Below are 230686 nucleotides of genomic sequence, written 5' to 3' on the forward strand. Positions count from 1 at the left end.
CGACGGCTGGCGGGTCCTGTCCTACTTGATCGGCGGTGTCCTCGTCTACGGGGCCATCGGGTTCGGGTTGGATCGCCTCTTCGGCACCCAGTTCTTGCTTCCGGTGGGCATCGTCCTCGGTGCCGGCCTCAGCATCTTGATGTTGCACTTCCGGTACGGGTCGCGGTCCTGACGAAGCCTGCGATGGATCGGATCCCTACCGGGTCTGACGTTGTTGACCGCCATGCCCTGAGCCGCCCTGCCCCTGAATTCCAGGCGTCCGACTTGAGCACGACGCGAGAGGAGACCCGGTGACCGCCGGCGTTCCGACCGAGTTCACCCCACCCGGTCCACAGAACTTCGAGACCACTCCGATCATCCACGGTGTCGACTGGTTCACCAAGCCCGTGCTGGTGGCCGCGCTGTCCGTCGTGGTGATCCTCTGGTTCTTCTACGGTGCGTCGCGCAAGGCCGCGATCGTGCCGAGCAAGCTGCAGTTCGCCGGCGAACTGGGCTACAACTTCGTCCGCAACTCCATCGCCCGGGACGCGATCGGCAGCGCGGACTACATGAAGTTCGTGCCCTACCTGTGCGGCCTGTTCTTCTTCATCCTGCTGAACAACGTCGCGGCGACGATCCCGCTGATCCAGTTCCCGACCTTCAGCCACATCGGCTGGGCGTACGTGGCCGCGGTCATGAGCTGGGTCATCTACAACGCGGTCGGCATCAAGAAGAAGGGCCTGTGGGGCTACTTCAAGCACCAGACCATGCCGGCCGGCGTGCCGGTCTGGCTGATGCCGCTGATGATCCCGATCGAGTTCATCTCGAACATCCTGGTCCGGCCGATCTCGCTGAGCCTGCGGCTGTTCGCGAACATGTTCGCCGGCCACATCCTGCTGCTGGTCTTCGTGCTCGGCGGCGAATACATGATCCTGCACTCCGGCAGCATCGCGATCGGCGGCGTCGGCATCATCACGCTGCTGATGGCGCTGGCGATCGCCGGGCTGGAGCTGTTCGTGCAGTGCATCCAGGCCTACATCTTCGTGGTCCTGACCGCGCAGTACATCGGCAGCGCGATCGCCGACGAGCACTGACCCGTACCACCCCGCAGTACCCCTAGACCGGTAGTAACGGAATCCCGGATAGCCGCTATCCGTACTGAAAGGAAACACCGCAATGGTGAGCAACATGGCTCTCGCAATCACCGGTGACATCGCCGTTCTGGGCTACGGCCTCGCTGCCATCGGCCCGGGTGTTGGCGTCGGCCTGATCTTCGCCGCCGTGATCAACGGCACGGCGCGTCAGCCCGAGGCTCAGAGCAAGCTGCAGTCGATCGCGTGGATCGGCTTCGGCGTCACCGAGGTGCTCGCGATCATCGGTATCGCCCTCGCCTTCGTGTTCAAGGGCTGACCCCTTCCCCCTGACTGACAGGACCCAGACATGCTGACGTTAGTTCTGCCGCTGACCGAGGCCGCGGACGAGGCGCCGAGCCCGCTGCTGCCGCACACGGCTGAGATCATCTTCGGCTTCGTCTTCCTGGTCCTCTTGGCCATCGCCTTCGCCAAGGTCGTCGTACCCAAGTTCGAGAAGGCGTACGCCGATCGGACCGCGGCGATCGAAGGCGGGATGAACGAGGCCAAGCAGGCCCAGGCCGAGGCGAAGGCCGCTTTGGACAAGTACAACGCGCAGCTGGCCGAGGCCCGGCAGGAAGCTGCGAAGATCCGCGAGGACGCCCGCGAGCAGGGTGCCCAGATCATCGCGGAGATGCGCGAGCAGGCGAACGCCGAGGCCGAGCGGATCGTCACCCACGCCCGCGCGCAGATCGACGCCGAGCGGGCGCAGGCGGTCGCCTCGCTGCGCGGCGAGGTCGGCACGATGGCGACCACGCTGGCCGGCCGGATCGTCGGCGAGTCGCTCGAGGACGAGGCCCGGCAGCGCCGGACCGTCGAGCGGTTCCTGGCGGAGCTGGAAACCTCGGAGTCCGCTCGTCAGGCTGTCGGAACGGACGGCTGATGCGCGGCGCGTCGAACGAGTCACTCGCCCGGGCCGAGCAGGCCCTGGCGGGTGCGACCCCGGCCGAGGGCCTGGGGAGCGAGCTGTTCTCGATCGCCAAGCTGCTGGACGGCAGCGGCGCGCTCCGGCGCGCCCTGACCGACCCGGCGCGGCCGGCCGCGACCAAGTCCGCACTGGCCGAGCAGCTGTTCGGCGGCAAGATCTCCGCCCAGGCGTTGGAGATCCTGTCCGCCGCGGTGTCCGGCCGCTGGGTCAGCGGCCGGGACCTGGGCAACGCCCTCGAGCAGCTCAGTGTCGAGGCCGAGGTGGCCTACGCCGACAGCCGGCGGAAGCTGGACGAGCTCGAGGACGAGCTGTTCCGGCTGGACCGGGTGGTCTCCGCCGAGCGCGCCCTGGCCGAGAAGCTGGGCGACCGGGGCATCCCGGCCGAGCACCGGCAGGAGCTGATCCGCGGGCTGCTGCAGGGCAAGGCCGACGCCACCACGGTGCGGCTGGCCGAGCGGGCCGTCGACGGCCGGGGCCGATCCTTCGCGGCGTCGATGCGGTCCTACCAGGTCGCCGCGGCGGCCCGGCGGAACGCGAGCATCGCGACCGTGCGGGTGGCCACCGACCTGACCGAGGCGGAACGCACCCGGCTCGCTACGGCACTCGGACGGCAGTACGGCCGGGACATCCAGCTGAACGTGATCGTCGACCCGAATGTGGTCGGCGGCGTCCGGGTGGACATCGGCGACGAAGTGATCGACGGAACCATCGCGGCCAGGCTCGACGACGCGCAACGGCGCATCGCGGGCTGAACCCCCTTAACGACATACAGCGGCGCTAAGGGTCGGGAAAGCCTCTTAGAGCCACAACAGGCCAGCAAGGGTCAAGGAAGCAGGAAACACAATGGCTGAGCTCACGATCAGGCCGGAGGAGATCCGGGACGCCCTGGATCGGTTCGTCACCGAGTACCAACCGGCCGACACCGCCGCCGAAGAGGTCGGCACCGTGGTCGACGCGGGTGACGGCATCGCGCACGTCGAGGGGCTGCCCTCGGTGATGACCAACGAGCTGCTCGAGTTCGAGGACGGCACCCGGGGGATCGCGCTGAACCTCGACGTCCGCGACATCGGCGTCGTCGTCCTCGGTGAGTTCGACGGGATCGAGGAGGGCCAGCAGGTCCGCCGGACCGGTCAGGTGCTGTCGGTGCCGGTCGGCGAGGGCTACCTCGGCCGGGTCGTCGACCCGCTGGGCAAGCCGATCGACGGCCTCGGCGAGATCCAGGGCCTCGAGGGCGACCGCGCGCTCGAACTCCAGGCCGCCGGCGTGATGGATCGCCAGGAGGTCCGGGAGCCGCTGCAGACCGGCATCAAGGCGATCGACGGCATGATCCCGATCGGCCGCGGCCAGCGCGAGCTGATCATCGGCGACCGCAAGACCGGTAAGACGGCGATCGCGGTCGACACGATCATCAACCAGAAGGCGAACTGGGAGTCCGGCGACCCGAACAAGCAGGTCCGCTGCATCTATGTCGCCATCGGCCAGAAGGGCTCGACGATCGCGTCGGTCCGCGGTGCGCTCGAAGAGGCCGGCGCGATGGAGTACACCACCATCATCGCCTCCCCGGCGTCCGACCCGGCCGGCTTCAAGTACGTCGCGCCGTACACCGGCTCGGCGATCGGCCAGCACTGGATGTACCAGGGCAAGCACGTGCTGATCGTGTTCGACGACCTGACCAAGCAGGCCGAGGCCTACCGCTCGATGTCGCTGCTGCTGCGCCGCCCGCCGGGCCGCGAGGCGTACCCGGGTGACGTCTTCTACCTGCACAGCCGGCTGCTCGAGCGCTGCGCGAAGCTGTCCAAGGAGCTCGGCGGCGGCTCGATGACCGGTCTGCCGATCATCGAGACCAAGGCCAACGACGTGTCGGCGTTCATCCCGACCAACGTCATCTCGATCACCGACGGCCAGATCTTCCTGCAGTCCGACCTGTTCAACGCCAACATCCGCCCGGCCATCGACGTCGGTATCTCGGTCTCCCGGGTCGGCGGCGCCGCGCAGGTCAAGGGCATGAAGAACGTGTCCGGCTCGCTGAAGATCGACCTGGCGCAGTTCCGCGCGATGGAGGCCTTCGCGATGTTCGCGTCCGACCTGGACGCCACCTCGCGGCGGCAGCTCGACCGCGGCCGGCGCCTGGTGCAGCTGCTCCGTCAGCCGCAGTACTCGCCGTACCCGGTCGAGGACCAGATCGTCTCGATCTGGGCCGGTACCAAGGGCCACTTCGACGAGGTACCGGTGAACGACGTGCTCCGCTTCGAGCGGGACTTCCTGGACTACCTGCGCCGCGACCACAAGGTGCTCGACGCGATCCGTGAGTCCGGGCTGTTCGGCGACGACGAGGCACAGGCCGTCACGGACGCGCTGAACGCGTTCAAGCCGACGTTCCAGACCTCCGAGGGCACGCTGCTCGGCACCGAGGCGGAAGCCGAGGCGATGGACGAGGGCGATGTGGAGCAGGAGCAGATCGTCAAGCAGAAGCGGGGCTGACCGATGCCGGCCAATCTGCGGGAGCTTCGTGATCGGAAGGCCTCGGTCTCGACGATCAAGAAGCTCACCCGGGCGATGGAGCTCATCGCGGCGTCCCGGATCGTCAAGGCGCAACAGCGCGCCCAGGCGGCCGGTCCGTACGCGCGTGAGCTCACCCGCGCCGTGTCGGCGGTGGCGACGTTCTCGAACGTCGACCACCCGCTGACCACCGAGAAGGAGAACCCGCGCCGAGCCGCGGTGCTGCTGATCACCTCCGACCGCGGTCAGGCCGGTGCGTACTCGGCCAACGTGATCCGCGAAGGGGAGCGGCTGAACCAGCTGCTCCGCGAAGAAGAGAAGCAGATCGTCCCGTACATCACCGGCCGTAAGGGCATCGCGTACTACGCCTTCCGGCAGCGCGAGATCGCGCAGTCGTGGGCCGGTGAGTCCGACAACCCGAGCTTCGCCCAGGCGCGGGAGGTCGCCGACGCACTGATCGAGGCCTTCCTGACCCCGACCGAGGAGGGCGGCGTGGACGAGATCCACATCGTCTTCACCCGGTTCGTGTCGATGCTCACCCAGCGCACGGACGTGATCCGCCTGCTGCCGCTGGAGGTCGTCGAGGGCGAGGAGGCACCGGCCGCCGACGACGTACTGCCGCTGTACGAGTTCGAGCCGTCGGCCGAAGAGGTGCTCGACGGACTGCTGCCGAAGTACGTCGCCAGCCGCATCCACTTCTGCATGCTGCAGGCGGCGGCGTCGGAGCTGGCCAACCGCCAGCGGGCGATGAAGTCGGCCACGGACAACGCGCAGGACCTGATCGAGAAGCTCACGCGGGACCTGAACCAGGCCCGCCAGGCCCAAATTACCCAGGAAATCAGCGAGATCGTCGGTGGCGCCAGCGCGCTGGCCGACGCGAACGCCGGGAGCGAGTGAGAGAGATGACTGCCACGGTTACCGAGAAGAACAACGAGGCGGGTGCCACCGGCATCGGTCGCGTCGCCCGGGTGATCGGCCCGGTCGTCGACGTCGAGTTCCCTGCGGACGCGATGCCGGACATGTACAACGCGCTCGAGGTGGACATCACCATGGGCGGCAACACCCAGACGATCACCCTCGAGGTGGCGCTGCACGTCGGCGACAACATCGTCCGGGCGATCTCGATGAAGCCGACCGACGGCCTGGTCCGCGGCGCCGAGGTGCGGGACACCGGCGCGGCGATCTCCGTGCCCGTCGGCGACGTCACCAAGGGCCGCGTCTGGTCCGTGACCGGCAAGTGCCTGAACCAGGACGAGTCCGAGTTCGAGATCACCGAGCGCTGGCCGATCCACCGCAAGGCGCCGGCCTTCGACCAGCTCGAGTCCAAGACCGAGATGCTCGAGACCGGTATCAAGGTGCTCGACCTGCTCACGCCGTACGTGCAGGGTGGAAAGATCGGCCTGTTCGGCGGTGCGGGTGTCGGCAAGACCGTTCTGATCCAGGAGATGATCTACCGGATCGCGCACAACTTCGGTGGTACGTCGGTGTTCGCCGGCGTCGGGGAGCGGACCCGTGAGGGCAACGACCTGATCACCGAGATGGACGAGGCCGGCGTCTTCAAGGACACCGCGCTGGTGTTCGGCCAGATGGACGAGCCGCCGGGCACCCGGCTGCGCGTCGCCCTGTCGGCCCTCACGATGGCGGAGTACTTCCGCGACGTGAAGGAGCAGGACGTACTGCTCTTCATCGACAACATCTTCCGGTTCACCCAGGCCGGTTCCGAGGTCTCCACGCTGCTCGGCCGGATGCCGTCGGCCGTGGGGTACCAGCCGAACCTGGCCGACGAGATGGGCGTGCTGCAGGAGCGGATCACGTCGACCCGGGGTCACTCGATCACCTCGATGCAGGCGATCTACGTGCCCGCGGACGACTACACCGACCCCGCGCCGGCGACCACGTTCGCCCACCTCGACGCGACCACCGAGCTCTCCCGTGACATCGCGTCGCGTGGTCTGTACCCGGCCGTCGACCCGCTGACCTCGACGTCGCGGATCCTCGACCCGCAGTACATCGGCCAGGAGCACTACGACGTGGCCGTCCGGGTGAAGCAGATCCTGCAGAAGAACAAGGAACTGCAGGACATCATCGCGATCCTCGGTGTCGACGAGCTCTCCGAAGAGGACAAGATCACCGTCGCGCGGGCGCGCCGGATCGAGCAGTTCCTCTCGCAGAACACCTACATGGCGGAGAAGTTCACCAACATCCCGGGTTCGACGGTGCCCCTGAAGGACACCATCGAGTCGTTCAAGAAGATCGCCGACGGCGAGTGCGACCACATCGCCGAGCAGGCGTTCTTCAACGTCGGTTCGCTCGACGACGTCGAGCGCAAGTGGGCCGAGCTGCAGAAGGAAAACTGAGATGGCCGATGAATCCGCGAAGCACCTCGAGGTAGCCCTCGTCGCGGCGGAGCGGACGGTCTGGCAGGGGCAGGCGAGGATCGTCATCGCCCGCACCACCGACGGTGACGTCGGTATCCTGCCCGGCCACGCGCCGTTGCTGGGCCTGTTGCAGGGCGGCACCGTCCAGGTGCGGACCGTCGACGACGAGTACTTCGTCGCGGCCGCGCCGGACGGGTTCATCTCGGTGGCGAACGACCGGGTCTCGATCCTGGCCGAGAACGCCGAGATGGGTCACGACATCGACCTCGAAGAGGCGCGTCGCGAGCTCGATCAGGCGCTGGCGACCGGCACCGACAGCACTGTCGACGCCGACGAACTGCGACTCGCCGAGGCGCGGGTCCGGGCCGCCGAGCAGACGTCCTGAACCCACCTGCCATAATCGAATATCGTCAGTAGCAGTACGGTTCTCCGGGGTGCCCGGGGTAGTACCGAAACACGGGCACCGGAAATGGGGTCGGCAAAGGTATGAGGGTAGTCCTCGATGTCGTCGGGGTCTGTCTGCTTGCCGCCGTACTGTTCATCGTTCTTGTCGCGTTCCGCCGTCGCTGGTTGTCCAGGGACGGCGGAACTTTTGATTGCAGCCTGCAGCTCGCGCAGAAGGAGCACGGCCGCGGCTGGGCTCTCGGCCTGGCCCGGTACGTCGGCGACGAGCTGCAGTGGTTCCGCGTCTTCAGCCTCGCCTGGTGGCCGAAACTCGTCGTCAACCGCCGCCAGCTCGAAGGCATCAGCACCCGCCGCCCGATGGGTAACGAGCCCTTGGTGACGTACGCCGGCCACGTCATCGTCGACGCCGATCTCCGCGACCGCACCGTCCACTTCGCGATGACCGAAGAAGCCCTCACCGGCGTCCTGGCCTGGATGGAGTCGGCTCCGCCGAGCACCCAGACCTACCTCTGAAGCGCCGTCAGCAGCATCGGTAGAGAGGTGTGCAGCTCGCGCTGCCAGTAGGCCCAGCCGTGCGTGCCCGGTCCGTAGAAGTTGGTCGTCAGGTGTTTCGCGCCGACCTGCTGCAGGCGGGCCGCGAGGGCCTGGTTCTGGCGGTTGAAGTCGGCCTCCAACGCGTCTGTCTTTCCTGGCGGGTCGAACGGCCCGGCGGTGCCGTCGCCACAGGAGAGGTAGACGGGCAGCGACTTGAGCCGGTGCGCCAGGTAGTACGGGTCGTGCGCCTCCCAGATCCGGCGCTGCGCGACCGGGTCGCCCCAGACCCGGAGCGGGTCATTGCCCTGCCCGGCGAAGAATCCCTTGATCCGGTTGATCGACTCGTCGTTCAGCAGCGGATGCGCGGAGCCGGAGTACGCCGCGGCCGCGCGGAACATGCCGGGATGGCGTGCGGCGTACAGCAGTGCTCCCTGGCCGCCCATGGAGAGGCCGGCCACGACGCGGTTCGAGCTCGCGCCCCAGCCGTGTTCCAGGAGGTGCGCCAGTTCGACGGTGTGGAACGTCTCCCAGGCCGGGTTGCCGCCGGCGCCGTAGTTCCACCAGTCGCTGTACCAGCCGTTCCAGCCGGCCTCGGGCATCACGACGAGGACCTTGCGCAGGCTCGGGATCTGCGCGATGTCGGTGCCGGACCAGGACGTGTAGTCCCCGCAGCAGCCGTGCAGCAGCCAGAACGTCGGCCAGTGCTGACGCCGGTCCGCCGGATTCCAGCCGTCCGGCGTGAGCAGCCGGACGATGACGGTGCGGCCGCCGAGCGCCTGCGACCGCACGGTCAAATCGGTCAGCCGGTCCGCGACCTGCTTGACCGCGACGACCTCGGCACCGCGCGACGCCGGCTGGGCCAGCACAGCCGGAGCGGCGGCGGTCGCCTGCGTGGGAGCGATCGGGGAGAGTCCGAGAAGCAGAGCGGCGACGAGCACCGCTCGCTGGGCGATCCAGGACAGCTGTCTGGGCACGAGCAACCTCCGGGGCGGGGGACCCGAGATTAAAACCAGGCGAGTTCATTACTCAAGGCCACGACCGAAATTCGGTGGGTGATTCGCCGTCCGTGTGCCAGGATCTCCGCCCATGGAGACATACTTCTTCCGCGTCGGCTAGCTTCCGCTGGCCTGTTCGAGGTTTCCCGCGGTCAGCGATGCGGGAGTGACCGGTTGGTTGTTCCCGGGTGCTATCCGGGAGATTCTCCATGCAGTTGGTGCTGGTGCGGACCGTCACGGGGTTGGAGCACCTGGCGGCCGAGGAGTTGGCCGTCGCAGGGCATCGGGTCGTCGAGGTCGGCAAGCGACAGCTTGTCGTCGAGCCCGCGACCGAGTCGATCACGGAGTCGCCGCCACGGCTGGCGGACGACTTGTTCGTTGTGTACGCCGCGATTGCGGATCCTGGCTGTACGAAGGCCGCGCTGACCGGTGCGTCCGACGCGCTTCGCCGGGGGCTGGAGTCGCCGGCTGATCGCGGCGCGTTCGCTGTGTCGGCGTCCTGTGTCGGAGTGCGGAACTTCAACCGCTACGACGTCGAGGACCTGGTAGGGGAGCGGTTGTCCCACCTGACCGGCGGCCGCTACCACTCACGCCGCCACGGCATCACCCCACCCGAGGAGCGCTCCGAGTGGCGAGTCGTCCTGGACGGCAAGACGATGTGGCTAGGCCTACGCCCGTACGCCGTACCCCTCCATCGCCGGGAGTGGCGCCAACACACGGTCCGAGGAAGCCTCCACCCACCCGTAGCCGCGGCGATGGCCCGGCTCGCGGCGATCGCGCCTGGGCACGACGTCGTCGATCCGTTCTGCGGCGCCGGCACCCTCCTCCTCGAAGCACACCTACTCGCACCGACCGCGACGTACGTCGGCCTCGACCGTGATCCCGCGGCGATCGAGGCCGCCCGCACGAACGGATCCCGAACCTCGGTCAGTTGGTGCGTCGGCGATGCGCGTCAGCTGAGCGTTCCCGCAGACCGCATCATCACCAACCCGCCCTGGGACGTCCGGCTCCCCATCGGCGACTTGACGCCGTACACCCGCCGCTGGCGCCAGTCCCTCCACCCCAACGGCCTCCTCATCACCATCCTCAACCACCACCAGACCTCACACCTGACCACCAACTGGACGATCCACGCCCAACACAACATCACGATCGCCGGCCGCCACCCACAGATAGTCGTCGCCGACCCCCGCTGAGCCAGGCACACTGCCCCGGCTCCACCTCGCCCACGCTCTAACCCACAGAGACGGATATCCCCTCGGCTTGGGGGTTCTCTGTTGGTGTGCGAGGGGAGAACCCCCAACACGAGGGGATATCCAGTCCCGTGCCGAGCCGACCGAACCACCCACGAATTGTCGTCGCTGAGACAGACTCCGGACGGGCACACTGTGCTGGTGGATGAGGACGTACTTCGCTGCTCGGTGCACGATCTCGTGCTGACCTTCCGCGACGGGCTGCGTGCTTTCGTCCCGATCGCAGACCGCCTGGTCATGCCGTGGCACGACGCGTACCAGCACCCGGATTGGGAGCGGGTGGCCTGGGCGATGTTCGACTCGATCGTGCGATCGCCGATCGAGATCGAGACCGGTCGGATCGACGGCGAGCACCCGCTCGTGAAGTACGACATCGACGTGGACTCGTACGTCGGGGCGAGTTGGATCGCCGTACACCTGCCGGACCGCGACGGCGCGCTTCCGATGATTCGGTTGACCTCGAACGACCTGCCGTTCGACTCGGTGCAGGCTGCGGTTGTGGACCCGGTGAGCCTGGAGCGGACGGATTCTGTCGAGGTGCCGCTCGAGGGGGTTCGGTTCGTTTACATCCGGCGGGCGGAGGGTGTTCCGGACGTCGAGGTACGGGCGATCGAGGCTTACGAATAGCTCGCCGGCTTCACGGTCTTGACATGCGCGCGTAACGTTCGTAGGTTCCTGCGCATACGTAAGAGCATCGATCAAATAGCTCATATATGAATGCTCATACGTATGAACGTGCAGCCGCTCTAGTTCTGGGGTGAGGGATATGCGCAGTCGGTGGCGGGTCTTGGTAGTGGTTGGTGCGCTGGTGCTGGCCGGGTGTTCAGGCCCCGCGAAGACGCCGGCCACCAACGCAGGTGCGGCGGTCGTCTACGGCAAGACCGACGGCGGTACGACGTTCGTCCGCAACTACAACGTGATGGGCCCGGCGACGGACAAGGCGCCGAACATGGAGCTCGTGTACGAGCCGCTGATGCGGGTCGACTACGGCGACGGCGGTGTCGTGAAGCCGTGGCTCGCGCAGAGCTGGGCGTTCTCGGACCAGGGCAAGGCGCTGACCATCAAGCTGCGCGGCGATGTCACCTGGTCGGACGGGCAGAAGTTCACCGCGGACGATGTCGTCTACTCGCTCGGTCTCCCGATCGAGAAGCCGGACTTCAGCATCGCGGGTATCACCTACAAGTCGGTCGCGAAGGTCGACGCCACCACCGTGAAGGTCGTGTTCGCCGAGCCGTCGTACGCGACCCTGAACCAGTTCGCGAACATCCTGCTCCCGATGGTCCCGAAGCACGTCTGGTCGAGCCAGAACCTGAACACCTGGACGAACCCGGATCCGATCGGCACCGGACCGTTCACGGTGCAGGAGTTCAAGCCGCAGCAGATCACCCTGCAGGCCCGCTCCGACTACTGGGGCGGCAAGCTCCCGATGACGACGTACAAGATCATCCCGACCAGCGCCGACGCGCTGAAAGCCCAACTGCTGAAGGGCGATATCGACTGGGCGTCGGCGAGCTGGCCGAACGGTGAGAAGGAGTACGTCGCCAAGGACCCGGACAAGCACCTGTACCAGCTCTACTCCAACGGCGGCGCGATGTCCGTGCTCTTCAACACCGCGAAGGCACCGTTCGACGACGTCCATGTACGACGTGCGCTCGCCCTCACGATCGACCGTACGGCGGTCGTCACCACGCTGCAGCGCCCCGGAACCGAGGCGGGGCCGACCGGTCTGTCCGAGCAGCTGTTCGCGGATTGGCTCGACCCGGCGTACAAGGGCAAGGTCCAGAAGGTCGACGCGACCGCGGCGAAGGCCGAGCTGGCCAAGGGCGGCTGGACGGTCGAGAACGGCGCGCTGGTCAAGGACGGCAAGCGGTACCAGCCGAGCATCCTGTTCAACGCCGACTGGGGCTGGGGCAACTACGCCGACATCCTGATCAACACCTGGAAGCAGACGCTCGGGCTGCAGGTGAAGGGCGCCGGCCAGCCGAGCGCCGGGTACTACGACAAGCAGAACCTGGGCCAGTTCGACCTGGTCGCCGCGTCCACCGGCGGCTCCGGGGTGTACGGCGTCTACCGCTTCCTCAGCAGCCGGTACCTGACCCCGGTCGGCAAGTCGGCCACGCTGAACCAGGGCCGGTGGAACGACCCGGAGACCGACAAGATCATCGCCGCCATGCAGCGCACCGACAACGTCGACGAGCTGAAGACGCTCGGCCGGCAGCTGCAGAAGATCGTCGTCGACAAGACCCCGTTCAGCCCGATCTACAACAACTTCTACTTCGTCGACATCAACGCGACCCGCTGGACCGGCTGGCCGACGCCGGACAACTTCGACCACATCCCGTTCGTCGGGATGGGGCCGGACACCATCCTGACGATGCTGAAGCTTCAGCGCCGGGGGAGCTGACCGTGCTGACTGTGCTGACTGTGCTGACTGTGCGGTGGGCGTTCCTGGCCCGGCGGCTGGGTTTCTACCTGGCCGCCGCGGCCGCCGCGATCGGCCTCAACTTCCTGCTGCCCCGGTTGATGCCCGGTGATCCCTCGTCCGCGATCGTCGAGGAGCTGGAGCGTGTCAGCGGCCAGCAGGTGCCGGCCGAGACACTGCTGTCGATCCGCGCGATCTTCGGCAACCCGCACGCCAACCTGGCCCAGCAGTTCGCCGACTACCTCCGCCAGTTGTCGCACGGCGATCTCGGCGTCTCCGTGGTCAACTTCCCGGTCCCGGTCGCCGACCTGGTCTGGCAGGCCCTGCCGTGGACCCTCTTGCTCGTCGGTACGACGACGGTCACCGCGTTCGCGATCGGCACCCTGCTCGGGGTCGTCGCGGGCTGGAAGGCGGGCAGCCGTCTCGACGCGATCCTCACGCCGTTCACGACGTTCCTGAGCAGCGTCCCGTACTTCTGGGTCGCGCTCCTCGCCCTCTGGGTGTTCGGTTTCGTCCTCGGCTGGACGCCGCTGTCGGGCGGGTACGACGCCGACCTGCCGCAGGGCTTCAGCCTCGCGTACGCCGGCAGCGTGCTCCATCACGGGGTGTTGCCAGCAGCAACGATCGTGTTCTCGGCCTTCGGCGGCTGGCTGCTCGGGATGCGGAACATGACCGTCACCACGGTTCGCGAGGACTACGTTCTGCTCGCCCAGGCGAAAGGGTTGTCGCCGCGGCGGGTGATGTTCCGGTACGCCGCCCGGAACGCGATGCTGCCGAGCTTCACCGGATTCGCGATGGCGCTCGGCGGCGTCGTCGGCGGGGCGCTGCTCACGGAGATCGTGTTCAGCTACCCGGGCATCGGCTACCTGCTCTACGAGGCTCTCCAGAAACGGGACTACCCGATGATGCAAGGCGTCTTCCTGCTGATCACGCTCGCGGTCCTGCTCGCGAACCTGGTCGCCGATCTCGCGTACGTCCTGCTCGATCCACGGATCCGGGCGCGGGGGTGACCATGCTCAAGAGCTGGAAGGTCCGGATCGGTCTGTCCATCCTGACGTTCTTCGTCCTGCTGGCCGTCTTCGGACCAGTGGTCGGCGGGGATCCCCGGGCGAACGACATCCAGGCGATCTCGCAAGCCCCGAGTTTTCAGCATCTCTTCGGCACCACCCAGTTCGGTCAGGACGTCCTCGCCCAGACCATCGCCGGCGCCCGCGGGTCGATGCTCGTCGGGATCCTGGCCGCCGTGATCGGTACGCTCATCGCGATCCTGGTCGGCGTACCGGCCGGGTACTTCGGCGGCGCGGTCGACAACGGCCTGAACTTCCTCACGAACCTGTTCCTGGTGATGCCGGTGCTCCCGCTGATCCTGATCGTGGCGGGTTACGTGCAGGGCACCGGGCCGTTCGTGATCGCGCTGATCATCGGCCTGTTCGGCTGGTCCGGCGGCGCGCGGACGCTGCGGGCGCAGGCGCTCAGTCTGAGCAGCCGTGACTTCGTGCTGGCGATGCGGATGGTCGGCGAACCGCATCGCCGGCTGATCTTCTGCGAGGTCCTGCCGCACCTGACCGGATGGATCTCGGCGATGTTCCTGCACGGCATGATCGGCGGCGTGATGGCCGAGGCCGGCCTCGCGTTCCTCGGCATCACGGACTCCGGGTCGATCAGCTGGGGCACGATGATCCAGGCCGCGCAGCAGCAGAGCGCCGTACTGCGCGGGCTCTGGTGGTGGTTCGTACCGCCCGGGTTGTGTATCGCGCTGATCGGTACGGCGGCGACGCTGGTGAACTTCGGCGTCGACGAGGTGTCGAACCCGAAGTTGCGCATGGCTCGCCGTTCGGTCGTCGTACGGACGCGAAAGGTGGCGGAGGCATGAGTGTGCTGACGGTGGAAGGGCTGACGGTCGAGTACGTGACGGGCGATCGGCCCGTTCGCGCGTGCGACGACGTGTCGTTCGAGCTGCGGCGCGGCGAGATCCTCGGCGTGGCGGGGGAGTCGGGGTCGGGGAAGTCGACGCTGATCACCGCGCTCACCAGACTCCAGCGGCCGCCTGCGGTGACCACGGCCGGCCGGATCGAGTTCCACGGCACCGACCTGGTCGGGTTGGCCCCAGATCAGCTCAGGAAGTTGCGCTGGACCTCGCTCGCGATCGTCCTGCAAAGTGCGATGGATGCCCTCAACCCGGTGATGCGGGTCGGCGCGCAGTTCGTCGACGTACTGCGCACCCATGACAAAACCCTGAACTCCAAAGCTGCGTGGGCCCGGGCGGCCGAACTTCTCGGCATGGTCGGTATCTCGGCCGACCGCGTCCGCGCGTACCCGCACGAGCTGTCCGGCGGTATGCGTCAACGCGCCAGTATCGCGCTCGCACTGGCCTGCGGTCCCGAGCTGGTGGTGATGGACGAGCCGACGACGGCCGTCGACGTGGTGATGCAACGCCAGATCCTCGCGCAGGTACTACGGCTCCGGAAAGAGCTGGGGTTCGCGGTCGTCTTCGTCACGCACGACCTGTCGCTGCTCCTGGAGCTCGCCGACCGGATCGCGATCATGTACGGCGGCCGCATCGTCGAGATCGGCACCGCCGAGTCCCTGTACACGAAGCCCCGGCACCCGTACACGCGCGGTCTGCGCGACTCGTTCCCGCCGCTCCGCTCGGAACTGCGCACGCTGACCGGCATCCCGGGCAGTCCGCCGGACCTGCGCGACCCGCCGCCGGGGTGCGCGTTCCATCCCCGCTGCCCGGACCGGTTCGACGGTTGCGACCAGCAACGACCCGGCCTGGTGACGATCGAGGACCACGCCGTCGCCTGCCGTCTGTACCCGTCGGGAGATGATCAATCATGAGCCAACCCGTTCTCGAGGCCCGGGCGGTCTCGAAGCATTTCGCCGCCGGCCGGTCGACGGTGCGCGCGGTCGAGGACGCGACGCTGGCGCTGCTCCCGGGCCGGATCGTCGCGCTGGTCGGGGAGAGCGGCAGTGGGAAGACCACGCTGGCCCGGCTGCTCGCGCGCTTCTACGCGCCGACGTCCGGTGAGATCCGGCTGCACGGCGAGGCGGTGCAGGGCAAGCCGCGCGAGTACTACCGCGCCGTACAGCTGATCTTCCAGGACCCGTTCGGATCGCTGAACCCGCTGCATCGGGTGCGGTACAACCTGGAGCGCGCGGTCAAACTGCATCACGCCGTACGGTCCAAGGCCGATCTCGACGAGAAGGTCGTCGAGTTGATCGAGCGGGTCAGCCTGGCCGAGTCGTATCTCGACAAGTTCCCGCACGAGTTGTCCGGTGGGCAGCGCCAGCGGGTCGTGATCGCGCGGGCGCTGGCGGTCGAGCCGAAGGTGCTGCTCGGCGACGAGCCGATCTCGATGCTGGACGTGTCGATCCGGCTCGAGATGCTCAACCTGCTCGAGCGGCTGCGCGCCGAGGACGGCCTCGCGCTGCTGTACATCACGCACGACATCGCGAGCGCGCGCTACCTGTGTGACGACATCGTCGTGATGTACGCCGGCCGGATGGTCGAAGGCGGCCCGAAGGAGGACGTGATCGCGGACCCGCTGCACCCGTACACGCAGCTGCTGATCGACTCGTCCCCCGATCCCGAGCGCGGTGACCGGAACAACCTCTTCGACGCCGAGGACCTCGGCGAACCACCGAGCCTGATCGACCCGCCGAGCGGCTGCCGGTTCCACCCGCGCTGCCCGGTCGCGATGGACATCTGCCGTACCCAAGCACCGCCACGGACCGAACTGACCGACGGCCGCTGGACCCATTGCTGGTTGCAGGAGAAGAAATGAAAGCACCACGACAGTCCGATGTCGCCCGGCTCGCGGGTGTCTCCCAGTCCGCTGTCTCCCGGGTGGTGAGCGGGGAGGTCGACCGGATCCCGGTGGAGACCCGGGACCGGATCCTGGCCGCGGTCAAGGAGCTCGGGTACGTACCGAACGCGGCCGCGCGGAACCTGCGCAACAAGCGCAACCGGCTGCTCGGCGTCCACACCTTCGAGGCCGTGTTCCCGCACGCCCGCGAGGACTTCTACTTCGAGTTCCTGCTCGGGATCGAGGAGCGCGCCGAGGAGATCGGGTACGACCTCGTGCTGTTCACCTCGACCGGCACGAGTGACGGCCGGCGCCGGATCTACCGCGACGGCACCAACCGGCTCAACCTCGCCGACGGGACCGTCCTGCTCGGTGCCGCGACCGATCGCGAGGAACTGGCCCGGCTCTGGCACGACGGGTACCTGTTCGTCCACATCGGCCGCCGCGAGGTGCCCGGCGCGGAGATCCCCTGCATCGTCCCGGACTACGTGACGGCCGCCGACCGGATCGTCGCGTCGCTGGCCGAGCGCGGCCATCGGCACCTCGCGTACCTGCACTCGGGGATCGACCAGGAGGCGTACGCCGATCGCCGGACGGGTTACCGCGCCGCTGTCGAACGGCTCGGTCTGCACGACCGTTCGCCGGGGCTGCGCGGCGAGCCGGGGCTGACCGAAGAGTGGCTGGACGAACTGGCGTCCGGACCGGAGACCGCGGTCGTCGCCGAGAACATCGGGCTGGCCGAACACCTCAGGTCCGGGCTGGCGGCGCGCGGGCTGAGCATTCCGGAGGACGTCTCGGTGGCGGTGCTGGAGGGCTCGGGTGACGAGCCCGGCCACCGCTGGGACTGCCTGGTGATCCCGCGCAAGGAGATCGGCCGGATCGCGATCGACGCCCTGGTGGCTCGGGTCGAGAACCCGGACGAGGAGCCCGTCAGCCAGTTGGTGGCCTGTGACCTGGTGGCCGGCGAAACCGTCGCCGACCCCCGACCGAAGGAGTGAACGGGTGGAGACTGATGTTCTGGTAGTCGGCGGCGGACTGGGCGGGGTCGCCGCGGCGCTCACCGCGGTCCGGCTCGGGCGCCGCGTCGTACTGACCGAGTCGACCGACTGGCTGGGCGGTCAGCTGACCAGCCAGCTTGTGCCGCCGGACGAGCACCCGTGGATCGAGCAGTACGCCGCCAGCGGGTACGCCGAACTCCGCCGTCGCATCCGTGACTACTACCGGCGCAACTACCCGCTGACGCCCGAGGCCGCGGCTGACCCGCTCCTCGATCCCGGTCTCGGCGTCGTCAGCCGCTTCTGCCACGAACCCCGCGTCGCCGCGGCCGTCCTGGCGGAGATGCTCGCCCCGTGGGAGGCGTCCGGCCGACTGGTGGTGTACCTCGAACACGAGCCGATCGCGGCGGCGACGACCGGTGACGAGATCGAGGCGGTGACGCTGCGGGATCTCAGGACCGGTGCCGAGCGGACGGTGTCGGCGACGTACGTCGTGGATGCGACCGAGCTGGGCGATCTGCTCGAGCTGGGAGGTGTCGAGCACGTGATCGGTGCGGAAGGTCGCTCGGAGACGGGAGAGCTGCACGCGCCGGACGTCGCGAATCCCCTTGATCAGCAGGCGTTCTCGTGGTGTTTCGCGCTGGAGCACCGGCCGGGGGAGGACCACACGATCGACCGGCCGGCCTCGTACGAGCACTGGCGGGACACGGTCGCGCCGTTCTGGCCTGGATCGCAGTTGTCCTGGACGGACGTCGTACCGGTGACGCTGGAGCAGCGGGAGTGGCGGCTGCTCGACGCGAACCCTGCGCAGCGGGCTCCGTTCTCGCTGTGGCGGTACCGGCAGATCCTTGCCAGTAGCAACTTTGTCGACAAGGCGATCCCGGATGTCACGGTGGTGAACTGGCCGCAGCTCGACTACTGGGAACAGCCGCTCCTCCCGGATCCCTCGGACGCGTTGGCCGCGAGCCGCGAGCTGTCGTTGTCCTTCCTGTACTGGATGCAGACCGAGGGCGGTTATCCCGGCCTGCGCTTGCGGCCGGACGTGACCGGTACCGCGGACGGTCTGGCCAAGGCGCCGTACATCCGGGAAGCTCGCCGGATCCAGGCCGAGTTCACCGTGCTCGAGCAGCATGTCGGTGTCGAGGCGCGGCCTGACGGTGCGGGCAGTGAGGTGTTCGCGGACAGCGTCGGGCTCGGGCGGTACCGGATCGACCTGCATCCTTCGACCGCCGGCCGGAGCTATGTCGACATCGAGGCGTACCCGTTCCAGATCCCGCTCGGCGCGCTGATCCCGGTCCGCGTCGACAACCTGCTCCCGGCGAACAAGAACATCGGGACCACGCACATCACCAACGGTTGTTACCGCCTGCACCCGGTCGAATGGAGTATCGGCGAGGCGGTCGGCGCACTGGTCAGCTTCTGCCTGACCGAAGGCCTGTCACCACGCAAGGTCCGTAACGATCCCACCCATCTGGCCGACTACCAGCGCCTCCTCACCGACACGCTGGGCACCCGGATTGCCTGGCCCGAGGAGATCCGCACCCATCGCGACTGAAGGGACCCACCCGTGCTCCGAAAGTCTTTGGCCGCCCTGTGCGCTGCGCTCCTGTTGTCAAGCACCGCTCTGGTGAACGCAACAGCGCAGACCACCGCCCTCCCCGCCCTGCACACCGAAGGCAATCGCATCAAGAACAGCGCCGGCACCAACGTCACCCTCAAAGGTGTCTCCGTCATCGCGCCCGAGCAGAACGACGTCTGCACCGACTGCAACAACAAGCCGATCAACGACCTGATCGACATGACGGTCTCGAACGGCTGGAACTCGAAGGTCCTCCGCCTGCTCGTCACCGAGGCGATCGGCAAGGACCTGAACGCCTACGACGCGACGTACATCAAGCCGTACGTCGACCACGCGGTGGCCAAGGGTCTGTACGTGATCATCGACCTGCACGTGGTGCGCAACTACGGTGACGCGGCCGGCGCCGTACCGCAGGCGGACGTGAAGGGGTTCTGGGACTTCATCGCGCCGCGCTACGCGAACAACCCGAACGTGTTGTTCGAGGTGTTCAACGAGCCGATCGCGCCGGACAACTGGGCCACCTGGAAGTCGTACATCCAGCCGGTCGTGACCTCGATCCGCTCGGTCGCGTCGAACGTGATCCTGATGGGCAGCCCGTCCTGGAGCACCCGCCTGAACGGCGCGCTGACCGACCCGATCACCGGCGGCAACATCGCGTACGTCTACCACCTGTACCCGAACCAGGGTCCGGCGACCGCGGCCAATCTCGATCCCAAGTTCGGTACGGCGGCCGCGACGCTGCCCGTCGTCCTCACGGAGTTCGGCTGGGACCCGTCACCGTCGGCGAACCAGGTCACGGCCGGTACGACGTCCGGCTGGGGACTCCCGCTCCGCCAGTATCTGGACGCGCGTCCGCAGATCGGATGGATGGGATGGATCTTCGACAACTTCTGGGCGCCGGTGATGTTCGACAAGAACTGGAACCTGCTGTCCGGTGAGTACCAGGGCGCCTTCGTCCGCGACTGGCTGGCCGGTGCTCCGGCGACGTCGCCGTGCTCGAGTCACCTGGCCCGGGGCGCGACGGTGACCGCGTCGTCGACGTACGACGCGAACTCGGGCGCGCCGAAAGCGGTTGACGGGTCGTGTGCGGACAGCGGACGCTGGATGTCGGCCGTCGGCGACACGGCGCCGGTACTCACAGTGGATCTGGGGACCTACAAGGATGTGAGTCAGGTGGACGTCTACAGCGGGTACGGGTACCCGAACGTTGCCACTGGCACCGTCCTGACCGCGTTCAAGGTCGAGGGCCACACCTCCGCCGGCTGGGTCCAGCTGGGCAGTTACACCGCCAACACGCGCGCTCTGGTCTCCACGCCGGTGACATCCGCGGCTCTCGACCAGATCCGGCTGACGATCACCGACCCGTCCGGAACCACCCCTGACATCGCCCGCGTCTACGAGGTGGCCGCCCACTAGGAGGACTCGTGATCCGTTCCCGACCACTTCGGTTGCTCGTCGCGCTGCTCGCCGGTGCACTGGTTCTCCCCGCGGTTCCGGCGCTGGCGTCGCGGGAGGTGAAGCTGGAGATCCTGTCCGGCCGCCCGGACACGGTGACCGGCGGCGACGCGCTCGTGCATGTCGTCGCACCGGATGACCAGGTTCGCGTGACTCTCAACGGCAACGACGTGTCATCGGCGTTCACTGCCGACGGCGACGGTCTGACCGGACTGGTCGGGAACCTGCGGCTCGGTGCGAACCTCCTCCGGGCCGAGTCGGACGGGCGGCGTACGACGCTGGAGGTGCGGAACCACCCGCGGCAGGGGCCGGTGTTCTCGGGGCCGCACGAGCAGCCGTTCCTGTGTGAGACGGCCAAGTTCACGATCCCGGTGATCGGTAGCACGCTCGGCGCTCCGCTGGACGCGGACTGCACGGTCGCGCCGCGGGTCGACTACTTCTACCGGACCGCCGCGGGCCAGTTCGCGAAGTGGCCGGCAGGCGCGACGGCGTACCCGGCGGATCTCGCGAAGACGGACTCTGGTGATCCGTTCATCGTGCGGATGGAGACCGGCAGCGCGAACCGGGCCGTCGTCCAGACCAGCATGCTGCACGACCCGCTGCGCTCGGCCGCACCGACCCCGACGCGGCGTTCGCCGAGCTGGAACGGCCGGGCGATCTTCACGCTCGGCGGTGGATGCGCCGGCGGCTGGTACCGGTCGGGTTCGACGACCGGTGGGGTCACGGACGCGTTCCTGCTCGGCCGCGGGTACGCGCTGATGTCGTCGTCGCTGAACGTGTTCGGGCAGAACTGCAACGACCTGACCGCGGCCGAGTCCGCGATGACGACGAAGGAACTGTTCGTCGAGCACTACGGACGCCCGGACTTCACGATCGGCTTCGGCTGCTCCGGCGGCTCGTACCAGGCGCATCAGATCACCGACAACTACCCGGGCATCTTCGACGGCATCATCGTCGGCTGCTCGTTCCCGGAGGTCGGGTTCGGCACGGTCTCGTTCATCAGCGACTCGTGGCTGCTCGACGCGTACTTCAACCGGTCGCCGGTGCCGTGGACCCAGGAGCAGAAGCGTCGGGTGGCCGGCTTCCAGACGTACGCGACGCTGCCGAGTATGGCGGTGAGCGCCGCCCGGATCGACCCGCGGCAGAACTGTTCCCACCTTCCGCTTGCCCAGCGCTACGACCCCGTGACGAACCCGCGAGGCGCTCGCTGCGACGTCTTCGACCACACGATCAACGCGTACGGCGCCGATCCGTCGACCGGGTTCTCGCGGCGGCCGCTCGACAACGTCGGCGTGCAGTACGGGCTGAAGGTGCTTCGGGCCGGCATCATCACTCCCGCGCAGTTCCTGGACCTGAACTCGTCGATCGGTGGCTTCGACGCGGACGCCAACCTGGTGCCGTCCCGTACCGTGGCGGATCCGCAGGCCACGCGGACGGCGTACCGGACCGGGCGGCTGACGAACGGTGGCGGTGGGCTGAAGGACGTGCCGATCATCGACTACCGGGCGTACTACGACACCCAGTCGTACGGCGACATCCACGTCCGGTACCACACGTTCTCGATGCGCGCCCGGCTGCAGAAGGCGAACGGTACGGCGGCCAACCAGGTGAGCCTGCTCGAGGACGCGACGTACGGACTGTTCAGCACCGCGAGCCCACTGCTGCAGCACGCGATCGACTCGATGGACAGCTGGCTGACCGTACTGACCGCGGACACCACGTCCCGGCCGCGGATCGACAAGATCGTGGCGGCGCGGCCGTCCGAGCTGGTCGAAGGCTGCCGCACTCCCACTGGCTTCGTAGCGCAGGCTCTGAACCGGGACCCTGCCTCGCGCTGCGAGAAGCTGTTCCCGTCCGCGTCGTTCCCCCGCGAGGTGGCCGGTGCGGGCGTGGCAGCCGACGTGATCAAGTGCAAGCTGCGTGAGCCGGTGCGTTCGGAGTACCCGGGTTTCACCGACGCCGACTGGCAGCGGCTGCTGACGATCTACCCCGGCGGCGTCTGCGACTGGTCCAAGCCGGGAGTCGACCAACAGCCGCTTGCCGGAACGTGGCTCAGCTTCAGCTGACCCGCGTGTATACCTGCTTTTCGCATGTGGCGTGATGTGATGTTTTCCCTTGTGGATAACGGGATTCGCCGCCTTCGGTGGTTTGCGAGTGGCGGTGAATCGCTGTAAGGTCGAACACATGTTCGAGTGTGATCTGTCCGAGTTGCCGACGGCCGACCTGCTGGAGTCGGCCGCCGCGCACCGCGCCGAGGCCAATCGCCTCGATGCGCAGCTGCTCGAACATGCCCAGACCTACGCCGACCGGTTCCACCCGGATGTCTGCCCGGTGCGGCCCGGCCGGCGATCGTGCGACGGCCGCGAACGCGCGATTGTTCTCGGCGGCGACGGCTGCCCGGAGATCGCAGAGTTCGCGATCGCCGAGTTCGCCGCCGTCCTCGGCGTCTCGCCGGGGGTGGGCGCCAGGCTGCTCGGTGACGCGCTGGCGCTCCGGCGCCGGTTCCCGTTCACCTGGGCCCGGATCCTGTCCGGCGACGCGACCCCGTGGAAAGCCCGCCAGCTCGTCGCCGCCTGCGTAAAGCTGTCCCAGGAGGCCGCGGCCTACGTCGACCGACGGGTCGCGGCAGTGATCGACACGATCTCGCCGTACCGGCTGGAGAAGATCATCAAAGCCGCCAAGTTCCACGTCGCTCCTGACCTCGCCAGGGCCGAGGCCGACGAGAAGGCGCGGGAACGCGGTGTGTTCGTCGGCGAAACCGACGAGCACGGCACCAGGACCATGTACATCAAGGCATCCTCCGGCGCGGTCGCCCGCAACAACGCCACCCTCAACGCGATCGCCGACGCCCTGAAGATCTTCGGCGACCCCCGCGCCCTCCAACACCGCCGCGCCGAAGCCGTCGGCATCATCTCCGACCCCCTCTACACCCAAGAACTCCTCACCCAAGCCAGCCGCCACCCCAACGTCACCCCCACCGATCCCGCTCCCGCCGACCTCAAGCCCGCCCCCGCCACCACAGACGCTGCAGCCAACCCGCACCCTGCGCCCAACCTGGCCCACGCGGGCAGCCCTGGGACCCCGGCGAACGCAGAGAACGCAGGAGACGCGGGGGACGAGTGGAATGTGCGGCCTCGCATCGATCGGCGTGACGAGGATCTACTGGACGATTGGACCAGGGGCCACGACGACGAGCCCGGGTCGGACGACGCGGTCGATTGCGACGCACCCGACCTGAGTGGCGGCGAGCTGCCCGGGCCGCTCGACATCCGCCATGCCGAGGCGCTCGACCTCTCCGACCCGCTCGGGCCGTTCGGTTCCGGCCAACCGCCTGCTACCCACCAGGACGTCGGCACCGACGATGGCCAACCGCTGGACGACGGTGCCCTGCGCGAGCTGCATACGCGGCTAGCGCAGATCAAACATGACGCCTACACCAATCCCACCAACACCGGACAGGTGCGTCCGGGGCAGACCGAGATCTACGTGCACCTCACCGACCACACCCTCGCCACCGGCACCGGAGTCCTCCGCGCCGAAACCATCGGCCCGCTGCTGGCCAGCCAGCTTACAGAACTCGTCGGCCACGGACCGTACACCGTGAAGCCCGTCATCGACCTCAACGACGCCGTCAGCGTCAACGCCTACGAGATCCCCAACAGAATCCGCGAACGAGTCAAGCTCACGCATCCCGTCGAGCTGTTCCCATTCGGCACTCGCGAGACAACCCGTTCTGTGGACCTCGACCACCTCCGCCCGTACGACCCACTCGGACCACCAGGCCAGACCTCCACCACGAACCTCGTACCGCTGGGCCGGTTCGGTCACCGGGTAAAGACCCACGCCCGCGGCTGGAGCGTGCGCCGCGTGGACTACAGGACCGTCGAGTGGACCACACCCCACGGCTTCCGGTTCCGCGTCGACCCCACGGGCACCCACCGAGTGCCGGATCCGTGAACGGTCAGCCGAGGCTGAAGCGGAACCGGTGTCTCCGCGGCTGCAGGTCGTGCGGCGGGAGAATCGGTGCGCCGCTCGTCGGACTGCCGAGGCCGTGTTGCAGGGCATCCAGTGTGATCCAGACCCGGTCGCTCGGAGTCAGGTCCGCAGGGTGTTCGGCGGCGGCCAGCTCGGCTGTTGTCCAGCGGCGTACGGTCAGGGCGAAGTGTGGGGCGCCCGTTAGGCGGAGAGTGCCGGCGGTGCCGAAGAGCTCGGCCCAGCGGACGTCGCCGCGGGCGCCGTTCTCCTGCGGGTACAGGTACGGGATCTGGAAGTCGTCGATTGTGCTCGTGTAGCGGCCGATTCGCGCTGCTGAGCGGGAGTCCGGGTAGGCCTGCCCGGGGCCCAGCCCGAACCAGGTCAGGCCGTGGAATCCCGCCGGCACACCGAACGTCACTCCGAGCCGAGCCCAGGGCACCTTCCACTCACCCAACGGCTCGACCTCGACGTCCGCCGTCAGCCGACCGCCGTCGGTCCTCCAGGTGTACGTCGTCAGCACCCGAGCGTCCGTCGCCGCAGCCCCGACCATCGTCACCACGGTCAGCTCATCGCCAGCCGCGTCGACGGACACCGTCCGATACTGGAGTCGATCCAGCCCGGCATTCGCCCACCGGGCCTTCCGGTCCAGCGTGCTCGCGTCCCACGTCCGCGCATCATGCTGCGTAGGCGCCCGCCACAGTTCCAGCGGGACATGCGCGACTTCCCACCCACCGAGCCCGACCAACCGCCCAGTCCGCCCGTCGAACCGCCCCGACCCAAGGACGAGGTCCTCAGCCTGCCTGATGGGCTGCTTCCCGGGGCGGGGTGCGGGGGCGTCGGTTGGTGTGGTGAGGAGGGATTGGGTGGAGGCGATCTCGTGGCCGGCAGGGGCCCAGGGGGTGTTGTTGGTGAGGACGGCGCGGATGGTCAGCCAGCGTTCGCGGTTCTGGAGTGGGGGGAGATCGGGGAGTTGGACGGTCGCGGACCGGCCGGGCGGGACGACCGGGAGGGTAAGAGGGCCGCGGGCAACTACTTCGCCCTCGTCGGCGATCTCCCAGTGCAGCGACAGGTGGGAGGTGTCGAGTACGGCGTACCTGTTGGTGATCGTGAGGACGTCGCCGGCGACGGACAAGCGCACCGGCTCGTAGACCTTGCGGACCTCCGCGAGCACCGGTTGCGGAGTCAGATCAGGAAACACCAGACCGTCGAGGACGTACGTACCGTCGTGCAGTTCCTCGCCGAAGTCACCGCCGTATCCGTAGGAACCGTCCGGTCGCAGGATCCCGTGTTCCATCCACTCCCACAGGAACCCGCCCTGACACCGCTCGTACGTGTCGAACAGCGCCTCGTACTCCGGCAACCCACCAGGACCGTTGCCTCCAGCATGCGAATACTCACAGAGCACGAACGGCATCGACCGCCGCCGCGCATCCAGCGCCGGATCCTCCAGCGGCTTCTCCGCGCGCTTCCCGATCGCCTCGACCTCGGCATGCGACGCGTACATCCGGCTGTACACATCCACATCCGCACACGACAGATCGCCCTCGTAGTGCAACGGCCGCGACGGATCCCGGTCCCGCGTCCACTCCGCCATAGCGGTCAGGTTCGACCCGACACCGGCCTCGTTGCCCAGCGACCACATCACCACCGACGGATGGTTCTTGTCCCGCTCGACCGTCCGACGCATCCGATCAAGTGACGCATCCAGGAATCGCGGATCGTCGGCCGGGTTCCCCTTCCAGTCGATCAGCATGAACCCGTGCGACTCGTAGTCACACTCGTCCATCACCCAGAACCCGAGCTCGTCGCACAACTCCAGCAACCGGGTGTCCGGCGGGTAGTGGCTGGTCCGGATCGCGTTGATGTTGTGCCGCTTCATCACCAGCAACTCTTCGCGCATCCGCTCAGCAGGTACGGCGCGACCGAACACGGGATCGTGCTCGTGCCGGTTCACGCCGTGGAACAGGACCCGCCGCCCGTTGACCCGCAGTACGCCGTCGACGATCTCCACCGTCCGGAACCCGATCCGCAACTCCACCCGCTCACCGGGCAGCTCCACGACCGCGTCGTACAACCGCGGCACCTCGGCCGACCACGGCTCGACGCCCGGAATCGTGACCGTCTCCCCGCACGGCACCACCACATCCAGCGATGGGATCCGCACCACTGCACCCGGCGCCGACTCGACCATCAACACACCGGCGCCGTCAACATAGTCCGCATGCACGAAGACGTCGGCGTCCACCGGGCGCGCGATCAGCGTGACGTCCCGGAAGATCCCCGGCAGCCACCACATGTCCTGGTCCTCGAGGTACGAACCGGACGACCACTGGTGCACGCGCACCGCCAGCACGTTCCGCCCCGGCCGCAGTACGCCGCCGACCGCGAACTCGGCCGGCAGGCGCGAACCTCGCGTCACACCGAGCTCGACCCCGTTCAGCCAGACCCGGGCGCACGAGTCCACCCCGTCGAACCGCAGGACCGTCGACCCGCTCCACTCGGACGGCAGCTCGAAGACCAGCCGGTGGTCGCCGGTCGGGTTCTCGTCCGGCACGTACGGCGGGTCGACCGAGAACGGATACTTCTGATTCGTGTACGCCGGACTGCCGTGGCCGTGCATCGGCCACGACGAAGGCACCGGCAACCAAGCCCAGTCCGAGTCGTCGAAGTCCACCTCCTCGAATCCGGTCGCACCCACCGAGGGAGACAACCGGAACCGCCACTGCCCGTTCAGGCTCAACCGAGGCGCGTCCGACCGCAGGGCCGCCCGCGGCGGCAGCACGCCGCACCCAGGACCCGGATCTTCCCAGTAGTTCACGCGTCCTCCCGGATCCACACGGTCATCGGCCCGACCTCCCGGTTCGCCCAGGCGTAGTAGGGGATCGCGGTCAAGGTGCCGTCTCGCGTCGGTACGTCGACTGTCGTCACACCGCCGAGCAGATCCGGCCGCTCCCGCTCGATCAGCTCGCCGCCGACCACGGCCGTCGAGTCGAGAACGGCGTCGGCGTCCTGCTGCTCGAAGCAGTACACCAACGGGCCGCGCTCGATCGCGATGCAGCCACGGACCGAGTCGATCCGCTCGTCGGGCGTCGTACGGCGGGCCGCGATCGGCAGCTCCAGTACGACCTCGTCACCCACCGCCCACACCCGCCGCAGCGGTCCCTCGAACCCGTTGACCGTCAGCCGATGACTCTCGGCCCACGCCGGGATCCGCAGCCCGAGCGTCCAGGGCGTGTCCGGCGTCGACGTGATCCGCACCTGGACAGTCCCGTGCCACGGATACTCGGTCTCGACCTCGAAGCCGATCGGGCCCACGTTCACCGAGGCCGGCGCATACAGCTGCACCTGTACCCCGTCGTCGTCCGAGGTCGCGACCAGCTGATCCAGCGAGGACAGCGTGCGCATCACGTTCGGCGGGCAGCACGCCGTACCGAACCACGGCTGCCGGCCACCCACCGCGGACCGCTGGTCGTCGGCGAAGGCGTTGTTCCGCACCTTCAACGTGTTGACGTAGAAGAACCGGTCACCGTCGAGCGAGACCCCGGAGATCACCGCGTTGTAGAGCGTCCGCTCGATCAGGTCGGCGTACTTGCTCTCACCCGTCGCGAGCAGCAGCCGCCAGCTCCACTGCACGCTGGCGATCGCGGCGCAGGTCTCGCAGTACGCCGCATCCGGCGGCAGCTCGAACGGGTCCCCGAACGCCTCGCCGTACCACCTCGCTCCGACGCCACCGGTCAGGTACGTCTGGCTCTCGACCATCGTCGCCCAGGTCGCCTGCAACGCATCGAGCAGCTCGTTGTCGCCGGTCTCCACCGCGACGTCGGTCGCACCGGACGCGAGATAGAGCGCCCGGACCGCGTGCCCGGCGATCGTGCGGACCTCGCGCACCGGCAGGTGATCCTGGAAGTACGCCGGACCGTGGTGACCCGGGGGAGTGAGCAGCCCACGACCGCGCGCCTCGACGAAGTACGACGCCAACTCCAGGTACGCCGTGGTACCGGTCTCGCGGTAGAGCTCGACGAGCGCCATCTCGATCAGCGGATGCCCGTCGACTCCCTCCAGCCGTCCGGGGCCGAACGTCTTGCACAGGTGGTCGGCGAACCGGGACGCGACGTCGAGCAACGTGCGATCGCCGGTCGCGCGGACCTGCGCGACGGCTGCCTGCAGCAGATGACCCGCGCAGTACAGCTCGTGTCCCTTCTCCAGGTCGCCGTACCGCTGCCCGTCGAGCGCGAGCCGCGTGTAGGTGTTGAGGTATCCGTCGGGGTCCTGCGCGGCCGTGACCAGCGCGCTCGCGGTCGACTGCCGGCCGGCGAGGTCGGCGGACGGTTCGCGGGCCTGCTCCCAGGCGACGGCCTCGAGCCACTTGTAGACATCGGTGTCGGCGAACAGCTTCCCGGCGAAGGCTCCGGTCTGCTCGTCGGCGGCCCGGCGGAAGTTGCGGAGGGTGCCGACCTCTTCCAGCCGCTGGGCGGCGGCCGGGATGGTGGCGTCGCGGTTGATCCGCTGCCGCTCGAGCCAGAATCCGCCGCTGATCCTGGTGCTGCCGAGGGGGAGTGGGCGCAAAGGCATGGAGGCAAGGTAACCATCGGCGCGGACGTCGATGCAAGAGTTCGTGCAAACGATTGCGGCCACGAAAATCACTGAGTGCAAACGATTGCGGTTTGTCGGTGTCACGCTCTTGACATCGGCTCGTAACCTCCATGACCATGAGGGCCGGTCGTTCCATTCGGACGTGACTAGATATTCAGACTGCGCAGTTCAGCAGCCGCCCACCGCACCGATTGCGAGGCATGGACGATGACCGAAACTCCTCCAGGCGAATCCCCGGGCTGGTCCCGGCGTGGATTCGTCGGAACCACAGCGGCCGCCATCGGTGTCGCGTCGCTGGGGATCACGCCGACCGCGAGCGCCAAGACCACCCAGACCGCTGCCGGCGCGAGCGTGAACGACGACCGGCTACCCGCCTTCCCCGGGGCCGAGGGCGCCGGCAAGTGGTCCAAGGGCGGCCGCGGCGGCTCGGTGTACGAGGTGACCACGCTGGCCGATTCCGGACCCGGCTCGTTCCGGGACGCGGTCTCCGGCTCCGACCGGACCATCGTGTTCCGGGTCTCCGGCACGATCCAGCTGCAGTCGGGCCTGAAGATCGCCGGCAGCAACCTGACGATCGCCGGACAGACCGCGCCTGGTGGCGGGATCTGCGTGGCGGGCTACGGCACCAACATCGCCGGCGGCGCGCACGACATCGTGATGCGCTACCTGCGGTTCCGGCTCGGTGACGAGAACGCGGTCGCCGACGACGCCTTCAACACCAACGTGCCCGGCTCGGTCAGCCCGGAGATCCGCAACCTGATCATCGACCACTGCTCGTTCAGCTGGGCGGTCGACGAGTGCCTCTCGCCGTACGGGAACTTCGACGTCACCGTCCAGTGGTGCATCGTGTCCGAGGGCCTCGCGCTGTCGGCGCACCCGAAGAACCGGCACGGGTACGGCGGGATCTGGGGTGGTGAGCGGAACACGTACCACCACAACCTGGTCGCCCACCAGGGCGGACGGCAACCGCGCTTCGGCTACACGGAGGGCATCACCCTCGAGGTCGACCACTACAACAACGTGATCTACGACCACGGGTACACCTCGGTGTACGGCGGTGAGTGGGCCAACGGCATCAACATCATGAACAACTTCTACAAGCCGGGCCCGACCACGCTCGACGAGGTCGCACCGGTCGTGGTGAGCGCGAACCGCGGCGGCCAGTGGTACATCGCCGGCAACCAGGTCGACGGCCACCCGGACGTCACCGCGCACAACCGCCGCGGCATCCGGTACCCGATCGGCGGCATCGTCGAGCTGGCCGAACCGCAGCCGATCCCGGGCCGCGGCGACCTGCAGACGGCGAGCAAGGCGTACGACGCGGTGCTCGCCGGGGCCGGTGCGATCCTGCCGAAGCGTGACGCCGCCGACGCCCGCGTCGTCGAGGAGGCCCGCACCGGCACCGGCCGGCTGATCAACTCGCAGAAGCAGGTCGGCGGCTACCCGGAGCTCGTCCAGACCGAGGCGCCGGTGGACTCCGACCACGACGGCATCCCGGACTGGTGGGAGCAGGCCAACGGCCTCGACCCCAACGACCCGTCCGACGCGCAGAAGATCGCTCCGAACGGCTACACCTACCTGGAGAACTACCTCAACTCGCTGGTCCCGGACCCGGTCGGGAACCCGGCCGTGCGGATCACCAGCCCGGCGCAGAACACGACGTTCGCCGGCCGCACCGCGCCGACCGTGACGATCAAGGCCGACGCGTCCGCCGCGAAGGGCGGTCAGCTCGCCAAGGTCGAGTTCTTCGCCGGTGACCAGGTGATCGGCGTCGCGACCCAGGCGCCGTACCAGGTGCAGTGGAAGAACGTTGCCGACGGCTCCTACTGGATCACCGCGCGGGCCACCGACAAGAACGGTACGGCGACCCAGTCGATCGCGGTCCAAGTGCACGTCAACAAGCAGAACGGTACGACCGGCTGGACGTCGGCCGCGGTCGGGAAGCCGCCGGTGCCCGGCTCGGGCAGCCTGGACGGCGGGGTGCTGACGATCAAGGGCTCCGGCCGGATCTACGGGCGGACCAGCAACTTCCACTACGTCTACCGCAAGCTCCAGGTGGGAGGGGTCGCGCAGATCACCGCGCGCCTGGACAAGATCAGCAAGATCGCCAACGGACTCACCGCGGGCCTGATGATCCGCGACTCGCTGGACCCGGCCGCGCCGTTCATGTACGGCGGGATCGGCTTCGGTGTCGCCGGTGGGTACGGAACGGTCAACGACAATGCGAGCGCTGCGCCGACCGCCACCGACGACGGCGGCATGAAGGCACAGGCGATCCGGCTGCAGACCGACGGATCGGTGCCGAGTGTCGGCCCGTGGCCGTGGGACGACAGCTACCTGGACCCGACGAAGGTGTACTGGCTGCGGCTGCTCCGGCGCGAGCGCCCGCAGCAGTTCGGCGACGTCGAGTTCGAGGCGTTCATCTCGACGGATCAAGTCAAGTGGGACCGCTTCGGCTACGAGAAGCTCGTCATGCCGAGCCGGACCTTCTACATCGGTTTCGCCATCGACGGCGGCCGCCTGGACGACAACGGTCTCATCGACTACGGGACCGCGCAGTTCAGCAACATCACGCTCGAGCAGCAGTGAGGTAGAAGACCATGTCAAAAAGGTCAGAACGCATGATCGACCGGCGCAAGCTGCTGCAGGGCGGCCTCGGCCTCCTGGCCGTGGCAACGATCCCCGGCTGCGGCTTCTTCGACACCAAGCCGGCCGGCTCCGGTGCCCAGGCCGCCGCGGCCGGCGAGAAGGAATCGCCGATGCTGAAAGCCCTGGTGGACAAGGGCTCCCTGCCCCCGCTGGCGGACCGGTTGCCGAAGAACCCGCCGGTGATCAAGCCGCTCGCGGGCAAGGCGATGTACGGCGGAACCTGGCGGTCGGCGATGCTGACCCAGGAGGACACCCAGTGGCTGTGGTACGCGATGCGCTACGAGCCGCTGCTGCGCTGGAAGCCCGACAAGGTCGGCAAGCCCGGGTACGACGAGATCGAGGCGAACACCTGCGAGTACACGGTCGATGCCGAGAGCAAGGTCTACACCTTCACGCTCCGCGACGGCCTGAAGTGGTCCGACGGGAAGCCGTGTACGGCGGACGACCTGATCTTCACGATCCTCGAGGTGCAGTGCGACGAGGGTCTGCACCCGGACGGGCTGTACGACGCGTTCACCTCGCCGGACACCGGCAAGATCGCGAAGGTCGAGAAGGTCGACGCGCGCACCATCAAGATGACCTACAGCTCGCCGCAGCCGTCACTGCTGGTCCAGATCGCCGACGGCATCTTCGAGCGTGAAGGCGCCTACGGGATGCTGCTGCCGAAGCACTACTTCCAGCAGTTCCACCTGAAGTACAACAAGTCCGCGAACGCGCTGGCGAAGAAGGCCGGCGTCGGCAGCTGGACCGACCTGTTCGCGCAGAAGCAGAACCCGTGGACCAACCCGGAGCAGCCGACGCTGGCGCCGTGGAAGGTGACCACGCCGCTCGGCAAGGGCTCCGCGGTCACCCTGACCCGGAACCCGTACTACTGGAAGGTCGACGACGCCGGCCGCCAGCTGCCGTACATCGACAACTGCCGCGTCGAGGTCGTGCAGGACGCCCAGGTCGAGCTGCTCAAGGTGATGAACGGCGAGTTCGGCATGCAGTACCGGAACTTCGGGACGCCGCAGAACAAGCCGGTCGTCGCGCAGAACCGGGAGAAGGCCGGCTACAAGATCTTCGAGGTGCCGACCCAGCTGACCAACACGATGGTCCTCGGCCTCAACATGACGCACAAGGACCCGGTCAAGCGGGCGCTGTTCGCGAACAAGGAGTTCCGGGCCGGTCTCTCGCACGCGATCAACCGCAAGGAGGTCATCGACGCGGTCTACGCCGGTCAGGGTGAGCCCTGGCAGGGCGCGCCGCCGAAGGACTCGCCGTACTACAACGAGCAGCTGGCCACGCAGTTCCTGGAGTTCGACGCCGCGAAGGCGAACCAGCACCTGGACGCGGCCGGGCTGACGAAGAAGTCACCGGCCGGCAAGCGGCTCGGCGCGGACGGCAAGCCGGTCTCGGTCGCCGTCCTGGTCAGCGAGTCGTTCCCGGACCACGTCGAGGCGATCGAGTTCATCAAGAAGCGCTGGGCCGCGGTCGGGATCGAGCTGCGCACCCAGGCGGTCAGCGAGGACCTCTACAAGGAACGGGTCAAGGCGAACGACCACGACGCCGGGACCTGGACCTGCGGCACGTTCGTGCTGCCGACCGGTACCGGTGGCGACCACTACTGGGTGCCGACCAACGACGGCAGCGCGCGCTACGGCATCGGCTGGGCGCAGTGGTACCAGTCGGAGGGCGAGGAAGGCGTGAAGCCGCCGGCCGAAATACAGAAGCAGATGGAGCTGTTCACCCAGGCGCGGCAGGAGCCGGACCCGGCGAAGACGCTCGACCTCGGCAAGCAGATCCTGCAGATCGCCGCCGACCAGTTCTACTACATCGGCGTCAGCTCGGTGCCGAACACGTACGGCGTCGTCAAGAACGACTTCCACAACGTGCCGGACAAGATGAGCGAGTCGGTCGCCCCGGGCATCGTCCACCCCGAGCAGTTCGCGATCGGTCAGTAATGCTGCGGTTCGTGGCCCGGCGGCTGGTCTGGATGGTCATCACGCTGGCGGCGATCTCGTTCGTCACCTTCGTGGTCATCAAACTGCCGCCGGGCGACTACACCACCACGGTGATCGCGAACGCGGAGGCCCGCGGCCAGGACATCCCGGACTCGCAGATCGCCGAGCTGAAGCGGCACTACGGGCTCGACAAGCCGTTCATCGTGCAGTACCTCACCTGGATCAAGGGCGTCGTACTGCACGGTGACCTCGGGCAGTCGTTCGCCTGGAACCAGTCGGTGGCCAGCCTGATCGGCAACCGGGTGCTGCTCTCGATGGTGCTGTCGATCGCCAGTCTGCTGTTCGTCTGGTCGATCGCGTTCCCGATCGGCATCTACAGCGCGCTGCGGCAGTACTCCGGCGGCGACTACCTCGCCTCGTTCCTCGGCTTCATCGGGATGGCCGTCCCGGAGTTCATGCTCGCGCTGGTGATGATGTACATCGGGTTCCGGTACTTCGGCCAGAGCGTCGGCGGACTGTTCTCACCCGAGTACGCCGACGCGGCCTGGAACCTGGGCAAGCTGCTCGACCTGATCTCGCATCTGTGGATCCCGATCGTGGTGGTCGGGGTCGCGGGGACGGCCGGGCTGATCCGGATCACCCGGGCGAACCTGCTCGACGAGCTGCACAAGCCGTACGTCGCGACCGCCCGGGCGAAGGGCCTGCCGGAGTGGAAGCTGCTGCTCAAGTACCCGGTCCGGATGTCGCTCAGCCCGTTCTTCAGCACCGTCGGCTGGCTGCTGCCCGGCCTGATCAGCGGCGAGACGATCGTGTCGGTTGTGATGAGCCTGCCGACCAGCGGCCCGCTGCTGCTCGGCGCGGTGAAGAGCCAGGACATGTACCTGGTCGGCAGCTTCGTGCTGATCCTCAGCACGCTGACGGTGATCGGCACGATGCTCAGCGACCTCGCACTGGCCTGGTGGGATCCGCGGATCCGCACCCGGTTCCAGAAGGGATAGATCCGCATGGTCCAGCAGACCGAGGTGATGGCCACCGGTACTCAGCACGAGGCCCAGGAGGAGGTGGTGAAGAGCCTGCGCGACCACGGCGCGCTGCCGCAGTGGCGGCTGATGTGGCGGCAGTTCCGCCGGCACCGGCTGGCGCTGATCGGGTTGATCGTGCTGATCCCGATCTACTTCATGGCGGTCTTCGCCGGGTTCTTCGCGCCGGCCAGCGCCGACACCGCGCACACCGAGCTGCCGTACGCCCCGCCGCAGCGGGTGCACGTCTCGGCCGAGCACGGGATGTTCGTGTACGGGTACTCGTCGACGCGCAACCAGGAGACGTTCGAGCAGACGTTCACCGTCGACAAGTCGAAGATCGTCGACATCGGGTGGTTCGTCCGCGGCGACGAGTACTCGATCCTGGGCCCGATCAAGTCGAACATCCACCTGATCGGGCCGGCGAAGGCCGGCGAGGCGTTCTTCCTGGTCGGCGCCGACCAGTCCGGCCGGGACCTGCTGTCCCGGCTGATCCACGGCGCCCGGGTCTCGCTGTCGATCGGTCTGGTCGGCGTCTTCGCGAGCTTCGTGCTCGGCATGCTGATCGGCGGCATCTCCGGCTATGTGGGCGGCCGGGTCGACAACATCATCCAGCGGATCATCGAGTTCATCATGTCGGTGCCGACCCTGCCGCTGTGGATGGCGCTGTCGGCGGCTTTGCCCGGCAGCTGGGGTCCGTTGACGCGGTACTTCGCGATCACGGTGATCCTGTCGCTGATCGGCTGGACCGGACTGGCGCGGGACGTCCGCGGCCGGTTCCTCAGCCTGCGCGAGGAGGACTTCGTGATGGCGGCCCGGCTCGACGGCGTCAGCCGGACCGGGATCATCTTCGGCCACATGGTGCCGTCGTTCGCCAGCCACATCATCGCGTCGATCTCGATGGCGGTACCGCGGATGATCCTGGCCGAGACCAGCCTGTCGTTCCTCGGCCTCGGTCTGCAGCCGCCCGCGGTCAGTTGGGGTGTGCTGCTCGAGGGCGCGCAGAACATCCGCGCGGTCGCCACCGCCCCGTGGCTGCTCACCCCGGGCCTCGCGGTCGTGGTCGTCGTACTCGCCATGAACTTCGTCGGCGACGGTCTCCGCGACGCCGCGGATCCGTACAAGTGAGGACTCTTTGATGCAACCTTTGTTGGAAGTGCGCTCGTTGAGGACTCACTTCGAGCTCGGCGACGGTGTCGTGAAGGCGGTCGACGGCGTCAGCCTGTCGGTGCCGCGCGGCCGCACGCTGGCCGTGGTCGGCGAGTCCGGGTGCGGCAAGAGCGTCACCGCGCGCTCGATCCTGCGGCTGGTGGAGAAGCCGGCCAGGATCGTCGGCGGCGAGATCCTGCTCCACCCCGACTCCGACGGGGAGCCTCTCGACCTGCTGGCCGCCAAGGACAAGCGGCTGCGCCAGGTCCGCTGGGCCGATATCGCGATGGTGTTCCAGGAGCCGATGGCCTCGCTCAGCCTGGTGCACACGATCGGTGACCAGATCATCGAGGCGGTCCGGCTGCACGAGAACGTCGGCAAGCAGGCCGCCCGGGAACGCGCGATCGAGATGCTCGGCCGGGTCGGTATCCCGGACCCGCAGCGCCGCGTCGACTCGTACCCGTTCCAGTTCAGTGGCGGTATGCGGCAACGCGCCATGATCGCGATGGCGCTGTCCTGCCGCCCGCGGCTGCTGATCGCGGACGAGCCGACGACCGCGCTCGACGTCACCACGCAGGCGCAGATCCTGGACCTGCTGCAGGATCTCCAGCAGGAGTTCGGGATGGCGATCATGCTGATCACCCACGACCTCGGGGTCGCGGCGCAGGTCGCCGACGAAGTCGCGGTGATGTACCTCGGCGAAGTCGTCGAGCAGGGGCCCGCATCCGCCGTACTGAGTCATCCCAAACACCCTTATACACAAGCACTTGTGCGCTCGGTGCCGAGGCTCGGTGCGCGGGGGCAGGACCGGCTGGTCGCCGTACGGGGGACTGTGCCGCCGCCGTACGAGCGTCCGACCGGATGTCGCTTCCACCCGCGGTGTGACGCGTTCATGGCGGGCAAGTGCGACGTGACCGTGCCCACGAGGGTCCGCAGCGACGAGATCGACGTCGCCTGTCTGCTGTACGGCGAGGAGAAGTCATGACGTTGCTGGAGACGCGCGGACTGACCATGCACTTCCCGCTGCACGGCGGGTTTCTCGGGCGGAACCGCGGCTTCGTGAAGGCGGTCGACGGTGTCGACCTGTCGATCAAGGCCGGCCGGACGCTCGGTCTGGTGGGTGAGTCGGGCTGCGGCAAGACGACCCTCGGCCGGTGCATCGTCCGCGCGTACGAGCCGACGTCGGGCAGCATCATGTTCGACGGCGTCGACCTGGCGCCGCTCAGCGAGAAGCAGCTGAAGCCGTACCGCGCGCAGGTCCGGCTGATCTTCCAGGACCCGCACTCGTCGCTCGACCCGCGTAAAACGCTGCGCGACATCATCGCCGAACCGCTGCGGGTCCAGGAGTCGGGTTCGCGCGACGAGATCGACGACAAGGTCGCCGCGTTGCTGCGGCGCGTCGGGCTGCGGGCGGAGTACGCGCACCGCTACCCGCACGCGTTCAGCGGCGGCGAGCGGCAGCGCGTCGTGATCGCGCGGGCGCTCGCCACCGAGCCGCGGCTGGTGGTCGCGGACGAGGCGGTCAGCGCGCTCGACGTCTCGGTCCGGGCCCAGATCCTCAACCTGCTGCGCGATCTGCAGGAGGAGTCCGGCCTCACCTACCTGTTCGTGTCCCACGACCTCGGCATCGTCGAGCACGTCGCCGACGACGTCGCGGTGATGTACGTCGGCAAGCTCGTCGAGAGCGCCTCGACCGAAGAGCTCTACTCCAAGCCCCTGCACCCGTACACCGAGGCGCTGCTGAGCGCCGTACCGGATCCCGACCCCGCCTCCCGCGGGCAACGCGAGCGGATCAAGCTGCTCGGCGAGATCGCGGATCCGTCCAAGGTGCCGGCCGGCTGCCCGTTCCATCCCCGGTGCGGGTACGCCGAAGCCCGGTGTGCGACCGAAGTCCCGCAGTTGCGCGAGATCGGGGGCCGCAAAGTCGCGTGCCACCTGGCCGAGCAGCTGGATCTGAAGGGTGTCCTCACGGCCACCACCGCCCCGTAAGAGAGGTCTTCTCATGTCCGAAGGAAACATGTCCCGCCGTGGACTGTTACGCAACGGTGCACTGATCGGTGGACTGGCCGCGTTCGGCGGCGCACTGCAAACGGCTCCCGCGGCCGCCAGTTCGACGAGTGCGATCCCGCGCGCCGCCGCGCAGTCCGCGGCCGGTGTCGTGGACATTCCGAACAAGTACAACGTGCCGTTCTCGGTCGCCGACGACGAGCTGTTCGTGTTCGCCGCCAACTTCAAGCCGTTCGAGCTCGGCGGCAACGACGACGGCCGGGAGGCGCACCGGTACTTCGATGCCGTGTTCGGCGACGCGATCCGGGCCAAGTTCCCGAACATCAAGGTGAAGTACGCGACCTGGGACTACCCGATCCGGTACGAGGACATCGCGAAGGCCGGCCGGGTGCCGGACCTGATCCTGGAGGACCCGCGGCTGCGGATCGACCGGGACCTCGAGCCGCTCGGCTGGACGCAGGACATCACGTCGCTGATCCAGGGCGCCGGCATCGACCTCACCAAGCTGAACGTCGGCTCGGTCGAGCAGATCAAGTCCCGCTCCGACGGCGGCCTGTACGGCGTCCCGCTGTGGATCGACGAGAGCCTGCTGTTCTACAACAAGAAGATCTTCGACAAGTTCGGTGTGCGGTACCCGGGCGTCGGGTCGACGTACGACGACGTCTACAAGCTGGCCCAGAAGCTCACGCAGCAGGTCGGGATCGACCACTACAAGGGCTACATGCAGCACCCGGACAACTACCTCGCGATGAACCAGCTCGGGCTCTACCCGTTCGTGCCCGGTTCGAGCGAGCAGCCGGCGCCCGAGGACGTGAAGGTCAACCTGACGAGCCCGGAGTGGAAGTCGGTCGCGAACAACCTGCACCGGTTCCTGATGATCCCGCGGAACAACTTCACCACGGTGGACGACTTCTTCAAGGGCGACATGAGCTTCCCCGGCCACCTCGCGATGGCCGTGAACAACCTGTCGAAGCTGAACGCGTACGCGCTCAGCTCCTACTACATCGAGGAGGACGACGCCGCGCAGTTCGCCGAGTGGGCGAAGAGCGTGAAGATCGGCGTCACCTCGATGCCGGTGCTGTCCCGCGGCTCGAAGACGATCTACCAGCCGGACACCCGCGCGGCGTTCATCCCGCCGCAGTCGAAGCTTCAGGCCCAGGCGCTCGACGTGGTCAAGTACCTGGTGTCGGAGGAGATGCAGACCCGCATCTCGTCGTACGGCATGAAGGCGGTGCTGAAGACGGACGCCGTCGTGAACGCGTTCGGTACGTCGATCCCGGAGCTGGCAGCCATCGACACGTCGGCTGTGTACTGGGGCGAGAACGCGGTGATCAAGAACTACCAGAACACCGAGTACTGGGACATCCCGCTGTACAAGGTGTTCCGGCAGCACGTGCTCAAGGACGGCATGGACGTCGACTCGTCGCTGCTGGTCACCGAGACGCAGGACATTCCCGACTACATCAAGGCGCAGGTCGCCCGCGGGCTGACGTGGTGATGGCATGGTGAACGACCCCAGGTTCGACGGCCGCATCCGCGAGGGTGCGGCCCTCCTGCCCACCATTCATCCGGGCGACAGCCACGCCGCGACGCTCGTCGAGACCGGTGCCGGTGACCTGTTGTGCGCCTGGTTCAACGGCCCGGGCGAGGGCGAGCCGGACACCAACATCGTCCTGTCCCGCCTCCCGGCCGGATCGGACACCTGGACCGAGCCGGTGCAGCTGTCCTCCGACGCCCAGCGCTCCGAACAGAACCCGCTGTTGTTCGTTACTCCGGACGATGACGTTTGGTTGCTGCACACGTCGAACGAGCCGCATGATCAGTCGACCTCGCGCGTGATCCGCCGGGTGTCGCACGACGGCGGACTGACCTGGGAACGGTCCGAGGTGCTGTTCGACCACCTCGGTTCGTTCATCCGCAACCCGGTGCTCGTGCTGAGCAACGGCGACTGGCTGCTGCCGGCGTACGACTGTGACAAGACGGCCGAGCGGACGGTCCTGAAGCTCAGCACCGACCGCGGCGAGACGTGGTCGACGGTGGAACTGCCGGACGCGGTCGGCCAGGTACAGATGAGCGTCGTCGAACTGTCGCCCGGCGAACTCGTCGGGTACTTCCGCAGCCGCGCCGCCGACCGCATCCACCGGTCGGTGTCGAAGGACAACGGCCGCACCTGGACCTCACCGGAGCGCACCGCGCTGCCGAACAACAACTCGGCGGTCCAGGTGCTCCGGCTGGCCGACGGCCGACTCGTCCTGGTGTTCAACGACTCGTCGGCGGAGCGCGACCAGTTCCGCTGGGTCGACGACGGGAAGGGCGGCGTACGCCGGAAGACCCTGCGGACCCCGCTGACGCTGGCGCTGTCCGAGGACGACGGCGCCACCTGGCCGTACTGGCGGAACCTGCAGGTGCAGGACGAGGAGTACCGCGACAACGAGTTCGGCTACTCGTACCCGACGTTGCTGCAGACGCGGGACGGGCAGTTGCACGTCGCGTACTCGTACCTGCGCAAGACCATCAAGCACGTGACCCTGGCGCCCGAGTGGATCCAGGCAGGAGACCGATTGCCATGAGTATCGAGAAGTGGGGCTTGCACGAGCTCACCCTGACTGGACCCTCCGAGGGCAACCCGTTCGCGGATGTCGAGTTCCAGGTCAGCTACCAGTTCCGGAACCGGATGGTCACCGTCGACGGTTTTTACGACGGCGACGGTGTCTATCGCGCGCGGTTCTCTCCGGACCGCGAGGGGGAGTGGTCGTACATCACGTCGAGCTCCGCACCTGAGCTCGACGGCCAGTGCGGGACCTTCGTGTGCTCCCCGCCGGGGCCCGGGAACCACGGGCCGGTCGACGTACTCGGCAAGCACCACTTCTCCTACACCGACGGCACCCGCTACGACTGCGTCGGCACGACCTGCTACCACTGGACGTACGAGACCAAGGAGCTCCAGGAGCTGACCCTGGAATCGTTGCGCTCGGCACCGTTCGACAAGGTCCGCATGTGCCTGCTGCCCACGGACGGGATGCGCCCCGAGCGCACCCCGTTCGCGGGCAACACGCCGGGCTCCGTCGACGTCGAGCGGTACGACCCGGAGTTCTTCCGGCACTTCGAGTCCCGCGTCGCCGACCTCCTCGCGCTCGGGATCCAGGCGGACCTGATCCTGTTCCACCCGTACGACCGCGGCGTGTGGGGCTTCGACCGGATGAGCCCGGCGCAGGACGCGGCGTATCTGCGGTACGTCGTCGCGCGGCTGGCGGCGTACCGGAATGTGTGGTGGTCGCTGTCGAACGAGTACGACTTCAACCACGAGAAGACGATCGCGGACTGGGATCGGCTGCTGCAGTTGGTGCAGCGGTACGACCCGTACCAGCGGCTGCGGTCGATCCACAACGGAACCAAGATGTACGAGGTCTTCACGCCGTACGACTTCGGCAAGCCGTGGATCACCCACCAGAGCGTGCAGCACTGGGACGGCGCCGAGGTCGCCTCCTGGCGCGACTGCCCGAAACCGGTCGTCATCGACGAGATCGGGTACGAGGGAAACGCCGGCCGCCGCTGGGGGAACCTGACCGCGGACGAGATGGTGCACCGGTTCTGGCAGGGCATGGCGCTCGGCGGGTACGTCGGGCACGGAGAGTCGTTCGTCGACCGGGAGACCCGCGCGTGGATCTCGATCGGTGGCCGGCTGTACGGCGACAGTCCGGAGCGGATCGACTTCCTCCGGGCCGTGTTCGCCGGACTGCCGCGGCAGTCCGACGGTGAGGTCGACGCGGACCGCTGCGTCCTGCACTACCTCGGCGACCGTCAGCCGTCCGCTGTCGAGCTGGACCTGCCGGACGGCTCGCCGTTCCACTTCGACCTGATCGACACGCGGGCGATGACCATCACCCCGCTGGCCGAGTACTCCGGCCCGAGCCACATCCCACTGCCCGCCACCCCGTACCTCGCCCTGAGAGGGACCCGATGACGTCAGTAGCACGCTGGGACGTGCTCGAACTACCTGTGCCGGGTCCCGGCGGCGTGCTGTTCCGCCACACGTCCGGCGCCACCGCGTACGCCGAACCGTTTCAGTCGGGTGACGAGTGGATCGTCCGCTACAGCCCCGACCTGGAAGGCATCTGGTCGTACGATGGCGGGAATCTGGAGTGCACGCCCGCGACCTCGCGTGGTCCCGTCCGTCGCTCCGGCACCACACTGCGCTGGGCGGACGGAACGACGTACCACCCACTCACGACCGCCTGGTTCGGCGATCCGCAGCAGTGGGCCGCCGCCCGCGCGGCGCTCGCGGCCTCGCCGTTCAACCGGGTCCGCATTCGGATGGCGGAGGCCACCGAGCAACAGGTCCGCGACTTGCTGGCTGTCGACATCGTCGCCGACGTGCTCCTGCCGATGGACGAGGCCGTCGTCCGCGACGCGGTGAACCGCCTGGCGGCGTACCGCAACGTCAACTGGTGCTTGTCGCCTGAGCCCGACACGGCAGCCTCTGACGTGCGGCGGCTCGCTGAGCTGATCGCCGAGCTCGACCCCAGCCACCACCTGATCTCGATGCATGAGGCAACCGACCCGGGACCGCCCTGGCTGACACACCTGAGCGTCCGCCTCGAGAATCTCCGCGGTGTATCGGTCTTGCGCCGCGACTACGCCAAGCCGGTCTTCGTCGACGCCTGCGGCCACGAAGGCAACGGCACAACCCCGGACACGAGCCTCCGCCCGGAAGAGATGCTGACCCGCATCTGGGAAGGCACGGTGCGCGGGGCCTACGTGACGCACGGCGAGTGGTACGTCGACCCGTCGTCGGCGAGCGTGGTGCCCTGGTCGGACGGAGGCAGCCGGCCCACCGGTGTCGTCGCGCAACGGTTGCGGCTGCTGCGGGAGGTACTGGACGAGCTGCCTGACGGTGTAGAGCCGATCGACGACTACCGTGACGCTCCGACGCTCGCGGTGCCTGGCTCGTACTACCTCCAGTACCTCGGCGAACACCAGTTCCCGGACCGCACGTTCTCCTTGCCCGAGGGCGAGTATGACGTCGACGTACTGGACGTCTGGAACCACTCGGCACGCCGTACCCGCGAGAGCGTCACCGGTGCCGGCACGTTGACGGTTCGGCTGCCCGGCACGCAGTACCAGGCCATTCAGATCCGCCGGACCTCCTGATGCCCGCGCTCACGTCCGGGTCGCGCCAGGCCTCGTTGCGTCGCACCCCAGACGGTGTGGTGCTGGAGCTCGGTCTGGCCGACGGTCCGCTCTACCTGGAACGCCCGCTCGGCGATCTCCTCACCTGCTCGGCCGGTCGCCCCTGGCAGCCCAGCCCACTGACGTCTCCCGACGGGTGGTGGATCTCGCGGCGGCCAGGGGAGCACCGGGCGGGCTGCCGGACCGGACCGCTCGCGGTCGAGGTGCGATTGGCGTTCGACGACGGCGACCGGCTGGGCGTCGAACTCCGCTGGCGCAACACCAGCAAGCAGCGCGTCGCCGACCTCGCTGTCGGACTGCTGCTCGACCTCGGCCGGGTGAAGGACAGCCAGCTCACCGTCCCCGGCCTGATCTACAACGACAACCCGTCCGCCGACCCGGCCCGCGCCGTACCGCGCATCGGCCCGACCCCCGGCGGCGGCTTCGTCGCCGAGGAGGACCGGCTGCCGATCCCCGGCGTCAACCTCGAATGGCGTGACGGCCGCGAACGCCGTTGGCTGTCCGTCTTCTCGCGCCCACAAGCACGGCGTTCTGGCGACGGGCAGGTCCGATACGGTTCGCTCGGCACGATCCGGCAGGACGGGCCGGTGATCGCGGCGCTCAGCGGCGTACTGATGTTCGACGGCAAGCAGGACGTCCGCTACGTCAGCAAGGCCGAGACCGAGACGACCGAGGACGGGTACCTGACGCTGCGGCCCGGTGAGGTCTACACCCAGCACCTGGTCCTGGACTGGGGACCGCAGGAACTCCGCGGGCACGCGTTCCGGAACCTTGTCGAGAGTGCCCGCACGCTCTTCACCGCCGCCGGCGCGCGCGGCCTGGCGCTGGACGAGCTGATCAGCTTGAAGACGGTTGCCTTGGACAACCGGTGGTACCAGTCCGGGACCGTGGCCGGGTACACCAAGTTCAGCGACATCCCCGGCAACGGGCCGCGCAAGCCCCGGCACTTCCTGTACGGCTGGACCGGTCAGGCGCTGAAGCTCGCCTGGTGTGACGCGCAGATCGGGTTCAACACCCGGGACCGGCTGCGCATCGACCGCTGCCGTGCGGCCGTCGAGTTCTACCTGGCCGGCAGCCCGACGCCGACGCCTGGGCTGCGTCATAACGCGTACCAGGTCAGCACGCGGCGTTGGACCAGCTTCCGCGCCGGCAACCGGCCGATGGTCTCCAGCCGAGCGTACGGCGAGACGATCAGCGACCTGGCCGACGTCATCACGCTCTTCCGTGACCACGACGAACCCGTCCCGCCGTCCTGGCTCAACGCCCTCGAAGAAGCGATGATCTTCCTCCGCGGCACCGCCCAGTTGGCTGACGGGACCTTTCCGGTGGGATGGCGACTCGACGGTACGCCGGCCGCGACGACGGTGTCCGCAGCGGGCATCCCGTGCGTACTGGCTGCTCTCAAGGCGTCGTCGGTGCTCGCCTCTGCCGAGCTGTTGTCGGACGCAACCATCTGGCTGTCCCGGTATCACGACCAGCACGCGCGTACCTTCGACCGCCCGTTCTCTCGCTCCACGCTGGACGCGGCCTGCGAGGACAAAGAAGCCGGCATGTACTACTTCATGGCCGCCTACGAGCTCTTCCGCCGCACCGGCGACCCGCTCTACGCGACTTGGTGCGAAGTAGCTGCCGATTGGCTCCTGACCTGGGTGTACGTCTGGTCCCCGGAGCAGGACGAGGACTCACCGCTGCACGTCGCCGGGTTCAACGCGATCGGGTGGCCGACCGTCAGCGTCCAGAACCACCACCTCGACACCTTCTTCCCGACGTACGAGCTCCTGTCCTTCGGTCTGACCACGAATCGCCCCGCCTATGTGAAGGCTGCCCGCACCACCCTCCAAGCCCTCACCCAAGGTGTCGCGACCGCTCCGAACGACTGGAACTTCCCCTTGCCTGGCGAACAAGGCGAAGCCGTCTTCCAGACGCACTGGCAACGCCGAGGACACACCAACACCTGGAACCCCAGCTGGGTCATAGCCGTCCCCCTCGCCAACGCCCTACGCACCCAACAGCTCCAATGACCGACTACCTGATCACGGACTACGTCGAGCGTGCTGGTGTGGAGTGGACAGCTGCGATTGAGAGGGCGATTGACGCGTGTGCGGTGACCGGCGGGCGGGTGGTTGTGCCTGATGGTGTGTTCGTCACCGGGCCGATTCGGCTGCGAAGCAACGTCGAACTGCACCTGTCGGCCGGTGCGACGCTCCGGTTCCGCACCGACCCGGCGGCGTACCCGATCGTCCGCACCCGCTGGCAAGGCATCGAGTGCTTCAGCCACTCACCGCTGATCTACGCATACGACGAAGCAGACCTCGCGATCACCGGCACCGGCACCCTCGACGGCGGCGCAAGTACGGACAACTGGTGGAGCAGCACCCGCCCACGCACCGACTGGGAACGTCTCCTCCGCATGGTCGAGGCCGACGTACCCGTCGAGGACCGCATCTTCGAACCCGGTCACGGCTTCCGCCCGAGCTTCATCCAGCCGCACACCTCCCGTCGCGTACGCATCGAAGACGTCCGCATCGTCAACGCCCCGATGTGGGTGGTGCACCCGGTGTTCTGCACCGACGTCCTCGTCCGCGGGATCACCGTCGACTCCCTCGGCCCGAACAACGACGGCTGCAACCCCGACTCCTGCGAGAACGTCGTCATCACCGGCTGCTCGTTCACCACCGGCGACGACTGCATCGCGATCAAGTCCGGCCGCGACGCCGACGGCCGCCGCGTCGGCCGCCCGTCCCGCAACATCCTGATCGAGTCCTGCCGCTTCGCCGCCGGCCACGGCGCCCTGACCATCGGCAGCGAAGCCTCCGCCGGAGCATCCGGCATCCACGCCCGGGACCTCCACATCACCCCGCCCGCGGGCGGATCGGGAGTCGACTACGCGCTGCGGATCAAGACGAACTCCTCGCGCGGCGGCGTGATCGAGCACGTCACCGTCGAGAACGTCGTCGTCGACGCGGTCACGACCTCCGCGATCCTGATCACCACCCGGCACGCGGAACCGGAGCAGTTCGGCGGCCACGCGCCCGTCGTCCGCGACGTCACCGTCACCAACCTCGCCGTACGCTCAGCGCCCCGAACCGTCGAGATCCACGACACTCCCCAGGCACCGGTCGAATCCTTCACCCTGACCACCTCTGAAACTCCGTGAACAGCTCGACGCCGCCCAACTGCCCCGGCTTCAGCAACACCTCCAGACCGTCAACCCCCGGCACCGCCGAAGCAGCCCGACACCGATGCACCCCCGGCGAGATCGGCGCCGGACCACCCGCAAGCTCGAGCGCACCTACGTCAAGCTGCCGCAACACCTGCCCCGACGTATCCCCACCAGCAACAACAACTCGCCGTACGCCGACCCCCGCCGCCATCCGAACTACCTCGGCCAACGCCCCCGGCACCCACCCAAGCTTCGCAGGCGCGACCTCATTCGTGTGCACGACGACGCCACCAACACCCGCCGAAAACGCAGCCACCACCCGCTCCGCCACCTCGTCGGCGAGCGGTAGCACCGTCCACCCGGCGAGGCGGGCATGTTCGATCTGCTCGGCCGTGCGCGGCGACTGACTACCAGACACGACCAGCACCGGACCACCGGCACCCGACGTACCCGAGCCGACAACCTCACCCTCCGGCCGAAGCGCCAGCCCCAACGCCCGGGACAGCCCACCCGACCCAATCGCAAACCGCACCTCACCCGCGGACCCGTCCCGCAGAATCACACCCCCGAGCGTCCGCAGATCCTCATCCGTCAACGCATCCAGCACCACCGCACCAACCCCACCGGGCATAACCGTGGCGTCGGGGTAGCTGGTCAGGTGGACGGCAGCCAGGGGGAGGGAGGTTTGGTGCGAGAGGTGCCGGCGGAGATCGGACTCGTGCATGGGGGTGGAGGGGTGGGTGGACATGGTGGGTTGGCGATCGAGGCGGTGGATGGTGCCGGCTTCGGCGGCGAAGTGGTGGCTGAAGACTGTGTACCGACCGAGCTCCGGTTGCGCGACGAGAATCGGGACAACCGCCGGCCCGCAGACCTCACGACCGATCTCCAGCGCTCGTCCGATACTTCCGCGGGTAGGGGAGGAGTCCGCGGTCGAACAGACCTTGTACTGCAGCACCCGCGGCCCAAGCTCCCGCAACGCCTCCAGCACCGGTCGGACCTCGACCTCCTGCTCGTCCGGCGGCAGCGACCGTGCGATCCCCGCGACCCCGATCACGTCGTACCGCACGGCCAGCTCCCGCAACTCAGATGCCGACAGCAACGTCACGAGCAACACCGCCCGCAACCCAACCCGCGCAAACTGCACCATCGCATCCGTCGACCCCGTGAAGTCGTCCCCGTAAAACGCCGCCTCAACCATGCCTACTCCCCGGGCGTGCCGGCGTACGGTGAGCCGAACCTGTCCAGCGCTTCTTGTAGTGCGGGGACTTGCGCAGCAGCTGCGTCCAGGGTTGTGCCGGAGGTTGCTGCGGACCAGGCGGCTCGCATTGCCGTCACGCCCGCGCTTGGGCCGCTCGGGTGGCCGTGGATGCCGCCGCCGGCGAGAACGAGGAGATCAGTGGTGTTGGTGCGCCGGTAGGTCTCCGGGGCCAGCCCAGGCGTCTGTCCGGACGACAACACCGGCAGCGTTTCGTACCCGCCCAGGAGCGGCGTACGTACGGCGGTAATGGACCGCAGCACCTCCTCATCGGTCTCGTAGAACTTGTTGGACAGCCCGTTGGTATGCAGGTGATCCGCCCCGGCCAGGCGGGCGAGTTTGGACCAGGCGACGTAGTCGATGCCGAGCTGCGGCGCACGGGTGTACACACCGGTCATCGCGCGATGACCGTGGATCGGCAGGACGCACCGCGCCCGCAGCCAGGCGAGCGCGCTGAAGCCGACGAGGTTCACACACACCATCACGCAGGTGCCGCCGGCCGCGTGGACCAGGTCGTGGTTGGCGGCCATCCGGTCGAGGTCGTCGGTGATGTTGAACGCGTACATGGGGCGCCGGCCGGTGCGGGCGGCGACTTTGCCGAGCTCTTCGGTGACGACCGCGACCCGCTCGGCGAGTGGCGAATGCGGCGGACTGCCCATCAGTTCGTCGTCCTTGATGAAGTCGATCCCCGCCTCGGCGAGCTCGCGTACGACGAGACGAAGCTCGTCGGGAGGCAGCCCGATACTCGGTTTCACGATCGTGCCGAGCAGGACGCCGTCCGGCCGGTCGAGCAGCTCGCGAGTGCCGCGAACGCCGTACTGCGGACCGGGGTAACGCTCGGCGAACGGCGCCGGGAGGTCGAGGTCGAGGAGCCGGATGCCGGCGAGTTGCCGCAGCTCGAACAAGTTGCCGGCCACCGCGGCGAGCAGGTTGGGCAGCGACGGCCCGAAATTGTCGAGGCCGAACGCGATCCGCACCCGAGCGCTCCGCTTCCCGGCACCCCGCGAGGCGTCGTGGGTGCTGCCGGGGAGATCGGCGTTGCCGGTGGGCGGGAGTTGTTCGACCGAGAGGACGCGAGCGGCGAACCGTTCGCGGAGCTCGGGGGTCTCCCGGGCGACGGCCGTGAAGGTGCCTGTCGACTGCTCACCGGCGATGGCTTCGGCGGCCTGCTCGAGCGGGAGGTACGTCTCGACCAGGTACGTCGCGACGACCTCTGAGGATGTTGTCACCGGAACTCTCCTTTGCTCGGGGTCCGACAAGTCTCCGCCAGTAAACCTCAAGAAAACAAGGCGGATCGGCCAGCCTGTGGATAGCCGGTTGACTTCGCAGTCGGAGGAGGCAAAGGTTTACCTCATGGCGACGATCCCTGCGACCCTGCTGCTCGAGGACCGGGCCGCGCTGGCGATGAACGCGGTGACCGGCCTGGCCGACGACGACCTGGACGGCATCCCGTTCTTCAGTGCGAACCTGCTGGCCCGTCCTGCCCGCATGGACCACGGAGACTGGGACTACGGCTCCAGTCACGGACGGCTCACCGACGCGATCCTGCTGACCCGCCAGATGACCGGCGGCAAGGACTGGGACCCGCGCTGGGACACGATCGCCGACCGCTACCGGCAGCGGCTGTTCGCACTGCTCGCCGACGACGGCCTCACCTACCGCCAGACGCACCCCAAAGGCCACTGGCTGCCGAATGCCAACCTGATCGACCAGCGCGCCACGCTGCTCGCCATGACGACCGCGGTGGTCGCCGCCGACGATCCACAGGCCCAGCGTGCCGCGGACCGCCAGGTGGCCGCGCTGAAACGGATCGCGATCAAGGAGCGCGACGTCTGGTTCTACCCGGCATCGGAGTACACGACAGCCGGCTGGCCGTCGTCGAACGCGATCGACCTGCACCTCGCGCCCGACCCCGCCTCGTTCTCCGGCCGCCTGATCATGCCGCTGCTGCGCTACCACCAGGCGACCGGTAACACCGACGCACTGGAGCTGTGCGAGTGGTTCGCCCGGCTGATCGTCGAGAAGAGCGGTGTCTTCAACGCCGACGGGAGCTTCAACCCGGCCCGTGCGTACCGCAGCGGTCACTTCCACACGCGAGTCGGGACACTGGAGGGACTGGCCCGGCTGGCGCGGCACACCGGTGACCACGGGCTGACCCAGTTCGTGCGTCGCAGCTACGACTGGGTGCTCGGCGAAGCGACCCGGTTCGGCTGGACGCCTGGTGACCTTGCCGATCAACAGTACGAGCACGAGACCTGTTCACTCGTCGACCTCATCGGCCTGGGGACGACGCTGGCGGGCAACGGCCTCACGGAGTACTGGGCGGTCGTCGAGCGCTTCGTTCGTAACCACCTGGCCGCGTCGCAGCTGCAGGACGTCAGCTGGGTGGAGTCCGCACCGGACCGCTCGCAGGACGAGCCCGGTTGGCGGACGTACGTCGACGTGGGCGAGCGCGTCCTCGGCGCCTTCTGCGGGTACGGTGCTCCGAACGACTACGTGTCCGACGTACCGCTGGGGCGCGGCCACACCAATGACGTCCAGGCGTGCTGTGTCGGTTCTGGCGTCCGTGGACTGTTCTGGGCGTGGAACAGCATCGTCACCGGTGACCACCGGGTGACCCGAGTCAACCTGCTGCTCACGCGCGGCCACCACGCGGTCGACGTCATCAGCCACCTGCCGGTCGAGGGCAAGGTCGAGCTGCACGTCAACGAGCCGATGGACGAGCTCCGCGTGCGCATCCCCGACTGGGCTGGGTACGCGCGGCTGAGGTTGCAGCGTGGGGCCGACGAGTGGACCGGCGCCGAGCGGATCTGGGCGCCGGACGGGTACCTGTCGATTCCGAAGCCGCAGCCGGGGGAGCGCATCACGGTGACGTTCCCGATGGTCGAGCAGACCACCACAGAGCTTGCGGCCGGCAACGAGTTCCGGACCACCTGGCGCGGCGACGACGTCATCGCGATCGACCCGCCCGGCACGTCCCGCCCGATGTACGGCGACCGCCCGGAGCACGCCGGCGGCCTCCGCGAGTACGACCTCCACCGACCCGAGACGGAGTGGTCCTGGTGAAAACTGAATGGGTGCTGCCCGAGCTGCCGAGTGCGGCAGAGCTGTCAGGGCTGACGGCGTACGACCTGCGCTGTGAGCACCGTGTCGATCCGCTCGGGATCGGTACGGCGCGACCGCGGCTGAGCTGGCGACTGACGTCGCCGACTCGCGGCGATCGACAGGACGCGTTCCGGGTGCAGATGCTGCGTGACGGCGTACAGGTGTGGGACAGCGGATGGCGGAGTGAGTCGGCCACCTACGTCGACCACGGTGGTGCTCCGCTGACGTCGCAGACCGACCATGTTTGGCAGCTCTCGGTGCGGGATGCAGCCGGTGAGGTGTCGTCAGCGGAGGCGACCTTTGCGACCGGCCTCTTCCACCAGGACGAGTGGGAAGCGCACTGGATCGAGCACGACTACGAGACCGATCCGTACTTCGAGCCGCCGGTGGACCGCGCGGAGCCGCGGACGGTGCGGCAGGCAACCATCGCGCCGCCGCGCCATTACCGGCGCTCGTTCGAGCTGACCCAGCCGGTCACCAGAGCGCGGGTCTACGTGACGGCTCACGGTCTCTATCAGTTCAGCGCCAACGGTCAGCGGATCGGCAACGACGAGCTGACGCCGGGCTGGACGGACTATCGGGAGCGCGTCGCCTATCAGACGTACGACGTGACCGACGTGCTGCACGAGGGCGAGAACGTGATCGGCGCCGTCCTCGGTGAGGGCTGGTGGTCCGGGTACGTCGGATGGGACACGCGAAGCCACGCGCACCACTACGGCAAGAAACCGCAGCTGCTCGCGCAACTCGTCGTCGATCACCCGGACGGCTCGCGGACCGTGGTCGCGACTGACGGCCGCTGGGTGGAGCACGTCGGGCCGATCAGGTTCGCCGACCTGCTGATGGGCGAGTCGTACGACGCCAGGCACGAGCTCGGCGCGTGGTCCAGCCCGGGGTACGACGCCGGCGACTGGGCGCCTGCTGGTGACCTCGGCGGTGACGTGTCGACGCTCATCGCGGCGACGACGGACCCGGTGCGGGTGACCGAGGACGTGCCGGCGACCGCGGTCACCGCGCTCGCGCCAGGACGTTTCATCGTCGACCTCGGGCAGAACCTCGCCGGCCGCGTGCGCCTGCGGGTGCGCGGCGCCCAGGCCGGGGACCGGATTCGGCTGCGGCACGGCGAGATGCTGCAGGCGGACGGCGAGTTGTACACGGCCAACCTCCGCACCGCCGACGCCACCGACTACTTCGTCAGCGCCGGCGCGGGCGAGGAGTTCTTCGAGCCGATCTTCACCGTGCACGGCTTCCGGTACGTCGAGGTCGACGGCTACCCGGGTGAGCTGACCACGGCGGACGTCACCGGGCGGGCGCTGCATTCGGACACGCCGGTCGCGGGGCGGTTCGAGTGTTCGGACCCGGGCGTCAACCAGCTGCTCAGCAACATCCGGTGGGGGCAGCGCGGCAACTTCGTCAGCGTGCCGACGGACTGCCCGCAGCGCGACGAGCGGCTCGGGTGGACGGCGGACGCGCAGATCTTCCTGCCCACCGCGGCGTACCAGGCCGACGTGCTGACGTTCTTCGAGAACTGGTTCGCGGATCTCGCGGTCGCGCAGACCGACGAAGGCGCGATCCCCGATGTGATTCCCCACGTCATCACCGGCCGGCACGGCACACCGGCCTGGGCGGACGCGGCGACGATCGTGCCGTGGACCCTGTACCGGATCTACGGCGACGAGCGCGTCCTGCGGACCGCGTGGCCGGTGATGCGACGCTGGGTCGACTACGTGCACCGCGCCAACCCTGACCTGATCTGGCGGAAGCGGACGAGCGGTCACTACGGCGACTGGCTGCAGGTCGGCGTACAGACCGATCGGGACGTTCTCGCGACCGCGTACTTCGCACGGAGCGTGGAGTTCACGGCGGCAGCCGCCCAGGTGCTGGGGCTGGCCGACGAAGCAGCGGCGTACGGCGAACTGCGGGACAAGATCGCGGCGGCGTTCGTGGCGGAGTTCGTCGATGCCGAGGGCAAGGTTCGCGGCGAGACCCAGACCGGGTACCTGTTGCCGTTGGCGTTCGGGTTGCTGCCGGAGCAGACCGAGCAGGCGGCGGTGAAGCATCTGGTCGCGGATCTCGAGCTGCGCGGGCGATCGCTGACGACCGGGTTCGCCGGAGTCGCGCTGCTGTGCCCGATCCTGACGAAGTACGGGTACGCCGAGCTGGCGTACGACCTGCTGCACGACGATCGGTACCCCTCGTGGGGGTACTCGATCAAACACGGCGCGACGACGATCTGGGAGCGCTGGGACGGGTGGACCGAGGAGAACGGGTTCGGGCCGGTCGCGATGAACTCGTTCAACCACTACTCACTCGGCTCGGTCGGCGAATGGCTGTACGGCGATGTCGCCGGCATCAGCCAGTCACCCGAGTCCGTCGGCTTCCGGGACCTCGTCATCAAACCCAGCCCCGGCGGCCGCCTGAACTGGGCCGAGGCGTCGTACGACACCCCGACCGGCCGAGTCACCACCCGCTGGCAACAGTCCGACGGCACCCTGACCCTCGACGTCACCATCCCACCCGGCGCCACCGCCACCATCCACATCCCCACCACAAACCCCAACGCCACCAAGGAATCCGGCCACCCCCTGTCCCAGTCGAAGGACGTCACCCTCCTCGACCCCACCCCCGACACCACCATCTGCCGAATCTCATCCGGCACCTACCACTTCACCACCCCCGCCTAACCACCGCCACGCACCACACCACCCACCCCCACCTGCGCCGCATGTCCAGCCGACGCGCCCAGACAGCCCCAGCGGAACGCGCTCACGTTCCAGTTCCCGTCGTCGCCGGCGTCCCTTGGGACGCGGGCGATCACCACCGGGTTGTCCGTCGTTGGTGTCACGTTGAAGTCCTGGCCGCGCCGCCGGAGGACGTTTCGCGTTGCGCGTCGGCCGCGGACGCCGCCGCGGTCCGGATCAGGACCGTGACCAAGGCGGTCATCGCGAGAATGATGCAGAGCGCTAGCCAAGCGGCCAGTTCGGCGGCGGAAGCGTAGGCGGCTGGGCCTGGGTGGTCGCCGAGTTTGGTGAAGAAGATGGCACCCAGGGCGGCCACGCCGGTCACGCTGGCGAACTGTTGCGTGGTGGAGAGCATGCCCGAGGCGATACCAGCCTGGGCGGGTTTGACGCCGGCCATCGGAGCACCGATCAGGGACGGCAGGATGAGGCCGTTGCCGATGCCCATCAGGGCGGTGGAGACCAGCAGCACGGCCTGGGAGATCCCGCTGCCCTGGACCTGTAGGCCGACCGCAGCGATCAGCACGCTGACCGCGGTGACCAGCGAGCCGATGGTCAGCACCCGCAGACCGTACCTGGCGACCAGGCCCTTACCGGACAGCGAGGCGACCATCGCGAGAACTGCGGTGGGCGCGAAGATCAGGCCCGCATGCAGTGCGCTGAACTGGAGCCCAGACTGCAACAGCAGACTGAGGCAGAACACGTAGCTGGTGAAGAAGGCCATGAACGCCGCATTGATGGCAAGCCCAGCGTTGAAGACTTTGCTGCGGAACAGCGTCAGGTCCAGCAGCGGCTGTCCGCCGGTCCGCGCTATGCGACGTTCCCACAGCAGGGCGGCGGTCATGGCCGGGACCGATGCCACGAGCATCGCCCAGGCCCATATCGGCCAGCCGGTCTGGCGGCCCAGGACCAGCGGCACCAGCGCCAGCGCGAGAGACCCGGAAATGCCGAGGACGCCCAGGCCGTCCAGGCTCGGCCGCCGTCCCGACGTGGTGCTGGGCAGCAGGCGCAATGCGAAGGCGAGGACGACGACGCCGACTGGAACATTGACGAAGAAGATCACCCGCCAGCCCAAGCCGAACAGGTTGGACACCAGCAGCAGCCCGCCCACGACCTGGCCGCAAATGCCGCTCAGACCGCCGGTCACGCCAAACCAGGCGAGCGCGCGAGGGCGCTGCTCAGGCGCGAACGTGGCGGTGATCAGCGCGAGCACCTGCGGCACCATGCCGGCCGCTGTCAGGCCCTGCAGCATCCTGAAGATCACCAGCTCGGTGGGGTTCTGCGCGAGGCCGCACAGCACGGAGGCGACGGTGAAGCTCGTCATGCCGAGCAGGAACATGCGCCGGTAGCCGAACAGATCGCCCAAGCGCCCGCCGAGCACGAGTCCGGCCGCGTACGTGAAGACGTAGCCGCCCACGACCAGCTCCAGGGCCGCCTCACCGGCGCCGAGGTTCGCCTGGAGCGACGGGATCGTCACGTTCACGACATTGCCGTCGAAGCCGTACATGAAGAAGGCGGCCAGGACTACCGGCAGCATCAGCCATCGTCGGTCGTCGGTGCTGCTCATCCCACTCCCCAGTATGTCGAAAATCATCGAACGTCGAAAGTCATCGAACAGTATCACGGGATTCGACATTGACCTATCATGGAACTCATGACTGTCCTGCTGGAGCAAGCTCACCCGCCCGTCACGGAGCTGCGGTTGTCCAAGGTGCTCGCCGCACTGGCCGACCCCGGCCGCCTGGCGACCGTCCGGGCCCTGGCGCAGAAGGGCGAATCACCGTGCACGCGGCTACAACACGACGCCGGGCTCCAGATCAGCAGGTCCACGTTCTCGCATCACCAGAAGGTGCTCCGTGAAGCCGGGATCCTCCTGGTCCGCGTCCGTGGGGCGGAGCGAATCCTGTCACTGCGCCGGGACGACCTCGACTCGTGCTTTCCCGGACTACTGGACCTCGTGCTCAACACACCAGAGAAGCAGACCTGATCAGATTGGGCCGTTTGCACAACCCGGGGCGGTCCGCTGCCTATGGACGACTGGCGCGTCTCAAGTCTGAGTGGTGGGTGTGTGCGTGCGTGTGCTGCGATGCGTGCGGGGGAGGGTCAGCGGCGGGGGCGGTGGGGTGGGCGGGCGGTTGAGGCGCGGATGACCAGTTCGCCTTGGACGTGGGTGGTGGCGGTGCTGACGCGCGGGGTGAAGCGTTCCCAGGCTTGGCGGCCCAGTTCGACGGTGGAGACGGCGTAGGTCGTGAGGCCGGGGTCGGTGTGGGCGCTCATCGGGGCGTTGTCGATCCCGGCGACCGAGATGTCGCCGGGGACGGAGAGGCCGAGTTCGCGGAGACGGCTGAGGACGCCCACGGCGACGTGGTCGTTGAAGCAGATCATCGCGGTGGGCTTGTACGTCAGCGCCTCGTCCACCGCGTCCCGCCCGTCGACGAGTGTCGAGCCGCAGGGGACCCGGAAGATCGTGAGACCGGCGGCCTCGGGCGAGCGGAACCCGCGTTGGCGTTGCTGATCGGACCATGCGGCGGTCGGACCCTGGAGGTACGCGATCCGCTTGTGACCGAGGTCCGCGAGGTGTTCGCAGAGCGCGCGGACGCCGAGGTGGTAGTCGACCACGACCGCGCCGACCGCGGCGTGCCGCAGTACCCGGTTGATCAGGACGAGCCGGCGCGCGGCCTCGGCGACCTCGCGCAGGCGGGGCGTACTCATCCGCGGCGCGCACAGCAGCAGCCCGTCGACCCAGCGGGCGAGCTCGATCGCGGACCGGTACTCCTGCTCCGGGTCCTCCTCGGTGCCGGCGACCAGCGTGTGATGGTCGGTCGCGGCGGCCTCGGCGGCGACACCCTTGAGGATCTCGGCGAAGTACGGGTTGCCGAGGTCCGGTACGACGACGCCGACCGTCCGGCTGCTGCCGCGCAACAACGTCTGGGCGGCCGGGTTCGGCCGGTACCCGACGTCCTGGGCCGCGACGCGGACGCGGTCGGCGACCTCCGGCGAGACCGGCTTGCCGCCGCTCAGCACCCGCGACACGGTCGCCGTCGACACCTCGGCCAGCCGCGCCACGTCATGGATGGTGGCCCGGGCGCCTCGGTCGGGAACAGACTTTCTCACCGGCCCATTGGACCACGACCACGGCGCGGATCGCTGCCGAGAGAGCGATGTAAACCTTTGCCCGATTTGCCCGACCGAACTCTTGACGGCACCCAGCCTGCCTGCGAATGTAGCGAGGAAAAGGATTACCCGCCCACCGCCCCGGGCTCTGTTGCGGCGGTCCGCGCGAGGAGACCGCCGTGCGCAATCGCCTGTTGAGCCTGCTTCTGGTCGTGCTCGCGGGAGCAACCCTGCTCACCCTCTCGGCCGGTACGGCGACGGCCGCGAACCCGGCGACGTACGGACCGTTCGACCCACGGATCGAGCTCGACGGGCACTGGGGCCGTGACGACGACGTCGCGATCACCGTGAACTCGGGCTCGTCGGTCCGGCTGCGGTTCACCGGCTCGCATCTCGGCGTACTGCTCGACACCGCGTCGATCACCGTCCCGGCGCAGCTGTACGTCGCGATCGACGGCCAGGAGCCGGTGCTGCACAAGGCGGACGCGGACCACAAGGTGTTCGCCGACGACCTCGATCCGACGGTGGCGCACACCGCGGAGATCGTGGTCAAGGACGTCGACGAGTACGTGAACCGCTGGAACGTCCCGCTGCAGACCGGCGTCGTGCTGGAGAAGATCGAGCTCGCGCCGGACGCCAAGCTGATCCCGCTGCCGACGACCGCGGAGCACCGCATCGAGTTCTACGGCGACTCGATCACGCAGGGCGTGATGGCGCTGTGTGCCGAGCTCGGGACCGACTGCGCGGACGGCACCAAGGCGTACCCGCACCTGGTCGGGGCGGCGTTCGGCGCCGACACGAACCAGGTCGGCTTCGGCAAGCAGGGCATCATTCAGCCTGGTCACGGCAACGTCGGTACGGCGTCCGAGTCGTTCGGCTGGAACCTCGCCGGCTTCCCGGCCGCACCGTTCGATCCGGGCGCGGTCGTGGTCAACTTCGGGACGAACGACGCGGCGTCGACGAGCGCGGAGTTCACCCCGGCGTACCTGGCCTACCTGCGGAAGATCCGCGCCGCGGACCCGCAGGCGCTGATCGTTGCCCTGCGCCCCTTCAACGGCACGCACGCCGACGACATCAGGGCGGCGGTCGCGGCCGCGAAGGATCATCGCATTTTGTACGTCGACACGACGGGCTGGCTCGGACCGGGCGACTTCAACGGCAGTACGCATCCGAACGTCCAAGGTCACCAGGTCGCCGCGACCAAACTCACCGCGGTGCTCAAACGTCTGACCGGCTGGGCTACCGGCCCCAGCGGTACGCCGAAACTCGCGCCGCTGGGACTCGAGGACGCGACCTGCTCGGACACCCCGCTGAGCCTCACGTACCAAGGCCCGGTCCGTCTCGGCGTCACCGGCAAACTCACCATCCACGCGGCGAACGGGGAAGTCGTCGACACGATCAGCCTGGCGGACCTCACGTCGTACCACCGGACCGTCGGCGACGCCCGTACTGACTACGGCGAGCTGCACACGTGGACCTACCAGGCGGTCGTGGTCGACGGGCGGACCGTGAAGATCTACCCACACCAGCGGCTCAAACCCGGCCAGGTGTACTACGTCACGGTCGATCCCGGGTTCGTGCATGGCGATCCAGGCATCACGAAGGCCGACGGCTGGCGGATCCGCACGCGACAGGATCCGCAGAGCGACGGCTATCTGACCGTAGGACGCGGCCGGGACTTCTGCACGGTGCAGGCGGCGATCGACTTTGTCGGCGAGGGGCACCAGGCGACGATCGACGTCGCGCCCGGTCTCTACCGCGAGCTCGTCTGGGTGCCGCCGACCAAGCCCGGTCTCACGATCCGCGGTGCGGGCGCCGGCAGGACCGTGATCGGGTACCCGAACAACAACCTGCTCAACGGCGACTCCGCGATGGGCAGTGTCCCGATCGAGCAGTCGTACTGCCAGCGTCGCGTGATCCCGCAGTCGGACCGGTTCAACTGCTGGCGGTCCGCGATGGGCGTGTTCGCCGACGACTTCACGATGACGGACGTGACCGTGCAGAACCTCACGCCGTACCGCGGGTCGCAGGCCGAGGCGTTCTTCGGCAACGGGAACCGGATCGTGCTGGCGCGGGTTCGCATCCTCGGGTACCAGGACAGCCTCCGCCTGCAAGGACAGGCGTTCGTGACGAACAGCTACGTCGAGGGTGACGTGGACTTCGTCTGGGGCACCGGCGGTGTGTTCATGCAGGATTCGGAGCTGAAGGCGCTGCACGAGGGCTACTACAACCAGGTCCGGAACATCGACAACGGGCCGGGCAACATCTTCGTGCGGGTGCGGCTGACCCGCGCGCCGGAGGTGGCCGACGACAGCGTGTTCCTGGCTCGGGCGGAGCTCAGCCGGTTCCCGACCAGCCAGGCCGTGTTCATCGACTCCGCGATGGACAGCCACGTGAAGAAGACCGGCTGGCAGATCACCAGCCCCAACGACTGCGCGGCCGCCGGCCAGATCCGGTTCTGGGAGTACCACAGCACCGACCTGGCCGGTCAGCCGCTCGACACCAGCACACGACTCGCGTGCTCCCGGCAGCTCGGCGACGACGAGGCGGCGCAGCTGCGCGACCCGGCGTTCGTGTTCGGCGGCTGGCACCCGATCGTTCCCCGCCTCGAAAGGTGATCCATCATGAAGAACGTCAACCGTCGGACCATTCTCGGAGGTGCTCTCGCTGTGAGCGCTACCGGCTGGCCTCTCAAGGCGTCGGCCACGGAGGTCCCGGCGGGCGGTGTGCAGCCGCGTCCGGCGCCGCGGCCCGTTGCGCCGGTGAACGCTGAGATCGCGGCCGCCCACGCGGCGACGTACAAGACGCTGCCGCAGGTCGTCGTCGGGGTGGACGTCGAGGAGCTGATGAAGATCCACACAGCGGCGGACGCCGACGCACTGCGTCCACAGCTCGTCGCACAGGTGTGGAAGGACACCGGCGTGCTGCCGACCGATCTGCCCACGGTGACGCGTGACATCGGTGTGCCGGCCGCGCTGCCGGAGTTCACCGGCGTACGGCGCTACGACCAAATCGACGTGGCGATGCCGTTCGGGTACGTCGCCACGGTGTTCGTACTTGAGCCGACGCAGAGCACGCACCGGCGGGTCGCGTTCTACCACAACGGGCACGGTGAGGGTCTGGACACGATGCAGCGGGTCGCACAGGGCCTGCTCGACCACGGGTACACCGTGCTGCTGTTCGCCATGCCGTTCTACCACTGGAACCCGAAGACGCTGCAGGACCCGGCCGACCCCACCAAGCAGCTACAGCCGTCGCACAACGACCTGCCGCAGTGGGCCTCGGACACGTACTCGCCGCTCGCGCTGTTCCTCACACCGCTGGCCGTGGCGATGAACTACGTGCAGGCGACGTACCGTCCGTCGTCGGTGCAGATGATCGGGCTGTCCGGCGGTGGCTGGGCGACGAGTGTGTACCCGGCGCTCGACACGCGGATCACCCGGTCGTACCCGACCGCCGGCTCGCTGCCGTTCTTCGTCCGGCCGGGGTCGCCGAAGCCGAGCCCGACGCGCGGTGACTGGGAGCAGCGGTTGGACATGCAGCCCGGGTTCTACGGGCTGGCCGACTTCCCGGACTTCTACGCGCTCGCGTCCGTCGGGCGGAACCGGCGGCAGATCCAGATCCTCAACCGGTTCGACGAGTGCTGCTTCAACGGCGTCGGGCACCGGTCGTACGAGGCGGCTGTGCGGCAGCGGATCGCCGTGATCGGGACCGATGCGGTGAGCAACGAGTCGAACGGCCACTGGGAGCTGCTGGAGGACGCGACCCACGGCGACCACACGATCAGCCCGTACGCGCTGTCGGTGATCCTGTGGGATCTCGACGTCCACTGCGCGCACCTGCCCTAGTGTCCTGAGTCGAAAGGTCGCGATATAAGTCCAGGCTCGAAGCCCTCATCATGGCCGGCCGGCAGCACGTTCCCCAGCACGACCAGCGCCGACGGCATCTTTGTGCACCCACCAACCCAATCCCGGCCGTTTGCGTGGTCGAGCCGTGCACAAAGAAGCGCCGCGCCGCGACGCGACGCGGCGCGACGCGACCGGGCTTTGGGGAGGTTTACCCTCCCGAAATGGGCTGTAGAGCTCCCCGGTTCCGTCCACGGACCTCCCCAAACCGGTTTGGGGGGGTGCCTCTTCGTCTTTGTGCACGGCTCGACCAGAAACCGGCCGGAAAAATGGTTGGTGGGTGCACAAAGATGCCGTCGGCGCTGGCTGTGCTGGATGAGGTGCCGCGGGCCGGCCGTGATGACGTCTTCGGGCCTGGACTTAGCTCACGAACTTCGGGCGCAGGACACTAGCGGATCTGGTGAACGTCCTTCACCGGACGGCGGTTGACAGTGACGTTGTCGAAGGTCAGCGCTGCGTGCTGGACGGTGCTCGGCTGGTCGACGGTGAACGTGCAGTCGACCAGCCGGAAGTCCTCGATTCGGGAGTTCCGGTAGCCGCGGAGCAGGAGCGCGTTGCGCGCGTGCTCGACCTTCACCCCGCGCAGCTCGACGTTCCGCACGGACGGCGTGAGCGGGCCGGCCTCGCCCTCACCGCGGTGGAAGTTGCACTGGACAACTTCCTTCAGAACGTCGGAGACCGTGATGTCGCGCAGGTAGACGTTCTCCACGAAACCGCCCCGCACCGCATTGGTCTTGATGTACAAGGCGAAGTACGGGCCGCCGATCCGGCAGTTGCGGACGTACACGTTGCGGATACCGCCGGTCAGGTCCGAACCGAGCGTGATCGCGCCGTACTTGACCCGCAGCTCGCAGTCCTCGATCAGCACGTCCTCGGTCGGTACGTCGACCCGCAGGCCGTCCGCCTCACGCCCGGACTTGAGCGCGATGCAGTCGTCGCCGGCGTCGATCACGCAACCGGAGACGACGACCGAGCGGCACGACTCGAGGTCGATGCCGTCGTTGTTCGGTCCCTGCGAGTCGATGATCAGATCGCGGATCGTCACGTTGCTGCAGAGCACCGGGTGGATCTGCCAGAACGGTGAACGGACGACGGTGACGCCCTCGATCAGCACGTTGGTGCAGTTGTACGGCTGCACGAAGCTGGATCGCAGCCGGTTGCCCCGCAGCCGGTCCGCGAGTGGCACGCCGTACCAGCTCTGTTCGCGGAGTGTCGTGAACTCCTCGTCGCACTCGTGGAACCACTGCCACCAGTTGTCCCACGAGCCTTGCCCGTCGAGCATCCCGGTGCCGGTGATCGCGATGTCGGTGCAGCCGTTCGCGTAGATCATCGGCGCGTGATTCAGTACGTCGAGACCTTCGTAGCGCGTCTCGACGAGCGGGAGGTAGTCGGCCGGGTCGGTGCTGAACAGGAGCGTGGCGCCCTCGCTGACGTGCAGCTCGACCGACGACAGCAGGCGGATCCCGGTGGTGTGCCAGCGCCCGGGTGGTACGACGACACGCCCGCCGCCGGCCTGATGGCATGCCTGGATGGCGGCCGCGATACCGGGACCGGCGTCGTCCTCGACCGCGCCGTACGAGGTGATCGGGAAGTCGACGGCGGGAAAGACAGGCGGCCGGGCATCGGCGAGGATGCGGTCGGCGTCGGCCCAACCGGCGGTCACGTGAGCTGTGCCGGGTCCGTGATGAGCTGACCGTTGACGTGGAAGTTCTGGAACGTCAGCTCGGTGTCCTGGATCGAGCTCGCGGCGTCGATGCTGGTGTACGTGCAGTCGATCAGCCGGAAGTCCTGGATCGGCGACCGCGGGTACCCGAAGATCGAGAACGCGTTCCGGGCGTGGCCGACGTTCACGTTGCGCAGCTCGACGTTCCGCACCCGCGGTGTCAGTGGGCCGACGTCGCCCTCGCTGCGGTAGAAGTTGCAGGACACGACTTCCTTGGTCAGGTTCGAGATGTCGAGGTCGCGCAGGTAGATGTTCTCGGCGAAGCCGCCGCGGACCGAGTTCGTCTTGATGTACAGGCCGAAGTACAGGTTCGGGCTGCCGATCGTGCAGTTCCGGACGAACACGTTCCGGACGCCGCCGGTCATCTCGCTGCCGATCGTGATCGCGCCGTACCGGATGTTCAGCGTGCAGTTCTCGATCAGGATGTTCTCCGACGGCAGGTTGATCCGCAGGCCGTCGGCGCCCTTGCCGGACTTGATCGCGATGCAGTCGTCACCGCAGTTGAACGTGCAGTCGTGGATGTGGACGTACTGCGAACTCTCCGGGTTGACGCCGTCGTTGTTCGGCCCGCGGCTGTCGATGTTGAGGCCGCGCACGGTGATGTTGCGCGACAGCACCGGGTGCACCTCCCAGAACGGCGACCGGAGGATCGTGACGCCCTCGATCAGCACGTTGCGGCAGGACTGGGTCTCGATGAACGCGGCGCGCAGGTGGTGGCCGTCGCCGAACACGCGGTCCGCGACCGGTACGCCGTCGGCCGCCATCTGCTGCAGCGCCTGGGCGTCGGGGCCGGACGGGGTGACCCAGGACCACCAGTTGTCCCAGGTCGCGCCGCCGTCGAGGGTGCCGGTGCCGGTGACGGCGATGTTCTCGCAGTCGCGGGCGTAGATGAGCGGCGAGTAGTTCATGCATTCCTGACCCTCGAAACGGGTCAGCACGACTGGGAGGTACTGCGCGGGGTCGGTGCTGAAGAGCAGCGTCGCGCCGTCGGAGACGTGCAGGTTGACGTTGGACTTCAGGTGGATCGCGCCGGTCAGGAAGGTGCCGGCCGGTACGACGACCCGCCCGCCGCCGGCCCGATGACAGGCGTCGATCGCCTTCGCGATCGCGTCCGTCGCGAGGGTCGTACCGTCGGCGACCGCCCCGAAGGTCGTGATCGAGAAGTCGTGGGCACGAAACCGCGGCGGGACCGTCCTGCGCAGGATCTCGCCCGCCTGCGCCCAGCCGGGACCGGGGTCCAGGGGACTTGCTTGCGCAACAGTTGGAACGAGAGAAGACGCGAGCGTGGTGCCTGCCGTCAGTTTGAGGAAGGTCTTGCGCGTGAGCATGGAGGCTCCTTCAGTTGTCGACGCGGGTGCCGTTGATCCAGACCTGGTTCAGGCGCAGGCCTTCGACGTTCTCGATCACGTTGTCCTCGGTGATCGCGTCGAAGCGGCACTGGTGCAGGTGGATGTCGCGCAGCGGGTCGTCGGTGAGGCCGAGCAGGTTGAGGGCGCGCGGCGCGGACGCCACGGTGAGCTGGCTGATCGTGATGCCGTGCACGTCCGGCGGATACGCCCCGGTCGTCACGTTCGCGTAGTTGAGCACGATCTCGATCGCCGAGTCGGCGGCCTGCCCGACCGTCACCCGGCGGACGTCGATGTTCGTGATCGTCCCGCCGCGGTCCGGGTTGCTCTTGATCCGGATCGCGCGCTCGAGATGCGGGCTGCTCATCCGGCAGTCGCGGACGAAGATGTCCATCACGCCGCCGCTGGTCTCGCTGCCCGCGGTCACGCCGCCGTTCCCGTCGGCCATCTCGCAGTTCCGCACGACGGCGTACCGGGCCGGCACGTTCACCCGCCGGCCGTCGGCGTCCTTCCCGGACTTGAAGGCGATGCAGTCGTCGCCGGTGGAGATCGTGCAGTTCTCGATCAGGACGTCGGTACACGACTCCGCGTCGATACCGTCGTTGTTCGGCCCGTCGGGGCTGTCGACGGTGACGCCGCGGATCGTGACGTTGCGGCAGAGCACCGGGTGGATGTTCCACATCGGCGAGTCCTTGACCGTGATGCCGTCGAGCAGCACGTTCTCGCAGCGGTTGAACTGCAGCAGGTTCGGCCGCAGGGTGTGACCCGCGCCGAAGACCCGCTGCTCCACCGGAACACCCGCCGCGGCCATCTGGATCAGTAGCGTCTTGTCCGGTCCCTCGTTCGGCGGCGGCCCGCCGGTCCAGTCCCACCAGTGCGTCGCGTCGGCGCGCCCGTCGAGCACGCCCTGACCGGTGACCGCGATGTCGCGCTGACCGTACGCGTAGACGAACGCGGAGTAGTTGTAGCACTCCGTCCCCTCGTAGCGCGTCGCGACGACCGGGAGGTACGCCGCGGGGTCCTGACTGAACGCCAGCCGCGCTCCGGCCGCCAGGTGCAGGTCGACGCGACTGAGCAGATGTACGGCGCCGGTCCGGTAGTCACCCGCCGGTACCACGACGTGTCCGCCGCCGCGCCGGTGACAGGTCTCGATCGCCGCGCGGAGCGCCGCCGTACAGTCGGTCGCGTCGTCGCCGACGGCGCCGAAGTCGGTCACGTCGTACCAGCGGTCCGGGAACCGCGGCGGGCGGATCCTGCGCAGGATCGCGGCCACTTGCGCGTCCGGTGCGGTTTCGGCGGCGGCCGGGGCGGTACCGCCGCCGAGAAGGGACAGAACAGCTCCACCGGCGAACAGGACGGTACGGCGACTAACTGGGGCGGTCATCCGCGGCTCCTTGCGTGCAAACGATTGCAACCGATCGTGCCTGCCACGTGCGGGACTGTCAACGGCTGGCTGTGGACGAAGGGTTGACCGGCCTGAAATCTCTTGGATACTTGCGGGCAAAGCTTTACCTCATCCGTCCCTGAGGAAGGTTGGATCCATGCGCCCCACTCGTCGTCAGCTGCTCGGCGTCACCCTCGGAGGAGTGGTTGCTGCAGGCATCGGACTGCCCGCGGCCGCCGCCGATCAGGAGGCTCTCGTCAGATCGCGGATCCGCCCACCGCGGTTCCGGGACGCCTGGTTCCCGATCACGGCGTACGGCGCGACGCCCGACGACGCGACCGCGGGGATCGCGGCGGCCGTCTCCGCCTGTCATCACGCCGGCGGCGGGCATGTCGTCGTACCGCCGGGAGTGTGGCAGACCGGTGCGATCAACCTGCTGAGTCACGTCGACCTGCACCTGGAGGAAGGCGCGACGCTCCGGTTCAGCACCGACCCGGCGGCGTACCTGCCGGTCGTGCGGACGCGGTGGCAGAGCGTCGAGGTGTACAACTACTCGTCGCTGATCCGCGCCGAGGGTCAGACCGACATCGGCATCACCGGCAAGGGCGTCCTCGACGGCGCCGGCGACAACGAGCACTGGTGGTACCTGATCGGCAGCGGTCAGTACGGCTGGCATTCCGGCCTGCCGAACCAGCGCGCCGACTGGGGCGAGCTGGAGCGGATGAACAACGAGCAGGTCCCGGTCGAGCAGCGGGTCTTCGGTGCCGGGCACTACCTCCGTCCGAGCTTCATCCAGCCGTTCCGCTGCCAGAACGTCCTGATCGAGGGCGTGACGGTCAAGGATTCGCCGATGTGGACGATCCACCCGCTCGAGTGCCGCAACGTGACCGTCCGCGGCGTCACGGTCAGCAACCTGGGGCCGAACGGCGACGGCTGCAACCCGGAGTCCTGCACCGACGTGCTGATCCGCGACTGCACGTTCGCGACCCATGACGACTGCATCGCGATCAAGTCCGGCCGGGACGCCGACGGCCGCCGGCTCGGGCTGCCGTCGCGCGGGATCATCGTGGAGGACTGCACGTTCCTCAGCGGTGGCGCCGCGGTGGCTGTCGGTAGCGAGATGAGCGGTGGCGTCGAGGATGTCTTCGTACGCCGTTTGCACGCGCCTGCCGACCCGGCTGCGGACGAGGCGTACCTGCAGTGGGTGCTCTGCGTGAAGTCGACCTCGACCCGTGGTGGCCATGTGCACAATGTCGATGTCCGCGACGTGGATTCGCGGGCCTGGATGTATCGTCCTTTGGAGGTTACTTTCAGCTACCAGGGAGGTGGCGACCAGTCGTTGTTCCCGGACGTGCGCGGCATCCGCTTCGACCGGGTCCGGGTGGCCCGCGCCGAGCGGGCGTACCGCATCGTGGGAGCGGAGACGAAGCACATCACCTCGGTGGCGATCACCGACAGCCGGTTCGACGAGGTCGCGGCGGAAGCTGTCGTACAGTACGCCGACGACGTGACGATCCGGAACGTGCGGATCGGCCAGACGTAAGGCCAGAGGTGAAGGATCGACAGGGCTGAGGGGACGACAGTGGCGGAACGGGTTCGGTTGATCGACGTGGCACGCGAGGCCGGCACCTCGGTCTCCACGGTGTCGCGGGCGCTGAACGGTTCGGACCTGATCTCGCCCGAGGTGGTCGCGCATGTGCGCGCAGTGGCCGGCCAGCTGGGATACCGCGCCGACAAGCGGGCGCAGGAGTTCAAGCTCGGCCGTCCGCTGACGGTCGGCGTGACGGTGCCGGATCTGACGAACCCGTTCTTCTCCGAGGTCCTGAAGGGCCTGAACGCCTCCGCTCGCGCCGGTGGGTACCGGTTGCTGATCGGCGAGAGCAGCGAGGACCCGGCCGAGGAGCTGCGCCTGGTCGACGAGCTCGTCGACTACTCGGGCGCGCTGGTGCTGTGCAGTTCGCGACTGACCCGCGCCGGCCTGGAGAAGGCGCTGGCCCAGCCGGTGCCCGTGGTCTGTATCAACCGCACCGTGAAGAACGCGGGCGTGGTCGCGATCGACTACCGCGCCGCCTCGCGACTGCTGCTCGAGCATCTCACCGGCCTCGGTCATCGCCGGGTGCTGTACGTCGGCGGTCCGGCCACGTCCTGGTCCGACGGGGAGCGGCGCCGGACGTTGCGTCGTACGGCGCGAGCGCTTGATGTGACGTTGGACGAGATCGACGGCGGCTGGTCCGGCAACCACGGGTACGACGCCGGCCCGACCGTGCTGCACAGTCGAGCGACCGCCGTGATCACGTTCAACGACCTGGTCGGGATCGGCTTGCTGAGCTGGATGTACGACAACGGCGTCGAGGTGCCGTCCGAGCTGTCGGTCGCGTCGTACGACGACATTCCGATCGCGGCGTACTCGCGCCCGCCGTTGACCTCGCTGCGCAACGAGCGGGCCAAGCTGGGCGAGCTGGCGTGGGAGCAGCTGACCAAGCGGCTCGGTGGCGCCGACTGGCCCGCGCCGGACCTGCTCACCCCGGAGCTCGTCGTGCGCGCCAGCACCGGCCCGGCGAGGCGGCGCGCCCGCATTCGTTGAAATCCCTGCATGCAAACGATTGCACGGGCGCGGTGGCGTCAGCTAGCGTTGACGCATGCTGCCGCCACATGTCGTGCTGGGGACGGCCTACTACCCGGAGTACCTGCCGCGCTCGCTCGGTGATCGGGTCCCGGCCGACCTGGATCTGATGGCCGCGGCCGGCATCACCGCCATCCGTGTCGGTGAGTCGGTCTGGTCGACCTGGGAACCACGGGACGGCGTCTTCGACCTCGAATGGATCCGCCCGGTTCTCGACGGGGCCCACGACCGTGGGATCGGCGTCATCCTCGGTACGCCGACGTACGCCGTACCGCCGTGGCTGCAACGCGCGCACCCGGAGATCGCGGCCGAGCGGCAGACCGGCGTACCGGTGCCGTGGGGGATCCGGCAGGAGATCGACTACGGCCAGCCTGCGTTCCTGTTCCACGCGGAGCGGGTGGTGCGGCGGATCGTGGAGCGATACCGCGATCATCCGGCGGTCATCGGGTACCAGGTCGACAACGAGCCTGGTGTGCTGCTGGCGCACAACCCATCCGCGTTCTCGGAGTTCGTGGCGCGGCTGCGCCGGACGTACGGCGATGTCGAGGCGCTGAACGAGGCGTGGGGATTGACGTACTGGTCGCACCGGTTGAGCGACTGGTCCGAGCTGTGGCGGCCGGACGGAAACAGTACGCCGTCGTACGACCTGGCCTGGCGGCGGTTCCAGGCGGCGCGGACGTCCGAGTTCATCGGGTGGCAGGCGTCGTTGCTGCGGGGGATGCGGCGGCCGGGGCAGTTCGTGACGACGTGTCTGGCGTACGACCGGCCGGCGGTGGCCGACGTACCGCTGACGTCGCAGCTGGACGTTGCTGCGGGCAACATTTATGTCGACGTACAGGACGGGCTGGGGCGGCCTCCGCGGCCTTCGCTGTTGGAGCCGGGGTGGATCGGGCGGAGTGTTTCCGAGCTGTTCCTGGCCGCGGATCGGATCTACGGGTCGCGCGGAGAGCCGTTCCTGGTGACCGAGACGAACGCGACGTCGATCGGCGGTTCGCACCAGAACAAGCCGCCGTACGACGGGCAGCTTCGGCAGCTCGCGTGGGCGATGGTGGCGCGTGGTGCGCGGATGGTCGAGTACTGGCATTGGCATTCGATCCATCACGGGGCGGAGACGTTCTGGGGCGGGATTCTCGGGCACGGTCTGGAGCCGGGCCGGGTCTACCGCGAGGTCGCTGCGATCGGCGCCGAGCTGGCGGCGGCCGGTTCGTCGGTGGTCGATCTGACGCCTGATGTGGACGTCGCTGTGCTGTGGTCTCAGGAGTGCGATTGGGCGATGCAGTGCCAGCCGCCGCTGGCGACGCCGGGTGGTATACCGGACAAAGCGTCGTACCGGACGATCGTTGAGGCCTTCTACTCGGGGATTCTGGACGCCGGACTGCGACCTGGGGTCGTTCCGGTCGAGCGGCTCGAGGCTGCGTTGTCGGCTCCGGTGCTTGTTGCTGCAGGGCTTTACGTCGCGTCGGACGCGGTGCTGGATCAGTTGGTCGCGTATGCGCGGGACGGCGGGCACTTGATCGTCGGGCCGCGCACCGGGTACGCAGATCCGGAGGCCCGGCCGCGTGCCGAGGTCGCGCCGCCGCGGTTGCGGGAGGCGGCCGGTTTGGCATACCAGGAGTTCGAGAACCTCGATTCCGCGATGCCGGTACGCGGGCTGGACGGGCATGCGACGCGCTGGGCGGAGACGTTGCTCGTCGACGATGCCGACGTACTGGCGTCGTACGAGCATCCGACCGGGCGCCGGCCGATCGTCACCAGCAAGCGGTTCGGCGCGGGGCGGGTGACGTACGTCGGGACGGTGCCGGACCGTGCGCTGGCCGCGGCGCTGTACGGGGAATCGCGATTGTGGGCGCCGTCGGTGACCGCGCTGTCTGCGGTGAACGCGGCGGGGGAGCGCTTGTGGTTCGTCCACAACTGGTCCGGGACGGCCGTGGCCGTCGAACCGCCGATCGCTGTTGTGCCGATGGCTGGGGAGGGCGCGTTGGCGCGAGTTGAGTTGGGGCCGTGGGACGTTCGGGTGCTCAAGGAGGCGCAGTGAGGTACTTCGAGGATCTGACGCCGAGCACGGGGACGCGGGAACCGCGGGCGTGGTTGCGGTCGTCACGGCCGCGGATCAGCCTGAACGGCCGCTGGAACTTCAAGCTCTGGGACAGTGCGCCGGATGGTATGCCAAAAGTCGACGCTGATTGGGGCGAGCTCACCGTTCCCGGGCACTGGGTGCTCCAGGGACACGACCGGCCGCGGTATACCAACACCGCGTTCCCCTTCCCGATCGATCCGCCGTACGCGCCGGACGCGAACCCGACAGGCGATCACGTCCGTATGTTCGAGCTCGCGGACTTTCCGCTCGACGGTGCGGTGTTGCGGTTCGAGGGCGTCGACTCATGCTTCAAGGTCTGGGTGAACGGCACCGAGGCCGGGACCGCGAAGGGGAGCCGGCTGCCGAGCGAGTTCACGGTCGGCCACCTGCTGCGGCCGGGCCGGAACACGCTGGCCGTGCGGGTCCACCAGTGGTCGTCCGGTTCGTACCTCGAAGACCAGGACATGTGGTGGTTGCCGGGCATCTTCCGGGACGTGACCCTGCTCGCGCGCCCGTTGATCGACGACGTGTTCGTCCACGCGTCGTACGACCATGTGACGGGCGCCGGGACACTGCGGGTCGACGTCTTGGCTTTGTCTGACGCGGTTGTGCGGGTGCCGGAGCTCGGGCTGGTCGTCGAGCCCGGGGTGCCGGTGACGATCAGTGCGGTCGAGCCGTGGTCGGCGGAACTGCCGCGGCTGTACGACGCGACGGTCGAGGTGCCGGGGGAGACGGTCGAGCTGCGGATCGGGTTCCGGACCGTGGCGATGGTCGACGGGCAGTTCACCGCGAACGGGCGGCCGTTGTTCTTCCGCGGCGTGAACCGGCACGAACACGACGAGCGGCGCGGCCGGGCACTCTCGGTCGAGGCGATGCGGCAGGACCTCGTGCTGATGAAGCAGCACAACATCAACGCCGTACGGACCGCGCACTATCCGCCGCATCCCGCGTTCCTGGACCTGTGCGACGAACTGGGACTGTGGGTCATCGACGAGTGCGACATCGAGACCCACGGCTTCATCTACACCGACTGGCGCGGCAACCCCGCCGACGACCCGGACTGGGCGCCGATGCTGCTCGACCGGATGCGCAGGATGGTCGAACGCGACAAGAACCACCCGAGCGTCGTGATCTGGTCGCTCGCCAACGAGAGCCACCGCGGCCGGAACTTCGGCGATCTGGCGGCCTGGACGCGGCAGCGGGATCCCGGGCGCGCGGTGTTCTACGAGCGGGACCGGACGTACGAGTTCTCGGACTTCTACAGCCTGATGTACCCGCCGCTGGAGGACCTCGAGGCGATCGGGACGCGCACCGAGGACGTACCGGAGGAGACCGCGGAACATCCCGCGCTCGAGGCGCGGCGGCGGGCGTTGCCGTTCATCCTGGCCGAGTACGCACATGCCATGGGCAACGGTCCCGGCGGGCTGGCCGACTATCAGCGCATCCTGGAACACTACCCACGCCTGCAGGGCGGCTTCCTCTGGGAATGGATCGACCACGGCCTACTGTTGCCCGGAGCAACCGACCATGTCTACGGCGGCGACTTCGGCGAACGACTGCACGGCACCAACTTCTGCATCGACGGCCTACTCTTCCCCAACCGAACCCCGTCTCCCGGCCTCGCCGAATACAAAAAGGTCCTGGAACCAGTACGCATCACCGGCCCTGACCCCCTAACCATCCACAACCACCGAACCCACACAGACACCACCGACCTTCAATTCCACTGGACCCTCGAGGAAGACGGGATAGAACAAGCCGCCGGCCACCTCCCGCTCCCACCAATTCCTCCGGGCCAATCCACGACTGTCCCGCTCCCACCTGCTTCACCTTCTCGTGGAGAGCGAGTGCTAACCGTGCGCGCGGTGCTGGCGAAGGACGAACCGTGGGCTACCGCGGGACATGAGATCGCCTGGACGCAGTTTGTGCTCGACCAACCCGCTGGGGAACCTGCTCCGCCGGGAGCTCCTGTGGTGGCCGTCGGAGACGTACTGACTCTCGGTGGAGGCGAGTTCGACCGCAAAACTGGCCGGCTGACCCGACTGTTCGGACAGCTGGTCGACGGACCTGAGCTGGACCTGTGGCGTGCCCCCACCGACAACGACAACGGCCAGGGCGGCCGCAACGGCGTCACCCAGGAGTGGCGCGCCGCCGGCCTGGACCGCCTCCTCCACCGAGTCGAAACCGTAGGCGTCCACGACAACGCACTCGTCGTACGCACCCGAGTCGCCCCCGAAGGCCTTGGCGTCAGCGCGCGTACGACGTACCACTGGACCGCCAACGACAACACCCTCCAGCTGACCGTCGACGTACAGCCAGAGGGCGAGTGGTCCGGCACAGCCGTAACACCACGCTGCGGCAGCTGGCCCCGCGTCGGTGTACGCCTTACGGTACCCAAGGCGTTGGAGAACGTGCAGTGGTACGGCGGCGGCCCAGGCGAGGCGTACGCCGACAGCCGCGAGGCAGCCCGAGTGGGCCGCTTCGCACGCACCGTCGACGAGCTGCAGACCCCATACGTCGTACCGCAGGAGAACGGCTCCCGCATCGACGTACGCTGGGCCGAACTAACCGATGCTCAAGGCAACGGATTCCGAGTAACCGGCGCCCCGCACTTCCAACTGACCGCCCGCCGCTGGACCACCGAAGACCTGGAACGCGCCCGCCACCGCTCGGACCTCACCCCCCGCGACCACATCTACCTGAACCTCGACCTGGCCCAGAACGGCCTCGGCTCAGCCTCCTGTGGCCCACCCGCTACCCAGCAACACACCCTCGAAGTAGCTCCCTACACGTTCACCCTCACCTTCCACCCATACAGTTGAGAGCTGCATCGAATCTCCTTGAAAATAAGGGGTTCTGGCTTTGGAAACTGTCGGTGGGGGTGTCTAGGCTTTGATGCATGGACAGGCCGCCGGAGTTGATGAGCGACGCCGAGCTGGCGCACGCTCTCGACCAGGCCGACGCGGACCTGGCGCGTATCGAGACCCGCCGGCTGCGTCTCATCGCGGCCATGGACAACTCCGGTTACGCCGAACGGGTCGGTGCCCGCGACACGGTCCAGTACATAGAATTCCGCTACCGGCTCGACCACTCACGTGCCTACCGCGACGTTCGCCTGGCCCGCGCTCTGCCCAAGTACGCGGCGGTTGTTGCGGCGCTGCCCGATCCCGAGCTGGCCGAGGACGGGGAGGTTCCTGTCGTGGTGTTGCGGCCGGCGCAGGCCGAAGCGATCGTGACCGCCCTGGAAAAGGTCCCGACGACCGTGCCGGTCGCCGACTTGGAGTTCGCCGAACAAGAACTGGTCCGCCTCGCCCGCCACCTGGCCCCCGCCGATCTGCGCAAGGCCGCCGAGCAGTCTCGCGACATCCTCGACACCGACGGCCCCGAACCCGACGAACACAAAGCCGCCGCCCGCGAAACCCTCACCCTCAAAACCGCCGACCACGGCGTGAGGTTCACCGGTTACCTGGCCAACGAGAACGCCGAACTGTTCCGCACCCTGATCACCACCGGCGCCCGCCCGCACAAGACCGTCGATGGTGAGCGTGATCCGCGCTCTCGTGAGAAGCGCCAAGCCGACGCCCTCGCCACCACGCTAACCCTGGCCGCGACGGCCCTCGACGCAGGCACCCCGTCTCCCACGATGCCGCGCCCTACCAGCAAGCCAGCCAGCTCCACGGAGACCAGCACGCCGGAGACCGGCTCCACGGAGGATGACTCCGCAGGGACTGGTTCTACGGCGTCAGGCTCCGCGGAGGCCGGTTCACTGGCGACGGACCAACAGCCGGTTGTGGTCGCTGGCTCGGGTACTGGTTCGAGTGGGGATGTGGGTAGGGATGTGGTGCCTGGGTTCGGGGCGAAGGCGAACCTCACCGTCACCATCGACTTCCAGGACCTGAAGGCGGCCACCGCGGACGCGATCGGGCACACCGTCTACAGCAACGGACTGTCCGCAGCCACCATCCGCCGCCTGGCCTGCGACGCAGGCGTCATCCCGATCGTGCTCGGCTCCAACTCCGAGCCGCTGGACGTCGGCCGCCGCGAACGCCTCGTCACCAAGGCCATCCGCCGCGCCCTGAACACCCGCGACCACGGCTGCGTCGTCTGCGGAGCCCCACCGGTCATGTGCGACGCCCATCACCTCATCTCCTGGATCGACGGCGGCGAAACCAAGGTCGAGAACCTCGTGCTCTTGTGCCGCCGCGACCACACCGACCTGCACCACGGCCACTGGACCATCACCATCACCAACGGCCAAGTCCACGTCACCAGACCCACCTGGGCAGACCCACCACCCCGTCCACACAAACCACCAACCGACCCACCCCGGGCACACAAGCCACCGGGTCAACGCCCCATGCCAATGGTTCCACTGGACGAAGCGCCCCGGGTGCACGAGCCGGGTAAACGCCTCACGCCCTCGGGCCTACCGGACGGCGGCATCACGTCCACCGGAAATCCGGGACGTCGAATCTCAACCCCAGCAGACGATCCGTGGGGTGAGACCGACGCGCCCGCCGTACCGGCAGCCGGCGCATCGGGTGTCAGATCGAGCCGCTGGCAGGCCGACGAGTCGACGCGCGCGGAAGCGGCCCGGTTCGCGGTTTGGGGTGAGCGTGCACCGAACGACTCCGACACCGGCCCGCCCTCCTTCGCCACGATCTGACTCATCGGGCCTGCACGAGCTGCGGGCAGCCCGTCAGCCTCGCCGCGCATGCCTCTGTCCGCACGGCACCCGGACGGCGGACCCACGCCCACAGGCAACCCAAGGCCCCAAGTCTCAACCCCACAAGACGATCCGTGGGGTGGTACCGCGGTGCCCGCAGTTGCTGCGTCGGGTGTGAGGCCGAGCCGTTGGCGCGCCGATGAGTTCACGCGCGCGCAAGCGGCCCGGTGGCGGTCTGGGGCGACCGCGCCACTGACGAGTGCGACACCGACCCACCGTCCTTCGCCACGATCTGATCCCACCGGATCTGCGCGATCCTTGGCCTGCCGCAGATGTCACGCGAGCCTGTCAGTTGCTGAGCACCCCGCGGAGGCGATCGATGTAGGGAGCTCGTTGGTCGGGAGTTGCGCGGGTTTCGAGGTGGCGGGTGTTGTAGAGGTTGTCGTTGGGATAGCGGGGGAAGACGTGCACGTGGTAGTGCCAGGCGTCTTGGTAGCCGGCGGGTTCGTTGTGCTGGCGGGTGGAGATGCCTTCGCAGTTGTAGGTGCTGCGGATGGCGATCGCGACTTCTCGTACGACGTCGTGGACGGCGTGCCCGGCCGCGGGTGGTAGGTCGTAGAGGTTCTCGTGGTGATCGGTGGGGACGACCAGGACGTGGCCTTGGTTGTTGGGCCACCAGCGGGAGGCTACGAAGGCGAGTGCGTGCTCACGGCGCAGCACGATGTCGTGCTGCGCCGTGAGGTGGTCCTCGCCGCCGGCGGCCAGTCGGCAGAACGGGCAGTCGTAGCCGTCGGGTGCATGGTTGAACATGCTCAGCGTGGTACCACAAACGTGATGTACGTGGAGTTCCCCTTGCCGGCCACGCCGGAGTTCGGGCCGAGGGACAGCTGCCCGGCGGGTACGTCGCGCTTGAAGAGGATCAGGCGCTGGTCCGTCGTGCCTACGGTTTCGCCGGTGCGAGTGAACGAGGACAGCCACGACGGCCACCACACGTTCTCGCCGCGGGGATCGAAGGCGACGTACACGGTTGCCGGCCGGGTCACATTGAGTGTCAGGTAGTCGGCTGGTGTGGTCGCCTTGGAGTCGTCGTTGGAGCCCGGTACCAGCGCCTGCCCGTTCAACGCCCCAGGCAGCTCAGTGACCGTGTAGCTGCGGTCCACATAGATCGGCGCACCTACCTGAGCCTTCACGAGATTGGACAGCTTCTCCGGCGCCACGACAGATACGAGAGAGCTGACCAGCGGCGGTTCGCTCCGCGTGACGCCCAGCACCCGGTTGCCAACTGTCTTGACGGCAGAAGCGGGCTGACCGGTCAGTGGGGCGAAGGTGAACGACGACAGCGGTGCGGCGACACGTTCAAGCGTGTACGACGCACCAGGATCTGTCCGCAGGCTGACGACGTCGGCCGAGGTGCCACCGACGACAGCCTTCCCGTGGGAGTCGAGCACCCGGACCTGCTGGCCCGACCACGGGTTGCGGAGCCTCAGTGTGTCTCGGCTGCCGGCCTGGATGCCGACAACGTTCGGTACGCCGTCGTGGACCTCAGTGCTGATCCGGTGCCCGCCCTGGATCTGCACCGACCCTGCGACGTCCCACTCGCGCGGCCACGCGGGTGCGACGTGCACAGTCCCGTCGTACGACTGGACGAGTGCTTCCTGCAGGCCGGTGGTCAGTACGCCGCCCCACTCGTTGTAGAAGCTGCGGTTCCGGACTGCTTCCTGGCCGGTGCGGTGGACGGTGAAGCCGTTCGGGTAGATCTGGAAGTCCGCGATGCCCTTCAGCAGCAGGCGTTTCACCTCGTCCGAGAGGCCGAGCCGCGCGGCCCAGGTGGAGTCCATGCCCCAGTCCTTGTCCTGTGGATAGACACGCTGCCGATAGGTTGCCTGCATCAACTCGGAGGTCTCGTCGAACACGCCCCACGGCCAGAGCGCCTCCATCTCCGGGTTCTGCGTGTTGTGCGACTCCTCGTCGGTACCGGACCATGCCAGCACCTCCTCACCGCCACGCTGTACGGTCCGGAACGGCGGCAGCTTGCTGACCGCGTCCCGCAGCTGCTTGGCCAGCGATGCGTCGCCGTGTGACACAGCCAGATCGGCAACCAGCGGGAAGATGACCCGCATCGCCGCCATATCGGGCACCGGGTCGCTGGTGTCCCACTGCACCTCCAGAGCGTTCACGTGCTCCAGGTGCAGGTACCCGTCGGCGCCAGTGGTCATGGCGGACAAGTAGAACCGCGCCACGTCCCGCATCAGCGGGTAGCTCCGGTTCAGCAGGGCCGTGTCTCCGGTGTACCGGTACTGCTGCCAGATGTTGTTCACCAGCTCCGGCCCACTGGTCAGGATCCGCCGTGTCCAGCTGGGCTCCTGGATGTTGTCGCAGCCGTCACCAGTGCCGTCGTACCGCATGAACTCCGGCAGGCAGAGTCCTTCGCCGCCGATCCAGTGTGTTCGCGTCCATTCGCGCATCAGCTCGGCACGGTCCAGGTAGAACTTGAAGTACGGCGAGTTGAGCTCGCCGATGCCCGCGCCGAGGTTCGCGGACACCAGCATCCGCAGGTTGAAGTGCCAGTACGAGTCCTGGGCCCAGTCCGCCTGATCTCCCGCGGACGAGAACATCCGCACCACCGCACCGTGCGTGCTCGGTACGTCGCCGCGCATCGACGCGGCCATCGTGTACAGCTGCAGCGTCCGGAGGTTCTCGACGTACTCACCGGACCCGTCCGCCGACGTGATCCGCATCGGCGTCGCCTTCTCCCAGAACGCGTGCCACCAGGCGAGGTGGTGACTGGGAGACTCGACGACGGCACGTCGCGCGGCTGTCCGCAGTTCTCCACCGCGGTACGACGGTACGCCGACGACGAGCCGGAAACTGCCGTCCGCACGAGGACGGAACGTCAGGCGCACCGTCAGCGGGTCGACCACCGACGCGGTGACGCCTTGGGCCTGTGCTGTCAGCGCAGCCACCGCACCGGTGATGCTGCCGGAGGCCTCGTCGTGGAACGTCTCCGCCAGAGCAGCGATCCCACCAGCCGCACTGACCGCCGGCGTCCGACCTGCCCACAGCTTCAGGTCAGCGGTCTGCGTCAGCGAAGGATCCGCACCCGTCACCTCCAGAACGAACTGATCCGCGTCAGCCCGCACATACGAGCGCGCTGTGAGACCGCCACCGCTCTGCACCACCTGACCGTCGTACAGCGACAGCCGCCCGCTGTAGTCGTCAGCACGCATCAGCGAGTCCAGACCGGGTACGACGAGACGCCCGGCGGACTTGAGGTCCGGGAACGTGTCCACGCGGTTGAGCTGTGCGCTGTAACCCTTCTCGGCCCAGACCGAGGCGCCGAGCACACCGTTCCCCAGCGGCATCGCCTGGTACGAGCGCCACGCAGGACCCTCCTGGACGAGGTCAGACCGCGACACCAGCCCTGCAGTGTCGCCCTGCAGCGCACCGCCGCGCCAGGCGGTCGTTGCTTGCTCAGAAGGCGTACTACTGGCGGCTGGAACGGAGGCGGCACCAACGGTGAGCAGTGCGGCCAGCAACGGCATCGTCAAGCGAAGAGAAGTCACGGGCGCACCTCGATGAAGTAGTCGACACCACGGCGAGTACGGAACTCGACGACGCCGTCCTCCGGGCGGGCGAACGCCACCGGGCCGATGGACGACTTCACGTCCACCAAAGCGCCGGTCCGCAACCGCAGCCGGTTTCCGAGCAGCGAGCGGATCTTTGCCTGGGTCAACTTCCCGTCGGACCAGGAGAACTCGAGGTCGAAGCCGCCGCGGGCACGCATGCCCTGCACGCTCCCGGTCGGGAACGCGGTCGGCAGACAGGGGAGCAACGCGACCTCGCCGGAGTGGCTCTGCATGATCATCTCGGTGAGCCCGGAGACGCCGCCGAAGTTCCCGTCGATCTGGAACGGCGGGTGCAGGTCGAACATGTTCGGCGCGGTACGGCCAGGAGCCAGCAGTTGGGTCAGGTGCTTGTACGTGTTGTCCGGCTCGAGCAGCCGGGCGCGGAGGTTGAGTTTCCAGGCCAGTGACCATCCCGCGGTCACGGCCGGGCCCCGCAGCTCCAGCGACTTACGGGCCGCGTCGGCGAGTTCCGGCGTACTGCGTGGGGTCACCTGGTCGCTCGGGAACACGGCCCACAGGTGTGAGACATGTCGACTCGTCTCCAGGGCGGCCTCCTCCCAGTCGATCAGCCACTCCTGGAGCTGGCCGAGGTACCCGATCTGGAGCGGTGCCAGCTTCGACCGCGCGTCCGCGGCGGCTGCAGCCATTCCGCTATCGACACCGAGCAGCGCGGCGGCCTGGCCGAAGACCTTGAACAGGTCGTGCAGGATCTCGGTGTCCATCGTCGGGCCGGCACAGATGCTTACACCCTCGTTGTCGTAGTCGTGGTGCTTGACCTCGGGGGAGTGCGACGGGCTGGTCACCAGCCACCCCGTCTTCGCGTCGGTCTGCAGCTGGTCGAGGAAGAACTCCACCGAGCCACGCAGGACCGGGTAGTACTTCCGCAGCATCTCCAGGTCGCCCGTGTACTCGTAACGCTCCCAGAACAGCAGCGACAGCCACGCACCGCCGGTCGGCCAGACCCCGTAGTACGCGAAGTCGACCGGTGCGGTCCCTCGCCACCCGTCCGTGTTGTGGTGCGCTACCCAGCCAGGTGCGTCGTACATGGTGGCCGCGGTACGTGCTCCGGACTCGGACAGCTCGCCGATCATCTGGAACATCGGGTCCCAGCACTCCGCGAGGTTGGCCGGACCGGCCGGCCAGTAGTTCATCTCGGCGTTGATGTTGAGCGTGAACTTCGACTGCCACTCGGGCAGCATCTTGTAGCTCCAGATGCCCTGCAGGTTCGCGGGCTGGCCGGGCGTACGGGAGCACGAGATCAGCAGGTACCGGCCGAACTGGTAGTACAGCGCGGCCAGCTGCGGGTCACCGCCGTTGCGGAACGCCGTGATGCGCTGGTCGGTCGGCAGCGCGATCGAGTCCGACGTACCGAGGTCCAGATCGAGGCGGCCGAAGAGTCGCTGGTAGTCCTCCACGTGCTGGTGCCGCAGCGCGCCGTACGCCGGGCGTCCGATCGCGGCGAGTGGTGCTACGGCGCGAGCGACCTGGTCCGCGCTGACGTCGAGGTAGTTGCGGTAGCTGGTGCCGACCGAGAACAGCAGCGTGACCTGGTCGGCGTCCGCGACCGAGAGCTTGCCGTCAGCAACCGTAGTGGAACCGCCTTCGGTAAAAGCCCGCAGCAGCGCGCAGAACTTGACCGAACCGGTCAGCCCTTCGGCGTCACCGCTGACGCCGTTGAGCGCCAGCGTCTGCTTGTCGTACGCCGCAGGGGTCGCGGCCTGCTCCGTGCTGTACGTCGCGTCGAACGTGAGCGCACCGCGCTGGCTGGCCGTCAGCCGCATCACCAGCACCTGCGCGGGGTGGCTGACGAACACCTCCCGCGTGTACCGCACGCCAGCGTGCTCGTAGCTGACCGACGTGATCGCCGTCGTCAGGTCGAGCTCCCGCCGGTACGCCGTGACCGCGGTCGCGTCGATGCCCGGAAACGCCAGCGAGAGGTAGCCGACCGGCTGGTACTGCATCTGTTCGGTCGGACGGCCCATGAAGTGCTCGTCGGCGAGGTTCTGCGCGTCGAGGTACTTCTCCTCGGCGATCAGCCGGCGGATCTCCGGCAGGACGTCCTTGCCGATCGGGTCGTCGTACTGGTGCGGACCGCCGGCCCAGATCGAGTCCTCGTTCAGCTGCAGCTGCTCGGTCGCGGTGCCGCCGTACACCATGGCGCCGAGGCGTCCGTTGCCGATGGCAAGTGCCTGGAGCCACTCGGTGGCGGGTTGGGTGTACCAGAGCTTCAGAGGGTTGGTGTCGCTTCCCGGTACGGGTACGGGTGCGGCTCCGGCGGTCAGGGGAGTGGTGAGGGAGCCGGCGACGACAGCTGTGCCGGCAGCGGCGCCGGCGGTCTTCAGGACCTGCCGGCGGGTGTATTCGGACATTGGGCGGTCTCCCTGGGGCGGTAGATGCGCTGGGCGGTGCCACGGAACACGTCGTTGTGCGTGGCGGGTGGCAGCAGTGCGGTGGTACGGCGGATCACCTCGGCGCGGGTGGCGGCCAGCGTGCACACCGGCCAGTCCGAGCCGAACAGGAGCCGTTCACTGCCGAAGAGTTCGAGGGCGACGTCGACCAGTGCGCGGAGGTCGTCGGTCGCGAGGTGGGCGGTGCCGGAGAGCTTGACGGTCACGTTCGGATGCTCGGCGAGGGCTCGCATTCCGGACCGCCACTCGGGGGTCACGGTGGTCGGGTTGCCGAGGTGGTCGAGGACCAGACGGGCGTCCGGTACGGCGGACGCGAGGCGGGCGGCGCCGATCAGGGCGGAGGGGCGGAGCAGGAGGTCGATCGCGAGGCCGGCGTCGGCGGCGGCCCGCACGCCGCGCACGTGCGCGGGAGTTGTCAGCAGGTCGGGGTCGGTCTGGTCGGCGGGTGGGCTGCGCACGCCCACCAGTCGCGGGTCGTCCGGCAGCCGGTCGGGGAAGTCGAGCAGATCGAACCAGCCCACCACACCAACCACAGCCGGGTTCTGCCGAGCCAACGCCAGCAGATCGTCCACCTCACCCGGATCAGCATCCGCCTGCACCAGCACTAGCTCAGGAACGTCGGGCAGGTCGGAGAGGGTGAAGTCACGCCGGAGGGGATGCCCCGCCGGAAGCCAGGGGAGGCGGCGGCGCGTCAGGTCCCAGACGTGCACGTGGGCATCAATCATGGCGGCCGGCGGGTCTGGTGATGGAGCTTTCGCCTCGGGCGTGGGCGGCGAAGAGGCGGGCTGAGTCTTCGGGGTCGGTGCCGGCCAGGACCTCGATCAGGTCCAGGTGGCGGCGGGCCATCAGGCCCCAATCGCCGGCGTACATCGCGTTGGAAACCACCTGCAGGCTCCACAGCGCCGGCTCCAGCGTTCGCCACACGCGCAGGAGCATCGAGTTGCCGCTGGTTGCCAGCACCTGCCGGTGGAACCGCAGGTCGGCCTCACGGAACGCGCCGATGTCGTGGTGGCCGGCTGCCTCGATCATCCGCTGCACCTCGATCCGGAGCAGGTCGAGCTCCTCCGGCGGCGCGTGACCGGTCGCCCGGCGGGCCGCGGCGGACTCGAGCAGTACGCGGACCTCCCGCGCCTCCCGGGCCTCGACTTGCGAGATCTCGGTGACGAAGTTCCCCAGCCGCGGCCGGTACGTGACCAGCCCCTCGTGCGCCAACCGCCGGACCGCTTCCCGGGCCGGGGTCTGGCTGGTGCCGAGCACCCGGGCGATCTCGGACTCGACCACCCGCATCCCGGGCGCGAGCTCGCCGGACAGTATCCAGCCGCGGATCGCCTCGTACACCCGGTCGGACAGCAACTCTGTGTCACCGGCGAACAGCGGCGCCGGCGGGTTGGCGCCCACGACACCGAGTGAATTGGAGGCGCCGGCACCGGAGCGGTAGTGCTGGACCTCCTCCCGGCGCCGCCGCGACACGGTCGACTGCGAGACGCCGTACGTCGCGGCCAGCTCGCGGGTTGACGGGCGATGTCCGGAATCGGCCATCGATGTGGCGGCCCCACTGATCGATGCGGCACCCAACTGCACCCGGTCGACCATCCGCGGCCGTCCGCTGCGCATCCCGTCGTCGAGGCCGGCCATGCCCATCCGGAGGAATCTCCGGCGCCACTTGCCGACCGTGCCCGGGGTGACCTCGAGCAGGTCCGCGACCGCCTTGTTCGAGCGTCCCTCGGCGCTGGCCAGCACGATCCGGGCCCGCAGTCGCATCGCGGCGCTGGTCCGCGAGGCGGCCGCGAGCTGGCTGAGCGCGGTCCGCTCGGCCACCGACAGGGTCAGCGGCGACTTCGGTCTTCCGGCATCGGGCATGGCTGCATGGTGACCCGGTTCACAGCGTTCTGCCAACCCCTTATGGCGCGGACTTCTGACTCAGAATGTCCACTTTGCCGTTTAAACGTTGACACTTGAGCGTCGCGCTCTGCATCGTCACTCGATAACGACGCCCGGCCGCCCCCGACGCCGGGACGATCCGAGGAGGACCCGGAAAATGGCTCGTTCGATACGGCGCTCCCCAGGACGCAACCCACGACGCACACCAGGCCTGCTGACAGCTGTCGTGATCCTGGCGGCCGCGGCGGGCTGCGGCGGCGGCTTCAGCGACGACAAGGGTGCTGCTGGTGACAGCACCGGCGAAGTGCGGATGCTCGTCAACATCACCCCCAACCTCACGAAGAGCTACTGGGAGGGCCTGGTCAAGCCCTTCGAGGACGCCAACCCGGGTGTCGACGTGAAGATCGAGGCGCCGACCGGTTCGGGTGTGAAGGACACGCTGCCGCAGCTGCTGGCGGCCGGCAACGCGCCGGATGTCGTCGAGACGCTGATGGCCGACAAGGTGCTGGCGCCGCAGATGCTCGACCTGACCGACCAGGCGTGGACCAAGGACACCCCGCTGGTGGAGCAGGCCTCGCTCGACGGCAAGGTGTACACGGTCGGTGTCGGCCAGCAGGCGCAGTCGCTGGTGTTCTACAACAAGGACGCCTTCGCCAAGGCCGGTATCAGCGCCCCGCCGAAGGACCTGGACGAGCTGACCGCCGCCATGGGCAAGCTGAAGGCGGCCGGCTACCTGCCGCTGCAGACCGCCGGCGACTACGTGACCGGTCTGCAGTTGCTGCAGCTCAGCAACCCGTCGATCGCCACCAAGTACCCGGACTGGTACCAGCAGATCAGCTCCAAGCAGGCCAAGGTCGGCGAGACCATGCAGCCGCTGCTGGAGCGCTACGAGTCCTGGATCAAGAACGGGTACGTCGACAAGAACGCGCTCGGTCTGAAGGACGTCGGCGCGCAGACCAACTTCCTGTCCGGTAAGGCCGGGATGTACATCATGGGCAGCTGGTTCGTCCGGACCGCCGACGACGCGAAGCCGACGTTCGACCTCGGCGTCTTCGCCGCGCCGACCGAGAAGGGGCAGCCGTCGCCCGGTCCGCAGGGTGTCACGATGGCCGCGCCGTACATGGTGCTGAAGTCGACCAAGCAGCGGGACCTCTCGGTGAAGCTGGTGCAGTGGCTGGTCACCGACAAGACCGCGGTGCAGAGCCAGCTCGCGCAGGACGGCAACTTCCGCAAGGGCTACACCGACAAGCTGTCGCCGCTCGGCAAGCAGGTGCAGGACATCCTCGACCAGGCGCCGAAGCACGTCGCCCAGGGTGAGGGGTACGGCGCCAACACGCTGCCGCAGGGCTTCAACGGCGAATGGAACAAGGCGGTCCAGAGCCTCTACACGGGGAAGAGTGCGAAGGACGTCGCCACTCGCATCGACAGCTGGATGGGCTCGAAATCGTGAGAGCCCGCCTGACGACCCTCAGTATGGTCGGTCCGGCGCTGGTGCTGTTCGTCGTCATGCTGGTCGTCCCGGTCTGTCTGTCGCTCTACCTCAGCCTGACCGACTGGGACGGCTACAGCGCGAACCCGGCGTTCGTCGGCCTGAAGAACTACGTCAGCCTGACGCACAGCGCCGAGGCGATCCGGGCGGGCTGGGTGACGCTGCTGATCGCGGCCGTGGGCACTGTCCTGCTCAGCGTGTTCGGACTCGGGTTCGCGCTGCTGGTGAACGGTGCGTCCCGGCTGAACGCGTTCTTCCGCATCGTGCTGTTCTACCCGCACGTCTTGAGCGCACTGGTCGTCGGCTTCCTGTGGAGCGCGGTGCTCGGTACGTCGGGTGTCGTCAACGGCTGGCTCACGTCGAAGGGCGCTGAGGTACTGCCGTTCCTCTCCGACCCGACATGGGCTCTCGCGAGTCTGATCGCCGTACTGGTGTGGGCCGGGTTCGGTGTGAACGTCGTGCTCTACCTGGCCGGGCTGCAGACGGTGTCGAAGGACCTGCTGGAGGCGGCGCGCATCGACGGCGCATCGAAGCGTCAGACGTTCTTCAACGTGACGCTGCCCGCGTTGGCGCCGGTGGTGACGGTGAACCTGGTGCTGTCGCTGGTGACGTTGCTGAAGACGTACGACCTCGTGGTGTCGCTGACAGGAGGCGGCCCAGCCGGATCCACTCAGACAGCGGCGTACCTGATCCTGTGGGACTCGTTCCACAACAACGCGCTCGGGTTCGGCTCGGCGCAGAGCGTCGTACTGATGGTCATCACCGCAGGTCTCGCTCTGACCGTCGCTCGGCTGCGGGCGCGCGCTGACCGGGGGGTGCAGGCATGAGCGCGCTCCGGATGCCACGGGTGGCGAGCGTGCAGTTCAAACCCTTCAAAGCAAAGGGCTGGGGACGGATCACGTTCCTGGTCGTGACCAGCGTGCTGATGCTGGTGCCGATGTACCTGCTGATCACCAGCGCGTTCAAGTCGCAGCAAGACATCCTTCAGCACCCGTTCTCGCTCGCACCGGACCAGCTGACCACTGAGTACCTGCGGAAGGCCGCGACGAACCCCGACTTCAACATCCTCAAGGGGTACGCCGTCACCATCCTGTTCGTGGTGTCGGTGAACGTGCTGTCCGTGGCGCTGGCCGGCCCGGTGTCGTACGTGATCGCGCGGCGCAGCGAGCGCCGGTACCGGATGCTCCTGCTGCTGTTCGTGGCCGGAACGTTCATCCCCAGCCAGGTGCTGGTGATCCCGGTGGTCTACACGCTGAAGTTCCTCGGGCTGATGGGCACGATCCCCGGGTTCGTGCTGTTCGAGACCACGCTGACGCTGCCGTTCTCGATCTTCCTGTACGCCGGCTACATCCTGACGATCCCGGCCAGCCTGGACGAGGCGGCCGCGGTCGACGGGGCCGGCAAGCACCGGGTGTTCTGGTCGATCGTGTTCCCGCTGATGAAACCGGCCGTGGTGACGATGGTCATCCTGAACACCTTCTCGGTGTGGAACGACTTCGTGAACCCGCAGATCATCCTCGGCCCGGGCAGCGGTCTCTACACCGTGACGACCGGCGTGTACGCCGCGGTGAGCCAGTACTCCACCGACTACACGGTGGTGTTCCCGACGCTGCTGCTCGCAGTGGCTCCGTTGCTGGTGGTCTTCGTGCTGCTCCAGCGGCACGTGATCAGCGGCCTGACCGCGGGAGCGACCAAGGGATGACCAGACGAACAACGGAATCCGTCATTGCGGAAACCCCGATCGGCAAGCCGCCTGCGTGGGCGATCATGCAGCGCCGCCTGTTCGACGTGATGGACGAGGGCTGGTGGCTGTTCCGCGAACGCTACTGCCTCCCCGACGGCAGCCTGCGGTACGCCGGTCCGGTGCAGAGCCGGGACGGTGCGGACGACTTCTACGAGGCGTTCGTGAACTGGCCGGTGCTCTACCAGCTCGGTGGCGCGGACGACCTGATCGACGTCTCGAAGTGGCATTGGGAAGGCGTCACCCGGCAGCTGACCGACCTGGGGTTCCTGGTCGACGAGTTCGAGCGCGGGTACGACTGGTTCCACATCGGCGAGTCGATGATCTTCTTCTACTCGCTGTGCGCGGCCGACCCGACCGACGAGGTGTTCCGGGAGCGCGCGTACCGGTTTGCCGAGCTGTACCTTCCCGGTTCTCCGGCCGCCAACTACGACCCGGCGACCCGGACGATCCGCGCGCCGCACAACGGCGCCGGCGGTCCGCGCTGGGGCATCAACGACGAGTGGCGGACGTTCGGCACCAACCAGGAGCGGATGCGGATCTTCGGGCTGCCGTTGTCCGGTGTGCCTGGGATCAACAGCTGGGACGACCTCGAGTCGAACGCGGATCTGATGGGTGCGGAGATGATCCGCCGACTCGGTGCTGGTGACACCGCAGTCAACCTGGCCGCGACGACGCTGACCGCGAACGCCTGGCTGTACGACCACAGCGACCGGTTCGCCGCGTGGACGCTGGAGTACCTGGACGCGTGGGAGGAGCGGGCCAAGGCGAACGGCGGGCTGCTGCCCGACAACGTCGGCCCGAGCGGCATCGTCGGCGAGCTGCACGACGGCCGCTGGTACGGAGGGAAGTACGGCTGGAACTGGCCGCACGGTGTCTACAGCGTCGGCTCGGCCGCGTGCGTCGCGGCGTTGAACGGCGCCGTACTCACCGGCGACTCAAAACGGCTCGACTTCGCTCGGCAGCTGCTGGACCACCTGTACGACCGTGGCATCAGCGGTGCGGTCGACGACACCGACATGAGCATCCGGGACCGCTGGCAGGCGGAGCTCGGGGAGGACTGTGCCAACCCGACGCTGCTGATCCCGAACCGGCACAGTGACAACGGGTGGTTCGACTACCAGCCGCCGCAGCTCGGACTGCCGATGTGGTTGTGGCAGGCATCTTTTGAAGCCTCAGACCGCGATCGCTTGAGCAAGCTGCGTGAGCGCAGCGGCTACGACTGGCGGACGGTCCGCGACTTCCGCAACAAGGAGGACGCCGGTCACGAGGCGCCCTGGCTCGCCTACCTGGCCGGAGACAACCCCGGCTACCCGGAGGCGATGCTGGGCGTCGCCCTGTCGCAGGTGCAGCGCCGGATGGACCTGATGGCGGTCGACACCGTCGACCCGGCCGAAATGAACATTCACCACTGGCAGCGGCACAACCCGGTCGCCACCGAGGCGCTGCTGCAGCTGACCACAGGTACGCCGCAGCTGCTCTACAACGGCGGCCTGCTGCCACTGCGCGTGCTGTACCTGGACGCGGACCGCGGCCGTCCCGGTCTGCCTCCTGACGTCGCCGCACTGGTCGACACGGTGGAGCCGGACCGGACCGGTCTGCAGCTGGTCAACCTGTCCGCGACGCAGACCCGCCACGTGGTCGTCCAGGCGGGGAGCTTCGGCACGGACCGGATCGACGAGGCGACCGTGTCCACCGCGACGGGCGAGTACCCCGGCCCGTCACCGGCGTACACCTCGACCCCGCCGGCCGCCGGGAGCCGCACAGTCGTTGTCGGCGGCAACAGACTCGAAGTGACGATGCCGCCCGGCCGGACCATCCGGCTGGATCTGAAGCTGACCAGAAACACCTATCGCGCCAGTCATCTGGCGCTGGCCTGATCGAGTACCGAGGAGACATATGAGCAGCACGGAACAAGCTCCGGTGACGCCCGTCTGGGATCTGCCGGTGCGCGGCGACACCCCGCCCGCGCCGGATCCCGACCTGGTGTCGCGGCTGTCGGAGATCGGGTCGGCCACCGCCTGCGCCCGGTTGCACAACCAGGGCATCCGCCGGACCTTCGTCGACGGTCCGACCAGCATGTTCCCCGGCAAGAAGGTGGTCGGCCGCGCGCTGACCCTGCAGTTCATGCCGCAGCGCGAGGACATCGCCGACGGGCAGACCCAGGAGTACATCGAGCGCAGTACGGCGCTGTGGGCCGTGCTCGACGAGATCCAGCCCGGCGACGTCCTGGTGGTCCAGGCCTACGGCAGCCACACCACGGGCTGCTTCGGCGACATGCTGGTCCGCTACTTCAAGCTCCGCGGCGGGGCCGGCATCGTCGTCGACGGCCGGATCCGCGACGTCCCCCGGGTGTCGGAGCTCGACGTCCCGATCTGGTCCACCGGAGCCACCCCGCACTACGCGTCCCAGTCCGAGCTGTTCCCGTGGGCGTACAACGTCCCGGTGGCGGTCGGCGGCGTCCTCACGCTGCCGGGAGACCTGGTGCTCGCCGACGACGACGGTGCCGTCGTCGTCCCCAGGCAGCGTGCGGAGTCCGTCATCCAGGCGGCCGCCGAGCACGACGAGTGGGAGAAGTTCAGCCGGCGCCGGATCGACGAAGGCGCCCCGTTGCGTGACTACTACCCCCTGACCGAGAAGACCCGTCTCGAGTACGAGCGCTGGAGATCTGAGAACGGGAATCACTGACCCGAGAGGACCCCGCCCAACATGTCCAGAAAGACCAGGCGTACGACGCTCAGCGTCGGCGCCGGGGTGGTCGCGGCTGCCCTGGTGACCGTCGCGGCGATCCAGTTCAACGCCCAGCCCGCAGGTGCTGTCGACTGCAAGACCTTCTGGGTCGCACCCAGCGGCAACGACTCCGCCAAGGGCACCGAGAAGAGCCCGTGGAAGACCGTGACCCGGGCCCGTGACGAGATCCGGAACAACCACCTCAACGACCGGATGAACTGTGACATCACAGTCAACCTCAAGGCCGGTGACTACCCGGTGGCGTCCACCATCGACCTGAACGAACAGGACTCCGGGAAGAACGGCCACCGGGTCGTGTACCGCAGCGTCGACGGTCCCGGTAAGGCGCAGCTCCAGGGCGCCGAGGAGATCACCGGCTGGACTCCGACCGCGAACGGCATCTACAAGGCCAAGTTCGACGCCTCGAAACCGTTCTACACGCTGTTCGAGGACGGCAAGCGGGCCACCAACGCCCGCTATCCCAACCGGGGCAGCGACGACACGTGGTCGCCGTACCTGACGTCGATCCTCTACGAAGAGGACAAGATGGACGTCCGCAACTGGCTGTGGGGCAAGCCCGGTGACTGGGACCCCACCTGGGACATGAGCCAGGCGTCGGTGACGATCTGGTCCGGTGGCTCGTGGTCCTGGTTCACCGACACCATTCCGCTGCTGGACACCAACTTCAAGAAGACCCAGACCACGCTGAAGTACTGGACCCGCTACGCGATGGTCAACAGCCGCGGCGGCTCCCGCTACTACTTCCAGAACTCGCTGAGCTTCCTGGACCAGGCAGGGGAGTACTACGTCGACAACAAGGCCGGTGAGGTCTACTACAAGCCACGTGCCGGCAGCATGGACGGCGTCAAGGTACTGCGGCCGACGGTGAAGACAGTGCTGAACCTGGCCGGCAAGTCACCGCAGGACCGGCTGCACGACGTCACGTTCGACGGGATCGGTGTGCAGTACTCCGACTTCGTCAGCTGGTACCGCAACGGCTGGGTGGCCGGTGGCGACGCGGGTGTCGAGCACAAGTATCCGGAGTACGACCGGCAGATCGAGATGCCGCGGAACCGGTTCGGTGCGATCACGCTGACCAACACGAGCAACATCGACCTGAGCCGGCTGCACCTGTCCGACACCGGCTTCACCGGCATCTACCTGCTGTTCGCCAACGACCACACCAGGATCACCGACAGCCTGCTGGAGAACATCGGCGCCGACGGCATCAAGGTCGAGGGCGGCTGGCCGGGTGAAGGCGACCTGAGCAACCACCACACGATCTCCAACGTGTTCATCGACCACATCGGTGAGCTGGTCCCGGGTGACTCGGCGGGCGTCGAGCTGATGGACACCGGCAACAACACGGTGACCAACGTCGAGGTGAAGCACGGTGCCCGCTACGGCATCAGCCTGGAGTCGCGGCCGGAGGTGAAGGACGGCGACCAGTACGCGAGCGGGAACACGTTCAAGTACATCAAGCTCGAGGAACTGGGCCTGGACAGCGGCGACATGGGCGCGTTCTACACGTACGGTGTCGACAACCAGGACCCGCACCCGGTGCAGAACACCGTCGACCAGCTGGTCGTCGGCGACGTCGTCCCGGACCCGTCGATGCCGGACGCCGGCGGTACCCGTGGCGTGCACATGGACGCCGGTGGGTGCGGATTCGCGTTCAGCAACGTGCAGGTCGGGAAGGTGACCGACCAGAAGTACCAGTCGTACCAGTGCAACGAGGTGACGAACGCCGACTGGGTCGAGGGCTTCGACGCGTCGAAGATGGAGTACGACAAGATCGGCGTACTGCCCACCTTCCCGTACGACGTGACGGGTCGGTGAGCGCACATGAAGCTGCTCGTCGGAATAGTTGCCGGTACGGTGCTGGCGGTGGCCGGCGCGAGCTCTGCAGTGGGGACCGGGACGCCGACCCAGGACTGCGGTGCCTACTGGGTGGCGCCCACTGGGAATGACACCGGCCCGGGTACGGAACGGAAGCCCTGGCGGTCGATCGAGCACGCACGGGACACGTTGCGGGTGCGGGCACACGCCAGTTGTCCGCCTGTCGTGAATCTGAAGGCCGGTACGTACCAGGTCGACAAGACGATCACGTTCGACGACCGCGACTCCGGGGTCACCTACCGGAGCGTGGACGGTCCGGGCAAGGCCGTCCTGGACGCGGGGCGCGAGGTGACCGGCTGGACGCCGTACAAGGACGGCATCTTCAAGGCGAAGGTCGACGTCGACCAGCCGTTCTACACGCTGTACGTCGACGGCGAGCGGGCGACGACCGCGCGGTACCCGAACCGGCGCTCCGACGAGGAGTGGGCGCCGTACCTGAAGTCGGTCCTGATCGAGCCGGAGAAGGAGGCCATCCGCGACCAGGTGGGCTTCACCGAGGGCGAGTGGGACGAGACCTGGAACCTCGGCAGCTACACCGACTGGCCGGCCCAGCTGATGATCTGGTCGGGCGGCTCCTGGAGCTGGTTCACCGACACGGTGCCGATCAAGAACCCGGACTGGAAGGACAACAAGGTCACCCTGGACTACTGGACCCGGTACGCGATGATGAACTCGCGGTCCGGTTCGCGGTACTTCGTCCAGAACTCGCTGGACCTGCTCGACGCCGAGGACGAGTACTACCTCGACTGGGCGAACAAGGAGCTGTACTACAAGCCGCGTGGCGGCACGATGGACGGCAAGCGGGTCCTGCGTCCGACGCAGACCCAGGTGCTGTCGCTGGCCGGTGTCACGCCCACGCGCCGGCTGCACGACATCGCGTTCGACGGTCTCGGGATCGCGAACACCGACTTCATGCAGTGGTACCGCTCGGGCTGGATCAGCGCGGGTGACTCCGGCCAGAAGCACAAGTACAAGGAGTACGACCGCCAGATCGAGATGACCCGCAACCGGTACGGCGCGGTCACCCTGACCAACACCCGTAACGTCGACCTGACCGGGTTGCACCTGCGGGACACCGGCTACCACGGCGTCTACCTGCTGTCGGCCAACGACCACGTGACGATCGCCGACAGCCTGCTGGAGAACATCGGTGCCGACGGCATCAAGGTCGAGGGCCCGTACCCGGGTGAGGGCGACGTCGCGAACCACAACACCTTCACCAACCTCTACATCGACCACGTCGGCGAGCTCGTGCCGGGTGACGCGGCCGGGATCGAGCTGATGGACACCGGGAGCAACAAGATCTCGCACGTCGTCGTGAAGCACAGCGCGCGCTACGGCATCAGTCTCGAGGCCCGGCCCGAGGTGAAGGACGGCGAGGGCTACGCACTCAACAACGAGTTCTCCTACATCCGGCTGGAGAAGACCGGCCTGGACAGCGGCGACATGGGCGCGTTCTACACCTATGGCATCGACAACCAGGAGCCGCATCCGATCCAGAACACGGTGCGGCAGCTGGTCGTCACCGACGTGATCCCGGACGACTCGATGCCGGACAGCGGCACGCGCGGCGTGCACATGGACGCGGGCGGCTGCGGATTCAGCTTCTCCGACATCGAGATCGGGACGGTGACCGACGACAAGTACCAGTCCTATCAGTGCAACGAGGTGACCAACGCCAACTGGGTGGCCGGTTTCGACCCAGGGCGGATGGAGTACGACAAGATCGGCGTACTGCCCTCGTTCCCGTACGACGTGGAAGGGCGGTGACCTGAGGATGTCGACACGCTCAGGACTCGTGATCGGCCTCGCGGTCGGTCTGCTGGTGCCCGCGGCGGTCTTCGGCGGCTCGGCTCTCGGAGCCGGTGCGGCACCTGCCGCCGATCGGGCCGGATGCAAGGCGTACTGGGTGTCTCCTGCCGGGAACGACGCCGGCACAGGCACGGAACGGCAGCCGTGGAAGACGATCGAGCATGCTCGGGACACCCTGCGGTCGGGGGGTCATGCCGGCTGCACCACGGTGGTGAACCTCAAGGCCGGGACCTACCAGGTCGACAAAACGATCACCTTCGACCAGCGCGACTCCGGGGTCACGTACCGGAGCGCGGACGGACCGGGGAAGGCCGTCTTCGAGGCGGGGCGGGAGGTGACCGGCTGGACGTCGTACAAGGACGGCATCTTCAAGGCGCCCGTCGACATCACCCAGCCGTTCTACAGCCTGTACGCCGACGGCGAACGTGCTACGACGGCCCGCTACCCGAACCGGGCGTCCGACGACAAGTGGGCGCCGTACCTGCGGTCGATCCTGTTCGACCCGACCAAGGAAGCGGTGCGCGACCAGCTCGGGTTCAACACCGGTGACATCGACCCGTCCTGGGATCTTCGGCTCGGTACGTCGTGGCCCGCGCAGGTGACGGTGTGGTCGGGCGGCTCGTGGTCGTGGTTCACCGACACGATCCCGATGCTCGACATCAACTTCACCAAGAAGCGGACCACGCTGGTGTACCCGGCGCGGTACGGCTTCATCAACTCCGGCGGCGGCTCGCGGTACTACGTGCAGAACTCGCTGAGCCTGCTCGACCAGGCCGGCGAGTACTACCTGGACTACCCGGCGAAGACCCTGTACTACAAGCCGGCCGGCGGCACCATGGACGGTGTCAAGGTCTTCCGGCCGACGCAGACGCAGGTGTTCTCGATCGCAGGCGCGTCCCCGAACCAGCGGGTGGAGAACCTGACGCTCGACGGCCTGACCATCCAGCACACCGACTTCATGGACTGGTACCGCTACGGCTGGAACGGGACGGGCGACTCGGGCAACAAGCACAAGTACCCGAAGTACGACACCCAGATCGAGCTGCCGCGGAACCGGTGGGGTGCGATCACGCTCACCAACACGCGCGGGGTGAAGCTGACCGGGCTGCACATCCAGCAGACCGGGTTCACCGCGATCGAGTTGCTGTTCGCGAACGAGAACACCACGGTCTCGGACAGTCTGCTCGAGCATCTCGGCAACGACGGCATCAAGATCGAGGGCGGCTGGCCCGGCGAAGGTGACCTTGCCCATGGCAACACGTTCACGAACAACTACATCCACCACATCGGCGAACTGGTGCCCGGCGACTCGGCCGGCGTCGAGATCATGAACAGCGGCGGCAACCTCGTGAGTCATACGGTGGTCGAGCACGGCGCGCGGTACGGCATCAGCATCGAGTCGCGGCCGGAGATCCCGAACGCGGACAACTACACCGGCGGCAACACGGTCAAGTTCGTCCGGCTGTCGCATCTGGCGCAGGACAGTGGCGACACCGGTCCGTTCTACGCGTACGGCGTCCGCAACGAACCGCCGTACACCCCGGACGCGTCCGTGTCGCAGCTGATCATCGACGACGCGAACGCCGACCCGTCGATGCCGGACGCGAAACCGTACGGCGTGCACATGGACTTCGGCGGCTGCGGGTTCGCGTTCTCGGACATCAAGGTGACGAACACCGAGAGCGACCCGTACCACGGGCCGTCGGCGGGACCGTGCGACACGTTCGCGAACGTGAGCTGGGAGGCCGGGTTCGACGACTCCCGGATGCAGTACGACCAGATCGGCGTACTGCCGTCGTTCCCCTACGAGAAGCCCTAGAGAGGTCATGAACATTCTGGGTGGCTACCGGGTACTCGATCTGTCGGTGGCGATGGCCGGGCCGCTGGCGGCGATGCGGCTCGGCGACCTCGGTGCCGACGTGGTCAAGGTCGAGCCCGTCACCGGTGAATGGCAACGGCACACCGCCGCCGGCGGCGCGACCGGCAACGAGATCAACGCGTCCTTCCTGTCGCTGAACCGCAACAAGCGCAGCCTGGCCGTCGACCTGAAGTCCGACGCGGGTCGCGAGCTCCTGTACGAGCTGGTGCGCACAACAGACGTGTTCCTGCAGAACTACCGGCCGGGCGTCGCTGCACGCCTGGGCGTCGACTACGACACCCTGCGCGCACTGAAGCCCTCACTGGTCTATGTGTCGATCTCCGGGTACGGCGAGAGCGGTCCGTACGCCGAGTGGCCCGGACAGGACCTGCTGGTACAGGCGATGAGTGGTGCCCTGTTCAGCGCCGGCCGACCGGACGAGCCACCCGTCGCCGCGCCGTACTTCCTGGCCGACGCCGTCACGGCGTACAGCGCGTTCGAAGGCGTGCTGGCAGCCCTGCTGCACCGGGAGCGGACTGGCGAGGGGCAGCTCGTCCAGGTGAACATGCTGGACGCGGTGATCGCTCTACAGATGCAGGAGCTGTCGGTGCACACTGTTGGCGGCGTACCGCAGACGCGGTCCGAGGAGGTGCATGCGCACAGTTACATCCGCGCGCCGTACGGGATCTTCACCGCTGCCGACGGGTACATCTCGCTGGCGTTTGCGAACCTGCCTGTACTGGCGGAGGTACTGGACGCGCCGCAGCTCGCCGGACTGGATGCGGAGCGCGACGGTTTCGCACGGCGGGACGAGATCGCCGCTGCGGTGTCTACTGCGTTGCGACGAGAGACGACCGAGCACTGGATGCTCAAGCTGCGTGAGCGCGGCGTGTGGTGCGGCCCGGTGCTCTCGTACGACGACGTGCGCACGGACCCGCAGGTACTGCACAACGAGTCGTTCGTGACGTACGAGCACCCGACCGAGGGCACTGTGACCACGCCGGGGTTCCCGTACCGCTTCAGCCGCACACCGGCCGACGTACACCGTCCTGCTCCGCTCGTCGGCGAGCACACCGATGAGCTGCTGGCTGAACTCGGCATCTCCCCGGCAACACGCCAGGCCCTCCTGGACGAGGGCGCGGTGCGGCGCCGGAACGCCTGACCAGTTTCCGCCAGACACTCCGACCGAAGCTGCGGTTGACCCCAAGACACGACACAGTCGAACAAAGGAGAACGGGAAAGCGCTCTCCAACCGTGGGGGGCTACGACCTGGGAGTGTCGCGTGGCTCAAACAGAACGAATCCCCAGCCGACAGACCACGGCCGGAAGACCGACGGGCTCCGGACCACCGGGGACCGTGACGGACAGTAGACCTTCGGCGAAGCCGCTGTCCTGGTGGGCGCGCGCCCGCCGGGACAAGATCCTGCTGCTGATGGCGCTGCCCGGGCTGGCGCTGCTGCTGGTGTTCCACTACCTGCCGCTGCTCGGGAACCTGATCGCGTTCCAGGAGTACCTGCCGTTCGTACCGCTCGGCCGCAGCGCGTGGGTCGGGTGGGACAACTTCGCGGTGATCTTCAACGGCGACCCGGAGTTCCTGAATGCACTCAAGAACACGCTGCTGATCACGCTGGTCCAGGTGATCTTCGTGTTCCCGGCGCCGATCGCGCTGGCGCTGCTGCTGAACAGCCTGCTGTCGGAGCGGATCAAGCGGGTCGTGCAGTCTGTGCTGTACCTGCCGCACTTCCTGTCCTGGGTGATCGTGATCGCGATCTTCCAGCAGATCCTCGGCGGCAGCGGCATGATCAACAACTTCCTCCGCGAGCACGGGATGGGCACGATCGACTTCCTCGGCAACCCGGACGGCTTCATCGCGCTGCTCACCAGTCAGGTGATCTGGAAGGACACCGGCTGGGGGACGATCCTGTTCCTCGCGGCGCTGACGCAGATCGATCCAGGGCTGTACGAGGCCGCACGCGTCGACGGCGCCTCCCGCTGGCGGCAGTTGTGGCATGTCACGGTGCCCGGGATCCGCGGACTGATCATCCTGCTGCTGATCCTGCGGCTCGGCGACTCGCTGACCGTCGGGTTCGAGCAGATCATCCTGCAGCAGAACCTGGTCGGGAGACCGGCGAGCGAAGTGCTCGACACCTACGTCTACAACAACGGCGTACTGGCCGGCCAATGGGGCGTCTCGGCCGCGGTCGGATTGGTCAAGGGGCTTGTTGCCGTCGTCCTGGTGCTCGGCGCCAACAAGATCGCCCACATCTTCGGTGAGGCGGGGGTGTACAAGAAATGAGCACGATTCAGAAAGGGATCGACGACGGTCCCGGCACCGCCTCGCGGGCGGTCAAAGGCGTCGTCCTGCTGATCTGCTGCGCGATCGTCATCATCCCGTTCATCGGCGTGATCTCGACCAGCATCGCCAGTCAGCAGCACGTGACGAACTCCGGCGGGTTCGTGCTCTGGCCGGACGGGCTGAACCTGGACGCCTACAAGTCGATCTTCAACGGCGGCGTCGTGCAGCGGGCGCTGCTGGTCAGCGTCGTGATCGCCACCGGCGGCACGCTGATCAGCCTGGCCGGCTCCACGATGCTCGCGTACGCGCTCAGCCGGCCGGGGTCGTTCGGGCAGCGGCCGATCCTGATGATCGTGCTGTTCAGCCTGTTGTTCAGCCCCGGCCTGATCCCGAACTACCTGGTGGTGAAGGAGTTCGGGCTGCTCGACTCGTTGCTGGCGCTGATCCTGCCGACGGCGATCAGCGGGTTCAACGTGATCGTGCTGCGCTCGTTCTTCATGGGCATCCCGGACTCGGTGCTGGACTCGGCCCGGATCGACGGCGCCGGCGACTTCCGGATCTTCTGGTCGATCGTGCTGCCGCTGTCGAAGGCGGTGCTCGCGGTCGTCGGGCTGTTCTACGCGGTCGGGTACTGGAACGCGTTCTTCAATGCGATGCTCTACATCAGCGACACCGCGAAATGGCCGTTGCAGCTGGTACTGCGGACGTACGTCGTCAACAACACCGAGCTGAGCAGCGGTGATCTCGGCGGCGCGTCGGCCGACCAGCTGCCGCCGCAGGAGTCGATCCAGATGGCGATCCTGGTGGTGTCGCTGGTGCCGATCCTGATCGTGTACCCGTTCCTGCAACGGCACTTCGCCAAGGGCATGCTGACCGGGGCGGTGAAGGGATGACGATGCGCAGACGAACCTTCCTGGCCGGATCGGCGGCCGCCGTCGGTGCGTTGAGCGGTTGCGCGACGGTGACCCGGTCGACCGATATCGCGGCGTTGAACAAGCCCGTCGCGCTCCCGACGTACAAACGCTTCGACGGCCCGAAACCGGACCTGCCGCGAAGCCACCCGTTGATGCCGGACTGCTTCTACAAGTTCCCGGCGAACCCGACGAAGGTGACCAGCGGCGTACCGGCCGATGGCAGCGACCTGTCCGGGTCGGTGCCGACGTCGAACCCGATTCCGCCGACCGCCGATCGCAACCCGTACTGGCAGGAGCTGAACCGGAGAATCGGTTCGCCGCTGGCGCTGACGATCACCTCGGCCACCGGCTCCGATTTCACCAACAAGTTCGCGACCTCCGTGGCCGGAGACACCCTGGGTGATCTGTTCAACGTCGACGGGAAGTTCTCCTATCTCCCCCAGTTCCTCGAAGCCCGGGCCCAGGACCTGACCGAGTACCTGTCCGGCGACGCGATCCTGGAGTATCCGTTCCTGGCCAACCTGTCACCCGACTCCTGGCGCGGCTGCGTGTTCTCCGGCGGAATCCGGGCGGTTCCCATCCAGCGCGGCGTGATGTCGTCCAGCCTGCTGCTGGCTCGGCGGGACCTTCTCGACCAGTTCGGCGTCGAGCTCGGTTCACCCGGCGTGGACGAGCTGAACGCGGTCGCCAAGGCGGTCACGGACGGCAAGAAGAACCGGTGGGCGTTCGCGGTGCCGCCGACGGCGGCGCTGAGCGCGATGCTGGGGTTGCCGAACGGCTGGGAGGTTCGCGATGGCCGACTGGTGCACGGCCGGGAGCTCCCGGAGTACAAGGAGATGCTCGCGATCACCGCGAAGATGCAGGCCGACGGGTTGATCCATCCCGACGGGGTGGCGAAGAACAACCAGAAGGTCTGGTTCAGTCAGGGCTCCGCGGTGATGACACAGGACACCTACTCGTCCATCCAGAGCTTCTACCGGCGCGCCGTGACGAAGAACTTCGCCATCTCGCTGCCGGTCGTCCGGGACAGCGCCGGGAAGGTCGGCCGGTTCCTGCTGGGTTCGCCGAACAACTCGATCTCGGCGATCAGGCCCAGCTCGCCGGAGCGGACCAAGATGCTGTTGCGGGTGCTGAACTGGATGGCCGCGCCGTTCGGCACCGAGGAGTACCTGTTCCGCAAGTTCGGACTCGCCGGGCGGCACTACACCCTGGACGGCACCGACCCGGTCCTGACCGATGCCGGCCGCAGTGAGGTGTGCCTGGGCGAGTTCCCGATCCAGTATCTCGCCGACGGTGGATACCCGGTCTATTTCCCCGGCCACGCCGACGCCGTCGACGTCGCGTACAACCACCTCAAGACGATCCTGCCGACCGCGATCCTGCAGCCGACGTACGGGCTCTACTCGTCGACCGACTCGACGAAGGGCAAGGTCGCCGACAAGGACTTCGAATCGCTGACCAAGGAGATCCAGCTCGGCCGCTCCGATCTGAAGGACTGGGACAAGGCGGTCGCCAACTGGCGCAAGTCGAGCGGCGACGCGATCCGCCACGAATACGAGGAGGCACTGTCCGCCCAGGGCCGGAAGTAGCCACGGGCGAGAACTGAACTGGGCACCCCCTATGGGGTCCGGGAACAAGCAACAGCCTGTTCCCGGACCCCGGCGGTTGTCGCCGCCTATCGACAGCGCAGGGAGTCGAGGTCCGGGGCGTCGCCCATGGCCTGGTTGCCGGCGTCGTTCGGGTGCAGGCCGTCGCCGCCGTCGTACGCCGCCGCGAGCCGGGACGGATCCGCCGGGTCACGGGTCGCCGCGTCGAAGTCGGCCACGCCGTCGAACTCGCCGCTCGTCCGGATGAACGTGTTCACCGCCTGCCGGATCGCCTCCTTCTCCGGCGTGTACACGAACGAGCTGCCCATCGGCGTCAGCGTCCCGCCGACGATGCAGCGGCCGGAGGCGTGCACCCGGGCGATCAGCTGCCGGTACCCGGCGAGCAACTGCTCGGTCGTCGCGCCGGCGTAGATGTCGTTGATCCCTTCCAGTACCAGCACCGTCCGTACGCCGGGCTTGGTCAGCACGTCCTTGTCCAGCCGGGCCAGCGCGCTCGCGCCCGCACTACCTGCCTTCGCGATCCCGCCGAGCACGCGGTTCCCCGAGATGCCTTCGTTCGAGATCGCCAGCCGTCGCGGCTCCGGCAGCTGCGCGTACCGCGCCGCCAGGATGTCCGGCCAGCGGCGGTTCGTGTCGATCGTCGTCCCGACCGACGAGGTGATCGAGTCGCCGAGCGTCGCGACGGTCTCCACCGGCCGCGGTGCCTCGACGATCGCGGCGTTCAGGAAGAACCACGCCGAGGACTCCGTCTGGTACGCCGTACTCGACTCGTCGGCCGCGTGGTCGCCGGACGTCGACTTGTAGCTGTGCTGCATCGCCCGGTTGTGCGCGGTGATCACGCCCGTCGTCCCGACCACGTGCAGGCTGACCGTCAGGCTGGTCAGCGCCGGCACCGTGCCGGGCAGCGGGTCGCTGATCGCCATCGCGCCCGGCGGGATCGTCACCGTCGTACTGCCGCTGAACGTCAGGCGCCGGCTGGACCCCGGCACCACGCTCGCGCCGCTGTCCTGCCGCCCGACGTACACCGTGTCCGAGACCAGCGGCTGGTCCCCGTTCGCGTTGGAGATCCGGATCCGCAGATCCTTCCCGCCCACCGAGGTCCGCAGCACGTTCCGCACCGTCATGTCACTCAGCGACCCGCCGGCGATATCGTCCGCCGCACCCCAGGTAGTGACCAGACCACCTCCCGTCGTGGCTGCATCATCCGGTGCGGCCGCCACCAGACCCGCCGCACTCACCGCCGTCACCAGCAAACTCGCGCCCACCCGGCGCCACGCAGTAAAAGTCATGCCCATCAAGTCACCCCCGAATACCTACGCATGCAATCGTTTGCAGAGAATCTGTCGCCGAACGGTCGTCCCGGCGAGCCGAACGGTCGATATCCCGGGCAGCCGGTGGATTGGCCGGTCAGGGACAATGGGTAGTGATGACGCTGACCGAGATGTTGCCGGGGACCACCGAGCCTGACGACCTGTTCGACGCCCTGCAGAGCTGGGTGGGGGAGCAGGGGATCTCGCTGTACCCGGCGCAGGAGGAGGCGCTGATCGAGGTGATGACGGGGTCGAACGTGATCCTGTCGACGCCGACCGGCTCCGGGAAGAGTCTGGTGGCGACCGGCGCGCACTTCGCCGCGCTGGCGAACGGGCAGCGGACGTTCTACACCGCGCCGATCAAGGCGCTGGTGTCGGAGAAGTTCTTCGCGTTGTGCGACGTGTTCGGTGCGGAGAAGGTCGGCATGCTGACCGGCGACGCCTCCGTGAACGCGGGCGCGCCGATCATCTGCTGTACGGCGGAGGTCCTGGCGAACATCGCCCTGCGCGAAGGGGCGGACGCGGACGTCGGCCAGGTGGTGATGGACGAGTTCCATTTCTACTCCGAGCCGGATCGCGGCTGGGCCTGGCAGGTGCCGCTGCTCGAGCTGCCGAAGGCGCAGTTCGTGCTGATGTCCGCGACCCTCGGCGACGTTGAGCGGTTCAAGATCGACCTCTCGCGCAGAACCGGGCGGCCGACCGCGATCGTCGCTTCCGGCGAGCGACCGGTCCCGCTCCTCTACAAGTACGTCACCACGCCGCTGCACGAGACGCTCACCGAACTCCTGGTGACGCACCAGGCCCCGGTGTACGTCGTCCACTTCACGCAGGCCGCTGCCCTGGAACGCGCCCAGGCGCTGACCAGCATCAACGTCTGCACGAAGGAGGAGAAGGACAAGATCAAGGAGCTGATCGGGCACTTCCGCTTCAGCTCCGGCTTCGGCAGGACCCTGCAGCGGCTGATCATGCACGGGATCGGCGTCCATCACGCCGGCATGCTGCCGAAGTACCGGCGGCTGGTCGAGCAGCTCGCGCAGGCGGGGCTGCTGAAGGTCATCTGCGGTACGGACACGCTCGGCGTCGGGATCAACGTGCCGATCCGTACCGTCCTGCTGACCGCGCTGAGCAAGTACGACGGCCGCCGGCAGCGCATCCTCAAGGCCCGCGAATTCCACCAGATCGCTGGTCGCGCCGGCCGGGCCGGGTACGACACGTCCGGCACGGTCGTCGTCCAGGCGCCGGACCACGTCGTGGAGAACGTCAAGCTGCTCGCGAAGGCCGGTGACGACCCGAAGAAGCAGCGGCGGGTCCAGCGCAAGAAGCCGCCGGAGGGTTTCGTCACCTGGGGCGAGGACACGTTCGACCGGCTCGTCGCCGCCGAACCGGAGCCGCTGCAGTCGCGGATGCGGGTCAGCCACGCGATGCTGCTGAACGTGATCGCCCGCGACGGTGACGCGTTCGCGAGCATGCGGCACCTGCTGCAGGACAACCACGAGGACTCCCGGGCGCAGATCCGGCTGATCCGCCGCGCGATCCAGATCTACCGGACGCTGCTCACCGCCGGTGTCGTCGAGCGCCTGGACGAGCCGGACGAGAACGGCCGATCGCTACGGCTGACCGTGGACCTGCAGAAGGACTTCAGTCTGAACCAGCCGCTGTCCACCTTCGCGCTGGCCGCGCTCGATCTGCTCGACCCCGAGGACCCCGTGTACGCACTCGACGTGGTGTCGGTGGTCGAGGCGACGCTGGAGGATCCGCGCGCGATCCTGCTGGCGCAGCTGCACCACGCCAAGGGCGAGGCGGTGAACTCGATGAAGGCCGACGGTATCGAGTACGAGGAGCGGATGGAGCTGCTCGAGGACATCAGCTGGCCGAAACCGCTCGAAGAGTTGCTTGAGGCAACTTTGGAGATGTACCGGCAGACGCACCCGTGGATCGCCGAGGCCGGCCTGTCGCCGAAGTCGGTGGTCCGGGACATGTTCGAGCGGGCGATGACCTTCGGCGAGTTCATCCAGTACTACGGTCTCGCGCGCTCCGAGGGCATCGTCCTGCGCTACCTCAGTGATGCGTACAAGGCGCTCCGGCAGACCGTGCCGCCGGACAAGGTGAACGACGATCTCACCGATCTGATCGAGTGGCTCGGCGAGGTGGTCCGCCAGACCGACTCCAGCCTGCTCGACGAGTGGGAGGAGCTCACGAACCCGACCGACGTCCCGCAGGCGGAGGTGGTCCCAGCGGGTCCGCGCCGGATCACCTTGAACACCAGGGCTTTCCGCGTGCTCGTCCGCAACGCCATGTTCCGCCGCGTCGAGCTACTCGCCCTGCACCGCTGGGCCGAACTCGGGCAGCTCGACACCGCGGCCGGCTGGGACGCGGGCCGCTGGGCCGAGGCCGGTACGGCGTACTACGCCGAGCACGACGTGGTGGGCACCGGTCCGGCCGCCCGCGGCCCCGCGCTGTTCCTGGTCGAGGAGCACCCGGGCTACTGGGAGGTCCAGCAGATCATCGACGACCCCGAAGGCAACCACGACTGGCGCATCACCGCCAGCGTCGACCTCAACGCCTCCGACGAGGCCGCCGAACTCGTCCTCGAAATGATCTCGTTCAAGCCGCTCTGACATTCCGGAAGCAGCCTGTCCGGAATGCGGTGTAGACCAGAGGTGTGAGTCTTCCTGGTGAGATCGTGCCGGTTCAGCGGGTCGAGGTCGGCCCCGGGCATCACCTGGCGGTACGGCGGCGCGGCGCGGGCGGCGTACCGCTGCTGCTCCTGCACGGATTCCCTTGCACGAGTCGCATCTGGGCGCACAACCTCGTCCCGCTGGCGGAGGCCGGGTTCGATGTCGTCGCGCCGGACCTGCGCGGGTACGGCGACTCCGACTTCGCGCCGGACGGCTACTACGACCTCAACGCCTTCAACGCCGACCTGACAGCTCTGTTCGGCAAGCTCGGGTGGGAACGTGCCGTCGTCGCAGGTCATGATCTCGGCGCATCGGTCGCCATCGATCTGGCCAATCGCCACCCGGACCGCGTGGACCGCCTGGTGATCCTGGACGACTCCACACCCGCCCTCGACGACGCGTTCGCGGCCGCCGGCATCCCGGCGGCAGACGCCGGATCCGCGGTCTACGACTACGTTCGCCGCCAGGGACGTGAGGCCGATGCGCTGGTCGCGGAGCTGGACACGCCGGCGCAGCGGCGGCGCTACGTCGCCGAGTTCTACGGACATCGCCTGTGGTGCCCTCCCGACGCTTTCGACGAGGAGGACCTGGCGTTCCTGACCGAGCCGTACGGCGACGCGGACCGGCTCCGCGCGTCGTTCGCCGACTACGAGATCGTCATGGGCACCCGGCCGCTGTCCGCGCCGGAGCTGCTCGACCGGCCGGTCGAGCAGCCCGCACTCATCCTCGTCGGGACGGACCAGGTGACGAAGGACGACCAGGTCGAGCAGCGCTGCGCGGTCGGGTTTCCCGGGGCGGTCGGTCCGTTGTGGGTCAAGGGAGCCGGACACTTCCTGCCCTGGGAGCGGCCCGAGTTGGTCAACCGCGCGATCCGTTCGTTCTGCGGTGACCTTCTGTCAGCTGGTCAGCTCGGCCACTCGACGTCGACCTCGGTGTCGGCGTCGTAGTTCACACCCGGTACGTCGAAGCCGTACAGGCGGCGTACCTCGGACAGGAACCATGCGGCGTCGGCCACCTCGGCGATGTTGTCCTGGGTCGCGGACTCCCACTGGGCGCGCACGGCGGACTGGATGTCGTCGTTGAGTTCCCAGCGGTCGAGCCGGATGCGGCCCTCGTCGTCCAGGTCGAACGGGGTCTCGCCGGTGAGCTGGTCCCACAGCGCGATCGACTGCTCCACCGGCGTCTGCAGACCGGTGACCTTGTGCAGCAGGCTGACGTACAGGCCGATGCCCGGGATCGCGGACGACGCCTGGGTGACAGCGGCCCCGTTGACCGACGTCATCGCGGTCACCCCGTCCGCGGCCAGCTTCAGCGCGGTCTGCTCCAGGTCCGCCTTGGCCGCGCCGATCGAGCCTTGGCGGTAGAGCGGGCCGGTCAGCTCGGAGCCGATGTAGGTGAGGGCGACGGTGTTGAAGCCGGGCTTGAGCAGGTCGCGGTCCCGGAGGGCGGTGACCCACCGGGTCCAGTCCTCGCCGCCCATCACCTTCACGGTCTGCGCGATCTCGTCGTCGGTCGCGACCTCGATCCCGACCTCCTGCAGCACCGGCGCACCGTCGTCGAACGCGAGGCTCTTCGTGGTGTGCTCGGCGCCGATCGCCTTCAGCACCGACTGGTACGTCTCGCCGTTGCGCGGGTCGGTGCGGCGCGGCGCGGCGACGCTGTAGACCAGGTGGTCGATACCGCCGAGCTGCTCGGCGACCAGGTCGAGCACCTCGTCCTTGGTGGTGTCCGCGAAGGCGTCGGCGTTCACGAAGCTCCACGAGCGGCCGAGCTCGGCGGCCAGCGCCGCGGTCTCCGCGGTGCGGTACCAGCCGGCAGTCGCCGTACGTCGTGCCGTCGGAGCCTTCTCGAAGCAGATGCCGATGCCGTCGATCCCGTACCGCGCGAGGCCGGCGATCGTGGTCGCGAGCCCGTAGCCGGAGCTGGACCCGATCACCAGCGCCGTACGACGCTCCGCCGTCCGGCTCTCGACCTCGGCCGCCATCTCCCGCACCACCCGCGCACACCCGGCCGGATGGGAGTCGAGAAACAGGAATCCGCGCCCAACCGGCTTCACCACACGCTCAGTCATGCGGACGACCTTATTAGCTCCAGTACATTTCTGCGTCGTCAGGTTCCACGACGACGTCGGCGCCGAGGCGGCGGAGGTTGCCGGCGAAGTCGGTGTAGCCGCGGTGCACGTGGTGGGCGGCCGACACCAGGGTCTCGCCCTCGGCGGCGAGACCGGCCAGCACCAGGGCGGCGCCCGCGCGGATGTCGGAGGCGACCACCGGAGCGCCGGAGAGCCGCGGTACGCCGCGAACCACCGCGTGATGCCCGTCGGTCTGGATCTGCGCACCCAGCCGGGTCAGCTCCTGCGCGAACGTGAACCGGCCCTCGAACAGGTTCTCGGTGACCATCGCCGCGCCGTCGCTGATCGCGTTCAGCGCGATCACGAACGCCTGCAGGTCGGTGGCGAACCCGGGGTAGGGGAGGGTCACGACGTCCACGGGCTTCGGCCGGTCGTGCATCCGGACCCGGAATCCCGGGTTCAGCACGGTGATCTCGGCGCCCGCCTTGTGCAGCTTGTCGAGCGGCAGTTCGAGGTGTTCCGCGTGCCCGTTGGTGATCGTCACATCACCCTTGGTGATGGCGGCCGCGAACGCCCAGCTGCCGGACACGATCCGGTCCGGCACCACGACGTGGTCGACGGGGTGCAGCAGCCCGCTCACCCCGGTGATCTCGATCCGCGGCGACCCGGCGCCGTCGATCTGCGCGCCCATCTCGACCAGCATCGCCGCGATGTCCTGGATCTCCGGCTCGCGGGCGGCGTTCTCGATGATCGTGGTCCCGCGCGCGAGCACGGCCGCCATCATGATCGTCTCGGTGGCGCCGACACTCGGGAAGTCCAGCCAGACCTCGGCGCCGTGCAGCCCCTGCGGCGCCTCGGCGATCACGAAGCCGTGCTCGATGTGCACCTTGGCGCCCATCGACTCCAGGCCCGCGACGTGCATGTTCAGGCCGCGGGAACCGATGTTGTCGCCGCCCGGCAGCGCGACCTCCGCCTGACCGCAGCGGGCCAGCAGCGGACCGAGCACCGAGATCGACGCGCGCAGCTTGCGGACCAGGTCGTAGTCGCACTGGTGCCCGATCGTGCCCGGTACGGCGATCGTCGCGAGCCGCTGCTCCGCGTCGACGGTCACCTCGCAGCCGAGAGTGTCCAGCAGTTGCGCCATGAACGTGACGTCGAGAATGCCCGGCACCTGCCGCAGCGTCGTCGTACCCTCCGCCAGCAGCGCTGCCGCCATCAGCTTGAGCACACTGTTCTTCGCTCCGGCCACCTCGACAGCGCCGTCGAGCCGTGCCTCACCCGCGATCCGAAACCGTTCCACCGGTCGACTGTAGCGTTCGACCAGATCCGGCTTTGCGTAGAGTCCTCGCATGGCTGTGAACTTGACGCGGATCTACACCCGCACCGGAGACGCCGGCGAGACCCGCCTCGGCGACAACTCCGTCACCTCGAAGACGGATCCGCGGCTGGCGGCGTACGGCGAGGTCGACGAGGCGAACTCCGCGATCGGCGTGGCCATCGCGGCCGGGCACCTGAACAGCGCGATCGTGGTGCTGCTGACGCACATCCAGAACGACCTGTTCGACGTCGGCGCGGACCTGTGCAACCCGATCACGCCCGACCCGGAGTATCCGCCGCTGCGCATCACCCAGGACTACATCGACCGCCTCGAGGGCTGGTGCGACGAGTACAACGGCCGTTTGACCAAGCTCCGTTCGTTCATCCTGCCGGGCGGCACCGAGGGCGCCGCGTACCTGAACGTCGCCCGCGCCGTCGTACGCCGCTCCGAGCGCGCCGGCTGGGCCGCGGTCGAGGCGCACGGCCCGTCCGTCAACCTGCTCGCGATCACGTACCTGAACCGCCTGTCCGACCTGCTCTTCATCCTCGGCCGCGTCGCGAACCTGTCCTCCGGCGGCGACGTCCTCTGGGTCCCGGGCGGCGAGCGGGGTTAACCGATCTCCCAGCTACTAGCCTATTTCCCAGCTGAAGGGCATCCGCAGTACGCCGGCCGGCGGCAACCCGAGCGCGCTGTAGAGACCGGTGGTCAGGCCGTCGAGCGTCAACGGCGCCGCACTGACCGCCAGGTCATCGGTCGTCGTCGGCGCCTTCAGCTGACTGAGCAGGTTGCGGTGCGGTACGGAGGTCACGGCGATCTCGTCGCGGTCCAGACCGGCCCGGTTGCACGCGAGCGTCAGTGCGTGCTGGAAGCCGCCGAGCTCGTCGATCAGCTTGTGGCTGTGCGCGTCCGCACCGGTCCAGACGCGTCCGCGGGCCAACGATTCCAGCTGCTCCTCGGGCAGGCCGCGGTCCTGTGCGGCCTTGGCGACGAAGTCCTTGTAGATGCGGTCGAGGATCTCCTCCAGCCGCGCCCACTGCTCGTCGGTGAACTCCTCCTGCGCCGAGAACATCTGCGCGTTCGCGCCCTCGGACACGGCCTCGCGTGAGATGCCGATCCGCCCCAGCGCATCCCGTACGACGCCCTTCCCGGTGAGGACCCCGATCGACCCGGTGATCGTGCCGGGCTGCGCGACGATCACGTCGGCCGGCATCGCGACGAAGTACCCGCCGGATGCGGCCACACCGCCCATCGACGCGATCACAGGGCGTCCGGTCGAGCGCAGCCGCAGTACCTCGTTGCGGATCGCGTCTGACGCGACGTACGAACCACCTGGGCTGTCGACGCGCAGCACTACCGCCTTCACGCGTTCGTTGTCCGCGACAGCGCGCAGTGCGGCGCCGACCGTGTCGGAGCCAGAGCCAGGACCACCCATCGGGCTGTTGGAGTTGCGGCCGACCGAGATAGCACCTGTCACGCGGACGACCGCTACCAGCGGCTTCTGCGGCCAGGGGAGGTTCTTGCGTACCTCGTCGAGCGTCCGCGGACCACGGCGGATGTACCGCTCGGCCAGCAGCCTGTCGTCGTACTGGAGCTGCTTCTCGAGCTCGTCGTACACGTCCGACCGGTAGCCGAGTCGATCGACCAGTCCGGCGTCCAGACCGGCCTGTGCGGGCAGGGGCGCGCTGTCGACGAGCTCCCGGACCCGTGCGCTGTCCAGACGCCGCCGTACGGCGATGCCCTCGACGATCTGCTCGTACGCCGATTCCGCGAGCCGCGACGCCATCTCGCGGGCAGGCGCGGTCATCTCCCGCTCGGTGAACGTGTCGGCAGCCGTCTTGTACTCACGCCGCTTGCCGAACTGCGGGATCACGCCGGCCTTGTCGAGCGCACCGCGGATGAAGACCGCCTGTACCGACACACCGGTGATCGCCAGGTCGCCGGACGGCTGCAGCCAGATCTCGTCGAACGCCGTGGCCAGGTAGTACGGGACAGTGCCTTGTCCGGCCTCGCCGAAGGACTCGGTCCACGCGACAGCCGCCTTGCCCGACGTACGGAAGTCAGCCACCGCCTCACGCAGCTCCTGCACCTGGGCCAGTGAGAGCCGGTTGCCGCCGATGTGGGCCACTACGCCGACCACACCGTCGTCACGCGCCCCCTTCCGGAGCGCGCCTACCAGCTCGCGCAGCGTCGGTAGGTGGCGCGCACGGAACGCCGCCACGGGAGAGGAGGGCGGCGTCTCGAGTACACCGCGGGTCAGGTCCAGTTCAAGCAGAGTCCCCATACCAAGACCCTAGACCCACGCCAAAGGTCACTCAGGGCACGTCGAGCAGACCGCGGGCGGCGGCCTCGTCCTTCGGCCAGACGTAGACCGTCCAGCCGTCGGTCGTGCGGGCCGCAGTGGCCTTGATGCCGAAGTCCTTCAGGCGGCTGACCAGGACGCGGGCGTCGTTGTAGTTCGGCACGGTGCGGATGTCGATGAGCAGGCCGAAGGCGTCCCGGTCGGCCGGGCGATGGTCGACCCGGCGCACCAGCGACCCGCCCTTCGCCTTCGAGAAGGCCCAGCGGCACAGCAGCACCATCAGACCGGCCAGGGCGATGGCCACCACCGGGAACAGGAAGTAATCCTCGGCGAACACGGACACCATTGTCTCGCGAATCAAAAGATCGTGAACTCTTGGCAACCTTCCGTGTCTCCGGGGAGTCTTTACCAACACAGAGCTGCCACGCGGCCGCAACACCTCGGGGGCCGCCGGAAGAGCGGGAGGGCACGGACATGCTCGCACCGACCCACAGCAAGCCTGACACCTGTGACAACGTCGTACACCTGACCGGCATCCTGGACGTGCGCACCGTCGGCGACGTCCGTCAAACTCTCAACGAACTGATCGACACCTCCGACGGCGACGTGATCGTCGACCTGGAAGAGGTCGACGCGGTCGACGCCACCGGCCTCGGCCTGCTGGTCGCGACCCACCGCCGGACCCAGTCGCTCGGCCGGCAACTCGTCCTCTGGCACCCGATGCCGTCGGTGGTCCGCATCCTCGCGGTCACCCGCCTGCACCGCGTCCTCAACGTCGAGCGAACACCGCTGCCGATGACCGCCTAGGTCGTGTCGGGTGTGATCCACACCCCTGGTGACACCAGTCACGAGGGGAGGACTCACAAGGGCACAGAGTCCTACTCTCGGGTACATGGCGACCGAGAAGGATCGACCCTGGGTGATGCGCACGTACGCGGGCCACTCGTCCGCGGCGGAGTCCAACGCGCTGTTCCGGCGGAACCTCGCGAAGGGCCAGACCGGGCTGTCGGTCGCGTTCGACCTGCCGACCCAGACCGGGTACGACGCGGACCACCCGCTCGCGAAGGGTGAGGTCGGGAAGGTCGGCGTACCGGTCGCGCACCTGGGCGACGTGCGGGCGCTGTTCGACCAGATCCCGCTCGCGCGGATGAACACGTCGATGACGATCAACGCGCCCGCGATGTGGCTGCTCGCGCTGTACCAGGTGGCCGCGCAGGAGCAGGGCGCGCTGCCGGACGAGCTGACCGGGACCACCCAGAACGACATCGTCAAGGAGTACCTGTCGCGCGGGACGTACGCGTTCCCGCCGGACGCGTCGCTGCGGCTGACGACCGACGTGATCGCCTACACGGTCGCCACCATGCCGAAGTGGAACCCGATCAACATCTGCAGCTACCACCTGCAGGAGGCCGGCGCGACGCCCGTGCAGGAGCTGGCGTTCGCGCTGTCGACGGCGATCGCCGTCCTCGACCGGGTGCGGGACGGCGGGCAGGTCCCGCCGGAGCGGTTCGGGGACGTGGTGCAGCGGATCTCGTTCTTCGTGAACGCCGGCGTGCGGTTCATCGAGGAGACGTGCAAGATGCGCGCCTTCGTCCAGCTCTGGGACTCGTTGACCTTGGAGCGGTACGGCGTCACGGACGCGAAGGCCCGGCGGCTGCGGTACGGCGTACAGGTGAACTCGCTCGGGCTGACCGAGGCGCAGCCGGAGAACAACGTGCAGCGGATCGTCCTCGAGATGCTCGGGGTGACGCTGTCGAAGAACGCACGGGCCCGGGCGGTCCAGCTGCCGGCGTGGAACGAGGCGCTCGGGTTGCCGCGACCGTGGGACCAGCAGTGGTCGCTGCGGATGCAGCAGGTGCTGGCGTACGAGTCCGACCTGCTCGAGTACGACGACATCTTCGACGGCTCGCACGTGATCGAAGCCAAGGTCAACGAGCTGGTCGAGGGGGCGCGCGAGGAGATCGACCGGGTGCAGGCGATGGGCGGCGCGGTCGCCGCCGTCGAGAGCGGGTACCTCAAGCAGGCCCTCGTCGGATCGCATGCCGAGCGGCGGCAGCGGATCGAGTCCGGCGAACAGGTCGTCGTCGGGGTGAACAAGTTCGAGAACACCGAGCCGTCGCCGCTGACGGCCGACCTCGACACCGCGATCCAGACCGTCGACCCGGCGGCCGAATCGGCGGCCCTGAAGTCGTTGCAGACCTGGCGTGCCGAGCGCGACGCGGCCGCCGTCGACACCGCCCTGTCGAAGCTGCGTGCCGCGGCGAAGACGACCGACAACCTGATGCCCGTCACGCTCGAGTGCGCACGCGCCGGCGTGACCACCGGGGAATGGGCCGGCGTACTGCGCGAGATGTACGGCGAGTACCGCGCACCGACCGGTGTCGCCGGATCCGTCGGGGTGTCCGGCGGTGGCGCCGAGATCGCCGCGGTCCGCGAGAAGGTCACCGCCACGTCCACCGAGCTGGGCGGCCGGCTGCGCCTCCTGGTCGGCAAGCCCGGTCTGGACGGCCACTCGAACGGCGCCGAGCAGGTCGCGGTCCGCGCCCGCGACGTCGGCTTCGAGGTTATCTACCAAGGCATCCGCCTGACCCCCGAGCAGATCGTCGCCGCGGCCGTCGCCGAGGACGTGCACTGCGTCGGCCTCTCGATCCTGTCGGGCTCCCACATGGAACTGGTCCCGCAGGTCGTCGAAGGGCTCCGCGAGGTCGGTCTGGAAGACGTTCCCGTCGTCGTCGGCGGCATCGTCCCCGACGCCGACGCGAAAGCCCTGCGGGCCGCCGGCGTAGCGGCCGTCTACACACCGAAGGACTACGACCTCACCGGCATGATGTCCGACGTCGTCGATGTCATCCGGAGCGTCAACAAGTTGTAGGTTGGGGCGCATGACCGCTAATACTCGGCAGCTGTCCAACGGAACTGAGATCCCGGTGCTTGGGCTCGGGGTCTGGCAGGTGGATGACGGGGCGGAGTGCGAGCGCGCCGTCACCTGGGCACTCGAGGCCGGCTACCGGCTGATCGACACCGCGCAGGCGTACCGCAACGAGGCCAGCGTCGGGAAGGCGATCCGGGAGAGCGGGGTCCCACGCGAAGAGATCTTCCTGACGACGAAGTTCTACCCGGGTGGGAAGGACGCGCGGGTCGAGGCGGAGAAGAGCCTCGAGCGGCTCGGGACCGACTACCTCGACCTCTACCTGATCCACTGGCCGCAGGGCGGGCCGACCTGGGCCTGGCCGGCGATGGAAGCCGCCGTGGACGCGGGCCTCACCAAGGGCATCGGCATCTCCAACTTCAGCGCCGCCGAGCTGCAGGCGCTGAGCAAGATCGCCCGGATCCAGCCGGCCGCGAACCAGGTCCTGTTCAGCCCGTTCGAGTACCGCAAGGAACTCGTCGAGGCCTGCGAGGAGGCGGATGTCGTCGTGCAGGCGTACAGCCCGCTCGGCACCGGACGCCACCTCGGCGACCCGGCCATCGCCCGCATCGCCGAGGCGACCGGCCACACACCGGCGCAGGTCCTGATCCGCTGGGCGATCCAGAAGGGCCTCTCGGTCATCCCGAAGTCGATCCACCAGGACCGCATCGTCGAGAACTTCAACGTGTTCGACTTCGAGCTGGACGACGCCTCGGTCGCCGCTCTGGACGCGCTCGACACCACCAACCTGACGGCGGACGCCCTGTCCCAGAGCGGCAAGTGGTGGTCCTGAGCACCAGCCTCAGACCAGCAGGCTGGTGCTCTTCGCCATCTTCTCCCTGAAGGCCCGCCACCTCGTCTCCGGCAGTTCGGGCGGGCCGGGGAGGAGCTTGCGTACGACGGTCGCGCCAGGGGCCCAGGCGGCGTCGGGCAAGGTCCCCATCACGTCGGCGTACACCGACCGGAGGACCTCGGCCTGCGCTGCCCACGAGAACCGATGCTGTAGTTCGGGGTCGTTGGCGATGCGTTGGGCGATGCGGTCGCGGTCGGCGAGCACCGTCTGAACTGCCCGCACGAGGCCGTCCACGTCACCCGCGGGGTAGACCGCTCCGAGGTCCAGCTCCTTCACCAGATCGGCCTGTGCCGGGGTATCGCTGGTGATGATGGGCAGCCCGGCGGCGATGTACTCGCAGAACTTGTTCGTCACCGCAATGTCGTGGTTCGGCGCGTGCAGCAGCGGGCTGAGACCGATGGTGGCCGAGCGAAGGTACAGCGGCACGACCTCGGCCGCGACGAACGGCGCCAGGTGCACGCGGTCGGCCACGCCCAGCTCGGCGGCGCGGGCCTCCAACTCGGCGGTGACGGAGTTGGCCCGCGCGACGATCGCGAGATGGACCCCAGGCAAGTGCGTCAGCCCTTCGACCGCCGTCCCGACGCCGCGAGCACGGTTGACGCCGCCGCCGTACACCAGCAGCGGAACGTCCTCGGGCAACCGCAGCTGCTCGCGCAGGCCTACCACCTCGGTGTCCTCGGGCGGCGAGACCGGGGCGTTGAGGACCACGTCGGGCAGCTCGGTCAGCTTGTGGTCACGCTTGAGCCACTGCGCCAGCGGCTCGGACACCGTGACGACGCGGTCGGCGTCGCGGATGAACTCGCGTTCGAGATCGCTGTACGCCGCGACTCGGCGCGGAGCCACGACCGGCACGCCCGGGATGTACTCGTGGGCGTCGTAGATGATCTTGATCGTCCGCCCGTCGAGCGCCGCCCGGTGCGCTGCCCGCGCCGCGATGCCGAGCATGAACACGTCGTGCACGTGGATGACCTCGATCAGCAGGCGGTCGAGCAGCGGGCCCAGCGTCAGCTCCTGGTCGACGAGCTCGGGCATCACCCGCCGCCAGCGCCCCGACGGCAGGTAGCGGTACAGGGCGAGCAGCCGCTCGCGCCGCTTGCCGATGCCCAGGTCGGTGATGTCGGCCGCGGGCCTGGTACGCCGGAACGAGTACGCGCGGGCCTGGAGGACGGCGCGGTGCAGCCGCAGCATCCGCCAGCGCACCGCCCGCCGCATCCGGTCGCGGACGGACCGCTTGGCTGAGCCGGACTCGCCGCCGGCGCGCTGGTGATCGCGGCGGTCGCGGCCGCGGTCGCCGCGCAGCTCGCGGCTCGCGTACTGCCAGCGGCCGTAGGCCAGCGTGTACTCGGCTTCGGTCCTGAACCACGGCCGCAGGTTCGTCTTGAGGTTGGCCAGCCGTTTGCGCCACCCCGTCAGCAGCACCTTCGACGGGATGATCGGGCACAGCACCTGCACCTTGCCGAAGTAGCGGACGCCCCGGAACCGGCGTCCGGGGAGGCCGATGCAGGTGACGTCGAGGTCCCAGTTGGCGACCGTCTGCGCGTACTTGAGCACGCGGGCGTCGACGACGATGTCGTTGCCGGCCATCATCACGACCTTGGGCCGGATCCAGGACGGCTTCCAGTCGACAGGCACCGGACTGGACTGGGTCGACTGCTCGACGAGCGCGGCCAGGGCGTCCGCCGACCAGCTGCCGTCGTGCACCATCTCGACGAAGTCCGCTCCGCGGGCCGCGATCTCACGGCCCCGCTCCGGGTGCGCGATCAGGTCGAGGACGACCTGCTCGACGGTGTCGGGGGTCGCGTCGACGATCGGCAGGTCCAGCCCGGTCTCCGCGGCCACGCGGTCCCGGACGTGCTGGGCGATGTGCCCCACCACGACCCGGCCCGCCGCCATCGCCTCGCACGCGGCGACGCCGTAACTGCCGATGCGGAACTGGTCGAGCACGATGTCGGCGTCGCGGTAGACGGCCGGCATGTCCGCCGGGTCGACACCCTCGACCCTGCGATAGGTGATCAGGCCCCGCTCCGCCAGGCTCTCCATGATCGGGTCGATCAGCTCGGAACCCTTCATGGCCGACTTGCTCGGCGCGTGCGCCACCACCGGCTTCCTGTGCGCGAGCACCGGGGCGTCACTGCGCCAGGCCTCGACGTCGACGATCACCGGGCACCAGATCGCGTTCGGGACGTAGTCGAGCAGATCGGGGGTGGAGACGTACACCCGGCCCGGGTACGACGTGAACAGCTCGACGGCCCGGGTGGAATTGCGTTCGAGCAGCTCGACGGTCTCGTCGTCCAGGTTGGGGAACGGCGACCACGGCTCGGTCTCCGCGTGCCGGCTGGGGATGCGGACGTCGGAGCCGTGGGCGATCAGCCCCACCTGCAGACCCTTGGTGAGCAGATGCGGGATCTCGAAGGACCCGTCCGGCCCGTGCAGGGGGCCGAAGATCGGCCGGGCCGCCTCGAGCAGCACGTGCGTGTAGTTGCGCACGACGTGGTTGTAGAAGTTCAGCCGCCAGCGCGGATTACGCCGGTACGTGCGCGCAGGTACGCCGTAGTCGACCGGGTAGTCGAGCACTCCCTTGAAGAAGGCGAACGACGTCGCCTTCGTGGCCGGCACCCGCTCCTCGAGCGCCCGGGCCCACCGGGTGCCCTGACCCGCGAAGTTGGCCGGGCCGACGAGCAGCCGGACGGATCCGTCGAGCCGCGCCGGCATTCCGTCATCCACAGTGTTAATCCCCCCACGAGATCTCCCGGCCAGTCTTGACATTTAAGGACTAGACCGGTATTGGGACAGACCACTCCGCGGCCTGCGCACTTGGTATGAGTCCCCCCGGACTCATACCTATAGATGCAGTGGGACTCTCAGTTGGTTGCCAGGAACGCCCATTTGTTACCGAAGGCCGCCGCTGTAGTGCTCGGCGAAGGCGCCCAGCGCGAACGGCGACCACAGCGTGCGTCCGACGGCAGTACCAGTACTCACACCTGGAGTTCGCCGTCGCGGACGACGACCTGGCCGCCGGCGATCACGTACTCACGACGCGGTGCGCGGACCAGTACGTCGGGCGCGTTCTCGGCGTCGAGCAGCACGATGTCCGCGCGAGCGCCGACGGTGAGGCCGTGGTTCTCGCGGTGCACGAAGGAGGCGCCGTACGTCGTCGCGAGCTCGACCGCGTACGTCAGGTCCTCGTCGGTGCGGAGTCCGTGCAGCCGGGCGAAACCGCGGGCGATCTGCAGCAGGTCGCCATCGCCGTACGGCGACCACAGGTCGCGGATGCCGTCGGTGCCGAGGCCGATCGGGACGCCCGCCGCGCGCATCTCGCGGAACGGCAGCGGCGCCGAGGTGGGCGGAGCGACCGTGGTCCAGGAGATCCCGGCCGCGCCGAGCTGGTCGACCAGTTCGGTCCGTCGCGCCGGGGGCAGCTCGCCGAGCGCGAACCCGTGCGACACGTTCACCTTGCCCTGCAGACCGGCCTGTGCGGTGCGCTCGGCGATCAGTTCGTACTGGAACGCGCCGAGGTCGCCGCGGTCGTGCAAGTGGATGTCGATACCGACCTCGCGCCGGTGCGCGATCTCGAACAGCGCGTCCAGCTGGCCGACCGGGTCGCGGTCGATCGTCGCCGGGTCGAGACCGCCGATGCTCGTCGCCCCTTCGGCCGCCGCTTTGTCGAGCAGGTCGAGGACGCCGGGACGCCGGAGTACGCCGTCCTGCGGGAACGCGACGATCTCCACGTCGACGGCGCCGTCGAGCGCGGCCGCTGCCTCGAGTACGTTCGCGATGCCACGCAGTTCGACACCGAGGTCGACGTCGACATGCGTGCGGGTCGCCGTCGTACCGTGCCGGAGGAACTCACGCAGCACCGCCTTCGCGCCGTCGACGCTCGGGATGCCGTACTTGTCCCGCTCGGCGCGCTCGTGCGCGATCCGGCCCTGCGTGGTCGGCTGACCGCCGTACGACACCCAGGGCTGACCCCACCAGCTCTTGTCGACGTGCGCATGCGCGTTGACGAACCCCGGCAGCGCCAGCAACCCGCGTCCGTCGACCCGCTGCTCAGACTCCGTGCTGGTCCCGGCGGGGGAGAGGTCCGAGATCACGCCGCCGACGATCGTCACGTCGACCGCGTCGCCGCCCCAAGGGCGCACGTCAGCAAGCAGCAAGGAGGTCATGGGCAGAATGGTATACCAAATTCTCACTCCATCCCGCGGCTGCTCCGGAACAGCACGTGGGACTGCGCGAGGTGCTCGGTGGCGAGACGTTCGGCGGCGTCGACGTCCCGGTTGGCGATCGCGGTGAACAGCTCCAGGTGCTGGCCGGCAACCGCGATCAGGTCGTCGTGCTGGGTCAGCAGCCAGCGCATCCGGCTGCGCAACGGGCGCTCGATCTCGACCAGCAGCTCGTTGGACGCCAGCTCGGTCACGATCTCGTGGAAGTCGGCCGCCTTCCGTCGCGCGACGACGGCGTCCTTCGCCCGCGCCGCGACCAGCTGCTCGTCCAGAACCGCCCGCAGCCGGTCGAGTCCTTCCCGGGTACGCCGTTCCGCCGCGAGCCGGAACGTCAGCGGCTCGAACGCCTCCCGGACCTCGGTGAGATCGGCGATGTCGGAGTCGGTGAACGTCCGCACCACCGCCCACGAGCGCGGCCGCAACGTCACCAGGCCTTCGTTGACGAGCGCCTTCAGGGCCTCCCGCACCGGCACCCGGCTGACGTGCAGCGCGGCGGCCAGCTCGCGCTCGACCAGCCGCTCACCCGGCGGCCGCACCCCGTCGAGGATCTCGCCCCGCAGCTGCCGCGTGACCCGTTCGGTCTCCGACTCCCGGCTCTCGCTCATCGACCCTCTCCAGCGTTTGGTATGCCATTCACCAGCCGATTCCCAGCATGGCGTACCGGCCGGTCAGCGGGCGAATCAGCCGGCCGACTTCTCCTTGATCAGGTCCTCGACGGCCTTCGGGATCGTCGTCTCGAAGTCGAGCAGCTTGGCCCACGTCAGCGTGACCGTGATGACCACCATCTCGTCGTACAGGGCCTTCACGCCCTCGGCCCAGCCCGGGTACTGCTCGTCGGTCATGACCTTGTGGCCGGCGATCAGGTAGCCCTCGGGAACGCCCGGGACCAGCTCGAGCGACGCGGTGCCACGGAGCAGCAGCACCTTGGGCGGGAACGCGCCGGTGTCGATGGTGAGCGCGACCTTCGGGTTCTTGCGGAGTGCGGCGACCTTGGCGGTCTTGGGCGCGGTGGCGATCTGGATCTGGTCGCCCTCGACCCAGAACCCGATCGGGATCACCCGGGGGTCGCCGTCGAGGCCGTCGTAGGCGAAGCGGGCCGGCTCGGAGCCGTTCAGGAGCTGCTGCGCGTACGGCTTGGCGAGGATCTCGGCGATCTGCTGCTGGTTCATCTCGGTATCCAATCTGAGGAGGTTGTTCTCATCAGGGGGACGGAGCCGCCGCGGGGTTCTCGACATCGATAGGTTGGCGGATCGTGGAAAGTTTTGAGTTCGGTCGCGGGAAGGTCCAGCTCGCCGACGACGGAGCGGTCGCACAGGTGCTGCACCCGGACGGACGGCGCGTCCTGCTGGACGATGGCGTTGATGGCGCCGTGCACGACAGCCTGCACGCCTGGGGTAAAGGTTTCGTCGCCACCGATCGTGGCGCGCACCGGTTCGACGCCCCGGCGTTCACCCGGTGGCGGAGCAGCGGCATTGACCTGATGTACCAGTTCGGCGACCTGGAGCTCCGGGCCGGCCGCCGGTTCGGTGAGCGGTGGACCGAGACGTACGAGCTCCGCAACACCGGCTCCGACCCGGTCGAAGTCGGTTCGCTGGCGATCAGTACGCCGTACCGCGATGTCTACACGTCGAGCCGGGAGAGTCTCACCGGCGCGGTGCACGCACATGTCTGGACGGGCGGCGCGGACGCGTGGGTCTGGGCGGTGCCGATGGACGGCAGCGGACCCGGGCTCGGCCTGCAGCTCACGGAGGGCGAGCTCTGGGCGTACTCGGTCGAGTCCCGCGAGCCCGGCACGAGCAGCAACATCCGCGGCCACATCTACCTCCATGTCACCGACCATGCACGGGTACCCGGCGCGATGGGAGGCCAACCGGCCATCACGCTCGCGCCAGGAGCGTCGTACCGCTGGACCTGGCAGCTGGCCTGGTGCGACGACCTGCCCGCCTTCCATGCGGACCGCGCACCGCTCGTCGGCGCCGACCGCCTCGCCGTCGAGGTCGGCGAGACGATCCAGCTCCACGACGGGCGCGAGATCACCAGCAGCGAGCCCGGCCTCCAGTACGTCGAAGCTCCCGACGGCCGGTCCCGGATCGCGGTCCTTTTCCACGAGCCGCTGCGCACGATCGCCGAACGCCGCGCCCGCTTCGTCCTCGACCGGCAACGGCGACCGGAGCTACCCGACAGCCGCAAGTACGCGTTCGTGCCGTACGACAACGAGAGCGGTCTCACCGTCCTGTCCAGCGCCTGGCGCGACTGGAACGACGCCCGCGAACGCGTCGGCATGGCCCTGCTCCTGCAGGAGGTCCGCGACCGCGGCTGGGGCGACCGCGCCGAACTGGACGAGGCGCTGACCGGATACGAGCAGTTCGTCCGCGAGCATCTGCTCGACGAGCACGGCACGATCCAGGACGACAGCGTCCACCAGAACGCCGTACGCCTCTACAACTTCCCGTGGTTCGCCCGCTTCCTGATCGGCCAGGGCGATCGCGCCGGCGCGACGCGCATCCTCAACCGGTACTACGAACTCGGCGGCGACCACTTCCTCGCCTTCGACCTCGGCCCGCTGCTGAGCGAACTCGGCCTCCACGAGCACCTCGTCCGGCACGCGACGACCTTCATCGGGTACGGCGACGAGCTGCCGCCGCACGAGGTGAACTACGAGCAGTCGATGGTCGCCCCGCTCCTCGAGCTGCTCGTGTCGGCCTACCGCGTCGCGCCGGACCAGATCGACGGCGCCGAGCTGACCCGGCGCCTCCCGTGGCTGACCGCGTTCGCCGCCGACCAGCCCGACGTACGGCTGCGGCACGTGCCGGTCCGGCACTGGGACGGCTACTGGTTCGGCCGGCTGCGCCTGTGGGGCGACGTCTTCCCGCACTACTGGTCCGCGTTGAGCGCGGTCGTGTACGCCGCCTGGCCCCGCGAACTCGTGACGCCGGACGAGGCCGCCTGGCTGGATCGCGCGGAGGACGCGATCCTCCGCGCGAACCTGGTCAGCTTCGCCGCGGACGGATCGGCGACCTGCGCGTTCGTGTACCCGAGCTGCGTCAACGGCCAGCCCGCCCACATCGCCGACCCCCTCGCGAACGACCAGGACTGGGCCCTCGTCTACGCCCTACGAGCCCTTACGTCCGAAGAACCGGCGTAACGTCTCGCCGGTTCTTCGGACGTAAGCACTAGGCCAGCGTCGGGAGGAGCTCGCGGAGTTGGGCCATCACGTACTCGTGCACGCTCGTCCCGTACGAGATCCGCGTCGCGCCCGCCGCGGCGAGCTCGGCCGGCGTCGGTCCACCGGTCTTCGCGTGCCCGTTGATCGGCCCGCCGACCGCTTCGGCCACCTGGGCCAGCTGGTCGAGCGGCGCGAGGATCGGATACACGCAGTCGACCCCAGCGCGCCGGTACTCGCGTCCTCGCCGTACAGCCTCGGCGACCGGGTCGTCCACCGGTCGGAGGAACGTGTCGACGCGCGCGTTGATCACCAGCTCGGCGCCTGCGGCCGCACGTACCTCGGCCAGATAGTCCGCCTGCTGGGCGACGTCGACCAGTGCGCCGTCGACCGAGTCCTCGAGGTTGCAGCCGACCGCGCCGGTCTCCAGCAACCGCTCCGCGAACTCCTTCGGCGGCAGACCGTACCCGGCCTCCAGATCCGCGGTGACCGGTACGTCGACCGCGCGGACGATCCGCGCCACGGCGGCGAACATCTTCTCCGGCGGGGTCAGCTGCCCGTCGTCGTACCCGAGAACGCGGGCGACCGCGCCGCTGCTGGTGGCTACGGCGGAGAAGCCGGCCTCGGCGACGAGGCGCGCGCTCACCGGGTCCCAGGCGTTCGGGAGGACCAGGGGAGTGCCGCCGTGGTGGAGGGCTCTGAACAGTTCAGCCGTCACGTCGGTTCCCCTCACGGCTTGTAGTGGCCGGGTTCCATCCGGCCGGTGACCCCGACCCGGGTCCACATGTTGATGGTGATGATCAACGCGATCAGCTGCGCGAGCTCCTTCTCGCCGAACGCCTGCGCGGCGACCTCGTACACGTCGTCCGGGACGTGGTCGACGCTGATCAGCGTGATCGCCTCGGTCAGCTGCAGTGCGGCCTTCTCCTGCTCGGTGTAGAACTTCGGTGCCTCCCGCCACACCGGGAGCAGCGCGATCCGCTGCTGCTGGTCCTCGCCGAGCTCCCGCAGGTCGAGCGAGTGCATGTCGGTGCAGTACGCGCACCCGTTGATCTGCGACGCCCGGATCCGCACCAGATGCGCCAGCTTCGGGTCGATCCCCTCGTCCGACACCCGGTCCAGCTCGATCATGGCTTTGTAGAAGTCCGGAACCAGGTTGGCGAGCTTGACCCGCCGCGTTGTTGTGCTCATGCCTTCAACCTAGACATGAACCGGCCCAGCCCCATGGTCCAATCCCCGCGGAGATCGGGGGGCCAATTGTCAGGCCTTGGGGCGACGAACCCAACGCCGCCAGGAGCGGCTCATCGGGTTCCCCGGCGCTCGCTTCTGGATCGGCTTGAGGAGCTCGTCCACGGCCGACCCCAGCGGTGCCAGGTCGTCGGTCGGCGCCTGCGCCGGCGCGGGCTCTGGTGCGGGTTCGGGTGTGGTCAGGGTACGACGAAATACGGACATGACATCCCCTTGGGGGAGAGGGCCGGTGTGGCCGGCACCTCAAGCGGATGTCGTCGATTCCGGAACTACCTCGACACTACTCCTGTCTGGTCCGGAAAGCGCTGGCCAAGACCCGACGGGACCAGTTTGCCGTCACGATCTGATCTCTTCCGCGGGGAACCAGGCGGTGGTCTCGGGGAGGCCGTCGTCCTGGTACTGGACGAGGCCGTGCCAGCCGGACAGTTGGCGGTCGCAGCCGATCAGCCATCCTGAGCGCCAGTCGCCGCCGATCCGGACGTGGACGTGAGCGGGAAGTTGGAGGTGATCGAGCCGGTAGCTGTCGTGGTCCACGGAATCGCTCATGAGGTCTGTCCCGCCGTTCCGGTCGGTAGCCCGCCGGATGTCTTGAATTCGCGGAGCCGCAGCGCGAAGCCACTGCCCTCGTTGGGCGTTATGGGTTCAACGTACCCGGACGCCGGTAATCCGGCGCCGGTCGCGACTCCCGATCCTCGGCGGACTCGGCCGGCAGGGCGGCGCTCAGGCCGTCGAGGATCAGATTGAGGCCGAAGTCGAACTCGTCGCCGAAGTCGTAGCTGGTCTTGAAGTAGTAGCCGGTGGCCAGTTCGACGAGATGCGGGTAGGCGTCGGCGTCGAACTGCTCCATGATCGACTCCGCCACGTCGGCCACGGTGTCGGGGCCCTCGAACGGCAGCGCGGCCTCCTGGAGTGCGAAGCCGTAGATGTAGCTGTCGATCAACGCATAGGCGTGCGCGGTCATCTCGAGGGAGAACCCGGCCGCGCGGAGCGTGGCGATGACCGCGTCGTGGTGGCGCAGGGTCGCCGGGCCTGGCGACGTCCGGGATTCCATCAGGCTGATCGCCCAGCGATGCCGCCGCAGCACGTCACGTGCCGACGCCGCCCGCCGCCGCAGCTCGGTCCGCCAGTCGCCGTCGGCCGACGGCAGTTCGATCTGGCTGAAGACGTGGTCGATGATGCCGTCGAGGATCTCGTCCTTGCCGGCCACGTGGTAGTAGACCGACATCGGCTTGGCGCCGAGCTCCTGGGCCAGCGAGCGGATGGTCAGTCCCGCCAGCCCACCCGCGTCGGCCACTTCGACGGCCGCCCGCAGCACTCGTTCCCGGCTCAGTCGCGCCCGCTGCCTCGGCTCCTCCACAGCTGGACCATAGCAGTTTCGTACAAAGTACGATACGTTGTCCGTACTTAGTACGAAATCCGGTGCTCTGGGGGGCGCCTCAATCCACCAGGGGACACCAATGGCCTCGACAGTCACGACCACCATGCGCGCGATCGTCCAGGACGGATACGGCTCGGTCGACGTCCTGCGCTCCGGGCAGCTCGCCCGGCCCGAACCGGGCGCCGACGAGGTGCTCGTCCGCGTGCACGCAGCCGGTCTCGACCGCGGCACCTGGCATCTGATGACCGGAACGCCGTACCCGATCCGGCTCGCGTTCGGGCTCCGCCGGCCGCGCAATCCGGTCCCGGGACGAGATGTCGCCGGCACGGTCGAGGCGATCGGCTCCGGCGTGAAGACGCACGCGGTCGGCGACGAGGTGTACGGCGTCGCGCCGGGCTCGTTCGCACAGTACGCCGTGGGCCGCGCGGACAAGCTCGTGCGGAAACCGGCGAACCTCTCGTTCGAGGAAGCCGCCGTGGTGCCGATCTCCGGACTTACCGCGCTCGACGCGTTGACCGTCGGCCGGGTGTCGTCCGGGCAGCACGTGCTGGTCATCGGGGCGTCGGGTGGCGTCGGCAGTTTCGCCGTACAGCTCGCCAAGGCGTTCGGTGCCGAGGTGACCGGGGTGGCCAGTACGGCGAAGCTCGAGTTCGTCCGGGCGCTCGGAGCCGACCATGTCATCGACTACAAGCGCGCCGACTTCGCCGACGGTCCGAATCGCTACGACCTGATCATCGACATCGCGGGTAACCCGACGCTGTCGCGGTTGCGGCGTGCGCTGACGGCCACCGGGACCGCAGTCATCACCGGCGGCGAGGACGGCCGCGGCCCGACCGGCGGCATGAACCGGCAGTTGCGTGCCGTTGTCCTCTCACCGTTCATCCGCCAGCGCCTGACCACCTTCGTCAACAAGGAACGCGGCGCCGACCTGGCCCGCCTGACCGAACTCATCGAGACCGGGCAGGTAGTTCCCAGCCTCGATCGCACGTATCCGCTCGAGCAGGTCCCGGACGCGATGCGCCGCCTCATCACCGGCGAGGCCCGAGGCAAGATCGCCATCACCGGATTCACCGCCTGATCGGGCTCCGGCGGTGCTGAGGTCCTCGACGGCCTCGCGATACAGTCCGGTTTCATGGAGACTTCGGGGGATCCGGACGCGGTGGGGGCGGATCTGCACCTGGATCTGGCCGCGGCGCGGGGGCGGAACGAGTTGGCGCGTGCGTTGCACGAGTCGATCCGGAGTGGGCGGTTGACGGCGGGGACCCGGCTGCCGTCGTCGCGGTCGCTGGCCCGGGATCTCGGGATCGCGCGGAACACGGTCGCCGACGCGTACGGGCAGCTCGTGGCCGAAGGGTGGCTGACGGCGCGCCAAGGGTCCGGGACAGTGGTCGCGAGCCGCGCCGCCGTACCGCCGGCACCGGCCGTTTCGTTGCCTGAGGCCCGGAATTTTCGGTACGACCTGACGCCGGGATCCCCGGATGTGGCGACGTTCCCGCGGACCGAATGGCTGGCCGCGGCGCGGAAGGCGCTGACCGCGGCGCCGAACGAGGCGTTCGGGCTCGGCGATCCGCGCGGCCGGATCGAGTTGCGGCGGGTGCTCGCCGACTACCTGGCCCGGGCGCGCGGCGTGCGGGCCGACCCGGAGCTGATCCTGATCTGCTCCGGGTACGTGCAGGCGCTGAGCCTGCTCAGCGAGGCGATCAAGACGCTCGGCGGTACGACGATCGCGGTCGAGGAGTTCGGGTACGGGCTGCATCGGGACGTGATCCGGGCGCGCGGCCTGGACGTGGTCGCCGTACCGGTCGACGAGCTGGGTGCCCAGACCACCGGGCTGACCGGGCAGGGCGTACTGCTCACGCCCGCCCATCAGATGCCGACGGGCGTGCCGCTCGCGCCGGAACGCCGTACCGCTGCTGTCGAGTGGGCGCGGGAGTCGGGGGCGGTGCTGATCGAGGACGACTACGACGGCGAGTTCCGGTACGACCGGCAGGCGGTCGGGGCGTTGCAGGCGCTGGATCCGGAGCGCGTCGTGTACACGGGTACTGCGAGCAAGAGCCTCGCGCCCGGGCTGCGGCTCGCGTGGACGGTGCTGCCGCAGCGGTTGATCGAGCCGGTGGTCGCGGCGAAGCGGACGGCGGACTTCCAGACCGCGACGCTCGAACAGCTCATCCTCGCGGAATTCATTGCCTCCGGCCACTACGACCGGCACGTACGGCGTTCCCGCCTGCACTACCGCCGCCGCCGCGACCGCCTCGTCGAACTGCTCGCGGTCCGCGCGCCGACCGTCGAGGTGGCCGGTATCTCGGCCGGCCTCCATGTGCTGCTGGACGTGCCCGGCGACGCCGAGGACATGGTCGCCCGAGCCGCGCGCCAGGGCCTCGGCCTCGCCACGCTCACGACGTACCACTTCGACCCGACCCCAGCCACCCGCCAAGCAGTCATCGTCGGCTACGGCACCCCGCCGGACCACGCCTACCCCGGAGCCCTAGACCTCCTCTGCCAGGTCCTCGGCGTCTAACCCCGCCGCGCCGCCATCTGCGGGCTCTGCACAAGAACCGAGGCTGATGCCCGGCCGGCTGGGGATGCTGGCTGGTTGGTGCCGGCGCGGGCGGTTGAGTGCGCGTTCTCGACAGGAGGTGTCGAGTGGCTGGGTAGTGCACCTGAGCGTGATCGCGTCCGCGCGTACGGCGTCCCACCGGTGCACTACCTGTCGAGCCGCCGCGCACCCCCGCAATCCCCGTGGCTGCTCAAGGGCTCCCCAAACCAGTTCGGGGAGCCCTGCACCTCGAGGACGGCAGGTGAACCTCCCCAAACCGGTTTGGGGACGCCCGCGGCCCCGGGGAGGTCGTGGGTGGGCAGGTATGGGTTTGCTCTGCTGCCCGGTCCAGGGGCGAACCCTGAAGAGCGGGGAAACAAATCTGCAGATCGCGACGGTTTCTTTGCCGACAAGACCGCCCGCTCCGACGACGCCACTCACCGTCCCGGCGCACCGCCGAAACCCACCACTCGTTGCCCCCGGCCGATTGCGGCAACTGGGAACACGCACCGGGAACAGGCAATGGTGACTGGGGACAGGTAATACCGGGTGCCTACCCGCCATTGCCTGTTGCATGATCTCGGATCGGGTTGATCGCCGCCCACACATCGGGCAGGAGAGGTCAATAACCCGTTCGAGCGCCCGCGATCCCCGGCCCCGTCATCCGCGCACCAGTCACCGTCCAGCGCAGTCGAGCATCGGCGAGCTCGGCAGACACAAGCAGGAAGGGCATGTGGCGCGCGGCTACGCAACGCCCGTCGCGAGCGCTTGGATGTCGTCTGGGCTTACTCGGCAGCAGCCTCCGACGTACTTCGCACCCGCCTCGACCCAGCCGGGTGCCAAGGCTGCTGGCCCGGTGCCGTCGCCGACCCAGGTGCGGGCGACCGCGTCCCAGGACTCGCCGCGGTTGGGGTAGGCGATCGCGGGCTTGCCGGACACGGCGACGGCTGTCTGTACGGCGGCTCGGACGTCGGTCGGCTTGCAGCAGTTGATGCCGACTGCAATGACTTGGGGGATGGCGGGGATCGCGAAGGCGTCGGTGAGCGGTTGGCCGGCGCGGGTGTGGTCGCCCTCGATCGAGTACGAGAACCACGCGGGGAAGTCGAGTTCGCGCAGGAGGTCGACCAGGACCTCGGCCTCGTCGGTGTCGGGGATGGTTTCGACGGCCAGCAGGTCGGGGCCGGCGGCCGCGAGGAGTTCGAGGCGCGGGCCGTGGAAGTCGCGGAGGACCTGCGAGCTGACGCCGTACCGGCCGCGGTACTCCGAGCCGTCGGCGAGCATCGCGCCGTACGGCCCGACGGACGCAGCCACCAACCGCCCAGGGAACTCGTCGCGGACCTCGAGGGCGATCCGGACGCTGCTCGTGATCAGGCGCTCGGCCTCGGCGCGTTCGACACCGGCGCGTGCGAAGCCGTCCACGCTGGCCTGGTAGCTCGCCGTGGTCGCGACCATCGCGCCGGCCGCGTAGTACGCGCGGTGCACGGCGGCGATCTCCGAAGGCGCGTCGCGCAGCAGGCGGGCGGACCACAGCGCGTCGGACAGGTCGTGGCCGCGGTCCTCCAGAGCGTTCGACAGACCGCCGTCCAGGATGACCAGGTGGTCAGACACCTTGGACAAGTTCGAAGACCTCGTCCGCGCAGCCCCAGGAGAGCGTGACTCCGGAGCCACCGTGGCCGTAGCAGTGGATGATCGGCTCGCCGGAGCGCGTGCGCACGAGCTCGCAGCGGATCGCCGGACGTGCCGGACGCAGCCCGACGCGCTGCCGGATGATTTTCGCCTTGCGCAGTTGCGGAACCAGCTCGGCCGCCCGCTCCAGGATCTCTTCGGTGGTCTTCGGGTCGACGGCCAGGTTCCAGTCGCCGGGCTGGCTGGTGCCGCCGACGACCACGTCGTTCTGCCGCGGAATCACGTACGTCAGCTCGTCCGGCGAACGGTCCGCGACCAGCCAGTCGGTCAGCCCGCACGGCTCGACCGTCAGCACCTGGCCACGCACCGGCGTCACCGTCGGATCGCCCGCGGTCAGCCGCGCGCCCAGGCCGGTGCAGTTCACCACGAGATCGGCCCCGGTCGGCAACGCGGACAGCGCGGCCCGGGTCAGCGTCCCGCCCGCGGCCTCGAGCCGTTTCACCAACGCGGGCAGGTACGCCGGCATGTCGATCACCGGCGCCGTGAAGGCCCACCCGTCCGCGAACCCGGCCGGCGGCGACGCGACCCGGGTGAGATCCGGCAGTACGTCGGCCCACCGCGGGTCCGGCGTCCGCTCCACCAGGAACTCGCGCCCGTGCCGCAGTTGTACCGACGGCTCGAGCTCCGTCAGCTTCGTGAACTCCTCGTACGTCGCCCGCGACCAGCCGGCCACGCGATCCTCCGGGGCCGACAGGTACGGGTACCAGATTGCGGCCGCCACCGACGAGGTCGTCTCCAACGGCAGATCGCGAGCGAGCACCGCCACGTCGTACCCGCCCTCGGCGAGCCGGATGGCGCAGCTCAGCCCGATCACGCCCGCACCCACCACGATCACGCGCATTCACACAGTGTTACGTACAGCCCGCAATCACGCCAGGTTGACTGCCAGCGAGTAGAAGCGGGTGATCTGGGTGGCGCCGTTGTTGTCGTCCGACATCAGGTACAGCTGCCGGCGTCCGCCCGGCAGGTATCCGCCGAGGGCGAGCGCCTCGACGTTGTCCAGCAACGGGTTCGGCTGCGGCTGCTTCGCGACGGCGCCCGACGGCGGGCAGTCGACCAGGTCGAACAGCAGCTTCTTCTGCAGGAACACCGACGTCGGCGCGTCCGCCAGCGAGGCCACCTTGGTGACATCGGCCGCCCGCCGCAGCGACACCGTGAACACCCGGATCGTGTTCCCGACGCCCGGTGTGAACGTCCGTTCCATCGACACCAGCTCGGTCGGGCTCGCCGACGCGAGTTCGACCAGCGCGAGTCCCGGGTCGGGCTGGTACGCGTACTGCGCGACCGGCCGGTAGTCGTGCCCGGGCAGACCGAAGTACCGGATGATGCGGTTCCGGCTGCGGTTGCCGGCGTCGGTCCCGTCCGAGGCGAGCGGGCCTTCCATACCGGCGTACAGCGACAGACCGTCACGGCTGACCGCCAGCGATTCGAACGTCGCGTTGCTCGTCGCCTCGCCGGCCGGCGCGACCCGGAAGCGGGCCGGCACCGGCAGCTGGCCGATCTGCTTGCCGTCCGACAGCCGGAAACGCCGGATCGACGGCTCCCGCTCCGACGTCGCCAGGATGGTCCGATCGCCCCGCTCGACGACGAGTCCTTCGCCGTCGAAGTCGCCGCCGTTGTACGGCGTACCGTCCGGGCGCCGGAGTATCGTCATCCCGTCGACCTGTACCGAGGTCGGCTTGCTGTTCACCTTCAGGTCGAACACCCGGGCGGGTGTGGTCGCGACGTTGTCGACGAGCGCGACCGCGCTGTGCGGCCCGGTCACGTTGAGTGCGGACAGTCCCGCCACCGGCTGCCCGTCGTACGTCGTCTTGTCGAGCGCGTCGCTGAAACCGAGCAGCGTCGCATGCTGCGAGCAAGCCCCGCCGTACTGGAGCGGAGTCGCGGACGCGGTGAGCGTCGTGGTGAGGGCGGTCAGGACGACTGCTGCGGCCAGCGGCTGGTGCCAACGCATTCCGGACTCCTAGGAGAGAGACGACCGGACCAAACTACTCGCTGACTCCGCGGCTCAACAGGACGGTCGCGATGAAGCTCCGGTAAAGCTGCAGCGGATTGTCATTGCGCAAGGCAACGACCTTCTCATCACGCCGCTCGACGCCGCGCAGCTGGGTGGCCAGCTCGCCGAACGCGCCGTTGTGGAAGCGCACGGTCAGCTCGGCAGGGAGCGTGATACTCGGCAACCGGATGTCGCTCAGCCGGGCGAGCGCGCGGCGGGCACCGTCGTGGATCAGCTCCCGGGCCCGCTCCGGATGCACCGACAGGGCGGCGTTGTGCGACACCGAGTCCTTCACCACAACCGATTCGATCTCCGGACAGAACGCCTGCGCCTCGTCGATCGTCACCCGGTCGCCGGAGATCAGTACGACGGGAACTCCGTGCGCCAGCGCGGCGAGCGCGTTGATTCCGGCCTCGCCGGTGATCGCGCCGTTCAGCCGGACCTCGGCGATCGCACGCGGGTTGTAGGTGTGGTGCAGCACGGACGACGTCGACCCCGCCGACCCGTGGTACGAAACGAAGAACACGGCGTCGAACGAGTCGTCGAGACCCTGCATCATGTACAGCGGCTTGTGCTTCCCGGACAGGTAGCTCGCGCGCCCATGCAACTCGTCGGGGCGCAGGTTCTGCATTGTCGAGTGCGAGTCGTTCACCAGGAACTCGGTCCCGCCCGCGGCCAGCGCGCCGTCGATCGCGGCGTTCACCTCGGCCTGCAGTTGGCCTCGGTAGTACTCGTACTCCGCGGCGGGTCCGCGTACCTGGCTCCAGTCGACGACGCCCGCCGTACCCTCCATGTCGGTCGACAAGAAGATCTTCATCTAACGGACCATACAAGGCCGTTTCGGGTCGAACCCCCAGTCCTCGATCAGGTACTGCATCGCGATCGCGTCGTTGCGGGCGCCGAGGCCGTGCTCGAGGTACAGCTCGTGGGCGGCGGCCAGCGCGTCGCGGTCGAGTTCGATCCCGAGGCCAGGGCGGGTCGGTACGGCGATCTCGCCGCCGGCGATCCGCAGCGGTTCCTTGGTGAGCGCCTGCCCGTCCTGCCAGATCCAGTGCGTGTCGAGCGCGGTGACGTCTCCCGGTGCGGCCGCGCCGACGTGGGTGAACATCGCGAGCGAGATGTCGAAGTGGTTGTTCGAGTGCGAACCCCAGGTCAGCCCGAAGTCGTGGCACAGCTGCGCGACCCGCACCGATCCGGCCATCGTCCAGAAGTGCGGGTCCGCCAGCGGGATGTCGACCGCGTCCGTCCGGATCGCGTGCGCGAGCTCACGCCAGTCGGTCGCGATCATGTTCGTCGCAGTCCGGAGACCGGTCTGCCGCTTGAACTCGGCCATCGTCTCCCGCCCGGAGAACCCGGACTCTGCGCCGCACGGATCCTCGACATACGCCAGTACGTCGTCCAGCCCCGAGCAGACCGCGACGGCCTCACGGACCAGCCAGGCCCCGTTCGGGTCGACCGTGATCCGGGCCTCCGGAAACCGCTCGTGCAACGCCCGCACCGCGTCCACCTCGACATGCGGATCGAACACCCCACCCTTGAGCTTGAAGTCGGCGAACCCGTACCGCTCCTGCGCCGCCACAGCCAACTCGACAACAGCCTCAGCCGAAAGCACCGGCCTCCGCCGCAGCTCCAACCACCGGTCACCACCGCCTTCCACCTGGTAGGGCAGGTTTGTTTGCGCCACGTCCCCCACGTAGAACAGGTAACCCAGCACCGGGACCGCCGCGCGCTGCTGCCCTTCCCCGAGCAACTCGGCAACAGGTACACCGAGATGCTGCCCGAGCAGATCCAGCAGCGCCGACTCGAGTCCCGTCACCGCATGCACCGTCGTCCGAAGATCGAAGGTCTGCTGCCCCCGCCCACCGGCGTCTCGCCCCTGGAAGGCGGTGGAAATCGCGCGAAGCAGCCCGCGGTATCCAGCAAGCGGCTGGTTGATGAGCTGAGGTGCCGCGTCGCGGATCGTACCCGCGATCTTCTCCCCGCCAGGCACCTCGCCAAGCCCGGTATTACCCGAGCTGTCGGTGACGATCACAACGTTCCGAGTGAAGAACGGCCCATGCGCCCCACTCAGATTCAGCAACATACTGTCGTACCCAGCCACCGGCACGACCTCGACCGACGCGACAGTAGGCGTCATTTCACCTTCTTGATCAGCTCGGTCAGCTCCGCGAGCTCCTCGGAGCTGAGGTCCTGCAGCGGCGGCCGCACCGGCCCGGCGCCGCGTCCGATCGCGTTGACGCCGGCCTTCACGATCGACACGGCGTACCCCTTGGTCCGGTCGCGGATGTCCAGGTACGGCAGCACGAACTCGCGCAGCTTGCGGTACACCGAGTCCCGGTCCTGGGCGATCACGTCGGCGTAGAAGCCGAGCGCGAACTCCGGGACGAAGTTGAAGATCGCCGACGAGTACGTGCTGTACCCGAGCTGCAGCAGCGGCAGCGCGAACGTCTCCGCCGTCGGCAGCCCGCCGACGTACGTCAGCCGCTCGCCGACCAGCGCGTACGTCCGCGTCATCTGCTCGACGTTTCCGACCCCGTCCTTGAGGCAGACCAGGTTCGGGTTCCGGTCCGCGAGCTCCGCAACCGTTACGTCGTCGAGGATCGCATTCGCCCGGCTGTACACCGTTACCCCGAGCGATGTACTGCGGCACACCGCCGACACATGCTCGATCAAACCACGTTGACCGGCCTCGGTCAGGTACGGCGGGAACAGCAGGACCCCGTCCGCACCGGCCGCCTCCGCCGCCTGGGCTCCCGCCACCGCGGCGGCGGTTCCACCGGTCGCCGGTGCGATCACCGGGACCCGCCCGTTCACCTCCGAAACAGCGGTCCGTACGACGGTGTCGATCTCCGCCGGTGTCAGCGAGAAGCCCTCGCCGGTCCCGCCCGCGGCGAACAGGCCCGCGACGTCGTACTTGCTCAGCCAGGACAGGTGCTCGCGGTACCCCGCCTCGTTGAAGCTGAGGTCCGCGTGGAAGTGCGTCACGGGGAACGAGAGCAGCCCGGTCTTCAGCTGCGCGGCGAGTTCAGTGGGGGAGTACCGGGGGGAATCATTGGTCACGCGGCACAGCGTAGGAAGCCGCGTGGATACCTGTCCAAGATCGATTTTGGATCTAATGATGCTCTGGGAGCATCGTGAGCACGCGCTGCAGGACCGGGCCGGTCGCGTCCCGCCGCCAGATCGCGTGCAGTTCGACCGCCTCGACAGGTCCGCCGGGTCCGTCCAGGTCGCAGTACGTCACGCCCTCGACGCCGAGGTGCCGGGCCGACGCCGGCACCAGCGCGATACCGCGACCGGCGGCGACCAGCAGGATCACGGTGAGGATCTGCTGCACCCGCTGCTCGATCCGCGGGTGCGACTCGGCGAGGAACCGGACCGTGAGCTCGTGGAAGTACCGGGCCTGGGTCGGCGAGTAGCTGATCACCTGCTCACCGCTGAAGTCCGCGGACGTCAACGGCCGGCCGAGCGCGGCGAGCCGATGGTTGCCGGGGACAACAGCACACAACGGTTCCCGCACCACGAGCCGGGAGTCCAGTACGTCGGAGTCGAACGGCGGCCGTCCGAGTCCGAGATCCAGCTCGCCGCGCAGCAGCCCGTCGATCTGCGCGGGTGTGACCCGCTCGTGCAGGATCACGTCGACGTCCGGCAGTTCCTCGGACAGCCGGCGCAGCAGCGGCCCGAGCGTCCGGATCGCCGACGTGGCCGTGAATCCGAGCCGCAGCGTCCCCGCCGCGCCCTGGTCCACCCGGCGGGCCAGATCGCCCGCGGTCTCGACCAGCGCGAGCAGCCGGCGTGCCTCGGTGAGGAACGCCTGCCCGGCCTCGGTCAGCTCGACCTTGCGGTTGTCGCGTTCGAGCAGCCGCGCGCCGACGGCCCGCTCGAGCTTCTGCACCTGCCGGCTCAACGGCGGCTGGGTCATGTTCAGCCGGTCGGCGGCCCGGCCGAAATGCAGTTCCTCGGCGACCGCGACGAACGCGCTCAGCTGGTCGAGCGAAAACATGATGTCCGAAAGGTATCACTCGATGCCACATCGGCCTTGGACAGGCATGATCGCCGCTTCCTACGCTCACGAAATCGAGCCCGGAGGAGGGATTTCCGATGGTCTTCCAACTCAACCGCCGCGTCCTGGTGATGGCGGTCAGTGCTTCGGTCCTGTTGGCCGGCTGCGGTGGGGTCAAGACGACCTCCACCGGCGGCGAGGGCGACTACCCGACCGGCAACATCCAGATGAGCGTCGGCGCGTCCCCCGGCGGCAGCACAGACCTGATCACCCGGGCGATCGCGGAGGGCGTCGGCAAGGAGCTCGGCGTCTCGGTGCCGGTGGTGAACAAACCCGGTGCCAACGGCGCGCTGAACGCCAAGGAACTGAAGGCCGCCAAGGCCGACGGTTACAAGATCGCCGTACAGAACGCGTCGCTGTTCACCATCACGCCGCTCGCGGTCTCGGCGAACGAGGCGGTCAAGATCGACGACTTCGACCTGATCACCGGGGTCTCGCAGGACGACTACATGCTGGCTGCGCCGGCGGCGTCCGGGTACAAGACGATCGCCGACCTGAAGAAGGCCGGGAAGAACATCAAGTACGGCACGACCGGTGTCGGCACCGGCGCGCAGCTCGCCTCCGCGTTGACCTTCAAGACCGCGGGCATCGCGGCGACGGACGTTCCGTTCGACGGCGGCGCGCCGGCGATGACCGCGCTGCTCGGTCAGCAGGTCGACGTTGCCACCTTCCAGATCGGAGAGGGGATCGAGAACGTCAAATCCGGCAAGCTCGTCCCGCTCGCGGTGTTCTCCGCCGAGCGGATCGCCTTCCTGCCGGATGTGCCGACCGCCAAGGAACAGGGCTACGACGTGGTGGTGTCGCAGTACCGGTTCCTGACCGCGCCGAAAGGCACGCCGGACGACGTCAAGGCGAAGCTCGCCGAGGCCGCGAAGAAGACCTTCGCCACCGACACGTACAAGAAGTTCAACGAGGCGAACTTCCTGACGCCGCGCGAGGTCGGGCCCGACGAGATCAAGAAGATCCTCGACGAGGCCACCGCCAAGTACAAGGCGCAGCTCGACCAGTACGGCATCTCGCTGGCGGCGAAGAAGTGAGTTTCGACGCCGAGGCCCTGCAGGCGGAGCTCGCCGAGGATCGTCCGCCGCACGGGGGACCGTGGTCCCAGCTCGGGGCCGCGGTCGTTGCCGGTGCGGTCGGTGTCGCCGGCCTGATCGGGTCGGTCACGCTCGGGCTGGGCCGGCTGACCCAGCCCGGGCCGGGTCTGTGGCCGTTCGTGGTGTGCGTTGTCGTCACCGTGCTGTCGATCGCGCTCGCACTGGTCGGGCGGCACGGGACGGACACCGAGAAGTTCTCGCGGGCGAGTGTGCAGACCGCGGTCGCCGTACTGACGCTCTTGATCTTCGCGGCCGTGCTGCCGTTGATCGGGTTCGAGATCCCGTCGTTGCTACTGACGTTCGTCTGGCTGCGGTTCCTCGGCAAGGAGTCCTGGGTGTCGTCGGTCGCGATCAGTGTGGGCACGGTTGCCGCGTTCTACGTCCTGTTCGTGCTGCTGCTGCAGATTCCGCTGCCCAGGTTGATCTGATGGACGGCTTCATCGATGGTTTCGGCGTCGTCCTGGAGCCCGCGAACCTGCTCTACTGCCTGATCGGCGTCGTCATCGGCATGCTGATCGGCGTTCTCCCGGGGCTCGGGCCGGCCGCGACGATCGCGATCCTGCTGCCGATCACGTACGGCGTGCCGCCGGTGTCGGCGATCATCATGCTGGCCGGCATCTTCTACGGCGCGCAGTACGGCGGCACGATCACGTCGGTCCTGCTGCGGCTACCGGGTGAGGCCTCGTCCGTGGTGACGGTGTTCGACGGGTTCGCGCTGGCCAAACAAGGACGGGCCGGTACGGCGCTCGGGATCGCCGCGATCGGATCGTTCATCGGCGGCACGGTGTCGATCATCGGGCTGACCCTGGTCGCTCCGGTGGTCGCGGGCGTGGCGCTCGACTTCGGTCCGCCGGAGTACGCCGCGTTGTCGTTGTTCGGCGTACTGCTGGTGGCGACCGTGGGGAACGGCGGCTGGTTGAAGGCGGTGATCGCGGCCGGGGTCGGGTTGCTGCTGGCAACGGTCGGGCGGGACACGTTCACCGGGGCGAGCCGGTTCACGTTCGACAGCCTGAATCTTGCCGACGGCATCGACTTCGTGCCGATCGCGATGGGGCTGTTCGGGCTCGGCGAGATCCTCTACAACCTGGAGGAACGCCACCACAAGCTGCAGACGCCGGCCGCGGTCGCGAACGTCTGGCCGTCGCGGGCCGACCTGCGGCAGGCGCGCGGCGCGATCGGTCGCGGTTCTGTGATCGGCTTCGTGCTCGGCGTACTGCCCGGTGGCGGCGCGACCTTGTCGTCGCTGGTCGCGTACGCGGTGGAGAAGCGGCGGTCGAAGCAGCCCGAGCGGTTCGGTCGCGGTGCGGTCGAGGGCGTCGCGGCGCCGGAGACCGCGAACAACGCGGCGGCGACCTCGTCGTTCATCCCGCTGCTGACGCTCGGGATCCCCGCGAACGCGACGATGGCGCTGATGTTCGGCGCGCTGCTGATCCAGGGCATCCCGCCCGGTCCGCAACTGGTGTCCGAGCACCCGGACCTGTTCTGGGGCGTGATCAACTCGATGTACCTCGGCAACATCCTGCTGCTGATCATGAGCATCCCGCTGGTCGGGCTGTTCGTGAAGATCCTCAAGGTACGGCCCGCCGTCCTCGCGCCGATCACGGTGCTGATCACGCTGCTCGGCGTCTACACGGTGGCGAACCAGGTGTTCGACATCTTCCTGGTGATCGTGTTCGGCGTCCTCGGGTACCTGATGAAGAAGCTCGGGTTCGAGCCCGGGCCGCTGGTGCTCGCGTTCGTCCTCGGCAGCGTGATGGAGACCGCGGTCCGGCAGTCGCTGCTGATCTTCGGCGGCAACCCGGCCGGTTTCTTCACCCGCCCGATCTCCGGCACGGTCCTCGTGGCGCTGATCATCGTCCTCGCCCTCCCCGCTGTCCGGGCGCTCGTCAGGCGCCAGAAGGAACGTGTATGAGCAAGATCTCCAGTGTCGAACTCACCCCGGTCGCCTTCGCGGACCCGCCGCTCCTGAACGTCGTCGGCGTCCACGAACCGTACGCGCTACGCACGATCGTCCAGGTGCGGACGGACGACGGGCTGGTCGGACTGGGGGAGACGTACGCCGCCGACGACCATCTGGAGCGGTTGCGGGCGGTCGCGGAGGTGCTGCCCGGGCTGGACCCGTTCGACCTCAACGGATTGCGGCAACGCGTACGCGACGTACTGACATCGGGTGGTGCTCAGGTGGGCGGGATGCTCAACCTGCAGGATCCGGCCGACGTGGTGCTGTCGCCGTACGAGGTGGCGTTCCTGGACATCCAGGGGAAGCAGCTGGGTCGGCCCGTGGTGGATCTGCTCGGTGGGGCGGTTCGGGACGAGGTGCCGTTCAGCGCGTACCTGTTCTACAAGTGGGCCGCTCATCCAGGTGGTGCAGAGGATGCGTGGGGTGCGGCGCTCGATCCGGACGGGATCGTGCGGCAGGCCCGGAAGATGATCGACGAGTACGGGTTCACCGCGATCAAGTTGAAGGGCGGCGTGTTCCCGCCGGCGCAGGAGGCCGAGGCGGTCCGGGCGCTCGCCGACGCGTTCCCGGAGCACAAGCTGCGGATCGATCCGAACTGTGCGTGGACCGTCGACACCTCGGTACAGGTCGCTCGGGAGCTCACCGGCGTACTGGAGTATCTGGAGGACCCGACGCCCGGGATCGACGGGATGGCGGCAGTTGCGCGGCAGGCAGCGGGCACAGGGATCCCGTTGGCGACCAATATGTGCGTGATCGCGTTCGCGCATCTGAAGCCGGCGGTGCTCGCGGACGCGGTGCAGGTGGTGCTGTCGGATCATCACTACTGGGGCGGGTTGCGGCGGTCGCAGCTGCTGGCCGGGATCTGCGACACGTTCGGGATGGGGTTGTCGATGCATTCCAACTCGCATCTCGGGATCAGCCTGGCCGCGATGACGCATCTGGCCGCGGCGACGCCGAACCTGACCTATGCGTGCGACACGCATTACCCATGGAAGACAGAGGACGTGATCAAGCCGGGTGTGCTGGCCTTCGAGTCGGGGAGTGTGCGGGTGCCTCGTGGGCCTGGGCTCGGGGTCGAGCTGGATGTCGACGCGCTGGGGGTGTTGCACGAGCAGTACCTGGCGTGCGGGATCCGGAAGCGGGACGACACGACGTACATGCGGACGGTGGATCCGGGGTTCAGTCCCAACACTGCACGCTGGTAGTCACACCGGCCAGCCGTTCGCGGAGAGGGCGTTCAGCACGGCGGTGCGCTGCGGGTTGAGCGGGACGTACAGGAGCGGTTTGCCGTCCGGGCCGCGGAGGCGGGCGTAGCGGCGGCCGACCTTGGTGGAAGTCACCGCGGTCCGCTGGACGACCTGCGAGGCGAGTGCTCCGTGGGTGACCGACACACGGTCCGGCGCGATCGTGACGGTCAGGGTGACTTTGAGCGCGTGCCGGATCGAGATGACGACCAGCGCGAGGGCGAGCGCGATGCTTGGGCCCAGTACGGCGATGATGATCGCGGTCGGCGACGCACTGGCGAACGCCAACGCCATCACCCCCATCCCGACCACGACCGCAAGCCCCACCACAAGCTTCGGACTGAGCCCGCGACTGGTCCACGGCAACGGACCTCGTTCCCCATCCCGAAGCACAACCCGAGTCGCCTGCTCCACCGAGCGGTTAGCAGAAGGTGTTTCCGGTGGGGCCGGGGGAATGGTGGGCGACGGCATAGGCCAACCCTCGGCGGTGGCGGCTTGGGTGAACTCTTCGAGGTCGAAGCGGGCCAGGGGAATCACGCCGGTCGAGGTCATGCCGTCGAGGTAGAGGTGCGGCTGGCCGCGGTGGTCTGCGACGCGCAACGTGCTGTCGTCGTTGCGGACGAACTCCCACGACGTACCGGAAGCGCGCAGTGCGGTGATGCGATCGGGCCGCACCTCGATCCAGTCCGGATGCCGGCGTACCGCCCGCCCCGCGATCACGAACGCGACCGGAATCAGCAGCACCGCGATGACCGCCATCACGATCGCCACCTGCCAGATCCCGTTGGCGAACTCGAGAACCGCGAACGCGCCCAGCACGATCGTCCCGCCGAATTCGACCCGCTTCCGCGGCGGGACCGGCTTGCGGGCGTGCACGAGCTGCGCCATGCCGGCAACGCTATCCGGCGGTGTGGGTCAGCAACCGGTGCCGAGTACTCGACAGATGTACCCGCATCGCGGCCCGCGCCGCCTCCGGCTCGGACCGCGCGATCGCCGCGCTGATGTTCTCGTGCTCGTGCACCACGCGGATCAGGTGGTCCGGGTCCGACATCTCGTAGGCCGGGTCGAGCCGGGTCCGCGGCAGCATGATCATCATCGGCCCGAGCTCCCCGATCAGATCCCCGTAGAACCGATTGCCCGAGGCAACGGCAACCTTGAGGTGGAACGCGAAGTCGGCCTCCACCGACCGCCCCGGATCGTCGCCGACCCGCCGGAAGTCGTCCAGCGCGCGCTCGATCCCCTTCAACTGATGATCGGTACGCCGGGATGCCGCCAGCCCCGCAGCCTCGCTCTCGACCCCGATCCGGAAGTCCATCAGGTCGAGGACGTCGCGGTGCGAGCGGACCGCGCGCAGTCCCGGCGTACGATCCGGCACCTCCAGCACGAACGAGCCGCGTCCCTGGAACGTCTCCACCAGCCCGGCCGCCTGCAGCCGCGAGACCGCCTCGCGCACGACGGTCCGGCTGACCCCGAACTCCTCGACCAGCCCGTTCTCACCCGGTAGCTTCTCGCCCGGCGCGATCCGCCCGCTGAGAATCCGCCGCTTCAGATCCTCGACGATCTGATCCGCCAGACCACTCACCGGAACTCGCAGCTGTCCACGGTCCACCTCGCGCACTGCTCGGTCGTGGTGAAGCCGAGACCCGGACGGTCGGGGACGAGCATCCGCCCGTCGACCGTCTCCAGACGCTCGTTGAACAAGGGATTCAGCCACTCGAAGTGCTCGACCCACGGCTCGCGCGGGTACGCCGCCGCGAGGTGCAGATGGATCTCCATCGCGAAGTGCGGTGCGAGCTGCAGACCGTGGTGGTCGGCCAGCGTCGCGAGTTTGAGGAACGGCGTGATGCCGCCGATCCGCGGCGCGTCGGGCTGGATGATGTCGGCCGCCCGGGCCTCGATCAGCCGGACGTGCTCGCCGACGCTGGACAGCATCTCGCCGGTCGCGATCGGGGTGTCGAGGGCTGCCGCGAGTTCCGCATGCCCGAGCGCGTCGTACGCGTCCAGCGGCTCCTCGATCCAGACCAGATCGAACTGCTCGAGCACCCGGCCGATCCGTAGCGCGGTCGGGCGGTCCCACTGCTGGTTCGCGTCCACCATCAGCGGTACGTCGTCGCCGAGGTGTTCCCGGACGGCGCGAACACGATCCAGATCGATCCGGCTGTCGGGCTGGCCGACCTTGATCTTGATGCCGCCGATCCCGTCGGCGAGCGACTTCGACGCGCGCTCCTGCACCTCTTCGATCGGGGCGTGCAGGAACCCGCCGGAGGTGTTGTACGCGCGGACCGAGTCGCGGTGCGCGCCGAGCAGCTTGGCGAGCGGCAGATCCGCGCGCTTCGCCTTCAGGTCCCACAGCGCGATGTCGATCGCGGCGATCGCCTGGGTCGCGACACCGGACCGGCCGACCGAGGCGCCGGCCCACAGCAGCTTGTCGTACACCTTCGCGATGTCCGACGGATCCTCTCCGATCAACCCCGCCGCGACTTCCTTGGCGTGCGCGTACTGCGCGGGTCCGCCGGCCCGCTTCGAGTAGCTGAACCCGATCCCGTGCTGTTCCTGCTCGGTCGCGATCTCCGCGAACAGGAACACCACCTCGGTCATCGGCCGCTGCCGCCCGGTCAGCACCTTGGCGTCACTGATCGGCTGGTCGAGCGGGAGGACGACGGACGAGAGCTTCACCTGGCGGATGCGGTCCATGGGCAGTGATCATACAAGTGGTCAACTTGTACTACAACAGGCTCGTTTGACATCGTCGTAACACCAGGTGACCGCCGTGGAAACACGACCGGTACAGGCTGCTGCCCGCCGACAGTGCCGACAGTGTGGTCGTGCGCGCCCGCCTGCCGCCATCTGGGGAAGGAAGCAGCCAATGGACGTCTCGGAGAAGCTGCTCCGGTCGTTTGCGACGATCGACACGGACGACGACGGACGGATCTGGTCCTGGGAGTTGCTCAACACCCTCGGCCGGGCCGGGATCATGCCGGACGATCCGCGGGTGCGCGCGGCGCTGGACGGTGTCCGCGACGCCGCCGGCCGGCCGGCGATCACGCCGTACTCCCAACCGGTGCAGATCGACTTCGACACGTTCGCCGAGGTCGGGCAGCACGCGGTGATCCAGCGAACGCTGACGGGTGAACTCGCGGTTCCCGCGGACGAGTTCGAGGAGTTCGCGCACGCGGTGGAACGGATCCACACCGACCTGCTGCACGAGCGGTCCGGCGCGGTCGCGGACTACATCCCGACCTTGCGGGACGCCGACCCGGAGAAGTTCGGCATCGCGATCTGCACCGCGGACGGCCAGGTGTTCTCGATCGGCGACACCGCGGACGAGTTCAGCGTCCAGTCGACGTCGAAGCCGTTCAGCTACGCCATCGCCTTGGAGCAGCTCGGCCCGGAGGAGGTGCACCGCTGGATCGGCCAGGAGCAGAGCGGCGGGCCCTTCAACGATCCGTTGCTGTCGCTGGGGCGGGACGGCAGGCCGCACAATCCGATGATCAACGCCGGAGCGATCGGGACCCTCGCACTGGTCGACTCCGGCAAGGATCTGTCCGACCGGTTGACCACCGTCCAGGGAGCGTGGGCGGCGATGACAGGCGACCGGCCACAGCTGCACGGCCCGACGTTCGCGGCCGAGCGGGACACCGGATTCGGCAACGCCGCGTTCGCCAACGCGCTGGCGAAGGCGGGGAAGCTGTACGGCGCCAGTCCGACCGACCGACGTGCTCCGGAAGACGCCAACGAGTTCTACACGATGGTCTGTTCGCTCACCATGAACACCGAGCGGTTGGCCAGGGCCGGTGCCACGCTCGCGGGCGGTGGAGTCGCACCGTTGAGCGGCAAACAGGTGTTCTCCCCGGAGACCGCCGCCCGCGTGCTGTCCGTGATGGGCCACAGCGGGATGTACAACGACTCCGGACAGTTCTCGAACCAGGTCGGGCTGCCGGCGAAGAGCGGGGTGTCCGGCAACGTCTTGATGGTGGTGCCGTCGAAGCGCATGGCCGTCGTCGTGTTCTCGCCCCGCTTGGACGCGGTCGGCAACTCGGTGCGTGGGGTCGAGGTGTGCAAGCGGCTCGTCAACGAGTTCGGCCTGCACCCGTACCGGAGCATGGGTGCCGAGCGCGGCCGCGGACAGCTGGTCGGTGCGCTCAACGGCGCCGACCGGCGAGCCGAGGCGGCGAGCGCCGCCGACCACGCCCTCGGCGGCCTGCCGAGACCAGGATCCCCCCGCCCGACCACCACACCGGGCATCAGCCCCGAGCAGCCCGCCGTCGCGGCGAGCACTCGCCCTGGAGTCAAGCCCAGCCACCAGCTCTGATCCCCAGGCCATCACAACCGAACGGCCCCCGGCACGCTGAGCGTGCCGGGGGCCGTGTGTCGCTGTTGTGATGGCGTGGCGGTCGGCTACTCGACGGTGACCGACTTCGCCAGGTTGCGCGGCTTGTCCACGTCGTGGCCGAGGGCGACGGCGGCGTAGTACGCGATGATCTGCAGCGGGATCGTCAGCAGGATCGGGTCCAGCTCGGGCTCGTTCTTCGGTACGACGATCTTCGCCGCGACCCCGTCCGGGATCTCGACGTCCGGGTGCGTGACGACGTACAGCGGGCCGGAGCGGGCGCCGATCTCGTGCAGCGCGCCGATGTTGCGGTCCAGCAGCTCGTCGTCGGGGACGATCGCGACGCTCGGCACGTCCGGCGAGATCAGCGCCAGCGGGCCGTGCTTCAGCTCGGAGGTCTGGTACGCCTCGGCGTGCCGGTACGAGATCTCCTTCAGCTTCTGCGCACCCTCCCGCGCCACCGGGTACCCGCGGGTCCGGCCGACGAAGAACAGCGATTCGTGCTGCGCGAGGCGACCGGCGATCTTGGCCAGCTCCTCTTCCTGCGCGACGATCGCGGCGATGTGCTCCGGGAGCTTCTTCAGGCCGTCGATCAGCCGGCGGCCGTCGGCGGGGGAGACGTCCCGGATCCGGCCGAGGTGGATGCCGAGCATCGCGAACCCGACCGCCATGTTGGTCAGCGCCTTCGTCGACGCCACCGAGACCTCCGGGCCGGCGTGCAGGTAGACACCGCCGTCGACCTCCCGCGCGATACTCGAACCGACCGCGTTCACCAGGCCGATCACGCGACCGCCCTTGCGCTTCAGCTCCTGCACCGCGACCAGGGTGTCCAGGGTCTCGCCGGACTGCGACACGGCGACGTACAGCGTGTCCCGCTCGACGACCGGATTGCGGTACCGGAACTCCGAGGCCGGCTCCGCGTCGGCGGGGATCCGCGCGACCTCCTCGATGAACTGCGCGCCCATCTGGCCCGCGTAGTACGCCGAACCGCAGCCGAGGATCTTGACCCGCTTGATCTCCCGCGCCTCGCGGGCGTCCATGTTCAGGCCGCCGAGGTGCACGGTGTGGAAGCGCTCGTCGAGACGGCCCCGGATCACCCGGCCGACCGCGTCCGGCTGCTCGTGGATCTCCTTCATCATGAAGTGCTCGTGCAGACCGCGCTCGAACTCCTCGGCCTCCCACTCGACCGTCTTCGCGGTCTTGGTGGTCGGGGAAGCGTCCTGGGTGAAGGTGCGGTAGCCGTCGGCGCGGACGGTGGCCAGCTCGCCGTCGTCCAAGTAGACGACCTGGCGGGTGTAGCGGATCAGCGCGGCCGCGTCGGAGGCGATGTGCATCTCGCCGTCGCCGATGCCGAGGATCAGCGGGCTGCCGTTGCGGGCGACCACGATCCGGTCCGGGAAGTCGAGGTCGATCACCGCGATGCCGTAGGTGCCCTCGATCCGGCGCAGGGCGGCCATCACCTTCTCCTCGAGGGTGCCGCCGTCGGCCTGCTCGATCAGGTGCGCGAGCACCTCGGTGTCGGTCTCGGAGCGCAGCTTGACGCCGGCGTCCTCGAGCTGCGAGCGGATCGCCCCGGCGTTGTCGAAGATGCCGTTGTGCACGACCGCGATCCGCTCGTTGCCGCTGGCGTGCGGGTGCGCGTTGTCCTTGCTCGGGCCGCCGTGGGTGGCCCACCGGGTGTGGCCGATGCCGAGCTTGCCGCCGAAGCGCTTCGGCAGCGACGCCTCCAGCTCACGGACCCGGCCGGCGTCCTTGTGCACCTTCAGCTCGCTGGACCCGAGGACGGCGACGCCCGCCGAGTCGTAGCCCCGGTACTCGAGCCGGGCCAGTCCGTCCACCAGGATGGGCGCGGCCGGCTTGGTGCCGACGTACCCGACGATTCCGCACATGTAGTGGTGCCCTTCGTAGGTCTGCTGTGGACCCGGTCAGCCGTAGACGATCCGTCGCAGCTGCCGGGCGGAGAGTTCGGGTGAGCGGACCGGCCAGTGCCGGAGCTCGGTGCCGAGGCGGGCGAAGATCTCGTCGTTGCGGGCCCCGTAGGTCTGCAGCTCTCGGTGCCGGCGCCGGACGTACTCCTCGGTCGTCTCGGTGAAATAGGCCAGTACGTCGGCGACCACGCGCCGCGCGACATCCGCCGACAGTCCGGTCGTCCGGCTGACCTGATCGGCCAGCTCGTCGACCGGCTCCACGGCCGCCGCCTCACTGATCACCCGTTAACCATGCAGTCTTTCCGGGGGCAAAGCCAAGCATCTGCCCGAAATCGGGCAAATATGCTGATTTGTCAGGAGTTTGGGTGCGTGTTGCGCTTGCGGGTGAGCAGGACGACGAGGACTATGACCAGCACCGCCACCAGCGCGCCGACCGGGACGATCAGCCAGACCAGCCAGTCGAAGGCACCCGGCGGTTCCGGAGGGGTCGACGTCATCGGGGGACTCCTGTTCAGAAGAGGCGCAGGACGTCGGACTCCATGCCCCGGAGGGCGTCGTAGTCGACGGTGAGGCAGTCCAGGCCGCGGTCGGTGGCGAGGAACTGTGCCTGCGGCTTGATCAGCTGGGCGGCGAAGATACCGCGGACCGGGGCCAGCAAGGGGTCGCGGTTCAGGAGTTCGACGTACCGGGTCAGCTGTTCGACGCCGTCGATCTCGCCGCGGCGCTTGATCTCGACCGCGACGTGTTTGCCGTCGGCGTCGCGGAGCAGCAGGTCGACCGGGCCGATCGCGGTCGGGTACTCCCGGCGTACCAGCGTCCAGCCCTCGCCGAACGTGTGGACGTGCTCGGCGAGCAGCTCCTGCAGGTGCGCCTCGACGCCGTCCTTGATCAGGCCGGGGTCCGTCCCGAGCTCGTACGCCGTGTCGCTGTGCACCTCCTCGATGGTGATCCGCAGCTCCTCACCCGCCTTGTTGGTGACGCTCCAGACCCCCTCGTCCTCGGTCAGCTTGCACGGCGGCGACATCCAGTTCAGCGGTTTGTACGACCCGCCGTCGGCGTGGATCAGCACGGACCCGTCCGCCTTCACCATCAGCAGCCGGGGCGCCATCGGCAGATGAGCCGTCAGCCGCCCCGAGTAGTCAACAGAACACGTAGCAATCACCAAGCGCACGAGAAAGCACCGTAGTGCACCGGCCCGCCGGAGTGGGAAGGTGGTGAGCATGATGCCGAAGGTGAGCGACGAGGCGGTCGCCGCGTACGACGCGGTCGCGGCCGGGCTCGAGGCGGCCGGAGTGGTGCGCGGCAGCATGTTCGGGATGCCGTGCCTGAAGGCCGGCAAGAAGGTGCTCGCCGGGATGTACGGCGACGCGATGACCTTCAAACTCCCGCCCGGGCCGCGGGAGAAGGCGCTGACGGTCCCCGGTGCGGAGCAGTTCGATCCGGGGATGGGTCGGCCGATGAAGGAATGGGTAAAGATCCCGCTCGAGCAGTCCGCCGTCTGGCCGGACTACGCCGCCGAGGCCCTGGAGTACGTCGATCGATGAATCTCATGTGTCCTGCCCGCATCCTGCTGCTGCCCGGTGACATCCAGGACGCCGTGGTCGGTGAGCGGATCGCACAGGTGTACGCCGGGCCGTTCGAGGCCGCCGCGGGCGCGCGACTGGCCGAGGCGCTCGCGGTGCGGTTGACCGTCGTACCCGAGCTGACCCAGCAGCCGGACGCCGAACTGCGGTCGATCGCCGACCTGCATCGCGGCGAGACCGTGGTGGTCCTCGGGCTGGACCTCGGCCTCACACTGCCTGCCGTCGTCGAGCACACCGGCGACGGCTGGACCCGGGTCGCCTCGGACAACGAGCTCACGCTCGCGGCGTACGAACAGGCCGCCGGCAAGTTCCGCGACTCGATTCCCAAGGAACCCAACCACCTGCTGATCGACCTGCTCGCCGAACGTCTCGCAGCGGGCGGCAAGGTGCTCGAGCTCGGCAGCGGCACCGGCAAGGACGCGATCGAGCTGGAGAGCCGCGGGTACGTCGTACGCCGGACCGACGCGACGCAGGCGTTCGTCGACATGATGCGCGCCGACGGGTACGCCGCCGACCGCTTGAACGCGATCACCGACGACTACGGCGGCCCGTACGACGCCGTGTACGCGAGCGCGGTGTTCCTGCACTTCGATCGCGCGCAACTGGCCGGCGTACTGCGGAAAGCGGGCCGGGCCGCGCCGGTGCTCGCGTTCGCGACCCGGGAGGGCAAGGGCGAGGAGTGGTCGAAACGGCACCTGGATCTGCCGCGGCATTTCGTTCTCTGGCAGGAGGAACCGCTGCGTGACCTGCTGACCGCGACCGGATGGACGGTCGCGCGACTCGAGCGCGGCGATTCGAAGATCGGCACCTGGTTCGAGATCCTGGCGACGCGCTCGTGATCCGCGCGGGCGTCGTACTGCTCAGCGAACACGGGATCGCAGCGATCGAGCGGGTGCGCGACGGGCGGACGTACCACGTGCTGCCCGGCGGTCAGGTCGAGGACGGGGAGAGTCCGGCGGAGGCCGCGCGCCGGGAGGCTCACGAGGAACTCGGGCTGCTGGTCAAGATCCGTGCCGCGGTCGCGGTCGTGCACCTCGGGGACAGCACGCAGCACTACTTCGTCGCGGACGTGATCGGCGGCGAGTTCGGTACCGGCGACGGTCCGGAGATGGGCAGCGCGGCCGACTCGGAGCGCGGGAGCTATCGCGCCGTGTGGCTGCCGGTGACGGACCTCGCCGCCTGCGACCTCAAGCCGCGACCGATCGCCGCCGCACTCGAGGGTGCCCCTGACCCGTGGTGGCTGCTCGACGGCTGGATGGCAACGCCGGTCGTCATCGACGAGGGCGGGTGAGCTCGACGGTGCCGCGGTTCGTCGATGGTGATGTGGCTCTGGCGATCGTCAGTGCCAGTGGTGGACCGGCGACCGCGAAGGTCAGCAGGGCGATGCGCAGGCCGTAGTCGTTGGCGGCGGATCCGATCGCCGCGATGGTCACGATGGCGACGAAGCAGCCCCAGAGGTAGCGCCGTTCGGTCACTGCTCGTTCGAACCAGGCCGGTGCTACCTGGCGGCGGGCGACCACCACGGCGAGCAGATACAGCAGCAGGAGGCCGGCCAGCCAGAGGTGCGGCCCGGCGGACAAGGAGCCGAACGCGTAGCCGGCCTTGCGGGTCACCACGCCGAGACCGTCACCGTTCAACAGGTCTTCGACGAACCGACCGGCGTGTGAGCGCGATGCGGCCGGGCGAAGCCAGTCGAGCACACTGACCAGGGCCACGGCGACGACCGCCGCGGCGCCGGTGAGCAGCAGACGGACGACGCCGATCCGCCGTCCGAGGACATCGAGGGTCAGCAGGACGAACGCCGGGACGATCGCGAACCCGCCGCCGACGTCCGCTCCCCACGTCGGCCAGGCGTCGACCGCGACCGTCACGAGCCCGATCGCCGCGACGGCAGCGGCGGCGACCGCGGTACCGGATCGGGACCGCAGCCAGCGGGCGACGCCTGCCGCGAAGAGCACGGCATGTACGGCGAACACGACGAACGTGGTGTTGCCGAACCCGTAGTACCGGCCACCCGACAGCGGTGACGGACCGAGCGGGCTGCCGTGGTGCAGGACGGTCCCGGTGATTGCGTCGAGGGCGAGGACGGCGACCGTGATCCCGGCGAGGACGGTGACGGCTCGGGGGAGTCGCCGGAGCGCGAAGGCCAGCGCGACTGCGCCGAGGAGCATGCCGAGCCACAGGGCCGCGAGCGGTACAGGCCATCTCCACCACTGGATGAGGCGGACCAAGTACGAGCACAACGGCAGAGCGGCGAGTACAAGCAGGCTGAACTCGACCGTCCGCGTCCTCCGCCCGGCGCGCCGGAGTACTGCCAGCGCGGCGATCGCCAGGAGCACCGCCGCGGCCAGGCCGTTGACGAACCAGCCGGAGCTGCGGCGCAGGTCGCGGTCGCGGTGTGTGACGTCGGCGAGCTTCGCGGCGGTGTCCGCTGCTGACGGGCGGGTGCCTGTGGCGATCAGCGGTGCGCCGGTGAAGTCGTTGGGCTCGGGCACACCGGCCGCGGCGACGATCGTCGACGGGATGTCGAGGAGTCGCACGATGCCCTGCCAACGGGTCGACTGGGCGGTCAGGTAATGGCCGGCGGCTCGGGGGCCGGTGACGAGTACGGCGCTCATCGCCAGGGTCGAGTGCAGTGGCTGGGAGACGCCGAGCACGATCACGGTCGCGGTCGGCGGTGCCTTCTCGAGGACCTCACGGACGGTGTCGTCGGCCTGCCGGAGGGCGCGGCCGGGATCGCGGCGACGGTCGAGTACGCCGGCGTCGACCATTGCCACCGGGCAGTCCCAGCGTGCGGTCTCCGCGGTGGGGTAGTACCTGGCTACCTGGCCCTGGCGGGTGGCAAGGGCCAGCGCGGCGCCTGGGCCGACGGCGGTGGCGCAGACGTTGTTGTCGGCGAGCGTCGTACCGAGTAGGCCCAGCGTTGGGTCGTATACCGAGTCGCGCTGGGCCTGGACGAGACCGGACCAGCCGTCCACGGTGCCGTCGGTTACCGAGGGGAGCGCCGTACAGTCGCGGTCGCGGTGTGGCTGGGGATCGGTCGCCGCCCGGCCAGCCGAGAGGGAGAGCCAGCCGTCCAGCGGGCAGGGTGGCGAGTGCACGGTACGGACCGTCATCGCCGCGGCCCCGGCCCCGTCCTCAAGCATCCTCCACAGCGTCGGCGCGCCTTCCTCGGTCAGGTTGTCCCAGGTGAGCCCGGCAATCCCGACAACCACCACCGGCGCCGCAACCGCCGCACCCGGAACCGCCGCTGCTGGGTCCTCCGCGGCTGCTGCCGTTGTGGGCAGGCAGAGGAGGGTTGCGGCTGCGGCCAGGGTTCGGGCGAGCATGCGGTCAACTATCGGCTGCAGTGAGGTCAGGCGGGTGGTCAGGCGTGTGAGGTTGACCTCGCCGGTGACCCAGCTCATGGGCGGACCAGTCATCGGACTGGCATAGTGCAGAGCATGGCTCGGGAATTGACGACGGTGGGTGTGGTGGGTCTCGGCACGATGGGCGCCGGGATCGCCGAGGTGTTCGCGCGCAACGGCCTGACGGTCGTCGGCGTCGAGCGTGACGAGGAGGCCGTCGAGCGCGGCCGCGGGCACATCCAGCACTCGACCGACCGCGCCGTGAAACGCGGCAAGCTGTCCGTCGAGGACCAGCAGGCCCTGTTCGACCGGGTCACGTTCGCCACCTCGCTGGAGGCACTGGCGGACTGCGACCTGGTGATCGAGGCCGTCGTGGAGCGCCTCGAGCTGAAGCGCGAGATCTTCGCCGCGCTGGACAAGGTCGTCCGCGACGACGCGATCCTGGCGACCAACACCTCGTCGTTGTCGGTCACCGAGATCTCCGTCGCCACCCAGCGCCCGCGGCGCGTCGTCGGCATGCACTTCTTCAACCCGGCGCCGGTGCAGGAGTTCGTCGAGGTGATCAAGACCGTGGTCACCGAGCCGGACGTGGTCGAGGACGTGCAGGCGCTGGCCCGCCGGCTCGACAAGGTCCCGGTGGTCGCGGCGGACCGGGCCGGGTTCATCGCCAACGCGCTCCTGTTCGGGTACCTGAACCACGCGGTCTCCATGGTCGAGTCGCGCTACGCGACCCGCGAGGACGTCGACGCGGCGATGCGGCTCGGCTGCGGTTACCCGATGGGTCCGCTGGCGCTGCTCGACCTGATCGGCCTCGACACGGCGTACGAGATTCTCGACACCATGTACAAGCAGGGCCGCAACCGGCTGCACGCCCCGGCGCCGATCCTCAAGCAGATGGTGACCGCGGGCCTCCTCGGCCGGAAGACCGGTCGCGGCTTCTACACCTACGAGTCGCCGGACTCGCCGGTCGTGGTCGACGACGAGCACACCCCGCACCAGAACGGCGACGAGGTCGTCGTACGGACGGTCAAGCAGGTCGGTGTCGTCGGCTCCGGCACGATGGCGGTCGGCATCGTCGAGGTGCTCGCCAAGGCCGGGTACGACGTGCTGTACGTCGCCCGCGGTACCGAGAAGGTCGACCGGGTCCGCGGCGTACTGGAGCGCTCGCTGGAGAAGGGTGTGCAGCGCGGCAAGCTGTCCACCGAGGAGCGCGACGCGGCGCTGCGCCGGGTGACCGGTACGGCGAAGCTCGACGACCTGGCTTCGGTCGACCTCGTCATCGAGGCGGTGGTCGAGGAGCTGAGCGTCAAGCAGGCGCTGTTCGAGACGTTCGACGAGATCTGCAAGCCGGGCGCGATCCTGGCGACCACGACGTCGAGTCTGCCGGTGATCGACCTGGCGATGGCGACCAAGCGGCCGGGTGACGTGGTCGGGCTGCACTTCTTCAACCCGGCGCCGGTGATGCAGCTCGTCGAGGTCGTCAGCACCGTGAGCACCACAGCCGAGGTCGCCGACACGGTGGCCGCGGTGGCAGTTGCCGCAGGCAAGCACCCGGTGCGGTGCGGCGACCGGGCCGGATTCATCGTGAACGCGCTGCTGTTCCCGTACCTGAACGACGCGGTCCGGATGCTCGAGGCGCACTACGCCGGCGTCGACGACATCGACGCCGCGATGAAGCTCGGCTGCCGCCTGCCGATGGGCCCGTTCGCCCTGCTCGACGTGGTCGGGCTGGACGTCTCGCTCGCCATCCAGCGCACGCTCTACCTGGAGTTCCGCGAGCCCGGCTTCGCCCCGGCCCCACTACTGGAGCACCTCGTCACGGCCGGCTACCTCGGCCGCAAAACCGGCCGCGGCTTCCGCGACTACTCCAACTGACCGGACCCGTCTCGCTAGTCTGGCCCCATGCCGGACGAGCACGGGAAGCACATCACCGAGGCGCTGAGCGGGCGGTTCGTCGCGCCGTTGTCCGATGACGAGCGGGTCGAGCACGAGCGGGCGCGGGTCCTCGTCCGGGCGGTACTGTCGGCGTACAACGGGCTGATCGCCTCCGAGACCGACGAGGCTCGTCGACGTGAGCTCGAGACGGAGCGCGCGGTGCACACCGAGCGGTTCCGGCGCTTCGCGGCGCTGTCGGCCGAGGAGCGGTCCGAGATCCTGCGCACCTACCCCGAGCTGCTGGACCGGCTACGCACCGAATGATCGACCTCACGCTCACCCCGGGCGAGTCCGAGCAGCTGATTGCCCGTCGGACCGAGGAGATCATGCCGCCCCGCCGTCCCGTCCGCGGTCCTGGCATCCAGCCGCTGGCGGTGGTGATCGGCGGGCAGCCCGGTGCGGCGAAGTCGACGGTCCAGGATCGGGTGCACGCGGCGCTCGGCGTGGACACGGCGGCGACGTACGAGGCCGATGACGACGCCCAGGCCCATCCGCGGTTCCAGGAGGCGACGCGCGACGATGGGTTGGACGCGCACGGCGAGGTGGTTCAGAGCCTGCCCGAGAACCTGAGCCAGCGGTGCCTGGACAGTCTGCTGACCGCGGACCCGCCGTACGACGTCGTGACGAGTGCGTGGCTGGAGACCCCGGAGCGGGCGCAGCAGACCCTGGAGCCGTTCCGGAACGCCGGCCATCGGGTGGTGGCCGTTTATGTCGCCACGAACGAGGCTGACAGTCTGCTGGCGATCGCGGATCGGTACCAGCAGGCGAAGGACGCCGCCGGCAACGGGCGGTGGGTGGATCCGCGCATGCACAACGCCGTTTACCAGCGAGTGCCTGACGCTGCGCACGCGGTGGAGACCCTGGGGTACGCCGACGACATCTACGTCGTGGACCGCGCGGGGAACGTGCTCTACGAGAACCACCGCCGGGCGGACGGCTCGCTGGAACGCGAGCCCGGGGCACGCGAGGCGATCGTTGCCGAGCGCAACCGCCCGCCGACGCCGGCGGAGCAGCAGCGATTCGTGGGTACGGCGCGCGCGTTGCGGGAGCGGGGTGACGAACTGGAGCCCGCGGTCGACGACGTGGTCCGCGAGGCGATGCGCAAGCAGGTCGAGCGCCCTGCAGCGATGCCCTCGCAGCCCGCGCCGGATCGAGCCCCGCAGATCGACGGACAACTGGCCGAGCTGCGGCGGGTGACAGGCGCAGGCGTCGCCCCGGCCGGCGGCATCCGGCCCCCGGACACGGCAAACACACCACCCGGAGCACCTCAGACCCCCGATGGCACCCGGCCCTCAGGACTCGGGAGCGGAGCCCGCCGACCAGACGGCGGACGGCCGCCCGCGGGCCCGTCGGTGGATCGGTGAGGCAGGGTTCTACTGCTCCGGCTGAGCTGGCCGTCTCGCTAGGCTGGTGACATGCCGGACGAGCCGCGGAAGCACCTCACCGACGCAGTCGGCGGGCGGGCGGGTGTGCCGCTGAGCGATGTGGAGCGGGTGGAGTGGGAGCGGGCTCGCAACCTCGTTCAGAGTGTGGCTTCGTGCTACAACTCGCTGGTCAGTCAGGCGACCGACCCCGATCGGCGGGCCGAGCTCGCCGCTGAGCTCGCGTTTCACGACGGCGAGCTTCGTCGGCTCGGCACGATGTCGGGTGCGGAACGACGTACCGTGATCGGCACCTATCCGGACCTGCTGGCGCGGTTGCGTACCGAGCTGGACGGATGATCGCCGGTACGAGGCCGGACCTCGGGCTGCACGAGGCGAAGGCGGTCCTCGCCCGTCGGATGGCCGAGATCACTCCACCGGAACCGCCGGTGCGGTTGCCCGGGCAGCGGCCGCTGGTGGTGCTGCTCGGCGGGCCGCCGGGGTCGGGCAAGTCGACCACCCAGTGGCTCCTGCAGGCATCGCTCGGTGCGAACTCGGTGGCGGTGTACGACCTCGACGACGACATCACGGCGCATCCACGGTACGACGCGATCATGCGCGCGCGGGGAATGCGTGGCGCCGACGACATCGCCATCAACCTGCCCAGGGGCATGATGGTGCGCTGCCTCGAACACCTCCGCCATGGCGAGCCGCAGTACGACGTGATCGCCAGCGCACCGCTCCACCGGGTGCCGTTGGCGACGAACTGGGTGGACGGCTTCCGCCGCGAGAACTATCGCGTCGCGCTCGCGTACGTGGTGACGCACGACGCCAACTGCCAACTCGGCCGGGCGGCTCGGTACCAGCAGGCGCTCGACGACACGGGCATCGGCCGGTGGGTGCGACCCGAACTCGGTGCTCAGGCGTTCCGGCTGGTGCCCGACACCGCGCAGGAACTCGAGTGCCTGTCGTACGTCGATGACCTGTACGTCGTCGACCGTGACGGGTATGTGCTGTACGAGAACCATCGCACCGCCGAAGGCCTGCTGCCGGAGCCGTGGCTGGTCAAGGAGTCGATCCTTGCCGAGCGCAACCGTCCGCCGACAGCGGCCGAACACGAGCAGTTCCTCGCGACCGCCGTACCGCTGCTTGAACGTGGCGACGCGTTGGCGGCACCCGTCATCGGGGAGGTCCGGGCCGCGATGGACAAGCACGAGGCGCGCGGAGCGCCGCGGCCGCGCGAGCTGGTGCTTCCGGGCCGACTCGACCAAAGGGTGAGCGACCTGAGGAGGATCACCGGCGCCGGCATCGCCGCTCCGAGTGTCCACCTCGGACGGTCGGACGGGGCGCGCGGTCCGGGTTCCTCTCGTCACGTCCCGGGACACGCCCGGGATCGCTGACCCGCTGGCGCTGGCAGACTCGGGTGGGTGCGGAGGCGTTCGGGCGGGCGGGAGATGGTGTCGGTTGCCGGTCTGCTGCTGGTGGTGGTGACGGGGCTCGGGCTGATCATGATGCCGCGGGTGGTCGGTGCTGACTGGCCGGGGTGGACGTCGATGATGTTCCTGGTGGCGGTGCTGGTGATTCCGACGGTCTGGGTGCTGATCGGCATCTCCACGGGTACGGCGTCCGTGGCGCAGTGGATCGCGGTGCTCGGGGTCGGGGCGGTGCTGGTGCGGGTCGCGTGGTCGACGTACGACGCCGGTCCGGCGCTGCTCCTCGCCGTACTGCCGCTGCTGACCGTCGTAGTGGTCCTCACCGCGGTCCTCGCGTACTCGTGGCCGCGAGCAACGACCCGCGAGGTGCGGGACTGTGCGCACCGCAACGGGTGGCGCATCGTCGACCCGCGCGAACTGCGGTTGCCGTCGCTCCCGCTCCCGGTCGGCCGGACCTGGAGCGCCCGGAACGTCGTACAGACACCGGACGGGCTCGCCTTCGAGGTCCGGTGGCTGCAATGGAGCGGACTACTGTGCCGTCGGCGCCGCCTGAGTGTCTTCGTCGCAACGCTGCCGGTCGAGTTGCCGGCGATGGCGGTACGGCCGGGCGGGCTGACCAGATCGGATCTCACGCTCGAGAGCGCCGAGTTCAATCGGAGCTTCGACGTGATCGGGGACGAGCCCCGCTACCTCATGGCGGTCCTGCATCCGCGCACGATGCAGGCGCTCCTGGATGCGCGCCCGGTACGGCTCGCCATCGAGGGGACGGCGCTCGTGCTGTCCCGCGACGAGCCGCTGACGGCCGAGTCGTTGACGCAGGGGCTCAGGTCGCTGGCCGGGATCCGGGTCCCGCAGCACGTGTACGACGACTGGGGGCAGCGCGCCGCGGAACCCGGCCGCGGTCTGCGGTTCCGCGGGCGCCGCTTCGATCCGTCACCCGGTGCGGCACTGCTCCGGATGACCACTCTCGCGACCGGGCTCCTCGGCCTGACACTGCTCTGCTGTCTGGCCGCCGCGGCGACGGAGGCCGACTTCGATCCGCCGCATTCCGTGGGGCGGCTACTGATCGCCGGCGCGTTGCTGCTCGCGATCGCGGCGGCAGGTGCGTTGTCCCGGCGGGTTCACGGCTCCATCTCGGCGTAGTCGCCGCAGGGGCCGCCGCCGATGGCTTCGGCGAGGACGGTTTCGCGGCGGTCGGGGCGGATCAGCGGGTTGTAGAAGGCCGCGATCTCGACGCTGTCCTCCGGGATGTAGTGGAAGATCAGTGCCCGCCGGAAGCGGTCGTCGGTGGAGTTCGGGCGGGAGCCGTGGACGACGCTGCCGTGGAAGAACAGCACGTCACCGGCGGTCATCTTGGTCTGCACCTGGCTCAGACCCTCCGGTACGGCGACCTGTCCCGTGCTGAAGGACTCGGTCAGGTCGGCCGGCTCGGGGCAGAGCAGTTCGGTCCGGTGCGAGCCGGGCACCACCTTGAGTCCGCCGTTCGCCGAGTCGACGTCGTCGATCGCGATCCAGGCCGCGAGGCACGTCTCCGGGTCGGCGCGCAGGAACAGGTTGTCCTGGTGCAGCGCCTGCCCGCGGGCACCCGGCGGTTTGAAGTAGAACATCGACTGGGCCCCGAGCGCCGGGCCGATGAGCGCCTGCACGACATCGAGGATCCGGCTGTCGAGCATCAACTCGAGCGCGAGCCGCCCGGCCTCGGTGTCGGTCCGCCGGTGCGGGTGCACGAACCGCGGGTACCGGGCCAGCGGATCGTCGTCCGGCACGCCGTCGTCGTGGGCGAGCGAGAGATCTGCCGCCACCTGCTCCATGTAGACCTGTTTGATCTGCTCGACCTCGGCGGGATCGAGCAACTGGGGGACCTGGACGATGCCGTCCCGCTGGTAGATGTCCGCGACGGTCATGGGGCCTCCCGGCCTGGACTGAGGAGTGGAGGGAGCGAAGCGACTGGAACGACGAGGGAAGGCCGGGAGTTACAGCCCCATGACCCGCCGCGCCGGAGGCGTGGCATATGCACTGTCATGTGTCCAGGATCTGGCCCGGGGGCTGGGTGGGGCGATAGCCTATCGAGCTGTGAACCTTCGATATCCTGCTGAGTCGCCGCATCCGGTGGTTCGCCGGCTGGCGACCGGTGAGTTCGACGAAGGCCCTGAGTACGCGACGTATCGGCGGCGTGGGACGACCGACTGGCTGCTCGTCCAGACCCTCGACGGCCAGGGACGATTCGGTCAGGTCGCGGCCGCGCCGGGCAGCGTCACCCTGGTCCACCCGCGCACCCTGCACGACTACGCCACGGTCGGCGGCCGCTGGCATTTCCTCTACGCCCACCTGCACCCGAAGCCCGACTGGCTGCCGCTGCTCGACTGGCCGGAAGTTGCTCCCGGCATCGTTCAGCTGCATCCGGCCGCGCCGACCTTCGAGCGGATCGCCGAGCACCTGCGCGACGCCGTACGGCATCAGCACAGCGTCCTGCCGCAGGCCGAGCAGCTCAGCGCCAACTCGCTGGAGGCGGCGCTGCTGTGGTGCGACACCCAGAACCCGAAGGCTGTGCAGATCGACGACCGGCTGCTGCGCGCGATCGAGCTGATCGACCAGGACCTGACGGCGAGCCTCGACGTACCGCGGCTGGCGCGGGCCGTGAACCTGTCGGTCTCGCGCTTCGCGCACCTGTTCCGCGAGCAGCTCGGCGTCAGCCCGCAGCAGTTTGTCGAACGCCGCCGGCTGGATGCCGCGGCGCGGCTCCTGGAGCTCACGAGCCGGCCGGTCGCGTCGGTCGCGGCCCAGGTCGGGTACGCGGACCCGCTCTACTTCGCGACCCGCTTCCGTCTGCACACCGGATCAAGCCCCACCCTGTACCGCAAGAGGTCTTAGAGTGCTGCCCATGAGAACGCGCGCTGTGGTGGGGCTGGCGGTACTGGCGATGGTGGGGCTCGGGGCGTGTGCGCCGGAGGAGAGCTCGTCCGGGGCCTCGACGCCGTCGGGTGCGGATGCCTGTGCGAAGGACAAGCTGGCGGTGAAGACGGCCGGCACGCTGACGGTCGGCACCGACAAGCCGGCGTACGAACCGTGGTTCAGCGGCGACGACCCGAGCAACGGCAAGGGGTACGAGTCGGCGGTCACCTACGCGGTGGCGAAGAAGCTCGGGTTCGAGCAGGCGAACGTGAAGTGGCAGACGGTCCAGTTCAACACCGCGTTCGCGCCCGGGCCGAAGGCGTTCGACCTGGACGTGAACCAGGTGTCGATCTCCGAGGACCGCCGCAAGGCCGTCGACTTCTCCTCCGGGTACTACGAGGTCCGGCAGACCGTGATCACCACCGCGGGCAGCAAGATCGCCGAGGCCAAGTCCGTCGCCGATCTCGTCGACGCGAAGCTCGGGGCCCAGGTCGGTACGACGAGCTACACGGCGCTGCGTGATGTCGTGAAGCCCAAGCCGAAGCCGGCCGTGTTCGACACCAACGACCTGGCGGTGCAGGCGCTGAAGAACAAGCAGATCGACGGCATCGTGGTGGACCTGCCGACCGCGTTCTACATGACTGCGGCGCAGCTCGACAACGGCAAGATCGTCGGCCAGTTGCCGGCCGGCGGGCAGGCGGAGCAGTTCGGGTTCGTCCTCGAGAAGAACTCGAAGCTGACCGGTTGCGTCACGCAGGCGGTCGACGCGCTCAAGGCCGACGGCACGCTGGCGAACCTGCAGAAGCAGTACCTGACCGAGTCAGGCGCGCCCGAGCTCTCGTGAGCACCACCTGGCAACCGTCGGAGCTGCAGCGCGAGCGGATCGCCTACCGGCGCAGGCGGGCGCGCCGGTCGACGGTGATCGCGCTGGTCAGCTCGGTGGTCCTGCTCGCACTGGTTGTCGTGGGCATCGGTTCCACACCGGGCTGGCCGCGGGTCCGGGCGACCTTCTTCGACGTCCACCGTGGCTGGGAGGCGTTGCCGGTCGTTGCCGAGGGCCTCTGGCTGAACGTCCGCGTGATGCTTGTCTGCGCGGTGCTGATCGTGGTGTTCGGGCTGACGCTGGCGATCCTGCGGACGTTGCGGGGCCCGATCTTCTTTCCGCTGCGCGTGTTCGCAGCCGCCTACACGGACGTGTTCCGCGGTCTCCCGTTGCTGCTGGTGATCTTCCTGCTCGGCTTCGGGGTACCGGCTCTGCAGCTGCGCGGGTTGCCGAACCAGGCGGTGATCTGGGGCGGCGCGGCTCTCGTCCTGACCTATTCGTCGTACGTCGCAGAGGTGTTCCGGGCCGGGATCGAGTCGGTGCATCCGTCGCAGCGGGCGGCCGCGCGGTCGCTCGGGCTGACGTACCGGCAGACGTTGCGCTTCGTGGTCCTTCCGCAAGCGGTACGGCGGGTGCTGCCGCCGCTGCTGAACGACTTCGTGAGTCTGCAGAAGGACTCCGGGCTGATCGCGGTACTCGGCGTCATCGACGCGATCAGGGCCGCGCAACTGGAGACGGCCGAGGACTTCAACTTCACGCCGTACGTCGTCGCCGGGCTGCTGTTCGTCGCGCTGACGATCCCGCTGACCCGGCTGACCGATTACGTCGCGCGACGGCAAGGCTGGTACGGCGGGGGAGGCGGGCCGGTATGAGCTTGCTGTCGTTACGCGGGGTACGCAAGCAGTACGGCGAGAACGTCGTACTGGACGGGTTCGACCTGGAGGTCGACGCGGGGGAGTGCGTCGTACTGATCGGGGCGTCGGGGTCCGGGAAGTCGACGCTGCTGCGCTGCGTGAACCTGCTGGAGACGGTCGACGACGGCGTGATCGAGCTGGCCGGCGCGGACATCACGGATCCGCGGGCCGACGCGGACAAGGTGCGGTCCGGGATCGGGATCGTGTTCCAGGCGTACAACCTGTTCCCGCATCTGACCGTGCTCGACAACATCACGCTGGCGCCGATCCGTGTGCACCGGGTGCCGCGGGCCACAGCTCGTACCCGGGCGATGGAGATGCTGGAACGCGTCGGCCTGGCGGACAAGGCGTCGGCCAAGCCCGACGAGCTGTCCGGCGGTCAGCAGCAGCGCGCCGCGATCGCGCGCGCGATGGTGAACTCGCCCCAGCTGATGCTGCTCGACGAGGTCACGTCGGCGCTCGACCCCGAACTCGTCGGCGAGGTCCTGGACCTGCTCCGCGAGCTGAAGGCCGAGGGGATGACGATGCTCGTCTGCACCCACGAGATGGCCTTCGCCCGCGACGTCGCCGACCAGGTCTGCTTCCTGCACCACGGCCGGCCGCTCGAGATCGGCCCGCCCGCCCAGGTCCTGGACAACCCCCGCGAGGCTCGCACCCAGGAGTTCCTGCGGCGGGTCAGCGGGACGACAGGTAGGTGAGCACCGCCATCACGCGGCGGTTGTCGTCCTCGGACGGGGGCAGGTCGAGCTTCGAGAAGATGTTGTTCGTGTGCTTGCTGACGGCCTTCTCGGTGACGAACAGGGCCGCGGCGATCGCGGCGTTCGAGCGGCCTTCGGCCATCAGGCCGAGCACCTCGGACTCGCGCGGCGTGAGCCGGCCGATCGGTTCGTCGCGGGTGTTCCGGGCCAGCAGCTGACCGATCACGTCCGGGTCCATCGCGGTCCCGCCGGCGGCCACCCGCCGTACCGAGTCGAGGAACTCGGCCACGTTGGAGACCCGATCCTTCAGCAGGTAGCCGACCGCGCCGCCACCACCGGTGAGCAGCTCCCGGGCGTACAGCTGCTCGACGTACTGCGAGAGCACCAGGATCGGCAGCCCCGGGACCTGGCGGCGGGCCTCGATCGCGGCCTTCAGACCCTCGTCGGTGAAGGTCGGTGGCAGCCGTACGTCGACCACCGCGACGTCGGGCCGGTGCTCCACCAGCGCAGGCACCAGCCGCGGCCCGTTGTCGACCGCCTCGACGACCTCGAAGTCGTGCGCCTCCAGCAGGCGGATCAGGCCGTCCCGGAGGAGGGCGTGGTCTTCAGCGATGAGGACTCGCAAGGCAGCTCCATGATCACGGTGGTCGGCCCGGCGCTCGGGCTCGCCACGGTCAACGTACCGTCGAAGGCGGCCAGCCGCCGCTCGATACCGTACAGACCGCCGCCGGGCCTGATCACGGCACCTCCGACACCGTCGTCGCCGACGATCATGTGCAGTTTCTCGTCCTCGTGGGTGATCTGGATCCAGGCGGTGGTCGCGGCCGAGTACTTCACCGCGTTCGCGAGGCATTCGGCCACCGCGAAGTACGCCGCGGACTCGACCGGCGCGGGCGGCCGGCCAGGGACGTCGTACGTCACGTCGACCTTGAACGGGCAGGACATCGCAAGCGCCCTGACCGCGCCGTCCAGACCGCGGTCGGCGAGCACCGGCGGGTGGATCCCGCGGACCAGGTCGCGCAGCTCGGACAACGCCGTACTCGCGGACTCGCGGGCCTCGGTCAGCAGGGCAGCAGCCTGGGCCGGGTCGCGCGCCACCATCTCCTCGGCCATGCCGAGGTTCATGCTGAGCGCCGCCAGCCGGGCCTGGGCGCCGTCGTGCAGGTCGCGCTCGATCCGGCGCAGCTCGGCCGCCTGGGTGTCGACGGTCTCTGCCCGGGACTCGGCCAGCTCGCGGACCCGCATCGCCAGCTTGGCGCTCTCGGTCGGGCCGAGCAGCGAGCGGGCCACGAACGCGTTGGCCTTCAGCAACCGCTCGCCGGCGGCCTGCCAGATCAGGAACGCGATCAGCGCCACCGGCATCACCAGGAAGCTGGTCCAGAAGTTCACCGTGAACAGCCCGCCGAACGGCTCGGTGAAGACACCTTCCGGCGTGACGCCGACAAGCAGCGGGTAGACCAGGTAGAAGAGCCCGGCGAGGAACAGCACGGCGCTCAGCAGGCACAGTGTGAACCCGATCACGGCGTTCACCAGCAGCCAGACGATGTCCCGCCAGGTCTGCGGATCGGTCAGGATCGTCCGCAGCCGCATCAGCATGCCGGGCATCGGCGGCTTCTTGTAGGGCCGCGGGATCCGCTCGCCGAGGAAGCCGGCCAGCATCGTGCGGTGGCAGTTCGCGAACCAGCGGGCGGCCGGCACGACCACGAGCAGGAGCGGGATCCCGACCCACACCGCGATCAGCGGGACGGACACCACGCTGAGCACGAACAGCGCGATCCCCAGCTCGGCCAGGATCGCGAGGAACAAGGCAATCCACGGCTGCGCGAGCCGCGGGTACCGCATCGGCGGCGCTTCAGTCGTGGCAACAGTGCTCATGCCTCCATCATGACCGAGCGTGAGACCTCGGGCAGTGGGGTTACCTCCACTGTCGGCTGGGACCTGACTCCACAGCAGATTTGGGTAGTAACTCTCATGTTTTCGGAGGTTAGTGCGATGAGGCTTGATGCCGTACGCTGGCCGCGGCTGTACGCCTAGGCCTTCCCCCGCTACCGAGACGAGGACCTGATGGCACAGCCTGTCGCGTCACCTGCTGCTACCCGCCGTTCCGATTTCTCCCCGCTGTTACGGGAGATCAAGGCTGCCGGCCTGCTGGAACGCCGTACCGCGGCTTACGTGATGGCGATCGGTATCAACGCAGTGCTGCTCGGTCTCACTTGGGCGGGCCTCGCCGTGATCGGCAGCTCGTGGTGGGCGTTGTTCCTCGCGCTCCCGATGGGGATCCTGACCACCCGCGCGGCGTTCTTCGGGCACGACGCCGGGCACCAGCAGATCGCCAGCTCGCGCAAGCTGCACGACTGGATCGGGATGCTGCACGGCAACCTCCTGCTGGGGATGAGCTACGGCTGGTGGAACGACAAGCACAACCGGCACCACGCCAACCCGAACCACACCGACAAGGACCCGGACGTCGGCGAGGGCGTACTGGTCTGGACCCTTGAGCAGGCCGAAGGCCGCAAGGGTCTCGAAGGCTGGCTGACCCGCAACCAGGCCCGGATCTTCTTCCCGCTGCTGACCCTGGAGGGCTTCAACCTCAAGGTGTCGAGCATCCGCTTCCTGCTCGAACGCCGGCGGACGGAGAAGGTGGAGATCGGCCTGATGGCCGCGCACCTGGTGCTGTACTTCAGCGCGCTGTTCCTGATCCTGTCGCCGGGGCAGGCGATCGTGTTCGCGCTCGTCCACCACATGATCTTCGGGCTGCACCTCGGCAGCGTGTTCGCGCCGAACCACAAGGGCATGGAGATGCCCGACGACGACTGCAACTGGGGCCACCTGGAGAAGCAGGTGCTCACGTCCCGCAACGTCAACGGCGGCCTGGTCACCGACTGGATGATGGGCGGGCTCAACTACCAGATCGAGCACCACCTCTTCCCGAGCATGCCGCGCGCCAACCTCCGGTTCGCCCAGCCGATCGTGCGCGAGTACTGCGAGAGCATCGGAATGCCCTACGTTTCAACGAGTCTGATCGAGTCGTACCGGATGGGCCTGCGCCACATGCACGAGGTCGGCGAGGAACTCCGGGCCGGGTGACCTACGTCATACGGCTAGCCTTGAAGCGCTATGTCGCGCAGAAGGCCTTCCAAGTGGCAGCGGCCGGTCAGTGATCGGCCGCTGCTCGGTGGTACCCAGAGCCGGGAGGCGAAGGCCGACGGTGAGTGGAACGTCCGGCGGGTGTCCGGGTCCGCGTCCGCGAAGTCGTACCGCTGCCCGGGCTGCGACCAGCAGATCCTGCCGGCCACGCCGCATGTCGTGGTCTGGCCGGACAACCCCAGCTTGCTCGGTGCTTTGAGCGGCGCGCAGTCACTCGACGAGCGGCGGCATTGGCACACGGCGTGCTGGCAGCGCAGTCGGTGAAAGGTTGTCGGGCATGAAGCTTCCGGTCACGGCGTACGGCGAATCCGGTACGCCGGTCGTGGTGATGCACGGGTTGTTCGGCTCCGGCCGGAACTGGATGACCGCCGCGCGCCGGCTCGCGGACCGGCACCGGGTGTTCGCGTTCGACCTGCGCAACCACGGCACGTCGCCGCACGTCGCGACGATGAGCTACCCGGAGATGGCCGACGACGTCCGCGAGACGATCGAGTCGCTCGGCGTCGGGCCGGTCGCGCTCGTCGGGCACTCGATGGGCGGCAAGACCGCGATGCTCACCGCGCTGCAGCACCCCGCGGTGGTCGAGCGGCTCGTCGTCGTGGACGCGGCGCCGGTCGCGTACCCGCCGGCGTTCGTCGAGTACGCCCGGGCGATGCGGAACGCCGACCTGTCCTCGATCACCCGGCGCGCGGACGTCGACGCCCAACTCGTCGACGCCGTACCGACGCCCGGGACCCGCGCTTTCCTGCTGCAGAACCTGATCCTCGACTCCGACGGTGCCCGCTGGCGGCCGAACCTGCCGGTGATCGAGGCCGCACTGCCCGCGATCTCCGGCTGGCCGGCGGTCGAGGGGTTGCGGTACGACGGGCCGACGCTGTTCATCTACGGCGGCAAGTCGGACTACGTCCAGCAGGACCACCGCGCGACCATCGCGACGTACTTCCCACACGTGACGTACGCCGAGGTCCCGGAAGCCGGTCACTGGGTCCACGCCGAACGCCTCGACGACTTCCTGGCAGCCCTCACCCCGTTCCTCGGTTAAAACGGCTGTAAGTAATCCATTGACCTCAACCTGAATCCATCGGTAAGTTTTCAACCCAGTTCCTGCAGGATCCACGATCTGGGTTGGTGGTAGCGATGGTGGTCCGGACCGGCGCGCAGCGTCTGGCCGAGGACCCGGGGTTGGTGCCGGACGGGCGCCTGGGACTGATCACGAACTTCACCGGCGTGCTGCCGGACCTCACGCCGACCTCGGTCGCGTTGCGTGCGGCCGGACTGCCGCTGGCGGCGTTGTTCGGTCCCGAGCACGGCCTCCGCGGTACGGCGCAAGCGGGTGCGAGCGAAGGCGAAGGCGTCGACCCGGACACCGGGCTGCCGGTGTTCGACACGTACCGGCGGCAGGGGCGCGAGCTCGACGACCTGTTCTCCGGTGTCGACGTGCTGCTGTTCGACATCCAGGACATCGGGACGCGGTTCTACACCTACGTCTGGACGATGTACGACTGCCAGCAGGCGGCGGCCCGGCTTGGTCTGCCATTTGTGGTGCTGGACCGGCCGAACCCGCTCGGCGGTGTCCGGGTCGAGGGGCCGCTGCTGCAGCCCGGGTTCGAGAGCTTCGTCGGCCGGGCGCCGATCCCGCTCCGGCACGGGCTGACGGTCGGCGAGCTCGCTCTTCAGTTGGGTGCGGCAACGGTCGTCTCGCTCGAGGGCTGGGCACGGGACAGCTGCGCTGTCGAGCCGTGGGTGCCGCCGTCACCGAACATGCCGACGCCGGAGACGGCTTTGGTATACCCCGGGACCGGCCTGTTCGAGGGCACGAACCTCAGCGAGGGCCGCGGTACGACGCGACCGTTCGAGACGATCGGGGCGCCGTACGTCGACGACCGGCTGGTGCCGGCGTTGCGGGCGTGCGAGCTGCCTGGGGTGATGTTCCGGCGAACGTGGTTCGAGCCGGTGTTCCACAAGTACGCGGGCCAGGCGTTGTCCGGCGTACAGCTGCATGTTGTGGACCGGGAGACGTTCGAGCCGGTGCGGACCGCGCTGGTGATGCTGCGGGTGCTGAACGAGCTCTATCCCGACGACTTCGGCCTGCTGCCGTCGCTCGACAAGCTATGGGGCTCGGACTCGCTCCGGAAAGCGCTGGAGTCCGGCGACGACCCCGTCGACCTCTTGCCCGAAGCAACCACACCGTCCGCCTGGGTACACGACGACGTACTGCTCTACGAAGGGACAGTCCGATGATCCGCTCGTTCCGGGTGGGTGACGGTGCGGCGATTGCTGCCGCTTGGACGGCGGCCGCGCCGGGTGATCCGATCTCCTACCAGCGGTTCCGGGACCTGTTCCTGCTCGACCGGAACTTCGACGCGGCCGGTCTGCAGGTAGCCGTGATCAATGATCAGATCGTCGGCGCCGCCTACGCCGTCCGCCGAATGATCGCCGTCGACGCCGACGACCTGGAGCCCGCCTCCGGCTGGATCCCGTTCTTCTTCGTCCACCCGGAGCACCGCGGTCGCGGTCTCGGGCGCGAGTTGTTGTCCACGGCAATGGACTGGCTCCGCTCCCACGGACGGTCCGAGGTCTACTTCTCGTCGTACACCCCGAACTACTTCCTCCCCGGTCTCGACACGGCCCGCTACCCCGCCGCGGCCCGCCTGCTCGCCGGCCTCGGCTTCCAGCGCGGGTACGACGCGGTCGCGATGGGCCGCGGTCTGGTCGGGTATGCCATTCCGGACGAGGTCCGCCAGCGGATCGACGCGCTGACGGCCGAGGGCTACAGCTTTGGTACACCATCCGGCGACGAGCTGACCGCGCTGATCGACATCGCCGGCCACGAGTTCAACCCGGACTGGGCGCGCGCGATCCGCGAAGGCGTCGTGTCCGGTCTGCCCCTCGACCGCATCGTGGTGGCACGCAATCCCGGCGGGGCGATCCTCGGCTGGGCGATGCACGGGACCTACGAGGCGGTGATCGACCGCTTCGGGCCGTTCGGCGTCCTGCCGGCCTCCCGCGGCACCGGACTCGGGAAGGTGCTGCTGCACCTGACCCTCGAGCGGATGGTCGCCGCCGGCGCGCACAGCGCCTGGTTCCTGTGGACCGGCGAGAAATCCGCCGCCGGGCAGCTGTACCTGAAGACAGGTTTCGACATCACCCGCACGTTCACCATCCTCCGGGCGCCCCTGCACCCGGACGGCGGAATGGAGTGACATGAGCATCGCCAAGGGTTTGCGGCTTGCTGTTGTCCTGGGGCTCCTCGCTACGGGCGCTGCCTGTGGTGGCGGCAGCGGCTCGGGCAGTGGCGACGACAAGGTCGAGCTGACGCTGCTGAGCCACTACAGCGACGGCCCCTCCAAGGAGGGGCTGGACAAGATGATCCAGCAGTGGAACAAGGAGAACCCGAAGGTCCAGGTGAAGGCGCAGGTGGTCAAGTTCGACGACCTGCTCACCACGATGACGGTTCGGCAGACCGGCGGCCGTGGCGCCGACATCGTCAGCGCGTACGGCCTGTGGGGCGGCCAGTTGATGAAGGCGAACGTCGTGGCCAAGGTGCCCGACGACATCGCGACGAAGATCAAGGCGGAGTACAGCCCGGCCGCGCTCGGCGCGGTCACCACCGGCGACACCCTGCTCGGGTACCCGACCGAGCTGAACACCTATGTGCTCTTCTACAACAAGAAGATCCTCGCCGCGGCCGGTGTCGAGAAGCCGCCGACCACCTGGGCCGAGCTCGCCGACGCCGCGAAGAAGACGGTGAAGCGGGATGCCAAGGGCAACATCCAGGTCGAAGGGCTCAGCCTGATCCAGGACGGCGACAACAAGTCCGTGCACCCGTTCCTGTCGCTGCTCGACGCGGCCGGCGGGAAGTTCCTCGGTCCGGACGGGACGGCGCAGTTCGACAACGCCGAGGGCAAGGCGGCGCTGAAGTTCGAGGCCGACCTCGCGGCGGCGAAGGCCACCAACCCGTCGATCATGCCGACCAAGCAGTTCCGCAGCGGCGGTGTCGCGATGGCGATCCAGGCCGGCTGGTGGATCGGCAGCCTGAAGACGCAGATGAAGGACAAGTACGCCTCCGACGTCGGCGTCACCGCGATCCCCGGACCGACCGCGGGCAGCAAGGGCTCGCTGGCGTACGGGTTCTTCATGGGTGTGAACCAGCGCAGCAAGCACGCCGACGAGGCCTGGAAGTTCCTCACCTGGATGAACGAGCACAAGGCTGCAGATGGCCAGGTGACCGAGACCGGCAAGTGGCTGGCCGACCAGGGTCTGATCCCGCCGCGGACCGCTGACCAGGCGGCGTACAAGAAGTCGTTGTCCGACCCGAACCTGGCGCCGATCTACGACGCGGCGACGTACGCGATGGCCGAACCCAACCAGCCGGGGGCGTACGAGGCGAAGACCGCGCTGCACAACGCGATCATGGGTGTGCTTGCCGACGGCAAGAACCCGGACGACGCGCTGGCGCAGGCCGCCAAGGCGGTCAAGCCGCAATGACGGCCGCGGTCAGCCCGGCCGGCGCCTTGGCGGCGCCGGCCCGGCGGCTCGGCAGGCTGCAGCGTGAGGGGCGGGCCGCGTACCTGTTCCTCGCGCCGGCGCTGCTGTTCTTCTGCGTGTTCCTGATCCTGCCGTTCCTGTTCGCGATCGTGCTCGCGTTCTCCGACTGGGGCGGCTTCGATCTCGGCACCCTGAAGTGGGCCGGTACGGCGAACTTCGGCGACGTCCTGAGCTTCGACGGGACGTTCGTGAAACCGATCCTGGTGAACACGCTGCTGTTCGCCTTCGGGTCGGTGTTCCTGGCCACGTTCGGGTCGGTGCTGGTTGCCTACTGCATCGATCGGCTGGCGTTCCAGGGGTTCTGGCGGGTGCTGTACTTCCTGCCCGTGGTCGCGACGGTCGTGGCCATCGGCAACGTGTGGAAGATGATGTACCAGCCGGCCGGGCTGATCAACGGCGTCCTGAACAAGCTCGGCGTGAACAGCATCGGGTTCCTGTCCGATGCGTCGTACGCGCTGCCGTCGGTGACCGTCGTCCAGGCCTGGGCCTCGATCGGCGGCGCCGTCCTGATCCTGACCGCCGGGCTGAAGGCGATCCCGGAGATGTACTACGAAGCGGCCGAGGTGGACGGGGCTTCGACCTGGCACATGTTCTGGTCGATCACGTTGCCGTTGCTGCGGCCGGCGCTGCTGTTCGTGCTGATCACGCAGTTCATCGGCGGGTTGCAGTCGTTCGCGCTGATCATCGTGATGACGGGTGACGGCGGACCGGTGAACGCGACCAACGTGGCGGCGTTCGAGATGTACCAGCGGGCCTTCAAGTACGGCGCCTGGGGGACGGCGAGCGCGATGGCGATGGTGCTGTTCGTGATCATCCTGGCGATCACCCTGCTGCAGTTGTGGGTCGCCCGGCGGCGCGGGGAGGAGACCTCGTGAGGCGGCGGCACGGCAAGTTCCCGTGGTTCGCGTACCTGGTCGTGATCCTCGGCGGGGTCGCGATGGTGATGCCGTTCCTGGACATGGTGATGAGCTCGTTCAAGGGCGCCGGCGAGTACGGCGTGATCCCGTACAAGCTGTTGCCGGAGTCGTTCAACCTGGACAACTATCGGGAGGCGTTCTCGCAGCTGGAGCTGCCGCGGTTGTTCCGGAACAGCGTGATCGTCACCGTCAGCGTGACGGTGTCGGTGCTGATCACGTCGGCGCTGGCCGGGTACGCACTGGCCAAGCTGCGGTTCCGCGGCCGGGCCGTGATCTTCCGGTTCATCCTCGCGACGATGATGCTGCCGCCGTTCCTGCTGCTGATCCCGACGTTCCTGATCATGCTCAACTGGCCGCTGGCCGGTGGCAACGACTTCCTCGGGCGTGGCGGCGACGGCGGGCTGACGACCAGCCTGCTCGCGCTGATCCTGCCGTTCACGGTCTCCGGTTTCGGGATCTTCCTGATGCGGCAGTTCATGATCTCGCTGCCGGACGAGATGCTCGAGGCGGCCAAGATCGACGGCGCGAACCAGTGGCAGATCTGGCGGCTGATCGTGCTGCCGCAGACCAAGCCGGTGGCGATCACGCTCGGGCTGATCACGTTCATCGGCACCTGGAACGAGTACATCTGGACGCTGCTGATCTCGTCGTCCGACCCGTCGCTACAGACGTTGCCGGTCGGGATCCAGTTGCTGCAGAGCTTCCTCGATCCGGACCGCACCATGCCGATCGTGATGGCCGGCCTGGTGATCAGCACGTTGCCGGTGCTGGTCGTGTTCCTGGTGTTCCAGAAGTACTACGTGCGTGGCGTCGTACTCAGCGGCTTGAAGTGAGGAGACTCTTGTGACCAGATCAGTGCTCGCCATCGGGGCGCACATCGGCGACATGGACCTGACCGCCGGGCCGACACTGGCCAAACTCGTCCTGGAGGGCGCGGCGGCGACGATCGTCGCGCTGACGCCGGGGGAGCGCGGTCACCCGCGGCTGACGCCGACCGAGTACAAGAAGCAGAAGATCGCCGAGGGTACGGCGTTCGCGGAGGCGATCGGCGCGGACTTCACGGTCCTCGACCACAGCGACGGCTTCCTCCCGTCCACGGACGACGTCGCGCTGCAACTGGCCCAGATCATCCGCGAGAAGCAGCCCGACACGATCATCACGCACTGGAAACACTCCATCCACCGCGACCACGAACACACCGCGGTGCTGGCGGAACGTGCCCGGTTCCTCGCCGGCCTGCCCATCGACCCCGCGGACGATTTCGCCGCGATCACGCCGTACGCCGCTTTGGCCGAGAAGCTCGCCGCTCTGCCGCGGCACGGAGTGCGTTCCTTCCTGCATGCGGAGAACTGGGAGGACATGGAGGGCTTCACGCCTTCGCTGTACGTCCCGATCTCCGACGAGGCGTTCTACCGGTGGGTGTCCGCGATCCGGCACCAGGCGTTCGCGCGTGGCGAGACCTACGGCTTCCGCTACATCGACTACTACACCGCCCTCATGACCACCCGAGGCTGCCTAGCCGGCTACCCCCGGGCCTGCGCCTTCCACACCAACCAAACCCCCGAAGTCACCAAACTCGCCGGACCATAGGTGAGTTGTCGGCGTTTGGTCGTACGGTCGGTGATGGCTCTGTCGGCGGATGGTGGGAGTAGGCGTGGCTGAGGTTCAGTTGGTTGTTCAGAGTGACGACTTCGGGATGTGTCATGCGGTCAACGTGGGGACGGTGCAGGCGTTCCGCGAGGGGATCGTGACGCAGGTGTCGACGATGGCCGCTTGCCCGTGGTTCACCGAGGCGGCAGCGCTCGCGCGGGAGTTCGCGATCCCGGTGGGAGTGCACCAGACGCTGACGTGCGAGTGGGACTTCCTGCGGTGGCGCCCGTTGACGGACGGTCCGTCGTTGGTGGGGGAGGACGGGACGTTCCGGCGTACGGTCGAGGAGGCTGCGGCGGGCGTGACGCATGCGGACGCGGTGCGGGAGTTGTCGGCGCAGGCGGCGAAGTTCGCGGCCGAGGGGTTGACGCTCGAGTACCTCGACTTCCACATGGGGTCGTCCGTGCCGTCGGCGTACGACGAAGTGTCCGCGGCGCTCGGGAAGCCGTTCATCTACGGGCCTGACGTGGCGAAACGGTTCGCGTCGATCGAGGTCCTGAGCGACCGGGACGCCGACGACAAGAAGCCCTGGCTGCTCGACTACCTGGACAAACTGACCCCCGGCGTCCACCTCCTCGTCACCCACTGCGCGGCCGCCGAACCGGAACTGGCCGCCCTCCACCGCCCCGGCACCTACACCTACCGCTGGGCCGAGGAGTACCGCCTGTCCGACCAGGCAATGGTCACCGACCCGGAGATCCGCCAAGCCATCGAAGACCACAACATCGAACTCACCACGGTCGGAGCCGCCTTCTGACCTACGGGCCGTTGCTGCGCAGTGCGCCGGGTGGTGAGCCTGTGGCGGCTTTGATGTGCCGGGTGAGGTGGCTGACCGAGTGGTAGCCGGTCAGGTCGGCCACCGCTTGGAGTGGCAGGGTCGAGTTGCGGATGTGGGCCAGCGCGTGGCGCAGGCGTACTGCTTGAAGCGCGGCCCGCGGGCTGGTGTTGCGGAGTCGGGTGAATGCGGCTCGGAGGCCTGACTGCGAGACGCCGAGGTCGGCTGCGACGTGCGCGATGCGGAGACCGGCCGCGAAGCGCTCCTCGAAGAGCTGCTCTGCTTGGGCGACGAGTTGTTCAGCGGGTGTTCTCGGCGGGGTCGCAGCGGCGCGGCGGAGGCGGAGGTCGAGTTCGGCGAGCAGGAGCGCGCGGAGCTCGTCGCTTTCGGTCTCGCGGACCAGGGCGTCGAACACCCGGCGCAGGGTGTGATCGGTGTCGTCGTAGCACAGTCGCGGCCACGGGTGGGTGGTTGCGGCGTCGACCTGGAGGAAGCGGTTCGCGTACCCGGTGCGGCTCTGCTCGGCATGCCACGTGTGCGGTGGCGTGAGCAGTACGGTCCCGGGCGTGGCGTCGTACGTCGTGTCTCCGACGGGACAGGTGATCCGGCCGCGAACGTAGTACACGAGCTCCCACGACGTGTGCGCGTGGGACGGGTAGTCCTTGCCGGGCGCGGCCGTGTGTACGCCGGCGCCCAGCAGCCGTGGCGATTTGTGCATAAGCCCTGTCGCCTCCTGCATTGTTTCTCAGGTACGTCGCAACGATGCTGGCATCGATTCGTGCATCTTGTGAAGGAGCACCGCGATGGATATGGCTACCGCGCTACGCGATCTCGGCGTCACCGACGACGTACTCACGCAGGATGAGAAGGACCAGCTGGACCGGGACGGATTCCTTCCGCTGGAAGGGATTCTGGCCGCGGAGGAGGTGTCCGCGATCAACAAGCGACTGGCCGAACTGACCGCGGCCGAGGGGGACCGAGCCGGTCTCGAGGTGCATCAGGAGCGCGGTACGGACCGGTTGGCGGATCTGGTGAACAAGGATCCGCGGTTCGAGGTGTGCTTCAGCCACCCGCGCGTACTGGCCGCGATGCGGCACGTGCTCGGCGAGTTCAAACTCTCGTCCCTCAACAGCCGCGCGGCCCTACCCGGTGAAGGGCACCAGGGCCTGCATGCGGACTTCGGACATCCCGTCCAGCCGGGCGAGTACGAGGTGTGCAACTCGATCTGGCTCCTCGACGACTTCACCCCGTCGAACGGTGCCACCCGAGTAGTCCCTGGCTCCCACCGCCGAGGCACCATGCCCGGCGACGAAATGCCCAACCCGGGCGCCGACCACCCCGACCAAATCCAACTGCTCGGCAAAGCCGGCACCGTAGTCGTCTTCAACAGCCACCTCTGGCACGGCGGCACCCAAAACCGAACCAACAAGCCCCGCCGAGCCCTCCACTCCTACTTCACCCAACGCCACCTGCCCCAGCAACTCGACCAACAGACCTACATCCGCCTGAACACCTACACCCGCCTAACCCCCGCCCAACACTTCATCCTCGACGTCACCACCTGAGAGCCGGTTGGCGGCGGGTCAGGACGGAAGGTCGACAGGGCTCTGGCGGAGTGTGAGGAGGCGGAGTGAAGACGTACGAGGTGACGGTCAGTCGGGACGATCGTTGGTGGATGGTGGCGGTTCCCGAGCTTGGTGGGGTGACGCAGGCTCGGCGGTTGGACGAGGTCGAGCGGATGGCTCGGGAGTACATCGCGGTGTCGACCGACGTACCGCTCTCGAAGGTCGCGGTCGAGGTGGCTGGTATCGAGGCCGACGGGCGGGATCTGCTCGAGGCCAAGAAACTGGTCGACGGACTGCGTCGCCGGGCGAAGGAACTTGAAGCGCTGGTCGCCGAGCTCACCCGCGAGGTTGCGTCGGCCCTGACGGACGCCAGCGTGCCGGTGCGGGACGTGAGCAGTGTGCTCGGTGTCTCGCACCAACGCGTCTCGCAGTTGGTTCAGGCGGCCGCAGGGGACGCGGGCGAACCGAAGGTGATGCGACAGGCCCGCCACGAGTTCGCCCACGACCTCGTCATCCGCCTGGACGACGGCCGCTCCCTGCAACTGATCGAGGTGACCACACCGAAGAACACCCGCCGCAAGAAACAGCAGACCGCCCCGCCGGCGACACAGCCGACGGCTGATCGTCCAGCGCGGGCGGCTGCAGGTGTGCGTCGTGCTCGGAAGGGCGGTCAGCAGCCCGTTCAGCTATGAGGCGTCGGCTTTGCGGACCCAGACTTCTCGGATGATGAGGAGGATGGCGGCGGCTGAGGGGATGGCCAGGAGGGCGCCGACGACGCCGAGGAGGGCGCCGCCGAGGAGGGCGGCGATGACGGTGACGGCGCCGGGGATGTCGACGGCTCGGCGCATGATGCGTGGTGCCACGACGTAGTTCTCGACCTGCTGGTAGATGATGCCGTAGATCAGGCAGGCGATGCCGACCCAGAGGCTGTCGGTGAAGCCGATCAGGCCGACGATCACGACGCCGATCAGGCCGCCGACCATCGGGATGAAGGCGGTGAACATCACCACGATCGCCAGCGCCACGGCGTACTCCCGCAGGCCCACGATCTCCAGGAAGATGAACATCATCACGCCGGCGGTCAGCGCCACCAGGAACTGGCCGCTGACGTAGCCGCCGACCCGGCCGAGGACCTCGTCGCCGAGGATCGAGACGCGGGTACGGCGGGTGCGGGGCACCAGGCTGTACGCCGCACGCTTCACCGTAGGGAGCGAGGCGAGGAAGTACAGCGTCAGCACCAGGATCGTGAACGTGTTGAACAGCGCGCCCGCGACCACCTTGCCGACGCCGAGGATGCCGCCGAACGCGCGTTGCGCCAGCGCGGGGTCCTGGATGTACTCCTGGGCCTTGTCGATGAAGTGGTACTTGTTGTCCAGATCGTCGACCGTCTTCGAATTCTTCAGCAGGTCGAGCCACTCGGGCGCGTTCTTGATCAGGCTGTTGATCTGGTCCGAGACGACCGGGACGATCGCGAACCCGACGCCGGCGACCGCGAGGATCATCAGCAGGAACACCACGCCGACGGACAGGCCGCGCTTCAGGCCACGGCGCATGAACCACTCGACCAGCGGGTTCAGGCCGACCGCGATGAACATCGAGACCAGCAGCAGGATCAGGACCGAGCGCGCCTGGCCGGCGGCGTTCCACAGACCCAGGGCGACCAGTACGCCGAGCGCCGCGAAGAACCCGAACGTGAACGGGTTGCCCCGGCGTAGTGGCGGACCCGGCGTACCCATCCCGACCGACGGGTGCCGCTCTTCGATCAGCAGCTCGTCCGCGAAGTTGGTATCACCGTCCGCCGCATGCGCCGCCGCCGCAGCCTTGTCCGCCGCATCATCCGCTTCCTCGGCAGCCTCATCCGCCTTGTCGGCAGACTCGTCCGCCTCGTCGGCCGAGGTGTCTGCTGCCTTGGCGGCGGATGCTGCGTCGGCTGCGGATTGTTCGCTCTTGTCGGCGGCGGCCTGGGCTTCCGCGGCGGCGGACTTCGCTTCGCGCGCGGCGGCGGCGAGGTCCTGGTCGGGGGTCGCTGTGGAGGTGTCGTCGCCGGATGGCGTCACATCTTGTCCTTCGGGGATCGCGCGCTCGAGGTGGCCGCATCGGTCTTCTCGTCGTCCGCGGGCGACTCGTCGTCGGAGGTCTTCGCCGAGCTGGAGCGCCGCGTCTGGACCCGAGTCTCCTCGCTCGCGAGGTCACTCAGCCGGAACTCGTCCACCATCGTCGAGTCCTTCGGCTCCTCGTCGCCGTCCGAGGACTTGGCGGCGTCGGTCGTGTCGGCAAGGTCGTCGTCATCGGCAAGAGCGGCGAGTTCGGCGAGGTCTGCGGCGTCGGCTTCAGGGTCGGCGGGGCCGCCGGCGCTCCTGCTGGTGCCGGCGAGGTCGCCGGCGTCCGCCGGGTCGATGCGCAGGCCGGTGTCGATCCGGGTCTCGTCGACGCGGGCGTCCCCGGCGCTGAGGCCGACGAACGGGCTGGAGCCGGTGAACGGTCCCTCGGTGTCGTACGACGACTCGGACGAGGCTCCCGCGGCCGGCGTCGCCCCCGGGAACGGGTTGTCAGCCGGCGTCGCCGCCGGGAACGGGCTCTCCTCATCCGTCGAATCTGAACCCGACCCAGCCGCTGCCGAATCAGTCGGAGCCGAGCTAGGGGCTGACGACTCGAAGGTGGTGGCTGAGGGAGGCGGGGTGGAGGGGAGCGGGGTCGAGGGCTCCGAGGCGAACGGGCTGCCGGCGCCGGTGCCGGTCGCGCCGAGCGGAGGCCGCGGGGGCTCGGCCGGCCGCGCGAACGGGTTCACGTACGGGCCCGCGGCGGTCTCGGAGTCCAGCTCCGCCGCCTGGCGGGCGATGTTGCTCGCGATCTCGTTCAGCCCGGCGATCTGGGTCAGAATGCCGTCCCGGCGCTTCGCCAGCCGCTCCGTCTCCCGCGCGACAACGGTCCGGGACCGCTCGGCTTCGTCGGCCGCGTTCGCCAGCTCGGCCTCAGCGCGGGTACGCGCGGTGGTCAGCAGCTGCTCGGCCTCCCGGCGGGCGCGCGACAGCGTCCGCTCGGCCGACTCCTCGGCCTCGGCGCGGATCTTGCGGGCCTGCTCGGTCGCTTCGGCCACCCGGCGCTCGGACGCCTCGGCGGCTTCCTTCATCTGGGTGGTCAGGCTGTCGGTGTCGGCCGCGATCTGCTGGTGCTTGTCGGCCAGCTCCTTGGCCTGCTGCTCGCGCTCGTCCGCCAGCCGCGCCCGCAGCGCCGCCGACTCGCGCTGGATCGCGGTCCGGATCTTCTCGGCCTCGTGCAGCGCGCCGTTCTTCAGCGTGCTCGCCTGCGACTCCGCGGTCAGCTGCAGCTGCTCCGCCTTCCGCCGGGCCGCCTGCAGTACCTCGGCCGCCTCGGTCTCCGCCGTACGCCGCAACTCGGCCGCGTCGCCCTCGGCGGTACGGCGCATGCTGTCCGCCTCGTTGAGCGCGACGGTCCGGATGTCCTCGGCCTCGCGGTCACCGGTCGCCCGCGCCGCCGCGGCCTCCTTGGCCGCGTTCGCGCGCAGCTCCTCGGCCTCGCGCTTGGCCTCCTCGAGCGCCTCGGACGCCTGGTCCTGGGCGAGCCGGAGGATCTGCGCGGCCCGGTCGCCGAGTCCGGCGTACGACGGGTTCGCGCTGGCCTCGAGCTGGCGCCGCGTCTCCGCGAGCTGGTGCTGCATCGGCGCGACACTCTGCTGCAGCTCGTCGGCGCGGTTGCGTGCCTGGACGAGTTGCATCTCCAGCGCGCGGACGTAGTCGTCCACGGCCTGCTTGTCGTACCCGCGGCGACTGACCGGGAAGCCCCCGGCCGCTGTCGCCGTGCGGTCGAAGAACGGCAGGCTCGACTCGTCAGGCATTCCCGAGGTTCCCTTCTGGCGGCTCACAGTGAATCCCCCACCTTAAGCCTGTCAGAACCCCACTCAAACGCCCAAACGCACGAGCTCCTGGCTGCTACGGAAGCAATCGTCAACGGTTCCGGAAGCGGTTGATGGCGTCCAGGTGTTGTTCGCGGAGGGCTGGGTTGCGGATGCCGAGGCCTTCGGTGGGGGCGAGGGTGAGGACGCCGACCTTGCCCTGGTGGAGGTTGCGGTGGACGTCGTACGCCGCCTGCGCGGTGTCCTCGAGTGGGTAGACCTTGCTGACCGTCGGGTGCACCATGCCCTTGGCGATCAGCCGGTTGGCCTCCCAGGCCTCGCGGTAGTTGGCGAAGTGCGAGCCGATGATCCGCTTCAGGTTCATCCACAGGTACCGGTTGTCGTACTCGTGCATGAACCCGGACGTCGACGCGCAGGTCACGATCGTCCCGCCCTTCCGGGCGACGAACACCGAGGCCCCGAACGTCTCCCGCCCCGGGTGCTCGAACACGATGTCGGGGTCGTCGCCGCCGGTCAGCTCCCGGATCCGCGCGCCGAACCGCTTCCACTCGCGCTGGTCCTGGGTGTGCTCGTCCTTCCAGAACTTGTACCCCTCGGCCGAGCGGTCGATGATCAGCGAGGCGCCCATCGCGCGGCAGATCTCGGCCTTCTCCGGCGACGACACCACACACACCGGGATCGCTCCGCCGTTCAGCGCGAACTGCGTCGCGTAGGAGCCCAGGCCGCCGGACGCGCCCCAGACCAGTACGACGTCGCCCTGCTTCATGTTGGCGCCGTTCGCGGACACCAGCTGCCGGTACGCCGTACTGTTCACCAACCCCGGCGAGGCCGCTTCCTCCCACGTGAGGTGGGCCGGCTTCGGCATCAGCTGGTTCGACTTCACGAGCGCGATCTCGGCGAGACCGCCGAAGTTCGTCTCGAATCCCCAGATCCGCTGCTCGGAGTCGAGCATCGTGTCGTTGTGCCCGTCCGGCGACTCCAGTTCGACCGACAGGCAGTGCGCGACCACCTCGTCGCCGGGCTTCCAGGCGTTCACGCCCGGCCCGGTCCGCAGTACGACGCCGGCCAGGTCGGAGCCGACCACGTGGTACGGCAGGTCGTGGCGGGCCGTCAGCGGCGACAGCTTCCCGTACCGCTTGAGGAACGAGAAGGTCGACACCGGCTCGAAGATCGACGTCCAGACGGTGTTGTAGTTGATCGCGCTGGCCATCACGGCGACGAGTGCCTCGCCGGGGCCGAGCTCGGGTGTCGGGACGTCGTCGAGGTGCAGACTCTTGCGCGGGTCCTTCTCCTTGCTGTCCAGCCCGTCGAACATCGCGGCCTCGTCGGCGTGGACGGTGATTCCGCGGTAGTGCTCCGGTACGTCGAGCTCTCCGACGGCGGCGTTGTCACCGGAGAGGATCGCCTCAAGGATCTGCTTCACGAAAGTACCTCCAGGAGCGGCGGTCTGAGTGAGCGGAACTTACCGCTGAGTATGCGCCCCTGGCTGTGCCCTGTAACACAGCGAGCGACGGTTGAGACGACCGTCACTTTTCCAGTCCACCGTTGTCAGTGGTCTTATCGCAGCCGGGTGTGCAGCCGTACCTGGGTGAAGTCGTCGCCGGACCGCAGCTGCGCCAGGTCGCACAGCTGATTGGCGAGCCAGACGCCCCGCCCGCCGAGCCCGTCCAGCGGCGGCAGCACCCGCCCGACGAGCAGATCGTCGATCCGCCCGCAGTCCAGGACGTCGCAGATCAGCGTGCCGTCGGCGATCCACACCGCCAGCCGCCCGCGTCCGCCGCCGAACCGGATGCTGTTCGTGCAGATCTCGTGCAACGCCAGCGACAGGTCCTCGAGCCGGTCCCTCGACACGCCGTGCGACGCCGCCTGCCCACTCAGCCACTGGCGGATCTGCCCGAGCTCGTCCGCCCCGAACTCCCACCGCTCGGCCCGGTCCGGTACGTCGTCCAGCGGGATCCGGAACTCCTTCTCCGCAAGGGCCTCTGCGCCCGAGTGCGTCGCGGTCGGGTCGATGCCGACGGACGCGTCGTACGCGCAGTGCAGCCGGAACGCCCGGTCCTGCGCGAACGCGATATCGGACAGCGCCTCGTGCAGCAGCACCTCGTCGTACGCCGCGGCGCTGCGTCCCGGGTACGCCGGCTCGCAGAGTCCGCGGACCGGTCCGGGGTGCTGCTCGATGACGCCGCGCCAGTACGGGATCAGCCGCGCCGGGTTGCCCCCGGCAACGGTCATGTCGGTGAAGCGGACCTCAGGGTGCAGCGGTCCGAGAGCGTCGCGCAGTACGGCGATCCGCTCCGGCGGCAGCACGGCCACGATGGTTTCCCCCGCCGCCAGACCCTCCCGTACGAGCGCAGCCGAGCGCTGCACGAACTCCTCGTCCGACACGTGGACAAAGGCGTCGTGCAGGAATCCGGCCGGCGCACCGTGCAAGGAGTCGGTGGCGCTGTCCTTCAGCACCCGATCAGAGTAGTCCGCCAACGAGGCCGACGAGACTCGAATAGCGTGCCGTCACCCCCAGGTCCCGTCCGGTGACCCAGCGCCTACTGCGAGGCTCGTGGCTCCACGAGTTCGACCAGGACGCCACCGGCCGACTTCGGGTGCACGAAGTTGACCCGGGAGCCGGCGGTGCCGCGTTTCGGCTCGTCGTACAGCAGGCGGGCGCCGCGCTCGCGCAGCACCTTCGAGACCGCGTCGAGATCGCGCACCCGGTACGCGAGCTGCTGGATGCCCGGGCCGCGCTGGTCGAGGAACTTCGCGATCGGGGAGGCGTCCGACAGCGGCGCCAGCAACTGGATCGAGGACCCCGAGTCGCCGACCGACAGCATCGCCTCCCGGACGCCCTGCTCCTCGTTGACCTCCTCGTGCGCCACGGTCATGCCGAACACGTCGGCGTAGTACCGGACGGCTTCGTCGAAGTCGGGCACCGCGATGCCGACGTGGTCGATCGCGTCGAACAACTGATCCATCCCGCCAGCGTGGCGCAGACCCCGCCGCGAGGCCATCGAAAGTGGCCCACGTGACAGCTCCGGACACCATCCGTGTGACCCGTCTGACGTCGTCGAGCAGCGGCGTACCAGTGCGGTCGCAGGTATCGTGACGGCATGTCTGACACGCGGAACCACAGCGTCATCGTCGCCGGTGCACGGACCCCGATCGGGCGGTTGCTGGGTGGCCTCAAGGGCTTCACCGGAGCAGAGCTCGGCGGGTTCGCGATCAAGGGCGCACTCGAGAAGGCCGGCGTCGCGCCGGACCAGGTCGAGTACGTGATCATGGGCCAGGTCCTGCAGGCCGGCGGCGGTCAGATCACCGCCCGCCAGGCCGCGGTCAAGGGCGGCGTCCCGATGGACGTGCCCGCCATCACGATCAACAAGGTCTGCTTGTCCGGGCTGAACGCGATCGCGCTCGCCGACCAGCTGATCCGCGCCGGTGAGTACGACGTCGTCGTGGCCGGCGGTATGGAGTCGATGACGAACGCGCCGCACCTGCTGCCGAAGTCCCGTGAGGGCTTCAAGTACGGCGACACCGCGCTGGTCGACTCGATGGCGTACGACGGGTTGTGGGACGCGTTCACCGACCAGGCCATGGGTGCGCTGACGGACCAGGCGAACACCGAGCGCCAGAAGCTGAGCCGCGCGGAGCAGGACGAGTTCAGCGCCCGTTCGCACCAGCGCGCCGCCGAGGCGTGGAAGAACGGCGTGTTCGCCGACGAGGTCGTCCCGGTCGAGGTGCCGCAGCGCAAGGGCGACCCGATCATCGTGGACAGCGACGAAGGTGTCCGCGGTGACACGTCGGTCGAGGTGCTGGGCAAGCTGCGGCCGGCGTTCGGCAAGGACGGCACGATCACGGCCGGGTCGGCGTCGCAGATCTCCGACGGCGGCTGTGCGGTCGTCGTGATGAGCAAGGCGAAGGCCGAGGAACTCGGGCTCAGCTGGATCGCCGAGATCGGCGCGCACGGTTCGGTCGCCGGGCCGGACTCGTCGCTGCAGAGCCAGCCGGCCAACGCGATCGTCAAGGCCTGCGGGAAGGAAGGCATCCAGCCGGCGGACCTCGACCTGATCGAGATCAACGAGGCGTTCGCGGCGGTCGGGATCGCGTCCGCGCGCGAGCTGCAGGTCGGCGACGACAAGGTGAACGTGAACGGCGGCGCGATCGCTCTCGGCCACCCGATCGGGATGTCCGGCGCCCGCCTCGTGCTGCACCTGGCCCTCGAACTCGGCCGCCGCGGCGGCGGTGTCGGCGCGGCAGCCCTGTGCGGCGGCGGCGGTCAGGGCGACGCCCTCATCGTCCGGGTTCCGAAGAGCTGATGCCGACCCCGAGCCCGCGCTCGTCCGTTGAGCGGCGGGGAGTCTGATGCCGCGACGAACTGCGCCGGTCGGGGAGTTGGTCGGACGGGCCCGGGAGGGGGACTCCCGGGCCGTGGCTCGGTTGATCTCGTTGGTCGAGGACGAGTCTCCGCTGCTGCGTGAGGTGATGGCCGAGTTGGCGCCGTACGCCGGTCACGCGCACATCGTCGGGATCACGGGCTCGCCCGGCGTCGGCAAGTCGACGTCGACGTCGGCCCTGGTCTCGGCGTACCGGGAGACCGGGAAGCGGGTCGGCGTACTCGCGGTGGACCCGTCGTCGCCGTTCTCCGGCGGAGCGCTGCTCGGGGACCGGGTGCGGATGCAGGACCACGCGACCGACCGCGGCGTGTTCATCCGGTCGATGGCGTCCCGCGGGCATCTCGGCGGGCTGTCGTGGTCGACCCCGCAGGCGTTGCGGGTGCTGGACGCGGCGGGGTTCGACGTGGTGCTGGTGGAGACGGTCGGGGTCGGGCAGTCCGAGGTGGAGATCGCCGGGATGGCGGACACGACGCTGGTGCTGCTGGCTCCGGGCATGGGCGACGGCATCCAGGCGGCCAAGGCCGGGATCCTCGAGGTCGGCGACATCTACGTGGTGAACAAGGCGGACCGGGACGGCGTCCAGTCGGTCACCCGGGACCTGCGGTCGATGCTGGCGCTGGCCGAGCGCTCCGAGGGCGCCTGGTCGCCGCCGATCCTGAAGACGGTCGCGTCCCGCAACGAAGGGGTCGCCGAGGTCGTGCAGGCGATCGAGGACCGGCTGGAGTGGATGCGCGGGAACGGCGTACTCACCGAACGTCGCCGGAGCCGGGCGCGGGACGAGATCGAGGCGATCGCCACCACGGCGCTCCGGGCCCGGTTCGCGCACCTCCACGGCGACGCCCGGCTCGACGTCCTGGCCGCGAAGGTCGCGGACGGCGGCACCGACCCCTATTCGGCGGCCGACGAGCTCATCGCCGCTTTGTGACACTTGTCTCGCCGTGGAACAATCGACCACGTTGTGTCACATGGTGTCTTTGGCATTTCGTTCACCGGGAGTTGTGCCGATTTCGGGCAAATGCCGCAGGATTTCCGGTGGGTACGGCGATCCGTGTCTCAGGGCGGCGCGCCGATGGGTGCCATGCCCCCGGATCCGTTACAGAATGGACCTTGTAGCTGGTGAGCATTGTGCGGTGGGCTGTGTTCATGCAGTGACAATTGGTCACGGTCCGTGATACAAACTCAAACACAGTCGACCGAGTGGTTAGGAACAAGGAGTGGCGACATGCCGAAGAAGCTGTTGATCTGGTCGCTCATCGCCTTTGCCGGGTTTTACCTCTTCACCCAGCCGACCAACGCCGCCGGTGCGGTGGGTGGAGCGTTCTCGGCCGTCGGTGACGCGTTCGGGAGTGTCATCCAGTTCCTGACCGCGCTGTTCAGCTGATCTGCCTGTCAAGTGTCCCGTTGCGCGTCGTCGTGCGGGACACTTGAGCTACACGGGGTCACACAACAGCGTGACAGGGGAGTGAACGGATGGCCGGAATAGGCCTGTTCCGGATCTTCGACCCGAAGGTCCGGCGCCATCTGATCTCGGACGAGGGCGAAGTCGTCATCGACGAGGTCCGGCACCACTGGGTGGTGTTCACGGTGCCGATGCTCGAGGTCCTGCTCGCGGCGGCACTGCTGCTCACCATGGCCACCACCGCGATCGGTGGTCAGCCGGTGCTGCTGGCGATCGTTCTGGTGCTGCTCAGTCATGCGTTCTGGCAGTTCCTCACCCAGCATCGGGACCGCTTCGTGGTCACCAACATGCGGGTCATGCGGATCCGCGGCGTCTTCTCGCAGACCGTCGCGACCACCCCGATCGCCCGGGTCCTCGACATCACGCTGCAGAAGCCGATCATCGGGCGGATGCTCGGCTACGGCCACTTCGTCTTCGAGTCGGCCGCGCAGGACCAGGGCTTCCGCGAGATCAAGTGGGTCAGCCGGCCCGACGACCGCGACCTGACGATCCAGCGCGTCATCCAGCGCACCGGCCTGCGGGCCTCCGCGAGCGTCGACGTACTGCAGGGGGACGAGGACTCCGACGACGACGGCACCGGCCCGATCGGGATGGACTCGGCGCAGGAGGTCACGGCGAGCACTCCGGCCCCGGCGGCCGCGCAGACCTCCCGACCCACACCACCACAGTCCTCGTCCGCCTCGAAGTCCATCTTCAACAGCGAACGCGGCAACTGGACCGACAACGAGTAAACGGCTCGTATGGGGAAGAGACACCTTCCGGGTGCTGCGGACAGGAAATATCAGGTGCAAGCCCACCAGAACCTGTCTCACGGCCCTGCGCCTCACCCAGTTACGCCGCGGTCGGCGCTACTGGAGCCGGTTGTGGTTCAGGTGGTTCAGGTGGTTGGTGGGTAGTTGCGGGGGTGTTCGGCGAGGTTGCGGAAGTGGTTGCGGCGGCGTTCTCGGTGGGGGCGTTCGGGGTGGTTGGGCGCGGCTGTGTCCAGCGCTTGCTGCAGCTCGTCGGCGGCTTCGGCGTAGCGGGAGCGGCGGGCGAGGAGTTCGCCGCGTACGGCGTGCCGGCGTGAGCTGGACGGGATCTCGTCGAGCAGCTTGAGAGCCGTGTCGACCGCACCGGTTTCGGCGATCGCGACGACGCGGGCGAGTTCGGCGGCGGGGCTGGGGGCGACCTCGACCAGCAGGTCGTACAGCCGGACGATCTCGCGCCAGTCGGTCGCGGTGTAGCTCGGTACGCGCGCGTGCTCGGCCGCGATCGCGGCCTGCAACTGATACGCGTCGGCCTGCCGAGCGGACCGCTCCAGCGAGTCGTTGAGGAGCGCGACGCCGCGGCCGATGAGGTCCTGATCCCACAGCGAGCGGTCCTGCAGATCCAGCGTCACCACCTCGCCGGCGTCGTCGACGCGGGCCGGTCGACGCGCCTCGGTCAGAAGCAGGAGCGCCAGGATTGCCGTCGGTGTCGGCTGGTCGGGGAGAAGCGAGTGCAGAAGCTCAGCCAGCCGGATCGCTTCTGCGCACAGGTCGACGTCGTACGCCGCTTCGCCCTCGGTCGGTGCATGGCCCGCGGTGTAGAGGCTGTGGATGACGGCGCAGACCGCGGGCAGCCGCTCGGGTAACTCGGCCTCGGCCGGCACGCGGTACGGGATGCGTGCGGCGGCGATCTTCTGCCGCGCGCGGACGAGCCGCTTCGTGGTGGCGACCTCGGTGGTCAGCAGTACGCCGGCGATCTGTGCGGGGGAGAGGCCGCAGAGCGTGCGGAGTGCGAGAGCCACGCGGGTCGGAGGGGACAGCGACGGGTGGCAGCAGGTGAAGATCAGCCGCAGCAGGTCGTCCTGAACGACGGCGTCGCTCTCAACCTCGCGCTTGGTCAGCTCGATCAGGTCTGCGCCGTCGCGTTCCTTGCCGGTGCGAGCCTGCTCGCGGCGGATGATGTCGATCGCCTTTCGCCGGGCGGTCACGGTGAGCCAGGCGCGCGGCTCGGGCGGTACGCCGGTCACCGGCCACGCACCGAGCGCCGCCAGGGTCGCCTCCTGCACCGCGTCCTCGGCGAGCTGGACGTCGCCGACGGTCCGGATCAGGGTCGCGAGAATCCGCGCCCCCTCGATCCGAACCGTCTCCCCGACCACGTCGTACCGCTCATTCACCGGCGAACTCCAGGACGCTACTTGGCCACGATCACCGGGCGGACCTCGACCGCGCCGCCCCAGGCTGCCGGGATCTCGGCAGCGACCCGGACCGCCTCCTCGAGGTCCTCAGCCTCGATCAGGTAGTAGCCGGTCAGCGCTTCCTTGGTCTCCGCGTACGGGCCGTCGGTCGTGACGACCGGGCCGCCGCGGGCGCCCTCGACCCGGACGACGGTTGCTGTCGAGGTCGGATGCAGGACGGCGCTCGCCGTGACCTGGTCGGCGAACTCGACCCCGAACCTCCGGTACTCGGCCAGCTCGTCGGCCTGTTCGGGCGCCCACCAGTCGACATCGGCGGTGTAGGTCAGTGCAAGGTACTGCGCCATGAGAGTCCTCCTTCTCGTCTGTTGTGAAGGGAACGAACGACAACTCCCACAGAGGACATCATCACTGCGAAGCTTCGGAAATTCTCCCGCGGAACGCGCGCACCACGCCGGGATCGCCGACGATCTCGATCATGTCGTCCCCGGCCCGCCCCCACAACCACAGGTACACCTGCGCCGGATCCCCGGACACCTCCGCCGCCGCATCGCCCTCGGCCCCTTGCCGTACGTCGACACTCGTCGCGTCGGCGTCCACGGTCCAGGACCGGCCGCCCGCGGTCAGCCGAACGGCCGCGTCGATCGGATGGGCGGTGTCGCCCTCCTCCCACCACGGCCCGCCGAGTGTCGGGTAGAGGATCTCGTCGATCCCGTCGAGGGCCAGCTCGGGGTCGATCGGGGTGACGGCGTCGCGCGCCTGCTCGACATCGATCCGGTGGACGACGGTTTCGTGCGTCATCCGCCGGTACCAGAACGCGGACGTGCGGTCGCGCGGACTGAACGTCCAGGTCGGCGTCTCGGTCCCGGCAGCTTCCAGGGCGTCGACGATCGCCGCGCGCGCGTCGTCGTACCACTCCAGCGAAGCGAGGCCGGTGAAGTCGGGCGGCCACGGGTCGGGGAGTGCGCCGAGCTTCAGCACCTCGACCTTGTGGACGTACACCATCGCGACGTGCCGGACCACGTCGTCCACCGTCCATCCCGGGCAACTGGGCACGGCCGCGTCGAGCCCGGTCCGCGCGACCTCGCCGAGTCGCGCGCTCTCGGCCCGCAGATGCTCCAGAGATCTCATGTCCGCACCCTGCCAGAGCCTGCCGACAGTTTCAGACGCTCCGCGCCTTCAAGGCCGCCTCCCAGTCCTGGGTCTCGGAGTAGCTGATCTCGACCACGCGCTCGGCGAGCAACTTCACCGGCTCGCCGGCCTTGGCGTACCGGCCGGCCTGCTGCGAGTAGAGCCAGGCCTCGTTCCGCAGTTCCTGCGCGGTCCGCGTGTACGTCGGATACGAGTCCTTGAACCCGAACAACGTCCGGATTCCCTCGGCCAGCGCGATCACGCCACCGAGCGACGGCGCGAGCCAGACGGGCGCCTTGATGGCCACCGAGATCGCGATCACCAGGGCGGCGACGAGTTGCACGGTCCCGAGCGCCCGGTACCAGATACGGGCCCGCCGGGCCTGCGCGGCGTACCAGCGAAAACGAATGCTGATCAGCTGCTCCGCGGGCGCGTCCGTCCCGAGCGAGGGGAAGTCGGAATCTCTGAGCTTCGACATGGTCAGATCAGTGTGGGGTTAAGGTTCCGCTCATGGCCAGGAAGAGGGCGTTGCCGTTCGATCCGATCGACGAGGCGTCGCGGCAGTGGGGGCGGCGGTGGGGCGCCGTCGAGCAGATGCGGGCCGTGACGTCGCTGATGCGGGCGCAGCAGATCGTGATCAACGAGCTGGACGAGATCCTCCGCAAGCACGGGCTGACGTTCGCCCGGTTCGAGGCCTTGGTGCTGCTGACCTTCTCCCGGCGCGGGTCGCTGCCGCTGGGAAAGATGGGGGAGCGGCTGCAGGTGCACCCGACCTCGGTGACCTCGATCGTCCGCAGGCTCGAGGCGGCCGGGCTGGTGACCCGGACGCCGCACCCGGACGACGGCCGCGCGGTGCTCTGCGAGATCACTCCCGAGGGCCGTGAGCTGGTCGAACGCGCCACCGCCGACCTGGTCGCCGCCGACTTCGCCCTGTCCGGCCTCACCGACGACCAGCTGAAGATGCTCTGGTCCGTCCTGGAACCCCTCCGGCACAACGCCGGCGACTTCAACTGACCCACTCCTGACCGCGGGATCCTGTGTTACGCCCACGCTAAAAGTTCATTTCCTACTGAAACTTCCCAAGTTTCCCTATTGCCAGTTCGTGGGATGAACGTCCAGGATCGGAGACGAGTCGGCCACCCCTGCAGGCCGGCACACGTCCCTGGAGGACCTCATGAAGCGTGCTGCCGCTGTTCTCCTCGCCGCCACCGTGGCCCTGGCCGGCTGCTCCGGCGGCGGCGGTTCCGGGTCCTCCGACGGCGCGACCAAGTCGATCTCGTACGCCGTCTCCGACCCGGTGACCCTCAACCCCGGTCGCCAGACGATCGCGTTCGCCCAGGTCAAGGAGCTGTTCTCGAGCCTGACCTTCGTGAAGAGCGACGGATCGCTGACCTACCTGAACGCCGAGTCGGTGAAGTCGACCGACGCCGTGCACTGGACCGTCAAGCTGCGCCCGGGCTGGACCTTCCACAACGGTGAGAAGGTCACCGCCGAGAGCTACGTGAAGGCGTGGAGCACGGTCGCGTACGGCCCGAACGCCTGGGAGAACAGCGGCCAGCTGGTCAACATCGCCGGGTACGACGCCCTCAACCCGGCCAAGGGCAAGCCCACCACGACGCAGCTGTCCGGCCTCAAGGTCGTCGACGACCTGACCTTCACGGTCACGCTGAAGAGCCCGGACGGTCAGTTCCCGGTGCAGCTGTCGCAGGCGCAGAGCGGGTTCTTCCCGCTGCCGGAAGCGGCGTACAAGGACTTCGATGCCTTCGGCAAGCAGCCGATCGGCAACGGGCCGTTCCAGATGGTCGGCGGCTACACCGAGAACGAGCCGATGACGGTCAAGCGGTACGACGCCTACCAGGGCCCGAAGCCCACGGTCGACGAGATCGTGTTCAAGCCGTACACGGACATGACGACGGCCTACACCGACGTACAGGCCGGGAACACCGACATCCTGTTCGTCCCGGCGGCCCGGATGGCGCAGGTGAAGAAGGACTTCGGCGACCGCGCGTACGTCTTCCAGGGCCTGGGCATGAACTACCTCGGTCTGCCGTTGTGGGACAAGCGCTACCAGGACATCCGGGTGCGGCAGGCGATCTCGATGGCGATCGACCGGCAGGCCGTGAGCAACGTGATCTACGGCGGCATCTGGGAGCCCGCGACGGCGCTGACGCCGCCGGGAGAGCCCGGGACGCCGAAGGACCTGTGCGGCGAGCTGTGCACGTTCAACCCGGCCAAGGCCAAGCAGCTCCTGGCCGAGGCGGGCGGCTTCAGCGGCACGATGGAGATCCGCTACCCGGGCGGTTCGGGTCTGGACGACCTCTACAACGCCTACGCCAACCAGCTGCGGCAGAACCTCGGGATCAAGGACGTCACCGCGACGCCGACCACCGACTTCCCCGAGTTCCAGAAGCTGCGCAACGACAAGAAGCTGAGCGGCCCGTACTTCTCCCGCTGGGGCGCCCTCTACGCCAGTCAGCAGAACACCCTCCGCTCCTTCTACACGAAGGCCGGCGGCTGCGTGAACTGCATCCCCTACTACACCCCGCAGGTCGAGCAGCTGCTCGCGAAGGCGGACGCGCAGGTCGACCCGCAGAAGGCGATCGCGGGGTACGTCGACGTACAGAAGGCGATCCTGAAGGACTTCCCGGCGCCGCCGATGTTCTTCGAGAAGTACACGTACGCGACCTCGGACCGGATCGCCAAGCTGGCCGAAGGCGCGGGCAGCCTCGAACTCGAGAACACCACGCTGGCGGACAACTGATGGCGGCTGCCCCGGCCGGCCCGCTCCAGGCGATCCTGGAGCGGGCCCACCGCGTCCCCGATCTGACCCACTTTCCGGGCGTCGACGAGATCACCGCGCGCCTGGACACCCTGACCGACCGGCACCCCGACCTGGTGACCAGGAGAAGGATCGGTACGTCGAGACTCGGCGACCCGATCACGATGCACTCGATCGGCGACGGCCCCGACCAGGCCCTGGTGTACGCCGGCGTCCATCCGAACGAACCGATCGGGTTCTGGACCGCGATCCAGCTGGCCGAGGACCTGTGCGCCGATCCGGAGCTGCGGGCGACGTGCCGCTGGAACATCATCGGCTGCATCGACCCCGACGGCACCCGCCTGAACGAGGGCTGGTTCGACGGCCCGTTCACCCGGGTCCACTACAGCGCGCATTTCCACCGGCCTGCCCCGGCCGAGCAGGTCGAGTGGTCGTTCCCGTTCCAGTACAAGGATGCGTACTTCGACCAGGTGCTGCCCGAGACGCTCGCCCTGATGCGGGTGATCGACGAGCTGCAACCGATCATCGCCGTCTCGCTGCACAACACCGAGCTCGGCGGCGTCTACTACTACGTCACGCAGGAGCTCGACGGGTACGTCGACGAACTGCACCAGGTGGCGGCGTCCTTCGGGTTGCCGCTCGACCTCGGCGAGCCCGAGACGCCGGTGGCACGCCCGCTCGGTCCGGCGGTGTACGAGATGATCTCGGCCAAGGCCACGTACGACTACGCCGAACGGCTGGGACTGCCGACACCCAACGGATCGGGTGCTTCGTCGGCGGCGTACGCCGAGCGGCACGGCACCGTCACGCTGATCGCCGAGCTGCCGTACTGGACGCACCCGGCGGCGGACGACGAGTCGCCGACGGAGGCGTCGTACCGGCAGGTGCTCGCGGACGCGGCCGACGAACTCGAGCAGAACCTGCGGGCGATGGACGAGATCTTCCAGCAGGTACGGCCGTACCTCTCGGACGACTCGCAGCTGGTCCGGGGGATCGGCGCGTTCCTGCCGTACCTGTTCCGGCGTCCGGAGCGGGATCGGCGGCGAGCGGCCGGGATCGACCCGGGCCGGCGCGCGACCGTCGCGGAAGCGTTCGGCCTGCCCGACGTCAACCGGATGTTCCGGCTCCGGTACGGCGGGATGCTGGTTCGCGCCGTCGAGGGCGAGATCGCCCGTGGCGGCGCCGCGGCCGCGATCCACGCACCTGCGAAGCGCTTACGCGAGCTGTACCGCGGCTGGCAGGACGAGGCCGCGGAACTCGACACGCAGCTGCGGACGATCCCGATCAAGGATCTGGTCGGAGTGCAGTACGCCGCCGCGCTCGCACTGCTCGACGCGGTACGAAGGCGGGCGGACTGATGGCGCGGTTCACGATCCGGCGGCTGATCGAACTGGTGCTGGTGTTCTTCGGCGTCACGTTCGCCATCTACGCGGCCGTCTTCGCGCTACCCGGTGACCCGATCTCCAGTCTCGGCGGTGATCAGCCGCTGTCGCCGGCGGTGGTCGAGCGAATCCGGAATCTGTACCACCTCAACGATCCGCTCTGGTCGCAGTACCTGCGCTATCTCGGTCACCTGCTCACCGGCGACCTGGGCGTCGACTTCCGCGGCCGGTCGGTGGCCGAGCGGCTGGCGAGCCGCTGGCCGGTGACGATCCGGCTCGCGCTGACGGCCTGGGTGATCCAGGTGGTGATCGGTGTCGGCCTCGGTCTGGTCGCCGGCCTGCGGAAGAACACCTGGATCGACCGCGGGGTGCTGATCCTGACGATCCTGATCGCGTCGGTGCCGATCTTCGTGATGGCGGTGACGGCGCAGCTGGTGTTCGGTGTGAAGCTGTCGCTGCTGCCGATCGCGGGCGTATCGGACGGCTGGCCGACGTCGTACTTGCTGCCGGCAACGGTTCTCGCGATCTACGGGCTGGCCGCGGTCGCGCGGCTGACCCGGGGCAGCGTGGTCGACACGATGAGCTCCGACTTCGTCCGCGCCCTGTGGGCGAAGGGCCTCAGCAGGCGTCGGGTCATTGGCGTGCACGTACTGCGCAACTCGGCGATCCCGGTGCTGACGTATCTCGCGATCGACCTGGGCGCGTTGCTCGGTGGGGCGGTCGTGACCGAAGGCATCTTCAACCTGCCGGGTGTCGGGCAGTTGCTGTTCGAGTCGATCCGGGTGCACGAAGGGCCGACGGTGGTCGGCATCGCGACCGCGCTGATCATGATCTTCCTGCTGACCAGCCTCGTCGTCGACCTGCTCAACTCCCTCCTCGACCCGAGGATCCGCCATGACTGACGCAGTGCTCCTTCAGACCGTCGACGAGGACGTCATCGCGCGCCGCGGCGTCTGGGCGACCGTCCGCCGCCGCGTGCTCTTCTGGCTGCCGCTGGCGGTGCTAGCGGTTCTGCTCCTGATGGCGATCGTCCCGCAGCTGTTCAGCAGCGCCGACCCGCGCGCCTGCGACATCTCCGCCAGCGCGCGCCCGTCGTCACCCGGCCATCCGTTCGGCCAGGACCTCCAGGGCTGCGACGTCTACGCGAACGTCGTCCACGGCGCCCGCGCGTCGCTGTCCGTCGGCCTGGTGTGCACGTTGATCGCTCTGGTCATCGCCGTCGGCGTCGGAACGGTCGCCGGGTACGTCGGCGGCTGGGCGGACTCGATCCTGGCCCGGCTGACCGACGTGTTCCTCGGCTTCCCGTTCCTGCTCGGCGCGATCGTCGTACTGAACAGCCTCGGCAAGCGCTCGGTCCTGTCGGTGTCGCTCGTCCTCGCGGTGTTCTCCTGGCCGACCCTGGCCAGGATGGTGCGTACGACCGTCCGCGCGACGAGGGACGCGGAGTACGTCCAGGCCGCGAAGGCGATGGGGTTCCCGACCACCCGGATCCTGTCCCACTACGTGCTGCCGAACGCGGTCGGCCCGGTGCTCGCGGTCGCCACCCTGACCGTCGGCGGCGTGATCGTGGCCGAGTCGACGCTGACCTTCCTCGGCCTCGGCCTGCGGGCGCCGTCGATCTCGTGGGGCCTGCAACTCGCCACCGCGCAGTCGCGTTTCCAGCAGGCGCCGCACACACTGATCTACCCGGCGATCTTCCTCGCCGCGACGGTACTGAGCCTGATCACCCTCGGCGACGTGCTCCGCGACGCGGTGAACCCGAAGGGACGCTCCTGAATGACCACCTCTGACAGAACGGACGCCGCCTTGTCCTACGACATCCACATCGCCCGGGAAGCCGCACCGGCCATCGAGAGCTGGCTGGAGTACCAGCGCCGCTACCTGCGCACGCCGGGAGTCCAGGCGGCGATCCGGGTCGGCGACGAACTCGTCCTCTCGACCGCCCTCGGCCACAGCGACGAGGTCGCCGGTACGCCGCTGCGCACGGACCACCTGTTCCGGATCGCGTCGCACAGCAAGACCTTCACGGCGACCTCGATCCTGCAACTGGCCGAACAGGGCAAGGTCCGGCTGGACGACCCGATCGATGCGCATGTCCCCGAACTGACCGGGAGCGCGTTGGCGCCGGTCACCGTGCGGGAGTTGCTCGGTCACCAAGCGGGCGTGATCCGGGACGGGGTGGACAAGGACTACTGGCAGCTGATGGATCCGTTCCCGGACCGGGACGCACTCATCGAGCTGTGCCGATCCGCCGGCCAGGTGTTCGAGCGCAACGAGTACTTCAAGTACACGAACATCGGCTACTCGCTGCTCGGCCTGGTGATCGAGTCCGCGAGCGGATCGTCGTACGGCGATTACGTCGCGGCGAACATCGTGGACCGGCTGGGACTGACCAACACCGGCGCCGAGTGGGAGCGTGCGCGCGCCGGTGAGTACGCCGGCGGTCACACCGGGCTGCTCGACGGGAACGACGTACGCGAACTCATCCCGCACGTGGACACCCGCGCGATGGCGGCCGCGACCGGGTTCTACTCGACCGCCGAGGACCTGGCCGTCTACGGGGCCGCGCACTTCTTCGGCGCGGACCAGTTGATCGGCGACGCGAGCAAGCGGATGCTGCAGCGGGACGAGAGCCTGGTGAACGCCAACGGTCGCGAGATCGGGCGGTACGGGCTCGGCATGGACATCGTGACGATCGGCGGCCGTCGGCTGGTCGGGCACAGCGGCGGGTACCCGGGGCACATCACCCGGACCTTCATCGACCCCACCGAGCAGGTCGTCGTATCGGTGCTCACCAACTGCATCGGCGGGCCGGCGGGCGCGCTGGCCACCGGTGTGGTCAAGCTGCTGAACCTCGCCGCCGAGCCGCCGGCCGGTACCCAGGTGCCGAGCGACATCGACGCCCGGCGGTTCTGCGGCGACTTCGCGAACCTGATGGGCGTGATCAGCATCGCGCTGCTCGGCGGGCGCCTGGTCGCGTTCTTCCCGGCCGCACCGGATCCGGTGGACAGCTACGAAGAGCTCCAGGTCGTCGACGAGAACACGCTGGCCGTCGTACCTTCGGCCGGATTCGGGTCGATCGGCGAGAAGGTGGAATTCACCTGGTCCGACGACGAGGCCGGCCGGCCGTCGCTGGTCCGGTACGGCGGGAGCTCGCGCTGGCCGGTCGACGCGTTCCGGGCACGCCGTACGGCGCAGATCGCGGGAGCCGTCGTGGGAGCCGCCGTAGGAGGTCGGGATGAGTGACGAGACGATGCCTGACGACGCGTGGGAGGAGGACTCGCGCCGCGCGGACTTCGTCGAGCAGTTCGCCCTGCTAAGAGAGCTGGCAGGCTCGCCGCGGATGGAGGGGCGCGTGCTGGGCTACCTGATGGTGAGCAACAAGCCGTACGTCGCCTCGGCCGAACTGACCCGGGCGTTGTCGGCGAGCGCGGGCTCGATCTCGAGCGCGACCCGGCGGCTGATCGATCTCGGGTTCATCGTGCGGCACGCCGTACCGGGCGATCGCAACCACTACTTCAAGGTCGAGGACGACGTCTGGGGGAGCTTCCTGGCGGGGGAGCGGCGGTCCCTCGGCAAACAGCAGCGGCTGTTCGACGACATGCTCGCCGAACTCCCCGAGGGGATGCCCGGTGTGGCGAAGCGGCTGCGGAACGCGCGCAACTACTTCGAGTGGCTGGCGTCGTACCACAAGAAGATGCTCGCGGACTGGCAGGAACATCGCGACAAGCTCGAAGCCGGGGAGAAGGAATGACCGACGTCCTGCGGTTCGAGGAGCTGACGGTCGACTTCACCGTCGGCGGTACGACGCAGCGCGCGGTCGACGGGGTCAGCTTCGGGGTGCGTCCCGGCGAGGTGCTCGCGGTCGTGGGCGAGTCGGGTTCCGGGAAGAGCGTCACGGCGCTAGCAGCGCTAGGACTGCTGCCCTCGAACGCCCGCGCCGGCGGGCGGATCAGCTTCGGTGGTGCCGACGTACTGGCGATGTCGCGGGCCGAACTCACCGCGCTCCGCGGCCGGCGGATCGCGATGATCTTCCAGGATCCGTCCGGGGCGCTCGACCCGGTGTTCACGATCGGGGCGCAACTGGTCGAGATGATCCGCACCCACCAGCCGTCGCTGTCGCGGTCCGCAGCGCGGGAGCGGGCGATCGAGTTGCTGCGGATGGTCGAGATCCCCGGCAACCGGCTGAAGTACTACCCGCACCAGCTGTCCGGCGGGCAGTGCCAGCGGGTGATGATCGCGATCGCGCTGGCCTGCGACCCGGAGCTCCTGATCGCCGACGAGCCGACCACGGCCCTGGACGTGACCGTGCAGCAGGAAGTGCTCGACGTACTGCTCGCGATGCGGTCGAAGATCTCCGGCGCGATCATGATCATCACCCACGACATGGGCGTGGTCGCGGACGTGGCCGACCGGGTCGTCGTGATGCGCAAGGGGTCGGTGGTGGAGACGGCCGAGGTCCACGAGCTGTTCGACCACCCGACGCAGGAGTACACGCGGACGCTGCTGGACGCGGTGCCGCGGGGCGGTGCGCGGGAGTCGGACCCGGTGGCGGACCAGGAGGTACCGGCGCTGCGGATCGACGAGCTCGTGGTCGAGTACCGCGGTCGCCGCGGCCGGACGGTGCGTGCGGTCGAGGAGGTGAGTCTCGGGCTCAACCCCGGCGAGATCGTGGGCCTGGTCGGTGAGTCCGGATCCGGGAAGTCCACGATCGGCAAGGCGGTGCTCGGGCTCGCACCGATCACGTCGGGCGAGGTCCACGTCGCCGGACAGGCGCTGACCTCGGCGTCGGCGTCGGACCTCCGCAAGACCCGCGCCCGGATCGGCGTCGTGTTCCAGAACCCGGCCGGTTCGCTGAACCCGCGCGGCACCATCGGGCAGTCCGTCGGTGAGCCGCTCGCCGTCCATCGCGGTGTCCGGGGCGCCGAGCTCCGTCGCCGGGTCGAGGAGCTGCTCGACAGTGTCGAACTGCCAGGCGCCTGGGCCGGGCGGTACCCGCACGAACTGTCCGGCGGTCAGCGCCAGCGGGTGTCGATCGCGCGGGCGATCTCGCTCGATCCCGGGCTGCTGATCGCGGACGAGCCGACGTCCGCCCTCGACGTCTCGGTGCAGGCCACCGTGCTGGAGCTGCTCCGCTCACTTCAGGACCGGCTGCACTTCGCGTGCCTGTTCATCAGCCACGACCTCGCCGTGGTCGACCAGGTCTGCGACCGCGTCGCCGTGATGAGCCAGGGCCGCCTGGTCGAGCAGGGCGACCGCGAGTCGGTCCTCCGCGATCCCCAGGACCCGTACACGGTCCGCCTCCTGGAGGCCGCGCCCGTCCCGGACCCCCGCGAGCAGTCCCGTCGGCGCGGGCTCAGGTTGGCCGGCTAGGCGCCGTCTTGGAAATAGTTGGACGTCCTAGTATTTTGGGACCACCCCTAGGAGGTCTGACTGATGGATGCCGAGCAGATCGCGGCCGGTCGCAGCCGGTGGCAGCAGCGGTACGACGCCGCACGCAAGCGGGAGGCGGACTTCACCACGCTGTCCGGCACCGAGGTCGCGCCGGTCTACGGGCCGCCCGAGGGCGTCGCCGACCCGCGGATGGAGCGGATCGGCTGGCCGGGGGAGTTCCCGTTCACCCGCGGGCTGTACGCGACCGGGTACCGCGGCCGCACCTGGACGATCCGCCAGTTCGCCGGTTTCGGGAACGCGGAGCAGACCAACGAGCGCTACCAGATGATCCTGAACGGCGGAGGCGGCGGCCTGTCCGTCGCGTTCGACATGCCGACGCTGATGGGTCGCGACTCCGACGACCCGAAGTCGCTCGGCGAGGTCGGGCACTGCGGCGTCGCGATCGACTCCGCGACCGACATGGACCGGCTGTTCAAGGACATCCCGCTCCAGGACGTCACCACGTCGATGACGATTTCCGGCCCGGCCGTGCCCGCGTTCTGCATGTACCTGGTCGCCGCTGAGCGCCAGGGCGCGGACATCTCCCAGCTGAACGGGACCCTGCAGACCGACATCTTCAAGGAGTACATCGCGCAGAAGGAGTGGCTGTTCCCGCCGGAGCCGCACCTGCGCCTGATCGGCGACCTGATGGAGTACTGCGCGACCACGATCCCGGCGTACAAGCCGCTGAGCGTCTCGGGGTACCACATCCGCGAGGCCGGCTCGACCGCCGCGCAGGAGCTCGCCTACACGCTCGCCGACGGTTTCGGGTACGTCGAGCTCGGGCTGTCCCGCGGGCTCGACGTCGACGTCTTCGCGCCCGGCCTGTCGTTCTTCTTCGACAGCCACCTGGACTTCTTCGAGGAGATCGCGAAGTTCCGCGCCGCCCGCCGGATCTGGGCACGCTGGCTGCGGGACGTGTACGGCGCTCGTACTGAGAAGGCCCAGTGGCTGCGGTTCCACACGCAGACGGCCGGGGTGTCGCTGACGGCGCAGCAGCCGTACAACAACGTCGTACGAACGGCTGTCGAGGCGCTGGCCGCCGTACTCGGCGGGACGAACTCGCTGCACACGAACGCGCTCGACGAGACGCTGGCGCTGCCGAGTGAGGAGTCGGCCGAGATCGCGCTGCGGACCCAGTCGGTGCTGATGGAGGAGATCGGCATCACGAACGTCGCCGACCCGCTCGGTGGTTCCTGGTACGTCGAGGCGCTGACCGATGCCATCGAGGCCGAGGCCGAGCAGATCTTCGCGCGGATCAAGGAGATGAGCCCGGACGAGACGATGACCGGCGGCATCCTGCGCGGGATCGAGGACGGCTGGTTCATGGCCGAGATCGCCGACGCGGCGTTCGAGTACCAACAGAAGCTCGAGAAGAGCGAGAAGAAGATCGTCGGCGTCAACACGCTCACCGACACCGTCTCCGGGGAGCTGGAGATCCTCCGGGTCTCGCACGAGGTCGAGGTCGAACAGTGCCGCGTGCTTGCCGAACGCAAGGCACACCGCGACGAGGACCGGGTACGGCGTACGCTGTCGGCTCTGGTGGAGGCGGCCAGCGGCACTGGCAACCTGATCGAGCCCATGCTGGAGGCAGTGCGTGCGGAGGCCACGATGGGGGAAATCTGTCACGTTCTTCGGGAACAGTGGGGAGAGTACCGAGAGCCCGCCCGATTCTGAGGAGCCGCCACCGTCCGGGCGCGAGGCCCCGGGGGCGGCCGGGGCGCCGGACGGACGGCGCGTGGTGGTCTGCGGTTCGGACCGCACGATGCTGCGGGTGGTCACCGAGCTGGTGAGCTCGGGCGAACGGGTGACTGCGATCGTCAACCCCGCCTCCCGGCACTACGACCGGATCGGTGAGCTCGGCGCGACCGTGATGGGCGCACGGGTGATCAGCGAGTCGTTGCTCCGGCGGGCCGGGGTCGACGCGGCCGACGACGGTACGCCGTCCACCGCGCGCGCACTGGTCCTGCTGGACACCGACGACGTCCACAACGTGCACACCGCGCTGACGGCGCGGGACATGGACAGGGACCTGCGGATCGTCGTACAGATGGTGAATCCGCGGCTCAGCAAACAGCTGAACAGTCTGCTCGGCGACTGCGTGGTGATCAACGGGCCGTCGCTCGCCGCGCCCGCGTTCGTCTCGGACGCGCTGGAGGACGACGAGCTGACCTGGATGGAGCTCGGCGGTCAGCGCGTGGTCGTCGGACAGGCCGACCTGATCCGCGAGCCGCACCTGACGGTGCTCGCGGACACGACCTCGTCCGCAACGCCGCAACTGTTGCCGCTGGCCAGCTCCGACCCGGACGGTGACATCGTGCTCGGCACCGGTTTACGGGCGATCTGGCGCAGCCGCGACGTCCGGCCGGCGGGCTGGTTCGTGGCGCTCCGCGACATTCTCGACAGCCGGGTCCGGAAGATCGCCGCGGTGATGGCGTTCCTGGTCGCGGCCGGTACGGCGGTCATTCACTTCGTCGGTGGGGTCGAGTGGTGGCGGGCGGTGTACATGGCGGCCGGTGCGGTCACCTCGGCGGGGATCGAGGACAACGCGTTCTCCGACGCCGACCCGTGGGTGAAGGTCGCGGCGGTCCTGGTGCAGCTGACCGGGATCGTGCTGATGGCGTTGCTGACCGCGGTCGTGGTCGACTCGCTGATCGGCGCGCGGCTGTCGCGGATCATCGGCGGGGTGCGGGGCCGGCCGCGCAACCACGTGGTGGTCTGCGGTCTCGGTACGGTCGGCGCGCGGGTGCTGGAGATCCTCACCGAGCGCGGCGTCGCGGTCGTCGGCGTCGACCAGGACGAGGACGCGCCCGGAATCCAGGTCGCGCACCGGCTGAAGATCCCGGTGGTGATCGGGGACAGCAGCAACGAGGAGACGCTGCGGTCGGCCGGCGTGCAGCGCTGTCAGTCGGTGCTCGCGATCACCGACGGCGACATCACCAACCTGGAGTCGGCGATGGTGGCCCGGGACCTCAACCCGGACGCCCGGATCACGATGCGGATGTTCGACCACGACCTCGCGCAGCGCGTCGAGCGGCGGCTGGGCCTCGGCCACAGCCGGTCGGTGTCGATGCTGGTGGCGCCCGCGGTCGCCGCCGCGGTCGCGAACCGGCGCAAGCAGGTGACGATCCCCGCCGGTCGCCGCGTGCTGCTGCTGACCGAGGTGACCGTCGAGCCCGGGTCGGTCGCCGACGGCCGGCGACTCGGCGAGCTGAACGAGGCCGAAGGACTGCGGGTGCTCGCACGCCAGGATCTGCAGGGTCCCTGGGAGTGGAGCCCGGAGTCCGAGCGACAGGTCCAGGTAGGGGACCGGCTGGCGGTCGCGGGGACCCGGGCGGGCCTCGCGAGGCTCCTGATGGTGACCCGGGCGCAGCGCAAGTCGGCCGCGTCGTAGAGGATGGACCTGTGAACGTACGGAGTATGCACGGAATGCGAGGACAGTGGTGAGCCAGTCCAACTTCTCCCGTCCCGGGGCGGTCGACCTGTCGTCCCTCCGTAAACCGGCCGGTGCGCCGAGCGCTCCGGGTGCTCCAGCAGGTGGTGGCGGCGGTGCCGCGGGTGCGTACGTGCTGGAGGTCGGCGAGGCCAACTTCCAGGCCGACGTCATCGAGCGCTCGCTCCAGGCCCCGGTCGTCGTCGAGCTGTACTCGCCGCGGTCGCAGGGCTCGAGCGCGCTCGGTGCGGTGCTGGCCCAGCTGTCGACCGAGTACGCCGGGAAGTTCCTGCTGGCCCGGATCGACGTCGACGCGAACCCACAGGTCGCCCAGGCGTTCGGCGTCCAGGCAGTGCCGACCGTGATCGCGATCCTGCGGGGTCAGCCGGTGCCGCTGTTCCAGGGCGTCCTCGGCGAGCCGGAGGTCCGGCAGTACCTCGACCAGCTGCTCACGGTCGCGGTCGCGAACGGGATCACCGGGCGCGCCGAACCCGTCGGGCCGGCCGCCGAGGGGCCTGCTCCCGAGGAGGACGCACCGAACCCGCGGTACGAGAAGGCCGAGAACGCGGTTGGCGCGGGCGATCTGGACGGCGCGATCGCGGCGTACGAGGAGCTGCTGAAGGAGACGCCGAACGACGCCGAGGCGAAGTCGGGGCTGGCCCGCGTGCAGCTGGTGAAGCGTACGCAGGACGTGCCGGCCGATGTCCGGACGCGCGCGGCCGACAACCCGACCGACGTCGAGGCGCAGCTGCTGGTGGCCGACGTGGACCTGATGGGCGGGCATGTCGACGACGCGTTCGCGCGCCTGATCTCCACGGTCCAGGCGACCGCTGGGGACGAACGGAACGCCGTACGGCTGCATCTGCTCGAACTCTTCGAGGTCGTCGGCGCGGACGACGAACGAGTCGTCAAGGCCCGCCGCCGGCTGATGGCTGCGCTGTTCTAGGCGCTACTGGTCTGACCAGTGCACTGGGTTCTTGGCCGGAATCGGACAGTGTGAATTCTTGTAATTGTTGTTGATCTGCTCTGAGAATTCTTTACATGAGCGCTGTCGAGTCGCCGCCGCCGAGTCTCGAGTCCCGGATCCACGGCCTGCTGCCGGCGCTCAGCCCGGCGCAGGCGCGGATCGCCACCGAGGTACTTCGTGACCCGGCGGAGGTCGCCTCGTCGACGATCGGCCAGCTGGCGGCCCGCTGCGGTACCTCGCTGCCGAGCGTCACCCGGTTCTGCCTTGCCCTCGGCCTGTCCGGGTACGCCGAGCTGCGGCTGACGCTGGCGGCCGAGAGTGGTCGGACCAGTCCGAGCTGGGAGCGGGGGACCGGCTCCGAGGTAGGACCGGACGACTCGCTGGACGAGGTACTCCGGACCCTGCTGCGGGCCGACACCCGAGCGCTCGAGGACACCGTCGCGGCGCTCGACGTCGACGCGCTCGGACGCGCCGTCCGGGCGATCTCGGACGCGCGGCGGATCGACCTGTACGCCGTGGCGGGATCGGCGTCCGTCGCCGAGGACCTGCGGTTGCGGCTGCACCGGATCGGGCGCGGCGCGAGCACCTGGAGCGACGTACACACCGCGCTGGCCAGCTCCGCGCTGCTCGGCACCGGCGACGTCGCGATCGGGATCTCGCACAGCGGCGAGACGATCGAGGTCCTGGAGCCGATGGCCCGGTCCGGCCGGCAGGGGGCGACGACTGTTGCCATCACCAACTATCCCCGGTCGCCGCTGGCGCGGGCGGCGGACATCGTCCTGGTCACCGCGGCCCGCGACGTCACATTCCGTACCGGAGGACTGTCCGGACGGCACGCCCAGATGATCGTTCTGGACGCGCTCTACCTCGGCGTCGCGCAACGCGACTATCCCCTGGCGGAACAGGCTTTCGACGCGACCGCCGATGCGGTGTCGACGCATCGGCAGCGCTCCTGAATCACCCTCACCACTCCGTTCGACCGCCTTTCGAAGGAGAGACATGCAGAGTCCGCACCAGAGCTTCGGCCCCACCCGTCGCACGCTGCTCCTCGGCGCCGGCGCCACGGCCCTCACCGCCGCGTCCGCCACCACCGCCTCTGCCACCACCGCCTCTGCCGCCACCGGATCGGGTGCGGTGGGTTCGGCCGCGGTCGCCGTACCGTCTCCGGACACGTTGCCGTTGACGGGCGGGGCCGACTTCCCGATCGGGTTGTTCTGGCCGCCGCACCCGTACGCGAGTACGGCGGACCGGTTCGCCGAGATCAAGAACGCCGGGTTCGACTTCGTGATCTCCGGCAACTACGCCGGCGACGGCAACATCTTCCAGTACCAGCTCGGGCTCGCCCGCGACGCCGGCCTGAAGATGCTGATCTCGGACGACATCCAGATCCGCAACATGTCCCGCTGGTTCTCGATCTCCGACACCCCGTCGGACTTCCTCAGCGTCACCCCGGCCGAGGCCGGTGCCCTCTACGTCCGGGCCCGCGACGCGTACGGGCCGTACTCCTCACTGGCCGGTTTCAACTTCTACGACGAACCCGGCGCGGGCTGGTTCGCGACGCTGGCGAAGGCGCTGTCGATCTCCCGCGAACTGGCGCCGCAACTGCTGCCGTACATCAACCTGTTCCCGTCCGACGACGCGTCGTACTACCGCGGCTTCGTCGACGTGGTGAAGCCGTCGCTGATCTCCTTCGACCGGTACCCGCTGCTCTCCGAGGGCCGCGAGGACGCGAACTACTTCCACAACTGGGCGATCGTCCGGGACGCCGCGCTGCACGGCGACATCCCGTCCTGGGTGTTCATCCAGACGCTTGCCTACAACAACCATCGCGAACCGACCGCGGCCGAGCTGCTCTGGCAGGTCAACATCAGCCTCGCGTACGGCGCGAAAGGCATCCAGTACTTCACCTACTGGACCCCCGAAGCCGCCCGCGGCGAAGGCTTCGGGCCGGCGCTGATCACCGTCGACGGCCAACGGACATCGCGCTACTACGCGGCAAAACAGATCAACACCACCTGGCTCCACCAGGTAGGCCGCGAACTCAAGCCCCTCGTCTCCGAAACCGTCGAACACGCCAACGAAACCCCACTCCCGAACGGAACCGTCGCCTTCACCCCGACCAACCTGGTTCCGTCAATCACCGGCAACCCGGTAGTAGTCGGCACCTTCCGCTCCCGCGACACCACATCAACCGACCGCTGGCTACTGATCGCCAACCGCTCCCACAGCACGCGAGCCCGAGCGGTCGTGGGCGTGAACCAGCAGACAGTCGGCTCAATCGGCGTCTTCGAACCGTCCCGCCAGAAGTACCTTCCCCAACGCGTCGCCCCGGTGCCCGTCTCCCTCGCGCCAGGCGCCGCAACCCTCATCAAGCTCACCGCGAAGTAGTCCCGCGGTGGTTGCCCACTGAGGTGGTGGGTTGCCCCTCGAGATTCTGAGTGGGCAACCCTCCAGGTGAACAGGCAAGTCTCGGTCGGTGGGTCGGTGGGTCGGTGGGTCGGTGGGTCGGTGGGTCGGTGGGTCGGTGGGTCGGGTCAGGTGGGTTGGCCGGTGTAGATGCCCAGGGTTCGGAAGCGGAGGGCGGGGGCGGCGTATTCCTCGAGGGCGTGGGCGGTCCAGCCGATCATGCGGGCGAGGGCGAAGAGCGCGTCGCCGGCGTCGGGGCGGAAGTTGTAGGCGTGCATGACGGCGGCGAGCGCGAGATCGCTGTTGGGGAAGGCCGGCGTCCGGTCGGCGATCGCGTGGATCGTGCTGACGATCGGGTGGTCGCCGAGGAGTTCGAGGAGTACGTCGGCGCGTGGGTCGCGGTGCTGGTAGATGCGGTGGCCGAAGCCGGGGATCGGTTCGCCGGAGCGCAACTGGTCCGACAACGCCTTCAACGGGTCTTGTTTCGCTCGGTCCAGGAACTCGTACGCGAGGGTCGGGGCGGCGCCGTGGTACTGGCCATCGAGTGCGCCGAGTCCTGCCGAGATGACGGCGTACAGGTTCGCGCGGGCGCTGGCTGCGACCCTGGCGGCGACGGTGGAGACAGCTAGGCCGTGGTCGGCTAGCAGGATGAGCGCTGCATCGAGGATTTCCGGGTGTGGTTCTGCGTCCGAGAGCTTCGGCCAGAGCTTCCCGCCCAGCGTCGTCCGTGTGACGATCGGCCCCGGGAGTGCCGCGACCAGAGTCCCGATCAGCTTTCCCGCCGCGGCCGTCACCGAAGTCGCCGACAGATCGAACCGCAACGGATCCGCAGCCCCCAGTACGGCGACCGCCACCCGCAACCGGTCCGTCAAACGCGCCCCCGCCGGCACCACCTCCATAGCCGCCCGAGCCAACCCCACCCCCTCCCGCTCGACCGCGAACATGTCCTCTTCCAGCCCTGGATCTGTTGGGGGTTGGCCGGTCCAGAGGAGGTTTGCTACCTGGGGGAGGGTGGCGGTGGTGGCCAGGGACTGGGCGGAGTGGCCTCGGTAGTAGAGGTTGTCGTTCTGGAGAAGGGTCAGTTCGGATTCGATGCGTTCTACTACGCCGGAGTGTTCGACCGAGCGGGCGGCCAGGCGCTCGACGTCCGCGGCGGGGAAGAGGCTGCCGCGGCGGCCGCGGGCCCGGACGCTGGTGAGGAGGCCGCGGCTGACGTAGGCGTAGACCGTCGCCGGCTTGACCTGCAGACGGCGCGCCACCTCGGCGGTGGTCAGGTAATTCTCATCACCTTCGGACGGCATTTCCCGCTCCTCGCATCATCCATGTTGACTGGATCAATATTGACAACCATTGATCGCCTGTCAACTCTGAAGATATGTCAACAACGATCAATGTTCCGCCTGGCCTGCGCAACGTCGTCGTCACCGAGACGACCCTCGGCGACGTCCGCGGCGACGAGGGTTTCTACCACTACCGCGAGTACTCGGCGATCGACCTCGCCAAGTCCAAGACCCTCGAAGACGTCTGGTACCTGATGTTCGAGGGCCACCTCCCGACCGCCGCCGAGCGCGCCCGGTTCGTCGCCGAGCTCGCCCCGCTGCGCGTCCTCCCCGACGAGGTCAGCGCGGTCCTCCCGGCGATCGCGACCGCCGGTGCGACGTTCAACCCGCTCGCCGGTCTCCGCACGGCCCTGTCGCTCCTGGCAGCTGTTCGTGGTCTCCCGAAGCTGTGGGACGTCGACCAGGCCCGCCGCAAGGCCGACGCGATGCTGGTCTGCGCAGTGACGCCAACCATCCTCGCGGCCCTGTACCGGCTCCGCGAAGGACAGCAGCCGCTCGAGCCCCGCGCTGACCTCTCGGCGGCCGAGAACTGGCTCTACCTGGTGACCGGCGCCGAACCCACCGCCGTCCACGCCGCCGCGATCGAGCACTACCTGGTCTCGACCGTCGACCACGGCTTCAACGCTTCGACCTTCACCGCCCGCGTCATCGCGTCGACCGGTGCGGACGTGGTGGCCGCGGTCGCGGGTGCGATCGGCGCGTTCTCAGGCCCGCTGCACGGCGGTGCGCCGGATCGTGCTCTCGCGAGCCTGGACGAGATCGGTACGCCGGACCGCATCGACGACTGGGTGCGCGCGAAGGTGTCGGCCGGCGACCGGATCATGGGCTTCGGGCACGCGGTGTACCGCACGGAGGACCCGCGTTCGCTGATGCTGCGCGATATCGCCCGCGGCATCGGCGGCGACCTCGTCGATTTCGCGACGACCGTCGAGCAGCGCATCGTCGACGTCCTCGCCGAGCTGAAGCCGGGCCGGAACCTGTACGCCAACGTCGAGTTCTACGCGGGCGTCGTGATGGAGCTGTGCGGTATCCCGCGCGCGATGTTCACGCCGACGTTCGCGGTCAGCCGCATCATCGGCTGGTCCGCCAACATCCTGGAACAGTCCACCGACCCCAAGATCATCCGCCCCGCCGCCACGTACGTCGGTCTGCAGCCGCCGGTGCCCGTCCCTAGCTGACCCGTCCGTTAGCTGAACTGCATGACGCCGTCGTCGACGCGGTGGTAGCGGAGGGTGATGAGGTCGCGGGGGTAGTTCTGGCGGAGGCGCCACGGGCCCTGGGCGCCCTGGCGGGGGAGGATCTGGGCGGCGCGGCGGATGTAGCCGGAGGACAGGTCGACGACCGGGCGGGGCGGGGCGTCGTACTCGGAGGGGTCGACGTCGGGCAGGCAGATACGGGTGCCGGTTGCGGCGAGGTGGTTGAGCAGCCGGCACACGTACTGCGAGGTGAGGTCCGAGCGCAACGTCCACGAATTGTTGGTATACCCAATGCACCAGGCGAGGTTCGGTACGCCGCTCAGCATCATGCCCTTGTAGACGAACGTGTCGTGCGGCGCGACCGGCCGCCCGTCGACGGTCACCTGGATGTTGCCGAGCGCAACCATGCGGAGGCCGGTCGCGGTGACCACCAGATCGGCCTCCAGTTCGCGCCCGGACCGCAGCCGCAGCCCGGTCGGCGTGAACCGGTCGATCTCGTCGGTCACCACCGACGCCGACCCGTTGCGCAGCGCCTTGAACAGGTCCGCGTCCGGGACCAGGCACAGTCGCTGATCCCACGGCTTGTACCGCGGCGTGAAGTGCGGATCGACCGGGACCGACTCCGGCAGTTGCTTCGCCACGGCGCTGTTCAACAGCCAGGCGGCGTGTGCGGGCCATTTCCGGAACGCGTTGTAGACCGCGGTGCTCGCGACGACGTTCTTCCCGCGGATCACCCGGTGCGCGAGTTTCTCGGGCAGTACGGCGCGGATGCGGTCCGACAGCGCGTCGTGGGCCGGCCGGGAGGCGACGTAGCTCGGCGACCGCTGCAGCATCGTCACATGCTCCGCCGTACCCGCCATCGCCGGCACCAGCGTCACCGCGGTGGCGCCGCTGCCGATCACCACGACACGCTGGTCGGAATAGTCCAACTGGTCAGGCCAGTGCTGCGGGTGCACGATCCGCCCCTGGAAATCACTCTTTCCGTCGAAGTCGACGACGTACCCCGAGTCGTAGTCGTAGTACCCGCTGCACACGTAGAGGAACGAGCAGGTGTACGTCGTGTCGCCCGTCTCCACGGTCCACACCGCGTCCGCCGACGACCACGAGGCGCGGGCGACGCGTTGACCGAAGCGGATGTGCTTGTCGATCCCGTACGTCGCCGCGGTCTCGTGCAGGTAGTCGAGGATCGACGGCCCGTCCGCGATCGCCTTCGCCGCCTTCCACGGGTGGAACGGGAAGCCGAGCGTGAACATGTCGGAGTCCGACCGCACCCCCGGATACCGGAACAGGTCCCAGGTGCCGCCGAGCGCGTCGCGGCCCTCCAGTACGGCGTACGTGCGGTCCGGGCACCGGGTCTGGATCCGGTACGCCGCGCCGATCCCGGACAGGCCCGCGCCGACGATCAGGACGTCGAGGTGCTCCATGTACCCCACGGTAATGAAAATTCTTTCCGGGTGTTGTCGATTCCGTGTCGCGACGATCGTCAGCAAGATGTCCAAGTAGAAGCCCTAGACGAGGGAGCCCGAGATGGCGCAGTACATGTTCCTGCTGTTCGACAGCGAGGAGTGGTACGACAACCTGACGCGCGACGAGTGGCAGCAGGCGATGAAGTTGCACGGCGAGTTCACGGCGGCGGTGGAGAAGGCCGGGGCGCGGATCCTCGGCGGGGAGGCGCTCGAGCGGTCCAGTACGGCGAGCACGGTGAAGAACCGCGAGGGCGCCGAGCCGCTGGTCACCGACGGGCCGTTCATCGAGACGCGGGAGGCGCTCGGCGGGTTCTACGTGATCGAGGCCCGCGACCTCGACCAGGCGCTCGAGCTGGCCAAGCTCTGCCCGTCCGGCAACATCGAGGTCCGCCCGGTGATGCCGACCTCCGAGGACGCCGCGCCGCCGGCCTGACCGGCGAGCGCGCACGGATCGGTCCGATCAGGCCGTTCGACCCTGGTACGCCGGCGCTCCGTCCCGTCGGCGTACCTCTGTCGAGCTGGGGGTGCCGCAGCGGTTATGGACATAGGGGAGCTGGTGAGCGAAGCAGTCGAGGTCGCGCGGGTGGTGGACCGGGCGCATCGCGAGAGCTGGTCGACGGTGCTGTCGTCGGTGGTCCGGCTGACGCGGGACCTGGATCTCGCGGAGGACTGCACGCAGGACGCGTTCGTCCAGGCGCTGCGTACCTGGCCGGACGGGATCCCGGACAATCCGGGTGGGTGGCTGACGACGGTCGCTCGGCGGTTGGCGCTGGACCGGCTGCGGCGGGAGACGAACCTGCGGCGGAAACTGCCGCTGCTGGTGGAGCAACCCGACGACGAGCAGCCCCACGACACCGAGCAGCCGACCGATCCGTTGCGGCTGGTGTTCACGTGCTGCCACCCGGCGTTGGCGCGGGAGTCGCAGGTGGCGTTGACCTTGCGGCTGATCTGCGGGTTGACCACGCGGGAGGTCGCCGCCGTGCTGCTGATCGGCGAGGCGACGGCGGCCGCGCGGATCACCCGGGCGAAGAAGAAGATCGCGGCGGCCGGGATTCCGTATCGCATTCCGGCGGATCACGAGTTGCCGGCGCGGATGGATGTGGTGCTGACCGTCGTACATCTGGTCTATACGGCGGGGTACGTCGCCACGGGGGTGGAGCTGACGCGGACCGATCTGACCGGGCGGGCGATCGAACTGGCGCGCATGCTGGAGCGTTTGATGCCGGACGAGCCGGAACCGCTAGCACTGCTAGGACTGCTGTTGATGACCGAAGCGCGGGGTGATGCGCGGGTCAGTGGGGACGGTGAACTCGTCCTCCTGGCAGACCAGGATCGATCGCGGTGGGACGTGAAGCTGTTGGCCGAGGGCGTCTCGCGGGCGACCGCGGCATTGCAGCGCGGGCATGGGCGGTTCGCGTTGCAGGCGGCTGTAGCCGGGCTCCATGTGACAGCGCCGTCATGGGAGAAGACGGACTGGGGGCAGGTGGTCCGGATGTACGACGCGATGATGGTGAGCTGGCCTACGCCGATTGTCGCCCTCAATCGGGTGGCGGCGCGCAGCCTGGTGCCTGGGGCCGACCTGGAGGCGGTCCTGGTCGAATTGGATGCCTTGAGCAAGGAGCCCGCTCTCGCGACGTACGCGTACCTCCCCGCGACCCGGGCGGATGTCCTCACCCGCCTCGACCGCCCCGGGCAAGCAGCCGAGGCCTACGAGCAGGCGATCCGCCTGACCGCCAACGAAACCGAACGCCGCTTCCTCACCACCCGCCTCACCAACCTGAACCGCTAGTACCTCGGCAAGAAACGTTGGGTTGGTTGACCGGCGTGGTGGTGGATCTGGAGGCCTGCTGTCGGGTGAACTGGGGAGCCGGACTGCCTGATTCGGGAGGGCAGGACTCCCCAAACTGGTTTGGGGAGGAGCGGGGGCGTCAAGGAGCGCTGGTTCGGGGCGCCGGTTGCGGTGAGCTCGGGGGGTGACCTTTGAGGTGGGGCCGGGTGGGGGCGGTGAGGGGACTGTGGGCTAGGCGCGAGGGGCCCAGAGTTGGTCGGCGTCGCCTGCCTGCAGGCGGCCTCGGTAGACGTCGATCTTGTGGTCGATCAGTTCGAGGCTTTCGGTGAGTTGGGCCAGTTGGGTGAGGATCTCGGCGCGGTGGGTCTCGAGGAGTTCGAGCCGGTCCTTCTCGTTGCCGCGGCCGGCGGTGACGAGTTCGGCGTACCGGCGGATGGTGCGGATCGGCATGCCGGTGGCGCGGAACCTGGTGCAGATCTTGATCCAGTCCAGGTCGATCTGCCGATACCGGCGGCGCCCGCCGGCGGTGCGGTCGACAGTGGTGACGACCAGGCCGGCGCGCTCGTAGTACCGCAGCGTGTGGACGCTGACGCCGGTGCGTTCGGCGGCTTCGGAGATGCTGATCCCGCGTTCATTGACTTCGAGCACGCTCTAAATCCTAGCGTTGTTCCATGACCACACTCCAGGAATCGGTCACGGTCCGCCGGTACGCCGTCCTCGCGATCTGCTGCGCGAGCCTGCTGATCTCGGTGATGGACGTCTCGATCGTGAACATGGCGCTGCCCGCGATCCGCGACGATCTCGGCGCCTCGACGGCCGGCCTGCAGTGGACAGTCGACGCCTACACGCTGGTGCTGGCGAGCTTCCTGCTGCTGGCCGGCTCCACGGCGGACCGGTACGGCCGCAAGCGCATGTTCCGCCTCGGGCTGACCGTCTTCGGCCTCGGCTCGTTGCTCTGCAGCCTCGCTCCGACCATCGAGACGCTGATCGCCGCCCGCGCCGTCCAGGCGGTCGGCGGCACGCTGCTCAACCCGGTCGCGATGGCGATCGTGGTGACGGTGTTCCCGGAGCGCGCCGAACGGGCCCGCGCGATCGGCATCTTCGGCGCGACCGCCGGCCTCTCGCTCGTCCTCGGCCCGATCCTCGGCGGTGCGCTTGTCGACGGTCTCGGCTGGCGTTCGATCTTCTGGGTGAACCTGCCGATCGTCGTCCTCGCGGTGATCTTCACCAGCCTGTACGTCCCCGAGTCCCGCGCCGCCCACGGCCGCCGCTTCGACCCGATCGGCCAGCTCCTGGTCGTCGTCCTGCTCGGCAGCGTCGTGTCCGCGATCATCGAGACGAACGGCCTGCGGACGCCGCTGATCGCCGCGGCCGCTGTCGCCGCGGTCCTCCTGATCGCGTACGAACGCCGCCGCGCGGAGCCGTTGCTCGAGCTCCGCCTGTTCCGCAGCGTCCCGTTCAGCTCGGCCGTGGTGATCGCGATGTTCGCCTACACCGGGTTCGGCGCGTTCCTCTTCGTCACCACGCTCTACCTGCAGAGCGTTCGGCACCTGTCCGCCCTGAAGGCCGGCCTGTGCCTGCTGCCCGTCGGTCTCCTGATCTGCGTCCTCTCACCGCTGACCGGCCGGGTCGTCGGCTCGCGCGGCCCACGCCTGCCGTTGGTCGTCGCAGGTACGGCGCTGACGCTCGGAGCACTCGCCTCGCTCACGATCCAAGCGTCCACCCCGCTGCTCGCCGTACTCGCGGTCTTCCTGTTCTTCGGCATCTTCCTCGGCACCATCAATCCGCCGATCGCGAATTCGGCGGTGTCCGGGATGCCCGCATCGATGGCCGGCCTGGCCGGTTCGCTGGCCTCGGTCGGCCGGCAGACCGGTACGTCGCTCGGTGTCGCGATCGCCGGATCGATCGTCGGCGCCACCGCGACGACCGATCCGCGGCGGTTCGTCCGCGCCGAGCACATCGTCTGGTGGCCGACGCTCGCGATGGGTCTCGTCGTACTGGCGTTGGCGCTCGTCAGCACGAGCCGCCGCGCGCGGCTCACGGTGCAGGAACTTTAGGCAGGCCGAAGTACGGCACCAGCTCGGGGTCGCTGAAGACGTGGATGTGGGACAGGCCGGTGGGGGTCGGCGTGAGGACGGCGACTCCGTACGGGTCGCCCTTGAAGTAGGCGCCCACCGCGGGCTGGCCGTTCGCGATGATCGGGATCATCCGCCAGTCGCCCGGTGCGCCGACCGCGGAGGCGAGGAGCTGCAGGCACATCACGCGACCGTTGAACCAGGTCGTCGTACCGACCATCTCGATCGCGGCGTCGGCGCGGAGAGCACGTTCCAGGGCGGCGGTGTCGGCGTTCTCGAAGCCGGCGATGTAGTCGTCCAGCAGCGCTAGCGATTCGGGATCGGTCGGCGCCGAGACCTCGCCCGGAACCGTGGAATCCAGGTTGGCACGGGCGCGCTGGAGGGTGCTCTTCACGGCCGCGACCGAGGTGTCGAGCATGGTGGCGACCTCTGCGGCCGGGAAGGCGAGGACCTCTCGCAGGATCAGTACGGCGCGCTGCTTCGGCGGCAGGTACTGCAAGGCGGCGATCAAGGCCAGCCGCAGACTCTCCCGCAGCGTGACGATCGCCGCCGGATCCGACGACGCCGTCGACCCCGCCGTCGGCGCAGGTATCACCAGGGTCTCGGCGATCGGCTCCACGAACCGCACCGCCGGATCGTCCGGCGGCACGCCGGGACTGAGGTCGGTCGCGGGTGCTCCGAGGCCGGACGGGAGCGCGCGGCGGCCGCGTTGTTCGATCGCGGTCAAGCACACGTTGGTCGCGATGCGGTACAGCCAGACCCGCAAGGACGAGCGTCCCTCGAAGGAAGACCACGACCGCCAAGCGCGCAGGTACGTCTCCTGCACCGCATCCTCGGCCTCGTGGACGGACGCGAGCATCCGGTAGCAGTGCGCCAGCAACTCCTTGCGGAACGGCTCGGTCAGGCCGAACTCGCTCATCACAGCTCCCTGAGTCATCGCGTCTCCAACTCCAGCACCCGCCGGGCAAAGCGTCCCATCCGCCGGATCGCGTCGTCAGCCTCCGGCGCGCGCCCGGCCGCCATCTGGAACGTGTGCTGCATCTCCGGGAACACGTCCAGCTCCACCTCGACCCCGGCCTTCTCCGCGCCCGCCGCGAGCTGCTGCGCGTCGTCCAGCAGTACTTCGTCTCCGCCGACCTGGATGTAGATCGGTCCGAGCCCGGTCAGGTCGCCGTACAGCGGGTTCACGAACGGGTCGCGCGGTGAGCCGTCCGGTCCGAGGAAGATCCAGGCGAGTCCGCGCACAAGGTCCCGGTGGAAGAACGCGTCGCGGTCCCGGTTCTCGTCGTACGACGCTCCTGTGGCCTCGAAATCCACCCACGGAGAGAACGGCATCGCACCGGCGGGCAGTGGCAGGCCGACCGAGCGGGCGCGGAGCTGCGTGGTGATCGTCAGCCCGCCGCCGGCCGAGTCGCCGGTGAACAGGATGTGCTCGGGCGCGATGCCCTGATCGAGCAGCCAGCGGTACGTGTCGACCGCGTCGTCGACCTGGGCCGGATGTGGGTGATCGGGTGCCAGCGGATAGTCGAAGACCAGCGCCCGTACGCCGACCGCTCGGGCGAGGTGCGCGAACAGCTTCCGGTGCGAGTACTGCGATCCGCCGACGAAGCCGCCGCCGTGCAGACACAGCAGCGCCCGGTCGGCTGCGGCGCCATGCGGCACGATCCACTGCGCCCGGCGTCCGGGTACCGCCAGATAGTCCACGTCCGCCGGTTCGGTCGTCAGCTCGGCCCAGCGGTGATCGGCCAGCTCCTGATCGCCGTCCTGGCGGTTCTCCTCGGCGGCCTTCCGGTTCGTGGCCCAGTGCCGCCGTACCGCATCCGACTCCTTGCTCGCCATCGTGCGTCCCTTTCGTTGCAGGTCTGTCACCGGTACTGACCGAGGACACCGCGAAAGGGAATCGGTGTGCTTGACTGGACTATGAGCACGCCGCTGTCAGGCTCCGAAGAACGTACGTGGGCGATGGTCGCGCACATCGGTGTGCTGATCGCCGCCTGGCTGGCGATGGGCTTCCTGTGCCCGCTGATCATCTGGCTGGTCTTCCGGGACCGCTCGGACTTCGTACGGCGGCACGCGGTGGAGTCGCTGAACTTCCAGATCTCGCTGCTGATCTACTCGGCGCTCGGGGCCGTGCTGATCTTCATCACGTTCGGTCTCGGGGTGCTGATCGTCGTACCGCTGATCGTGATCGGCGCCATCGCGGCGCTCGTGGTGATCATCCTCGCGACGGTCGCCGCGTCCGGTGGGAACGACTACCGCTACCCGTTGACGATTCGCTTCGTTCGCTAGGGTCGGCCCGGTGGAACTCATCGGGCAGGGGATGGAAGGGGCCGTCTACGACCTCGGCGACGGCACCGTGCGGAAGGTCTGGTTCGATCGCCGGCCGGAGGACGTCCGGCCGTTGAAGGCGTTCCTCGACGCGCTGCCGGAGCTGCCGTTCCGGACGCCGCGGATCCGCGAGATCTCCGCGAGCGAGGACGGGCTGGCGGTCAGCGTCGAGGACAAGCTGACCGGCGTACCGCTGTCCGAGGCCGGCCTGGCGGAAGACGTTGCGCTGGACGCGTTCGTTTCCGTGGTCGAGGCGCTGCGCGAGGTGCGGCCGGGGCCGGCGCACGATGCGATGCCAGTGCTGGGTCAGCCGTTCTGGGAGGGGTCGTGGGGCGAGAGTCTGGCGGGACTGGTACGTCGTCGCGCCGAAGCCTCGATTGTCTACCTGGAGCGTGACGTCGCCGGTTTCCCTGAACTGTTGGAGGACGTGCTGGACGGCCTGACACAGATCGGCGACCGGTTGAGTGTTGTGCACGGGGATATCTGTCCGCCCAACGTGCTGATGGACGGTCAGCGGGTCGCGGCGGTGCTGGACTGGGGGTTCCTGTCGACCGCAGGGGACAGCACGTTCGAGGCGTCGCTGGCGGCCGGGTTCTTCGACATGTACTCGCCCGACGCGCGCCGGCTCGACGACCGGCTCACGGCCCGGTTCGAGGAACTCGGGCACGATCGGGAGCGGATGCGGCTGTACCGGAGGGCGTACGCCGTCATCACCGCCACCATCTACGACGAGAACGCCGGCGACGGCCACTACACCTGGTGCATCAACCAGCTCACGAGATAACTACCGCGACGACTAAGGGCTGTGTGGGTGGTTGGTGCCGGCGCGGGCGGTTGAGTGCGCGTTCTCGACAGGACGTGTCGCGTGACTGGGTAGTACACCTGAGCGTGATCGCGCCCGCGCGTACGGCGTCTCACCGGTGCTCTACCTGTCGCGCCGCCGCGCCGCCGCGCCCCCGCGCCGCCGCGCCCCCGCAATCCCCGTGGCTGCTTGGCTCCCCAAACCAGTTCGGGGAGTCCCGCACCCCGAAAACGGCATGTGATCCTTCCCAAACCGGTTTGGGGAGCCCTGCACCCCGGGGAAGTCGTGCCCGCGGGGAGGTCGTGGGTGGGCAGCCGAACAGCGGGGAATCAAAGTTGCAGATCGTGACGGCGGTTTCTTTCCCAACAAGACAGCTCACCCGCTCCGACGACACAACTCACCGTCGCGGGCTCCGCCGAAACCCACGACTCGATGCACCCGGCGGATAGCGGCAACCGGTAACACGCACTGGGGACCGGGAACAGGCAATGGTGACTGGGGATAGGTAATACCAGGTGCCTACCCACCATTGCCTGTTCCCTGATCCCGGATCGGGTTGATCGCCGACCGCACATCGGACAGGAGAGCGCGCGGCGTACGTGCCGGACAAAGCTGTGGTGCGCCAATCAGCTCACGAGGTGATCGGAGCGCCGTTCCTGAGGTTGTGCAGTTGGTCCGGCGCGGCCAGGAGCATCGGGAGGCGGCGCGCGTTGAGCGGTGACACCAGTCCGGCCAGTTTGTCCGGCGGGTGCCACGAGACGCCGCGGATCTCGAATCCGTCCGGCTGCAACCGGTCGATCAGCGACGGGTCGTGCACGCCGCCGTCGTACAGGATCTCGACAGCGTCGCCCCAGCCCTCCCAGCGCGGCAGCCAGTCGATCGCCAGTACGCCGAGCAGCGGGAGCGCCGTACCGAGCTCCTCCTCCATCTCGCGGGCCGCGCCGGTCGCCGGGTCCTCGTCCGGCTCGACCACCCCGCCCGGCAGCTCCAGGTCGTTCTTGTAGCTGACCTGGCACAGCAGCACCCGTCCACCGGTGTCGCGGACGACGACGTGCGCGATCACGCGCTTCTTGGGCAGCGTCGAGTCCATCAACGCCGTCCAGCCAGTCACGGTGTTCGGGCGCGGGTCGTCGGTGCGCATGCCGTAGATGGCGACGTCCCGGCGCTCCCCCTCGACGAGTGCGGCGCCGCGCAGGATGCCTTCACGCCGGAACCCGGAGCGGATCGCGATCCGGGCCGACGAATGCAGCTCCGGGTCCACCTCGACCTGCAGCCGCTCGAGCCCGAGCTCACCGAAGGCGTACTCCGTTACGAGTCGCATGGCCTGCTCTGCGACTCCTGGGCCGCCTTCGAGCGACCAGACGACCAGAGCGGCCCCAGGCGTGGTCCGGCGCACCTCGATGGTCCCCATGGTGTCGCCCGGGGCCCTGTACTCGACGGTGAACGTCGTCACCTGCCCGTTCGGCTGCGCAGGGCGCAGCGTCAGGTCACCATCTGACAGCGGTTCCACGGCGGTCACGCCGTGAACGCTACCCGGTGAAGCGCAGGTACACCGTCGCCAGGGGTGGCACGGACAGCTCGGCACTGCTGTCCATCCCGTGCCAGGGTGTGCCGTTGGCCTCCACCGCGCCGAAGTTGCCGACACCGGATCCGCCGTACGAGTTGGCGTCGGTGTTGACGACCTCCTCCCAGCGACCGGCGTACGGCAGGCCGAGGCGGTAGCCGTGGTGCGGGATCGCGGAGAAGTTCGCGATACACGCCACGGTCGGCTCGCCCTCCTCGCCGTACCGAACGAACGAGAACACGTTGTTGCCGGCGTCGTTCGCATCGATCCAGCTGAACTTCTCCGCGTCGTGGTCCGTCCGCCAGAACGCCGGGTTGTCCTTGTAGACCCGGTTCAGGTCGCGGATCAGGTCCTGCAGGCCCTTGTGGTCGCTGTGCTCCAGCAGCCACCAGTCCAGCTCGCCCTTCTCCGACCACTCCGACTCCTGGCCGAACTCGCAGCCCATGAAGAGCAGCTGCTTACCCGGGTGCGCCCACATCATCGCCAGGTACGCGCGGAGGTTCGCGAGCTGCTGCCAGCGGTCACCCGGCATCTTCCGCAGCAGCGACCCCTTGCCGTGCACGACCTCGTCGTGGGACAGCGGGAGGACGAAGTTCTCGGAGTACGCGTACATCATCGAGAACGTCAGCTCGTGGTGGTGGTACTGCCGGTGCACCGGCTCGTGCTCCAGGTAGCGGAGCGAGTCGTTCATCCAGCCCATGTTCCACTTGAAGCCGAACCCGAGACCGCCGAGATGCGTTGCGCGGGTGACACCCGGCCAGGACGTCGACTCCTCCGCGACCGTGATCACGCCCGGGACCCGCTTGTAGAGCGTCGCGTTCATCTCCTGCAGGAACGACACCGCCTCCAGGTTCTCGCGGCCGCCGAACTGGTTCGGCACCCATTGACCCTCTTGGCGCGAGTAGTCCAGGTAGAGCATCGAGGCGACCGCGTCCACCCGCAGGCCGTCGATGTGGAACTCCTCGGCCCAGTAGAGCGCGTTCGCGACCAGGAAGTTCCGCACCTGCGGACGGCCGAAGTCGAACACCAGCGTGCCCCAGTCGGGCTGCTCGCCGCGCCGTGGGTCCGGGTGCTCGTACAGCGGCGTCCCGTCGAACCGGGCCAGCGCCCACGCGTCCTTCGGGAAGTGCGCCGGCACCCAGTCGACCAGTACGCCGATCCCCGCCTGGTGCAGCCTGTCGACGAGGTGCTTGAAGTCGTCCGGGTCGCCGAACCGCGACGTCGGCGCGAAGTACGACGTGACCTGATAGCCCCACGAACCGCCGAACGGGTGCTCCATCACCGGCATGAACTCGACATGCGTGAAGCCCATGTCGTTGACATAGGCAACGAGCTCGTCGGCCAGCTCGCGGTACGACCTGCCCTTGCGCCACGAGCCGAGATGCACCTCGTACACGCTCATCGGCTCGGCGTAGGCCTGCGCGTCGGCGCGCTGGGACAGCCAGTCCGCGTCGCTCCACTCGTACGTCGACTCGTGCACGACGGACGCGTTCGCCGGGGGAGTCTCGGCCAGGTTCGCCATCGGGTCGGCCTTCTGCCGCCAGACGCCGTCACGGCCGCAGATGTCGAACTTGTACCGCGTGCCGGGGCCGACGCCGGGCACGAACAGCTCCCACACACCGGAGCCGCCGAGCGACCGCAGCGGATGCGCGCGCCCGTCCCAGAAGTTGAAGTCCGCGGTCAGCCGGATGCCCTGCGCGTTCGGGGCCCAGACCGCGAACGACGTACCGGTCACGGCGCCGCCCGGGCCCTCGTACCGCCGGACGTGGGCGCCGAGCACGGTCCACAGCTGCTCGTGGCGGCCCTCGCCGATCAGGTGCAGATCCACCTCGCCGAGCGACGGGAGGTACCGGTACGGGTCGTCGACCTCGGTCGCGGGACCGTCGGTGTAGGTGACCTCGAGACGGTAGTCCGGGACCTTGTCGATATCGAGTACGCCGACCCAGATCCCGTCGTACTCGTGCCGGAGCTCGAGCCGCTGGTCGTCGTACAGCACCGTCACGCTGTTCGCGTACGGGCGCAGCGCGCGGACGGTGACGCCGTGGTCCCCGAGATGTGGGCCGAGCACCTGATGAGGATCGTGGAACGTGCCGGCGACCAGTCGTTCGAGATCGGTCCGATCCACCGAAACCGCTGTCACCACAGGCACGTCAGCCGCCACCACCGGCTCCTCAAAAGCTTCACGCTCTCCCATAAGTCCCATCCTGCCCGATCCCTACGCCATTCACCGCAACCCCGTACCCGTCGAGTCCCGAAGTACACAAACTCAATCGCTCAAAGCAGCGCGAACGGTGTCGAGGCGGGTGCTGTAGCGGGGCCAGGCGAAGCCGGTTTTGGTGTAGGAGGTGGTGGTTTCGGTGACCAGGGTGGTGGCGTGGGCGCGGTTGCCTTGGGCGAGTGCGAGGGCGGCCGCGACTGCGCGTGCGGCGAGCCAGGACGTGCTGTGGTCGGGGGTTTCCGCGAAGACCGCGTCCAGGAGGCCGGCCGCTTCGTCGAGTTCGCCCTGCAGGACCAGGAGGTCGGCCAGGTCGATGTACGCGTGCGTGACGCCGGTGTCGTCCGCGATCGCATACTCGACCGCGGAGCGCAGGAATTTCTCCCCCTCGTCGAGATCTCCGCGGGCGACCGCGACCAGGCCGCGGATCACGTCGTTGAGCGGCAGGATCTGCCGGTCGTCGAGCCGCCGCGCGTAGTGGTCGGACTCGGTGGCCGCCTGCAACGCGTCGTCGTACCGCTCCAGGCCGACCAGTGCGCCGGCCAGGTTGCTGAGACCGCGGGAGAGTCCGTGCTCGTCGCCGTACTTGCGATCCGCGACGATGCACGTCTCGTAGCACTCGAGCGCCTTGGCCGGTTGGCCTGTGTAGACGTACAGCGTGCCGAGCGCGTCCGTGCACGCCGACAGCCTGCGCTCGTGCTGCGGCGACGTCTGCGCCAGGGCCTGACCTGCGAGCAACGGTGTGAAGGCGTCGCGGAGATGACCGCGTTCGATCTCCACGATGCTGCGGTAGTAGAGGGCGGTCAGCGTGAGCGTGTCGTCGTCCTGTGTCCGTGCGAGCGCCTCGGCCACGGTCAACGACTCCGCGGCCTGGTCGAACTGGCCGCACATCGTCAGCACGAAACCGTGATTGCTCAGCGCCGTGACCCGCTCGGCCGTGGTCGCACCGGGCGCATCCGCGAGCGCGTCGAGGTGGCGAGCGGCTTCGGCGTACATGCCGCGGATCAGCCAGGGCGTGTGCAGCGCGAGCGCCAGCCGCAGCCCGACGACCGCGCGGTCCGTCCCCGGGGCGCGGTCCAGTACGTCGAGCAGGTTCGGCCACTCGCCGAAGACCTCGGCCACGGACTCGGCCGATGCGAAGTCGTCGTCAGCGCGGCCGACCGCCTCGACGAAGCCGACCGCCCACTCCAGCTGCGCTGTCCGCGCCAGCTCGGTCTCGCCGGCCTCCTCGAGCTTTCCGAGCGCATAGTCGCGCACGGTCTCCAGCAGCCGGAACCGCCGCCCGTTGACGGCCTCCACCGTCAACAGACTCCGGTCCGCCAGCTCGGTGAGCGCCGGTGCCACGTCACGCGGCTCCGTCGCGACCTGTTCTGCTGCTTCCAGGGTGAAGCCGCCCGCGAACACCGCGATCCGGCGCAGTACGGCGCGCTCCGAGTCACTGAGGAGCTGATGACTCCAGTCCAGTGCGGCGACCAGACTCACGTGCCGCAGTTGCGCATCGCGCGCACCGGCGACCAGCAACCGCATCCGGTCGGCCAGCCGCTTGGCCAGCTGTGGGACGGTCAGGGTCCGCGTGAGACCAGCAGCCAGCTCGATACCGAGCGGGTAGCGGTCGACCGCCGTACAGATCGCCGCAACCTGCTCCGGGTCGGCTCCCTGCGCATCGGCGGCGGACCGTTCACCGAACAGCCGGGCGGCGTCCAGCGGGTCCAGCGGCCGCATCGGCCGGACCTCCTCGTTCGCCAGCTGCAAGGGCCGCTGTGACGTGACCAGGACGGTCAGCGCAGGCGCCCGCTTCAGCAACGCGGCCACGATCTCCGCCGTCTGCTCGACCAGGTGCTCGGCGTTGTCGAGCACGAGCACCGAACCGTCCAGCGCCGCCGCGGCCGCACCCAGCGGATCGTGCCCGCCCGCATCGACACCCGCAATCGCTTCCAGTACGGCGCTCTCACGCTGCAACGGCGCCAACTCGACCAGCCGTACGCCGCGACCTGCCACCGTCCGCGCAGCCTCGAACGCGAGCCGGGACTTCCCGCTCCCCGGACCGCCCGTCAACGTGACCAGACCGGGCTCACCGAGCCGCTCTGCCAGCGACGCCAGCTCCTTGTGCCGCCCGACGAAGCTGGTCATCGGAGCCGGCAGCGCGGGAGCCTTCACCGGCGTCGTGACAGCCTGGGAAAGCAGGGCAGATTCGGGAAGCAGCGACGGGTCCTGGCGGAGCAGGCGCAGCTCCATCGCGGCAGTGTCCGGGGCGGGATCCACACCGAGCTCGTCGGCCAGCCGGCCCCGCAGCGTTGCCAGCCGCGTCAGCGCGTCGGCCTGCCGACCGGTGCGGTAGAGCGAGAGAGCCAGCAGGCACCAGAGCCGTTCGTGCAAGGGGTTCTCAGCCGCCAGAGCCTCCAGCTCGCGCGCGGCCTCGGCGGCATGTCCGAGTGCGAGTTCCGCGTCCAGCCGCTCGACCTGCAGCGCCAGCCGCCACGCGTCCAGTTGCTCGGCCTCAGTCACGGCGTACGGGACCGTGCGCAGATCGGCCAGCGACGGCCCCCGCCACTGCGCGAGTGCGGCCTGCGCCGTCGTACGTACGGCGAGGTGGTCGCCGGACCGCACCGCCGCGTGCATCTGCTCGGCTGCTCCACGGGCTGCGTTCAGGTCGGTCAGCCGGGCCGCAAGCGCGTACCCGCCGTTGACCCGGACCAACGCCTCAGGAGCGTCGATCGCCCCGCGCAAACGGGACGCGAGCACCCGCAACCGCTCCGTCGGGCGGGCCAGGTCGACGTCGCCCCACAGATCGGTCGCCAACCGGTGGTCCGGCACGGACAGCCCGCCCGCCAGCGCCAGCCGGACCAGCAGCGCGCGCTCCAGCGGACGGTCGACCGCGACCGGATTGCCCCCGAGCCTGACCGCCAGAGGCCCCAGGACAAGGACCTCTAACTGTGGTGGCTCGGGCGACATACCCGAAAGTATTGCAGTGAGCGTTCACAAGCGCTCTGTAATTCTCAGCCCCGAGAGGATTGCTTGGTTGAGATTTGGGGTATCACTGTTCGGCCAACTGCGCGGCCGCCGCCAGCGGGATCGGCAGCCAGCTCGGGCGGTTGCGGGCGTCGTACAGGACTTCGTAGATCACCTTGTCGGCGAGGAACGCGTTCAGCAGTACGCCGTGCTCGCGCGGGTCGGCGCCCGCGACCTCGGCGTACCCGTCGCAGAAGGCCTGCTGGTTACGGGTCGTCCACTCGGCCGCGCGGTACGCGATCTGCTGGTCGCCCTGGTGATCGGCCAGCAGCGACCGGGCCGCGTAGTCGAACGAGCGCAGCATCCCGGCGATGTCCTTCACCTCGGTGTCCAGCGCCCGCCGCTCGACCAGCGACTTCGCCGGCTCGCCCTCGAAGTCGATGAGCTTCCAGCCGTCGATCGTGCGCAGCACCTGACCGAGATGGAAGTCGCCGTGGATCCGCTGCACCGTCACCGGCTGGTCGTACGCCGCCAGCGCGTCGAACGCCCGCGCCAGACCGCCGGCGTACGGCGCGAGCTCCGGGATCGCGGCAGCGGCCTTGTCGAGCCGGCGCCGCATCGCGTCCGCGTGCTCGACCAGCTTCGCCGGCTCCCACACGTCGGTGCCGAGCGCCTTCGCCAGCTCCGAGTGCACCTGCGCCGTACTCGCGCCGAGCCGGTGCGACTCGGCGGCGAAGTCACCGCCGACCTCCTCGGCGTGCAGGTCGGCCTCGGCGTACAGGTCCCGCACCGACGAGGTCGCGAACGTCCAGCCGTCGGTCGCGTTCTTCTGGAACGCCGTCATCATCGCCAGCTCGCCGCTGTCGGTACCGCCGCCCGCGCGCGGCCACCGACCCCGCGCGGACCCCAGCACCTCCGGGACCAGGTCGGACCCGGCCTCGGTGAGCGCCGACTCGATCTCGACCCCGGGGTTGCTCCCGGGCTCGAGCCGGCGGAACACCTTCAGCAGCGCGACGTCGCCGAACACCAGCGACGTGTTGCTCTGCTCGACCGTCAGCACCAGCGACTGCGCGTCCTCCGGTACCTCGATCGATCCCTCCGGCGCCTGGACGGGATGGAACTCCAGCCCGTCCAGCTGCCGTCCGTGCGTGAGCCCGTCCAGCCAGTACGGCGTCGCTTCCTTGTCGTGCAGCGCGTCGTACACCCAGACCTCGGTGTCGCCGAGGTCCGGTTCGGTCCACTCACCGACCAGCGCGTGGCCGAGGTTCTCGACCGGGGCGCGGTGGTAGCTGAGCGGCAGCTGGTACACCCGGATCGGGGATTCCGCCCCGGGTGGCCCCGCACAGTAGACGAACCCGATCCGGACCGCCGGCCAGGCGTCCGCGTCGGACAGCCACGTCGACGTGGCCACCGCTTCGACGTGAACGTCGTGTCCCTTCTCCCCGAACCACCTCTGGCTCGCGCAGAAGGACTGGACCTGGTCCAGATGGGAAGTCACTTAAATGCTCTCCTCATGCTTTTCCGGCTGGGCTTCCGGCTTCGTCACCGGCAGCCGGAACCAGTAGAAACCGTGCGCGCCGAGGGTCAGAAGGTAGGGCAACTCGCCGATCGTGGGGAAGTGCACACCGCCGAGAAGTTCGATCGGCTCCACGCCCTGCCACTGCCGCAGGTCCAGCTCGATCGGCTGCGGGAACCTCGACAGGTTGTTCACGCACAGCACCACGTCGTCGCCGAACTCCCGGACGTACGACAGCACGCTCGGGTTGGAGCCGCCGAGGTCCGTGAAGGTGCCCATACCGAACGACGGGTGCTGCTTGCGGGTCTGGATCATCCGCCGGGTCCAGTGCAGCAGCGACGAGGCGTTCTCCATCTCGGCCTCGACGTTCACCGCCTGGAAACCGTAGACCGGGTCCATGATCACCGGCAGGCTGAGCTTGCCCGGTGTCGCGGTCGAGAACGAGGCGTTGCGGTCCGGGGACCACTGCATCGGGGTGCGGACGCCGTCCCGGTCGCCCAGCCAGATGTTGTCGCCCATACCGATTTCGTCGCCGTAGTACAGGATCGGGGAGCCCGGCAGGCTGAGCAGCAGCGCGGTGAACAACTCCATCTTGTTGGTGTCGTTGTCCAGCAGCGGGGCGAGGCGGCGGCGGATACCGATGTTCGCCTTCATCCGCGGGTCCTGCGCGTACTCGCCCCACATGTAGTCGCGCTCTTCGTCGCTGACCATTTCGAGGGTGAGCTCGTCGTGGTTGCGCAGGAAGATGCCCCACTGGCAGGTGTCCGGGATCTCCGGCGTCTGCGCCAGGATCTCCGAGATCGGGAACCGCGACTCCCGGCGTACCCCCATGAAGATCCGCGGCATCACCGGGAAGTGGAACGCCATCTGGCACTCGTCGCCGCCGGAGTCCCGGTCGCCGAAGTACTCGACCACGTCGGCCGGCCACTGGTTCGCCTCGCAGAGCAGGACACGGTCCTCGTAGTTCGCGTCCACCTCCTTGCGGACCCGCTTGAGGAACTCGTGGGTCCGCGGGAGGTTCTCGCAGTTCGTGCCGTCGACCTCGAACAGGTACGGCACGGCGTCCAGCCGGAAACCGTCGACGCCCAGGTCCAGCCAGAACTTGAGCGCCTCGATCATCGCGTCGCCGACGGCCGGGTTCTCGAAGTTCAGGTCCGGCTGGTTCGAGTAGAACCGGTGCCAGAAGTACTGGCCGCGGACCGGGTCCCAGGTCCAGTTCGAGGACTCGGTGTCGACGAAGATGATGCGCGCGTCGGCGTACTTCTCGTCGGTGTCCGACCACACGTAGAAGTCGCCGTACGGACCCTCGGGGTCCTCCCGCGACGCCTGGAACCAGGGGTGCTGGTCCGAGGTGTGGTTCATGACGAAGTCGACGATCACCCGGATGCCGCGGGCGTGTGCCTGCTGCAGGAACTCCGCGAAGTCGGCGACCGTCCCGATCTCCGGCATCACCTCGGTGTAGTGCGAGATGTCGTAGCCGCCGTCGCGCAACGGCGACGGGTAGAACGGAGGTAACCAAAGACAGTCGACACCGAGCCACTCGAGATAGTCGAGTTTCTCGGTCAGGCCTTGCAGGTCGCCGATGCCGTCGGCGTTGGAGTCCTTGAAGGACCGCACGAGGACCTCGTAGAAGACGGCCCGCTTGAACCACAGCGGGTCACTCTTCGTCAGTCCGTGGTGCTGCTCCGGCAGCATATCGGTCACGCTCACCTCCATCAGGTGTCTCTGAACCTAAGTTCCCGTACCCCGTTCGGGCGCACCTAAAAGGGGAGGGCAGTGCGTTGAGCCCGGACAACTCCCGGGGGTACTGCGGTGATGTGGTGACGCCGTCGGCCGGACGGGTCCGCAAGGCGTTCCGCACAGTCTGGCGGCCCTTTGCCAGTACAAGCAAATAGGGCTCGCGATCCGGTCGTACTGCGATTCGATGACGGCCGTCGCGACGAGCTTCGGCGCGGTCGTCCTACCGCGGCGTACTCACCGCCGCGGCGACCGCTCATCACGCTGTTTACCGGTCTGCTGGCCGGCACCACCACGCCCGCCACCACGCTGGTACCGCCGCAGCAGCCCCCGCACATTGACCGACTTCAGCCCCGGATACGCCTCGTCCGCATTGACGTTCCGCCCTTCCTGCCCTTCGCCCGGCAGAATCACGGCGTCCGGCTCCAACGGCTCCTCGGCATCCGTTCCCATCAGGATCTCCTTCGAGTGGATCAGCCGCGCCCGCGGCCCGCGTTTCTTCCCGTGGCCCGCGTGTTTCCCGGTACGAGCTTGTAGCCGGCCGCCCGCAGTTCAGCCTCGGCGTCACGTCTTTTCTTGGCCATCAGTCGTCCGGGAGAGTCACGACCAGTTGCTCGGGTACGCCGACCACGTCGGCCAGCGCGAGGATGGCCTGCTTCAGGTCCTCGATGGCCTCTTCACGGGTCTCGCCCTCGCCGTTGGCGAACGCATCGGGGGTCAGTGCGGCGTGGGCGACCCAGCCGCCGTCCTCGTGGTCTTCCTCGACGGTGAAGGGCACGTGAATGTCGCGGGGCAAGGCCGCCTCCTGGTTACTCGGTGTCGTCGAAATCGTAGGACCGAGACAGGTCAGTTCTCCGGGACGTCCACGTCGACGGTCAGTTGTTCGGGGGCGCCGGATTCGGCTACTACGCGGGCGATCTGGACGCGGAGGTCTTCGAGGGAGGACTCGCGGGTGTCGCCCTCGCCGGACACGAAGATGTCCGGGGTGAGTGCGGCCTCGGCGATCCAGGTGCCGTCCTCGTCCTCGCCGACGATGTAGGGCAGGTGAAGCTGACGTCGCAACGTGTCTCCCAGGGGTCGGTCGCGCGGGTCAGTCGCGCGGGTCCGCGGCCTTGCGCGGGCGGCGGGTGTACTTGGTGAAGCCGGCCCGCTCGGCGTCGGCCTCCGTGCGGAACCAGACCTCGGGCTTGGTGCGGCCGTAGTACGGCGATTCGGGGGTGTGGAAGAGCATCGACTGCGCGTTCCCCTTGATCGTGAACCCGTCCGGCGGCCCCTGATGCGGTACGGCGTCGGCCGAGCCCTCGCCGTACCGCCCAGTTGGCACGTCGTTGGGCGCGTCCGGAATCACGTCAGCAGCCGGCTGGATGTGGTCGAACAGCGTCTGCTCCCCACCCATCAACTGCGAAAACACCGGCTGCTCAACCGGCTCCGCAGGACCTGCGGGACTCGCCGGGGCCGCTGGTGCTGGGGGAGTTGCTGGGGGAGTTGCCGGGGCGGGGGTGGGCTCAGGCGCCGGGGTCGGCTGGGTGAGGTCGGCTGTTGGTGTGGGCGCCGGGGCCGGGTGTGATGGCTGAGGGGTGGTGCGCGCCGGCGGGTGGGTGGGGGTTGCGGGGGTGGGGCGGCGGCGGTCCAGGAGGCGCCAGGTGATGGCTGCGCCTACCAGGAACGCCAGGGCGGAGCCCAGCCAGTTGTCTCTCAGCAGCCAGCTCATCAGCGCGCCCCTCGGGCCGAGTGGCGGACGAGGCGGTGTACCAGCCAGGCGGCCGCGCTGCCCAGTACGAACGCGACCAGCAGCAGAATCCAGGTCTCGGCGATCAGCCAGCTCATTCAATTCCCCTGCACTACTCGGATCTCGGCGCGGCGGTTCGCGACCCGCCCGGCGCCGGTGGCGTTGGATGCGATCGGGAACGCCTCGCCGTACCCGTGCGCGAGGATCCGCTCCGCGCCGACCCCGAGCCGCACCAGTTCGGCCTTCAGCGCGGCGGCCCGGCGCTCGGACAGCGGCAGGCTGGTCGCGGTCGAGCCGAGGTTGTCGGTGTGCCCGGCCACCTCGACGCGCACCGTCGTACACGACTTGAGGACGGCGGCGGCCTTCACCACGGCCGGTTTCGACGCGCTGTTCACGATCGACGTACCGGACAGGAAGTTGATCGGGTACTGCCGGCTGAACTCGGCCAGCCGGCTCGGGAACGTCCGGCACGGCTCGCTGACCGCGCTCTTCGGCGCTGCCGGCAGCGCCAGCTCGTCCGCGATCACCGCGCCCGGTACGGCGGCCGCGGCGGCCCGGCCGATGGTCGCCTTGGTCGCCTGGTCCGGCACCTCACCGGACAGCGTCACGGTTTCCCCGTCGTACCGCACCGAGGCGTCACCGCCGCCGATCGCGAGCGCCCGCAGCAGCGCGGACAAGGTCGCCGCGTCAGCGAGCCCGTTCGCGGCGTCGATCGTGGTGCGGTCGTCGTACTCACGGCCCTCGCCGAGCAACTGCTCCACCTCGGCGGCGATCGCGTCCTTGACCGCCTGACTCCGCACCGGCGCCTGCACCCGGATCGACCGATCCGTCCGCCCGACCTCGAACGCCGGTACGTCGGAACGCTCCGGCGTACTGCTACTGGTCGGACCAGGTGTCGGACCAGGTGTCGGCGCAGGTGTCGGCGTTGCGCCGGCCTGCCCGTTCACGAGCTCGACGGACCGTACGCCGTCGACGCCGGACACGACCTCCCGGACCACCGCCGGATCCGCTCCGGACGGCACGGTGATCCGCGCGTTCCGGCCGTCGAAGTCGACGAAGCCGCCTTCGATACCGCGCGCCTTCAACGCGGCCGTGGTGCGTTCGCGGAGATCGTCCTCGGTGGTGCCGGCCCGCGCCGGAATCAGCACAGCCGTCAGCAGTACGGGGACTGCGAGGGCCGCGAGCAACCAGATGACGAGCGGCCGTCGAACGAGACCGGGCACTGTTCCTCCGTGGATGCGGTCAGAGTGACCGTGCGCCAGGAGACTACTCCGCTTGACGGGCCGATCGCACACCTGTCCGGGGAGCGTCGCGAGGTTTTGCCTGTCCTGTCTCGGACAGGACGCATATGTGCCAGCCCTGCGGCCGCCGAATCCCTTGACTTAGTTCGAGCCGTGAACAGTACTTAGTGCGGGCTGGTTCGACTGGGAGGGGCGAGCTTGTGATGCCGATCGAGAGGCCGTCCGATGCGTCGTTGGTGATCGGCGTGGCCGCGTCCACGGCCGAACGGGTACATCTGGCCCGTCTGCTGGGCGGCGCCGACGCACTTCTGCTGGTGTCGAACGCCGACCAGGCCCGCGCCTTCTTGGAGCTGACCGGCGTCACCGTCGAGCCAACCACGGCAGTCGGCGAGGCGGTCGGCGTACCGGCTGTGCCGACCGTGGCAGCGGCTGCGGAGCGGCGGATGCAAGCGGTGCGCGAACCTGAGCCGGTCGCCGAGCTGCGCCTGGACGTCGACCGCCGGGTGGTCCGCTGGAAGGACCGCGAGATGCCGCTGACCCGGCTGGAGCACGACTTTCTGCACTGTCTGGTCGCGGAACCCGGCCGGGTGTGGACGTACCAGCGCCTGCATCACGCGGTCTGGGGCAACGAGCACCTCGGCCACGGCTCGCACATCCACTCGGTCGTCAAACGCCTCCGCCAGAAACTCGCCAACCTCGGCGCCACCGTCACCATCCACGCCGTCCGAGGCGTCGGCTTCCACCTCCTCCCCACCACCTGACTCCCTCCCGCCCCTCCCGCAAAGGGCTCGGCCCCCGGACCAGATGGTCCGGGGGCCGAGTTCGTTACTCGCTTACTTGATCGACTTCAGGGCGAAGTCTTCGGTGACGGGGGAGCCGGCGACCAGCTTGGTGGTGCGGGTCTGGGGCTTGTAGCCGTCCTTCGCGGCGATCAGGGTGAGCGGGTTGTTGCGGCGGTCGAGCCAGTACGCGTACTTACCGTCCTTGTCGGTGATGAACGTGTAGGACTGCGCCCACGAGTCCACCTGGACGATCGCACCCGGGAGAGCGGCGGAGGCGCCGGACGAGCTGACGCCCGTGACGGTGCCCTGCAGCTTGCTCCACGTGGTCGGCGGGGTGACGTTCATCGTCACACCGACGGCCGGGACGGAGTACGGCGTGTTCTCGCCGATCGTCACGGCACCGCTGTAGGTGCCGGGCTGGTCGACGCTCGCGGTGAGCGTGACCTTGACGGTCGCCGACTGTCCCGGGGCCAGGGTGACCTCGGTCTGGTCGATGGACAGCCAGCTCACGTCAGCCGACGACTCGGAGCAGTCCTCGAGACCCGGCAGGGCCTCACTGTCCACAGTCGCGTTGAAGCTGCCGGACGAGCCGCCGATCTTGTAGAAGCCACACGCCGCGCCACCGCGGTACCGCGGCAGGTTGGCGTTCGGCAGTGCGGTCCAGCTCTCGGACGACGGGTCGTACGAGAACCCAGCGTTGGTGACCGCACCGGCCTGGACACCGCCGACGATCAGCAGCTTCCCGCCCGCGACGGCGTACGACGCCGCCCAGTGGTCGGCCGGAGCGTCCGCGATCGCGGTCCAGGAGTCGGCTCCCGGGTCGTACACGTACGCCGCCTTCAGCGAGTTCGTGCCGTCGTTACCACCGGCGCAGTACAGCTTGCCGTCGATGGCACCGCAGGACGCGAACGCGACCGACTGCGGGTAGTTCGCCAGCGTCTCCCAGGCGTTCGCCGCGGCGTCGTACCGGACGACCGTGTTGCTCATCGGCAGACAGCTGGAGGTGGTGCACCCGCCGACGGCGTACAGCTTGCCGTCGAGCACGGCCTGACCGGCCGCGGCCCGCGGAGCCGGGTTGGCGGCCAGCGCGGTCCAGGCGTTGGCGGCCGGGTCGTACGACCAGGTCTCCGGCGCCGGACCGGCTGCTCCCCAGCCGGAGCTCGCGATGATCTTGCCGCCGACCACACCGACGCTGATGGCGTTGCGAGCACCCGGAAGCGGGGCGATCGCGGTCCAGGCGAGCGTGGCCGGGTCGTACACGTAGCTGTTCCCGGTCGACGCACTACCGTTGCCACCGGCAATCGAGTAGGTCTTGCCCTCGAGGCTGACCACCCGGTTGTCCATCACGGACGCGGGGTAGTCGGCGATGTCGGCCCACGGAGCCGCCTGCGGCTTCGCGGCGGCCGGTGCCGCACCGGTCTTACCGGTCAGCATCCGGGCGAACGAGGTGTCCACGGCGAGCCGCTGCAGCGGTGCGCCGGGCCCGTTCTCCACCTGGGCCTTGGTCGTCGTGCTGCCGTTCGCGTTCTGCAGGACGAAACCGTTGTCCTTCTCACCGAACTTCACATCGACGTCCGCGCCGCCGGTGTTCGTGACCTTGAACGACTTGGTCACCTTGCCGGTCGGCAGCTTCAGGTTGCCGGACACAGTGCCCGGCGTGACGGCCAGCTGGCCGGCCTTCAGCGTGTAGTCGGCCGCGGTCGTCCAGTCGGCCTCGACCCCGACGGTCGCGGTCGAGCTGACGTAGTTGCCGGCCTTGGCGGTGAAGCTCTGGTCGCCGTCGACGGACGAGTACAGCCAGTAGAAGCCGTCGTTCAGACCGGTGTCCTCCGGCGTCGCGACGGTCGTCGCGGACTCGCTGCTGCCGTCACGGGTGACGACCGCACCGTTCACGAAACCGTTCGTGTTGGCGTCCTTGACGTTGCCGACGACGATGCCGCCGCCGGTCGGCACACAGGTGATCTGACTGCCGACGAGGACGTTGTCGACCTGCCACCACCATTCGTACGACGCGTTGTAGTAGTGGAACCGCACCTGGACCGCGGACTGGCCGGCCGCCTGCGGGATCGCGATCTCCTTGACGCCACGGGCGTCGACGGACTGCGTGAGCACGTTGCTCCAGGTGGCGCCGCCGTCGATCGACAGGTCGACGTCGCCCTTCTCGCCGCCGAGGTAGTTCAGGTCCTGGTTGAACCGGATCACCGGAGCGGTGACCGAGGTCAGGTCCACGACCGGGCTGACCAGCGACGTGTCCTGGGACCCGCCACCGCCGTACTTGTCACTGTCGATGATCGCGAACTTGCCGCTGCCACCGGCCAGGTTGCCCCGGTTGCCCGGGTCGTCGAACTTCCAGACCTGCCCGTTGCCCTTGTTGTCGACGACGGTCCAGCCGCTCGGTGCGGCACCGGAGTCGAAGGTCTCGTACACGCCGTCCGAGCCCCACTTGTACCCGGGCGCGGTGCTGCACGAGGTGCCGTCGGCCGGTACGGCGACGTTCTTCGTCAGGTTGCCCGTGCCGACCGTGATCGGCTGGCTGACGGTCTGGTAACCCGGGTACTTCGACTCGATCTTGAGCGAGTACGCCGCACCGGACGGGACCTTGAGGCTGTACCGGCCGTTGCTCGGGGTCGTGTAGTCGAACACGCCACCCGGACCCTCGACCGACACCTTCGCGTACAGCGGCCAGCCGTGGCCGGAGCCGTCCGTGATGGTGCCACCGACGCTCACCTGCGGAGTGCTCACCAGAGCGAAGTCCTTGGTGGTCGTCTGACCCGTGGTGATGGTGGCGGTGGCGGTCTGCGTCGCGTAGCCGAACGACGCGACCGTCAGGTTGTAGTCGCCGGCCGGCAGGACGGACGAGAACGTGCCGTTGCTGCCGGTGGTCAGCGTCTTGTCGGGCTGGCCCGCCGCCTGCACCGTTACGCTGGCGCCGGCGAGCGCGGCACCACCGGTGGCGGCGGTGACAGTGCCGGCGAGGGTGCCGGTGTCGCCGATCGGCGCCGCGTTCAGGAGTGCCAGCGCGTCCAGACGGCCCTGACCGAAGACGTTGTTGTTCGCGTCGGTCCCGCCGCACTGGCTGTTCGGCGCGTCGATCGCGGTCGAGTTCAGCAGCGCCCGCGTGCCCGCGACGTCACCCTTGAGTGACGGCGAGGCCGACCACAGCAGGGCGACGGCGGCCGTCAGGTGCGGCGTCGCCATCGACGTACCGTTGAAGGCGCCGTACGTGTTGCCCGGCAGGCTGGAGCGGACGTTGACACCCGGGGCCGAGATGTTCGGCTTGATGGTGCCGTTCTGACCCACGCCGCGGCCGGAGAACGACGCGATGTTGTTGTTGATGTCGTAGGCGCCGGCCGAGTAGTTGCTCGTCAGGCTGCCCGGCGAACCACTGGTCTGACAGGCCGAGCCGCTGTTGCCGTTGGCGAACGTCCCGAAGATCCCGGACGCGGTCCAGGCCAGGGTGATGTCCTCCATGAACGGGTCGTTCGACGGCAGTGTGGAGCCCCACGAGTTGTTGATGACGTTCGGCCGCTTGCTCGCGTCCGGGTTCTGCCCGGCGAGGTCGGTCGGCTCGAGCATCCACTGGCCGGACGAGATCAGCGCGGCGTCGCTCGGGCAGCAGCCGTTCGCGGCGATCCACTTCACGCCCGGGGCGACACCGATCTGGTTGCCCGCACCGTCGTCGCCGGCCATGGTGCCCATCGTGTGGGTGCCGTGGCCGTTGCCGTCGGACGGTGCGTTCGGCGAGGTGCCGGCCGCGTCGAACCAGTTGTAGTTGTGGTTGAAGGTGCCGTCACCGTTGTTGCCGCGGTACTGGTTCACCAGCGCCGGGTGGTCGTACTGCACACCGGTGTCGATGTTGGCGACGACGATGCCCTCGCCCTTGTCGCCGTACTGCGACCAGACCTGGTTCGCCTTGATGTTGGCGACACCCCACTCGACGGCCTGGATCGCCTTCTCCTGCTGGCCCGGCGTGACCTTCGGTACCTCGATCTGTACGGGCGCGTACAGACCCTCGACCTCGGTGTGACCGGCCAGCTTCTGGGCGAGTTCGAGCGAGCCGCTCTCGATGCGGATCGCGTTCGTGCCCCAGAACGACTGGTACTTCACGTGCTGCGCGTCCAGTTCGGCGCGGATCTTCGCCTGGCTGTCCGCGGCGGCCTTCTTCAGCGCCGCGGCGACCGCGGTGCCGCGCTCGTTCCAGTTGCTGATCTTGCCGGCGGCGGTCAGGTCGGCCTTGGCCGCGAACCGGACCCAGTAGTCCGTCGCGGACTTGGCGTCCTTGCCGTCCAGCTTCTCCATCAGCTCTGGCTTGATCTTGGAGGCCGGTGTGGCCTCCGGCTTGGTGGGTGGTGAAGCCTGGGCCTGGCCGGCGGCGGCCAGACTGGTTGCGACGACTGCCACCGTCGCGAGGGCACCCACCAGTGACCTGGCGAGTCCCTTTCGTTGATGTGACATCTCTGCAGCCCCTCACTTGAACGACCCCGAGTCGACTCCCCCGAGTCATTGCTGCAGGAGGGCGCGTCCGAAACGCACCGTGCCCCCCAGGTCGCGGCATGTGACACCGCAAGCCTGTCGTGGACCTTATGTGTCAGAACAACGTGGTAACAAGCACACTTGGTGAGCAACTTGTGACTAGCTGTCGCGCCGATCGAGGCAACCTGGGCAAACGTTGGCATTCCGTTGACGATCCGAGGCAGGTATTGACATCGTGATCAGATGGTCACCGCCCGTGTCCCCGCCCCAGCGGACGCCGATCTGACCGAGTCCTTCCCGCTGCTGATAGCGGTCGCGGCCTCGCCCGAGCAGCGCGTCCAACTCGCCGAACTCGTCGACGACGTCGCACCGCTGTTACTCGTCTCCAGCCTCGACGAACTGCGCAAACTGCTGGTTCCCGCACAACCACCGCCGCCCAACGACGCCGACCAGGCGCCATCGGTTACGTCCGAAGAACTGTCGTCACGTCTCGCCGCTTCTTCGGACGTAACGGATGAGACGGACGTACTGACGATCGACCGGGCTCGTTCGGTGGCTCGCTGGCGCGGTCGCGAGATCCAGCTGACGGAACTCGAACAGGAACTGCTCAGCCGCTTGATGTCCACGCCGCTGCGGGTCTGGTCGTACGACGCTCTGCACCAGACCGTGTGGCGAGACCGGAACATTCGCGGCACCGCGGACGTCCACTCGGTGGTGAAACGCCTGCGCCGCAAGCTCGACGACCTCGGTACGACGGTCACGATCGACGCCGTCCGCGGGATCGGGTTCCGGCTCACCGATCACCAGCGCCCGATGATCACCGATCTGCGTGCGGGGTAGTTTCTGTTCCCGTGACCTTCTCCGCGCTCAGTCATCTCGAATGTCCCCGCTGTGGCGCCACCCACGACGCCGATCAGGTCATCGGCCTGTGCCCGTGCGGATCGCCGCTGTTCGCGCGGTACGACGTACCTGTTCTTCGTAAGGAAGATCTGGCCTCGCGGTCACCTGATCTGTGGCGGTATCACGAGCTGTTGCCGGTGCGGTCGCCGGAGAACGTGGTGACGCTGGGGGAGGGGATGACGCCGCTCCTGCCGATGCCGCGGTACGGCGCCGAGCTCGGGGTGGATCGCCTGCTGATGAAGGACGAAGGGCTGATCCCGACCGGGACGTTCAAGGCGCGCGGCGCAGCCGTCGGGGTGTCCCGCGCGTACGAGGTCGGCGTCCGGAAGATCGCGATGCCGACGAACGGCAACGCCGGCTCGGCCTGGGCCGCGTACGCTGCCCGCGCCGGCATGGAGGCGCTGATCGCGATGCCGATCGCCGCGCCGGAGATCTGCCGCCGTGAGGTGACCGCGGTCGGTGCGCGGCTCCAGCTGATCGACGGGCTGATCGGCGACGCGGCGGCGTACATCCGTGAGCAGCCTGGGTACTTCGACGCGTCGACGCTGAAGGAGCCGTACCGGATCGAGGGCAAGAAGACGATGGGCCTCGAGATCGCCGAACAACTCGGGTGGTCGTTGCCGGATGTGATCGTCTACCCGACCGGCGGCGGCGTCGGCATCATCGGCATCTGGAAGGCCCTGAACGAACTCCGCGACCTCGGCTGGATCTCCGGACCCCTTCCGCGCCTGGTCGCCGTCCAGTCCACGGGTTGCGCGCCGATCGTCCGTGCCTGGGAGAAAGGCCTGCCGGAGAGCGAGCCCTGGGCCGACGCCCACACGATCGCCTTCGGCATCACCGTCCCCAAGGCCCTCGGCGACTTCCTCGTCCTCCGAGCCGTCACCGAAACCAACGGCTGCGCAATCGCCGTAGACGACGAAGACATCCTCACCGAGCAACACCTGGCGGCTCGCCTCGAAGGCACCTTCATCTGCCCCGAAGGCGCCGCCAACTTCGCCGCCATCCGCCGGTTGCGCGAGTCCGGCTGGATCCACGCCGACGACCAGGTAGTTGCGCTGAACACCGG

195 protein-coding genes (2 of these 195 only partly in view) are annotated in these 230686 nt (G+C 68.6%); 121 read left to right on the forward strand and 74 right to left on the reverse strand.

The features are described from left to right. The 10 genes from E0H50_RS21215 to E0H50_RS21260 all read left to right on the forward strand — a co-directional run. On the forward strand, positions 1-172 hold the 3' portion of the coding sequence (locus E0H50_RS21215) for an AtpZ/AtpI family protein (RefSeq protein WP_131291241.1). It extends 44 nt beyond the left edge of the window; only the last 172 of its 216 coding nucleotides appear in the window; its start codon lies beyond the left edge, outside the window; the stop codon is at positions 170-172. A 118-nt stretch (positions 173-290) separates the two neighbouring features. Beyond that, positions 291-1073 (forward strand): F0F1 ATP synthase subunit A, encoded by a 783-nt coding sequence (atpB, locus tag E0H50_RS21220; protein ID WP_131291242.1) that lies wholly within the window; start codon positions 291-293, stop codon positions 1071-1073. A 94-nt stretch (positions 1074-1167) separates the two neighbouring features. Then, positions 1168-1389 carry an ATP synthase F0 subunit C gene (gene atpE, locus E0H50_RS21225; RefSeq protein WP_198682801.1) on the forward strand — a complete coding sequence of 74 codons (222 nt, stop codon included), beginning with the start codon at positions 1168-1170 and terminating at the stop codon, positions 1387-1389. Between the two features lie 30 nt (positions 1390-1419). Next, on the forward strand, positions 1420-1992 hold the full coding sequence (locus E0H50_RS21230; protein WP_131291244.1) for a F0F1 ATP synthase subunit B: 573 nt from the start codon (positions 1420-1422) through the stop codon (positions 1990-1992). Beyond that, positions 1992-2789: a F0F1 ATP synthase subunit delta gene (locus tag E0H50_RS21235; protein WP_131291246.1), complete on the forward strand. Its 798-nt coding sequence runs from the start codon at positions 1992-1994 to the stop codon at positions 2787-2789. Before E0H50_RS21230 ends, E0H50_RS21235 begins: the two co-directional genes overlap by 1 nt. Before the next feature lie 91 nt (positions 2790-2880). Further along, positions 2881-4518, forward strand: a complete 1638-nt coding sequence (gene atpA / locus E0H50_RS21240) for a F0F1 ATP synthase subunit alpha (RefSeq protein WP_131291248.1) — start codon at positions 2881-2883, stop codon at positions 4516-4518. Between the two features lie 3 nt (positions 4519-4521). Continuing rightward, complete coding sequence (locus E0H50_RS21245) at positions 4522-5433, forward strand: F0F1 ATP synthase subunit gamma (RefSeq protein ID WP_131291250.1); 912 nt, start codon at positions 4522-4524, stop codon at positions 5431-5433. A gap of 5 nt (positions 5434-5438) precedes the next feature. Next, positions 5439-6893, forward strand: coding sequence for a F0F1 ATP synthase subunit beta (atpD, locus tag E0H50_RS21250; protein WP_131291252.1), 1455 nt, complete (start codon positions 5439-5441; stop codon positions 6891-6893). Position 6894: 1 nt separating this feature from the next. Next, positions 6895-7299 carry a F0F1 ATP synthase subunit epsilon gene (locus E0H50_RS21255; RefSeq protein WP_131291254.1) on the forward strand — a complete coding sequence of 135 codons (405 nt, stop codon included), beginning with the start codon at positions 6895-6897 and terminating at the stop codon, positions 7297-7299. A gap of 101 nt (positions 7300-7400) precedes the next feature. Continuing rightward, on the forward strand, positions 7401-7832 hold the full coding sequence (locus tag E0H50_RS21260) for a DUF2550 domain-containing protein (protein WP_131291256.1): 432 nt from the start codon (positions 7401-7403) through the stop codon (positions 7830-7832). On the opposite strand, the gene E0H50_RS21265 is transcribed toward E0H50_RS21260, so the two are convergent. Further along, positions 7823-8827 (reverse strand): alpha/beta hydrolase, encoded by a 1005-nt coding sequence (locus tag E0H50_RS21265; protein ID WP_131291258.1) that lies wholly within the window; start codon positions 8825-8827, stop codon positions 7823-7825. The genes E0H50_RS21260 and E0H50_RS21265 overlap by 10 nt on opposite strands. A 230-nt stretch (positions 8828-9057) precedes the next feature. On the opposite strand from E0H50_RS21265, the gene E0H50_RS21270 reads away from it, so the two are divergent. The 12 genes from E0H50_RS21270 (at position 9058) to E0H50_RS21325 (ending at position 24318) form a co-directional block, all read left to right on the forward strand. Next, positions 9058-10044: a methyltransferase domain-containing protein gene (locus E0H50_RS21270; RefSeq protein ID WP_131291260.1), complete on the forward strand. Its 987-nt coding sequence runs from the start codon at positions 9058-9060 to the stop codon at positions 10042-10044. A 198-nt stretch (positions 10045-10242) separates the two neighbouring features. Then, positions 10243-10728, forward strand: a complete 486-nt coding sequence (locus tag E0H50_RS21275) for a hypothetical protein (RefSeq protein ID WP_131291262.1) — start codon at positions 10243-10245, stop codon at positions 10726-10728. Positions 10729-10867: 139 nt separating this feature from the next. Beyond that, on the forward strand, positions 10868-12505 hold the full coding sequence (locus tag E0H50_RS21280; protein ID WP_131291264.1) for an ABC transporter substrate-binding protein: 1638 nt from the start codon (positions 10868-10870) through the stop codon (positions 12503-12505). 2 nt (positions 12506-12507) lie between these two features. Continuing rightward, positions 12508-13533 (forward strand): ABC transporter permease, encoded by a 1026-nt coding sequence (locus E0H50_RS21285; protein ID WP_238151121.1) that lies wholly within the window; start codon positions 12508-12510, stop codon positions 13531-13533. Between the two features lie 2 nt (positions 13534-13535). Then, positions 13536-14396 carry an ABC transporter permease gene (locus E0H50_RS21290; protein WP_131291266.1) on the forward strand — a complete coding sequence of 287 codons (861 nt, stop codon included), beginning with the start codon at positions 13536-13538 and terminating at the stop codon, positions 14394-14396. Next, entirely contained in the window at positions 14393-15364 is a 972-nt protein-coding gene (locus E0H50_RS21295) for an ABC transporter ATP-binding protein (protein WP_131291268.1), read from the forward strand. The genes E0H50_RS21290 and E0H50_RS21295 overlap by 4 nt, the downstream gene beginning before the upstream one ends. Continuing rightward, positions 15361-16311: an ABC transporter ATP-binding protein gene (locus tag E0H50_RS21300; RefSeq protein ID WP_131291270.1), complete on the forward strand. Its 951-nt coding sequence runs from the start codon at positions 15361-15363 to the stop codon at positions 16309-16311. Before E0H50_RS21295 ends, E0H50_RS21300 begins: the two co-directional genes overlap by 4 nt. Continuing rightward, entirely contained in the window at positions 16308-17330 is a 1023-nt protein-coding gene (locus E0H50_RS21305; protein ID WP_131291272.1) for a LacI family DNA-binding transcriptional regulator, read from the forward strand. Before E0H50_RS21300 ends, E0H50_RS21305 begins: the two co-directional genes overlap by 4 nt. Positions 17331-17334: 4 nt before the next feature. Next, entirely contained in the window at positions 17335-18882 is a 1548-nt protein-coding gene (locus E0H50_RS21310; protein WP_131291274.1) for an FAD-dependent oxidoreductase, read from the forward strand. A 72-nt stretch (positions 18883-18954) separates the two neighbouring features. Continuing rightward, complete coding sequence (locus E0H50_RS21315) at positions 18955-20322, forward strand: cellulase family glycosylhydrolase (RefSeq protein ID WP_165547234.1); 1368 nt, start codon at positions 18955-18957, stop codon at positions 20320-20322. A gap of 8 nt (positions 20323-20330) precedes the next feature. Then, the gene (locus E0H50_RS21320) at positions 20331-22427 is read left to right on the forward strand and encodes a DUF6351 family protein (RefSeq protein WP_202868257.1); all 2097 of its coding nucleotides are present in this window, start codon (positions 20331-20333) and stop codon (positions 22425-22427) included. A gap of 118 nt (positions 22428-22545) precedes the next feature. Further along, positions 22546-24318 carry a DUF222 domain-containing protein gene (locus E0H50_RS21325; RefSeq protein WP_131291277.1) on the forward strand — a complete coding sequence of 591 codons (1773 nt, stop codon included), beginning with the start codon at positions 22546-22548 and terminating at the stop codon, positions 24316-24318. A gap of 4 nt (positions 24319-24322) precedes the next feature. Here the strand turns inward: E0H50_RS21325 and E0H50_RS21330 are convergent, their stop codons facing one another. Both E0H50_RS21330 and E0H50_RS21335 read right to left on the reverse strand, forming a co-directional pair. Beyond that, a complete protein-coding gene (locus E0H50_RS21330; RefSeq protein WP_131291279.1) occupies positions 24323-27154 on the reverse strand; it encodes a glycoside hydrolase family 2 TIM barrel-domain containing protein in 2832 nt (943 codons plus the stop codon). Beyond that, the gene (locus E0H50_RS21335; protein ID WP_131291281.1) at positions 27151-28908 is read right to left on the reverse strand and encodes a glycoside hydrolase family 127 protein; all 1758 of its coding nucleotides are present in this window, start codon (positions 28906-28908) and stop codon (positions 27151-27153) included. Before E0H50_RS21335 ends, E0H50_RS21330 begins: the two co-directional genes overlap by 4 nt. Before the next feature lie 228 nt (positions 28909-29136). On the opposite strand from E0H50_RS21335, the gene E0H50_RS21340 reads away from it, so the two are divergent. Genes E0H50_RS21340 through E0H50_RS43040 form a run of 12 tightly spaced genes read left to right on the forward strand, consistent with a single transcriptional unit; the run spans position 29137 to position 46043 of the window. After that, entirely contained in the window at positions 29137-31518 is a 2382-nt protein-coding gene (locus E0H50_RS21340) for an Ig-like domain-containing protein (RefSeq protein ID WP_131291283.1), read from the forward strand. A gap of 32 nt (positions 31519-31550) precedes the next feature. Continuing rightward, entirely contained in the window at positions 31551-33521 is a 1971-nt protein-coding gene (locus E0H50_RS21345; protein ID WP_165547235.1) for an ABC transporter substrate-binding protein, read from the forward strand. After that, the gene (locus E0H50_RS21350; RefSeq protein ID WP_131291287.1) at positions 33521-34519 is read left to right on the forward strand and encodes an ABC transporter permease; all 999 of its coding nucleotides are present in this window, start codon (positions 33521-33523) and stop codon (positions 34517-34519) included. The genes E0H50_RS21345 and E0H50_RS21350 overlap by 1 nt, the downstream gene beginning before the upstream one ends. 6 nt (positions 34520-34525) lie before the next feature. Beyond that, positions 34526-35668 (forward strand): ABC transporter permease, encoded by a 1143-nt coding sequence (locus tag E0H50_RS21355; protein WP_238151122.1) that lies wholly within the window; start codon positions 34526-34528, stop codon positions 35666-35668. Positions 35669-35696: 28 nt separating this feature from the next. Next, positions 35697-36674: an ABC transporter ATP-binding protein gene (locus E0H50_RS21360; RefSeq protein ID WP_238151160.1), complete on the forward strand. Its 978-nt coding sequence runs from the start codon at positions 35697-35699 to the stop codon at positions 36672-36674. Beyond that, the gene (locus E0H50_RS21365) at positions 36671-37678 is read left to right on the forward strand and encodes an ABC transporter ATP-binding protein (RefSeq protein ID WP_131291291.1); all 1008 of its coding nucleotides are present in this window, start codon (positions 36671-36673) and stop codon (positions 37676-37678) included. The genes E0H50_RS21360 and E0H50_RS21365 overlap by 4 nt, the downstream gene beginning before the upstream one ends. 13 nt (positions 37679-37691) lie before the next feature. Next, positions 37692-39194 (forward strand): ABC transporter substrate-binding protein, encoded by a 1503-nt coding sequence (locus tag E0H50_RS21370; protein ID WP_131291293.1) that lies wholly within the window; start codon positions 37692-37694, stop codon positions 39192-39194. A gap of 4 nt (positions 39195-39198) precedes the next feature. After that, positions 39199-40266: a sialidase family protein gene (locus E0H50_RS21375; RefSeq protein ID WP_131291295.1), complete on the forward strand. Its 1068-nt coding sequence runs from the start codon at positions 39199-39201 to the stop codon at positions 40264-40266. Beyond that, positions 40263-41660, forward strand: coding sequence for a DUF5060 domain-containing protein (locus tag E0H50_RS21380; protein ID WP_131291297.1), 1398 nt, complete (start codon positions 40263-40265; stop codon positions 41658-41660). Before E0H50_RS21375 ends, E0H50_RS21380 begins: the two co-directional genes overlap by 4 nt. Continuing rightward, positions 41657-42847, forward strand: coding sequence for a DUF5605 domain-containing protein (locus E0H50_RS21385; RefSeq protein WP_131291299.1), 1191 nt, complete (start codon positions 41657-41659; stop codon positions 42845-42847). The genes E0H50_RS21380 and E0H50_RS21385 overlap by 4 nt, the downstream gene beginning before the upstream one ends. Beyond that, positions 42847-44907, forward strand: a complete 2061-nt coding sequence (locus tag E0H50_RS43035) for a hypothetical protein (RefSeq protein ID WP_165547236.1) — start codon at positions 42847-42849, stop codon at positions 44905-44907. The genes E0H50_RS21385 and E0H50_RS43035 overlap by 1 nt, the downstream gene beginning before the upstream one ends. Continuing rightward, positions 44904-46043: a glycoside hydrolase family 28 protein gene (locus tag E0H50_RS43040; protein ID WP_165547237.1), complete on the forward strand. Its 1140-nt coding sequence runs from the start codon at positions 44904-44906 to the stop codon at positions 46041-46043. The genes E0H50_RS43035 and E0H50_RS43040 overlap by 4 nt, the downstream gene beginning before the upstream one ends. On the opposite strand, the gene E0H50_RS21395 is transcribed toward E0H50_RS43040, so the two are convergent. Together E0H50_RS21395 and E0H50_RS21400 are read right to left on the reverse strand one after the other, a co-directional pair. Further along, a complete protein-coding gene (locus E0H50_RS21395) occupies positions 46015-47247 on the reverse strand; it encodes a four-carbon acid sugar kinase family protein (RefSeq protein WP_131291301.1) in 1233 nt (410 codons plus the stop codon). The genes E0H50_RS43040 and E0H50_RS21395 overlap by 29 nt on opposite strands. 2 nt (positions 47248-47249) lie before the next feature. Then, positions 47250-48533 (reverse strand): RuBisCO large subunit C-terminal-like domain-containing protein, encoded by a 1284-nt coding sequence (locus E0H50_RS21400; RefSeq protein WP_202868258.1) that lies wholly within the window; start codon positions 48531-48533, stop codon positions 47250-47252. A 124-nt stretch (positions 48534-48657) separates the two neighbouring features. On the opposite strand from E0H50_RS21400, the gene E0H50_RS21405 reads away from it, so the two are divergent. Both E0H50_RS21405 and E0H50_RS21410 read left to right on the forward strand, forming a co-directional pair. After that, complete coding sequence (locus E0H50_RS21405; protein WP_165547238.1) at positions 48658-50370, forward strand: glycoside hydrolase family protein; 1713 nt, start codon at positions 48658-48660, stop codon at positions 50368-50370. Next, complete coding sequence (locus tag E0H50_RS21410; protein WP_131291307.1) at positions 50367-53090, forward strand: glycoside hydrolase family 78 protein; 2724 nt, start codon at positions 50367-50369, stop codon at positions 53088-53090. Before E0H50_RS21405 ends, E0H50_RS21410 begins: the two co-directional genes overlap by 4 nt. On the opposite strand, the gene E0H50_RS43045 is transcribed toward E0H50_RS21410, so the two are convergent. Together E0H50_RS43045 and E0H50_RS21415 are read right to left on the reverse strand one after the other, a co-directional pair. Further along, positions 53087-53251 carry a hypothetical protein gene (locus E0H50_RS43045; RefSeq protein WP_165547239.1) on the reverse strand — a complete coding sequence of 55 codons (165 nt, stop codon included), beginning with the start codon at positions 53249-53251 and terminating at the stop codon, positions 53087-53089. The two genes, E0H50_RS21410 and E0H50_RS43045, sit on opposite strands and share 4 nt — an antisense overlap. Then, positions 53248-54711: an MFS transporter gene (locus tag E0H50_RS21415; RefSeq protein WP_131291309.1), complete on the reverse strand. Its 1464-nt coding sequence runs from the start codon at positions 54709-54711 to the stop codon at positions 53248-53250. The genes E0H50_RS43045 and E0H50_RS21415 overlap by 4 nt, the downstream gene beginning before the upstream one ends. An 87-nt stretch (positions 54712-54798) precedes the next feature. Here E0H50_RS21415 and E0H50_RS21420 point away from each other — a divergent pair, with 87 nt between their 5' ends. Further along, positions 54799-55131 (forward strand): ArsR/SmtB family transcription factor, encoded by a 333-nt coding sequence (locus tag E0H50_RS21420; RefSeq protein WP_131291311.1) that lies wholly within the window; start codon positions 54799-54801, stop codon positions 55129-55131. A gap of 116 nt (positions 55132-55247) precedes the next feature. Here E0H50_RS21420 and E0H50_RS21425 read toward each other — a convergent pair whose 3' ends face one another. Beyond that, the gene (locus E0H50_RS21425; protein WP_165547240.1) at positions 55248-56258 is read right to left on the reverse strand and encodes a LacI family DNA-binding transcriptional regulator; all 1011 of its coding nucleotides are present in this window, start codon (positions 56256-56258) and stop codon (positions 55248-55250) included. A gap of 179 nt (positions 56259-56437) precedes the next feature. Between E0H50_RS21425 and E0H50_RS21430 the strand changes: the two genes are divergently transcribed. Then, positions 56438-58876 carry a pectinesterase family protein gene (locus E0H50_RS21430; RefSeq protein ID WP_131291315.1) on the forward strand — a complete coding sequence of 813 codons (2439 nt, stop codon included), beginning with the start codon at positions 56438-56440 and terminating at the stop codon, positions 58874-58876. A gap of 6 nt (positions 58877-58882) precedes the next feature. Beyond that, complete coding sequence (locus E0H50_RS21435) at positions 58883-60106, forward strand: hypothetical protein (RefSeq protein ID WP_131291317.1); 1224 nt, start codon at positions 58883-58885, stop codon at positions 60104-60106. Positions 60107-60551: 445 nt separating this feature from the next. On the opposite strand, the gene E0H50_RS21440 is transcribed toward E0H50_RS21435, so the two are convergent. From E0H50_RS21440 to E0H50_RS21450, 3 genes are read right to left on the reverse strand one after another with little or no spacing between them, the layout of a single operon-like run. After that, complete coding sequence (locus E0H50_RS21440; RefSeq protein ID WP_131291319.1) at positions 60552-61826, reverse strand: glycoside hydrolase family 28 protein; 1275 nt, start codon at positions 61824-61826, stop codon at positions 60552-60554. Beyond that, positions 61823-63214 (reverse strand): glycoside hydrolase family 28 protein, encoded by a 1392-nt coding sequence (locus E0H50_RS21445; RefSeq protein WP_131291321.1) that lies wholly within the window; start codon positions 63212-63214, stop codon positions 61823-61825. Before E0H50_RS21445 ends, E0H50_RS21440 begins: the two co-directional genes overlap by 4 nt. 10 nt (positions 63215-63224) lie before the next feature. Then, complete coding sequence (locus E0H50_RS21450; RefSeq protein ID WP_202868259.1) at positions 63225-64616, reverse strand: glycoside hydrolase family 28 protein; 1392 nt, start codon at positions 64614-64616, stop codon at positions 63225-63227. Positions 64617-64773: 157 nt separating this feature from the next. On the opposite strand from E0H50_RS21450, the gene E0H50_RS21455 reads away from it, so the two are divergent. From E0H50_RS21455 to E0H50_RS21475, 5 genes are all read left to right on the forward strand, one after another. Then, positions 64774-66159 (forward strand): glycoside hydrolase family 28 protein, encoded by a 1386-nt coding sequence (locus tag E0H50_RS21455; RefSeq protein WP_131291323.1) that lies wholly within the window; start codon positions 64774-64776, stop codon positions 66157-66159. Between the two features lie 39 nt (positions 66160-66198). Further along, positions 66199-67200 (forward strand): LacI family DNA-binding transcriptional regulator, encoded by a 1002-nt coding sequence (locus tag E0H50_RS21460; RefSeq protein WP_131291325.1) that lies wholly within the window; start codon positions 66199-66201, stop codon positions 67198-67200. Positions 67201-67255: 55 nt separating this feature from the next. After that, on the forward strand, positions 67256-69274 hold the full coding sequence (locus E0H50_RS21465; protein WP_131291326.1) for a beta-galactosidase: 2019 nt from the start codon (positions 67256-67258) through the stop codon (positions 69272-69274). Further along, positions 69271-72138 (forward strand): glycoside hydrolase family 2 TIM barrel-domain containing protein, encoded by a 2868-nt coding sequence (locus E0H50_RS21470; RefSeq protein WP_131291328.1) that lies wholly within the window; start codon positions 69271-69273, stop codon positions 72136-72138. The genes E0H50_RS21465 and E0H50_RS21470 overlap by 4 nt, the downstream gene beginning before the upstream one ends. Before the next feature lie 77 nt (positions 72139-72215). Then, positions 72216-73982: an HNH endonuclease gene (locus E0H50_RS21475; protein WP_131291331.1), complete on the forward strand. Its 1767-nt coding sequence runs from the start codon at positions 72216-72218 to the stop codon at positions 73980-73982. Positions 73983-74330: 348 nt separating this feature from the next. Here E0H50_RS21475 and E0H50_RS21480 read toward each other — a convergent pair whose 3' ends face one another. The 5 genes from E0H50_RS21480 to E0H50_RS21500 are packed head-to-tail and all read right to left on the reverse strand — an operon-like array spanning position 74331 to position 81876. Beyond that, on the reverse strand, positions 74331-74792 hold the full coding sequence (locus tag E0H50_RS21480) for an HIT family protein (RefSeq protein WP_131291333.1): 462 nt from the start codon (positions 74790-74792) through the stop codon (positions 74331-74333). 2 nt (positions 74793-74794) lie between these two features. Further along, positions 74795-77545: a glycosyl hydrolase family 95 catalytic domain-containing protein gene (locus tag E0H50_RS21485; protein ID WP_131291335.1), complete on the reverse strand. Its 2751-nt coding sequence runs from the start codon at positions 77543-77545 to the stop codon at positions 74795-74797. Further along, positions 77542-79977, reverse strand: a complete 2436-nt coding sequence (locus E0H50_RS21490; protein ID WP_131291337.1) for a glycoside hydrolase family 95 protein — start codon at positions 79975-79977, stop codon at positions 77542-77544. Before E0H50_RS21490 ends, E0H50_RS21485 begins: the two co-directional genes overlap by 4 nt. Beyond that, entirely contained in the window at positions 79947-80741 is a 795-nt protein-coding gene (locus tag E0H50_RS21495; RefSeq protein ID WP_131291339.1) for an amidohydrolase family protein, read from the reverse strand. The genes E0H50_RS21490 and E0H50_RS21495 overlap by 31 nt, the downstream gene beginning before the upstream one ends. Next, complete coding sequence (locus tag E0H50_RS21500) at positions 80734-81876, reverse strand: FCD domain-containing protein (RefSeq protein WP_131291341.1); 1143 nt, start codon at positions 81874-81876, stop codon at positions 80734-80736. The genes E0H50_RS21495 and E0H50_RS21500 overlap by 8 nt, the downstream gene beginning before the upstream one ends. A gap of 178 nt (positions 81877-82054) precedes the next feature. Between E0H50_RS21500 and E0H50_RS21505 the strand changes: the two genes are divergently transcribed. The 12 genes from E0H50_RS21505 to E0H50_RS21560 all read left to right on the forward strand — a co-directional run bounded on the left by E0H50_RS21505 (position 82055) and on the right by E0H50_RS21560 (position 98225). Next, positions 82055-83347 carry an ABC transporter substrate-binding protein gene (locus E0H50_RS21505; RefSeq protein WP_131291342.1) on the forward strand — a complete coding sequence of 431 codons (1293 nt, stop codon included), beginning with the start codon at positions 82055-82057 and terminating at the stop codon, positions 83345-83347. Then, entirely contained in the window at positions 83344-84213 is an 870-nt protein-coding gene (locus E0H50_RS21510) for a carbohydrate ABC transporter permease (protein ID WP_202868260.1), read from the forward strand. The genes E0H50_RS21505 and E0H50_RS21510 overlap by 4 nt, the downstream gene beginning before the upstream one ends. Further along, positions 84210-85088 carry a carbohydrate ABC transporter permease gene (locus E0H50_RS21515; protein WP_131291344.1) on the forward strand — a complete coding sequence of 293 codons (879 nt, stop codon included), beginning with the start codon at positions 84210-84212 and terminating at the stop codon, positions 85086-85088. Before E0H50_RS21510 ends, E0H50_RS21515 begins: the two co-directional genes overlap by 4 nt. Further along, entirely contained in the window at positions 85085-87007 is a 1923-nt protein-coding gene (locus tag E0H50_RS21520) for a DUF8034 domain-containing protein (protein ID WP_131291346.1), read from the forward strand. The genes E0H50_RS21515 and E0H50_RS21520 overlap by 4 nt, the downstream gene beginning before the upstream one ends. A 19-nt stretch (positions 87008-87026) precedes the next feature. Continuing rightward, positions 87027-87815 (forward strand): RraA family protein, encoded by a 789-nt coding sequence (locus tag E0H50_RS21525; RefSeq protein ID WP_131291348.1) that lies wholly within the window; start codon positions 87027-87029, stop codon positions 87813-87815. Positions 87816-87836: 21 nt separating this feature from the next. After that, the gene (locus E0H50_RS21530) at positions 87837-89696 is read left to right on the forward strand and encodes a right-handed parallel beta-helix repeat-containing protein (protein ID WP_131291356.1); all 1860 of its coding nucleotides are present in this window, start codon (positions 87837-87839) and stop codon (positions 89694-89696) included. 6 nt (positions 89697-89702) lie between these two features. Then, positions 89703-91526, forward strand: coding sequence for a right-handed parallel beta-helix repeat-containing protein (locus E0H50_RS21535; protein ID WP_131291358.1), 1824 nt, complete (start codon positions 89703-89705; stop codon positions 91524-91526). A 7-nt stretch (positions 91527-91533) separates the two neighbouring features. Further along, entirely contained in the window at positions 91534-93387 is a 1854-nt protein-coding gene (locus tag E0H50_RS21540) for a right-handed parallel beta-helix repeat-containing protein (protein WP_131291360.1), read from the forward strand. 7 nt (positions 93388-93394) lie between these two features. Next, complete coding sequence (locus tag E0H50_RS21545) at positions 93395-94588, forward strand: CaiB/BaiF CoA transferase family protein (protein WP_131291362.1); 1194 nt, start codon at positions 93395-93397, stop codon at positions 94586-94588. 195 nt (positions 94589-94783) lie between these two features. Then, positions 94784-95722, forward strand: coding sequence for an ABC transporter permease (locus E0H50_RS21550; RefSeq protein ID WP_238151123.1), 939 nt, complete (start codon positions 94784-94786; stop codon positions 95720-95722). Further along, a complete protein-coding gene (locus E0H50_RS21555) occupies positions 95719-96615 on the forward strand; it encodes a carbohydrate ABC transporter permease (protein WP_131291364.1) in 897 nt (298 codons plus the stop codon). The genes E0H50_RS21550 and E0H50_RS21555 overlap by 4 nt, the downstream gene beginning before the upstream one ends. Before the next feature lie 2 nt (positions 96616-96617). Next, on the forward strand, positions 96618-98225 hold the full coding sequence (locus tag E0H50_RS21560; RefSeq protein WP_131291365.1) for a type 2 periplasmic-binding domain-containing protein: 1608 nt from the start codon (positions 96618-96620) through the stop codon (positions 98223-98225). Positions 98226-98311: 86 nt separating this feature from the next. Here the strand turns inward: E0H50_RS21560 and E0H50_RS21565 are convergent, their stop codons facing one another. Further along, on the reverse strand, positions 98312-99532 hold the full coding sequence (locus E0H50_RS21565; RefSeq protein ID WP_202868261.1) for an SGNH/GDSL hydrolase family protein: 1221 nt from the start codon (positions 99530-99532) through the stop codon (positions 98312-98314). 137 nt (positions 99533-99669) lie between these two features. Here E0H50_RS21565 and E0H50_RS21570 point away from each other — a divergent pair, with 137 nt between their 5' ends. Continuing rightward, complete coding sequence (locus tag E0H50_RS21570) at positions 99670-102171, forward strand: DEAD/DEAH box helicase (protein WP_131291369.1); 2502 nt, start codon at positions 99670-99672, stop codon at positions 102169-102171. Positions 102172-102215: 44 nt separating this feature from the next. Beyond that, complete coding sequence (locus E0H50_RS21575) at positions 102216-103178, forward strand: alpha/beta fold hydrolase (protein ID WP_131291371.1); 963 nt, start codon at positions 102216-102218, stop codon at positions 103176-103178. Here E0H50_RS21575 and fabV read toward each other — a convergent pair. Together fabV and murA are read right to left on the reverse strand one after the other, a co-directional pair. Continuing rightward, complete coding sequence (gene fabV, locus E0H50_RS21580; RefSeq protein WP_131291373.1) at positions 103136-104302, reverse strand: enoyl-[acyl-carrier-protein] reductase FabV; 1167 nt, start codon at positions 104300-104302, stop codon at positions 103136-103138. The genes E0H50_RS21575 and fabV overlap by 43 nt on opposite strands. A 13-nt stretch (positions 104303-104315) precedes the next feature. Beyond that, positions 104316-105602, reverse strand: coding sequence for a UDP-N-acetylglucosamine 1-carboxyvinyltransferase (gene murA, locus E0H50_RS21585; protein ID WP_131291374.1), 1287 nt, complete (start codon positions 105600-105602; stop codon positions 104316-104318). A gap of 49 nt (positions 105603-105651) precedes the next feature. On the opposite strand from murA, the gene E0H50_RS21590 reads away from it, so the two are divergent. After that, complete coding sequence (locus tag E0H50_RS21590) at positions 105652-106233, forward strand: cob(I)yrinic acid a,c-diamide adenosyltransferase (protein ID WP_131291376.1); 582 nt, start codon at positions 105652-105654, stop codon at positions 106231-106233. Between the two features lie 15 nt (positions 106234-106248). Here E0H50_RS21590 and sppA read toward each other — a convergent pair whose 3' ends face one another. Together sppA and E0H50_RS21600 are read right to left on the reverse strand one after the other, a co-directional pair. Further along, positions 106249-107901 carry a signal peptide peptidase SppA gene (gene sppA, locus E0H50_RS21595; RefSeq protein ID WP_131291378.1) on the reverse strand — a complete coding sequence of 551 codons (1653 nt, stop codon included), beginning with the start codon at positions 107899-107901 and terminating at the stop codon, positions 106249-106251. A 31-nt stretch (positions 107902-107932) separates the two neighbouring features. Beyond that, positions 107933-108265 (reverse strand): hypothetical protein, encoded by a 333-nt coding sequence (locus E0H50_RS21600; protein ID WP_131292001.1) that lies wholly within the window; start codon positions 108263-108265, stop codon positions 107933-107935. A 128-nt stretch (positions 108266-108393) separates the two neighbouring features. On the opposite strand from E0H50_RS21600, the gene E0H50_RS21605 reads away from it, so the two are divergent. The 3 genes from E0H50_RS21605 (at position 108394) to E0H50_RS21615 (ending at position 111620) form a co-directional block, all read left to right on the forward strand. Continuing rightward, a complete protein-coding gene (locus E0H50_RS21605) occupies positions 108394-108726 on the forward strand; it encodes an STAS domain-containing protein (RefSeq protein WP_131291380.1) in 333 nt (110 codons plus the stop codon). A gap of 85 nt (positions 108727-108811) precedes the next feature. Next, the gene (locus E0H50_RS21610; RefSeq protein ID WP_131291382.1) at positions 108812-110791 is read left to right on the forward strand and encodes a protein meaA; all 1980 of its coding nucleotides are present in this window, start codon (positions 108812-108814) and stop codon (positions 110789-110791) included. Between the two features lie 10 nt (positions 110792-110801). Further along, positions 110802-111620, forward strand: coding sequence for an aldo/keto reductase (locus E0H50_RS21615; RefSeq protein ID WP_131291384.1), 819 nt, complete (start codon positions 110802-110804; stop codon positions 111618-111620). A 9-nt stretch (positions 111621-111629) separates the two neighbouring features. On the opposite strand, the gene E0H50_RS21620 is transcribed toward E0H50_RS21615, so the two are convergent. The 4 genes from E0H50_RS21620 to E0H50_RS21635 form a co-directional block, all read right to left on the reverse strand. Then, complete coding sequence (locus tag E0H50_RS21620) at positions 111630-114404, reverse strand: glycosyltransferase (protein ID WP_165547241.1); 2775 nt, start codon at positions 114402-114404, stop codon at positions 111630-111632. 251 nt (positions 114405-114655) lie between these two features. Then, positions 114656-115843, reverse strand: a complete 1188-nt coding sequence (locus E0H50_RS21625; RefSeq protein WP_131291387.1) for an amidohydrolase — start codon at positions 115841-115843, stop codon at positions 114656-114658. A gap of 23 nt (positions 115844-115866) precedes the next feature. Continuing rightward, complete coding sequence (locus E0H50_RS21630) at positions 115867-116505, reverse strand: GntR family transcriptional regulator (protein WP_131291389.1); 639 nt, start codon at positions 116503-116505, stop codon at positions 115867-115869. A 75-nt stretch (positions 116506-116580) separates the two neighbouring features. Continuing rightward, positions 116581-117069 carry a pyridoxamine 5'-phosphate oxidase family protein gene (locus E0H50_RS21635; RefSeq protein WP_131291391.1) on the reverse strand — a complete coding sequence of 163 codons (489 nt, stop codon included), beginning with the start codon at positions 117067-117069 and terminating at the stop codon, positions 116581-116583. 83 nt (positions 117070-117152) lie between these two features. Between E0H50_RS21635 and E0H50_RS21640 the strand changes: the two genes are divergently transcribed. Next, positions 117153-119045 carry a hypothetical protein gene (locus E0H50_RS21640; protein ID WP_238151124.1) on the forward strand — a complete coding sequence of 631 codons (1893 nt, stop codon included), beginning with the start codon at positions 117153-117155 and terminating at the stop codon, positions 119043-119045. Between the two features lie 28 nt (positions 119046-119073). Here the strand turns inward: E0H50_RS21640 and E0H50_RS21645 are convergent, their stop codons facing one another. The 5 genes from E0H50_RS21645 to E0H50_RS21665 all read right to left on the reverse strand — a co-directional run bounded on the left by E0H50_RS21645 (position 119074) and on the right by E0H50_RS21665 (position 121668). Next, a complete protein-coding gene (locus E0H50_RS21645) occupies positions 119074-119781 on the reverse strand; it encodes an isocitrate lyase/PEP mutase family protein (protein ID WP_131291395.1) in 708 nt (235 codons plus the stop codon). 11 nt (positions 119782-119792) lie between these two features. Further along, positions 119793-120254 (reverse strand): carboxymuconolactone decarboxylase family protein, encoded by a 462-nt coding sequence (locus tag E0H50_RS21650; protein ID WP_131291397.1) that lies wholly within the window; start codon positions 120252-120254, stop codon positions 119793-119795. A 69-nt stretch (positions 120255-120323) separates the two neighbouring features. Beyond that, positions 120324-120515: a hypothetical protein gene (locus E0H50_RS21655; RefSeq protein ID WP_131291398.1), complete on the reverse strand. Its 192-nt coding sequence runs from the start codon at positions 120513-120515 to the stop codon at positions 120324-120326. A gap of 132 nt (positions 120516-120647) precedes the next feature. Then, positions 120648-120857, reverse strand: a complete 210-nt coding sequence (locus tag E0H50_RS21660) for a hypothetical protein (RefSeq protein ID WP_131291400.1) — start codon at positions 120855-120857, stop codon at positions 120648-120650. Positions 120858-120945: 88 nt separating this feature from the next. After that, positions 120946-121668 carry a TetR/AcrR family transcriptional regulator gene (locus E0H50_RS21665; protein WP_238151125.1) on the reverse strand — a complete coding sequence of 241 codons (723 nt, stop codon included), beginning with the start codon at positions 121666-121668 and terminating at the stop codon, positions 120946-120948. 100 nt (positions 121669-121768) lie between these two features. On the opposite strand from E0H50_RS21665, the gene E0H50_RS21670 reads away from it, so the two are divergent. Together E0H50_RS21670 and pdxR are read left to right on the forward strand one after the other, a co-directional pair. Further along, positions 121769-122767, forward strand: a complete 999-nt coding sequence (locus E0H50_RS21670; RefSeq protein WP_238151126.1) for an NAD(P)-dependent alcohol dehydrogenase — start codon at positions 121769-121771, stop codon at positions 122765-122767. A 54-nt stretch (positions 122768-122821) separates the two neighbouring features. Continuing rightward, positions 122822-124207, forward strand: coding sequence for a MocR-like pyridoxine biosynthesis transcription factor PdxR (pdxR, locus tag E0H50_RS21675; RefSeq protein WP_131291404.1), 1386 nt, complete (start codon positions 122822-122824; stop codon positions 124205-124207). A gap of 762 nt (positions 124208-124969) precedes the next feature. On the opposite strand, the gene mmuM is transcribed toward pdxR, so the two are convergent. Genes mmuM through E0H50_RS21710 form a run of 7 tightly spaced genes read right to left on the reverse strand, consistent with a single transcriptional unit; the run spans position 124970 to position 131907 of the window. Then, positions 124970-125833, reverse strand: a complete 864-nt coding sequence (mmuM, locus tag E0H50_RS21680) for a homocysteine S-methyltransferase (RefSeq protein WP_238151127.1) — start codon at positions 125831-125833, stop codon at positions 124970-124972. After that, the gene (locus E0H50_RS21685; protein WP_131291406.1) at positions 125826-126752 is read right to left on the reverse strand and encodes an FAD-dependent oxidoreductase; all 927 of its coding nucleotides are present in this window, start codon (positions 126750-126752) and stop codon (positions 125826-125828) included. The genes mmuM and E0H50_RS21685 overlap by 8 nt, the downstream gene beginning before the upstream one ends. Positions 126753-126779: 27 nt before the next feature. Continuing rightward, positions 126780-127865, reverse strand: a complete 1086-nt coding sequence (locus E0H50_RS21690) for an esterase-like activity of phytase family protein (RefSeq protein ID WP_131291408.1) — start codon at positions 127863-127865, stop codon at positions 126780-126782. A gap of 34 nt (positions 127866-127899) precedes the next feature. After that, positions 127900-128724, reverse strand: a complete 825-nt coding sequence (locus E0H50_RS21695) for a M55 family metallopeptidase (protein ID WP_131291409.1) — start codon at positions 128722-128724, stop codon at positions 127900-127902. Continuing rightward, complete coding sequence (locus E0H50_RS21700) at positions 128725-130044, reverse strand: enolase C-terminal domain-like protein (RefSeq protein WP_131291411.1); 1320 nt, start codon at positions 130042-130044, stop codon at positions 128725-128727. Then, positions 130041-130967, reverse strand: coding sequence for a 5-dehydro-4-deoxyglucarate dehydratase (kdgD, locus tag E0H50_RS21705; protein WP_131291413.1), 927 nt, complete (start codon positions 130965-130967; stop codon positions 130041-130043). The genes E0H50_RS21700 and kdgD overlap by 4 nt, the downstream gene beginning before the upstream one ends. A gap of 52 nt (positions 130968-131019) precedes the next feature. After that, a complete protein-coding gene (locus E0H50_RS21710; protein WP_131291415.1) occupies positions 131020-131907 on the reverse strand; it encodes a LysR family transcriptional regulator in 888 nt (295 codons plus the stop codon). Between the two features lie 98 nt (positions 131908-132005). On the opposite strand from E0H50_RS21710, the gene E0H50_RS21715 reads away from it, so the two are divergent. Genes E0H50_RS21715 through E0H50_RS21730 form a run of 4 tightly spaced genes read left to right on the forward strand, consistent with a single transcriptional unit; the run spans position 132006 to position 136229 of the window. Further along, positions 132006-133004 carry a tripartite tricarboxylate transporter substrate binding protein gene (locus tag E0H50_RS21715; RefSeq protein ID WP_131291417.1) on the forward strand — a complete coding sequence of 333 codons (999 nt, stop codon included), beginning with the start codon at positions 132006-132008 and terminating at the stop codon, positions 133002-133004. Continuing rightward, entirely contained in the window at positions 133001-133492 is a 492-nt protein-coding gene (locus tag E0H50_RS21720; RefSeq protein ID WP_131291419.1) for a tripartite tricarboxylate transporter TctB family protein, read from the forward strand. Before E0H50_RS21715 ends, E0H50_RS21720 begins: the two co-directional genes overlap by 4 nt. Further along, the gene (locus E0H50_RS21725; protein ID WP_131291421.1) at positions 133492-134976 is read left to right on the forward strand and encodes a tripartite tricarboxylate transporter permease; all 1485 of its coding nucleotides are present in this window, start codon (positions 133492-133494) and stop codon (positions 134974-134976) included. Before E0H50_RS21720 ends, E0H50_RS21725 begins: the two co-directional genes overlap by 1 nt. After that, on the forward strand, positions 134973-136229 hold the full coding sequence (locus E0H50_RS21730) for a glucarate dehydratase family protein (protein WP_131291423.1): 1257 nt from the start codon (positions 134973-134975) through the stop codon (positions 136227-136229). Before E0H50_RS21725 ends, E0H50_RS21730 begins: the two co-directional genes overlap by 4 nt. On the opposite strand, the gene E0H50_RS21735 is transcribed toward E0H50_RS21730, so the two are convergent. The 3 genes from E0H50_RS21735 to E0H50_RS21745 are packed head-to-tail and all read right to left on the reverse strand — an operon-like array spanning position 136230 to position 138962. Continuing rightward, positions 136230-137156 carry a hypothetical protein gene (locus tag E0H50_RS21735; protein ID WP_131291425.1) on the reverse strand — a complete coding sequence of 309 codons (927 nt, stop codon included), beginning with the start codon at positions 137154-137156 and terminating at the stop codon, positions 136230-136232. A gap of 10 nt (positions 137157-137166) precedes the next feature. Beyond that, positions 137167-137850: a FadR/GntR family transcriptional regulator gene (locus tag E0H50_RS21740; protein WP_131291427.1), complete on the reverse strand. Its 684-nt coding sequence runs from the start codon at positions 137848-137850 to the stop codon at positions 137167-137169. After that, positions 137847-138962, reverse strand: a complete 1116-nt coding sequence (locus tag E0H50_RS21745; RefSeq protein ID WP_131291428.1) for an L-talarate/galactarate dehydratase — start codon at positions 138960-138962, stop codon at positions 137847-137849. Before E0H50_RS21745 ends, E0H50_RS21740 begins: the two co-directional genes overlap by 4 nt. Before the next feature lie 172 nt (positions 138963-139134). Between E0H50_RS21745 and glsA the strand changes: the two genes are divergently transcribed. Then, entirely contained in the window at positions 139135-140580 is a 1446-nt protein-coding gene (glsA, locus tag E0H50_RS21750) for a glutaminase A (protein WP_131291430.1), read from the forward strand. Between the two features lie 86 nt (positions 140581-140666). Here glsA and glmS read toward each other — a convergent pair whose 3' ends face one another. From glmS to nucS, 4 genes are all read right to left on the reverse strand, one after another. Then, the gene (glmS, locus tag E0H50_RS21755; RefSeq protein WP_131291432.1) at positions 140667-142487 is read right to left on the reverse strand and encodes a glutamine--fructose-6-phosphate transaminase (isomerizing); all 1821 of its coding nucleotides are present in this window, start codon (positions 142485-142487) and stop codon (positions 140667-140669) included. 36 nt (positions 142488-142523) lie between these two features. Then, positions 142524-142808, reverse strand: coding sequence for a hypothetical protein (locus E0H50_RS21760; protein ID WP_238151128.1), 285 nt, complete (start codon positions 142806-142808; stop codon positions 142524-142526). 71 nt (positions 142809-142879) lie between these two features. Next, on the reverse strand, positions 142880-143023 hold the full coding sequence (locus E0H50_RS43050) for a hypothetical protein (RefSeq protein WP_165547242.1): 144 nt from the start codon (positions 143021-143023) through the stop codon (positions 142880-142882). A gap of 14 nt (positions 143024-143037) precedes the next feature. Further along, a complete protein-coding gene (nucS, locus tag E0H50_RS21765; RefSeq protein ID WP_130387417.1) occupies positions 143038-143697 on the reverse strand; it encodes an endonuclease NucS in 660 nt (219 codons plus the stop codon). Positions 143698-143746: 49 nt separating this feature from the next. Here nucS and E0H50_RS21770 point away from each other — a divergent pair, with 49 nt between their 5' ends. From E0H50_RS21770 to E0H50_RS21780, 3 genes are read left to right on the forward strand one after another with little or no spacing between them, the layout of a single operon-like run. After that, the gene (locus E0H50_RS21770) at positions 143747-144070 is read left to right on the forward strand and encodes a hypothetical protein (RefSeq protein ID WP_202868263.1); all 324 of its coding nucleotides are present in this window, start codon (positions 143747-143749) and stop codon (positions 144068-144070) included. Beyond that, on the forward strand, positions 144067-144948 hold the full coding sequence (locus E0H50_RS21775) for a class I SAM-dependent methyltransferase (protein WP_131291434.1): 882 nt from the start codon (positions 144067-144069) through the stop codon (positions 144946-144948). The genes E0H50_RS21770 and E0H50_RS21775 overlap by 4 nt, the downstream gene beginning before the upstream one ends. Next, on the forward strand, positions 144945-145400 hold the full coding sequence (locus E0H50_RS21780) for an NUDIX hydrolase (protein WP_165547243.1): 456 nt from the start codon (positions 144945-144947) through the stop codon (positions 145398-145400). The genes E0H50_RS21775 and E0H50_RS21780 overlap by 4 nt, the downstream gene beginning before the upstream one ends. Here the strand turns inward: E0H50_RS21780 and E0H50_RS21785 are convergent. Next, positions 145381-147531, reverse strand: a complete 2151-nt coding sequence (locus E0H50_RS21785; RefSeq protein ID WP_131291438.1) for a hypothetical protein — start codon at positions 147529-147531, stop codon at positions 145381-145383. The two genes, E0H50_RS21780 and E0H50_RS21785, sit on opposite strands and share 20 nt — an antisense overlap. 21 nt (positions 147532-147552) lie before the next feature. On the opposite strand from E0H50_RS21785, the gene E0H50_RS21790 reads away from it, so the two are divergent. Genes E0H50_RS21790 through E0H50_RS21815 form a run of 6 tightly spaced genes read left to right on the forward strand, consistent with a single transcriptional unit; the run spans position 147553 to position 153328 of the window. Further along, complete coding sequence (locus tag E0H50_RS21790; RefSeq protein ID WP_131291440.1) at positions 147553-149331, forward strand: 3-hydroxyacyl-CoA dehydrogenase family protein; 1779 nt, start codon at positions 147553-147555, stop codon at positions 149329-149331. Positions 149332-149358: 27 nt separating this feature from the next. Then, positions 149359-149655 (forward strand): hypothetical protein, encoded by a 297-nt coding sequence (locus E0H50_RS21795; protein WP_131291442.1) that lies wholly within the window; start codon positions 149359-149361, stop codon positions 149653-149655. Beyond that, entirely contained in the window at positions 149652-150755 is a 1104-nt protein-coding gene (locus E0H50_RS21800) for a zeta toxin family protein (RefSeq protein WP_131291444.1), read from the forward strand. The genes E0H50_RS21795 and E0H50_RS21800 overlap by 4 nt, the downstream gene beginning before the upstream one ends. A 51-nt stretch (positions 150756-150806) precedes the next feature. After that, positions 150807-151112 carry a hypothetical protein gene (locus tag E0H50_RS21805; protein ID WP_131291446.1) on the forward strand — a complete coding sequence of 102 codons (306 nt, stop codon included), beginning with the start codon at positions 150807-150809 and terminating at the stop codon, positions 151110-151112. Next, positions 151109-152152 (forward strand): zeta toxin family protein, encoded by a 1044-nt coding sequence (locus E0H50_RS21810; RefSeq protein WP_131291448.1) that lies wholly within the window; start codon positions 151109-151111, stop codon positions 152150-152152. Before E0H50_RS21805 ends, E0H50_RS21810 begins: the two co-directional genes overlap by 4 nt. Before the next feature lie 27 nt (positions 152153-152179). Continuing rightward, positions 152180-153328 (forward strand): hypothetical protein, encoded by a 1149-nt coding sequence (locus E0H50_RS21815; protein ID WP_131291450.1) that lies wholly within the window; start codon positions 152180-152182, stop codon positions 153326-153328. Here the strand turns inward: E0H50_RS21815 and E0H50_RS21820 are convergent. After that, positions 153307-154089, reverse strand: a complete 783-nt coding sequence (locus E0H50_RS21820; RefSeq protein ID WP_131291452.1) for a phytanoyl-CoA dioxygenase family protein — start codon at positions 154087-154089, stop codon at positions 153307-153309. The two genes, E0H50_RS21815 and E0H50_RS21820, sit on opposite strands and share 22 nt — an antisense overlap. Before the next feature lie 169 nt (positions 154090-154258). Here E0H50_RS21820 and E0H50_RS21825 point away from each other — a divergent pair, with 169 nt between their 5' ends. Genes E0H50_RS21825 through E0H50_RS21840 form a run of 4 tightly spaced genes read left to right on the forward strand, consistent with a single transcriptional unit; the run spans position 154259 to position 157512 of the window. Beyond that, on the forward strand, positions 154259-155056 hold the full coding sequence (locus E0H50_RS21825; protein ID WP_238151129.1) for a helix-turn-helix domain-containing protein: 798 nt from the start codon (positions 154259-154261) through the stop codon (positions 155054-155056). 10 nt (positions 155057-155066) lie between these two features. Continuing rightward, positions 155067-155921 (forward strand): ABC transporter substrate-binding protein, encoded by an 855-nt coding sequence (locus E0H50_RS21830; protein ID WP_131291454.1) that lies wholly within the window; start codon positions 155067-155069, stop codon positions 155919-155921. Next, positions 155918-156772, forward strand: coding sequence for an amino acid ABC transporter permease (locus E0H50_RS21835; protein WP_131291456.1), 855 nt, complete (start codon positions 155918-155920; stop codon positions 156770-156772). The genes E0H50_RS21830 and E0H50_RS21835 overlap by 4 nt, the downstream gene beginning before the upstream one ends. Next, on the forward strand, positions 156769-157512 hold the full coding sequence (locus E0H50_RS21840) for an amino acid ABC transporter ATP-binding protein (protein WP_131291458.1): 744 nt from the start codon (positions 156769-156771) through the stop codon (positions 157510-157512). The genes E0H50_RS21835 and E0H50_RS21840 overlap by 4 nt, the downstream gene beginning before the upstream one ends. On the opposite strand, the gene E0H50_RS21845 is transcribed toward E0H50_RS21840, so the two are convergent. Beyond that, on the reverse strand, positions 157490-158137 hold the full coding sequence (locus E0H50_RS21845; protein WP_131291460.1) for a response regulator: 648 nt from the start codon (positions 158135-158137) through the stop codon (positions 157490-157492). The genes E0H50_RS21840 and E0H50_RS21845 overlap by 23 nt on opposite strands. Then, the gene (locus E0H50_RS21850; protein WP_131291462.1) at positions 158089-159387 is read right to left on the reverse strand and encodes a sensor histidine kinase; all 1299 of its coding nucleotides are present in this window, start codon (positions 159385-159387) and stop codon (positions 158089-158091) included. Before E0H50_RS21850 ends, E0H50_RS21845 begins: the two co-directional genes overlap by 49 nt. Before the next feature lie 189 nt (positions 159388-159576). Here E0H50_RS21850 and E0H50_RS21855 point away from each other — a divergent pair, with 189 nt between their 5' ends. The 10 genes from E0H50_RS21855 (at position 159577) to E0H50_RS21900 (ending at position 168531) form a co-directional block, all read left to right on the forward strand. Continuing rightward, a complete protein-coding gene (locus E0H50_RS21855) occupies positions 159577-160599 on the forward strand; it encodes a fatty acid desaturase family protein (protein WP_131291464.1) in 1023 nt (340 codons plus the stop codon). Between the two features lie 30 nt (positions 160600-160629). Then, entirely contained in the window at positions 160630-160923 is a 294-nt protein-coding gene (locus E0H50_RS21860; protein ID WP_131291466.1) for a hypothetical protein, read from the forward strand. Between the two features lie 13 nt (positions 160924-160936). Continuing rightward, on the forward strand, positions 160937-161701 hold the full coding sequence (locus E0H50_RS21865; protein ID WP_131291468.1) for an alpha/beta fold hydrolase: 765 nt from the start codon (positions 160937-160939) through the stop codon (positions 161699-161701). Positions 161702-161796: 95 nt separating this feature from the next. Next, a complete protein-coding gene (locus tag E0H50_RS21870; RefSeq protein ID WP_131291470.1) occupies positions 161797-162900 on the forward strand; it encodes an exo-beta-N-acetylmuramidase NamZ family protein in 1104 nt (367 codons plus the stop codon). Next, positions 162897-163862: a GNAT family N-acetyltransferase gene (locus E0H50_RS21875; protein ID WP_202868264.1), complete on the forward strand. Its 966-nt coding sequence runs from the start codon at positions 162897-162899 to the stop codon at positions 163860-163862. Before E0H50_RS21870 ends, E0H50_RS21875 begins: the two co-directional genes overlap by 4 nt. A gap of 1 nt (position 163863) precedes the next feature. Continuing rightward, a complete protein-coding gene (locus E0H50_RS21880; RefSeq protein ID WP_238151130.1) occupies positions 163864-165147 on the forward strand; it encodes an extracellular solute-binding protein in 1284 nt (427 codons plus the stop codon). Then, positions 165144-166082, forward strand: coding sequence for a carbohydrate ABC transporter permease (locus E0H50_RS21885; protein WP_238151131.1), 939 nt, complete (start codon positions 165144-165146; stop codon positions 166080-166082). The genes E0H50_RS21880 and E0H50_RS21885 overlap by 4 nt, the downstream gene beginning before the upstream one ends. Next, entirely contained in the window at positions 166079-166957 is an 879-nt protein-coding gene (locus tag E0H50_RS21890) for a carbohydrate ABC transporter permease (protein WP_131291472.1), read from the forward strand. The genes E0H50_RS21885 and E0H50_RS21890 overlap by 4 nt, the downstream gene beginning before the upstream one ends. A 10-nt stretch (positions 166958-166967) precedes the next feature. Further along, on the forward strand, positions 166968-167714 hold the full coding sequence (locus tag E0H50_RS21895; protein WP_131291474.1) for a PIG-L deacetylase family protein: 747 nt from the start codon (positions 166968-166970) through the stop codon (positions 167712-167714). A gap of 64 nt (positions 167715-167778) precedes the next feature. Continuing rightward, entirely contained in the window at positions 167779-168531 is a 753-nt protein-coding gene (locus tag E0H50_RS21900; protein ID WP_165547245.1) for a carbohydrate deacetylase, read from the forward strand. Position 168532: 1 nt separating this feature from the next. On the opposite strand, the gene E0H50_RS21905 is transcribed toward E0H50_RS21900, so the two are convergent. Next, entirely contained in the window at positions 168533-169267 is a 735-nt protein-coding gene (locus tag E0H50_RS21905; protein ID WP_165547246.1) for an AraC family transcriptional regulator, read from the reverse strand. Between the two features lie 85 nt (positions 169268-169352). Between E0H50_RS21905 and E0H50_RS21910 the strand changes: the two genes are divergently transcribed. Further along, positions 169353-170114, forward strand: coding sequence for a phytanoyl-CoA dioxygenase family protein (locus tag E0H50_RS21910; protein WP_131291480.1), 762 nt, complete (start codon positions 169353-169355; stop codon positions 170112-170114). Between the two features lie 65 nt (positions 170115-170179). Next, entirely contained in the window at positions 170180-170806 is a 627-nt protein-coding gene (locus E0H50_RS43475) for a type II toxin-antitoxin system HicB family antitoxin (RefSeq protein ID WP_202868265.1), read from the forward strand. Here the strand turns inward: E0H50_RS43475 and E0H50_RS21920 are convergent. The 5 genes from E0H50_RS21920 to mce form a co-directional block, all read right to left on the reverse strand. Next, positions 170801-172171 carry an AI-2E family transporter gene (locus E0H50_RS21920; RefSeq protein WP_131291482.1) on the reverse strand — a complete coding sequence of 457 codons (1371 nt, stop codon included), beginning with the start codon at positions 172169-172171 and terminating at the stop codon, positions 170801-170803. The genes E0H50_RS43475 and E0H50_RS21920 overlap by 6 nt on opposite strands. Next, positions 172168-173970 (reverse strand): coiled-coil domain-containing protein, encoded by a 1803-nt coding sequence (locus tag E0H50_RS21925; RefSeq protein ID WP_238151132.1) that lies wholly within the window; start codon positions 173968-173970, stop codon positions 172168-172170. The genes E0H50_RS21920 and E0H50_RS21925 overlap by 4 nt, the downstream gene beginning before the upstream one ends. Before the next feature lie 109 nt (positions 173971-174079). Continuing rightward, complete coding sequence (gene ccrA / locus E0H50_RS21930; RefSeq protein WP_131291484.1) at positions 174080-175411, reverse strand: crotonyl-CoA carboxylase/reductase; 1332 nt, start codon at positions 175409-175411, stop codon at positions 174080-174082. 134 nt (positions 175412-175545) lie between these two features. Then, positions 175546-176445 (reverse strand): sensor histidine kinase, encoded by a 900-nt coding sequence (locus E0H50_RS21935; RefSeq protein WP_131291486.1) that lies wholly within the window; start codon positions 176443-176445, stop codon positions 175546-175548. 83 nt (positions 176446-176528) lie between these two features. Next, positions 176529-176954, reverse strand: a complete 426-nt coding sequence (gene mce / locus E0H50_RS21940) for a methylmalonyl-CoA epimerase (RefSeq protein ID WP_131291488.1) — start codon at positions 176952-176954, stop codon at positions 176529-176531. A 135-nt stretch (positions 176955-177089) separates the two neighbouring features. Here mce and E0H50_RS21945 point away from each other — a divergent pair, with 135 nt between their 5' ends. From E0H50_RS21945 to E0H50_RS21955, 4 genes are all read left to right on the forward strand, one after another. Further along, positions 177090-178292, forward strand: coding sequence for an acetyl-CoA C-acetyltransferase (locus tag E0H50_RS21945; RefSeq protein WP_131291490.1), 1203 nt, complete (start codon positions 177090-177092; stop codon positions 178290-178292). Positions 178293-178338: 46 nt separating this feature from the next. After that, entirely contained in the window at positions 178339-179295 is a 957-nt protein-coding gene (gene meaB / locus E0H50_RS21950; RefSeq protein WP_131291491.1) for a methylmalonyl Co-A mutase-associated GTPase MeaB, read from the forward strand. Between the two features lie 297 nt (positions 179296-179592). Next, positions 179593-179751 carry a hypothetical protein gene (locus tag E0H50_RS43055; RefSeq protein WP_165547247.1) on the forward strand — a complete coding sequence of 53 codons (159 nt, stop codon included), beginning with the start codon at positions 179593-179595 and terminating at the stop codon, positions 179749-179751. An 89-nt stretch (positions 179752-179840) separates the two neighbouring features. Further along, entirely contained in the window at positions 179841-180560 is a 720-nt protein-coding gene (locus E0H50_RS21955) for a PH domain-containing protein (RefSeq protein ID WP_131291493.1), read from the forward strand. A gap of 146 nt (positions 180561-180706) precedes the next feature. Here the strand turns inward: E0H50_RS21955 and E0H50_RS21960 are convergent, their stop codons facing one another. From E0H50_RS21960 to E0H50_RS21975, 4 genes are all read right to left on the reverse strand, one after another. Then, positions 180707-181969: an RNA polymerase sigma factor gene (locus E0H50_RS21960; protein WP_131291495.1), complete on the reverse strand. Its 1263-nt coding sequence runs from the start codon at positions 181967-181969 to the stop codon at positions 180707-180709. Between the two features lie 17 nt (positions 181970-181986). After that, a complete protein-coding gene (locus E0H50_RS21965) occupies positions 181987-182334 on the reverse strand; it encodes a YciI family protein (protein WP_131291497.1) in 348 nt (115 codons plus the stop codon). Between the two features lie 61 nt (positions 182335-182395). Continuing rightward, the gene (locus E0H50_RS21970) at positions 182396-183118 is read right to left on the reverse strand and encodes a maleylpyruvate isomerase family mycothiol-dependent enzyme (RefSeq protein ID WP_131291500.1); all 723 of its coding nucleotides are present in this window, start codon (positions 183116-183118) and stop codon (positions 182396-182398) included. A gap of 31 nt (positions 183119-183149) precedes the next feature. Next, positions 183150-183596, reverse strand: coding sequence for a DUF4231 domain-containing protein (locus E0H50_RS21975; RefSeq protein ID WP_131291502.1), 447 nt, complete (start codon positions 183594-183596; stop codon positions 183150-183152). A gap of 32 nt (positions 183597-183628) precedes the next feature. On the opposite strand from E0H50_RS21975, the gene E0H50_RS21980 reads away from it, so the two are divergent. The 13 genes from E0H50_RS21980 (at position 183629) to E0H50_RS22045 (ending at position 199500) form a co-directional block, all read left to right on the forward strand. Beyond that, positions 183629-184132: a MarR family winged helix-turn-helix transcriptional regulator gene (locus tag E0H50_RS21980; protein WP_131291504.1), complete on the forward strand. Its 504-nt coding sequence runs from the start codon at positions 183629-183631 to the stop codon at positions 184130-184132. Between the two features lie 160 nt (positions 184133-184292). Beyond that, a complete protein-coding gene (locus tag E0H50_RS21985) occupies positions 184293-185879 on the forward strand; it encodes a peptide ABC transporter substrate-binding protein (RefSeq protein WP_131291506.1) in 1587 nt (528 codons plus the stop codon). Continuing rightward, the gene (locus E0H50_RS21990; protein WP_131291508.1) at positions 185879-187255 is read left to right on the forward strand and encodes a M14 family zinc carboxypeptidase; all 1377 of its coding nucleotides are present in this window, start codon (positions 185879-185881) and stop codon (positions 187253-187255) included. The genes E0H50_RS21985 and E0H50_RS21990 overlap by 1 nt, the downstream gene beginning before the upstream one ends. Continuing rightward, positions 187255-188181, forward strand: coding sequence for an ABC transporter permease (locus E0H50_RS21995; RefSeq protein ID WP_131291510.1), 927 nt, complete (start codon positions 187255-187257; stop codon positions 188179-188181). The genes E0H50_RS21990 and E0H50_RS21995 overlap by 1 nt, the downstream gene beginning before the upstream one ends. Next, positions 188174-189055, forward strand: a complete 882-nt coding sequence (locus E0H50_RS22000) for an ABC transporter permease (RefSeq protein ID WP_131291512.1) — start codon at positions 188174-188176, stop codon at positions 189053-189055. The genes E0H50_RS21995 and E0H50_RS22000 overlap by 8 nt, the downstream gene beginning before the upstream one ends. Further along, complete coding sequence (locus E0H50_RS22005) at positions 189056-190525, forward strand: serine hydrolase domain-containing protein (protein ID WP_131291514.1); 1470 nt, start codon at positions 189056-189058, stop codon at positions 190523-190525. It begins immediately after the preceding gene. Beyond that, the gene (locus E0H50_RS22010) at positions 190518-191033 is read left to right on the forward strand and encodes a GbsR/MarR family transcriptional regulator (RefSeq protein WP_131291516.1); all 516 of its coding nucleotides are present in this window, start codon (positions 190518-190520) and stop codon (positions 191031-191033) included. The genes E0H50_RS22005 and E0H50_RS22010 overlap by 8 nt, the downstream gene beginning before the upstream one ends. Further along, entirely contained in the window at positions 191030-192652 is a 1623-nt protein-coding gene (locus E0H50_RS22015; RefSeq protein ID WP_131291518.1) for a dipeptide ABC transporter ATP-binding protein, read from the forward strand. The genes E0H50_RS22010 and E0H50_RS22015 overlap by 4 nt, the downstream gene beginning before the upstream one ends. Before the next feature lie 63 nt (positions 192653-192715). After that, positions 192716-194389, forward strand: coding sequence for a coenzyme B12-dependent isobutyryl-CoA mutase large subunit (locus E0H50_RS22020; RefSeq protein ID WP_131291520.1), 1674 nt, complete (start codon positions 192716-192718; stop codon positions 194387-194389). After that, positions 194310-196106: an NAD-binding protein gene (locus E0H50_RS22025; protein ID WP_131291522.1), complete on the forward strand. Its 1797-nt coding sequence runs from the start codon at positions 194310-194312 to the stop codon at positions 196104-196106. The genes E0H50_RS22020 and E0H50_RS22025 overlap by 80 nt, the downstream gene beginning before the upstream one ends. A gap of 49 nt (positions 196107-196155) precedes the next feature. Continuing rightward, positions 196156-197091 carry a tetratricopeptide repeat protein gene (locus E0H50_RS22030; protein WP_131291524.1) on the forward strand — a complete coding sequence of 312 codons (936 nt, stop codon included), beginning with the start codon at positions 196156-196158 and terminating at the stop codon, positions 197089-197091. Positions 197092-197186: 95 nt separating this feature from the next. Continuing rightward, positions 197187-198068, forward strand: a complete 882-nt coding sequence (locus E0H50_RS22035) for a MurR/RpiR family transcriptional regulator (protein ID WP_131291526.1) — start codon at positions 197187-197189, stop codon at positions 198066-198068. A gap of 43 nt (positions 198069-198111) precedes the next feature. Beyond that, complete coding sequence (locus tag E0H50_RS22045; protein WP_238151134.1) at positions 198112-199500, forward strand: hypothetical protein; 1389 nt, start codon at positions 198112-198114, stop codon at positions 199498-199500. A gap of 146 nt (positions 199501-199646) precedes the next feature. On the opposite strand, the gene E0H50_RS22050 is transcribed toward E0H50_RS22045, so the two are convergent. Continuing rightward, positions 199647-200819: a citrate/2-methylcitrate synthase gene (locus tag E0H50_RS22050; protein WP_131291530.1), complete on the reverse strand. Its 1173-nt coding sequence runs from the start codon at positions 200817-200819 to the stop codon at positions 199647-199649. A 74-nt stretch (positions 200820-200893) separates the two neighbouring features. On the opposite strand from E0H50_RS22050, the gene E0H50_RS22055 reads away from it, so the two are divergent. After that, positions 200894-202036, forward strand: a complete 1143-nt coding sequence (locus E0H50_RS22055; protein ID WP_131291532.1) for a citrate/2-methylcitrate synthase — start codon at positions 200894-200896, stop codon at positions 202034-202036. 8 nt (positions 202037-202044) lie between these two features. Here E0H50_RS22055 and E0H50_RS22060 read toward each other — a convergent pair whose 3' ends face one another. Continuing rightward, positions 202045-203478, reverse strand: a complete 1434-nt coding sequence (locus E0H50_RS22060; protein WP_131291533.1) for a flavin-containing monooxygenase — start codon at positions 203476-203478, stop codon at positions 202045-202047. A gap of 103 nt (positions 203479-203581) precedes the next feature. On the opposite strand from E0H50_RS22060, the gene E0H50_RS22065 reads away from it, so the two are divergent. Together E0H50_RS22065 and E0H50_RS22070 are read left to right on the forward strand one after the other, a co-directional pair. After that, positions 203582-203953: a YciI family protein gene (locus E0H50_RS22065; RefSeq protein WP_131291535.1), complete on the forward strand. Its 372-nt coding sequence runs from the start codon at positions 203582-203584 to the stop codon at positions 203951-203953. 123 nt (positions 203954-204076) lie between these two features. After that, a complete protein-coding gene (locus E0H50_RS22070) occupies positions 204077-205309 on the forward strand; it encodes an RNA polymerase sigma factor (protein WP_238151135.1) in 1233 nt (410 codons plus the stop codon). A gap of 231 nt (positions 205310-205540) precedes the next feature. Here E0H50_RS22070 and E0H50_RS22075 read toward each other — a convergent pair whose 3' ends face one another. Further along, the gene (locus E0H50_RS22075; RefSeq protein WP_131291539.1) at positions 205541-205957 is read right to left on the reverse strand and encodes a MerR family transcriptional regulator; all 417 of its coding nucleotides are present in this window, start codon (positions 205955-205957) and stop codon (positions 205541-205543) included. A 23-nt stretch (positions 205958-205980) separates the two neighbouring features. On the opposite strand from E0H50_RS22075, the gene E0H50_RS22080 reads away from it, so the two are divergent. Then, the gene (locus E0H50_RS22080; RefSeq protein WP_131291541.1) at positions 205981-207366 is read left to right on the forward strand and encodes an MFS transporter; all 1386 of its coding nucleotides are present in this window, start codon (positions 205981-205983) and stop codon (positions 207364-207366) included. Here E0H50_RS22080 and E0H50_RS22085 read toward each other — a convergent pair. Continuing rightward, positions 207347-208303, reverse strand: a complete 957-nt coding sequence (locus tag E0H50_RS22085; protein ID WP_131291543.1) for an RNA polymerase subunit sigma-70 — start codon at positions 208301-208303, stop codon at positions 207347-207349. The genes E0H50_RS22080 and E0H50_RS22085 overlap by 20 nt on opposite strands. Before the next feature lie 14 nt (positions 208304-208317). Further along, on the reverse strand, positions 208318-209223 hold the full coding sequence (locus E0H50_RS22090) for an alpha/beta hydrolase (protein WP_131291545.1): 906 nt from the start codon (positions 209221-209223) through the stop codon (positions 208318-208320). A 66-nt stretch (positions 209224-209289) separates the two neighbouring features. On the opposite strand from E0H50_RS22090, the gene E0H50_RS22095 reads away from it, so the two are divergent. Then, the gene (locus tag E0H50_RS22095) at positions 209290-209673 is read left to right on the forward strand and encodes a DUF4870 domain-containing protein (RefSeq protein ID WP_131291547.1); all 384 of its coding nucleotides are present in this window, start codon (positions 209290-209292) and stop codon (positions 209671-209673) included. Between the two features lie 10 nt (positions 209674-209683). Continuing rightward, positions 209684-210496: an aminoglycoside phosphotransferase family protein gene (locus E0H50_RS22100; RefSeq protein WP_131291549.1), complete on the forward strand. Its 813-nt coding sequence runs from the start codon at positions 209684-209686 to the stop codon at positions 210494-210496. A 649-nt stretch (positions 210497-211145) separates the two neighbouring features. Here the strand turns inward: E0H50_RS22100 and E0H50_RS22105 are convergent. The 10 genes from E0H50_RS22105 to arfA form a co-directional block, all read right to left on the reverse strand. Continuing rightward, positions 211146-212033 carry an NUDIX hydrolase gene (locus E0H50_RS22105; RefSeq protein ID WP_238151136.1) on the reverse strand — a complete coding sequence of 296 codons (888 nt, stop codon included), beginning with the start codon at positions 212031-212033 and terminating at the stop codon, positions 211146-211148. 10 nt (positions 212034-212043) lie between these two features. Continuing rightward, a complete protein-coding gene (glgB, locus tag E0H50_RS22110; RefSeq protein WP_238151137.1) occupies positions 212044-214239 on the reverse strand; it encodes a 1,4-alpha-glucan branching protein GlgB in 2196 nt (731 codons plus the stop codon). A gap of 105 nt (positions 214240-214344) precedes the next feature. Then, entirely contained in the window at positions 214345-217245 is a 2901-nt protein-coding gene (locus tag E0H50_RS22115; protein ID WP_131291553.1) for an ATP-binding protein, read from the reverse strand. Positions 217246-217327: 82 nt separating this feature from the next. Beyond that, positions 217328-218740, reverse strand: coding sequence for a maltokinase N-terminal cap-like domain-containing protein (locus E0H50_RS22120; RefSeq protein ID WP_131291555.1), 1413 nt, complete (start codon positions 218738-218740; stop codon positions 217328-217330). After that, positions 218741-220474: a maltose alpha-D-glucosyltransferase gene (gene treS / locus E0H50_RS22125; RefSeq protein WP_131291557.1), complete on the reverse strand. Its 1734-nt coding sequence runs from the start codon at positions 220472-220474 to the stop codon at positions 218741-218743. A 258-nt stretch (positions 220475-220732) separates the two neighbouring features. Next, positions 220733-220948: a hypothetical protein gene (locus E0H50_RS22130; protein ID WP_131291559.1), complete on the reverse strand. Its 216-nt coding sequence runs from the start codon at positions 220946-220948 to the stop codon at positions 220733-220735. 130 nt (positions 220949-221078) lie between these two features. Beyond that, a complete protein-coding gene (locus E0H50_RS22135; protein WP_131291561.1) occupies positions 221079-221291 on the reverse strand; it encodes a hypothetical protein in 213 nt (70 codons plus the stop codon). Positions 221292-221341: 50 nt separating this feature from the next. Next, positions 221342-221557: a hypothetical protein gene (locus E0H50_RS22140; protein ID WP_131291563.1), complete on the reverse strand. Its 216-nt coding sequence runs from the start codon at positions 221555-221557 to the stop codon at positions 221342-221344. A gap of 28 nt (positions 221558-221585) precedes the next feature. Then, positions 221586-221906: a sunset domain-containing protein gene (locus tag E0H50_RS43480; protein WP_131498590.1), complete on the reverse strand. Its 321-nt coding sequence runs from the start codon at positions 221904-221906 to the stop codon at positions 221586-221588. A gap of 416 nt (positions 221907-222322) precedes the next feature. After that, a complete protein-coding gene (gene arfA / locus E0H50_RS22150; protein ID WP_238151138.1) occupies positions 222323-223447 on the reverse strand; it encodes a channel-forming protein ArfA/OmpATb in 1125 nt (374 codons plus the stop codon). A gap of 221 nt (positions 223448-223668) precedes the next feature. Here arfA and E0H50_RS22155 point away from each other — a divergent pair, with 221 nt between their 5' ends. Beyond that, a complete protein-coding gene (locus tag E0H50_RS22155) occupies positions 223669-224226 on the forward strand; it encodes a winged helix-turn-helix domain-containing protein (protein WP_131291565.1) in 558 nt (185 codons plus the stop codon). Between the two features lie 72 nt (positions 224227-224298). Here E0H50_RS22155 and E0H50_RS22160 read toward each other — a convergent pair whose 3' ends face one another. Continuing rightward, entirely contained in the window at positions 224299-228648 is a 4350-nt protein-coding gene (locus E0H50_RS22160; protein ID WP_238151139.1) for a S8 family serine peptidase, read from the reverse strand. Positions 228649-228963: 315 nt separating this feature from the next. Here E0H50_RS22160 and E0H50_RS22165 point away from each other — a divergent pair, with 315 nt between their 5' ends. Together E0H50_RS22165 and E0H50_RS22170 are read left to right on the forward strand one after the other, a co-directional pair. Then, positions 228964-229560, forward strand: coding sequence for a winged helix-turn-helix domain-containing protein (locus E0H50_RS22165; RefSeq protein WP_131291569.1), 597 nt, complete (start codon positions 228964-228966; stop codon positions 229558-229560). Between the two features lie 11 nt (positions 229561-229571). Continuing rightward, positions 229572-230686 carry the 5' portion of a threonine synthase gene (locus tag E0H50_RS22170; protein ID WP_131291571.1) on the forward strand. Its footprint extends 37 nt past the window's final position, so 1115 of the gene's 1152 nt are visible here — the first part of the coding sequence; its start codon is at positions 229572-229574; the stop codon falls past the right edge of the window.

It is taken from the genome of Kribbella sindirgiensis (assembly GCF_004331435.1).
GTDB classification, from domain to species: Bacteria; Actinomycetota; Actinomycetes; order Propionibacteriales; family Kribbellaceae; genus Kribbella; species Kribbella sindirgiensis.

Excerpts from the sequence above, each read along its gene's own strand:
- E0H50_RS21375 (WP_131291295.1), top strand. The coding sequence starts at position 39,199 with ATGGTGAACGACCCCAGGTTCGACGGCCGCATCCGCGAGGGTGCGGCC.
- E0H50_RS21405 (WP_165547238.1), top strand. The coding sequence starts at position 48,658 with ATGGCGACGATCCCTGCGACCCTGCTGCTCGAGGACCGGGCCGCGCTG.
- E0H50_RS21345 (WP_165547235.1), top strand. The coding sequence starts at position 31,551 with ATGATCGACCGGCGCAAGCTGCTGCAGGGCGGCCTCGGCCTCCTGGCC.
- E0H50_RS21260 (WP_131291256.1), top strand. The coding sequence starts at position 7,401 with ATGAGGGTAGTCCTCGATGTCGTCGGGGTCTGTCTGCTTGCCGCCGTA.
- E0H50_RS21925 (WP_238151132.1), bottom strand. The coding sequence starts at position 173,970 with ATGCCTGACGAGTCGAGCCTGCCGTTCTTCGACCGCACGGCGACAGCG.
- E0H50_RS21305 (WP_131291272.1), top strand. The coding sequence starts at position 16,308 with ATGAAAGCACCACGACAGTCCGATGTCGCCCGGCTCGCGGGTGTCTCC.
- E0H50_RS22005 (WP_131291514.1), top strand. The coding sequence starts at position 189,056 with ATGACCACCTCTGACAGAACGGACGCCGCCTTGTCCTACGACATCCAC.
- E0H50_RS21445 (WP_131291321.1), bottom strand. The coding sequence starts at position 63,214 with ATGCTCACGCGCAAGACCTTCCTCAAACTGACGGCAGGCACCACGCTC.
- E0H50_RS21870 (WP_131291470.1), top strand. The coding sequence starts at position 161,797 with ATGGTGGTCCGGACCGGCGCGCAGCGTCTGGCCGAGGACCCGGGGTTG.
- E0H50_RS22065 (WP_131291535.1), top strand. The coding sequence starts at position 203,582 with ATGGCGCAGTACATGTTCCTGCTGTTCGACAGCGAGGAGTGGTACGAC.
- E0H50_RS21910 (WP_131291480.1), top strand. The coding sequence starts at position 169,353 with ATGGATATGGCTACCGCGCTACGCGATCTCGGCGTCACCGACGACGTA.
- E0H50_RS21735 (WP_131291425.1), bottom strand. The coding sequence starts at position 137,156 with ATGGCGCAGCTCGTGCACGCCCGCAAGCCGGTCCCGCCGCGGAAGCGG.
- E0H50_RS21710 (WP_131291415.1), bottom strand. The coding sequence starts at position 131,907 with ATGTTTTCGCTCGACCAGCTGAGCGCGTTCGTCGCGGTCGCCGAGGAA.
- E0H50_RS21235 (WP_131291246.1), top strand. The coding sequence starts at position 1,992 with ATGCGCGGCGCGTCGAACGAGTCACTCGCCCGGGCCGAGCAGGCCCTG.
- E0H50_RS21990 (WP_131291508.1), top strand. The coding sequence starts at position 185,879 with ATGGCGGCTGCCCCGGCCGGCCCGCTCCAGGCGATCCTGGAGCGGGCC.
- E0H50_RS21880 (WP_238151130.1), top strand. The coding sequence starts at position 163,864 with ATGAGCATCGCCAAGGGTTTGCGGCTTGCTGTTGTCCTGGGGCTCCTC.
- treS (WP_131291557.1), bottom strand. The coding sequence starts at position 220,474 with ATGGAGGTGAGCGTGACCGATATGCTGCCGGAGCAGCACCACGGACTG.
- E0H50_RS21785 (WP_131291438.1), bottom strand. The coding sequence starts at position 147,531 with ATGACTGGTCCGCCCATGAGCTGGGTCACCGGCGAGGTCAACCTCACA.
- E0H50_RS43035 (WP_165547236.1), top strand. The coding sequence starts at position 42,847 with ATGCCCGCGCTCACGTCCGGGTCGCGCCAGGCCTCGTTGCGTCGCACC.
- E0H50_RS21340 (WP_131291283.1), top strand. The coding sequence starts at position 29,137 with ATGACCGAAACTCCTCCAGGCGAATCCCCGGGCTGGTCCCGGCGTGGA.
- E0H50_RS21605 (WP_131291380.1), top strand. The coding sequence starts at position 108,394 with ATGCTCGCACCGACCCACAGCAAGCCTGACACCTGTGACAACGTCGTA.
- E0H50_RS21685 (WP_131291406.1), bottom strand. The coding sequence starts at position 126,752 with ATGCGCGTGATCGTGGTGGGTGCGGGCGTGATCGGGCTGAGCTGCGCC.
- atpD (WP_131291252.1), top strand. The coding sequence starts at position 5,439 with ATGACTGCCACGGTTACCGAGAAGAACAACGAGGCGGGTGCCACCGGC.
- E0H50_RS21695 (WP_131291409.1), bottom strand. The coding sequence starts at position 128,724 with ATGAAGATCTTCTTGTCGACCGACATGGAGGGTACGGCGGGCGTCGTC.
- E0H50_RS22060 (WP_131291533.1), bottom strand. The coding sequence starts at position 203,478 with ATGGAGCACCTCGACGTCCTGATCGTCGGCGCGGGCCTGTCCGGGATC.
- E0H50_RS21810 (WP_131291448.1), top strand. The coding sequence starts at position 151,109 with ATGATCGCCGGTACGAGGCCGGACCTCGGGCTGCACGAGGCGAAGGCG.
- E0H50_RS21630 (WP_131291389.1), bottom strand. The coding sequence starts at position 116,505 with ATGAGCGAGAGCCGGGAGTCGGAGACCGAACGGGTCACGCGGCAGCTG.
- E0H50_RS21850 (WP_131291462.1), bottom strand. The coding sequence starts at position 159,387 with ATGAGCACTGTTGCCACGACTGAAGCGCCGCCGATGCGGTACCCGCGG.
- meaB (WP_131291491.1), top strand. The coding sequence starts at position 178,339 with ATGCCGCGACGAACTGCGCCGGTCGGGGAGTTGGTCGGACGGGCCCGG.
- E0H50_RS21465 (WP_131291326.1), top strand. The coding sequence starts at position 67,256 with ATGCTGCCGCCACATGTCGTGCTGGGGACGGCCTACTACCCGGAGTAC.
- E0H50_RS21965 (WP_131291497.1), bottom strand. The coding sequence starts at position 182,334 with ATGGCGCAGTACCTTGCACTGACCTACACCGCCGATGTCGACTGGTGG.
- E0H50_RS21655 (WP_131291398.1), bottom strand. The coding sequence starts at position 120,515 with ATGTCCGTATTTCGTCGTACCCTGACCACACCCGAACCCGCACCAGAG.
- E0H50_RS21770 (WP_202868263.1), top strand. The coding sequence starts at position 143,747 with ATGATGCCGAAGGTGAGCGACGAGGCGGTCGCCGCGTACGACGCGGTC.
- E0H50_RS21670 (WP_238151126.1), top strand. The coding sequence starts at position 121,769 with ATGGCCTCGACAGTCACGACCACCATGCGCGCGATCGTCCAGGACGGA.
- E0H50_RS22085 (WP_131291543.1), bottom strand. The coding sequence starts at position 208,303 with ATGAGCGAGTTCGGCCTGACCGAGCCGTTCCGCAAGGAGTTGCTGGCG.
- E0H50_RS21745 (WP_131291428.1), bottom strand. The coding sequence starts at position 138,962 with ATGGACCGCATCCGCCAGGTGAAGCTCTCGTCCGTCGTCCTCCCGCTC.
- E0H50_RS21480 (WP_131291333.1), bottom strand. The coding sequence starts at position 74,792 with ATGTTCAACCATGCACCCGACGGCTACGACTGCCCGTTCTGCCGACTG.
- E0H50_RS21280 (WP_131291264.1), top strand. The coding sequence starts at position 10,868 with ATGCGCAGTCGGTGGCGGGTCTTGGTAGTGGTTGGTGCGCTGGTGCTG.
- E0H50_RS21505 (WP_131291342.1), top strand. The coding sequence starts at position 82,055 with ATGGCTCGTTCGATACGGCGCTCCCCAGGACGCAACCCACGACGCACA.
- E0H50_RS21610 (WP_131291382.1), top strand. The coding sequence starts at position 108,812 with ATGGCGACCGAGAAGGATCGACCCTGGGTGATGCGCACGTACGCGGGC.
- E0H50_RS21805 (WP_131291446.1), top strand. The coding sequence starts at position 150,807 with ATGCCGGACGAGCCGCGGAAGCACCTCACCGACGCAGTCGGCGGGCGG.
- E0H50_RS21970 (WP_131291500.1), bottom strand. The coding sequence starts at position 183,118 with ATGAGATCTCTGGAGCATCTGCGGGCCGAGAGCGCGCGACTCGGCGAG.
- glmS (WP_131291432.1), bottom strand. The coding sequence starts at position 142,487 with ATGTGCGGAATCGTCGGGTACGTCGGCACCAAGCCGGCCGCGCCCATC.
- E0H50_RS21795 (WP_131291442.1), top strand. The coding sequence starts at position 149,359 with ATGCCGGACGAGCACGGGAAGCACATCACCGAGGCGCTGAGCGGGCGG.
- E0H50_RS22015 (WP_131291518.1), top strand. The coding sequence starts at position 191,030 with ATGACCGACGTCCTGCGGTTCGAGGAGCTGACGGTCGACTTCACCGTC.
- E0H50_RS21860 (WP_131291466.1), top strand. The coding sequence starts at position 160,630 with ATGTCGCGCAGAAGGCCTTCCAAGTGGCAGCGGCCGGTCAGTGATCGG.
- E0H50_RS21820 (WP_131291452.1), bottom strand. The coding sequence starts at position 154,089 with ATGACCGTCGCGGACATCTACCAGCGGGACGGCATCGTCCAGGTCCCC.
- E0H50_RS21555 (WP_131291364.1), top strand. The coding sequence starts at position 95,719 with ATGAGCACGATTCAGAAAGGGATCGACGACGGTCCCGGCACCGCCTCG.
- E0H50_RS21985 (WP_131291506.1), top strand. The coding sequence starts at position 184,293 with ATGAAGCGTGCTGCCGCTGTTCTCCTCGCCGCCACCGTGGCCCTGGCC.
- E0H50_RS21790 (WP_131291440.1), top strand. The coding sequence starts at position 147,553 with ATGGCTCGGGAATTGACGACGGTGGGTGTGGTGGGTCTCGGCACGATG.
- E0H50_RS22090 (WP_131291545.1), bottom strand. The coding sequence starts at position 209,223 with ATGGCGAGCAAGGAGTCGGATGCGGTACGGCGGCACTGGGCCACGAAC.
- E0H50_RS43040 (WP_165547237.1), top strand. The coding sequence starts at position 44,904 with ATGACCGACTACCTGATCACGGACTACGTCGAGCGTGCTGGTGTGGAG.
- E0H50_RS21335 (WP_131291281.1), bottom strand. The coding sequence starts at position 28,908 with ATGCCTTTGCGCCCACTCCCCCTCGGCAGCACCAGGATCAGCGGCGGA.
- E0H50_RS21415 (WP_131291309.1), bottom strand. The coding sequence starts at position 54,711 with ATGAGCAGCACCGACGACCGACGATGGCTGATGCTGCCGGTAGTCCTG.
- E0H50_RS21955 (WP_131291493.1), top strand. The coding sequence starts at position 179,841 with ATGGCCGGAATAGGCCTGTTCCGGATCTTCGACCCGAAGGTCCGGCGC.
- E0H50_RS21560 (WP_131291365.1), top strand. The coding sequence starts at position 96,618 with ATGCGCAGACGAACCTTCCTGGCCGGATCGGCGGCCGCCGTCGGTGCG.
- E0H50_RS22045 (WP_238151134.1), top strand. The coding sequence starts at position 198,112 with ATGCAGAGTCCGCACCAGAGCTTCGGCCCCACCCGTCGCACGCTGCTC.
- E0H50_RS22000 (WP_131291512.1), top strand. The coding sequence starts at position 188,174 with ATGACTGACGCAGTGCTCCTTCAGACCGTCGACGAGGACGTCATCGCG.
- E0H50_RS21775 (WP_131291434.1), top strand. The coding sequence starts at position 144,067 with ATGAATCTCATGTGTCCTGCCCGCATCCTGCTGCTGCCCGGTGACATC.
- E0H50_RS21540 (WP_131291360.1), top strand. The coding sequence starts at position 91,534 with ATGTCGACACGCTCAGGACTCGTGATCGGCCTCGCGGTCGGTCTGCTG.
- E0H50_RS22035 (WP_131291526.1), top strand. The coding sequence starts at position 197,187 with ATGAGCGCTGTCGAGTCGCCGCCGCCGAGTCTCGAGTCCCGGATCCAC.
- E0H50_RS21830 (WP_131291454.1), top strand. The coding sequence starts at position 155,067 with ATGAGAACGCGCGCTGTGGTGGGGCTGGCGGTACTGGCGATGGTGGGG.
- E0H50_RS21590 (WP_131291376.1), top strand. The coding sequence starts at position 105,652 with ATGGCTGTGAACTTGACGCGGATCTACACCCGCACCGGAGACGCCGGC.
- E0H50_RS21520 (WP_131291346.1), top strand. The coding sequence starts at position 85,085 with ATGACCAGACGAACAACGGAATCCGTCATTGCGGAAACCCCGATCGGC.
- E0H50_RS21435 (WP_131291317.1), top strand. The coding sequence starts at position 58,883 with ATGAAGAACGTCAACCGTCGGACCATTCTCGGAGGTGCTCTCGCTGTG.
- E0H50_RS21230 (WP_131291244.1), top strand. The coding sequence starts at position 1,420 with ATGCTGACGTTAGTTCTGCCGCTGACCGAGGCCGCGGACGAGGCGCCG.
- E0H50_RS21875 (WP_202868264.1), top strand. The coding sequence starts at position 162,897 with ATGATCCGCTCGTTCCGGGTGGGTGACGGTGCGGCGATTGCTGCCGCT.
- mce (WP_131291488.1), bottom strand. The coding sequence starts at position 176,954 with ATGGATCAGTTGTTCGACGCGATCGACCACGTCGGCATCGCGGTGCCC.
- E0H50_RS43050 (WP_165547242.1), bottom strand. The coding sequence starts at position 143,023 with ATGACGTCGACCCCTCCGGAACCGCCGGGTGCCTTCGACTGGCTGGTC.
- E0H50_RS21905 (WP_165547246.1), bottom strand. The coding sequence starts at position 169,267 with ATGCACAAATCGCCACGGCTGCTGGGCGCCGGCGTACACACGGCCGCG.
- sppA (WP_131291378.1), bottom strand. The coding sequence starts at position 107,901 with ATGGGGACTCTGCTTGAACTGGACCTGACCCGCGGTGTACTCGAGACG.
- E0H50_RS21350 (WP_131291287.1), top strand. The coding sequence starts at position 33,521 with ATGCTGCGGTTCGTGGCCCGGCGGCTGGTCTGGATGGTCATCACGCTG.
- E0H50_RS21255 (WP_131291254.1), top strand. The coding sequence starts at position 6,895 with ATGGCCGATGAATCCGCGAAGCACCTCGAGGTAGCCCTCGTCGCGGCG.
- glsA (WP_131291430.1), top strand. The coding sequence starts at position 139,135 with ATGGACGTCTCGGAGAAGCTGCTCCGGTCGTTTGCGACGATCGACACG.
- E0H50_RS21525 (WP_131291348.1), top strand. The coding sequence starts at position 87,027 with ATGAGCAGCACGGAACAAGCTCCGGTGACGCCCGTCTGGGATCTGCCG.
- E0H50_RS21530 (WP_131291356.1), top strand. The coding sequence starts at position 87,837 with ATGTCCAGAAAGACCAGGCGTACGACGCTCAGCGTCGGCGCCGGGGTG.
- E0H50_RS43055 (WP_165547247.1), top strand. The coding sequence starts at position 179,593 with ATGCCGAAGAAGCTGTTGATCTGGTCGCTCATCGCCTTTGCCGGGTTT.
- E0H50_RS21840 (WP_131291458.1), top strand. The coding sequence starts at position 156,769 with ATGAGCTTGCTGTCGTTACGCGGGGTACGCAAGCAGTACGGCGAGAAC.
- E0H50_RS21625 (WP_131291387.1), bottom strand. The coding sequence starts at position 115,843 with ATGACCTCCTTGCTGCTTGCTGACGTGCGCCCTTGGGGCGGCGACGCG.
- E0H50_RS21800 (WP_131291444.1), top strand. The coding sequence starts at position 149,652 with ATGATCGACCTCACGCTCACCCCGGGCGAGTCCGAGCAGCTGATTGCC.
- E0H50_RS21355 (WP_238151122.1), top strand. The coding sequence starts at position 34,526 with ATGGTCCAGCAGACCGAGGTGATGGCCACCGGTACTCAGCACGAGGCC.
- pdxR (WP_131291404.1), top strand. The coding sequence starts at position 122,822 with ATGGAGACTTCGGGGGATCCGGACGCGGTGGGGGCGGATCTGCACCTG.
- E0H50_RS21475 (WP_131291331.1), top strand. The coding sequence starts at position 72,216 with ATGGACAGGCCGCCGGAGTTGATGAGCGACGCCGAGCTGGCGCACGCT.
- E0H50_RS21300 (WP_131291270.1), top strand. The coding sequence starts at position 15,361 with ATGAGCCAACCCGTTCTCGAGGCCCGGGCGGTCTCGAAGCATTTCGCC.
- E0H50_RS21295 (WP_131291268.1), top strand. The coding sequence starts at position 14,393 with ATGAGTGTGCTGACGGTGGAAGGGCTGACGGTCGAGTACGTGACGGGC.
- E0H50_RS21615 (WP_131291384.1), top strand. The coding sequence starts at position 110,802 with ATGACCGCTAATACTCGGCAGCTGTCCAACGGAACTGAGATCCCGGTG.
- E0H50_RS22115 (WP_131291553.1), bottom strand. The coding sequence starts at position 217,245 with ATGTCGCCCGAGCCACCACAGTTAGAGGTCCTTGTCCTGGGGCCTCTG.
- E0H50_RS21635 (WP_131291391.1), bottom strand. The coding sequence starts at position 117,069 with ATGAACCAGCAGCAGATCGCCGAGATCCTCGCCAAGCCGTACGCGCAG.
- E0H50_RS21500 (WP_131291341.1), bottom strand. The coding sequence starts at position 81,876 with ATGCCCGATGCCGGAAGACCGAAGTCGCCGCTGACCCTGTCGGTGGCC.
- E0H50_RS21660 (WP_131291400.1), bottom strand. The coding sequence starts at position 120,857 with ATGAGCGATTCCGTGGACCACGACAGCTACCGGCTCGATCACCTCCAA.
- E0H50_RS21545 (WP_131291362.1), top strand. The coding sequence starts at position 93,395 with ATGAACATTCTGGGTGGCTACCGGGTACTCGATCTGTCGGTGGCGATG.
- E0H50_RS21945 (WP_131291490.1), top strand. The coding sequence starts at position 177,090 with ATGTCTGACACGCGGAACCACAGCGTCATCGTCGCCGGTGCACGGACC.
- E0H50_RS22050 (WP_131291530.1), bottom strand. The coding sequence starts at position 200,819 with ATGCCGTCCGAAGGTGATGAGAATTACCTGACCACCGCCGAGGTGGCG.
- E0H50_RS21690 (WP_131291408.1), bottom strand. The coding sequence starts at position 127,865 with ATGCGTTGGCACCAGCCGCTGGCCGCAGCAGTCGTCCTGACCGCCCTC.
- E0H50_RS21725 (WP_131291421.1), top strand. The coding sequence starts at position 133,492 with ATGGACGGCTTCATCGATGGTTTCGGCGTCGTCCTGGAGCCCGCGAAC.
- fabV (WP_131291373.1), bottom strand. The coding sequence starts at position 104,302 with ATGACTGAGCGTGTGGTGAAGCCGGTTGGGCGCGGATTCCTGTTTCTC.
- E0H50_RS21365 (WP_131291291.1), top strand. The coding sequence starts at position 36,671 with ATGACGTTGCTGGAGACGCGCGGACTGACCATGCACTTCCCGCTGCAC.
- E0H50_RS22055 (WP_131291532.1), top strand. The coding sequence starts at position 200,894 with ATGTCAACAACGATCAATGTTCCGCCTGGCCTGCGCAACGTCGTCGTC.
- E0H50_RS21855 (WP_131291464.1), top strand. The coding sequence starts at position 159,577 with ATGGCACAGCCTGTCGCGTCACCTGCTGCTACCCGCCGTTCCGATTTC.
- E0H50_RS21885 (WP_238151131.1), top strand. The coding sequence starts at position 165,144 with ATGACGGCCGCGGTCAGCCCGGCCGGCGCCTTGGCGGCGCCGGCCCGG.
- E0H50_RS21290 (WP_131291266.1), top strand. The coding sequence starts at position 13,536 with ATGCTCAAGAGCTGGAAGGTCCGGATCGGTCTGTCCATCCTGACGTTC.
- E0H50_RS21490 (WP_131291337.1), bottom strand. The coding sequence starts at position 79,977 with ATGTCCGAATACACCCGCCGGCAGGTCCTGAAGACCGCCGGCGCCGCT.
- atpE (WP_198682801.1), top strand. The coding sequence starts at position 1,168 with ATGGCTCTCGCAATCACCGGTGACATCGCCGTTCTGGGCTACGGCCTC.
- E0H50_RS21325 (WP_131291277.1), top strand. The coding sequence starts at position 22,546 with ATGTTCGAGTGTGATCTGTCCGAGTTGCCGACGGCCGACCTGCTGGAG.
- E0H50_RS21495 (WP_131291339.1), bottom strand. The coding sequence starts at position 80,741 with ATGATTGATGCCCACGTGCACGTCTGGGACCTGACGCGCCGCCGCCTC.
- E0H50_RS21535 (WP_131291358.1), top strand. The coding sequence starts at position 89,703 with ATGAAGCTGCTCGTCGGAATAGTTGCCGGTACGGTGCTGGCGGTGGCC.
- E0H50_RS21730 (WP_131291423.1), top strand. The coding sequence starts at position 134,973 with ATGAGCAAGATCTCCAGTGTCGAACTCACCCCGGTCGCCTTCGCGGAC.
- atpA (WP_131291248.1), top strand. The coding sequence starts at position 2,881 with ATGGCTGAGCTCACGATCAGGCCGGAGGAGATCCGGGACGCCCTGGAT.
- E0H50_RS21370 (WP_131291293.1), top strand. The coding sequence starts at position 37,692 with ATGTCCGAAGGAAACATGTCCCGCCGTGGACTGTTACGCAACGGTGCA.
- E0H50_RS21650 (WP_131291397.1), bottom strand. The coding sequence starts at position 120,254 with ATGAGCACAACAACGCGGCGGGTCAAGCTCGCCAACCTGGTTCCGGAC.
- E0H50_RS21715 (WP_131291417.1), top strand. The coding sequence starts at position 132,006 with ATGGTCTTCCAACTCAACCGCCGCGTCCTGGTGATGGCGGTCAGTGCT.
- E0H50_RS21270 (WP_131291260.1), top strand. The coding sequence starts at position 9,058 with ATGCAGTTGGTGCTGGTGCGGACCGTCACGGGGTTGGAGCACCTGGCG.
- E0H50_RS21975 (WP_131291502.1), bottom strand. The coding sequence starts at position 183,596 with ATGTCGAAGCTCAGAGATTCCGACTTCCCCTCGCTCGGGACGGACGCG.
- E0H50_RS22130 (WP_131291559.1), bottom strand. The coding sequence starts at position 220,948 with ATGGGAACGGATGCCGAGGAGCCGTTGGAGCCGGACGCCGTGATTCTG.
- E0H50_RS22155 (WP_131291565.1), top strand. The coding sequence starts at position 223,669 with ATGCCGATCGAGAGGCCGTCCGATGCGTCGTTGGTGATCGGCGTGGCC.
- E0H50_RS22010 (WP_131291516.1), top strand. The coding sequence starts at position 190,518 with ATGAGTGACGAGACGATGCCTGACGACGCGTGGGAGGAGGACTCGCGC.
- E0H50_RS21515 (WP_131291344.1), top strand. The coding sequence starts at position 84,210 with ATGAGCGCGCTCCGGATGCCACGGGTGGCGAGCGTGCAGTTCAAACCC.
- E0H50_RS21565 (WP_202868261.1), bottom strand. The coding sequence starts at position 99,532 with ATGACTTTTACTGCGTGGCGCCGGGTGGGCGCGAGTTTGCTGGTGACG.
- E0H50_RS21570 (WP_131291369.1), top strand. The coding sequence starts at position 99,670 with ATGACGCTGACCGAGATGTTGCCGGGGACCACCGAGCCTGACGACCTG.
- E0H50_RS21700 (WP_131291411.1), bottom strand. The coding sequence starts at position 130,044 with ATGACGCCTACTGTCGCGTCGGTCGAGGTCGTGCCGGTGGCTGGGTAC.
- E0H50_RS22165 (WP_131291569.1), top strand. The coding sequence starts at position 228,964 with ATGGTCACCGCCCGTGTCCCCGCCCCAGCGGACGCCGATCTGACCGAG.
- E0H50_RS21395 (WP_131291301.1), bottom strand. The coding sequence starts at position 47,247 with ATGGTTGAGGCGGCGTTTTACGGGGACGACTTCACGGGGTCGACGGAT.
- E0H50_RS21455 (WP_131291323.1), top strand. The coding sequence starts at position 64,774 with ATGCGCCCCACTCGTCGTCAGCTGCTCGGCGTCACCCTCGGAGGAGTG.
- E0H50_RS21385 (WP_131291299.1), top strand. The coding sequence starts at position 41,657 with ATGACGTCAGTAGCACGCTGGGACGTGCTCGAACTACCTGTGCCGGGT.
- E0H50_RS21245 (WP_131291250.1), top strand. The coding sequence starts at position 4,522 with ATGCCGGCCAATCTGCGGGAGCTTCGTGATCGGAAGGCCTCGGTCTCG.
- E0H50_RS21995 (WP_131291510.1), top strand. The coding sequence starts at position 187,255 with ATGGCGCGGTTCACGATCCGGCGGCTGATCGAACTGGTGCTGGTGTTC.
- E0H50_RS21865 (WP_131291468.1), top strand. The coding sequence starts at position 160,937 with ATGAAGCTTCCGGTCACGGCGTACGGCGAATCCGGTACGCCGGTCGTG.
- E0H50_RS21600 (WP_131292001.1), bottom strand. The coding sequence starts at position 108,265 with ATGGTGTCCGTGTTCGCCGAGGATTACTTCCTGTTCCCGGTGGTGGCC.
- E0H50_RS22080 (WP_131291541.1), top strand. The coding sequence starts at position 205,981 with ATGACCACACTCCAGGAATCGGTCACGGTCCGCCGGTACGCCGTCCTC.
- E0H50_RS21980 (WP_131291504.1), top strand. The coding sequence starts at position 183,629 with ATGGCCAGGAAGAGGGCGTTGCCGTTCGATCCGATCGACGAGGCGTCG.
- E0H50_RS21420 (WP_131291311.1), top strand. The coding sequence starts at position 54,799 with ATGACTGTCCTGCTGGAGCAAGCTCACCCGCCCGTCACGGAGCTGCGG.
- E0H50_RS21450 (WP_202868259.1), bottom strand. The coding sequence starts at position 64,616 with ATGACCGCCCCAGTTAGTCGCCGTACCGTCCTGTTCGCCGGTGGAGCT.
- E0H50_RS22020 (WP_131291520.1), top strand. The coding sequence starts at position 192,716 with ATGGATGCCGAGCAGATCGCGGCCGGTCGCAGCCGGTGGCAGCAGCGG.
- E0H50_RS21380 (WP_131291297.1), top strand. The coding sequence starts at position 40,263 with ATGAGTATCGAGAAGTGGGGCTTGCACGAGCTCACCCTGACTGGACCC.